The organism is Thioclava sp. NG1 (assembly GCF_003122275.1).
Taxonomy (GTDB): domain Bacteria; phylum Pseudomonadota; class Alphaproteobacteria; order Rhodobacterales; family Rhodobacteraceae; genus Thioclava; species Thioclava nitratireducens.
Genome location: NZ_QFBB01000004.1, coordinates 220,450 through 444,896, shown reverse-complemented (window position 1 = coordinate 444,896; position 224,447 = coordinate 220,450). Strand labels below are relative to the sequence as shown.

At 63.1% G+C, this 224,447-nt stretch carries 225 protein-coding genes and 4 tRNA genes (2 of these 229 only partly in view); 123 read left to right on the top strand and 106 right to left on the bottom strand.

What is annotated here, in order from left to right; translation table 11 throughout:
• The 6 genes from DEM26_RS10475 to DEM26_RS10450 all read left to right on the top strand — a co-directional run.
• Positions 1–50, top strand: the end of a protein-coding gene (locus tag DEM26_RS10475; protein ID WP_109172345.1) for an MBL fold metallo-hydrolase. It extends 1,336 nt beyond the left edge of the window; 50 of the gene's 1,386 nt are visible here — the last part of the coding sequence; its start codon lies off the left edge, out of view; its stop codon occupies positions 48–50.
• A gap of 28 nt (positions 51–78) precedes the next feature.
• Positions 79–465, top strand: a complete 387-nt coding sequence (locus tag DEM26_RS10470; protein ID WP_075776635.1) for a DUF302 domain-containing protein — start codon at positions 79–81, stop codon at positions 463–465.
• Positions 466–611: 146 nt separating this feature from the next.
• Positions 612–1,106, top strand: coding sequence for a hypothetical protein (locus DEM26_RS10465; protein WP_109172344.1), 495 nt, complete (start codon positions 612–614; stop codon positions 1,104–1,106).
• A gap of 158 nt (positions 1,107–1,264) precedes the next feature.
• Positions 1,265–1,969: an ABC transporter ATP-binding protein gene (locus DEM26_RS10460; RefSeq protein ID WP_109172343.1), complete on the top strand. Its 705-nt coding sequence runs from the start codon at positions 1,265–1,267 to the stop codon at positions 1,967–1,969.
• A gap of 4 nt (positions 1,970–1,973) precedes the next feature.
• Positions 1,974–4,337, top strand: coding sequence for an ABC transporter permease (locus DEM26_RS10455; protein ID WP_158275112.1), 2,364 nt, complete (start codon positions 1,974–1,976; stop codon positions 4,335–4,337).
• A gap of 39 nt (positions 4,338–4,376) precedes the next feature.
• Positions 4,377–5,558, top strand: a complete 1,182-nt coding sequence (locus tag DEM26_RS10450; RefSeq protein ID WP_109172341.1) for an efflux RND transporter periplasmic adaptor subunit — start codon at positions 4,377–4,379, stop codon at positions 5,556–5,558.
• Positions 5,559–5,631: 73 nt separating this feature from the next.
• Here the strand turns inward: DEM26_RS10450 and DEM26_RS10445 are convergent, their stop codons facing one another.
• From DEM26_RS10445 to ehuB, 7 genes are all read right to left on the bottom strand, one after another.
• On the bottom strand, positions 5,632–6,345 hold the full coding sequence (locus DEM26_RS10445) for a maleate cis-trans isomerase family protein (RefSeq protein WP_109172340.1): 714 nt from the start codon (positions 6,343–6,345) through the stop codon (positions 5,632–5,634).
• Entirely contained in the window at positions 6,345–7,520 is a 1,176-nt protein-coding gene (locus tag DEM26_RS10440) for a M24 family metallopeptidase (protein ID WP_109172339.1), read from the bottom strand. Before DEM26_RS10440 ends, DEM26_RS10445 begins: the two co-directional genes overlap by 1 nt.
• A complete protein-coding gene (locus tag DEM26_RS10435; protein WP_109172338.1) occupies positions 7,513–8,559 on the bottom strand; it encodes a pyridoxal-phosphate dependent enzyme in 1,047 nt (348 codons plus the stop codon). Before DEM26_RS10435 ends, DEM26_RS10440 begins: the two co-directional genes overlap by 8 nt.
• Positions 8,560–8,661: 102 nt before the next feature.
• Entirely contained in the window at positions 8,662–9,477 is an 816-nt protein-coding gene (ehuA, locus tag DEM26_RS10430) for an ectoine/hydroxyectoine ABC transporter ATP-binding protein EhuA (RefSeq protein ID WP_075776643.1), read from the bottom strand.
• Entirely contained in the window at positions 9,477–10,148 is a 672-nt protein-coding gene (gene ehuD, locus DEM26_RS10425) for an ectoine/hydroxyectoine ABC transporter permease subunit EhuD (RefSeq protein WP_075776644.1), read from the bottom strand. Before ehuD ends, ehuA begins: the two co-directional genes overlap by 1 nt.
• Positions 10,149–10,151: 3 nt before the next feature.
• Complete coding sequence (ehuC, locus tag DEM26_RS10420; protein ID WP_075776645.1) at positions 10,152–10,817, bottom strand: ectoine/hydroxyectoine ABC transporter permease subunit EhuC; 666 nt, start codon at positions 10,815–10,817, stop codon at positions 10,152–10,154.
• A 76-nt stretch (positions 10,818–10,893) separates the two neighbouring features.
• Positions 10,894–11,736 carry an ectoine/hydroxyectoine ABC transporter substrate-binding protein EhuB gene (gene ehuB, locus DEM26_RS10415; RefSeq protein ID WP_075776646.1) on the bottom strand — a complete coding sequence of 281 codons (843 nt, stop codon included), beginning with the start codon at positions 11,734–11,736 and terminating at the stop codon, positions 10,894–10,896.
• A 367-nt stretch (positions 11,737–12,103) separates the two neighbouring features.
• Here ehuB and DEM26_RS10410 point away from each other — a divergent pair, with 367 nt between their 5' ends.
• The 3 genes from DEM26_RS10410 to DEM26_RS10400 all read left to right on the top strand — a co-directional run bounded on the left by DEM26_RS10410 (position 12,104) and on the right by DEM26_RS10400 (position 15,459).
• Positions 12,104–12,808, top strand: a complete 705-nt coding sequence (locus DEM26_RS10410; RefSeq protein WP_233243069.1) for a GntR family transcriptional regulator — start codon at positions 12,104–12,106, stop codon at positions 12,806–12,808.
• A gap of 98 nt (positions 12,809–12,906) precedes the next feature.
• Entirely contained in the window at positions 12,907–13,428 is a 522-nt protein-coding gene (locus DEM26_RS10405; RefSeq protein WP_109172337.1) for an HPP family protein, read from the top strand.
• Positions 13,429–13,560: 132 nt separating this feature from the next.
• Positions 13,561–15,459, top strand: a complete 1,899-nt coding sequence (locus tag DEM26_RS10400) for a glycoside hydrolase family 15 protein (protein ID WP_109172336.1) — start codon at positions 13,561–13,563, stop codon at positions 15,457–15,459.
• Between the two features lie 74 nt (positions 15,460–15,533).
• On the opposite strand, the gene DEM26_RS10395 is transcribed toward DEM26_RS10400, so the two are convergent.
• Entirely contained in the window at positions 15,534–16,538 is a 1,005-nt protein-coding gene (locus tag DEM26_RS10395) for an SDR family oxidoreductase (protein ID WP_075776648.1), read from the bottom strand.
• A 202-nt stretch (positions 16,539–16,740) separates the two neighbouring features.
• The gene (locus tag DEM26_RS10390; RefSeq protein WP_075776649.1) at positions 16,741–17,538 is read right to left on the bottom strand and encodes a response regulator; all 798 of its coding nucleotides are present in this window, start codon (positions 17,536–17,538) and stop codon (positions 16,741–16,743) included.
• 97 nt (positions 17,539–17,635) lie between these two features.
• Here DEM26_RS10390 and DEM26_RS10385 point away from each other — a divergent pair, with 97 nt between their 5' ends.
• From DEM26_RS10385 to DEM26_RS10370, 4 genes are all read left to right on the top strand, one after another.
• Positions 17,636–17,782 (top strand): NepR family anti-sigma factor, encoded by a 147-nt coding sequence (locus DEM26_RS10385; RefSeq protein WP_075776759.1) that lies wholly within the window; start codon positions 17,636–17,638, stop codon positions 17,780–17,782.
• A complete protein-coding gene (locus tag DEM26_RS10380) occupies positions 17,779–18,384 on the top strand; it encodes an RNA polymerase sigma factor (RefSeq protein ID WP_075776650.1) in 606 nt (201 codons plus the stop codon). Before DEM26_RS10385 ends, DEM26_RS10380 begins: the two co-directional genes overlap by 4 nt.
• The gene (locus tag DEM26_RS10375; RefSeq protein WP_077701063.1) at positions 18,381–20,231 is read left to right on the top strand and encodes a sensor histidine kinase; all 1,851 of its coding nucleotides are present in this window, start codon (positions 18,381–18,383) and stop codon (positions 20,229–20,231) included. Before DEM26_RS10380 ends, DEM26_RS10375 begins: the two co-directional genes overlap by 4 nt.
• Positions 20,232–20,292: 61 nt before the next feature.
• Positions 20,293–21,867: a phospholipase D-like domain-containing protein gene (locus tag DEM26_RS10370; RefSeq protein WP_088720003.1), complete on the top strand. Its 1,575-nt coding sequence runs from the start codon at positions 20,293–20,295 to the stop codon at positions 21,865–21,867.
• A gap of 22 nt (positions 21,868–21,889) precedes the next feature.
• Here DEM26_RS10370 and DEM26_RS10365 read toward each other — a convergent pair whose 3' ends face one another.
• Entirely contained in the window at positions 21,890–22,951 is a 1,062-nt protein-coding gene (locus DEM26_RS10365) for an AI-2E family transporter (RefSeq protein ID WP_158275111.1), read from the bottom strand.
• A 156-nt stretch (positions 22,952–23,107) separates the two neighbouring features.
• Between DEM26_RS10365 and DEM26_RS10360 the strand changes: the two genes are divergently transcribed.
• On the top strand, positions 23,108–23,305 hold the full coding sequence (locus DEM26_RS10360) for a CsbD family protein (protein WP_075776653.1): 198 nt from the start codon (positions 23,108–23,110) through the stop codon (positions 23,303–23,305).
• 163 nt (positions 23,306–23,468) lie between these two features.
• Here DEM26_RS10360 and DEM26_RS10355 read toward each other — a convergent pair whose 3' ends face one another.
• From DEM26_RS10355 to DEM26_RS10345, 3 genes are all read right to left on the bottom strand, one after another.
• Positions 23,469–24,692 (bottom strand): hypothetical protein, encoded by a 1,224-nt coding sequence (locus DEM26_RS10355; protein WP_088720001.1) that lies wholly within the window; start codon positions 24,690–24,692, stop codon positions 23,469–23,471.
• Positions 24,689–25,108 (bottom strand): phage holin family protein, encoded by a 420-nt coding sequence (locus tag DEM26_RS10350; protein ID WP_088720000.1) that lies wholly within the window; start codon positions 25,106–25,108, stop codon positions 24,689–24,691. Before DEM26_RS10350 ends, DEM26_RS10355 begins: the two co-directional genes overlap by 4 nt.
• 109 nt (positions 25,109–25,217) lie before the next feature.
• Positions 25,218–25,412, bottom strand: coding sequence for a PLD nuclease N-terminal domain-containing protein (locus tag DEM26_RS10345; RefSeq protein ID WP_088719999.1), 195 nt, complete (start codon positions 25,410–25,412; stop codon positions 25,218–25,220).
• 177 nt (positions 25,413–25,589) lie between these two features.
• Between DEM26_RS10345 and DEM26_RS10340 the strand changes: the two genes are divergently transcribed.
• A complete protein-coding gene (locus tag DEM26_RS10340) occupies positions 25,590–25,763 on the top strand; it encodes a DUF1328 domain-containing protein (RefSeq protein ID WP_075776656.1) in 174 nt (57 codons plus the stop codon).
• Positions 25,764–25,815: 52 nt separating this feature from the next.
• Here DEM26_RS10340 and DEM26_RS10335 read toward each other — a convergent pair whose 3' ends face one another.
• The 4 genes from DEM26_RS10335 to DEM26_RS10320 form a co-directional block, all read right to left on the bottom strand.
• Complete coding sequence (locus tag DEM26_RS10335; RefSeq protein WP_255415025.1) at positions 25,816–26,034, bottom strand: CerR family C-terminal domain-containing protein; 219 nt, start codon at positions 26,032–26,034, stop codon at positions 25,816–25,818.
• 67 nt (positions 26,035–26,101) lie between these two features.
• Positions 26,102–26,881, bottom strand: coding sequence for a MipA/OmpV family protein (locus DEM26_RS10330; RefSeq protein ID WP_075776657.1), 780 nt, complete (start codon positions 26,879–26,881; stop codon positions 26,102–26,104).
• 89 nt (positions 26,882–26,970) lie between these two features.
• Positions 26,971–28,605: a hypothetical protein gene (locus DEM26_RS10325; RefSeq protein WP_109172334.1), complete on the bottom strand. Its 1,635-nt coding sequence runs from the start codon at positions 28,603–28,605 to the stop codon at positions 26,971–26,973.
• Between the two features lie 79 nt (positions 28,606–28,684).
• A complete protein-coding gene (locus DEM26_RS10320; RefSeq protein WP_109172333.1) occupies positions 28,685–30,427 on the bottom strand; it encodes a PhoX family protein in 1,743 nt (580 codons plus the stop codon).
• A 318-nt stretch (positions 30,428–30,745) separates the two neighbouring features.
• Between DEM26_RS10320 and DEM26_RS10315 the strand changes: the two genes are divergently transcribed.
• Positions 30,746–31,624 (top strand): YihY/virulence factor BrkB family protein, encoded by an 879-nt coding sequence (locus DEM26_RS10315; protein ID WP_075776660.1) that lies wholly within the window; start codon positions 30,746–30,748, stop codon positions 31,622–31,624.
• A gap of 50 nt (positions 31,625–31,674) precedes the next feature.
• Here DEM26_RS10315 and DEM26_RS10310 read toward each other — a convergent pair whose 3' ends face one another.
• The 5 genes from DEM26_RS10310 to DEM26_RS10290 form a co-directional block, all read right to left on the bottom strand.
• The gene (locus tag DEM26_RS10310; protein WP_109172332.1) at positions 31,675–35,289 is read right to left on the bottom strand and encodes a translocation/assembly module TamB domain-containing protein; all 3,615 of its coding nucleotides are present in this window, start codon (positions 35,287–35,289) and stop codon (positions 31,675–31,677) included.
• Positions 35,289–37,082, bottom strand: coding sequence for an autotransporter assembly complex protein TamA (locus tag DEM26_RS10305; protein ID WP_109172331.1), 1,794 nt, complete (start codon positions 37,080–37,082; stop codon positions 35,289–35,291). The genes DEM26_RS10310 and DEM26_RS10305 overlap by 1 nt, the downstream gene beginning before the upstream one ends.
• A 113-nt stretch (positions 37,083–37,195) precedes the next feature.
• Positions 37,196–37,720, bottom strand: coding sequence for an isopentenyl-diphosphate Delta-isomerase (locus tag DEM26_RS10300; protein WP_075776662.1), 525 nt, complete (start codon positions 37,718–37,720; stop codon positions 37,196–37,198).
• A 138-nt stretch (positions 37,721–37,858) separates the two neighbouring features.
• Positions 37,859–38,371 carry a protein-export chaperone SecB gene (secB, locus tag DEM26_RS10295; RefSeq protein WP_075776663.1) on the bottom strand — a complete coding sequence of 171 codons (513 nt, stop codon included), beginning with the start codon at positions 38,369–38,371 and terminating at the stop codon, positions 37,859–37,861.
• Between the two features lie 59 nt (positions 38,372–38,430).
• Complete coding sequence (locus DEM26_RS10290; protein WP_075776664.1) at positions 38,431–38,955, bottom strand: FxsA family protein; 525 nt, start codon at positions 38,953–38,955, stop codon at positions 38,431–38,433.
• Positions 38,956–39,073: 118 nt separating this feature from the next.
• Here DEM26_RS10290 and DEM26_RS10285 point away from each other — a divergent pair, with 118 nt between their 5' ends.
• The 3 genes from DEM26_RS10285 to DEM26_RS10275 are packed head-to-tail and all read left to right on the top strand — an operon-like array spanning position 39,074 to position 41,213.
• Positions 39,074–39,733 (top strand): Tim44/TimA family putative adaptor protein, encoded by a 660-nt coding sequence (locus tag DEM26_RS10285; protein ID WP_088719992.1) that lies wholly within the window; start codon positions 39,074–39,076, stop codon positions 39,731–39,733.
• Between the two features lie 5 nt (positions 39,734–39,738).
• Positions 39,739–40,623, top strand: coding sequence for a murein transglycosylase A (mltA, locus tag DEM26_RS10280; RefSeq protein WP_233243068.1), 885 nt, complete (start codon positions 39,739–39,741; stop codon positions 40,621–40,623).
• On the top strand, positions 40,620–41,213 hold the full coding sequence (locus DEM26_RS10275; RefSeq protein ID WP_088735540.1) for a Smr/MutS family protein: 594 nt from the start codon (positions 40,620–40,622) through the stop codon (positions 41,211–41,213). The genes mltA and DEM26_RS10275 overlap by 4 nt, the downstream gene beginning before the upstream one ends.
• On the opposite strand, the gene DEM26_RS10270 is transcribed toward DEM26_RS10275, so the two are convergent.
• From DEM26_RS10270 to hslV, 4 genes are read right to left on the bottom strand one after another with little or no spacing between them, the layout of a single operon-like run.
• Positions 41,210–42,301 carry an alpha/beta hydrolase gene (locus DEM26_RS10270; RefSeq protein WP_109172330.1) on the bottom strand — a complete coding sequence of 364 codons (1,092 nt, stop codon included), beginning with the start codon at positions 42,299–42,301 and terminating at the stop codon, positions 41,210–41,212. The genes DEM26_RS10275 and DEM26_RS10270 overlap by 4 nt on opposite strands.
• A gap of 60 nt (positions 42,302–42,361) precedes the next feature.
• Positions 42,362–43,669 (bottom strand): ATP-dependent protease ATPase subunit HslU, encoded by a 1,308-nt coding sequence (gene hslU, locus DEM26_RS10265; RefSeq protein WP_075776669.1) that lies wholly within the window; start codon positions 43,667–43,669, stop codon positions 42,362–42,364.
• 3 nt (positions 43,670–43,672) lie between these two features.
• Positions 43,673–44,734: a hypothetical protein gene (locus DEM26_RS10260; protein WP_088719989.1), complete on the bottom strand. Its 1,062-nt coding sequence runs from the start codon at positions 44,732–44,734 to the stop codon at positions 43,673–43,675.
• The gene (gene hslV / locus DEM26_RS10255) at positions 44,727–45,284 is read right to left on the bottom strand and encodes an ATP-dependent protease subunit HslV (protein ID WP_075776671.1); all 558 of its coding nucleotides are present in this window, start codon (positions 45,282–45,284) and stop codon (positions 44,727–44,729) included. Before hslV ends, DEM26_RS10260 begins: the two co-directional genes overlap by 8 nt.
• 93 nt (positions 45,285–45,377) lie before the next feature.
• On the opposite strand from hslV, the gene DEM26_RS10250 reads away from it, so the two are divergent.
• Positions 45,378–46,283: a hypothetical protein gene (locus DEM26_RS10250; RefSeq protein WP_109172329.1), complete on the top strand. Its 906-nt coding sequence runs from the start codon at positions 45,378–45,380 to the stop codon at positions 46,281–46,283.
• Positions 46,284–46,330: 47 nt separating this feature from the next.
• Here DEM26_RS10250 and trxA read toward each other — a convergent pair whose 3' ends face one another.
• The 8 genes from trxA to regB all read right to left on the bottom strand — a co-directional run bounded on the left by trxA (position 46,331) and on the right by regB (position 58,302).
• Positions 46,331–46,651 (bottom strand): thioredoxin, encoded by a 321-nt coding sequence (gene trxA / locus DEM26_RS10245; RefSeq protein WP_075776673.1) that lies wholly within the window; start codon positions 46,649–46,651, stop codon positions 46,331–46,333.
• Positions 46,652–46,706: 55 nt separating this feature from the next.
• A complete protein-coding gene (gene addA, locus DEM26_RS10240) occupies positions 46,707–50,096 on the bottom strand; it encodes a double-strand break repair helicase AddA (protein WP_109172328.1) in 3,390 nt (1,129 codons plus the stop codon).
• Positions 50,093–53,044: a double-strand break repair protein AddB gene (gene addB / locus DEM26_RS10235; RefSeq protein ID WP_109172327.1), complete on the bottom strand. Its 2,952-nt coding sequence runs from the start codon at positions 53,042–53,044 to the stop codon at positions 50,093–50,095. Before addB ends, addA begins: the two co-directional genes overlap by 4 nt.
• Positions 53,037–53,720 carry a nucleotidyltransferase family protein gene (locus tag DEM26_RS10230; protein WP_075776676.1) on the bottom strand — a complete coding sequence of 228 codons (684 nt, stop codon included), beginning with the start codon at positions 53,718–53,720 and terminating at the stop codon, positions 53,037–53,039. The genes addB and DEM26_RS10230 overlap by 8 nt, the downstream gene beginning before the upstream one ends.
• Positions 53,696–54,691 (bottom strand): aminoglycoside phosphotransferase family protein, encoded by a 996-nt coding sequence (locus DEM26_RS10225; protein ID WP_109172326.1) that lies wholly within the window; start codon positions 54,689–54,691, stop codon positions 53,696–53,698. The genes DEM26_RS10230 and DEM26_RS10225 overlap by 25 nt, the downstream gene beginning before the upstream one ends.
• Positions 54,684–55,178 carry a tRNA (adenosine(37)-N6)-threonylcarbamoyltransferase complex ATPase subunit type 1 TsaE gene (gene tsaE, locus DEM26_RS10220; protein WP_077701059.1) on the bottom strand — a complete coding sequence of 165 codons (495 nt, stop codon included), beginning with the start codon at positions 55,176–55,178 and terminating at the stop codon, positions 54,684–54,686. Before tsaE ends, DEM26_RS10225 begins: the two co-directional genes overlap by 8 nt.
• Positions 55,179–55,224: 46 nt before the next feature.
• The gene (locus DEM26_RS10215; protein ID WP_109172325.1) at positions 55,225–56,823 is read right to left on the bottom strand and encodes a PAS-domain containing protein; all 1,599 of its coding nucleotides are present in this window, start codon (positions 56,821–56,823) and stop codon (positions 55,225–55,227) included.
• Between the two features lie 96 nt (positions 56,824–56,919).
• A complete protein-coding gene (gene regB / locus DEM26_RS10210) occupies positions 56,920–58,302 on the bottom strand; it encodes a sensor histidine kinase RegB (protein ID WP_088719983.1) in 1,383 nt (460 codons plus the stop codon).
• Positions 58,303–58,407: 105 nt separating this feature from the next.
• Here regB and DEM26_RS10205 point away from each other — a divergent pair, with 105 nt between their 5' ends.
• The 3 genes from DEM26_RS10205 (at position 58,408) to DEM26_RS10195 (ending at position 60,069) form a co-directional block, all read left to right on the top strand.
• Positions 58,408–59,070, top strand: coding sequence for an SCO family protein (locus DEM26_RS10205; protein ID WP_088719982.1), 663 nt, complete (start codon positions 58,408–58,410; stop codon positions 59,068–59,070).
• 63 nt (positions 59,071–59,133) lie between these two features.
• Positions 59,134–59,688 carry an ActR/PrrA/RegA family redox response regulator transcription factor gene (locus tag DEM26_RS10200; protein WP_075776681.1) on the top strand — a complete coding sequence of 185 codons (555 nt, stop codon included), beginning with the start codon at positions 59,134–59,136 and terminating at the stop codon, positions 59,686–59,688.
• A 66-nt stretch (positions 59,689–59,754) separates the two neighbouring features.
• A complete protein-coding gene (locus DEM26_RS10195; protein WP_075776682.1) occupies positions 59,755–60,069 on the top strand; it encodes an H-NS histone family protein in 315 nt (104 codons plus the stop codon).
• A gap of 54 nt (positions 60,070–60,123) precedes the next feature.
• Here DEM26_RS10195 and DEM26_RS10190 read toward each other — a convergent pair whose 3' ends face one another.
• Positions 60,124–60,708, bottom strand: a complete 585-nt coding sequence (locus DEM26_RS10190; RefSeq protein WP_109172324.1) for a hypothetical protein — start codon at positions 60,706–60,708, stop codon at positions 60,124–60,126.
• 97 nt (positions 60,709–60,805) lie between these two features.
• Entirely contained in the window at positions 60,806–61,186 is a 381-nt protein-coding gene (locus tag DEM26_RS10185) for a hypothetical protein (protein WP_109172323.1), read from the bottom strand.
• A gap of 130 nt (positions 61,187–61,316) precedes the next feature.
• On the opposite strand from DEM26_RS10185, the gene DEM26_RS10180 reads away from it, so the two are divergent.
• The 4 genes from DEM26_RS10180 (at position 61,317) to DEM26_RS10165 (ending at position 64,177) form a co-directional block, all read left to right on the top strand.
• Positions 61,317–61,826 carry a hypothetical protein gene (locus DEM26_RS10180; protein WP_075776685.1) on the top strand — a complete coding sequence of 170 codons (510 nt, stop codon included), beginning with the start codon at positions 61,317–61,319 and terminating at the stop codon, positions 61,824–61,826.
• 73 nt (positions 61,827–61,899) lie between these two features.
• A complete protein-coding gene (ahcY, locus tag DEM26_RS10175) occupies positions 61,900–63,291 on the top strand; it encodes an adenosylhomocysteinase (RefSeq protein WP_109172322.1) in 1,392 nt (463 codons plus the stop codon).
• Positions 63,292–63,390: 99 nt separating this feature from the next.
• Positions 63,391–63,735: a TraR/DksA family transcriptional regulator gene (locus DEM26_RS10170; protein WP_075776687.1), complete on the top strand. Its 345-nt coding sequence runs from the start codon at positions 63,391–63,393 to the stop codon at positions 63,733–63,735.
• A gap of 100 nt (positions 63,736–63,835) precedes the next feature.
• Positions 63,836–64,177 (top strand): DUF2853 family protein, encoded by a 342-nt coding sequence (locus DEM26_RS10165; RefSeq protein ID WP_075776688.1) that lies wholly within the window; start codon positions 63,836–63,838, stop codon positions 64,175–64,177.
• A 60-nt stretch (positions 64,178–64,237) separates the two neighbouring features.
• On the opposite strand, the gene DEM26_RS10160 is transcribed toward DEM26_RS10165, so the two are convergent.
• Positions 64,238–64,855, bottom strand: a complete 618-nt coding sequence (locus DEM26_RS10160; protein ID WP_088719978.1) for an enoyl-CoA hydratase/isomerase family protein — start codon at positions 64,853–64,855, stop codon at positions 64,238–64,240.
• Positions 64,856–64,973: 118 nt separating this feature from the next.
• Between DEM26_RS10160 and DEM26_RS10155 the strand changes: the two genes are divergently transcribed.
• From DEM26_RS10155 to DEM26_RS10145, 3 genes are all read left to right on the top strand, one after another.
• Positions 64,974–66,464, top strand: a complete 1,491-nt coding sequence (locus tag DEM26_RS10155; protein WP_158275110.1) for a DUF2125 domain-containing protein — start codon at positions 64,974–64,976, stop codon at positions 66,462–66,464.
• Positions 66,465–66,533: 69 nt separating this feature from the next.
• The gene (locus DEM26_RS10150) at positions 66,534–67,883 is read left to right on the top strand and encodes a TldD/PmbA family protein (RefSeq protein WP_075776691.1); all 1,350 of its coding nucleotides are present in this window, start codon (positions 66,534–66,536) and stop codon (positions 67,881–67,883) included.
• The gene (locus DEM26_RS10145; protein ID WP_109172320.1) at positions 67,870–68,655 is read left to right on the top strand and encodes a 3'(2'),5'-bisphosphate nucleotidase CysQ; all 786 of its coding nucleotides are present in this window, start codon (positions 67,870–67,872) and stop codon (positions 68,653–68,655) included. Before DEM26_RS10150 ends, DEM26_RS10145 begins: the two co-directional genes overlap by 14 nt.
• Positions 68,656–68,658: 3 nt before the next feature.
• Here DEM26_RS10145 and DEM26_RS10140 read toward each other — a convergent pair whose 3' ends face one another.
• Positions 68,659–69,288 (bottom strand): NrsF family protein, encoded by a 630-nt coding sequence (locus tag DEM26_RS10140; RefSeq protein WP_109172319.1) that lies wholly within the window; start codon positions 69,286–69,288, stop codon positions 68,659–68,661.
• Positions 69,285–69,860 carry a sigma-70 family RNA polymerase sigma factor gene (locus DEM26_RS10135; RefSeq protein WP_233243067.1) on the bottom strand — a complete coding sequence of 192 codons (576 nt, stop codon included), beginning with the start codon at positions 69,858–69,860 and terminating at the stop codon, positions 69,285–69,287. Before DEM26_RS10135 ends, DEM26_RS10140 begins: the two co-directional genes overlap by 4 nt.
• Positions 69,861–69,987: 127 nt before the next feature.
• Between DEM26_RS10135 and DEM26_RS10130 the strand changes: the two genes are divergently transcribed.
• The 5 genes from DEM26_RS10130 (at position 69,988) to DEM26_RS10110 (ending at position 72,995) form a co-directional block, all read left to right on the top strand.
• Positions 69,988–70,260 carry a BufA1 family periplasmic bufferin-type metallophore gene (locus tag DEM26_RS10130; RefSeq protein ID WP_075776694.1) on the top strand — a complete coding sequence of 91 codons (273 nt, stop codon included), beginning with the start codon at positions 69,988–69,990 and terminating at the stop codon, positions 70,258–70,260.
• A 57-nt stretch (positions 70,261–70,317) separates the two neighbouring features.
• Positions 70,318–71,160 (top strand): MNIO family bufferin maturase, encoded by an 843-nt coding sequence (bufB, locus tag DEM26_RS10125; RefSeq protein ID WP_109172318.1) that lies wholly within the window; start codon positions 70,318–70,320, stop codon positions 71,158–71,160.
• Entirely contained in the window at positions 71,144–71,917 is a 774-nt protein-coding gene (locus DEM26_RS10120; protein ID WP_109172317.1) for an HvfC/BufC N-terminal domain-containing protein, read from the top strand. Before bufB ends, DEM26_RS10120 begins: the two co-directional genes overlap by 17 nt.
• Positions 71,914–72,381 (top strand): DoxX family protein, encoded by a 468-nt coding sequence (locus DEM26_RS10115; RefSeq protein WP_088723521.1) that lies wholly within the window; start codon positions 71,914–71,916, stop codon positions 72,379–72,381. The genes DEM26_RS10120 and DEM26_RS10115 overlap by 4 nt, the downstream gene beginning before the upstream one ends.
• Before the next feature lie 80 nt (positions 72,382–72,461).
• The gene (locus DEM26_RS10110) at positions 72,462–72,995 is read left to right on the top strand and encodes a flavin reductase family protein (protein WP_233243077.1); all 534 of its coding nucleotides are present in this window, start codon (positions 72,462–72,464) and stop codon (positions 72,993–72,995) included.
• On the opposite strand, the gene DEM26_RS10105 is transcribed toward DEM26_RS10110, so the two are convergent.
• The 4 genes from DEM26_RS10105 to DEM26_RS10090 are packed head-to-tail and all read right to left on the bottom strand — an operon-like array spanning position 72,983 to position 76,805.
• The gene (locus DEM26_RS10105) at positions 72,983–73,546 is read right to left on the bottom strand and encodes a PqiC family protein (RefSeq protein WP_075776698.1); all 564 of its coding nucleotides are present in this window, start codon (positions 73,544–73,546) and stop codon (positions 72,983–72,985) included. The genes DEM26_RS10110 and DEM26_RS10105 overlap by 13 nt on opposite strands.
• Positions 73,547–73,558: 12 nt before the next feature.
• On the bottom strand, positions 73,559–75,583 hold the full coding sequence (locus DEM26_RS10100; protein WP_109172315.1) for a PqiB family protein: 2,025 nt from the start codon (positions 75,581–75,583) through the stop codon (positions 73,559–73,561).
• Positions 75,580–76,194: a paraquat-inducible protein A gene (locus DEM26_RS10095; RefSeq protein ID WP_233243066.1), complete on the bottom strand. Its 615-nt coding sequence runs from the start codon at positions 76,192–76,194 to the stop codon at positions 75,580–75,582. The genes DEM26_RS10100 and DEM26_RS10095 overlap by 4 nt, the downstream gene beginning before the upstream one ends.
• Positions 76,191–76,805, bottom strand: a complete 615-nt coding sequence (locus DEM26_RS10090) for a paraquat-inducible protein A (protein ID WP_075776767.1) — start codon at positions 76,803–76,805, stop codon at positions 76,191–76,193. The genes DEM26_RS10095 and DEM26_RS10090 overlap by 4 nt, the downstream gene beginning before the upstream one ends.
• A gap of 144 nt (positions 76,806–76,949) precedes the next feature.
• On the opposite strand from DEM26_RS10090, the gene DEM26_RS10085 reads away from it, so the two are divergent.
• The 5 genes from DEM26_RS10085 (at position 76,950) to DEM26_RS10065 (ending at position 82,835) form a co-directional block, all read left to right on the top strand.
• Positions 76,950–77,798: a flagellar motor protein MotB gene (locus DEM26_RS10085; RefSeq protein ID WP_109172314.1), complete on the top strand. Its 849-nt coding sequence runs from the start codon at positions 76,950–76,952 to the stop codon at positions 77,796–77,798.
• 117 nt (positions 77,799–77,915) lie between these two features.
• The gene (locus DEM26_RS10080; RefSeq protein WP_075776701.1) at positions 77,916–79,250 is read left to right on the top strand and encodes a flagellar hook protein FlgE; all 1,335 of its coding nucleotides are present in this window, start codon (positions 77,916–77,918) and stop codon (positions 79,248–79,250) included.
• A 30-nt stretch (positions 79,251–79,280) separates the two neighbouring features.
• On the top strand, positions 79,281–80,735 hold the full coding sequence (gene flgK, locus DEM26_RS10075) for a flagellar hook-associated protein FlgK (protein ID WP_109172313.1): 1,455 nt from the start codon (positions 79,281–79,283) through the stop codon (positions 80,733–80,735).
• 1 nt (position 80,736) lies between these two features.
• On the top strand, positions 80,737–81,738 hold the full coding sequence (locus tag DEM26_RS10070) for a flagellin (RefSeq protein ID WP_109172312.1): 1,002 nt from the start codon (positions 80,737–80,739) through the stop codon (positions 81,736–81,738).
• Positions 81,738–82,835 carry a flagellar basal body P-ring protein FlgI gene (locus tag DEM26_RS10065; RefSeq protein WP_075776704.1) on the top strand — a complete coding sequence of 366 codons (1,098 nt, stop codon included), beginning with the start codon at positions 81,738–81,740 and terminating at the stop codon, positions 82,833–82,835. Before DEM26_RS10070 ends, DEM26_RS10065 begins: the two co-directional genes overlap by 1 nt.
• A gap of 82 nt (positions 82,836–82,917) precedes the next feature.
• Here DEM26_RS10065 and DEM26_RS10060 read toward each other — a convergent pair.
• The 3 genes from DEM26_RS10060 to DEM26_RS10050 form a co-directional block, all read right to left on the bottom strand.
• A tRNA-Thr gene (locus DEM26_RS10060) sits at positions 82,918–82,993 on the bottom strand.
• A gap of 52 nt (positions 82,994–83,045) precedes the next feature.
• Positions 83,046–84,563, bottom strand: a complete 1,518-nt coding sequence (locus DEM26_RS10055) for a heme biosynthesis protein HemY (protein ID WP_109172311.1) — start codon at positions 84,561–84,563, stop codon at positions 83,046–83,048.
• A gap of 10 nt (positions 84,564–84,573) precedes the next feature.
• A complete protein-coding gene (locus DEM26_RS10050) occupies positions 84,574–85,461 on the bottom strand; it encodes a COG4223 family protein (protein ID WP_146194455.1) in 888 nt (295 codons plus the stop codon).
• 106 nt (positions 85,462–85,567) lie between these two features.
• Between DEM26_RS10050 and DEM26_RS10045 the strand changes: the two genes are divergently transcribed.
• A complete protein-coding gene (locus DEM26_RS10045; RefSeq protein ID WP_109172310.1) occupies positions 85,568–85,990 on the top strand; it encodes a hypothetical protein in 423 nt (140 codons plus the stop codon).
• 166 nt (positions 85,991–86,156) lie between these two features.
• Here DEM26_RS10045 and DEM26_RS10040 read toward each other — a convergent pair whose 3' ends face one another.
• The gene (locus DEM26_RS10040) at positions 86,157–86,882 is read right to left on the bottom strand and encodes a uroporphyrinogen-III synthase (protein ID WP_075776708.1); all 726 of its coding nucleotides are present in this window, start codon (positions 86,880–86,882) and stop codon (positions 86,157–86,159) included.
• Positions 86,883–86,955: 73 nt separating this feature from the next.
• Between DEM26_RS10040 and tsaD the strand changes: the two genes are divergently transcribed.
• The 11 genes from tsaD to phoB all read left to right on the top strand — a co-directional run bounded on the left by tsaD (position 86,956) and on the right by phoB (position 96,935).
• Positions 86,956–88,050: a tRNA (adenosine(37)-N6)-threonylcarbamoyltransferase complex transferase subunit TsaD gene (gene tsaD / locus DEM26_RS10035; protein WP_109172309.1), complete on the top strand. Its 1,095-nt coding sequence runs from the start codon at positions 86,956–86,958 to the stop codon at positions 88,048–88,050.
• Complete coding sequence (locus DEM26_RS10030) at positions 88,047–89,003, top strand: NAD(P)H-dependent glycerol-3-phosphate dehydrogenase (protein WP_109172308.1); 957 nt, start codon at positions 88,047–88,049, stop codon at positions 89,001–89,003. Before tsaD ends, DEM26_RS10030 begins: the two co-directional genes overlap by 4 nt.
• Before the next feature lies 1 nt (position 89,004).
• Positions 89,005–89,274 (top strand): YciI family protein, encoded by a 270-nt coding sequence (locus DEM26_RS10025; RefSeq protein ID WP_088725302.1) that lies wholly within the window; start codon positions 89,005–89,007, stop codon positions 89,272–89,274.
• Positions 89,274–89,696 carry an EVE domain-containing protein gene (locus DEM26_RS10020; RefSeq protein WP_075776712.1) on the top strand — a complete coding sequence of 141 codons (423 nt, stop codon included), beginning with the start codon at positions 89,274–89,276 and terminating at the stop codon, positions 89,694–89,696. Before DEM26_RS10025 ends, DEM26_RS10020 begins: the two co-directional genes overlap by 1 nt.
• Positions 89,697–90,015: 319 nt before the next feature.
• The gene (locus tag DEM26_RS10015; RefSeq protein WP_158275109.1) at positions 90,016–90,627 is read left to right on the top strand and encodes a CbiX/SirB N-terminal domain-containing protein; all 612 of its coding nucleotides are present in this window, start codon (positions 90,016–90,018) and stop codon (positions 90,625–90,627) included.
• A 131-nt stretch (positions 90,628–90,758) separates the two neighbouring features.
• Entirely contained in the window at positions 90,759–91,799 is a 1,041-nt protein-coding gene (locus DEM26_RS10010; RefSeq protein WP_088723508.1) for a PstS family phosphate ABC transporter substrate-binding protein, read from the top strand.
• A gap of 81 nt (positions 91,800–91,880) precedes the next feature.
• A complete protein-coding gene (gene pstC / locus DEM26_RS10005; protein ID WP_088719955.1) occupies positions 91,881–93,362 on the top strand; it encodes a phosphate ABC transporter permease subunit PstC in 1,482 nt (493 codons plus the stop codon).
• On the top strand, positions 93,359–94,711 hold the full coding sequence (pstA, locus tag DEM26_RS10000; protein WP_088719954.1) for a phosphate ABC transporter permease PstA: 1,353 nt from the start codon (positions 93,359–93,361) through the stop codon (positions 94,709–94,711). The genes pstC and pstA overlap by 4 nt, the downstream gene beginning before the upstream one ends.
• A gap of 13 nt (positions 94,712–94,724) precedes the next feature.
• Positions 94,725–95,522, top strand: a complete 798-nt coding sequence (gene pstB, locus DEM26_RS09995) for a phosphate ABC transporter ATP-binding protein PstB (RefSeq protein WP_075776717.1) — start codon at positions 94,725–94,727, stop codon at positions 95,520–95,522.
• Positions 95,523–95,536: 14 nt separating this feature from the next.
• Positions 95,537–96,226: a phosphate signaling complex protein PhoU gene (gene phoU / locus DEM26_RS09990; RefSeq protein WP_199224649.1), complete on the top strand. Its 690-nt coding sequence runs from the start codon at positions 95,537–95,539 to the stop codon at positions 96,224–96,226.
• Positions 96,227–96,242: 16 nt separating this feature from the next.
• A complete protein-coding gene (phoB, locus tag DEM26_RS09985) occupies positions 96,243–96,935 on the top strand; it encodes a phosphate regulon transcriptional regulator PhoB (RefSeq protein ID WP_075776718.1) in 693 nt (230 codons plus the stop codon).
• Between the two features lie 40 nt (positions 96,936–96,975).
• On the opposite strand, the gene DEM26_RS09980 is transcribed toward phoB, so the two are convergent.
• Positions 96,976–99,243 (bottom strand): NADP-dependent malic enzyme, encoded by a 2,268-nt coding sequence (locus DEM26_RS09980; protein ID WP_109172306.1) that lies wholly within the window; start codon positions 99,241–99,243, stop codon positions 96,976–96,978.
• Positions 99,244–99,362: 119 nt separating this feature from the next.
• Between DEM26_RS09980 and mutS the strand changes: the two genes are divergently transcribed.
• Positions 99,363–102,008 (top strand): DNA mismatch repair protein MutS, encoded by a 2,646-nt coding sequence (gene mutS / locus DEM26_RS09975; protein ID WP_109172305.1) that lies wholly within the window; start codon positions 99,363–99,365, stop codon positions 102,006–102,008.
• Between the two features lie 61 nt (positions 102,009–102,069).
• Here the strand turns inward: mutS and DEM26_RS09970 are convergent, their stop codons facing one another.
• Complete coding sequence (locus DEM26_RS09970; RefSeq protein WP_075776721.1) at positions 102,070–102,618, bottom strand: nucleotide exchange factor GrpE; 549 nt, start codon at positions 102,616–102,618, stop codon at positions 102,070–102,072.
• Between the two features lie 5 nt (positions 102,619–102,623).
• Positions 102,624–103,685 carry a heat-inducible transcriptional repressor HrcA gene (hrcA, locus tag DEM26_RS09965; protein ID WP_075776722.1) on the bottom strand — a complete coding sequence of 354 codons (1,062 nt, stop codon included), beginning with the start codon at positions 103,683–103,685 and terminating at the stop codon, positions 102,624–102,626.
• Positions 103,686–103,803: 118 nt separating this feature from the next.
• Here hrcA and rph point away from each other — a divergent pair, with 118 nt between their 5' ends.
• From rph to DEM26_RS09945, 4 genes are read left to right on the top strand one after another with little or no spacing between them, the layout of a single operon-like run.
• Positions 103,804–104,517: a ribonuclease PH gene (gene rph / locus DEM26_RS09960; protein ID WP_075776723.1), complete on the top strand. Its 714-nt coding sequence runs from the start codon at positions 103,804–103,806 to the stop codon at positions 104,515–104,517.
• On the top strand, positions 104,514–105,125 hold the full coding sequence (rdgB, locus tag DEM26_RS09955; RefSeq protein WP_109172304.1) for an RdgB/HAM1 family non-canonical purine NTP pyrophosphatase: 612 nt from the start codon (positions 104,514–104,516) through the stop codon (positions 105,123–105,125). Before rph ends, rdgB begins: the two co-directional genes overlap by 4 nt.
• Positions 105,122–106,279, top strand: a complete 1,158-nt coding sequence (hemW, locus tag DEM26_RS09950; protein ID WP_199224648.1) for a radical SAM family heme chaperone HemW — start codon at positions 105,122–105,124, stop codon at positions 106,277–106,279. Before rdgB ends, hemW begins: the two co-directional genes overlap by 4 nt.
• Complete coding sequence (locus DEM26_RS09945) at positions 106,279–106,632, top strand: YbaN family protein (protein WP_075776726.1); 354 nt, start codon at positions 106,279–106,281, stop codon at positions 106,630–106,632. The genes hemW and DEM26_RS09945 overlap by 1 nt, the downstream gene beginning before the upstream one ends.
• Here DEM26_RS09945 and DEM26_RS09940 read toward each other — a convergent pair whose 3' ends face one another.
• The 7 genes from DEM26_RS09940 to DEM26_RS09910 form a co-directional block, all read right to left on the bottom strand.
• Positions 106,633–107,514 carry a ParB/RepB/Spo0J family partition protein gene (locus DEM26_RS09940; RefSeq protein ID WP_075776727.1) on the bottom strand — a complete coding sequence of 294 codons (882 nt, stop codon included), beginning with the start codon at positions 107,512–107,514 and terminating at the stop codon, positions 106,633–106,635.
• 2 nt (positions 107,515–107,516) lie between these two features.
• On the bottom strand, positions 107,517–108,329 hold the full coding sequence (locus DEM26_RS09935) for a ParA family protein (protein WP_075776728.1): 813 nt from the start codon (positions 108,327–108,329) through the stop codon (positions 107,517–107,519).
• Positions 108,322–108,951: a 16S rRNA (guanine(527)-N(7))-methyltransferase RsmG gene (rsmG, locus tag DEM26_RS09930; protein WP_109172303.1), complete on the bottom strand. Its 630-nt coding sequence runs from the start codon at positions 108,949–108,951 to the stop codon at positions 108,322–108,324. Before rsmG ends, DEM26_RS09935 begins: the two co-directional genes overlap by 8 nt.
• The gene (mnmG, locus tag DEM26_RS09925) at positions 108,948–110,810 is read right to left on the bottom strand and encodes a tRNA uridine-5-carboxymethylaminomethyl(34) synthesis enzyme MnmG (RefSeq protein WP_109172364.1); all 1,863 of its coding nucleotides are present in this window, start codon (positions 110,808–110,810) and stop codon (positions 108,948–108,950) included. The genes rsmG and mnmG overlap by 4 nt, the downstream gene beginning before the upstream one ends.
• 12 nt (positions 110,811–110,822) lie before the next feature.
• Positions 110,823–112,106, bottom strand: a complete 1,284-nt coding sequence (mnmE, locus tag DEM26_RS09920; protein WP_109172302.1) for a tRNA uridine-5-carboxymethylaminomethyl(34) synthesis GTPase MnmE — start codon at positions 112,104–112,106, stop codon at positions 110,823–110,825.
• A gap of 34 nt (positions 112,107–112,140) precedes the next feature.
• Positions 112,141–113,412 (bottom strand): transcription termination factor Rho, encoded by a 1,272-nt coding sequence (gene rho / locus DEM26_RS09915; protein WP_075776732.1) that lies wholly within the window; start codon positions 113,410–113,412, stop codon positions 112,141–112,143.
• A gap of 134 nt (positions 113,413–113,546) precedes the next feature.
• Positions 113,547–114,011, bottom strand: a complete 465-nt coding sequence (locus DEM26_RS09910) for a CopD family protein (protein ID WP_109172301.1) — start codon at positions 114,009–114,011, stop codon at positions 113,547–113,549.
• 356 nt (positions 114,012–114,367) lie between these two features.
• On the opposite strand from DEM26_RS09910, the gene DEM26_RS09905 reads away from it, so the two are divergent.
• The 7 genes from DEM26_RS09905 to nadC all read left to right on the top strand — a co-directional run bounded on the left by DEM26_RS09905 (position 114,368) and on the right by nadC (position 120,672).
• Entirely contained in the window at positions 114,368–115,009 is a 642-nt protein-coding gene (locus DEM26_RS09905) for a Maf family protein (protein ID WP_233243065.1), read from the top strand.
• On the top strand, positions 115,006–115,845 hold the full coding sequence (locus DEM26_RS09900; RefSeq protein WP_075776734.1) for a shikimate dehydrogenase: 840 nt from the start codon (positions 115,006–115,008) through the stop codon (positions 115,843–115,845). Before DEM26_RS09905 ends, DEM26_RS09900 begins: the two co-directional genes overlap by 4 nt.
• The gene (coaE, locus tag DEM26_RS09895; protein WP_075776735.1) at positions 115,842–116,441 is read left to right on the top strand and encodes a dephospho-CoA kinase; all 600 of its coding nucleotides are present in this window, start codon (positions 115,842–115,844) and stop codon (positions 116,439–116,441) included. The genes DEM26_RS09900 and coaE overlap by 4 nt, the downstream gene beginning before the upstream one ends.
• Positions 116,434–117,132 (top strand): DNA polymerase III subunit epsilon, encoded by a 699-nt coding sequence (gene dnaQ / locus DEM26_RS09890; protein ID WP_088719946.1) that lies wholly within the window; start codon positions 116,434–116,436, stop codon positions 117,130–117,132. The genes coaE and dnaQ overlap by 8 nt, the downstream gene beginning before the upstream one ends.
• 102 nt (positions 117,133–117,234) lie before the next feature.
• Positions 117,235–118,287: a quinolinate synthase NadA gene (gene nadA / locus DEM26_RS09885; RefSeq protein WP_088735501.1), complete on the top strand. Its 1,053-nt coding sequence runs from the start codon at positions 117,235–117,237 to the stop codon at positions 118,285–118,287.
• Positions 118,284–119,834 (top strand): L-aspartate oxidase, encoded by a 1,551-nt coding sequence (locus DEM26_RS09880; RefSeq protein WP_109172300.1) that lies wholly within the window; start codon positions 118,284–118,286, stop codon positions 119,832–119,834. The genes nadA and DEM26_RS09880 overlap by 4 nt, the downstream gene beginning before the upstream one ends.
• A 1-nt stretch (position 119,835) precedes the next feature.
• A complete protein-coding gene (gene nadC, locus DEM26_RS09875) occupies positions 119,836–120,672 on the top strand; it encodes a carboxylating nicotinate-nucleotide diphosphorylase (RefSeq protein ID WP_109172299.1) in 837 nt (278 codons plus the stop codon).
• A gap of 4 nt (positions 120,673–120,676) precedes the next feature.
• Here the strand turns inward: nadC and DEM26_RS09870 are convergent, their stop codons facing one another.
• The 8 genes from DEM26_RS09870 to DEM26_RS09835 all read right to left on the bottom strand — a co-directional run bounded on the left by DEM26_RS09870 (position 120,677) and on the right by DEM26_RS09835 (position 128,492).
• Positions 120,677–121,162: an RNA pyrophosphohydrolase gene (locus DEM26_RS09870; protein WP_088719943.1), complete on the bottom strand. Its 486-nt coding sequence runs from the start codon at positions 121,160–121,162 to the stop codon at positions 120,677–120,679.
• Between the two features lie 30 nt (positions 121,163–121,192).
• On the bottom strand, positions 121,193–122,608 hold the full coding sequence (locus DEM26_RS09865) for a S41 family peptidase (RefSeq protein WP_109172298.1): 1,416 nt from the start codon (positions 122,606–122,608) through the stop codon (positions 121,193–121,195).
• Positions 122,609–122,610: 2 nt separating this feature from the next.
• Positions 122,611–123,756 (bottom strand): murein hydrolase activator EnvC family protein, encoded by a 1,146-nt coding sequence (locus DEM26_RS09860; RefSeq protein ID WP_075776741.1) that lies wholly within the window; start codon positions 123,754–123,756, stop codon positions 122,611–122,613.
• On the bottom strand, positions 123,753–125,276 hold the full coding sequence (gene gpmI, locus DEM26_RS09855) for a 2,3-bisphosphoglycerate-independent phosphoglycerate mutase (protein ID WP_109172297.1): 1,524 nt from the start codon (positions 125,274–125,276) through the stop codon (positions 123,753–123,755). The genes DEM26_RS09860 and gpmI overlap by 4 nt, the downstream gene beginning before the upstream one ends.
• Positions 125,277–125,346: 70 nt before the next feature.
• Positions 125,347–126,009, bottom strand: coding sequence for a class I SAM-dependent methyltransferase (locus DEM26_RS09850; RefSeq protein WP_088727549.1), 663 nt, complete (start codon positions 126,007–126,009; stop codon positions 125,347–125,349).
• A gap of 154 nt (positions 126,010–126,163) precedes the next feature.
• Positions 126,164–126,631, bottom strand: a complete 468-nt coding sequence (gene rlmH / locus DEM26_RS09845) for a 23S rRNA (pseudouridine(1915)-N(3))-methyltransferase RlmH (protein WP_088723493.1) — start codon at positions 126,629–126,631, stop codon at positions 126,164–126,166.
• Positions 126,632–126,641: 10 nt separating this feature from the next.
• Positions 126,642–127,004 (bottom strand): ribosome silencing factor, encoded by a 363-nt coding sequence (gene rsfS / locus DEM26_RS09840; RefSeq protein WP_075776745.1) that lies wholly within the window; start codon positions 127,002–127,004, stop codon positions 126,642–126,644.
• A 132-nt stretch (positions 127,005–127,136) separates the two neighbouring features.
• Entirely contained in the window at positions 127,137–128,492 is a 1,356-nt protein-coding gene (locus DEM26_RS09835; RefSeq protein ID WP_109172295.1) for a mechanosensitive ion channel family protein, read from the bottom strand.
• Between the two features lie 267 nt (positions 128,493–128,759).
• Here DEM26_RS09835 and leuC point away from each other — a divergent pair, with 267 nt between their 5' ends.
• From leuC to DEM26_RS09810, 5 genes are all read left to right on the top strand, one after another.
• Positions 128,760–130,181, top strand: a complete 1,422-nt coding sequence (gene leuC / locus DEM26_RS09830; protein WP_075776747.1) for a 3-isopropylmalate dehydratase large subunit — start codon at positions 128,760–128,762, stop codon at positions 130,179–130,181.
• Between the two features lie 12 nt (positions 130,182–130,193).
• A complete protein-coding gene (gene leuD, locus DEM26_RS09825; RefSeq protein ID WP_075776748.1) occupies positions 130,194–130,799 on the top strand; it encodes a 3-isopropylmalate dehydratase small subunit in 606 nt (201 codons plus the stop codon).
• 126 nt (positions 130,800–130,925) lie between these two features.
• Positions 130,926–131,438: an HdeD family acid-resistance protein gene (locus DEM26_RS09820; RefSeq protein ID WP_158275108.1), complete on the top strand. Its 513-nt coding sequence runs from the start codon at positions 130,926–130,928 to the stop codon at positions 131,436–131,438.
• 272 nt (positions 131,439–131,710) lie between these two features.
• Entirely contained in the window at positions 131,711–132,538 is an 828-nt protein-coding gene (locus DEM26_RS09815; RefSeq protein ID WP_075776750.1) for a hypothetical protein, read from the top strand.
• A gap of 44 nt (positions 132,539–132,582) precedes the next feature.
• The gene (locus DEM26_RS09810) at positions 132,583–133,572 is read left to right on the top strand and encodes an endonuclease/exonuclease/phosphatase family protein (RefSeq protein WP_369907766.1); all 990 of its coding nucleotides are present in this window, start codon (positions 132,583–132,585) and stop codon (positions 133,570–133,572) included.
• Here the strand turns inward: DEM26_RS09810 and DEM26_RS09805 are convergent.
• On the bottom strand, positions 133,536–134,456 hold the full coding sequence (locus tag DEM26_RS09805; protein WP_109172293.1) for an epimerase: 921 nt from the start codon (positions 134,454–134,456) through the stop codon (positions 133,536–133,538). The genes DEM26_RS09810 and DEM26_RS09805 overlap by 37 nt on opposite strands.
• A gap of 216 nt (positions 134,457–134,672) precedes the next feature.
• Here DEM26_RS09805 and leuB point away from each other — a divergent pair, with 216 nt between their 5' ends.
• The 8 genes from leuB (at position 134,673) to DEM26_RS09765 (ending at position 141,328) form a co-directional block, all read left to right on the top strand.
• The gene (gene leuB / locus DEM26_RS09800) at positions 134,673–135,776 is read left to right on the top strand and encodes a 3-isopropylmalate dehydrogenase (RefSeq protein ID WP_109172292.1); all 1,104 of its coding nucleotides are present in this window, start codon (positions 134,673–134,675) and stop codon (positions 135,774–135,776) included.
• A gap of 117 nt (positions 135,777–135,893) precedes the next feature.
• The gene (locus DEM26_RS09795) at positions 135,894–136,871 is read left to right on the top strand and encodes a DMT family transporter (protein ID WP_109172291.1); all 978 of its coding nucleotides are present in this window, start codon (positions 135,894–135,896) and stop codon (positions 136,869–136,871) included.
• Between the two features lie 52 nt (positions 136,872–136,923).
• Positions 136,924–137,000: transfer RNA gene (locus tag DEM26_RS09790), tRNA-Pro, on the top strand.
• Positions 137,001–137,098: 98 nt separating this feature from the next.
• Positions 137,099–137,671 carry a dTDP-4-dehydrorhamnose 3,5-epimerase gene (gene rfbC, locus DEM26_RS09785; RefSeq protein ID WP_158275107.1) on the top strand — a complete coding sequence of 191 codons (573 nt, stop codon included), beginning with the start codon at positions 137,099–137,101 and terminating at the stop codon, positions 137,669–137,671.
• Positions 137,668–138,705, top strand: a complete 1,038-nt coding sequence (gene rfbB / locus DEM26_RS09780) for a dTDP-glucose 4,6-dehydratase (protein ID WP_109172289.1) — start codon at positions 137,668–137,670, stop codon at positions 138,703–138,705. The genes rfbC and rfbB overlap by 4 nt, the downstream gene beginning before the upstream one ends.
• Positions 138,702–139,547 (top strand): dTDP-4-dehydrorhamnose reductase, encoded by an 846-nt coding sequence (gene rfbD, locus DEM26_RS09775; protein ID WP_109172288.1) that lies wholly within the window; start codon positions 138,702–138,704, stop codon positions 139,545–139,547. Before rfbB ends, rfbD begins: the two co-directional genes overlap by 4 nt.
• Positions 139,544–140,413 (top strand): glucose-1-phosphate thymidylyltransferase RfbA, encoded by an 870-nt coding sequence (gene rfbA, locus DEM26_RS09770; RefSeq protein WP_109172287.1) that lies wholly within the window; start codon positions 139,544–139,546, stop codon positions 140,411–140,413. The genes rfbD and rfbA overlap by 4 nt, the downstream gene beginning before the upstream one ends.
• 6 nt (positions 140,414–140,419) lie before the next feature.
• Entirely contained in the window at positions 140,420–141,328 is a 909-nt protein-coding gene (locus tag DEM26_RS09765; protein WP_109172286.1) for a glycosyltransferase, read from the top strand.
• A gap of 4 nt (positions 141,329–141,332) precedes the next feature.
• Here the strand turns inward: DEM26_RS09765 and DEM26_RS09760 are convergent, their stop codons facing one another.
• Both DEM26_RS09760 and DEM26_RS09755 read right to left on the bottom strand, forming a co-directional pair.
• Positions 141,333–141,971 carry a ChrR family anti-sigma-E factor gene (locus DEM26_RS09760; RefSeq protein ID WP_075775155.1) on the bottom strand — a complete coding sequence of 213 codons (639 nt, stop codon included), beginning with the start codon at positions 141,969–141,971 and terminating at the stop codon, positions 141,333–141,335.
• Positions 141,968–142,699, bottom strand: coding sequence for a sigma-70 family RNA polymerase sigma factor (locus DEM26_RS09755; protein WP_276206157.1), 732 nt, complete (start codon positions 142,697–142,699; stop codon positions 141,968–141,970). Before DEM26_RS09755 ends, DEM26_RS09760 begins: the two co-directional genes overlap by 4 nt.
• A gap of 46 nt (positions 142,700–142,745) precedes the next feature.
• Between DEM26_RS09755 and DEM26_RS09750 the strand changes: the two genes are divergently transcribed.
• The 4 genes from DEM26_RS09750 to DEM26_RS09735 are packed head-to-tail and all read left to right on the top strand — an operon-like array spanning position 142,746 to position 146,536.
• Positions 142,746–144,056, top strand: a complete 1,311-nt coding sequence (locus tag DEM26_RS09750; protein ID WP_109172285.1) for an NAD(P)/FAD-dependent oxidoreductase — start codon at positions 142,746–142,748, stop codon at positions 144,054–144,056.
• Positions 144,053–144,805, top strand: coding sequence for a DUF1365 domain-containing protein (locus DEM26_RS09745; protein ID WP_109172284.1), 753 nt, complete (start codon positions 144,053–144,055; stop codon positions 144,803–144,805). Before DEM26_RS09750 ends, DEM26_RS09745 begins: the two co-directional genes overlap by 4 nt.
• Complete coding sequence (locus DEM26_RS09740) at positions 144,805–145,968, top strand: SAM-dependent methyltransferase (protein ID WP_075775449.1); 1,164 nt, start codon at positions 144,805–144,807, stop codon at positions 145,966–145,968. Before DEM26_RS09745 ends, DEM26_RS09740 begins: the two co-directional genes overlap by 1 nt.
• A gap of 1 nt (position 145,969) precedes the next feature.
• Complete coding sequence (locus DEM26_RS09735; protein ID WP_233243064.1) at positions 145,970–146,536, top strand: DUF3833 domain-containing protein; 567 nt, start codon at positions 145,970–145,972, stop codon at positions 146,534–146,536.
• On the opposite strand, the gene mtgA is transcribed toward DEM26_RS09735, so the two are convergent.
• The 8 genes from mtgA to DEM26_RS09695 form a co-directional block, all read right to left on the bottom strand.
• Positions 146,537–147,283, bottom strand: a complete 747-nt coding sequence (gene mtgA / locus DEM26_RS09730; RefSeq protein ID WP_075775159.1) for a monofunctional biosynthetic peptidoglycan transglycosylase — start codon at positions 147,281–147,283, stop codon at positions 146,537–146,539. It lies immediately after the preceding gene.
• Between the two features lie 31 nt (positions 147,284–147,314).
• Positions 147,315–148,232: a Hint domain-containing protein gene (locus tag DEM26_RS09725; protein ID WP_109172283.1), complete on the bottom strand. Its 918-nt coding sequence runs from the start codon at positions 148,230–148,232 to the stop codon at positions 147,315–147,317.
• A 131-nt stretch (positions 148,233–148,363) separates the two neighbouring features.
• Positions 148,364–148,939, bottom strand: a complete 576-nt coding sequence (locus DEM26_RS09720) for a DUF1269 domain-containing protein (protein WP_158275106.1) — start codon at positions 148,937–148,939, stop codon at positions 148,364–148,366.
• A 76-nt stretch (positions 148,940–149,015) separates the two neighbouring features.
• A complete protein-coding gene (gene gltB / locus DEM26_RS09715; RefSeq protein ID WP_088735486.1) occupies positions 149,016–153,554 on the bottom strand; it encodes a glutamate synthase large subunit in 4,539 nt (1,512 codons plus the stop codon).
• Complete coding sequence (locus DEM26_RS09710; protein WP_233243063.1) at positions 153,551–154,306, bottom strand: hypothetical protein; 756 nt, start codon at positions 154,304–154,306, stop codon at positions 153,551–153,553. Before DEM26_RS09710 ends, gltB begins: the two co-directional genes overlap by 4 nt.
• 35 nt (positions 154,307–154,341) lie before the next feature.
• A complete protein-coding gene (locus DEM26_RS09705; protein ID WP_109172280.1) occupies positions 154,342–155,775 on the bottom strand; it encodes an NAD(P)-dependent oxidoreductase in 1,434 nt (477 codons plus the stop codon).
• Between the two features lie 218 nt (positions 155,776–155,993).
• Positions 155,994–156,791: an undecaprenyl-diphosphate phosphatase gene (locus DEM26_RS09700; RefSeq protein ID WP_075775165.1), complete on the bottom strand. Its 798-nt coding sequence runs from the start codon at positions 156,789–156,791 to the stop codon at positions 155,994–155,996.
• Positions 156,792–156,840: 49 nt separating this feature from the next.
• The gene (locus DEM26_RS09695; protein WP_109172279.1) at positions 156,841–157,827 is read right to left on the bottom strand and encodes a complex I NDUFA9 subunit family protein; all 987 of its coding nucleotides are present in this window, start codon (positions 157,825–157,827) and stop codon (positions 156,841–156,843) included.
• Between the two features lie 160 nt (positions 157,828–157,987).
• Here DEM26_RS09695 and DEM26_RS09690 point away from each other — a divergent pair.
• Positions 157,988–158,072, top strand: a tRNA-Leu gene (locus DEM26_RS09690).
• 88 nt (positions 158,073–158,160) lie between these two features.
• On the opposite strand, the gene DEM26_RS09685 is transcribed toward DEM26_RS09690, so the two are convergent.
• Positions 158,161–159,030 carry a MurR/RpiR family transcriptional regulator gene (locus tag DEM26_RS09685; protein WP_281143358.1) on the bottom strand — a complete coding sequence of 290 codons (870 nt, stop codon included), beginning with the start codon at positions 159,028–159,030 and terminating at the stop codon, positions 158,161–158,163.
• 147 nt (positions 159,031–159,177) lie between these two features.
• On the opposite strand from DEM26_RS09685, the gene DEM26_RS09680 reads away from it, so the two are divergent.
• The 20 genes from DEM26_RS09680 (at position 159,178) to DEM26_RS09585 (ending at position 177,503) form a co-directional block, all read left to right on the top strand.
• Positions 159,178–159,948 carry an N-formylglutamate amidohydrolase gene (locus DEM26_RS09680; RefSeq protein WP_075775168.1) on the top strand — a complete coding sequence of 257 codons (771 nt, stop codon included), beginning with the start codon at positions 159,178–159,180 and terminating at the stop codon, positions 159,946–159,948.
• Positions 159,948–160,454, top strand: a complete 507-nt coding sequence (locus DEM26_RS09675) for a TRAP transporter small permease subunit (RefSeq protein ID WP_075775169.1) — start codon at positions 159,948–159,950, stop codon at positions 160,452–160,454. The genes DEM26_RS09680 and DEM26_RS09675 overlap by 1 nt, the downstream gene beginning before the upstream one ends.
• Complete coding sequence (locus DEM26_RS09670) at positions 160,454–161,779, top strand: TRAP transporter large permease (RefSeq protein WP_075775170.1); 1,326 nt, start codon at positions 160,454–160,456, stop codon at positions 161,777–161,779. Before DEM26_RS09675 ends, DEM26_RS09670 begins: the two co-directional genes overlap by 1 nt.
• Before the next feature lie 43 nt (positions 161,780–161,822).
• The gene (locus tag DEM26_RS09665; RefSeq protein ID WP_075775171.1) at positions 161,823–162,860 is read left to right on the top strand and encodes a TRAP transporter substrate-binding protein; all 1,038 of its coding nucleotides are present in this window, start codon (positions 161,823–161,825) and stop codon (positions 162,858–162,860) included.
• Between the two features lie 103 nt (positions 162,861–162,963).
• A complete protein-coding gene (locus tag DEM26_RS09660; protein ID WP_088723204.1) occupies positions 162,964–164,328 on the top strand; it encodes a glutamine synthetase family protein in 1,365 nt (454 codons plus the stop codon).
• Positions 164,329–164,372: 44 nt separating this feature from the next.
• The gene (locus tag DEM26_RS09655; RefSeq protein ID WP_075775451.1) at positions 164,373–165,761 is read left to right on the top strand and encodes an aldehyde dehydrogenase family protein; all 1,389 of its coding nucleotides are present in this window, start codon (positions 164,373–164,375) and stop codon (positions 165,759–165,761) included.
• Entirely contained in the window at positions 165,758–166,912 is a 1,155-nt protein-coding gene (locus tag DEM26_RS09650) for an iron-containing alcohol dehydrogenase (protein WP_109172277.1), read from the top strand. The genes DEM26_RS09655 and DEM26_RS09650 overlap by 4 nt, the downstream gene beginning before the upstream one ends.
• A gap of 237 nt (positions 166,913–167,149) precedes the next feature.
• Positions 167,150–168,256, top strand: coding sequence for an ABC transporter substrate-binding protein (locus DEM26_RS09645; RefSeq protein WP_088719921.1), 1,107 nt, complete (start codon positions 167,150–167,152; stop codon positions 168,254–168,256).
• 77 nt (positions 168,257–168,333) lie between these two features.
• A complete protein-coding gene (locus DEM26_RS09640; RefSeq protein ID WP_075775175.1) occupies positions 168,334–169,188 on the top strand; it encodes an ABC transporter permease in 855 nt (284 codons plus the stop codon).
• Positions 169,185–169,973, top strand: a complete 789-nt coding sequence (locus tag DEM26_RS09635; protein ID WP_075775176.1) for an ABC transporter permease — start codon at positions 169,185–169,187, stop codon at positions 169,971–169,973. Before DEM26_RS09640 ends, DEM26_RS09635 begins: the two co-directional genes overlap by 4 nt.
• Positions 169,974–169,976: 3 nt before the next feature.
• Positions 169,977–171,035, top strand: a complete 1,059-nt coding sequence (locus DEM26_RS09630) for an ABC transporter ATP-binding protein (protein ID WP_088723201.1) — start codon at positions 169,977–169,979, stop codon at positions 171,033–171,035.
• A gap of 110 nt (positions 171,036–171,145) precedes the next feature.
• Positions 171,146–171,883, top strand: a complete 738-nt coding sequence (locus DEM26_RS09625; protein WP_075775178.1) for a hypothetical protein — start codon at positions 171,146–171,148, stop codon at positions 171,881–171,883.
• A gap of 74 nt (positions 171,884–171,957) precedes the next feature.
• Entirely contained in the window at positions 171,958–172,599 is a 642-nt protein-coding gene (locus DEM26_RS09620; protein ID WP_075775179.1) for a DedA family protein, read from the top strand.
• Positions 172,600–172,704: 105 nt separating this feature from the next.
• Positions 172,705–173,319 carry a ribonuclease D gene (locus tag DEM26_RS09615; protein WP_075775180.1) on the top strand — a complete coding sequence of 205 codons (615 nt, stop codon included), beginning with the start codon at positions 172,705–172,707 and terminating at the stop codon, positions 173,317–173,319.
• Positions 173,300–174,256, top strand: coding sequence for a KpsF/GutQ family sugar-phosphate isomerase (locus tag DEM26_RS09610; protein ID WP_088725266.1), 957 nt, complete (start codon positions 173,300–173,302; stop codon positions 174,254–174,256). Before DEM26_RS09615 ends, DEM26_RS09610 begins: the two co-directional genes overlap by 20 nt.
• Positions 174,256–174,858: an LPS export ABC transporter periplasmic protein LptC gene (lptC, locus tag DEM26_RS09605; protein WP_109172276.1), complete on the top strand. Its 603-nt coding sequence runs from the start codon at positions 174,256–174,258 to the stop codon at positions 174,856–174,858. Before DEM26_RS09610 ends, lptC begins: the two co-directional genes overlap by 1 nt.
• An 8-nt stretch (positions 174,859–174,866) precedes the next feature.
• Entirely contained in the window at positions 174,867–175,358 is a 492-nt protein-coding gene (gene lptA, locus DEM26_RS09600) for a lipopolysaccharide transport periplasmic protein LptA (protein WP_109172275.1), read from the top strand.
• A complete protein-coding gene (lptB, locus tag DEM26_RS09595; RefSeq protein ID WP_075775184.1) occupies positions 175,358–176,134 on the top strand; it encodes an LPS export ABC transporter ATP-binding protein in 777 nt (258 codons plus the stop codon). The genes lptA and lptB overlap by 1 nt, the downstream gene beginning before the upstream one ends.
• 295 nt (positions 176,135–176,429) lie before the next feature.
• Entirely contained in the window at positions 176,430–177,005 is a 576-nt protein-coding gene (hpf, locus tag DEM26_RS09590; RefSeq protein WP_075775185.1) for a ribosome hibernation-promoting factor, HPF/YfiA family, read from the top strand.
• Between the two features lie 33 nt (positions 177,006–177,038).
• The gene (locus tag DEM26_RS09585) at positions 177,039–177,503 is read left to right on the top strand and encodes a PTS sugar transporter subunit IIA (protein ID WP_075775186.1); all 465 of its coding nucleotides are present in this window, start codon (positions 177,039–177,041) and stop codon (positions 177,501–177,503) included.
• A 66-nt stretch (positions 177,504–177,569) separates the two neighbouring features.
• On the opposite strand, the gene DEM26_RS09580 is transcribed toward DEM26_RS09585, so the two are convergent.
• The 8 genes from DEM26_RS09580 to cysQ all read right to left on the bottom strand — a co-directional run bounded on the left by DEM26_RS09580 (position 177,570) and on the right by cysQ (position 186,615).
• Positions 177,570–178,961 (bottom strand): nodulation protein NodH, encoded by a 1,392-nt coding sequence (locus DEM26_RS09580; protein ID WP_109172274.1) that lies wholly within the window; start codon positions 178,959–178,961, stop codon positions 177,570–177,572.
• A gap of 3 nt (positions 178,962–178,964) precedes the next feature.
• A complete protein-coding gene (locus DEM26_RS09575; protein WP_088725263.1) occupies positions 178,965–180,662 on the bottom strand; it encodes a DUF5927 domain-containing protein in 1,698 nt (565 codons plus the stop codon).
• Between the two features lie 13 nt (positions 180,663–180,675).
• Positions 180,676–181,686, bottom strand: a complete 1,011-nt coding sequence (locus DEM26_RS09570; RefSeq protein ID WP_109172273.1) for a glycosyltransferase family 2 protein — start codon at positions 181,684–181,686, stop codon at positions 180,676–180,678.
• Positions 181,687–181,898: 212 nt separating this feature from the next.
• Positions 181,899–182,921: a glycosyltransferase family 2 protein gene (locus tag DEM26_RS09565; protein WP_109172272.1), complete on the bottom strand. Its 1,023-nt coding sequence runs from the start codon at positions 182,919–182,921 to the stop codon at positions 181,899–181,901.
• Between the two features lie 25 nt (positions 182,922–182,946).
• The gene (gene galE, locus DEM26_RS09560; RefSeq protein WP_109172271.1) at positions 182,947–183,930 is read right to left on the bottom strand and encodes a UDP-glucose 4-epimerase GalE; all 984 of its coding nucleotides are present in this window, start codon (positions 183,928–183,930) and stop codon (positions 182,947–182,949) included.
• Positions 183,931–183,933: 3 nt separating this feature from the next.
• Positions 183,934–184,827: a UTP--glucose-1-phosphate uridylyltransferase GalU gene (gene galU, locus DEM26_RS09555; protein WP_075775192.1), complete on the bottom strand. Its 894-nt coding sequence runs from the start codon at positions 184,825–184,827 to the stop codon at positions 183,934–183,936.
• Between the two features lie 193 nt (positions 184,828–185,020).
• Entirely contained in the window at positions 185,021–185,821 is an 801-nt protein-coding gene (gene kdsB, locus DEM26_RS09550; RefSeq protein WP_088723193.1) for a 3-deoxy-manno-octulosonate cytidylyltransferase, read from the bottom strand.
• Positions 185,821–186,615: a 3'(2'),5'-bisphosphate nucleotidase CysQ gene (gene cysQ / locus DEM26_RS09545; RefSeq protein ID WP_075775194.1), complete on the bottom strand. Its 795-nt coding sequence runs from the start codon at positions 186,613–186,615 to the stop codon at positions 185,821–185,823. Before cysQ ends, kdsB begins: the two co-directional genes overlap by 1 nt.
• Positions 186,616–186,745: 130 nt before the next feature.
• Between cysQ and DEM26_RS09540 the strand changes: the two genes are divergently transcribed.
• A complete protein-coding gene (locus DEM26_RS09540) occupies positions 186,746–187,567 on the top strand; it encodes an ABC transporter permease (protein ID WP_075775195.1) in 822 nt (273 codons plus the stop codon).
• Between the two features lie 40 nt (positions 187,568–187,607).
• Positions 187,608–188,234, top strand: coding sequence for an SH3 domain-containing protein (locus tag DEM26_RS09535; protein ID WP_109172270.1), 627 nt, complete (start codon positions 187,608–187,610; stop codon positions 188,232–188,234).
• Here the strand turns inward: DEM26_RS09535 and DEM26_RS09530 are convergent, their stop codons facing one another.
• Positions 188,235–189,263, bottom strand: a complete 1,029-nt coding sequence (locus DEM26_RS09530) for a LacI family DNA-binding transcriptional regulator (protein WP_109172269.1) — start codon at positions 189,261–189,263, stop codon at positions 188,235–188,237.
• A gap of 327 nt (positions 189,264–189,590) precedes the next feature.
• Between DEM26_RS09530 and DEM26_RS09525 the strand changes: the two genes are divergently transcribed.
• Positions 189,591–189,667, top strand: a tRNA-Arg gene (locus DEM26_RS09525).
• A 57-nt stretch (positions 189,668–189,724) separates the two neighbouring features.
• Here DEM26_RS09525 and DEM26_RS09520 read toward each other — a convergent pair.
• The 4 genes from DEM26_RS09520 to DEM26_RS09505 form a co-directional block, all read right to left on the bottom strand.
• The gene (locus DEM26_RS09520; RefSeq protein WP_109172268.1) at positions 189,725–190,972 is read right to left on the bottom strand and encodes a saccharopine dehydrogenase family protein; all 1,248 of its coding nucleotides are present in this window, start codon (positions 190,970–190,972) and stop codon (positions 189,725–189,727) included.
• Between the two features lie 51 nt (positions 190,973–191,023).
• Positions 191,024–192,118 (bottom strand): carboxynorspermidine decarboxylase, encoded by a 1,095-nt coding sequence (nspC, locus tag DEM26_RS09515; RefSeq protein WP_075775198.1) that lies wholly within the window; start codon positions 192,116–192,118, stop codon positions 191,024–191,026.
• 62 nt (positions 192,119–192,180) lie between these two features.
• Complete coding sequence (locus tag DEM26_RS09510; RefSeq protein ID WP_098409595.1) at positions 192,181–192,885, bottom strand: helix-turn-helix domain-containing protein; 705 nt, start codon at positions 192,883–192,885, stop codon at positions 192,181–192,183.
• Positions 192,857–193,138 carry a hypothetical protein gene (locus tag DEM26_RS09505; RefSeq protein WP_075775453.1) on the bottom strand — a complete coding sequence of 94 codons (282 nt, stop codon included), beginning with the start codon at positions 193,136–193,138 and terminating at the stop codon, positions 192,857–192,859. The genes DEM26_RS09510 and DEM26_RS09505 overlap by 29 nt, the downstream gene beginning before the upstream one ends.
• Before the next feature lie 168 nt (positions 193,139–193,306).
• Here DEM26_RS09505 and DEM26_RS09500 point away from each other — a divergent pair, with 168 nt between their 5' ends.
• The 3 genes from DEM26_RS09500 to DEM26_RS09490 all read left to right on the top strand — a co-directional run bounded on the left by DEM26_RS09500 (position 193,307) and on the right by DEM26_RS09490 (position 195,809).
• Positions 193,307–193,852: a hypothetical protein gene (locus DEM26_RS09500; protein ID WP_075775200.1), complete on the top strand. Its 546-nt coding sequence runs from the start codon at positions 193,307–193,309 to the stop codon at positions 193,850–193,852.
• Between the two features lie 104 nt (positions 193,853–193,956).
• Positions 193,957–194,592 carry a ribonuclease HII gene (locus tag DEM26_RS09495; protein ID WP_088727573.1) on the top strand — a complete coding sequence of 212 codons (636 nt, stop codon included), beginning with the start codon at positions 193,957–193,959 and terminating at the stop codon, positions 194,590–194,592.
• Positions 194,593–194,705: 113 nt separating this feature from the next.
• Positions 194,706–195,809: a site-specific DNA-methyltransferase gene (locus DEM26_RS09490; protein ID WP_075775202.1), complete on the top strand. Its 1,104-nt coding sequence runs from the start codon at positions 194,706–194,708 to the stop codon at positions 195,807–195,809.
• A 296-nt stretch (positions 195,810–196,105) separates the two neighbouring features.
• Here DEM26_RS09490 and DEM26_RS09485 read toward each other — a convergent pair whose 3' ends face one another.
• Genes DEM26_RS09485 through DEM26_RS09470 form a run of 4 tightly spaced genes read right to left on the bottom strand, consistent with a single transcriptional unit; the run spans position 196,106 to position 198,430 of the window.
• Positions 196,106–196,495 (bottom strand): MarR family winged helix-turn-helix transcriptional regulator, encoded by a 390-nt coding sequence (locus DEM26_RS09485; RefSeq protein ID WP_075775454.1) that lies wholly within the window; start codon positions 196,493–196,495, stop codon positions 196,106–196,108.
• A 53-nt stretch (positions 196,496–196,548) separates the two neighbouring features.
• On the bottom strand, positions 196,549–197,376 hold the full coding sequence (locus DEM26_RS09480; protein WP_075775203.1) for a carbon-nitrogen hydrolase family protein: 828 nt from the start codon (positions 197,374–197,376) through the stop codon (positions 196,549–196,551).
• A gap of 2 nt (positions 197,377–197,378) precedes the next feature.
• Positions 197,379–197,636, bottom strand: a complete 258-nt coding sequence (grxC, locus tag DEM26_RS09475) for a glutaredoxin 3 (RefSeq protein WP_075775204.1) — start codon at positions 197,634–197,636, stop codon at positions 197,379–197,381.
• A 35-nt stretch (positions 197,637–197,671) separates the two neighbouring features.
• Positions 197,672–198,430 (bottom strand): ComF family protein, encoded by a 759-nt coding sequence (locus DEM26_RS09470; protein WP_233243061.1) that lies wholly within the window; start codon positions 198,428–198,430, stop codon positions 197,672–197,674.
• On the opposite strand from DEM26_RS09470, the gene DEM26_RS09465 reads away from it, so the two are divergent.
• The gene (locus DEM26_RS09465; protein WP_109172266.1) at positions 198,429–199,265 is read left to right on the top strand and encodes a methyltransferase domain-containing protein; all 837 of its coding nucleotides are present in this window, start codon (positions 198,429–198,431) and stop codon (positions 199,263–199,265) included. The two genes, DEM26_RS09470 and DEM26_RS09465, sit on opposite strands and share 2 nt — an antisense overlap.
• Here the strand turns inward: DEM26_RS09465 and DEM26_RS09460 are convergent.
• Both DEM26_RS09460 and otsB read right to left on the bottom strand, forming a co-directional pair.
• On the bottom strand, positions 199,257–200,603 hold the full coding sequence (locus DEM26_RS09460; protein ID WP_109172265.1) for an alpha,alpha-trehalose-phosphate synthase (UDP-forming): 1,347 nt from the start codon (positions 200,601–200,603) through the stop codon (positions 199,257–199,259). The two genes, DEM26_RS09465 and DEM26_RS09460, sit on opposite strands and share 9 nt — an antisense overlap.
• 10 nt (positions 200,604–200,613) lie before the next feature.
• On the bottom strand, positions 200,614–201,363 hold the full coding sequence (gene otsB / locus DEM26_RS09455; protein ID WP_109172264.1) for a trehalose-phosphatase: 750 nt from the start codon (positions 201,361–201,363) through the stop codon (positions 200,614–200,616).
• 113 nt (positions 201,364–201,476) lie between these two features.
• Between otsB and hemH the strand changes: the two genes are divergently transcribed.
• Both hemH and DEM26_RS09445 read left to right on the top strand, forming a co-directional pair.
• Positions 201,477–202,532, top strand: coding sequence for a ferrochelatase (hemH, locus tag DEM26_RS09450; RefSeq protein ID WP_075775208.1), 1,056 nt, complete (start codon positions 201,477–201,479; stop codon positions 202,530–202,532).
• A gap of 148 nt (positions 202,533–202,680) precedes the next feature.
• Positions 202,681–202,974 carry a hypothetical protein gene (locus tag DEM26_RS09445; protein WP_109172263.1) on the top strand — a complete coding sequence of 98 codons (294 nt, stop codon included), beginning with the start codon at positions 202,681–202,683 and terminating at the stop codon, positions 202,972–202,974.
• A gap of 73 nt (positions 202,975–203,047) precedes the next feature.
• Here the strand turns inward: DEM26_RS09445 and DEM26_RS09440 are convergent, their stop codons facing one another.
• Positions 203,048–203,653 (bottom strand): L,D-transpeptidase, encoded by a 606-nt coding sequence (locus tag DEM26_RS09440; RefSeq protein ID WP_075775210.1) that lies wholly within the window; start codon positions 203,651–203,653, stop codon positions 203,048–203,050.
• A gap of 168 nt (positions 203,654–203,821) precedes the next feature.
• Here DEM26_RS09440 and DEM26_RS09435 point away from each other — a divergent pair, with 168 nt between their 5' ends.
• Positions 203,822–204,337 (top strand): CAP domain-containing protein, encoded by a 516-nt coding sequence (locus tag DEM26_RS09435; RefSeq protein WP_075775211.1) that lies wholly within the window; start codon positions 203,822–203,824, stop codon positions 204,335–204,337.
• Between the two features lie 65 nt (positions 204,338–204,402).
• Here DEM26_RS09435 and DEM26_RS09430 read toward each other — a convergent pair whose 3' ends face one another.
• From DEM26_RS09430 to hslO, 6 genes are all read right to left on the bottom strand, one after another.
• A complete protein-coding gene (locus DEM26_RS09430) occupies positions 204,403–204,903 on the bottom strand; it encodes a L,D-transpeptidase family protein (RefSeq protein WP_075775212.1) in 501 nt (166 codons plus the stop codon).
• Between the two features lie 62 nt (positions 204,904–204,965).
• Complete coding sequence (locus DEM26_RS09425; RefSeq protein WP_109172262.1) at positions 204,966–206,186, bottom strand: class I SAM-dependent RNA methyltransferase; 1,221 nt, start codon at positions 206,184–206,186, stop codon at positions 204,966–204,968.
• 39 nt (positions 206,187–206,225) lie between these two features.
• Positions 206,226–208,052 (bottom strand): ABC transporter ATP-binding protein, encoded by a 1,827-nt coding sequence (locus DEM26_RS09420; RefSeq protein ID WP_088725248.1) that lies wholly within the window; start codon positions 208,050–208,052, stop codon positions 206,226–206,228.
• Positions 208,053–208,095: 43 nt separating this feature from the next.
• Positions 208,096–209,235, bottom strand: a complete 1,140-nt coding sequence (locus DEM26_RS09415) for a CCA tRNA nucleotidyltransferase (RefSeq protein WP_109172261.1) — start codon at positions 209,233–209,235, stop codon at positions 208,096–208,098.
• Complete coding sequence (locus DEM26_RS09410) at positions 209,232–209,825, bottom strand: CoA pyrophosphatase (RefSeq protein ID WP_109172260.1); 594 nt, start codon at positions 209,823–209,825, stop codon at positions 209,232–209,234. The genes DEM26_RS09415 and DEM26_RS09410 overlap by 4 nt, the downstream gene beginning before the upstream one ends.
• On the bottom strand, positions 209,818–210,846 hold the full coding sequence (gene hslO, locus DEM26_RS09405; RefSeq protein WP_075775217.1) for an Hsp33 family molecular chaperone HslO: 1,029 nt from the start codon (positions 210,844–210,846) through the stop codon (positions 209,818–209,820). The genes DEM26_RS09410 and hslO overlap by 8 nt, the downstream gene beginning before the upstream one ends.
• A gap of 97 nt (positions 210,847–210,943) precedes the next feature.
• Between hslO and DEM26_RS09400 the strand changes: the two genes are divergently transcribed.
• Positions 210,944–211,384: an NUDIX domain-containing protein gene (locus DEM26_RS09400; protein WP_088723180.1), complete on the top strand. Its 441-nt coding sequence runs from the start codon at positions 210,944–210,946 to the stop codon at positions 211,382–211,384.
• Positions 211,385–211,428: 44 nt separating this feature from the next.
• Here the strand turns inward: DEM26_RS09400 and DEM26_RS09395 are convergent, their stop codons facing one another.
• Complete coding sequence (locus DEM26_RS09395) at positions 211,429–212,751, bottom strand: PP2C family protein-serine/threonine phosphatase (protein WP_109172363.1); 1,323 nt, start codon at positions 212,749–212,751, stop codon at positions 211,429–211,431.
• Between the two features lie 150 nt (positions 212,752–212,901).
• Between DEM26_RS09395 and DEM26_RS09390 the strand changes: the two genes are divergently transcribed.
• Positions 212,902–213,231 (top strand): histidine kinase, encoded by a 330-nt coding sequence (locus tag DEM26_RS09390; protein ID WP_075775220.1) that lies wholly within the window; start codon positions 212,902–212,904, stop codon positions 213,229–213,231.
• A gap of 205 nt (positions 213,232–213,436) precedes the next feature.
• Here DEM26_RS09390 and ilvA read toward each other — a convergent pair whose 3' ends face one another.
• A complete protein-coding gene (gene ilvA / locus DEM26_RS09385) occupies positions 213,437–214,684 on the bottom strand; it encodes a threonine ammonia-lyase IlvA (RefSeq protein WP_075775456.1) in 1,248 nt (415 codons plus the stop codon).
• Positions 214,685–214,869: 185 nt separating this feature from the next.
• On the opposite strand from ilvA, the gene DEM26_RS09375 reads away from it, so the two are divergent.
• From DEM26_RS09375 to mog, 3 genes are all read left to right on the top strand, one after another.
• The gene (locus DEM26_RS09375; protein ID WP_158275105.1) at positions 214,870–215,955 is read left to right on the top strand and encodes a hypothetical protein; all 1,086 of its coding nucleotides are present in this window, start codon (positions 214,870–214,872) and stop codon (positions 215,953–215,955) included.
• Positions 215,956–216,060: 105 nt separating this feature from the next.
• Positions 216,061–217,290, top strand: a complete 1,230-nt coding sequence (locus DEM26_RS09370) for an argininosuccinate synthase (RefSeq protein ID WP_109172257.1) — start codon at positions 216,061–216,063, stop codon at positions 217,288–217,290.
• Positions 217,287–217,823, top strand: a complete 537-nt coding sequence (gene mog, locus DEM26_RS09365; protein ID WP_088719894.1) for a molybdopterin adenylyltransferase — start codon at positions 217,287–217,289, stop codon at positions 217,821–217,823. Before DEM26_RS09370 ends, mog begins: the two co-directional genes overlap by 4 nt.
• Before the next feature lie 127 nt (positions 217,824–217,950).
• Here the strand turns inward: mog and ubiG are convergent, their stop codons facing one another.
• Positions 217,951–218,694, bottom strand: coding sequence for a bifunctional 2-polyprenyl-6-hydroxyphenol methylase/3-demethylubiquinol 3-O-methyltransferase UbiG (ubiG, locus tag DEM26_RS09360; protein WP_075775224.1), 744 nt, complete (start codon positions 218,692–218,694; stop codon positions 217,951–217,953).
• Positions 218,695–218,761: 67 nt separating this feature from the next.
• Here ubiG and pip point away from each other — a divergent pair, with 67 nt between their 5' ends.
• From pip to infB, 6 genes are all read left to right on the top strand, one after another.
• Complete coding sequence (gene pip / locus DEM26_RS09355) at positions 218,762–219,733, top strand: prolyl aminopeptidase (protein WP_075775225.1); 972 nt, start codon at positions 218,762–218,764, stop codon at positions 219,731–219,733.
• Positions 219,734–219,762: 29 nt separating this feature from the next.
• Positions 219,763–220,230 (top strand): tryptophan-rich sensory protein TspO, encoded by a 468-nt coding sequence (gene tspO, locus DEM26_RS09350; protein WP_088719891.1) that lies wholly within the window; start codon positions 219,763–219,765, stop codon positions 220,228–220,230.
• A 139-nt stretch (positions 220,231–220,369) separates the two neighbouring features.
• Positions 220,370–220,951, top strand: coding sequence for a ribosome maturation factor RimP (rimP, locus tag DEM26_RS09345; RefSeq protein ID WP_075775227.1), 582 nt, complete (start codon positions 220,370–220,372; stop codon positions 220,949–220,951).
• A gap of 1 nt (position 220,952) precedes the next feature.
• Positions 220,953–222,572, top strand: a complete 1,620-nt coding sequence (nusA, locus tag DEM26_RS09340) for a transcription termination factor NusA (protein WP_075775228.1) — start codon at positions 220,953–220,955, stop codon at positions 222,570–222,572.
• A 29-nt stretch (positions 222,573–222,601) separates the two neighbouring features.
• Positions 222,602–223,231, top strand: coding sequence for an RNA-binding protein (locus DEM26_RS09335; protein ID WP_075775229.1), 630 nt, complete (start codon positions 222,602–222,604; stop codon positions 223,229–223,231).
• Positions 223,228–224,447 carry the 5' portion of a translation initiation factor IF-2 gene (gene infB / locus DEM26_RS09330; protein ID WP_075775230.1) on the top strand. Its footprint extends 1,309 nt past the window's final position, so 1,220 of the gene's 2,529 nt are visible here — the first part of the coding sequence; its start codon is at positions 223,228–223,230; the stop codon falls past the right edge of the window. Before DEM26_RS09335 ends, infB begins: the two co-directional genes overlap by 4 nt.

The window sequence follows — 224,447 nt, the reverse complement described above, 5'->3', positions numbered from 1 at the left end:
CGGGCAGCTTCGGCGCATGGTCCGCGCAGGACTACCCGGTCGAATCCTGAACCGCTCAACATCAGAGGATCCAAGACAATGAGCTACACCATCGACAAACGCCTCACCAATACCACGCTGGAAGAGGCCGACACCCGGACGCGCGAGGCCCTCAAGGAGCAGGGCTTCGGCGTGCTCACCGAAATCGACGTGCAGGCCACGATGAAGAAGAAGCTGGATGAGGACATGGCCGGCTACATGATCCTCGGCGCCTGCAACCCGAAGATGGCGCATCAGGCGATCCAGCTGGAGCCGAACGTCGGCGCGATGCTGCCCTGCAACGTCATTTTGCGGCAGGACGGCGCGGATATCCTCGTCTGCGCGATCGACCCGGCGGCCTCGATGATGGCGATCGACAACCCCCGGCTCAAGTCGGTCGCGGGCGACGTGCGCGACATGCTGGCAAAGGCGATCGAGGCGATTTGAGCTGAACCGGCCCGGCGGCGGACCACTGTCCGCTGCCGGAGCTTCGCGTCGCGCTCCCCCCGGGCGCCCCTTGCATTTCAGGCCCGTTTCGCGGGATACGACGGCCCGACGACCTCGCTGAGAGGTCAAGCCAAGCGAAGGCCAGTATGCCCCGGACCGACCGCCTCAAGACCGACTGTTCCCAATGCGCGGCGCTCTGTTGCGTGGTGCTGTCCTTCGACAAGGGCAAGGATTTCGCCTTCAGCAAGAACCCCGGAGAGCCCTGCCGGAACCTTTGCGGGCACGATTGCTCGATTCACGACAAACTGACCCAGAAAGGCATGGCAGGCTGCGTCGCCTATGATTGCCTCGGCTCCGGCAATCGGGTCGTGCAGGAGGTCTTCGGCGGCCAGTCGTGGCAGGAGGAACCGCGTCTGGCAGCGGTGATGATGGAAGCCTTCTCCGCCATGTGCGAGATCCACAAGCGGATCGACCTGCTGCGCGCTGCCGAGACCCTGTCGCTGGGACCGGACGACGAACGCAAACGCCGCGACTTCCTCGACCATCTCGAAGAGCATCAATGGACTGGCCCCGAACTCAACGAATTCGAATTCGGTCTGGCGCTGGAGATTGATCTCTTCGTCCACGGCCTCAGCGCGTGACGCCCGACGAACGGAAACGTCGCCTTCGACCGGTGAGGCGCGAACACCACGCGGACGCCCTCAACTCTCCCTCAGCCTCGACAAATTTTGACTGCCTGAAGAAGCTGTGATCTGATCCGGGACGGGTGACGCGCCCAATCTGTTTGAAGAGGCCGAGCGTGCAGCCTGCCTTTCGCACCGAAGCATTGTCGAAAACCTATGGCGAGGGACCAGCCGCGGTCCACGCCCTCAAAGACGTGACCCTGGAAATTCCGCGCAGCGAGGTCGTCGTGCTGCTCGGACCTTCGGGCAGCGGCAAATCCACCTTTCTAAACATCATCGGTGGGCTCGACAGACCAAGCTCGGGCCGGGCGTGGTTCGGCGATCAGAACCTGACCGAAATGTCCGACCGGGCGCTGACGCAATACCGGCGCAGCCATGTCGGTTTCGTCTTCCAGTTCTACAACCTGATGCCCAGCCTCACCGCGCGCGAGAATGTCGATCTGGTGACCGAGATTTCGCACGATCCGATGGACGCGGGCGAAGCGCTGCGGCTGGTCGGGCTGGAGGGACGACTCGACCATTTCCCGGCGCAGATGTCAGGCGGCGAGCAGCAGCGCGTCGCCATCGCGCGGGCCATCGCGAAGCGTCCGGCGGTGCTGTTTTGCGACGAGCCGACCGGGGCGCTCGACAGTATGACGGGGCGGCGCGTGCTGCAGGTGCTCAACGATGTGAACCGCGAGCTGGGCACGACCGTTCTGATCGTCACCCATGCGGCGGCGACGGCGGCGATGGCGCATCGCGTGCTGCATTTTACCGATGGCCAGCTGCGCGAGACGATCGTCAACGATACCCGCGCCGACCCCGCCGAGATCGAATGGTAAGCCGATGGCCCTGACCGTTCTCCATCGCAAGCTCTTCCGCGACCTCTGGCGAATCCGGGCGCAGGCGCTGGCGATCTCGGCGGTCGTCGCTCTGGGCGTGATGGTACAGGTGATGATGGCGGGGCTGACCGATACGCTCACCGTCACCCGCGACGCCTATTTCGAGCGGCACCGGCTTGCGCAGGTCTTCGAGCCGCTCACCCGCGCGCCCAGCTCGATGATGGAACAAGTCAACGCGATTCCCGGCGTGCTGGCCGCCGAAGGGCGGGTCAGCGGTTTCGGCCGGATCGACGCGGACGGGGGCGAGCCGATACAGGCGCGTGTCCTGTCGCTACCCGGCCCCGCAGGCCTCAACGGTATCCTGATGACGGCGGGCCGGAAGCCGATCGCGGGGCGCAGCGACGAGGTCGTGCTGCTCGACACATTCGCAGCCGCGCGCGGGATCGCGCTTGGCGATACGCTCGGCGTCACCGTCGAGGGACGTCACCAGCGCTTGCAGGTCGTCGGTTTCGCCCGCGCGCCGGAGTTCCTGTTCATGCCCGCGCCGGGCGAATTCTTTCCCAACGACGGTCGCTTCGCCGTGATCTGGATGGAGCGCAAGGCAGCGGCCGCCGTGCTCGATCTCGACGGGGCGTTCAACGAGGTGCTGGCGCTCACCACGCGCGAGCGGCCGCGCAAGGCGGTGCTCGCCGATCTCGACAGGCTGATGGCGCCCTATGGCGGCGGCGCGGGCTTCGTTCAGGATCAGCAGACCTCTGCGCGCTTCATCGAGGAAGAACTAAAGGGCCTGCGCCAGTCGCGGCTGTTCCTGCCACCGATCTTTCTCGCAGTTGCGGCCTTCCTGCTCAATGTGACGATCACACGTATCGTGCAGGCCGAGCGGCGCGAGATCGGGCTGATGAAAGCCTTCGGTCACAGCGGGGCGGAGATCGCAGGCCATTACCTCGAAATGGCACTGATGATCGCCTTCGCCGGCGCGCTGCTCGGATCGGCTCTGGGCGTGATGCTTGGGCGGTCTCTGACCGGTCTCTACATGGAATTCTACAAATTCCCCTACCTCGTCTTCTCGATGCATCCCGGCCCCTTCGCCGGGGGCCTCGCCTTCTCGCTGATCGCCGCCGCGCTCGGGGCGGCGATCGCGTTGCGCACGGTGTTCCGCCTGACGCCCGCCGAGGCGATGCGTCCCCCGGCCCCGGCCGATTTTACCCATGGCAGGGTCGGCTTCCTCGCGATCGTCACGAAATTCCTCGACCAGCCTGGGCGGATGATCCTGCGTCAGATCACGCGGCAACCTGTACGCAGCCTCGGCACCATCGCGGGCGTGGCCGCGGGCCTCGCGCTGAACATGGCGATGCTGATGATCTATTCGGGCTTCGATCACACGATGGACGTCACCTTCGGCTTTGCCGACCGCTCCGACGCGACGGTGAGCTTCATCCACCCCGTCTCGCGCGATGTGACACATGAGATTGCGCACCTTCCCGGCGTGCTGGAGGCTGAGCCGACGCGCTACGTGCCGGTCCTCTTCCGCAACGGCGTCATCACCCATCGCGGCGAACTGACCGGCCTGTCGGAGGATGCGCAGCTCAATCGCGCGCTGCGGCCCGATCTGGAGCCGATCGCCCTGCCCGCGCAGGGCGTCGTGATCTCGCGGGGGCTCGCGGATGTGCTGAAACTTGAGCCGGGCAAAAACCTCACCGCCGAAGTCACCGAGGGCCGCAAGCGGACCCTCTCGCTGCCCGTCGCTGCGATCTCCGACACATTGCTGGGCGCTCCGGCCTATATGCGCCTCGACTCGCTGACCCGGGCCGTGGGCGAGGCGGACCGGATCACCTCCGTCTCGATCCGTACCCAAGGTGCACCGTCGCCGGAGCTTCTGCACGAGCTGCGCGCGCGCCCCAAGGTCGCGGGCGTCTCGATAAAATCCGACAGTCTCGCCGCGTTCCGGGAGATTGCCGACGAGGGCGCGGGCCAGATGCGTTTCGTCTTCGGCGCGATCGCCTTCGTGCTGAGCTTCGGCATCGTTTACAACGCCGCGCGCAACGCCTTCTCCGAACGTGCGCATGAGTTGGCGAGCCTGCGAGTGCTGGGCTTCACCCGCGGGGAAGTGACGCTGATCCTCGCCGGGGAGATCACTGTACTCGTGGCCTGTGCGCTCCCGGTCGGGATCTGGTTCGGCTGGACACTCGCCCAGTTGATCGCGCGGGTTTTCTCCAATGAACTCTACCGGGTCAGCGTCAGCTTCGATCTACCCAGCATCGCGACCGCGGTGCTGGTCGTAGTCTCGGCGACGCTGGCCTCGATCCTGATGTTGCGCCGCGCGCTGGATCGGTTGAACATGATCTCGGCGCTCAAGGCGAGGGACTGACCCGTGACACCAAAACCCCGAACCAGATGGCTCATTCTCATGCTGATCGGCCTGATCGCGGCGGGCGCTATCGCCGCGCTGCTCTGGCCGCAGCCGCAGACCGTCGACATGGGCGAGGTTACGCGCGGTCCGATGAAGCTCGTCATTGAAGATGATGGCCGGACCCGCGTCAGCGAAAGCTACACGGTCTCGACCCCGGTCAGCGGCAGGCTACAGCGGCTCGATATCCATGTCGGCGATCATGTCGTCGCGAACGAGACAATCGTCGCCCGGATGCGCCCCGCCCTGCCCGCCGTTCTGGATGCCCGCAGCCGGGCACAGGCAGAGGCCGCGCTCGCCGAAGCGCAGGCCGCGCTCAGCGCGGCTCAAGGCGATTACCGCGCCGCCGTCGCGATGCGCGAACAGGCCGATAGCGATCTCGCGCGGTCACAGAGGCTCGCGCTTTCCGGCACGATCAGCCAGTCCAAGCTGGACCGCGATCAGATCAACGCCGATTACGCCGCTGCACAGGAAGCCGCCGCGAAAGCCGCCATCGCGATGCGCGAGGCGGCGCTGGCCTCCGCAAAATCCGTGCTGCAGAACGATGCCGCCGCGAGCAACAGCGACGGGGCCGAGCCGATCCCCCTTTATGCCCCCGCGACCGGAACCGTGCTGCAAATCCTGCAGGAAAACGAGACCGTGCTCTCGGCCGGCTCCCCGATCATGGAAATCGGCGACATCTCGGAGGGGCTCGAGGTGGTGGCCGATCTTCTGTCGCGCGATGCGGTGCGCGTACGCCTCGGCGATCCGGTGGAGATCACCGATTGGGGCGGGCCGGACGTGCTCGAAGGCAAGGTGGTCCGCATCGACCCGTCAGGCACCACGAAGGTTTCGGCCTTGGGCGTCGAGGAACAGCGGGTGGGCGTGGTCATCGCCTTCACCGGCGATGCCGCGCAACGGGCGGGGCTGGGCCACGGCTTTCAGGTGACCGCGCGGATCGTCGTCTGGCAGAACCCCGATGCGCTGCGGGTGCCGTCGAGCGCGCTATTCCGGCGCGGCACCGGCTGGGCTGTCTTCAAAGTCGAAGACGGGCGCGCGCGGGAAGTGAACGTGGAAGTCGGGACCGATAACGGCACCTATGCCGAGCTTCAGGACGGTCTGAGCGAAGGCGACCGTGTCGTGCTCTATCCGGTCGAAACGCTGGAAGATGGCGCGCCGGTGGAGGCAAGGTCCGGCGGCTGACGTCTCCGTAGCGGACCATTGATTCCCTCGCGCGACCGACCGGATGGCCGGCCAGCCATTCAACTGCCCTGTCTCATCCCGGCGCCGCGATTCCTGCGAGCTTTCGCATGTACCACGCAAGCGCCTGGTTCGAACTGAGCACCGGCATCCCGAGCTCCGCTCTCAACCCCGGCAAGATCCCCTGCGTGCGCAGGTTGGTGCAGGACAGGAAAATCCCGTCCAGACGCGCCTGCCCCGCAAGGCTCCGCGCAGCCTCCGCGATAGAGGCCGGGTCGATCCGCGCCACGCGCGCCTCCGCTTCCTCGCCGAAAGAGAGCGTCGCGGGGACGGTGATCCCTTCAGCGACGAAGGCCGCCCGCAAAGGCTCCGCGACCGAAGCGACATAGGGCGAGACGATCCCCACCCGCTCCAGCCCCAGATCCGCAATCGCGGCCAACGCGGCGCTCAGCGGATCGGTCACATGCCGCGTCGTGACGCCCGCCATGACATTCGCCCGCACCTCGTCTGGGCCGATCAGCGCCGCGCCAGAGGTGCAGCCATAACCCACCACGTCGAACTTCGCCGCAGGTGGCAGCAGCGCCGCAGCACCGCTCAGGGCGCGCTCCATCTCTGCAATGCTCGACGGGGTCAGGTCGTCGCCGGAATGAACGCGCGTGACATGCATCCGCGCGTAGTCCGGCGGGATGTAGCGGCGGAACTCGTCCTCGATGGTCTCGTCCACGCGCAGCACGATCAGCCCCATCGTGGGCGTGGCGTCTTCGCGAAGACGATAGGGGAAATCGGCCATCAGCTCAGCTCCGGCAAGGTTTCGGGGGCGCGTGGCGAAAGCAGCTCCGCCCCGGTCGCGCGCAGGACGATGTTTTCTTCATGAACCAGCAGGCGGCGCGGGCCCTGCGCAGGCTCGACCCACGCGCCGGGTTCTAGCGTCAGCACCATGCCCTCGCGCAGTTCGGTGTCGTCGCGCGGGGTGAAGGAGGGCCATTCGGTCAGCGTGATCCCCAGCCCATGGCCCAGGCGTCCGCTGCCCGCCTCAATACCGCGCGCCGCCAGCCCCTCGACCAGCAGACGATGCGCATCATGCGCCCACATGCCGGGCCGCAGCAGCGCCATCGCCGCCTCGGTCACCTCCCAGAGCGCGGCATGGGTGCGCCGCACCGGATCCGACGCCAGACCGACCGAGAAATTGCGATCGAAATCGCAGAAATACCCGTCGCGCACCGCGCCGGTATCCAGCATCAGTATGTCCCCGATTTGGAGCGGTTCGGGCCCGGCGGGCGAGATCACATCGTCATAGCCCGACGGTCCCGACGCCCCGGCGACATAGCTGACCCAGTCGGCTCCTTCCTCCAGCAGCGCGGACTGGAAGGCGCGGAAGATACCGTCGAGCGGGCGCCCCTGCCCCGCGAATTCCGGCACCCGCGCGAAGGCGCGGCCCGCGATGGCGCAGGCCCTGCGGATCTTCTCGATCTCCGCCGCGCTCTTGATTTCACGCACCCGCTGGATCGCGGCGGTGCCGTCGATGAAGCGGCGCGGCGCGATACGCTCCCCAAGCCGCGCGTAATCCGCGAGCGGCATCCGCAGCTGGGTCTCCAACCCCATCGGCACGCCGATCCGCGCGCTCTCGGGCAGCAGATCGCCGAACGTCTCGGCAAGCAGGCTCACGCCGTCATCCACAGGGTCGGGCGCCTCCCATGTCCGGATCTGCGTCATCCAGGTGCGGCCCATCAGTTCCGCCCCGATCGAGGGGATCACCGCGACCGGCGCACCGCTGGCCGGAACGATCACGAACCACGGGCGCGCGGGGCTTTCCCAGAACCGGGTCAGGAAACCCGTGACGTAGAAGATATCCGCAGCCGAGGTCAGGAACAGCGCATCCAGATCCTGTGCGCTCATCTCGGCCTGAAGGCGAGCGACGCGGGTGCGAAACTCCTCGGCCGGGAAGATGAGCGAGCGCTCAGCCATCTTCGGGGCCTTCGCTGAGGATCGCGAGAACGCGCGCCTCCGGTCCCAGCGACAGCCCGGCAAGCAGAGCCGCCAGCCCGGCGCCGCCCGAAGGCGTCGTGGCCAGCCCGTGCGCGGCGAGGATATCGACGCCGGACTGCGCCTCGGCTTCGGTGATCGTGGCGAAGCGATCCGCATCGCGCGACAAACCCGCCAGCGCCACCATCGAAGGTGTCTTGCAATCGAGCCGCCCCATCGCAGAGACCGGCCCTTGCGTGGTCACCAGATGCCCTGCGCGAATGCTCTCGATCAGCGCGGGGGCCGCGTCGGGTTCGACCACGATGATCTGAGGCGCATCGCCCCATTCCATCCGCGCATGAGCGGCGACGGCTGCCGCGAGACCACCAACGCCCGCCTGCAGCAGAATATGGGTGGGCGGCGCTTGGATCTGCGCGACGGCCTCCTCCGCAAGCTGGGTGTAACCCTCCATCACCCGCAGCGGCAGATCGACATAGCCCTCCCACGAGCTGTCCGACAAAAGCGTCCAGCCATTCTCGGTAGCCGCCTGCTCGGCGGCTTGCATGCTGGCCTCGTATTCCGCACCCGCCCGCACGACCTCCGCCCCGCGTGCCTCCAACCGCGCGGCGAAGGCCTCAGGCACGGTCTCGGCGAGATAGATGATCGCGCGGGCGCCGAATATCCGCGCTCCTGCCGCGACTGACAGGCCATGATTGCCTGCACTGGCCGCGACATAGGTCTCGCCGGCGAGAGCTGTCTGAAGATCGTCGCCCTCCGCTCGCGCCGCAGCCTCCCGGGCGATCGCATGGACCGCGCCCAGCGCTTTGAAGCTGCCGAGCCCCATGCGCTCACGCTCGTCCTTGATCCAGACCTCACCGACCCCGGCAAGCCGCGCGATCTCGGGCGCCGCGCGCAGCGGGGTCTTGTGATGTGCCGGACAGCGCGCAAGCAGACTGGCCACGCCCGACGCATCGGCAATTGGCATGACGTCGTCCGGGTCGAGCCCGTCGCCGCGCCAAGGGTTGTCTATCGTGATCGGCATGTCGGACCCTCGCTGCGATGGAACCACGCCCATAAGGCAACGAGACGTCCGCGCACGCAATGGCCATTTCAGAAAGACCATTGCGCGACATCGTGAGGCGCGTCAGTCCGCCTCTTTCACCGCCGAGAGGAATTGCTGCGTGCGCTCTTTCTGCGGATTGCCGAACAAATCGTCGGGGGCGCCCTGCTCTTCGATCTTGCCGTCGTAGAAGAAGCAGACCCGATCCGAGATGTCCTTCGCGAAGCCCATCTGGTGCGTCACCATCAGCATCGTCAGATTGTGCTTCTCCACCAGCGAGCGGATCACGTTCGTCACCTCGCCGATCACCTCCGGGTCGAGCGCGGAGGTCACCTCGTCGAACAGCATCACCTTGGGCCGCATCGCCAGCGCGCGTGCGATCGCGACGCGCTGCTGTTGACCGCCCGAGAGCCGCGAGGGGTGCTGGTCGCGCTTGTCGGACATGCCGACGAGTTCCAGCAGTTCCTCGGCCCGTTCGCGCGCCTCGGCCTTCTTCATGCCCAGCACCTGCACCGGGCCCTCCATGCAGTTCTCCAGCGCGGTCATATGCGGGAAGAGATTGAAATGCTGGAAGCACATGCCGATCTGACTGCGGGCCTTGCGCAGATACTTGCGGTCCGCGGGCACCAGCTTCCCGTTCTTCTCCATATGGGTCAGCGGCTTGCCGTCCACGTAGATCACGCCCTCGTTGATCGTCTCGAGCGTCATCAGCATCCGCAGCACGGTCGTCTTGCCCGAGCCGGAGGGGCCGATGATCGTGACCATTTCCCCCTCGGCCACATCGAGATCGAGCTGGTCGAGCACCACCAGATCGCCATAGCGTTTGGTGACTTTCAGGAACCGCACCATCGGCACGTCGTCGCCCGTCAGTTCGAGCGGATAGTTCGAAAGATCTTCCATCATTTCAATCCGAGTTTACGCCGCACGCGATCCTCGAAGACGCGGATCAGGGCAGCGGTGGGAAGCGAGATGGCGAGGAAGATAACCCCCACCAGCGTATAGGGTTCGAGATAGCGATAGCTCGACGAGCCGATCGCGTTCGCTGTGTGCATCAGTTCGGCCACCCCGATCACCGAGAGCATCGGCGTGTCCTTGAAGATCCCCACGAGGTAGTTGCCCATCCCCGCCAGCGCGGGCGGGATGGCCTGTGGGATCACGATCCGCCAATAGGTATCGCGGGTCGACATGTTCAGCGCGGTGCAAGCCTCCCATTGGCCCTTCGGCACCGCGTCGAGACCGCCGCGATAGACCTCCGACAGGTAGGCCGAATAGTGCAGACCGATCGCGATCATGCCCGCCGTCCACGGCCCCAGCTTCAGGCCGAATTGCGGACCGACGTAATAGACGAAGAAGATCTGCAGGATCAGCGGGGTCGAGCGGATGAACTCGATGAATTCGCGAACGACCTTGGTCAGCGCCCAGTAGGGCGTCCGCTGCGCCAGCGCGAAGACCATGCCCAGCACAACCGCGATCGCATAGCCCAGACCCGCCGCCATCAGCGTGTTGAGCGTCGCATGCATCAGCTTGGGCAGGATTTCCCAAGTGAATTCCCAGTTCCAGTTGAACCCCATGGATCAGGCCCTCCCCAGCTTGCGCCGCATGACCAGCTCGAGCCAGCGCATGAACGGCGTCACGATGAAGCGCGCGAAGATGTAGTAGACGATCAGTGCCGTCCCGAAGGTCTGCGCCGAGAGGAAGGTCGAGCCATTGATCTGCTTCGCCTCGAACATCAGGTCCGACACGGAGATCAGCGCGACCAGCGCGGTGTTCTTCAGCAGTTCGATCAGCAGGTTGCCCCACGGCGGCAGCATGTTGACGAACGCCTGCGGCAGGATGATCCGCCACATCCGCTTCATCGGGCTCATCGACAGCGCATAGGCCGCCTCCCATTGCCCTTTCGGTACGGATTGGATGCCGCCGCGCACCAGCTCGGCGCCGTATGCGCCGAGGTTCATCCCCACCGCGACGAAGCCCGCGGTGAATTTCGGCAGGGTCAGTCCGAACAGCGGCAGCACGAAGAAGATCCAGTAGAGCTGGACCAGCAGCGAGGTGCCGCGGAAAATTTCGATATAAACGACGGCGATGCCCCGGATCAGCCCGTTGCGCGAGAGCTTCATCAGCCCTGCGACGAGCGCGATGACGATCGCCAGAGCGGAGGCCAGAAAGAACTGCCCCGCCGTTACGAGCGTGCCGTCCCAGAAGCGCGGCCCGTACTCTTTCAAGAATTCTATGTAGCTCATTCCCGTCCCGCCCCGGCGGTGAATGTCAAAATGGACGGGCCATGCACAGGCCCGTCCATGTCTTCAGCATTTGCGCTTAGCGCATCTTGCAGACTTCAGCCGAGGTCTTGTCGCCCGGCAGGTTGCCTTTCGAGTAGCCGTACTCGCCGACCGCTTTCATCATCGCGTCCGAACCGAGATACTTCTTCTGGGCTTCGTTGAACTTGTCGACGAAGTCCTGATCCGCTTTGCGGAAGCCGATGCCGACCCAGTTCTGGGTCCATTCAGGCAGCTGGCTCACGTCCGACACCTCGACCGCGCCGTCCGATTGATCGGCAAGGTTCTGCGCGGTGAAGTAGGTCACGCCACCTGCATCCGCGCGGCCCGCTTTCACGGCGGCGAGGATTTCGGTCGGGCCCGGCACGGTCATCACGTTGCTATCCGGGATACCGCCCTTCTTGGCGGACTCCACCTGGTTATAGCCCGCGCCCGTCACGAAGGTCGCGCCAGCCTTGGCGATCTGTTCGTAGTTGTTCAGGTTCTTCGGGTTGCCCTTGGGCACGATGAACGCATCGCCGACTTTCGCCATCGGCTCAGAGAAGGCAACGTTCTGGCAGCGCGAGTTGAGGATGTAGAGACCGCCGGTGACCATGTCGAAGCGGTTCGCGTTGAGGCCCGGGATCAACCCGCCCCAATCGGTCACGACGGGGGTGATGTTGTCATAGCCCATCTCGTGGAGCACACCCAGAACATAGGCGTTCACGAAGCCCAGCGGCTTGTTGTTTTCGCCCGGGTAGGCCCACGGAACTTCGTTCGCGAAGCCGATGCGGATCGGCTCGCCCGAATTGATACGGTCCATCAGGGGGCCAGCGAGTGCGGCGCTTGCGCTCAGCGCGATGCCGATGCCGGCGGCGGCGACAGATTTCAAGATCGATTTCATGCGTCTCTCCCGTTGGTTCTTGTTGACGGGAAGCCCAAGCCTCCCGCGATTGATGTACACAACACCTATGAGTTTCTCCGGAGTGTCAAGCAGATCGCATTGATTATACTGGGGCAAAAAGCAGATATCGTAGACCGATAAAGAGCTAAACGCATATGTTGTGCACCAATGCCGGAGCTTTGAGCATTGAACGCGCATGTGTGTGCGCCGGTTCCGCCGAAGGCCGTCGTTTCGTGCCGATTGCGCCGCCCGGCTCTCCGCAATATCTGCGGCTGAAACGCCCCATGGGGGAGGACGCGGCCAAGCGGATTGACCTGCGCGCCTCCGCCGCCGATCATGGCTTTGCGCGAACAGACGACAGAACTCTATGGACGACATCTCCATGATCCCCCGGCAAACCGATCCGGAGCGGCTCCGCGCCCGCGACCGCTACGATCTCATTCACGACGAAATTCGCAGCCGCATCTGCCTGCTCGATTACCCGCCGGGAATGCGCTTGTCGGAGACCGCGCTCGCGTCAGAATTCGGCATCTCGCGGACTCCGCTGCGTCGGGTGCTGGCGCGGCTCGAGGACGAGGGGATGCTGCGCTCCATGCATGGGGTCGGCACCTTCGTCACCGACGTCGATTACACCGAGCTTGGGCAGGTCTTCCGGCTGCGGCGCGAGCTCGCCGTGCTGCAGACGAGCCTCGATCCGGTGCCGCCCAGCGCCGCGCTGATCGCGCGTTTCGTCACCTTTCAGGAGCGCGGCCGCGAACTGGTCGATGCACCCACCGCCAGGGCCTTTTCGGAGCTCGACCGCGACACCTTCCTCGCCTTGTTGGAGCTGACCGCGAATGCACCGCTCCGGACGATGTCGGCGGCGCTGTATTTCCGCACGGCGCGGATCTGGCTACAGCAGGTCACGGCTTCGCAGATCGACCTGATGCAGGAAATCGAGATCTACAACAACGAGCTGCGCGACATGCTGCGCGCGCTGCGGCTCGGCGATCTCGACGCGCTCGGCCATATGAGGCGCGGCCACATCTCGATGAGCTTCGCGCGGATGCCGGCATTGGTCAAAGCGTCCTGAAGGATTGTCCCCCTTTCACTGCGACGTGACGCGGGCGAAGGAAACCGGGCAGACGCTCCGGGGTTCGGGTTCTGAAGGCCAGCCCGGCAGGACCGTCAATGCTGAAACGATTGCTCGAATGCCATCGCGCGCCCCATCGCCTGCCGGAGCTTCCGAGCCTTCGGCAAGTTCTGGCCACGACGGCGGGTAGCTTCCTCGGGATCGCCATCCTTTCCGGGCTCACCCGTCACGCCGGGGTCGACCTGCTGATGGCGCCCTTCGGCGCGACCTGTGTGCTGCTCTTCGCGACGCCCGACACGGCGCTCGCCCAACCGCGCAACGTCATCGGCGGGCATGTTCTCGCAAGCGCCATCGGGCTTACGGCGCAGCACCTTGCCGATCCGCACGGGGCGATCGGTCTGGCAGCCGTGGTGACGATCGCCATCGTCGCGATGCAACTGACGCGCACAGTCCACGCGCCCGCAGGGGCCGATCCGCTGGTGATCCTTCTCAAGGGCCACACGCTCGGCTGGAGCTTTCTTCTGACGCCGGTGCTGACGGGCGCCGTGATCCTCGTGCTTCTGGCCTACCTCGTGAACAATGCGCGCAACACCGAGAAATGGCCCCGCTACTGGATCTGAGCGGCGCGAGAGCACACGGACGCACACGTTTTTTTCAAGGAACTGGGGGGCGGCGCGTCCGTTCGATCCCTGAGAGGGGCGCGAAATATCTCCGGGGCGACGCCCGGAAAACCGTCAAAGGACAGGCATTGCATGAACGAACGCACCGATCCCGATTCCGGCACATCCTCGAAGACCCAGCCCGACCCGGACAGCCCGCCGCTACGCTTTCTGGAGGGCCGGCGCGGCTATCTCCCGATTTCCGATTACGCGGTGATCGGGGATACGCGCACGGCGGCGCTGGTGGCCCGGGACGGCGCGATCGACTGGTTCTGCGGGCCGGATTTCGACGGCGACCCGCTCTTCGGGCGGCTGCTCGACCAGTTTCGCGGCGGGACCTTCTATGTCGGTCCGGTGCCGGATCCAGATCGTCAGACGACCGCCCGACGCGTCTATGAAGATTACGGCCCGATCCTGACCACCACCCACGCGTCCGAGGCGGGCGGCCTCAAGGTCACCGACTTCATGAACCTGCCGGACTCGCTCGAAGAGGCGGCGAGCTTCGGGCGCTCGGTCGTGCGTCTTTTCGAAGCCACCGAAGGCGCGGCAGACGTCGAAATCTGCATCGCCCCGCGCTGCAACTACGCGCTGAGCACACCCGAGTTCATCCGGCGCGGCCCGGGCAGCTGGCAGTTTACCCAAGACGGTGACATCATCCTGATCGACAGCTCGATTGAACTGGAGATCGAAGGCTCCGGCCGGTTGAACGGGCGCGGTACCCTCGCCACCGGGGAACGCGGCTATGTTACCCTCACCGTCACGCAAGGCGGGCACGGCCATGTCGGCGGAATGCAGGCGGCGCAAGAGGCGCTCGCCGCAACTCGTGAGGCTTGGCGCAAGCGGCAGTCCAAGACGGATTTCGGCGACGGGCCTTTCTCCGGAGCTCTCAAACGCTCGCTACTGGCGCTGCAGCTTCTGATCCACGCCCCCACCGGCGCAGTGATCGCCTCGCCGACGATGGGGCTGCCGGAAGTGATCGGCGGCATCCGCAATTACGACTACCGCTATTGCTGGCTGCGCGACGCCTATTTCGTGCTGCACGCCTTTCTCGATCAGGGCCTCACCGACGAGGCCGACGCCTTCTTCCGCTGGCTGATGGCGGCAACACGCGAAACGGCGCCGGAACTTGGGACGCTCTACACGGTGCGGGGCGACAGCAACGTCTCGATCTCGAGCTTGCAGACCCTCGAGGGCTATCGCCGCTCGGCCCCGGTGCAGCTGGGTAACGGCGCGGCGACACAGCTGCAACTCGACGCCTATGGCTCGATGATCATGGCCGCGCGCGCCTATGTCGAGGCCGGCGGCGAGCTGCATCCGGGCGAAGGCATCCGGCTCGCGAATTTCGCCGATGTCGTGGTCTCGCAATGGACACGCCCCGATAACGGAATTTGGGAAATGCCCAATCCGCGCCGACACCACACTTATTCCAAGGCGATGTGCTGGGGCGCGCTGGATGGGGTGATCTCGCTGGCCGAGAACGGCGTGATCAATGCCGACACGCGGCTGTGGAAGGCGGAGCGCGCCGCGATCGAAGCCCTGATCCGGGAAGAGGCCTGGAACGAGGAGATCGGCGCTTTCACCGGTGCGATCGGCGAGGAATGGCTCGATTCAAGCGTTCTGCTGATGCCGCGTATCGGGGTGATCCCCGCAGACGACCCGAAGATGGCGGCGACCTACACCGCGATCCGTGAGCGGCTTGGCACGGGCGTTCATCTGCGGCGCTACGACGTGCAGGAAGACGGGATGCCCGGCATTGAGGGCCATTTCAACGTCTGTGGGTTCTGGGCCGCCGACTACCTCGTGAGGGCCGGGCGGCTTGATGACGCGCGGACCCAGATCGAGGGGATGCTGAAGGCCACGACCGATCTCGGACTGATGTCGGAAGAGCACGACCCGGAGAGCGGCGCCCAGCTTGGAAACTTTCCGCAAGGGTTGTCCCATGCCGGAATGATCGCGGCGATTACCGCGTATCGGGGCGCGGTGAAGGACTGATCTCGCTGCCACCTACACAAGAACAAAAACGCGCGCCACCGGGGCGCGCGTTTCTCGTTTCCTTGTCGCGACCGTCAGGCCCGCTGACGGGAGACCGCGAAGATCGCTCCCAGCATCAGCCCGGCGACGAGCGCCGCGCCGCCGCCCGCGACAAGCCGCGAGCCGCCATGCTCGGACAGCGCCATCGCGGGGGAACTGTCGCTCGCCTCGTCGGAGAAGCGCCCCCGCGCCGCCCAGTCACCGTCGACGCTGTCATAGAGATTGTCGGCCCGATCAGGATCGGCAGCCTCGCCCGTCTGCTGCCCGGACACCGCCGTGCGCGCGAGGTAGAGATCGCCCAGTTCCGGCGCGAGCTTCTCCGACAGGATAGCCTTCACCGCCGAGAAGCCCAGCCAGTATTCCCGCTTCGGATGGTAGGCCGCGTGATGGATGCCGTCGGCGATCAGCTCCGGCTCGAAGACCGGCGCGACCGGGCGCGGGCGGTTCGGCAGCTTGCTGCGGGCCCAGTCGAATTGCGGCGTATTGACCGCCGGCAGATGGCAGACGGTGATCTTCACGTCGGAATTCTCGTGGATCAGCTCGGTGCGCAGGCTGTCGGTGAAGCCCACGATCGCCGCCTTCGCCGCGCAATAGGCCGACTGCAGCGGCACCGCACGATAGGCGAGCGCCGAGCCAGTCTGCACAATCGTGCCCCAGCCCTGCTGGCGGAACCGCTTCAGCGCAGAGAGCGTGCCGTTGACCGTCCCGAGATAAGTCACTTCGGTCACGCGGCGATACTCTTCCGGGGTCATCTGCGACACCGGCGAGAGTACCGTCACCATCGCGACGTTGATCCAGACGTCGATCGGACCGAAGGCACTTTCAGCGGCGACCGCCGCGGCCTCGACCGCATCGGCATCTGCGACGTCGAGCGGCTGCACGAGCGCCTCGCCGCCCTTCTCGCGAATTTCCTGCGCCGCCGTCTCGAGCCGCGCCTTGTTGCGGGCTATCAGGGTGATGCGGTTGCCCTTGGCAGCGAAGCGGCGAGCGACGGCGCGCCCCACGCCCGCGGATGCGCCGGTAATCACGATATTCGTCATGTGCGGCTCCTTCGTTGTGAACGGTTTCGTCAGTCTGTCTCAGAGGAAGAACCGGCACGGGCGAGATCGGGTTGCAGGAGCGCGACTTCACATTCTGGTGCGTTGCGGCGGGCATCGCCTGCGCAAAGGCACATGCGGCAAAGGAAAAGGCGACCCCGTCTGCCGGGGCCGCCTTTCTCGAGAAATAGCTTTGAACGGGCCGTTACGCCGCGAGCGTCTCCGTCGAGGAGAAGAACATCGCCTGGCTGACCGCCGACTGCACCTGGCTCTCGGTGTAGGGCTTGGTGATCAGGAAGGCCGGTTCGGGCCGCTCGCCGGTCAGCAGGCGCTCCGGGAAGGCGGTGATGAAGACCACGGGCAATTCGTTGCCGAACTGCGCGAGAATGTCGTTCACCGCATCGATCCCCGAGGAATTGTCCGCCAGCTGGATGTCGGCGAGGATCAGGTCCGGTTTGTCGGTCGCGGCAAGCTCCACAGCCTCGGTGCGGGTGCGGGCGATGCCGGTGATCTGGTGGCCCATATCCTCGACGATGGCGCGAATATCCATTGCGATGATCGCTTCGTCCTCGATGATCATCACTTTACCCGCGACGGACGTTTCCATCTCGCGGATCGCGATGTCGATCAGTTCTTTCGCCTCTTCGGCATCGACCTGCATGATCGTGCCGATTTCCTCGATGCGGAACCCTTCGATCGAATGCAGCAGAAGCGCCTCACGGGTGTTCGGCGTCAGCGTCGACATGTGGTCCTGCGCGCGGGCCGAAAGCCGGTTGTCCGGCTCCCCCAGCGGCGCCCCCGCGGAGGCCCAGACCAGGTGGAAGGCGTGGAACAATGCGAGCTTCGGATCGTTGTTCTCGAAAGGCGACGTATCTTCGAGTATGGCCTCGAGCGTAGCCGCGGCGTAACGGTCGCCGCTGTCCTGGCTGCCGGTAAGCGCTCGGGCATAACGCCGTAAATACGGCAGGTTGGCTCCGATGGTGCCGGCGATGTCTTCGGACATGAAAACCCCCTTTTGCGTTTTTTCGGGAACCAAACTCTCTGGCCCCGCGTTCGGTTCCGTGCAAAATGAGTGGGATCGAAACCGGATGTATAGTGATATGGCAGACGAAAAGCCTAAGTCCAGTATCAGGGACCAGATCAATCAAAACCTGAAGAAGGTTTACGAGGAGGCGCTTCAGGAAGAAGTGCCGGATCGGTTCAAGGATTTGCTGGCGCAACTCAAGGCGAAGGAGGGCGGAAAATGACTTCGCCCTCCAACACCAATTCGTCCAAAGCCAATGCCTCCAGCGAAGCCCGCGATCCGCGTGAGGAGCTGCCCGATCACCTCGGGGCCCTGCGTGCCTTCGCGCTGTCGCTGACCCGGAACTCGGCCTCGGCCGACGACCTCGTGCAGGACACGATCGTCAAGGCGTGGTCGAATATCGAAAAGTTCGAACGCGGTACCAATCTGCGCGCATGGCTCTTCACGATCCTGCGCAACACCTTCTATTCGGACCGTCGCAAGCGCAAGCGCGAGGTCGCTGACCCTGAAGGGATTCACGCCGCATCGCTCTATGAGAAACCTGCGCATGATGGACGTCTCGCGATGAATGATTTCGTCGAGGCCTTCGATCAGCTCAGCCCGGAACATCGCGAGGTGCTGACCCTCGTCGGCGCATCTGGCTTCTCTTACGAAGAAGCTGCCGGCATGATGGGCGTCGCCGTGGGCACGGTGAAAAGCCGCGCCAACCGCGCACGCGCCCGGCTTGCGGAAATGCTCGGGCTCGAGGAAGGTGAAGATATCCTGTCCGGCACGGATCGAAATTCCCTCGCCGTGATGGGCAAATCCGGAGTTGCCGCCGCATGAATTCGGAAGCCGCGAAAGCGGCAGACGACGAGCACTACAGTGATCACGCCCCGTTCCGAGCCAGGAAACGGGGCGTCATTCCGTTTTTCGACGGGCTTGGCGTGCGCCTCGCCTTCATGTTGGCGGTTGCTCTCTTCCCTCTGCTGATCATCGCCGTGCTGCAATCGACCTCGGTCGTGCGCGAAGCGCAGGCGCGGTCCGAAGCCGCCCTCATGGGCGAGACGATGCGCGCCGTCGCCGGTGAGACGCGGGTGATCCAGCACGCGCAGGACGCCGCGCGCGTCCTCGCCAGCACGGTCCAGCCGCTCGTGGGCAATGCCGAGGCCTGCTCGAACTGGATGCGGCAGATCTCAGGGGCCTTTCCGGAGTTCTCGCTCGTCTCCTTCATCCCAGACAGCGGCAAGATGACCTGCTCGAATTCGGGCAAGAGTTACGACTTCAAGAACCAAGACGTCTTCGAGAAGATGCTGACTGCGGACCGCACCAGCTTCTACGTCAACCGCGATGCGCCCGTGTCGGGCACCTCCGTGCTCGGCGTGGCCCATCCGGTCTACAACGCGGCGGGCGATCATATCGGGATCATCGCGATCTCGATGAGCCACTCCTCGCTCTCGCTGGCCAAGGATGGACCGAAGCTCGCCGATGACCGGCCGTTGGTGATCATGACCTTCGACCGCGAAGGCACGATCCTGACCTCCTCGGACGGGCTATCGAACACCCAGTCGCACCTGCCGGTGGACCGCTCTCTGAAACTGCTGGCGGGCAATGGCGCGGTGACTTTCTCGGGGGACTCCAATCTCGGAATAGAGCGGGTCTATTCCGTCGTCGAACTGGTGCCCAACCAGCTCTACGCGCTTGGCAGCTGGCCCGCACAGGCGGCCTCGGCGCTTAGTCCCTTCGCTGATATTTCGCCTGTGCTGTTCCCGGCCCTGATGTGGATGGCGAGCCTGCTGGTCGCCTACTTCGCAATGCAGAAGCTGGTGATCGGCCATGTCCGCAAACTGTCGAGCGCGATCTCCAGCTTCGCCACCGGCAGCCGGATCGTGGGCAATCTCAACCTGTCGACCGCACCGTCAGAAATCCGCGACCTCGCCGAGGCCTATGACCGGATGACAGAAACCATCCTGCATGACGAGGCCGAGCTCGAAGACATGGTGCACCACAAGGAAGTGCTGCTCCGCGAGGTCCACCATCGGGTGAAGAACAACCTCCAGCTCATCGCCTCGATCATTAACATGCAGATGCGGCAGGCGCGCACGCCCGAAGCCAAGGGGCTTATGAAATCGCTCCAGGAGCGGGTCATCTCGCTCGCCACGATCCACCGCGGACTCTACCAGACCTCAGGCCTCACCGACATTCAGGCGCAGGAACTGCTGCCCGACATCGTGCGCCAGATCACCCGGCTCGCGACCGGGCCGGGCCGCCATATCGCGGTCGATTGCAATATCGACGACATCCACCTGACCCCCGATCAGGCTGTGCCCCTCTCGCTTCTGCTGACCGAAGCGATGACAAACGCGATGAAATACGCCTCTGCCCGCGACGGCAAACCGCAGCTCGACATCTCGCTGCGCAGACTCGAAGGGATGCAGGCGCGGCTCTGCGTGCGCAATACCGTCGATAGGGATGCCCCGCCGCTGGAGGCCGTCGAAGGCACCGGGCTCGGTTCGCAACTGCTGAACGCCTTCGTGCAGCAGCTGGGCGGCTCGATCGAGATCCAGACCGACGAAGACGAGTATATGCTCAGCGCCGCGTTCGCACTGCGCCCCCTCGTCGAGAGCGAATTGCGTCACGAAGAACGCTTGAAATCCGAGACGCCCGAAACAGTTTCTGATGAGAGCCATTGAATGAGATACCAGCCGCGGCGACCACAGGTCACCCTCGCGGCCGTTCAACCCAACGAGCCGCATGGAACGTCTTAAACAAGCCGGAGTTCACGCCGAGAGCCGCGTAAAGCTGCTTTTGACCGCAGCAGAGGCCTATCCCGTACTCGAGGATGCCTTTCTCGACGCGCGTCATTCCATTCATTGCTCCTTCCGCGTCTTCGACCTCAACACCACACTGAAATCCGACCGCGGGCGCGCGATCGGCAAGACGTGGTTCGACCTGATCATTCACATGCTGAAGCGCGGCGTGAGGATACAGATCGACCTGACCGATTTCGACCCCTGCGCAAAGCCGGATCTTCACCGGATGACATGGTCGTCGATCCGCATGTTCTGCGCCGCGCGCGAACTGGCAGGCGGTCCCAAGGCGAAGCTGAAATTGCGTGCGCTGATGCACCCGGCGCAATCGGGCATCGTGCCGCGTACGATCTTCTGGCCCTATGTCTATCACAAGCTCGGGCAGCACACGTCGTGGCTCAACGACATGGACGAGGCCAAGCGGCTGACCGCGATGCGCGACATGCCGGGTCTGCGGGAATATCTCGAGGCCGGATCGGATTGCAAAATCCGCCGCAAGTTCGTCGCGACGCCGCCGAAGCTGTTCCCGGCGACCCACCACCAGAAGCTCGCCGTGTTCGACGACAAGAAGCTCTATATCGGCGGGCTGGATCTCGACAACCGCCGCTTCGACACCCCCGTGCACGAGCGCGACGGCGAGATGACATGGCACGATGTGCAGCTCATGATGACCGGCCCCGTCGTCGCCGAGGCGAAGGCCCATCTCGAGAGCTTCCACGAAAGCTGCTCCGGCGAAAACCGCGCCAAACCGCCGCGCCGCCTGCTGCGCACCCTGTCGCAGCGGCGCAAATTCGCGACCTTCCGCATCGGGCCGAAATTCTATCGGACCGAGATCGAGAACGCGCATGAGATGCTGATCGCGCGGGCGCAGAAGCTGATCTATCTCGAGAGCCAGTTCTTCCGCTCGCGCACTCTGGCGCACCACTTGGCCCGGGCGGCGCGGGAGAACCCCAATCTCAACCTGATCCTGATCCTGCCCGCCGCGCCCGAAACGCTGATGCTGGCCGATCGCCCGACCAGCGACGTGCGCTATGGCGAATATCTTCAGGTGCGCGCGCTGGATACGCTCCGCGAAGCCTTCGGCAATCGCCTGTTCATCGGCTGCCCGGCAGAGCCCTGCCTTGCCGACCCCGGTGATGAGGGGGCGCTGCGCACCGGCGGCGCGCCGCTGATCTACGTCCATGCGAAGGTCTCGATTTTCGACGAGGACGCCGCGCTGATCACCTCGGCCAATCTCAACGCGCGGTCGCTGCATTGGGACAGCGAGGCGGGTGTCTATCTACGCCGCAACGACGGCATCCCGGCCATGCGTCGCCGCCTGATGCGCCATTGGCTGCCGCCCGCGCCCGAAGAGGCCTTCTTCGACCCGACGCGCGCAGTCTCTGCCTGGGCGGAGCTGGCCCGCGCGAATGCCACGAAAGCCCCCGAGGATCGCGAGGGCTTCGTGCTCCCCTATGACGTGGAGGCCGCGCGCAAGATCGCGCGCAAACTGCCGTTCATTCCGGAAGAAATGGTCTGATCCGTCGCCGCGACCCGCCGGTTCAGTCGGCTTCGAGCTTCTGCTCCGGCTCGGATTTCGGGTCGGGCAAGCTGTTCGTCAGCACCAGCGCCCAGAGCAGCAGCGGGATCGCCACGATCCCGCCCAGCGGCCCCCAGAGCCAGATCCCGAAGGTCAGCGACAGGAACACCAGAAGCGGATTGAGGCGCATCTGCCGCCCGATCGCGGCAGGGGTCACGAACTGGGCTTCGGTCGCGTTCAGCACGATATAGATCAGCGGCGGCAGGATCACGCGCACCCCGTCGAACGTGGCCACGCCTGCGAATCCTAGCGCGATGATGAGCGCCGCGGGGCCGAGATAAAGGATGTAGTTGATGAGGAAGGCCACAAGCCCCCAAAGCGGCGCGTTCGGGAGCCCGATCAGCTGCATCGCGACGCCCACCGCCAGCCCGAGACCGCCATTGACCACCGTGATCGTGAGGAAGTAGCGCGACACCCGTGTCTCCGCCTTGCGCAACCGTGCAGCCGTAGCGCCGCGGCTCGAAGGCTCCGCGAGGTGCTTCGCGATCCAGTTGTAGATCTCGCCGCGCGAAAGCTGGAAGAAGAACAGCGCCCCGACATAGATCAGCGCCTGTGCGATGATGGACGGCGCCAGCATCACGAGATCCTTGGCATCCGGCACGGCGCTCTTGTCGCCATTGCCGCCGCCATCCTTGGCGCCATCCGTCGCCGGCGTGATCGCGTCGCTGACCTCTTTCGAGGCGTCCTGGATGCCTTGGAACATGTGGCGCATATGAATGATGGTGGAGCGCATGTCGTCCATCACCTTCGGCGCCTGTCGCATCAGTTCGGAGACGACCGGCTGGATCACGAGGACCAGCAGCACGGCGATCATCAGCGAGATCACGAGCGAGGTAAGCGCCCCCCAGACAGGCGACAGACCTCTTTTCTCCCATGCATCGGAAATCGGTGAAAGCACGATCCCCACGACGAGCGCGAGCACGACGGGCGCGAGTAGGCTTTCCACCTGGCTCAGCGCAGCCACGACAGCGATTACAGCGATCACGATCATGGCGATGCGCGACAGGGTCTCCAGGCGATGCATTTCGAGAATTACTTCCCTCTTGGTTTCGCGATCTAACGCCGTCGGACGATAGCGGGTTCCCTGTTTTTGTGCTGCCGTGCAGAGGAACATCGCCCCCGGCGAAACGTTGACGAAAGACGCCTGAACCCGCGTCTTCATCTTGAAAGGAGCGACGCCATGAATTGGGATCAAATAAAAGGCAACTGGAACGAAATGAAGGGCAAGGCCCGCGAGAACTGGGGCGAATTGACCGACGACGAACTTCAGGAGGCCGCAGGTCATCGCGAGCAGATGGTCGGCCTGATCCAGAAGAAATACGGTAAGACCAAGGAAGACGCCGAGCGCGAAGTCGACACCTGGTCCAGCTCGATCTGATCTTCAGAAACAGACCCTGTTTCAGCGTAAAACATGCAAACCGGCGCCGTATAGATCGCGGCGCCGGTTTTCTTTTGGGTGTCGGTCTCGCATCCCCGCCGATAACCGCGCAAAGAAAAAGGCCGGGCGCGATGCCCGGCCTTTCTGCATACTGCCCCACCGTTCAGTGGGTGGCCTTCGAACTCGACGACGACGCGCTGCCCCCGCCGGTCGAGCCGGCGCCGGACGAGCCGGAACCAGTCGACGAGGTGCTCGACGAAGAGGACGAAGAATGGTTCGCCTTCACCTTCTCGGCCGCTTCGTGGGTCTTCGCCTCGGCCTTGGACGCCACATCCTCGGCTTTTGCCCGCGCGGCATCCTTGGCTTCTTGGGCTCCGGCGCGGACCTCGTCTTCGCCTTTCTGCAGCGACTGACCGACATCGCGCAGCGCGCGATTGGCTTCCTCCGCCAACTGGCGCGAGAGACGGTCGATCAGCTGCTCTCCGGCAGCCATAGCCTGATCGCCGAAATCGCGTGCGGCGCTGCGCGCCTCGTCACCGGCCGAGCTCATCACCGAGCGGGCGGTCCGCTTCAGTTCATCGGTGAACTGGTCGGCCACCTTGCCCGCACGACGCTTCTCGTCGCGGTACAGACGCTCTGCCTCGTTGAACAGGCGGTTGGCGCGCGGCCCGAAGCTGCGGCGGCTGACATTGACGTCCGGCTTGGGCACCGCGTTGAAGATCGCGGCCCCGACGGCGAAGCCGATAGCGGCAGCGATCAGCGGGTGATCCTTGACCATCTGCTTGCTGGTCGACCCGGCATGGGTCGCCCCGTCCTGCAGGCGAATCCGGGCGGAATAGGCTCTTTCGCGGGCCCGCACCACGCGATCGCGCGCGTCCTCGTTGAGGTCGCTCAGACCCGAGGACAGCGTATTGCGCAGGTCGCTCGCGAATTTCTGCATCACCTCGGAGCGCTCCTTGACGAAGTCGCGCGCCTTGTCGGTCGAGCTGCGCTGCTCGGCTTCGAGATCTTCGAGACGGACCGAGGCGTCATGGCGCAGCGTGTCGATCTCGTCGATCCAGCCGTCGGCACCCGCGTCGCTCGGCATCACGAGCGGATCGGCATCGGCCACCAGATCTTCTTCCTCGATGCTCTCCGAGTTGCGCTGGCGCAGCAGGAACCATGCGATACCGGCGCCGGCGAGGGCGAAGGCCACCGGATTCTTGCGCACGGCCTGTTCGGCGCTGCGGGCGGCAGGCGCGGCGTAATCGCGCACGGCCTGCGACACCTGCTCGGAGAGGTAATCCGGCGCGATACGCGCGGTCAGATCGCCGAGCGTCGATGCGAGATCGGCGCGGTCTTGGCGCAGTCGGTTCTCGATGTCCTGAATGGTTCTCTTCTCGGTCATTTGAAGCTCTCCTTTAGCGCCTGCGCGTCAGCAGACAGGTTTTCCTTGAGACGGGTGGGCGGGCTCGACACTTTGCGCAGCTTCGACGCGGCGATCAGCGCCGCGAGGATGGCGAGGATCAGTAGCACCGCGCCGACGATCAGCGTCGCGGGGCCCCGATCGAGGCCGGCCCATTCCAGCCCGTAGATGGCGGATTGCGTCAGGGGGAAGATCGCGCCGAGGGCGAAAACCAGGGCGACCCCACCGAGAATCGCGGCATTGCGTGCCAGACCAGCCCGGTGGGCCGCTTCAGCGCGCACCAATTCCGCTTCGGTCCGTGCGATCTCGCGCGTTTGCTCGATCACGCGGTTCAGCAAATCGCTCACCGTCCCGCGGCCTTCGTGGCCGTCAGAATTCTCGGTATCGTGGTAATTCATCGACCTCTCCCAAACATGTCGCGACTTCTCGCCGCGATTTCTGTGGTTCCAACGCGGGTTGCGGAATGCGGTTCCGTGACGGCCGCTGCCTCCACCACCCCCGATTTCGTCATTTCGAAGCGCGCGGCCCGGCCACCAGCCAGATCAGGAAACCGATCAGAGGCAGGAAGAAGACAAGAAGCGCCCAGAGCACTTTCTTCCCGGTGCTGGAATTCGACCCGATGATCGAAACGAGCGCCCAGATATCGAGTGCCAGTAGGACGATACCCCAAAAGCCACCGAGGCCAGTCATATTCATTTCCATGTCGCCATCTCCCTTTTTCGTGAGCTCATGAATCGCGCCCCAAACGCCGGAAAGCGTTGGATGTTCCTCGGAATCACTGACCCAGGGTAATGGAACTTTTGTGAAATGCGCACGTTTGGATGCCATGAAGGCGCAGCACTCAGCGCTAATGTACGCAACATCCGAAGGAGAATACCCATGCTTGGTTGGGCTCTGACTTTTCTCGTTATTGCGCTGATTGCCGCAGCGCTCGGTTTTGGCGGCATCGCAGGCGCATCTGCCGGGATCGCACAGATCCTCTTCGTGGTTTTCCTGATCCTGTTCGTGGTGGCCATGGTCGCCCGTGCGGTAAAAGGCAAACCGCCGGTGTAAGTGCGAAGACGCTAGGAATATTTCAGGCCGCTCCCACCGGGGGCGGCCTTTTTCATGCGCCGCGCGCCGCGCTCGCGCGCGCCTGCGCCAGCATCGCGTCGAGATTGTCGGCGATGACGCGGGATATCTGCGCGGTTTCCGATTCGCCGATTTCCGTCCAGCCCATCTTTCGGCGCACGATTTCCGCGCCGAGCCGGAAATAGAGGACCTGACCACTCATCGCAAAAACCCTGAGCGCTGCGTCAGCGAGGCCCGAAAAAGCAAGCCGCACGGGCGACCCATGCGGATCGGCTTCACGTGACTCGTAGGAAGCTTTGTTCCGATCAGAAGGAACCCGATCAGAACGGAAACGTCACCCGACGGGTCAGCATCAGCGAGACCGAGCTCTGTTCGCGCGAGCCCTGCTGCACGATCGGGCTGTTCGCCGCATCGCCCTGCAGGCGGTCGTAGTTCAGCTTGCCTTCCACCGCCCAATTATTGCCGAGCTGATAGGTCGCCGACAGTTCCAGACCGGTCGAGACGAGGCCGCCATCGGGCGAATAGGCTGCCAGACCGCTCGCCGTCGATTCCGACGGGCTGATGCCGAAATAGGTGCGGTTGTAGAGCCCGGAGCCATAGAAGATGCGCGGGCCGATGCTCAGCTTGAAATTGTCGGTCTTGATCGGCTTCCAATCGGCGCCGATTTCCGCGACGACGGCGTTATGCCCGACCACGCCGTAGCGCATATCCGCGAAAGCGCCCCATTGCGGCGCCTGGTAGCCAAGCCCGAGACCCAGTTCGAGCGAGGTGTCGACATCGTCGAGACCCGCGATTTCGGAATAGTCGCTGGAATTGCGCCCGCCAACGAGCCGGAAGGAGCCATGCACGTTCGGGCCCAGCTTTTCGTAATTCGGATCGTCCGAGCCGAAGCGCATCCCCTGCAGCGTGAAGCTGTTGAGCTTCACCTTCGCGGTGGGCTTGGTGTCGTAGTGATCCGCGCCAAAATAGGACGGCGCATACCGCGCGCCCGCACCGATGGTGAAGGTCACGCCACTTTCTGCCTGCGCGCTCGCCGCGGTGCAGACAGCAGCGACCGCGATGGCGGCGCTTGCGGAAAGTTGGCGGATGACTTTTGCCATGGTGGCGCTCCCGAAAAAATGTCCCGATTTGTGCGAACACTGCCAATTGACGGCGAAAAACGCAATCGGCCGGCGCAGATTGCTGCCGATTAGCGGCGCTTATACCACGGCTGGGCGATTTCCTCGATGCCTGTCGGCTGATCCTGCTCCACTTCGCGCCAGACCGTGCCGTCGACCGGGGCGATGGTCGCATCGCGGCCTTGGGTGAAACTCTGGTCGCGCACGATCATCCGGTAGGCTGCGTTCAGCGCATCGGCACGCTCCGGCGAAGGCAGGATCAGCGGGCCGATATCCTCGGCCAAGGCCGCCTCTTTCTCGGGCGGCAACTTGCCCGCTTTCAGCCACGCCTCGATCACTTCGGCATTGGCGCGGAACTCGTCCCCTGCCCCGTTGGTGCGCAGGTAATGGGCGTAATCGCCGCTGCCGTCGGCGCGCGCCCGGTCGGGGGTACCCGCGAGTCCCTTCTGCGTCCAGTGATACCAGCCGCCGCGATAGGACTCCTTGCCCAGCTTGCGGGCGAAGGCGAAGGTGGAGTCGTCGTTCACGCCCAGCGTGCCGTGACAGCCGACGCAGAACACGGTCTCCTCGAAGCTCTGCGGGCGCAGATCGCCCGTCGCATCCTCGATGAAACCCTGCAGCCGCCAGCCGAACGTGTTGGGCACGCCGGTCTCGGAACTGCCGAAGAACTGCTTGGTGCGATCCGGAAAGGCGTTGTCTTCCTTCAGCTCGGCCAACGCGGTCTCTTCCAGATCGGCATAGGTTTCCCAATCCGTCTTGACCATGTAGCGGAGCTCTTTCAGCCGCGCGGCCATCTGGATGCCCTCGGGGGTCGGGTCGATATAGCGCACGGAATGCACGAATTCGGTGCCCTCCGGGTAAAGCCCGGCGGCAAGCTCGGCGCCGTCCACGCCCGCGCGCCCCGCCCAATGCATCGTGATCCCGTCGAGCGGCGCGAAGGCGAATTTCAACACCTCCGCCTGCCCCATCTTACCGTCGCGGTCCAGATCGACGCCCATCGCGGCCTCATCTGTCGGCTCGATCGCGACATCCACGCGGGTGATGAGCGCCTGCACGATCGCGAGGTTGGTCTTGTAGGTGGCAATATCCTCGACCCCGTCGGCATTCTGACGGAACACCTCCGGCAGACGGATCATCACGTCGTCTGTCGAGCCGTTGGTCGGCCAGAACGTGCCGGGCAGCGGCTGATAGGCGAAGGCGCGCCAGCCGGTCAGGCTACCGTCGGGCCTGCGGTCAAAGCCCTCGTCGTCGAAGGCGAATTGCACGTCGGGGATATAGCCGTCCCACGCCCCGTTGCCATTCACGTCCCAATCCGCGGGCGGATCGGCGAGCTTGGCGGCCAGGGCGATCCCGCCCGCCGCATCGTGGTAATTGTCCTGCCGCACATAGGCGCGGATTTCCGCGCTGTTCGTCGCGGCCAACTCGGCGCGGCGATCTACGAAGAGGTTGCGCCACGGGTTCTCTAGCGCCGGGCCCGGAAACGCATATTCGGTCTGCAGATCGGCATCGCGCACGTAATTCGGATGGCGGGGATAGGTGTGACAGGTCTGGCACGGGTTATGCACCGCGCCCGCCTTGTCTTCCGTCTTGGTATAGCATTGCGGAGGAATATAGGCTGTCGGATTGCCCAGCACCGTGGTCTTCAGATCGACCGCCCCCGCCATCGTGGTCATGCTCAACAGCGCCAGTATCGAAATCCGCAGCATCCGTCAGTCCTCAGTCTTGAAAGAAAGGCGAGGCCCGGGTTGCCGCCGGGCCTCGCCAGAAGTGTCTCGCGAGCGCCCGTTACTGGGTCTTCACGGTGTCATCCATTTGCGGGAACGGGCCGACATAGCCGACATAGGCACGCGCCTGCGCCGGGTCGGTCAGCTTGTCTTCGTCGCTCTCGCCGTAGGGGTGCTGGATCACCGCCATCAGGTAGCCGTGGCCGTTGACGTTCGGGTACCAGTAGGTGGAGGTGGTTTCCGAACCGTAGGGCGTCGACAGGATGCGGGTCAGCTCCTTGGTGTCGGTGTTCATTGCCCAGATCACGTCGTTCTGGTGGCCCGAGCCGGTGTCCTCACCGATGATCAGCGTGTTGTAACCCGGCATGTAGGTGATGTTGTCCGGGTTCGCGATGCCGTCGATATCGCAGCTGTTGTTCTCGGTCTTCTTCGGCATGCCCGAGATGAAGCCCGAGATTTTCGTCGCGTCGTAGTTGTCGTCGAGCGACAGCGCGTAGACCGTGCCGCACTTGTTCTGCGGCAGGCGGATCGCGTTCATCCCGCCCATGTCCTGCTTGGCGCCATCTTCCATGCCTTTCTCGACCGAGGACATCGAGAGGTACATCTGGTGCTTGTCGGAGTCGTAGGTGATGCCTTCCATCTTCCGGAACTCGGTCGTGGCGCCCTTCATCGAGGCGTAGCGACGGGTTTCCAGACGCGAGGCGATCGCATCCATACCGTCCTTGACCTTCAGGCACTCGGCATTGCCTTCGGCGTTCGCGGCCGAGAAGCCCGCCGGGCAGGAGCCGTCCTCACCGATTTCGGCGGTCTCGAAGAGGTCCGAGAACCGGGTGCCGGCTTCGATCGCCTTCTGGATCGTCGCATCGTCGGCATGGCCCAGATCGACCCATTCCAGATCGGCAGCGCCGCCATCCTGATCCGAGGTCTGGTTCCACTTGGCCGCGTAGAGCGTACCGGCGCTCAGGTCGCCTGCGGTGTCGGCTTCAAAGCGGAACAGGCCGACATTGGTGCCGTCATCCGAGATGTAGGCGGTTTTCTGGTCGGGCATGACATAGGCCAGCTCTACAGCCACGCGGCCCATCGCGAAATGCTTGTCGGCCTTGGCCGACCCGTCTTCCGAAACGGTGATCTCGGTCGGATAGCCGTAGCGATAGGGCTTGTAGGCGTCGCGGAACTGCTCGAGCGACATGCCCTCGGGGTTCACGCCCGCATAGCGCACCATCGGGAAGTCGTAGTCGTCGATTTCGTCGAGCGAGGTCGCCGCTTCGATCGCGCGTGCATCGGCCGGGTATTCTTCCGAACCCAGATGCGTCTCCCACGGCGTCACCGAACCCGCGCAGGGCACCCAGAGACCGTGATATTCAGAGAAGTCGATCGGCTTGGTGGAGACCAGCTTCAGGTTGCCATCGGCATCCTGGCTGACTTCGCTGAGATACATCGCACCGGGGCGCGACTCGAAATGCGTCACCGAGTAGAGCTTGTCGCCCTGACGGAGGAGCGAGGTGAAATCGGCGGATTCGGAGATGTGCTCGGAGCCGTCGGCCGACTTGACCGGCTTGCCGTCCTTGTCGGTCAGCAGCGCGAAGGTGTTGTCACCGATCTTGTCGCCCGAGCGCGCCATCACGTGATAGCCGATCTTGTAGTCCTTGCCGTTGACGGTGACCGTGTCGGAGGCGATCGCCTCACGCTTGGCCGCGTCGTCCTTGGCGAAAGGAACGGACGAGAAGGAGATATCGCCGGCATGCGCCGCGAGCGGCAGCACGGCAATTGCGGTGGCTTGGAGGAGGGTGGTGCGAAGCGACATGGCTGATCCCTTGGCTAGTTGCGTTCACGACGCTCCTAACGGCGAAGTGATTCCCTTTTGTGACAATGTCGCGTTTGCGTGAACGGGCGCGCCGCCATTCGCCGGGGGCGCGCGGGGCGCCAGCAGCAACGGCGGCCCCTGCTCCAAAACAGACCCTATTCCACCCTGTTTTTTTGCATTTCGCCTCCCCCTCGCCCTAGGCATGCCCCGCCCGCCCGACGCCAAGCGCCTGTGGCGCAACAGCTTTCAGCAAAGCGCGGGCCGCGCGTTGCGATCACGCGGGGCTTGCGCGATGGTGGGTGAAACGAGGAGTGGCGCGTGAGAGAAACGGCGAAATTCGCGGTCAGCCTGTTCGGGCGGCTTTTCGAGTCGAATATCACCCTCGTCTCGGCGGGGGTCGCCTTCTATTCCATGCTCGCGATCTTCCCCGGCATCTCCGCAACGATCGCATTGTGGAGCGCCTTTGCCGATCCGACGGTAATCCGCACCTATCTAAACGTGGCCGACGATTTCATACCGCCCGAAGCCTATGGGCTACTCAACGAGCAGATCCAGAGTTGGCTGATCGGGCCGCGTGCATCAATCGGACTGGGCGTCGTGCTCTCGGCCGCCGTGACCCTGTTCTCCGCCCGCGCGGGCGTCGCGGCTTTGGTGCTTTCGCTCAACGTGATCCACGGCACGCGGCCCCGCGCGACGATCTGGAGCTTCATCATGGGCTACCTGATGACGATCGCGCTTGTCGGCGTGATGCTGGCCGCGATGGCAACGGTCGTCGTCGTGCCCATTGTCATCAATTTCCTGCCGTTCCACGAATATTCAAAGATCCTGCTCTCGGGCTTGCCCTGGGCGGCGATGCTTTTGCTGATGCTCACAGCGCTTGGCATCCTCTATCGCTACGGTCCCAATACTGTGGGCAAGCGCGATCCGATCCTGACGCTCGGCGCGGTGTTGGCAACGGCGCTCTGGGGGCTGAGTTCGATCGGGCTGACCTTCTACCTGTCGAATTTCGGCAATTACAACAAGATCTACGGCTCGATCGGGGCGGTGATCGCCTTGCTCATCTGGCTCTATCTGAGCGCTTTTTCGGTGCTGATGGGGGCTGCGCTGAACGCCGAACTCGCCGCCTTCCGCAAGCGCCGCACGCAGGAAAAATTGCGCGACGCGATCGAAGGCGACGCCGAGCCCGGGGGCGAGTAGTCATGGGTTTCACTTATTTCCCGGGGCGGAAATGAAGCGAAACTTATCGCTCAGTAGTTCTTCTCGAAATAGAGGCCGATCCCGCTCTTGCCGTCGGAGCCGACGGTGCCGCGCGCGGTGAGGCTTTTGGTGACATCGAGATTCAGGTTGATCTGCGAGGTGCCGTCGCCGCCCACCGTGACATCGGTATAGATATTGTCCGACAGGTATTTCCCGACCTTGAGCTGGGTATTGCCCTGCGCATCGGTCGAGACGTCGAAATCGTCCAGCCCGAAATTCTTCCGCAGCTTGCCGATGATCCCCTCGCCACCCTTGCCGGCGAGCGTCGCGACCGCCGAGGCCAGTTGCGCCGCCTGCAGAGGCGAGAGATTGTCAATCGAGCGTCCGAAGATAAGCCGTGCCAGAACCTCGTCCTGCGGCAGTTCCGGAGAGGAGGTGAAGGTCACCTTCGGCTCGTTCGCCTGTCCCTGAATGTTGATCGAGATCGTGTAGTCGTTCTGCGTCGTGGTCGCGGTGAAGTCGATATAGGGCACCAGCGCGCCCTGCAGCGCGATCCGGCCCTGATCGAGCGTGAAGCGTTGCCCGAGAATGTCGAGCCGTCCGCGCACGAGCGAGAACTGCCCGATCGGGATCACGTTCGACGTGGTGCCCGAGACCCGCAGCGAGCCGCCAAGTTCCGCATCCAGACCGCGGCCGCGCACGAAGATGCCGCGCTCCGAGGCGATGGTGACGTCGAGCGGATACGACGGGCCCGAAGCCTTGGCGCCGCCGCTCGCATCGCTCTGGCCGTTGTTCAGCAGGTTGGCGCGCTTGAGCGTCTGGCGCACCGCGCCGCTTTCGCCGACATGCTCGATCCCGGCGGGGACCGAGGCGCCGCCGCCGACGCCCGAAGACGGCACCCGCAATTCGGTATCGCTCAGCGTGATGCGCCCGGCGATCTTCGCACCGCCCGCAAGCGGCCCATCCATCGTGATCGTGCCCGAAGCGCGCGTGTCGTAAAGCTCCGGATCCTTCAACCGCGCGCGGTCGAAACGGATCGTCAGGTTGCCGTTGTAGGGCGCCGACAGGTTGATCGGCCCGTTGACCGTGATCTGCCCGCCCGTGCCGAGCCGCCCGGTCAAACCGAGCTGCGCGGCGCCGTTCGACAGCTGCACCTGGGTATTCACATCCTCCAGCACCATCCCGAGGTTCGGAGCAACGACCTTCGTGCCATTCGCCGAGACCGTGCCCGACAGCGCCGACAGCCCCGGCTTGCCGTTCAGCCGCAGATCGAAGCTGAGCGGGCCCTGCACCGAGCGCGGCTCGATGAAGCTGTTGGCGAGCGCGGTCTGTGCCTGTCCGGTTATCGAAAGATCGGCATCGCCGAAATTCGACGCCACGCGGCCGGAGACTTTCGCATCGGTGCCACCCGGGCCGGTGCCCGAAAGGTTCAGCTGATAGCCGCTGCCGTCATCGACCACCGTGCCCGACACCGTCACCGGCCCCGGAAAGCCCGGCGCGAACAGGGCCGCATTCGCCAGACGTGCGTTCAGGTCGATCTTGCGCGACCTCTCGCCCGCCGTCCCTTTCGCCGAGACGTCGAGCTGCGGGTTGCTCAGTTTGAGGCTTTGCACCTCGACCGCGCCGTTGGCGTAGCTCGCCTGAAGGTCGAGATTGGTTGTGCCGGCCAGAAGCTTGTCGGCCTCGGGCTGCCCGATCGCGAGGGATTTGCCGGTGCCCTTCAGCTTCACCCCGTAGCGCTCTCCGTTCAGCGTCACCGTCGCATCGGCCGCCAGCGCGCCGCGATAGCCGCCGCCCAGCACCGAAAGATCGTTGGTGTCGAGCGTGGCAGTCAGCTTGCCGTCCTGGCTGGCCAGCGTGCCCTGCGCCTGAAGCGTGCCCGCCCGCGTCTGCACGTTAAGCGAATCCAGCGTCACCCCGGTCTCGTCGCGTTTGGCAGAGATCGCGATCTCCGACCGACCCGCCAGCGCACGATCCGCCTGCGGCTGGTCGATCGAGACGTCCTGACCGACGAGGTTGAGATTGGCGTCGAAGGCGCCGCTGAGGACGGTGTATTTCCCCGCGACCGTCATCCGCGCCGAACCGCCGAGCTTGCGCCCCGCCAGATCGGACAGCATCGCGAGGTTGGAATGGTCGATCTGCGCCGCGCCCTCGACGGTGATACCTTCGCTGATATTGTCGATCGTCAGGTTCGAATTCAGGCTGTAACCGGTGCCTTTCAGCGCCAGTTGCGACAAGCGCAGAGGCTTGTCCTGCTGCCACGAGAACACGGTGCGCAGAGTTACGGCGCTGCCGGCCGCCGCGCTCAGCTTCGGGTCGGAAAGCTCCAGCCCGTTGATTCCCAGCAGAACCGTGCCACCGACCGAGGGTGGCGAGGCCTGCCGGATACGGCCCGAGCCCGAGAGATTCGCGGTCAGCATCTTTGTGCCATCTTCGCGGCGCAGCTGGTTCAGGCGGCCCGAGAGTTTCCAGCCGTCGCCCTCTGCCTTGTCATAGCCGAGGTCCAGCTTGCCCGATTGCACGTAGGTTTTCGGCCCCGAGATCGGAAGCAGCACTTCCTGCCCGTTGCCCAGTCCGAGGTCAGCCTTCAGGTCGAATTTCACCGGCATGTTGGTCGCGCCGATCTGCGCCGAGCCGTTCAGCTGCAGCGCGCGCGATTTAAGATCGAGCGTGTTGAGCGTGGTCTGCCCCGAAGCCGTGCGGGTGCCATCCGCGACCAGCGCAACCTCGTTGCCGAAGAACTCGTGGTAATCGGGTGGCAGAAGCGGGCGGATATCGCCGCCCAGCGCGACGGAGAATGTCGTGACCGGCGGACTGCCCGCCGGGGCGCCGTCGGGCGTTTTGCTGCCTATGGAGACCTGCCCCGCCAGACGCTGCTGGCCATCGGTGCTCAGCACGATGTCGGAGGTGAAATCGTCGAGCGGCCCGCTTCCGGACACTGCAAGCGTCATCGCCGGATTGCCCGGCAGGCCGATCTTCTGGACGATGATGCCGTTCTTGCCCTCATCAACCAGCAGATCGAGGCCTAGATCGCGGGTGCCGTTGTCGTAAGACGCGGTGAGGGAGAATTTGCCCTTCTTGGTGTCGATCCGGGTGATATCGAGCTTCGCCTTGCCTTCGCCGCCTGCGAGCGACATCGACCCGGTGACCTTCACCGTCGCCTCCTGGCCGAGGATCGGCTCGCCGAGGATCACCTTCTGCGCGTCGATCTTGCCGATCTTCACCGAGACCGGGAGGTCGGGAAGCTGGAAGGGCTTGGCCTCCGGGCTGGGGGCTGTCGAACTGCTCTGGGATGTCGGCAGGCGTGGCAGGTCGATCTCGGCGGCGGAGAGCTCATCGATCTCGATCTTGCCGGTCAGCAGCGCCGAGCGGTTCCATTGGATCGCGCCATCCTTGATCGTGATCCATGCGCCATCCTTGTCGGAAATCGTCAACTGATCGAAGGTCGCGCGCGAACTCAGCGCGCCCGAAAACCCGTCGAGCCGCACGGTGCGCCCGGCGCCCGAGAGGTTATCCTCGATCAGCCCCGTCAGGTAAGAGCGGTCGCGCTGCGTCTGCTGTTCTGTCGCGGCCCCTGCCCCGTCCGCAGCTTGCGGCGAGTTGTCCTGCGCCGCAGCCATCAGAGGCGTCAGGCAGAAAGCGAGAAGGATGGCGAAACGTTTCATCAGAAGGCCTGCCCAATACCGATATAGAGTTGCGCCCCCGATCCGGTGCCGCCCGAGACCGGGAAGCCGACGTCGAGACGGATCGGGCCGATGCCCGTCTTGTAGCGCAGGCCGAGACCTGCGCCTGCCTGCGAGCCCGATTGCCCGCCGCCTGCGACATAGCCGTAGTCATAGAAGGCGACCGCGCCAATCTTGTCGGTGATGCCGATGCGCGCTTCACCCTGGAAACCCACGAATTCGGTGCCGCCGGTTTTCAGCGTACCGCCTTCGAGCACTTCAACGCCGAGCGACTGGTAGGGCTGGCCGCGCACGGTGCCGCCGCCGCCCGAGTAGAAAAGGTAGTCGCGCGGGGTGTTTTCGAGGTTCGAGCCGTAGACGCCGCCCAGTTGCACGCGGCCCGCCAACACGAAGCGATCGTTCTGCCCGAAGCCCTTATAGGCGCGCAGATCGCCCATGACCTGTGCCCCGGTGCCGGTATCGCCGCCGATCCCCACGAAAGGCGTCACCCCGGCCTGAATGTAATAACCTTTGGTCGGGTCGAGCGCGTTGTCGCGATCATCCCAGGTGAGTTTTGTCGGCAGATAGACCTGCCGGAAATAGGTCTCGCCGGAATCGTCGGTCACCTTGGACCAGCCGTAATTGATCGAGACGTCGCCAGTCAGCTTGTCGTTGAATATCCGTGTCAGACCGAAGCCGATATCGAAGGCGTTCTCGGTGTAATCCTCTTCGTTCTTCTGGCTGATCTCGGTGGTGATGTAGGCGCTGGTTTCCGGGTTGAAGGTGGCCGGGCGGTCGATCCGCGCGCCGATCGAGTAATCCGTGCCGCCCGTCGCGCCGCCGATGCCCGAAATGCCCGCATCCACGCGAAAGCGCTCGCCGCCGCCGAAGAGGTTTCGATGCAGCCAGTAGCCGTTGAGGCCGAGCCCGTCGCTGGAGCTGAGTTCCGCGCCGAGGCCGATCTTGCGCTTCTTCTGCTCGACCACGGCGAGATTCACGTCGAGACTGTCATCGGGGTTGAGCGTCTTCGCCTCGGTAATCGCGACAGAGGAGAAAATCCCGGTGCGCTGCAGCCGCGACTGGACCTGATCGAGCTTCTTCGGATCATAGACCTCGCCCTTGGGGAAGCCCGCTATCTCGCGCAGGCGTTTCGTGCGCAGGCGCTTGTTGCCGGAGGTCTCGAGCCGGCCGAAGGTTACCAGCGGCCCCGGAGCCAGGCGCACATCGGAGGCCAACTGATTGGCACGGTGATCCGCGACGATGTTCTGATAGGAGACTTCGGCCTTCGCGTGACCCGCATCGCGCCAGCCGGTCGTGGCGGCGCTCGCGGCATCGACGATCACGCCCGATTTCGCGACCTTGCCGACCTTGTAGCCCTCGGGCAGATCGGTTTTCGGCGCGACCGGCGCGATATCGGCGCGCGAGAAGGTGAATTCGGGGCCGGGCGTCACGGTTACGACGACGTTGTTCACCGTAGAAGGCGCATCGAGCGGCGGGATCGAGGCCGCCTCGCGCCCGTCAAGCTTGATCGACACGGTGCCGGAATAGCGCCCCTCGCCGAACAGCGCCGAAACGATACGGTTGTAGTCGGCCCGCGCCTCGGCAAGCACGTCCTGCGCGTCCTTGCTCTTGTCGTCTGCGGATTGCGCCAGAAGCGACGCGCCCTTGATCGTGTTGCGCAGATCGTCGGATGCGCCGGGAGTATTGAACTTCAATGAATATGCGAGTGCCGGGGTCGCGAGGATCGCAAGCGCCGCCACGCTCAGATGAAATACTCGGATGGTCTTCGGTCCCATTACTCATGCCCCCGCCCAATCGGAAGCAGAGTTACAGGTAAGCGAAGTGAAAGCTAGGGCAAGCGCGGAATTCCGCGTAGCATCTGAAGGTGATCGGCAGAAATCCCCGCCGCTCAGCAGATCAGTGCGGGCAGAATGCGGGAGACATGTTCTTGCATGTAGAACCGCAGCCAGCGCGAGAACCGCTCGGGATAGCGTTTCACCTCCGCACCGAGATCGTAAAGGCTTAGCCAGCGAGTCTCCGAGACAAGCTCTGGATCGGGGGTCACGGTAAGGCCACGCTGCGCATAGGCGATGTAGATGTCGGTCACCTCGTGCTCGATCAGGCCGTCGCCGATATCCATGCGGTATTCGATACGATCTGCATGAGCGGGATAGAGCCCATCGATGCCCAATTCCTCGCGCAGCCGCCGCCGCGCGCAGGTTTCGGGGCGCTCCCCCCAATCGGGATGGCTGCAGCAGGTATTCGACCAGAGACCGGGGGCTTGCAGGCAATGCGTCGAGCGCTTCTGCAGAAGAAGCTTTTCGCCATCCATGACAAAAATGGAGACCGCCCGGTGGCGGAGCCCCTCGCGATGTGCGTCCATCGCGTCGACGGGGGCGAGCGCGCCCCCGATCCATGCCTGAATCTGGCCCATGAGTCCTCTTTTGCATCCGGTGATCCCGCCCGGCTTGCAGGCGGGTCACGCAGTGCAAAATGGAGCCGTGACCGGACAGAGTCACGGCGTCAGCTTGTCCCTGAGGCACGATGCCGCGCCCCAGGCCTGCTTGACGGATCAGGCCGTCGTCGGCGCCTCGGTCTGCTGACGGCGCGCCAGTTCGTTGCGATAAAGCGCGACGAAATCGACGATCTCGAGATTGAAGGGCGGGAAGCCACCATCGCGCGTCACGTCCGAGACGATCCGGCGCACGAAGGGGAACAGCTGGCGCGGGCATTCGATCAGCAGGAAGGGATGCAACTGATCTTCCGGCACGCCCTCGACGTGGAAAATGCCGCCGTAATCAAGCTCGAGCAGGTAAAGCGTCGCCCCGTCGGATTTGTTGTTCGCGGTGATCTTGAACTTGGTGATCACCTCGTACTGGTTCTCGACGCTGCGCTTCTTGGCGTCGAGCGAAACCTGCACCTGCATCTCGGGCTGGATGTCGCTGGTTTGCACGCCCTTGGTGGCGACATTGTTCTCGAATGACAGGTCGCGCGTAAATTGCGCGAGGATGTTCATGCGGAGCCCTTGTTGCTCTTGCTGCGGATCCGCGGCGCCGTTGGTCTCGCCATTTGCTTCGTCAGTCATCGACCTCTCCCAAAATTAATTGTGCGAGGTTTAGCACCGGCTGGGAGAAGCCTCAATTCTCAATGACGCGTCCAGCCGGACGGCCCGTCGGAGGGCTTGCCGTTCGGGTGGTCGCGATGGGTCATTTCCTCGACCTCGTCAGCGTCGAGGATCTCCGGATCGCGCGGACGGCGCGGCGCATCGCGGCGGGGGTCGTACTGGTTTGACCGGTAGGCGCCGCCCATCTCGAAGCGCTGCACCTTCACCCGGCTGCCCACGGCCTTCATCAGCGCGTCGCGAATGCCAGGGATCAGCAGCAGGATACCGACCGTATCGGTGAAGAAGCCCGGCGTCAGCAGCAGCACCCCGGCAACCAGAATCATCGCACCATGCGCCAACGGCCGCGAAGGATCGCGCAATTCATTGAGCGAGCTGCGCAGATCGTCGAGCGCCCGCGCGCCTTCCCGACGCACCAGCGACGTACCGACGATCGCGGTCAGCAACACGATCCCCAGCGTCGGCCAAAGGCCGATCAGCCCGCCCACTTGAATGAACAGACCGATCTCGATCAGCGGCACGGCCACAAAGGCCAGAAAGATCCACATGGCATCCTCTTTTATCGCGTCTTCCGGCAAGCTGCGCCGGTGGACTTGAACTGGTTGACGCCTTACATAAGTAGCGATTGACCTAGAAACAAACACGAAGCCAAACACAGGGGTCTCGATGTCCGGTGCCGTCATTCAGCTTATCGTCCTCGCGGCGATTGCGATCTTCCTGATTTTCAAGCTGAAAAGCGTGCTCGGGACCCGTGAAGGCTATGAAAAGCCGATCGCGCCGGAAACGCCCGCGACGCCCGCACCGAAGCGTGACTTCGACGTGATCGAGGGCGGGCCTGATCACGACATCATCGATCATGTTCCCGAAGGCTCGACCTCCGCCGTGGCGCTGGCCGCGATGAAGCGCGTCGAGCCCAGCTTCTCGGTGTCGCAGTTCCTGCAAGGCGCACGTGGCGCATATGAGATGATCCTGATGGCCTTCGAGACCGGCGATCTGGAAAAGGTGCGCCCCTTCCTGTCGCCCGAAGTCTACGAGGCCTTCGAAGGTGCCGTGGAAGCGCGCAAGGAGAAGGGCCTCGACGTTCAGGCAGAATTCCTCGGCCTGCGCGAACTGGTGCTGAGCAATGCCGATTTCGACCATTCCACGAACGAGGCAGAGGTGACCGTGCGCTTCGGCGCAGAAATCATTTCGGTGGCGCGCGATGCCTCGGGTGAGGTCGTCGAGGGCGATCCCAAGACGCCGCGCAAGCAGCGCGACATCTGGACATTCGCACGCAAGATGGGTGCGAAAGACCCGAACTGGCAGCTCGTCGCCACGGGCGGCTGAGGCCAGTGCTGTCCTTCGAAGATATTCCCGGCTGGGCCCGGGACGATCACGCCGCCGCTTGGGCGGCGTTTTGCGTTACGGCCGATCTCTACGGGATGGACACCGCCGGGCTGGACGACGCCCGAGCCGCTTTCGAGACCTATTTCGCCCCCTATGAAATAGCGCCAGAGGGCGCTGCCCATTTCACTGGGTATTACGAACCCGAACTGCCCGGCGCGCGCGAGAAATCCGACCGCTTCGCCTGGCCGCTTTATGCGAAACCGGCTGAAATAGGGTCTAATTCGCCTTGGTACACCCGCGCCGAGATCGCCGCAGGCGATCTGCTGGCGGGGCGCGAGCTGGTCTGGCTCGAGAGCCCGATCGAGGCCTATCTCGCGCAGGTGCAAGGCTCGCTGCGGGTGCGGTTTGCGGATGGCGACAGCCTGCGGCTCGGCTTCGACGGCAAGAACGGGCATCCCTACCGCTCTATCGGCAAGGAGCTGATCGCGCGCGGCGCGGCCCCGGCCCAGGAGATGACGCCCGAGTTCATCCGACGCTGGGCCGCCGAGAACCCCGATCAGTTGCAGGAGCTGCTGAACCACAATCCGTCTTTCGTGTTCTTCCGGGTGCTGGATATCCCGGGCGATACCGGCCCCCTGGGCGCGATGGGGCGTCCGGTGAGCGCAGGACGCAGCCTCGCGGTAGACCCCGAGATCGTACCGCCGGGCAGCCCGGTCTGGATCGACTGCCCCGGCTTCGGGCAGCGGTTGATGGTGGCGCAGGATGTGGGCTCTGCGATCAAGGGCGCGGGACGCGGTGATCTCTTCATCGGCACCGGCGCGGATGCCGGGCGCATCGCAGGCGCGATCAACACCAAGGGCCGGATGATCGGCTTGCGGAGGCGCGCATGAGCCGCAAACGCAAACTCAGCCCCGAGGAGCGCGCGCTTTGGGATCGCGTGGCGGCGACCACCGAGAATTACCGCCCCAAAAAGGCCGATCGAGCCGAATTAGAGTCTTTTCTTGCGCCCAAACCCAAGCCGAAACCGAAGGCCGAAGGTCTACGCAGCTTCGAGCTGGGTCAGCACGCAAAGCCTTCGTCCAGCCGTCACGATCTGGCCCCGGAGCCGGGCGAGCATCTTGCGCGCCAACCGGTCACGATGGACCGCAAGGCGCATAAGGCGATGACCCGCGGCAAGCTGAAACCCGAAGGGGTGCTCGACCTGCACGGGCTGACTCTGGCCGAAGCGCATCCCGAACTGATCCGCTTCATCCTGAATTCGCAAAGCCACGGCAAGCGGCTGGTGCTTGTGATCACGGGCAAGGGCAAGCGGGGCGACGATGACGGCCCGATCCCGCGGCGCGTCGGCGTTTTGCGCCATCAGGTGCCGCACTGGTTGCGGATGATGCCGCTCGCGCCCGCCGTCATGCAGATCAACGAGGCACATCTGAAACATGGCGGCGCGGGTGCCTATTACGTCTATCTGCGGCGAATGCGCTAACCGCCCGAGATCGGCGCGAGGATGATCTGCGTCGTATTCTCGACCGTCAGCACCACCGCATCGCCCAGCCCCGTGCGCCCGAACTGTTCGACCTCGAGCACCTCGGCCACTTTCTGCGCGCTGTCGAGAAGCCGGATCAGCGCAGGCGAAGTGACGACGTTGAAATGCCCGTCGCCGGTGTTGAAGGCCGAGACGTTGATCAGCGTCACCTTGTAATGCGCGATGCTGGAGACGTCTTCCAGATTGCCCAGCCGGTCGCGCTTGCCCGACAGCCGCGCCGATAGTTGCAGCGCGCGATCCTTCGCGGAGGTGAAGATAATGAACGGCTGCGGCAATGCACCGATCGCGTCGGCCTGCGTCTTGAACACATCCACCGCAATGTCCGGCGAGATCAGGACCACCCCGGAAATCGTCGAAAATCGACCCTGTTTATGCGCAATCGCCTCCTGACGCAGCACCTCCATCACCAATTCCGAGCCCAGAGAATGCGCTACGATCAGGATGCGTTTCGCCCCCGCCGCGTTCAGATCGTCGATCAATTCCTCCAGCCCGTCGCGCGCGAAGAGCACCGAGTCCCGGTCGTAGGCATAGCCCAGCACATTCGCCCGCGACGGCCAGGAGTAATGCACCATCACGCCGGGCAGATCGAAATCCGCGCCCATCTGCGCCATCCGGTACAGGCCTTCGGCGAAGGAGTTGTTGAAACCGTGGACGAACAGCACCGCCTGTCCGTCATGTTTGCGCAGCGCCGTGCGCAGCTCCGACTGGAAGGCGGATCGAGGCATGTCGATCTCGGATTGTGAGACGAGGAACTGCTTATGGGGATCGACCGGCGCAGTGTCGGTCAACGGATAAGAAATTTCGGCCACCTTGCGATCCGGCGGTGTGGCGACATCGAACCGCGCGAGCCGCAGCTGCTGACTGCGCGCGGTGCCGAAGGGCTGGCCGGTCTGCGGGTCAGGCGCCCGTGTCGAGCCCACGAAAATAGACCGCGCATCGGCGACCGGGTGATCGAGATAGGCAAGCCGCCCGCGCGGTGCGCAGGCGGCCAAGCTCAGCATCAAGATTACGATCAGAAACCGCGCCATCGCCCGTGCCTTGCATCATCCCGCAGGAGGATACCAGAGCGCGCGCGGGGTGCCAGTGCCCTAGAGGACGTAGCGGCTCAGATCGGTGTCGCGGGTCAGATCGCCGAGCTCTTTCTCGACGAAACCCGCGTCGACGGTGACGCTTTGTCCGCCACGGTCGGGCGCGGTGAAGGACAGCTCCTCGAACACGCGTTCCATGACGGTATAGAGCCTTCTGGCGCCGATATTCTCGACCGAGCGATTGACCTCTGCCGCGATCCGGGCGAGCGCCGCGATACCGTCCTCCGTGAAGGCGACCTCGACCTCTTCGGTCTTCATCAGCGCCTGATACTGCCGGGTCAGCGCGTTGTCGGTCTCCGACAGGATGCGCGTGAAGTCCTGCTCGGTCAGCGCCTGCAACTCCACGCGGATCGGCAGACGACCCTGCAATTCAGGCAGCAGGTCGGACGGCTTTGCGATATGGAACGCGCCCGAGGCGATGAACAGGATATGGTCGGTCTTCACCGGGCCGAGCTTGGTCGAAACGGTCGTCCCTTCGATCAGCGGCAGCAGGTCGCGCTGCACGCCTTCGCGCGAGACGTCGGCCCCGCGCGCATCCGAGCGCGCCGTGACCTTGTCGATCTCGTCGATGAAGACCATGCCGGAATGCTGAACGGCTTCGAGTGCCGCGGTCTTCACCGTCTCGTCGTCCAGAAGCTTGTCGGCCTCTTCCGAGATCAGCACCTCGTAGCTTTCCGAGACGGTCATCTTGCGCCGCGTGGTGCGGTTGCCGCCGAAGGCTTTGAACAGGTCCTGAAGCCCCTGCATCTGCTGCTCCATGCCCGGCTGACCGCCCATCATCCCGAGCGGCATCCCGCCGGACTGATCGGCCACGTCCAGCTCGATGATCTTGTCGTCGAGCTCGCCGTCGCGCAGCTTCTTGCGGAACATCTCGCGGGTGCTTTCGCGCGCATCGGTGCCGGCAAGCGCGGCGATCACGCGATCCTCGGCGGCTTGATGCGCCTTCGCCTTCACCTCTTCGCGCATATATTCGCGGGTCTGCACCATCGCGACATCGGCCAGGTCGCGGATGATCTGCTCCACGTCACGGCCGACATAGCCCACTTCGGTGAACTTCGTCGCTTCGACCTTCAGGAACGGCGCGCGGGCCAGTTTCGCCAGACGGCGCGAGATCTCGGTCTTGCCGACACCGGTCGGGCCGATCATCAGGATGTTCTTCGGATAGACCTCTTCGCGCAGATCGTCGGGCAGTTGCTGACGGCGCCAACGGTTGCGCAGCGCAACGGCGACGGCGCGCTTGGCGTCTTTCTGGCCGATGATGAAACGGTCGAGTTCCGAGACGATTTCGCGGGGGGTCAGATCGGTCATGGATTACTCCGTGGCATAGGGCGGCAAGCGATGCTTGCCGGGGAAATTGGGAAGCGCGCGCATCAGGCGCGTGCGCAGCTCGGTCCAGAACGAGCCGAGCGCGGTGAGAAAGAGGCCGATCAGGATCAGCGTGATCCACCAGCTGCGCGGATCGGTGGCATTGCCGAAGGCATAGAAGCTGAGAAAGATCATGTAGCCGATCCCGGCCGTGAAGAAGGAGCGCCGGTCGATGATCAGCGCCAACGCGGCGAACACAGCCAGCGTGGCGAGCAGCAGCACATAGCCCGTCCCCGGCCCCATCTTGTAGAAGGTCAGCGCGAGCGTGTTGACCAGCGCGGGGGCTGCCAGAACGTGCAGCCAGAAGCCCGAGGCCGATTGCCGACCCAGCCGATGCGGGTCGCGCATGTCGAACCAGATGCCACCTGCGAGCGCCAAGAGCCCGAAGACCAGCATCGCCAGCGACAGCGCCGAGCCGTTGGACAGATCGAACAGGTCGACCGTTTTTGAGATCGGCGCCTCGGGGTCGAAGCCCTTCGCGAAGGACAGAAGCAGGCCCAGCCCGCAAAGCCCCACGAGGAACATCGAGAACGGCACCCGGTAGCGCAGGAACCACGCGATCAGCGCCACGGCGGTCGCGACCAGTGCGAGATCGAAGTTCGGGTCTTGGGTGACAAAGCGCATCCCGAGGATTGGAATCCCGAGGAAGCTCGCCAGAACTGCCCCGCCCAGCGTGAGCGTCAGCAGGATCGAGGGCAGCACCATCCGGCGCTTGCGGGTGAAATATTCCCCCAGCAACGCAATCAACGGGATCAGCATCGCGTAACCCAGCTTGCCGCCCGCGAAGAGGAGGAAGCCGAACGACCCGAAGATCAGGATGCCGAGGCCGACGGTCACGAAGATTTCGGCAAAGCCTTTGAACAGCTCGAAGGGTTCGTCCTCGGCGGGAAGGGCCGCGCGACCGGCGAGGCGGTTGCTCGCCAGCGCCATCACCGAGGCGGCCTGCGCCTCGCTGATATGGCCAGCCGCGACCGCCGCACGCAGATCGTCGCGCGTCAGCTCAGCCACCGATGCTCTCCACCGTCAGGTTGCCATTGGTGTAGACGCAAATGTCCGACGCGATCTCCATCGCCTTGCGGGCCACCGCCTCGGCGTCGAGATCGGTTTCCATCAGCCCACGGGCCGCGGCGAGGGCGAAGTTGCCGCCCGAGCCGATCGCGGCGATGCCGTGTTCCGGTTCCAGCACGTCACCCGCGCCGGTCAGGACGTAAAGATCCTTGCCATCGGTCACGATCAGCATCGCTTCGAGATTGCGCAGATATTTGTCCGTGCGCCAATCCTTCGCGAGTTCAACGCAGCCGCGCATCAGTTGACCGGGCGAAGCCTCGAGCTTCTTCTCGAGCCGCTCCAGCAGGGTGAACGCATCCGCGGTCGAGCCTGCGAAGCCCGCGACGATGTCGTGACCGCCGGGGCTCAGGCGGCGCACCTTGCGCGCCGAGCCCTTGATGACGGTCTGGCCAAGGCTGACCTGCCCGTCGCCCGCGACCACCACTTTACCACCCTTGCGGATGCCGATGATCGTCGTGCCGTGCCAGCCCGGGAATTTCTCTTCGGCCATGTTAGTCCTCCGTTTGCGCCAAAGATATGTAACCCGCAGGCCGGGGCTGCAACCCCGCTTGCCGGTGCGGGAGCCTGCGGCTAGCGTCACCGCATGAGCGCGCAGCACCTTTCGATCTATCTCGATGACTGGATTCTGGAGCAGGTCCGGGCTGGCGAACACAATTTCTTCAAGCGGCTGATCGGGGCGGTGGAGGCGGCGGATTGGACCGTCAGCCTGCATCGGACCGGCCCCGAGGCGCGCGCGGCGGCCCCCGCGCGCGAGGGCTATGCGCTCTACCGGATGGAGCCGCCGACCCATGCGCGGGCGCTGACCTGCCGACGGACCTATGCGGGGGCGTTCTGGCATGTCGAGGCGGAGGCGGAGCGGTGGGATTGGCCGGTCGCTCAGGCGGCGTTCGATGCCGATGAGGTGGATGGAGACGCCGCCGCGCAATTCTTCTTTTCCACGCGAAACAGGCTCTATCCCGGCGCAAAACCGTCCGATAAGGAGGATCTGGCCTTCATTCCGCTGCAAGGGCGACTGCTGGACCACCGCTCGTTCCAGTCGGTGAGCCCGGTGCAGATGATCGAGGAGGTGCTGGCCCGTCATTCCGGCCCGGTCGTGGCCACGCTGCACCCGAACGAGGATTACACAGCGCGCGAAATCGAGGCGCTGGAGGCGATCGCGGCCCGTCACCCACGCTTTCGCTTCGAGTCCGGCGGTTCCCCCGAACTGCTCCGGCGCTGCCGCTTCGTCGCCACGCAAAACAGCGCGCTCGCGCTGGAGGGGTTCTTCCTGCGCAAACCGGCGATCCTGTTCGGCCTGTCGGATTTCCACCACATCGCCGGATCGGTGCCGCGCGACGGGATCGAGGCGGCCTTCGAGAAACTGCGCGAGACGCCGCCGGTGGCGCGATACCTCTACTGGTTCCTGCAACTCCAATCGCTCAACGCAGGCCGCCCCGAATTCGAGGACCGCCTGCGCGCAAGGCTGCGCCATTTCGGCTGGCCGATATGAAAAAAGGCGCCCGAGGGCGCCCTTTTCCGTCAAACCTGATCCGCAGATCAGATCGATTCGTTGATCCAGCTTTGCAGCGCCGCTTTCGGGGCTGCGCCGATCTTGTTCGAGACGACCTCGCCATCCTTGAACAGGAACAGGGCGGGGATGCCGCGCACGCCCAGCGTCGCCGGGCTGTCGGGGTTCTCGTCGACGTTCACTTTCACGACCTTGATCTTGCCGGACATTTCCTCGGCAATCTCTTCGAGCGACGGGCCGATCATGCGGCAGGGGCCGCACCATTCAGCCCAGAAATCCACCACGACGGGAACGTCGGACTTACGCACTTCCTGATCGAAAGTGGCGTCGGTAACAGCAACGGTAGCCATGTCAGCCTCCTGAATATTGGGTCGGCAAGGAAGGTAAGTTCCGCCCCCGGCGGCGTCAAGATACAGTGGGCGTGCGCAAGCTCCCGTCTAGCTGTGCATCTGCGAGCGGCATGATCGTTCCGTCCTGAGTCCACAGGATCGCGCAGGTAATCGTGCGTCCGGGGTGAATCTGGCGCAGTGCCGCGCGATAGGCGGCCATCTGTCGCACGATCCCTTCGGGCACCTGATCGGGCGACGGGGGGACGATGCGGTTGGATTTGTAATCGAGAATGTGAACCCCTTCGGCATCAATCCGCAGACGGTCGATGAAGCCATGAATCCGCTGGCCGCCGAATTCCTCCAGCGCGGCGGTGATCTCGACCTCCGCCAGACAGTCCGGCCCCAGCCAGGCCGCCATGCCTGGCGCTTCGAGAACGCGGGTCGCTTCGGCCAAAACAGGCTCTATTTCACCCGGAAGCAGCGCATCCTCGCCCTCGGACAGCAAGAGTTCGGCAAGGTCTTCCCACTGGTCGCGCGGCCGTTCCGGCAGATGTTCGAGAAGCCGGTGCAGGTTGCGCCCGTGACGCAGCGCCTCGTCTTCGTCCATCGTCTCGCCATCACTGAACAGAGCCTTGGCTCCGCCCAGATCGGAGGGCGAAAGCGGGCGCGGCGGGGGCTCGATGGCAGCTGCCGGCTTGAGGCTCCATGCGGGTAGATCCAGTCGCGTGACCTCCTCCGCGGCTGCTGGCGCCGCAGCGTTTTCGGGCCATGTGCCGGTCGCGTGGCGAGGAAACTCGCCCAGTTCTTGCAGCGGTTTGGAAAGGCCCGTGACGTCCTCGGTCCCGGCAGCTTCGAGGCCCGATTTCATCCGGCTATACCAGGTCTCGTCGCCCTCGCCGACCTCGCCCGCTGCGGCCACGATCAGCCATTTCTCCGCCCGCGTCATCGCGACGTAGAGAAGTCGCTGCGCCTCTTCCGCGCGGGCGGTCGTCTCTTTTCCTGCGGCGGAAAGCTGGGCCTCTGGCGCGTCCGGCGCTGGCTGCCGCAGCCCCGCGACACCATTGTCCAGACGCAGGATTTTAGGCGGATTAGGCTCTTTTTTCTTCGCCGTATCGGGCAATACCACGATCGGCGCCTCGAGCCCTTTCGAGCCGTGGACCGTCATCACCCGGATCGCGCGCCCTGCCCCGTCTAGCTGCCGCTTCACCTGCACGTCGTCCGCATCGAGCCAGCCGAGGAAGCCGGTCAGGCTCGGCACTTCATTGCGCTCGAACGCCAGAGCCTGCGAGATCAGCTCGTCGATCCCGTCCTCCGCCTCGGGGCCAAGCCGCGCCAGAAGCCGCTCGCGCCCGCCATGCCGGGTCAGCAAGCGCTCTATCAGCTCGAATGGCCGCAGGAAATCCGAGTGATCGCGCAGATCTTTCAGCATCTCCTGCGTATCGGGCCGCATCTCGCCACGGCGGAGCGCCTCCCAGAGATAGCCCTTCCGGGGCTGCGCGAGTTGGTAAAGCTCCTGCTCGGACCAGTTCAGCAGCGGCGAGCGCAACGCCTCCGCCAGCGACAGATCGTCCTCCGGCGTCGCGAGGAAGCTCAGTAGCGAGCGGATGTCACGCACCGCAAGCTCCGCACCGAGCTTCAGGCGATCCGCCCCCGCCACCGCGAGCCCGATCGACTTGCAGGCGCGAATGATCTCGGAAAACAGTTCCGAGCGGCGCCGCACGAGGATCAGAAAATCGCCCTCATGCACCGGGCGGGCGCCGCCGGGCGCCTCTTGATCCGGGATTTGCACACCTTGAGCGATCATCGCGGAAATCTCGGCGGCGATCATGCGCGACAGCTGCGAAATCGCAGATTCCGCGCTGGTCAGATCGACAGGACTCTCCCAGTCGTCCTCGTCATCGGTCTTTACCGACTCGATCGCGGGCCACAGATCGACGCGGCCCGGAAGCGCCTCGTGGAAGGCGATATGCGAGGGCGCCCCGCCCAGGCCTTCCTCGGCCCCGCGTGCGAAAGCGAGGTCCACGGAACGCAGCACGGCGGCGGACGATCGGAAGGAATGCTCCAGCTCCAGCGGAGAAAGCGCGCGACCGATATCCGCAAATTTTCGGGCGAAATGGGCCCGCATTTCCTCGAATTGCTGAAGATCGGCCCCCTGGAAGGAATAGATCGATTGCTTGCGGTCGCCCACCACGAACAGCGTGCGCTCGCCCTTATGCGCGCCTTCGCCGGAGGTGAATTCCTCGGCGATCCGCTCGATCACCCGCCACTGTCGGGGGCTGGTATCCTGCGCCTCGTCGACAAGGATATGGTCAATCCCGCCATCGAGGCGGAACAGCACCCATTGCGCCACCGACGGCTCATCCAGGAGCGACGCCGCGCGGTCGATCAGATCGTCGAAATCGAGCCAGCCGCGCGCGGCCTTATAGGCGTCGAGCCGCGGCAGGAAAACCTGCGCGAACCGGTGCAACGCATGGGCGCGTTTCGCCGCGACGAAGGCGAGACGGCGGGGGCGGTTCTCGGAGACGCGCTCGGAAAGATCGGACAGCGCCGCCATCGTGCCGTCGCCCAGCGCCTTGGCGAGCGCCTTGGTGGCGACCTTGTCGAGCTTGGGCTGATAGGGCGGGCCCTCCTTCGGTTTCTTGACGCAAAGCACGTCTTCCAGCGCCTGCACAGCGTCCAGATCGCGGGTACGCGCCGCCGCCAACCCCGCGCCGACGCGCTGATCGTTCTTTGAACTCGCGAGGAACGCGGGCGCGACGTCGCGGATCATCTTCAGATCGCCGTCGTCGAAGACCTCAGAGAGCAGCGCCTCTTCGGTCATATCCCGCGGCAGATCGTAGGCTTCCAGCAGATCGGGCAAGCCCAGATCGCCTGCAAAACCGACCCTATTCCGGCTTATATCGGCTGCGAGGGTGATCAGGTCCTCACCGGAATAGACGCCGAGCAACGCATCGAGCCGGTCGCAATCCGGGCCGGTCGCGATCTCCTCGAGGATATCCTCGCGCATCAATTCCCCGGCGCGGTCGTCCATCTCCGAGAATCCGGGCGAGACTTTCGCCTCGAGCGGGAAGCGGCGCAGCAGCCCCGCGCAGAAGGCGTGGATCGTCTGGATCTTCAGGCCGCCCGGCGTCTCGATCGCCTTGGCGAACAGCCGTCGCGCTTTCGCCAGATCCTCGGCAGAGAGCGCCTCGTCGGCACCCAGCGCCCGCAGCTTCTCGCGCAGCTTCGCCTCGTCCATCATCGCCCAGCCGCCCAGCAAACCGAGCAGACGGTTCTGCATCTCCGCCGCGGCGGCCTTGGTGTAGGTCAGGCACAGGATGCGTTGAGGCTCTGTTCCGGCCAAAAGCATGCGCGCGACGCGGTCGGTCAGCACCTTGGTCTTGCCCGAGCCCGCATTCGCGGCAAGCCAGACCGAGCTGTCCGGTTGCGACGCCTGATGCTGTCTTAGGCTGGCCGGATGGGTCATGACACATCCTCCCCCTCGGCCTCATCGGTGACATCCCATTCCCCGAAACGCGAGACCTGATCGTAATCGGAGCGCGCCCGGGCCTTCTGCGGAGCGCGCCGCGCGGTGAAGCCCTGCGTCGGCTCGAAATAGCGCGCGATCAGCTTGCGGAATTTCTCCCAGCTCTCCTCGGGCGTCTCGCTGCGATCCCCGGATTTGCCCTTGATCTGCGTGGTGGCGCCGTCGCCGCCCAGCCGCACATAGGACATGCCCGCGACCTCGCGCGGTCCGATCGCCTCGAAGGCCCCGCGCCCGACCATCGCCGCCTCCAGAAGCATCTGTTTGTTGAAGGCCATCACCTCTCGCTCGGAAGGTGGCGTGCCGGTTTTGTAGTCGTAGATCCACGCGCGCCCGTCCTCGAGAATGTCGATCCGGTCGGGCTTCGCGGTCAGAGTGAAAATCGGCTTTTGCAGTGAAACAGAGCCTTTTTTCTCTATCACCATGGGCGCGCCGTGCGCGCGCCGCTCGGCCTCGGCCCGGCAAAATGTCTCTGCGATTCCCCGGACCCTTGCGAGCCAGATGCGCTGCGCACTGGGCCACGGAATGTCCCGGGTCATCACCTCCTCGGCGATCTCCATCAGACGCGCCTGCGCCGCTTCGATCGTGGCCGCCTCGTCATAGGTCTTCACGAAGGTTTCGACGATCTGGTGCAGCACCTGTCCCCGCAGCAAGGCATCGGGCTCGGGGCGCAGCGGATCGAGCACTCGCAGCTTCAGGATGCGCTTCGCGTAAATGTCGTAGGGGTCGCGGATCAGGGTCTCGATCGCGGTGACAGGCAACTCGCGCGGGCGCACGTCGACCGGCGGACGTGGCGACGGGCGTTTGGCAGGCTGCAGCGTGATCCGCGGCGTCTCGAGCGCGTCCGCCAGGTCGAGCCAGCGCTTGCCGCGCCCGCGCATCTCGGCCAGCGCCTCGGTGCCGCCTTGATCGGGCAGGCCGTCGACTAGGTTCAAAAGTCGGTTGAGCCAGCGTGACGGGATCGTCTGCGCCTCCGCATCCCGCGCGCATCTCGACAGGATTACTTGCGGCCCGGCGACCGCTTGCTGGAAGTCGTGCGCGGACAGGCCGACCTGCCGTTCGGGCAGTAATAGACCCGATTCCAGCCGCATTTGACGGCTGAACCAAGGATCGGGCGCGGGGGCTTCGGGCCAGCTTCCCTCGTTCAACCCGCCACAGATCACCAGCTCGGCGCCCTGCGCGCGTGCTTCCAGCGTCCCCCAGATCGCGATCAGCGGATGCGCCGCGAGGGTCTGGCGCACGAGCCCGCTCTGAAGGTGCCGGTTGACAAGATCGGCGTAATCGAGCGCCCCGAGATGCCCGCCGAAGCCGGACTGGCTGCGCAGGTCTTCCATCAACCGGCGCGCCTCGCGCCCTGCGGCCTCGCGCCACAGCTCGCTGGTCTCGGTCGCGGCACTCGGGCCGGCCGCGATCCGTTCGGCGAGACGGAAATGCTGCTCCACATGATCAGACAGCGCGGCCGCAGAAGGTGCGGCGAAATCCTCGAGAATATCGCAGAGCCAATGCGCCCAGGATTCCCGTGAGTTGGGGTCTTTTTCTGCCCATTTCGTGAGACTGTCCCGATCCGGGAAAGCGGGCCCGTAGCGGCGCAGGCGAAGCTCCAGTTCGCGCGTGTTGCGCAAGTGCGGCCCGCGTTCCGCATCACCGGTCGCGGTCAACGGATGTTTCAGCAGCGCGATCAGATCGGCGATCCCGACGGGACGCGCCCGCATCGCCGCGACCTGACGCAGGAAGCGCCCCGCCGCTGTCTGCTGCAGTGGCTGACCCGCACTGTCGTCGGGCACCAGGCCCCATCTGTCGAGCGCCGCCGCCACGCGGCGCGCCAGAAGACGGTCCGGCGTGATCAGGGCCGAACTGACACCACGCTCGACCGCATCTCGCAAGGCCAGCGCGATCGCCAGCGCCTCATGGCGCGGATCGCGCGCTTCGATCAGGGACAGGCCCTTGCAGGCTGGAACGAGCGGCCCCAGCCCGGCGCCCTCGCGCCGCCATTGGTCGGTAACCGGCGCCGGTCGCAGCGCCAGCGAAAGGAGGCGATTGCGGTCCGGGTCCGGCGCGAAGATCTCGTCCCAATCGACGACGTCCTCCGCCGAGAGCCCGAGCTTGTCGAGCAAGCTGCGATAGCGGAACTGCGGGTGGTCCTCGAGCGGAAATGGGCCGGAATAGAGACTATCCCACGCCGCCTGCGTCATGTCGCGGTCGAAGCCGGGGAGCACGATCGACCCGTTTTCCAACCGCGCGACCGCCTGCATGAAGAGCGAGGTCGCCCCGTGCGAACCGGTCGATCCCGCGACGATTACGGGATCGGCAGGCGGGCTTTCGCGCCAACGCTCGATTACTGCCTCGACGACCATCCGTTGACGGCTCTCGCGGTCCAGTTCGACTTCGTTGTCGAAATAGCGCGCAATGATCCGGATGAAGCGTAGGCTCTCCTGCCAGTGCCGGGCATGGGTCTCGGTCAGTTCGAGCTGATCGAGATCGTCGATATGGACGCCCTCGCTCTTCATCTCTGCGAGGAGAGAATAGAGGCTCTCGGCCAGCGCGAACTGGCTCGCGCCGGCTTCGAATTCAGGCATGGCGCGGGTGAGTTGCTCGACGAACTGGGCCAGTTCCAACTTGCGGCGCAGCGGGGGCACGGGCAGCGGCAGACCCGCGAGCGGATCTGCCCCGAGATCGCTCACCAATAGCAGCCGCGGCAGGTAGAGCGCGCCGCTTTCGAGGAAGACCTCCCGCACACGGCGGCGCATCCGTCCGGAGTTCAGATAGAGCGTGACACGCGCCAGTGCCTCGGGCGGCTTGTCGGCGAAGCGCGCTCGTAGGCCCGCTACCAGCGCACGGGGGAAATCGACGCCGGGCGGGAGGGCGTAGACGGAGGCAGCGCCGTCACTCATCGAGCATCGCCTCGGCCAGCGGAATAGACTCGGGTCGTCCGACATCGCACCACCCCCCGTCATGCACGAGCCCGAAGACACGCCCCGCCGCGATCATCTCATCCCAAAGGAGGTTCAGCGAGAATTTCTGCTCGGAGATCGACCCTATTCCAGCAGGATTCAGCATCTGCGCGCCGGTATAGACATAGCCCGGCCCGCGTCTCAGCCGGCCGGTTTCATCCATTGCGAAATCGCCCGCACCCGCATGGCCGCGGGCATTCTCTGGCCGCACCAGCATCAGAAGCGCCGACATGTCCTCTGGTTGCCAGGCTTCGCGCAGCCGGGCCACGGGGTTCTCGCCGGTCCAGACCGCATCTGTATTTAACGTCATCACCGGCCCTTCGCCCAGCAGCGGCAGCGCCTTGCGCAGCCCGCCGCCGGTTTCCAGAATCTCGTCGCGCTCATCCGAGATCGCGACGTCCTGACCGGCCAGATGCGCGATCACCTGATCAGCAAGGTAATGGACATTGGCCACGAGCCGCCGCGCCCCGCCTGCCCGCGCAAGGTCGAGCGCGTGATCGATCAAGGGACGCCCCGCGACTTCGACCATCGGTTTCGGCCGGTTTTGCGTCAGCGCGCCCATGCGCGTGCCGAAACCGGCGGCGAAGAGCATCAAGGCGTCTGGCTGGTCGGGCATTTTCGTCTCAAATCAGCAATCAAATTCGGGTCGGGCGCAGGATAGGCGGCGTGGAAGAGCTCTGACAGCTCCGCAAGAGCCGGACTGGAAAGGTTACGCGAGATATAGTCGTAGACGCGCGGCATAAACTCAAGATATTGCGGCTTTCCATCCCAGACACAAAGCCGCGCAAAAATTCCAAGAATGCGCATGGCACGTTGAAGACCGAGCAGCCGGTAGGCGAGGTGGAACGCGCCAGTGTCGGCCTCGGTCAGCGCGCAGTAGTGGGCAATCTCGGCTTCCTCGACCTGCGGGCTCACATCGCGGCGCGCGTCCTGCAACGCGGAGACCAGATCATAGGCGGGATGGGCGCGCAGCGCGTCCTGATAGTCGAGAAGACCGAGGCGACGCAGGCCCGGACGATCCAGCAGAATGATGTTCTCCGCATGGAAATCTCGCAGGCACAAAACCGGCTTCCACGCTGGAATAGTGTCGAATTTCCGAGTGATCGCCTGTTGCAGCCTATCCGCGGCGGCGCGGTCGGTGCAGGGATAGAACTCCGGCACCAGATCCAGCAGTTCGGCTAGTGCCGACCCGCCCAGCAGCGGCAGGTCTGCGGGCGGCGCGTGGTGGCGCAATTCGGCGAGGAATTCTGTGATCAGGGCATAGAGCGCGGCCTCATCCTCGGGTGTCGCATCAAGGTGACGGGCCGCGAGCGCGTCGCCGAAATCTTCGAGCAACAGCAGGCCCGCCGCATCGTCGCGCGCGAGCACCCGCGGAGTTGAAAACCCCGCCTCCGAAAGCCAATCACCGATCCGGGTGAAGCGCGCGATCTCGGAGCCGTTCGGGGCCCTCATCAGCACGGCGCGATCTGCGCCGCGGGTCAGGCGTTCGTAGCTGCGGGCGGAGGCATCTCCGGCGAGCGGGCTGCGCGCGGCCTCCCGCCATCCGGCGGCGGCGAGGAAGCTATGAACCTTGGCTTCGTCAGCCATTCCATGCCTCCAGAACTTCCTGCGCGAGAGGCGTAACAGTCTCGAAACAGACCCTTCGCGCCGCGCCGTCTTCGGTTTGCTCGAAGCGCAGCCGAAGCGCCCCTTTCGGAGCCGCCGAGCCCAGCCGGTCGGGCCATTCGATCAGGCAGATCGCGCTGTCGAACGCCGCATCCAGCCCGAGTTCGAGAACTTCGTCGGGGTCGGTGAGCCGATAGAGGTCAGCATGCCAGATTTCGCAATCGGCCTCGTAGGTCTGCACCAGCGTGAAGGTCGGCGAGGGCACGTCTTCGGCCACGCCGAGCCGCGTCTGGATCAAAGCCCGCGCGAAATGGGTTTTGCCGGCGCCGATCTGGCCATCGAGGAGCAGCACATCGCCCGGCACGGCGAATTCGGCAAACAGCGCGCCAAGCCGCTCTGTCGCCTCGGGATCAGGGAGATCGAGACAGGGCATTTCGGTTGAAACGGGGGCGTGCGTCGGCGCGGGCATGGGTTGCTTCTAGCGCGCGCATCGCCCTTTTGCCAAGCGGCTAGCCTTACTGAGCGATGATGGCCTCGGCCTTACGTGGCGGCGGCGTGTCGGAAGTCTCGGCAACAGCGAAACGCAGCAGGAACGCCCCGCCCGAGAGCGTCTCGAGTCGGCAGGTTACCCGCCGACCGTCGAGCAACGTAATCTCTTCGGTCAGGTTCTCGCGTGCGCCGATTTCGCGCGCGAGGTTTTGCAGCCACGACCAGAAAGCGCTGGGTTCGGCGCAGGCCTGCCATTGCTTTACAGCATCGAGTAACGTCACCCGGCCCAACGTCGCATCGGGATCGACGCCCCAGAGCGCTCCATAGGCAGCATTCGATATCGCCAATTCGCCGGAAGGACGGAACACCGCGATCGCGTCCCCGATCCTGTCCAAGATTTCCTGAGACATTTCGATTTCACCGCGAAACTGCCGGGTTAGGGACGCTTCCGAGGAGATGTCTTCGAACAGGAACGCCACCGCCCCGTCCGGATGCGGGCGTCCGGTGACGCGATAGGTCTGCCCGCCCGGCAGGTTCCATGTTTCGGCGTGGAACCCCGAGGCGGCCGCCCGCTCCAGCTCGGTCATTTCCTGCCGCCAGCTTCGGTAGTCCTTCGGCTCGGGTACCATTTTGGTCTCGCGCAGCCTGTCAAGAAATGCGTAGAGCGTAGGGCGCGTGGCGAGGAATTCCGGGCCAAGCTGAAGCAGGTCGCTCAGTGCGGGATTGAACAGCCTCAGCTGGCGGTCCCGGTCGAAAATGGCGAGCCCGGTCGGGAGATCGGCAAAGGTCTTGGTCAGGGTCTGGACGAAATCACGCAGCGCCTGCTCGGCCCGGACGGCAGCCTCGGCGGGGAGCGCGAAATGGAGCGTACCACCTTCGAGCACAACGGAATGACAGTCGAACCAGGTCGCGACATCCGAAGCGCCTGGCGCGGGCGAGGTCAGCTCGAGCCGGTGGGGCCCGCCGCCGCTGAACGCGTCCGGCGGCAGCGTGAACAGCTTCGGCAGCGGCCAGCCGAACCCCTCTTCATCCGCGTCGAAGGCGCCTGCGCGCAGGAGGTAGGCTCTGTTCGCCCAGGTCAGCTCGCCATTTTTCTCGATCCGCCAGATCAGAACGGGGGAACGGTCGAGCGTGGCGCGCATCATCTCCAACTCGTCCTCCATCGCCCGGAGCGAGAGGTTGTCGACGCGCTGGCCCTGCCCTTCGCCCTCCGGATCGATGAGGGTGATCCGCGCGAGGCCGCGCAGGTTTTCAGCAGTCAGGCGCAGCCGCGGTTTCTCGCCGCGGGTCGCGGTTTCTGTCATCTCGAGCCGCGCGAACTCGGAGAGCCGCGCGATCCGGGACTGAAACTCCGGAAACCGCGGCGCGGCGAAGGCGGTGAAACGGGCCCAATCGGTCACCCCGACGGGCATCGTTTCCAGCAAGCGCCGCGCCGGCGGTGTCGCATCCACAAGCGCCTCATCATCGAACAGCAAGGCCACCTCCTCGACGTCCTCCCGCGCGGCGGGGGTGAGCTTGCGCCTGGGCCCGCGCCCCACGGCAATCCATGTCAGCAGCAATCCGACCAAAGCCGCGCCCACCGAGGTAAGCGCGATCATCGCCGCCTCGAGCCATGCAGTCCTCATATCCTTCGGCCTTTCAAACCTGTCGCGAGGTCGAAAGTGCGGGAGAATCGTTAAGCCGACGTTAACTCGCGTCGAGCATGCAGGCGTCGATGGCGATCAGACCGCGATCGGTTGGTTCAAGCCAAGCCCTGCCTCGTCCCGTGCCAGAAGGCGGGTAGCGGGCCAGACGACCTCCACAACCGCGCCGGAGCGCACAGGCGCTGCGGCGCGGGGCGCAAAGGGTACGTCCCCGTTGGAAAAGGTGAGCCGCCCGCCGGTCCTCTCGATCAGGGTCTTCGCGATGAACACGCCAAGCCCCATCCCCTCGTAACCTTTGCGTTCCGCCGCGTTTGCCCGCGGTTGCAGGAAGGGATCGCCGATCCGGTTGAGCACGCTCGCTGGATAGCCTTTGCCGTCGTCACTGATCCGCACGGTGATCTCTTCGTCATCCCATTCCGCCTCGACCCAGACGGTGGATTGGGCAAAATCGACGGCGTTCTGGATGAAATTGCGCAGCGCGTGGATCAGTTCGGGATAGCGGTAGATCGTCGGCTGACGCTCCAGCCCCTCGACAATCGGATGGGCGTCGAAATGAATTTCGATCCCGCGCTCCATATGCGGGTCAGCCGCTTCGCGCAGAACGGCGACGATCGGCGCACTGCGCATATGCAGATCGTCCTTGCCGATCCGACCCATGGAATGGAGGATGTCGCGGCACCGATTGGCCTGCTCGCGGATCAGGAGCGCGTCGTCGCGCAAATCGGGGCTGTCTTCGAGCTCGTCGGCCAGCTCCGAACTCACCAGCTTGATCGTCGCAAGCGGCGTGCCCAACTCATGCGCGGCGGCCGCGACTACGCCGCCGAGATCGGTCAGCTTCTGCTCGCGCGCCAAGGCGAGCTGCGTCGCGCGGAGCGCATCGCCCATGGAGCGCACTTCGCTCGCCACCTTATGGGCATAGGCCCCGAGGAAGGCGACGCCGATGATGATCGAAAGCCAGTAGCCGAATTCGAACACGTCCGGCACCGCGATCACCTCGCCGGTCTTGCTGACCAAAGGTAGGTAGACCACGGCGACGATCGAGATCATCACCATTGTCGCAAGGCCGAGAAGGATCGTGGCCGATCTCTCCAGTGCGGTCGCCGCTATGGTGACGGGCACCAGAATGAGCAACGCGAAGGGGTTGTTCATCCCGCCAGTAATCGACAGCAGCAGCGCGAGCTGCGCCATGTCGAACATGAGCGTCGCCGCCGCTTCGGGCTGGGTGAGGCGCTTGGTGTCGGGAAACAGGAAAATCGCCACGAGATTGGCCGCGATCGCTGCCGCCACCGTGGCGAGGCACAGCGCCAGATCCAACGCGATATCATAAACGAAATAGGCCACGAAAATCGCGCCAAGCTGTCCCACGATCGCGGTCCAGCGCAGGAAGATCAGCGTCCGGAGGCGCACCCAGTCGTGGTGAATCTCGGCCGGGCCGGGTTGGGCCTCGAGGCGTTGAGCCATGTCGTCTCCCGCGTCCAAAGCGCACATCGCCGGAATTGGCGGCATGAAAGCATTGATAATCGCCGCCCGCCGCGCGATCAATGCAGCCGTGAGAGGAGTGACAATATGAACCGTATTGCGAAAATTTCCGCCATCGGCGCTTCGGCGATCGTGGTCATCGGCCTTGGCGTTACCTGGTTCGCGGCGACCCGCAGCCAGGACGACGATATTTTCGCGCAATGCCGCCAGAGTGTCGTCGCAGGCGGCGCGGGCGAGATTGGCGGTCCTTTCACGCTGACCGACGAGAACGGTAAGGAGGTGACCGATGCGGATGTCATCACCGAGCCGAGCATTCTCTATTTTGGCTATACCTACTGCCCCGATGTCTGCCCGCTCGATAGCGCACGCAACGCCGAGGCCGTGAGCCTCCTCGAAAAGCGCGGATATTCGGTGACGCCGGTCTTCATCTCGGTCGATTCCGCGCGCGACACGCCGGAGCTTATCAAGGAATTCACCGATTTCATGCATCCGAAAATGATCGGACTGACCGGCACGCCGGAGCAGATCAAGAAGGTCTCGCAGGAATATCGTACCTATTTCAAAGTGCAGGATCCGAACGACCCCTACACGCTGATCGACCACTCGACACAGAGCTACCTGGTCTTCCCCGATTCCGGTTTCGCGGAATACTACAACCGCGACACCACGCCGGAGCAGATGGCCGACAGCGTCGCCTGTTTCGTCGACGCATGGAAAAAGGCCAATCCCGACGGCGCAGCCGGAAATTGACCGAGTAGGCGCGCGCGTCTAAAACCAATCAAACGTTAAACTCGACGACAGGGAGTTACGATAATGGCTGAAGACATCAGCGCGGATATCGGTCCGGACAAATCGCTTCTGATCGTCGATGATGATGTGCCGTTTCTCACGCGGCTGGCGCGCGCGATGGAGAAGCGCGGCTTCGAGACCCAGACGGCCGAAACCGTGGCTGCAGGCCGCGCCATCGTGCAATCGAACCCGCCCGCCTATGCGGTGATCGACCTGCGGCTCGAGGACGGAAATGGGCTCGATGTGGTCGAGGCGCTTCGTGAAAAGCGTGCCGATGCCCGAATCGTGGTTCTGACCGGATACGGGGCGATTGCGACCGCTGTGGCCGCCGTGAAAATGGGGGCGACCGATTATATCGCGAAGCCTGCCGATGCCACTGACGTCACGAATGCGCTATTGGCGAAAGGCGAAGTCGCCCCGCCGCCGCCGGAAAACCCGATGAGCGCGGATCGCGTGCGTTGGGAACATATTCAACGTGTGTACGAACTTTGCGACCGGAATGTCTCGGAAACCGCGCGCCGTTTGAATATGCACCGCCGGACCCTTCAGCGGATTTTGGCCAAACGGAGCCCCCGCTGACGTTTTGGTCAGGTTGTTAATTAATTTACGTTTCTATTTAATGCTTCGGAATATGCAATTCGGAGAATTAAAATGAATCTAGATGATATGTCCCTCGACGAGCTCAAGGCTCTTCGCAAGCAAGTCGACAAGGCGATCTCCAGCTACGAGGATCGCAAGAAGAAAGAAGCGATCGATCAGCTTGAGCGCGCGGCCCGCGATATGGGCTATTCGTTGGCGGAATTGACTGGTTCGGGCTCGGCCAAGCCGCGCCGCACCGTGCCGCCGAAATACGCCAATCCCGACAATCCCAGCGAAACCTGGACCGGCCGTGGCCGCAAGCCGCGTTGGGTGCAAGCCGCTCTCGATAATGGAAAATCGCTCGATGATCTGAAGATCTGAGTCTCGAGTTGGATACCTTTATGCAAGGCCTGCCGAAATGGCAGGCTTTTCGCATTACAGCTCTGCCAGAAGCGCTTCGTGGCGTGCGGTATAATCAGCGCGCACTTCCGACGGTGGCCGCAGGTGTATTTTAAAGGTCTCGGCATATTCGGGCGCGAGTTTGCCGAAAACCTTGTCGGATTCCACCTTGGAAAATCCGGCGATCTGTTCGGCCTCCAACCGCGCCGAAACGATATCCGCCTTTTTGATCGCGCGTTTGATTCGCACGGGAAGCGCCGCGGGTAGACCAAACCGTATATGCACCGCCGCAATCAGACGATTATCGAGCGCGCCGTAGCCTTCGCCGATGGCCGCTTTCACCGGGCTGATCATATCGCCCAGTACATATTCCGGCGCGTCGTGCAAAAGCGCCGCCAATTTCCATTTCGCCGCGATCTTAGGATTCTGGTGGCAGAAAATCTGCTCCACCAGCAGCGAATGCTCGGCCACCGAATAGGGCCAGTCACCGAAGGTCTGCCCGTTCCAGCGGGCCACGAAAGCCAGACCATGCGCGATATCCTCGATCTCGATATCGACGGGCGTCGGGTCCAGCAGGTCGAGCCGGCGTCCCGAGAGCATCCTTTGCCAAGCGCGTTTCATGTGATCACCGTATAGTCGTCGGGAGAGCGCGCGAGATAGCGCGCCATCTTGTTTCCGTTGATGAGACTGATGAGACGCCGAACGAGCATTTTCTTCATCAGCTTGCTGCCCGGCCAAAGCGTGGCTGTAGCGTCTCGGGTCGCGCTTTACACGGGTTCGTCGGGCCGATGTCATCCGCAAAAATCTGCGGGAGCATCTGCCGCACATACATGCCCGAACCGCGTCCGCGATCCGTCGAAAAGCCCGCGAATATCGGCTCCGGATCGAAACTGCACGGCCGCAGACCCAACGCCTCGGGCGAATCCGGAAGCGTGACCGGCTCGGCGCTCACGATGCAGATGTCGAAATCCCGATCCGGATGGAGCGCGGCAATCTGGGCGGCCGCATGCGCCGCATAAGGCGGGTAAGCGTCGTCGCAGCAAAACGCGATCGCATTGCGGTGCTGCGCCGGTTTCGAGCAGGCCAGATCGATCTCCATTCGCTCCTCTCATGCAGCGGGTATCTGTGACTAGCCAAAGCCAATCCGGCTGTAAACGTCACAGAAAGAGGAACATTTCCGCGCATGGCGAGTTCTCGGGTTGACACGGAGAGAAAAAGGGGACGCGAAAATGCAAACCTCGAAAACCACGTTTCTTACCGCCGGGATCGCCATCATTTCGATCCCCGCGACCATCGCCATCGCCGCCGTGCGCAGCGACGAGGCTGTGACGCCTGCCCAGCATCCCCAAGCGGCGCGGCAGGTCATGCTCGACGGCTACGAGGGCAACGGGCGCCCGATGGAGGATATCCCCTCCGAAATTCCCTATGGCGATCTGTCGGCCTTCGACGACGTCACCGCGATCGGCGAGGCACAAAGCCCCAACCAACCATATTGCGACAAGCGCGCGAAGCTGGTGGATTCCCTCAATCACGATTTCGCGGAGAAGCCCGCGATGACGAAACAGCTCGGCGATCACCGCAAGGTCGAGCTTTACGCGTCGAGCCTCATGGGCACCTGGACTGCGGTCTATACCCGCGCCGACAACGTCTCCTGCATCGTATCCTCGGGCACCGACTGGAAGCGTGGCAAGAACCCGGTAGCGCTTCTGCATCGCGAAGGGATTCTTCCCGCCACCTGATCGTGATCGGCCTTCATTGCCGCTTTACGGTCCCGGTGCTACATAGCTCCCAAATTCAGATTGGGAGCCGCGCATGGCCGATTACGTAATCAAGGATATCGCTCTGGCCGAATATGGCCGCAAGGAGCTCGACATCGCCGAAACCGAAATGCCGGGCCTGATGGCCTGCCGCGCAGAATTCGGCGAGAGCAAACCGCTGAAAGGCGCGCGCATCGCGGGGTCGCTGCACATGACGGTGCAGACCGCGGTGCTGATCGAAACACTGAAGGCGCTTGGCGCCGATGTGCGTTGGGCCTCGTGCAACATCTTCTCGACGCAGGATCACGCGGCCGCGGCTATTGCTGCGGGCGGCACGCCTGTCTTCGCGATCAAGGGCGAGACGCTCGCGGAATACTGGTCCTATACCGACCAGATTTTCCAGTTCGAGGAAGGCACCTGCAACATGATCCTCGACGACGGCGGGGATGCGACGCTCTACATCCTGCTCGGCGCGCGGGTCGAGAACGGTGAGACCGACCTGATCGAAGTGCCCACCTCGGAAGAGGAAGAGGCGCTGTTCGCTCAGATCAAGAAGCGCATGAAGGAAAGCCCCGGCTGGTTCACCAAGCAGCGCGACGCGATCAAGGGCGTCTCGGAAGAGACCACGACCGGCGTGCATCGCCTTTATGATCTGCACAAGAAGGGACTGCTGCCCTTCCCGGCAATCAACGTGAACGACTCGGTCACCAAGTCGAAGTTCGACAACAAATACGGCTGCAAAGAGAGCCTCGTTGACGGCATCCGCCGCGCGACCGACGTGATGATGGCCGGCAAGGTCGCCGTCGTCTGCGGTTACGGCGATGTGGGCAAAGGCTCCGCCGCTTCGCTGCGCGGTGCAGGTGCTCGTGTGAAGGTCACCGAGGTCGATCCGATCTGCGCGCTGCAAGCTGCGATGGACGGGTTCGAGGTCGTCGTGCTGGAAGACGTGGTCGGCAGCGCCGACATCTTCATCACCACCACCGGCAACAAGGACGTCATTCGGATCGAGCATATGCGCGAGATGAAGGACATGGCGATCGTCGGCAATATCGGCCATTTCGACAATGAAATTCAGGTCGCGAACCTGAAGAACCACAAATGGACGAACGTCAAAGAGCAAGTGGACATGATCGAGATGCCCTCGGGCTCGCGCATCATCCTGCTGTCGGAAGGCCGCCTGCTGAACTTGGGCAACGCCACCGGCCACCCGAGCTTCGTGATGTCGGCGTCGTTCACCAATCAGGTGCTGGCGCAGATCGAGCTGTGGACCAAGGGCGATGACTACGCGCCGGGCGTCTACATCCTGCCCAAGCACCTCGATGAAAAGGTCGCCCGCCTGCATCTGGACCGCATCGGCGTGAAGCTGACCCAGCTCAAGCCCGATCAGGCGGAATATATCGGCGTCACGGTCGAAGGCCCCTTCAAGCCCGAGCATTACCGCTACTGACCGGATCACATCGCGATTTCGAAGGCCGCGCGGCAAGGCGCGGCCTTTTTACGTGCAACGCGGGCGATGATCGGTTTTCCTTGGGACAGGAGGAGAGCGATGACACCCGAAGACCTTGCCGCGCGTTTCAAACCGCAGTTGGAAGCGGAGCTGGCAGAGCTGCGCACCGCCTCGCAGGACACCGCGCAGACCCGCAAGCCCGTCGAGCTGGACCAGCAAAGCGTCGGTCGGCTGTCGCGCATGGACGCGTTGCAGAATCAGGCGATGGCCAATGCGGTCGACGGTCGCCGCAAACATCGGATCACAGCGATAGAGGCCGCGCTCCAGCGTATCGAAGAGGACGAATTCGGCTATTGCGACAGCTGCGGCGAGCCGATCCCCGAGAAGCGCCTCGAACTCGACCCGACCTTCACACAATGCGTTTCCTGTCGCGGCGGAGGCTGAGGCGCGACAGGTCCGGGATTTACACTTTGTAATTTCCCTATCTGGGCTTAACCTGCGCCTGCCTTCATTTCTGGGCAAAGCAACCTGATAGGTGGGACAGATGGGTAAAAGAGACGAGCTGATTGAGAAATACGCCGAGGATCTGAAATCCAAATGCGGCATGGCCCCTGACATGGAGCTTCTGACCAAGGTGACGATCGGCTGCGGCCCCTCGATCTACGATGCGGATGCATCGACCGTCGCGGCCACGGACAAGGGGGAGCTGGAAACCGTGAAGGACAACTTCCTCGTCAAGAAACTCGGCCTCTCCGACGGCCCCGAACTGATGGATGCGATCGACAGCGTGATCGAGACCTACGGCCGGTCCGAGCGCAACAAGTATCGCGCCGTGATCTATTACATGCTCACCAAGCATTTCGGCAAAGAGAGCGTGTACGCCTGATCGCGACAGCCTCGCGTAGAATGTGACGCCCCGCGGCCCGGCCTGTCCGGGCCGTTCGCCTTAGCGGATCAGCGCCTTGATCCCCGCGACATGCGCAGCCCGCGCACCCAGCGCATCGGCAGCGAGCGTCGCGACCGTTTCGTCCAGCGTCTCGCGCGGCACGATCCGGTCGATCAACCCCCAGCTCAAGGCCTCTTCGGCCTCGATCTTCTGCCCCGCCATCAGGATCATCTTGGCCCGCGCGGGCCCGACCAAAGCGACCATGCGCGCCGGGTCCGAGGGCTGCGGCAGGAAGCCGAGCTTCATCACCGGGTAGAAGAATTTCGCGCCCGGGACGGCGATGCGCAGATCGCAAGCGAGCGCCATGCCCATCGCGCCCCCGGCCAAAGTGCCGTTCAGCGCCGCGATCGTCAGGCAGGGCAGCGAAGCGATCGCGCCGGAAAGCCGTTCCCAAACCGGGTCGGTCGCGAGCGTTCCCGTCTTCGCCTCTGCCAGATCGGCCCCGGCGGAGAACACCTTGCCGGTCCCGGTCAGCACGAAAGCCCGCGCCTCCTCGCGCCCCGCGCGCTCGGCCAGATCGGCGATCTCGCCCAACATCGCGCCGGTCAGCGAGTTGGCTTTTTCAGGACGGTCGATGGTCACGCGCCACAGCCCGTTCTCGATCTCGTGGCGGATCATTCCCAGCCTCCTCACAACTCCCGTGAAACCCCTCTAGCAGCCCCGCGAAGGCTTGACCATCGGCCTGACCCAAAGGAGGATGGCCGCGACTTGGTTCTCAGTGGAAAGGTACCCTCTTATGGCATGGCTCAAAACCGTCGGTTCCGGCGCCGTCGTGGTTTCGCTGCTGTCCACCACGGCCTCTTTCGCGGATGTAACCGCGGAGCAGGTCTGGCAGGCGTGGCAATCCGAATACCAGACCTACGGCTACGAGGTGATGGTCGGCGGTCAGAACCGAGAGGGCGACACGCTCATCGTCTCCGACGTGAAGATGGTGCGCAATGTCGACAATATGAGCCTCACGCTCGACGTGCCCGAACTGAAGCTGCGCGACCGCGGCGACGGCACGGTGGAGACCATTTTCCCCGAGAAGATGACCGGTGACATGACCGGAAAGCCGGGCACCGACACTTCGGACGTCGCCATGAAGATGACGATGACCCAGACCGACAGCAAGATCATCGTTTCCGGGTCGCCGGGCGATCTGACCTACGATATCGACGCGCCGAAACTGACCGTGGATCTCGACCAGACCGTCTCCGCCGAGGGGCAGGATGTTCCGATCAAGATGTATCTTGCGCTGAAGGACACCAAGGGCAATTACCACGTCGTCGACGGCGATATGCATTCGGTCGACTCGAAGATGGCGATCGGCACGCTCGACCTTACCGCCTCCGGGGCCGATCCCGAGGGCAGCGGCACGTTCAACATGAACGGCCAGATGAACGATCTCTCCTACGAGGGGAGTTTCGCGATGCCCAAGGACGTCTCCTCCGAAAAGCTCGACGAAGCGCTCAATGCCGGTGCAAACCTCGATCTGTCGATGACCTATGCCAGCTCGAACTGGGCGACCACCGCCGACGGACCCAACGGCAAGGTCGATCAGAAGACCACCGACGAGGGCGGGAAATTCGACGTCACGATGTCGAAGGACGGTCTGTCCTTCGGCGGTCAGAGCAACAACGGCCACATCGAGATCGCCACGCCCGACCTGCCTTTCCCGATCACCGCGGATATCCAGTCGGCGGACATGACATTCGCGATGCCGGTCGCAAAAGCGGATACGGCGCAGGACTACAAGGCGAAGCTCGGCTTCAACGGCGTCTCGGTCTCCGACAACATTTGGGCGATGTTCGATCCGAACGGCGATCTGCCGCATGACCCGGCGACGCTGCAGGTCGATCTCTCGGGCAAGATTAAGCTCACCGAGGATCTGTTCAGCCCCGCCGCCGCCGCGATGGACTCGCCCCCGATGGAGGTCCAGACCGTCGACATCAACAACATCAAGCTGTCGATGGTCGGCGCCGATCTGAACGGCAAGGGCGCGCTGGAGCTGAAGAATGGCGGGCCGATGCCGATGCCCACGGGCAAGATCGATCTGACGCTGACCGGGGCGAACGCGCTGATGGACAAGCTGGTCTCGATGGGCCTCGTGCCGCAGGATCAGATCATGTTCGGGCGGATGATGCTGGGCCTCTACGCCAAGCCCACGGGCGACGACGCCTACGCGTCGCAGGTCGAGTTCAAGGATGGCGGGGAAATCCTCGTCAACGGCCAACGCGTCCAGTAAACACTGAAACCCACGGCGCGAAGCCGTCCGGATCTCCGGGCGGCTTCGCGTTTTTCTCACGAGGTGGAAATGACCAAGCCCTCCCTCTCCGATCTGACCCAATCGCTGCTCGAGGCCGCGAAGCGCGCAGGCGCCCCGGCCGCCGATGCCATTGCAGTCGATGGGCGCTCGGTTGCGATCGATGTCCGCGAAGGCCGTCTCGAACAGGCCGAGCGGTCCGAGGGCGTCGAGATGGGGCTGCGTGTCCTCCTCGGTGGCAAGCAAGCCTGCGTTTCCGCCTCCGATATTTCCGCGCGCACCTTCGAGGAAATGGCCCAGCGCGCGATTGCGATGGCCCGCGAAGCGCCGGAAGATCCGTTCATCGGCCTCGCCGATCCCTCTCAGCTGACCGACCGTCGCGATGCCGACGGAATGGAACTGGCCGATCCGAGCGCCGAGCCCTCCGCCGAGGCACTGCAAAGCGACGCGCTCGAAGCCGAAGCAGCCGCGCTCGGTGTCGAAGGCGTCACGCAAGTTCAATCCGCCTCCGCCGCCTATTCCTACCGGCGTGTCCATGTCGCCGCCTCCAACGGTTTCGCGGGCGGCTACGACCGCAGTTCGCGCGTTGTCTCCGCCGTCGCGATTTCCGGCGAGGGGCTTGGGATGGAGCGCGACTGGGCCGCCGAGAGCCGTGTTTTCCAGTCCGACCTGCCAACCGCGCAGGAGATCGGGCGACTGGCCGGTGAACGCGCTGCCGCCCGCGCCAATCCGCGCCGCCCGAAAACCGGTGCCTATCCGGTGCTGATCGACGAGCGCGTCTCGGGCAGCCTGATCGGGCATCTGCTGTCCGCGGTGAACGGGCAGGCAATCTGCCGCGGAGCCTCGTGGCTGCGCGACGCTCTGGACGACCAAGTGCTGCCCGACGGCCTGTCGCTGATTGAGGAGCCGCATCGCAAACGGGTCTCCGGCTCGCGCCCCTTCGACGCGGAAGGGCTCGCTACCGCGCGCCGCGCCATCGTCGAGAACGGCGTGCTGAAAAGCTGGACGCTCGACCTCGCCTGCGCGCGCAAGCTGGGGCTGCAATCGACGGCAAATGCCAGCCGCGGCACCTCTTCGCCGCCCTCGCCCGGCATCGGTAACGTGACCCTGACCCAAGGCGACAAGACCCGCGAGGAACTGATGGCCGAAATGGGCACCGGACTTCTGGTAACCTCCTTCATCGGGGCGACGATCAACCCCAATACCGGTGATTACTCGCGCGGGGCCTCGGGCTTCTGGGTCGAAAACGGCGAGCCGGTCTATCCCGTCAACGAGTGCACGATCGCGGGCAACCTGCGCGACATGCTCCGCAGCATCCGGCCCGCGAATGACGCGCGGATGCATCTGAGCCATATCGTGCCCTCGCTTCTCCTCGAAGGGATGACGCTTGCCGGAGACTGATCTTCCCCTGCTCATCGAGGCCGCCAAAGAGGCCGGTGCGCTCGCGCTCACATACTGGAAAAAAGCGCCCGAAGCCTGGGACAAAGGCGACGGGGCCGGTCCGGTGTCCGAGGCCGATCTAGCGGTGAACGCGCTACTGGAAGAGCGCCTGCGCGGCGCCCGGCCCGATTACGGCTGGCTGTCCGAGGAAAGCACCGACGATCCGGCCCGTCTTGCGGCGCGCTCGACCTTCATCGTCGATCCGATCGACGGCACGCGCGCCTTTCTCGCCCATGATGGCGGCTTCGCACATGCGCTGGCCGTGGTGCGCGATGGCGCGGTCGTGGCGGGCGTGGTGCATCTGCCGGTGCACGATCTCACCTATTCGGCATCGATCGACGGTCCGGCTTGCCTGAACGGGGAGCCGCTGCGACCCGGTGCACAAGAAGTGCTGTCCGGCGCGACGGTTCTGACCTCGAAACTCTCCGACAATCCAAGCTTCTGGCGGCACGGTCAGCCGGATTATCAGCGCCATTTCCGCTCGTCACTGGCGTGGCGGCTATGTCTGGTGGCCGAAGGGAGGTTCGACGCGACGATCTCCCTGCGTCCGGCGTGGGAGTGGGACATCGCCGCCGCGAGCCTGATCGCGCAACGCGCCGGGCTTCTGGCAACGGATCGCAATGGACGCACGCTGCGGTTCAACCGCTCCCCGCCACAATCGAGCGGGCTGGTCGTCGCCAACCCGGTCCTCCATGAGAAATTCATCGAGAATCTGGCGTTTTGGCCTGATTAGGGTCTACCAGCGCAGCACGCGCTTCCCGAGCAAAGCACCCACAAGCATCACGACGACGATCCCCGCGCCATACCACGTGACGTAGAACAACGGGCTGTCCTCGGTGCAGTGCAAGGCGTAGATTGCGGTACCCATTCCTCCGGCGGCGAGCCCCGCGAGCGCCCCGGCCCGCGCCGGGCGCGTCACCGCCCCTTTGCGCAGGCTCACGAGAAGCGCGGCCAAGGCCGGGAAGGACAGCATCGGAACGGAAATCAGACAGGGCAGGATCGTCTCACCCTTGAAATCCGCCATCCGCTGCCCGTCGGGCGTGGTCAGGTAGGCATAGGCCAAAAGCGCGGCGCCGAGTGCCGGGAAGATCCAGAGCCACCCGGTCGACACCTTCGCCGTGGGCTGTCCCAGGCGCACTGCCATCGGCGTCACGAGCACGGCCAAGACCAGCGGCAGGTAAAATTTCGGGGCGATTTCCGGCGTCATAAGGGTCTGTTGCAGCGGAAACCGCAAACCGTAGACCGAAATCACGAACAGCGCTGACAGGAAAAGCGCCGGCACAAGCCAGCGGCCCAGCACCTGTTTCGGGCGGGGTTCGTGCAACGTGTCCTGTTGCAATACGGATATCAGGTCTTCGGTCTTCATATCTCGATCAGCCTCTCGCGAAGCGCGGCCAGTTTTTTCAACGAACGATGCAGCATCACGCGCACCGCTCCCTCACTCATATCTAACGCATCGCCGGTTTCCGCGATGCTTTTCCCTTCGAGCCCGATGGCGCGCACCAGTTGCGCTGCGCGGGGCTCCAGATGGGTCAAAAACGTCTCTATATCGGCCTTTTCTGTAGGATCCGCCTCAGGCGCGGCGGGCAGCACCTCGGCGAAGTCCTCGACCGGAAGATGGATACGTCGCCCGCGTTTGCGAAAGGCGTCGACCACCTTGTGTCGGGCGATTGCGTAGCACCACGGCGCAGCAGGCTCATCTTCGCGCCAAGTGTGACGCTTCAGATGGATGGCGAGCAAAACCTCCTGCACAACGTCCTCGCAATCAGCCTCTGACAACCCTCCGCCACGCGACCGCACCACCGAGCGAAGCACGGGGGTCACGGCTTGCAGGAACAAGCCATAGGCGCGCTTGTCGCCCGCATTCGCAGCCCGCAGGAGCTGCGACCAATCTGCCCGCCGATCATGCATCATCGCCGTCCCTTCGTTCGCGATCATGCCTTCGTTACAGCCGGAGCGAAAAACTTTTTTCGTTCACGCTGGCGTGAGCACCGTAACGACGCCGTGACCTCTCGCGAACGGTGATCAGGGCCGCAAGAGGCCCCAACCAATCAGGGAGACTACCATGAAGACCGAAACTACCCTTGGCTTTGCCGCTGCTCTGACATGCGCGATGGGGCTGGCCAGCGCCGCCCATGCCGAAGATCAGGCGATGGAGAAATGCTACGGCGTCGCGATGGCCGGGCAGAACGATTGCGCCGCCGGCCCCGGCACCACCTGCGCCGGCACCGCGACTATGGATTATCAGGGCAACGCCTGGAAACTCGTCCCGGCAGGCACCTGCACCTCGATCGAGACGCCGCACGGCATGGGCTCGCTCGAACCGAAAGAGATGTGACGCCAAGCGGGGCGTGCGGTCGGCGTGCGCCCCGTTTTCTCATCCATGGAGGCTGCCATGACACTGCCACGCAAAGCGGGCCTCGGCTTCAAGCCAGAGCACTTTCCCGCCATATCAGAGACGAAACCGGACCTCGGGTTCTTCGAAATCCACGCGGAAAACTATATGGGCGCGGGCGGGATGCCGCATGCGATGCTGGAGCGGCTGCGCGCGGACTACGCGCTTTCGGTGCATGGCGTGGGCCTCTCGATCGGCGGGCCCGATCCGCTGGATCGCGACCACCTCGCGCGGCTCAAGGCGCTCTGCGACCGATACGACCCCGAGAGCTTCTCGGAACACCTCGCCTGGGCAAGCCATGGTGGCGTCTGGATGCACGATCTGCTGCCCCTGCCCTACACTGCGGAAACGCTGGCGCTGATCTGCGATCACGTCGATGAGGTGCAGGAGCATCTCGGCCGCCGGATGCTGCTCGAAAATCCGGCGACCTATGTACTCTTCGACAATTCCGAGATCCCCGAGACCGAGTTTCTGACCGAGATCAGCCAGCGGACCGGCTGCGGATTGCTGTTGGATGTGAACAATGTCTTCGTGTCCTGCGTGAACCACCGACAGGATCCGCGCGCCTATCTCGAGGCGTTCCCGCTGAACCGTGTCGGCGAGGTCCATCTGGCAGGCCATGAAGAGGAAGAGCTGCCCTCCGGGCCCCTGCTCATCGACAGCCACGGGCGCGAAGTCGCGGAGCCGGTTTGGTCACTTTACGCCGAAACAGTCTCTAACACTGGACCGCTACCGAGCCTTATCGAGTGGGACAACGACGTGCCGGACTTCGCCACCTTGATGGCAGAGGCCAAGCGCGCGTCGATGGTCCTGTCGAGTGACCACCATGCCCTCGCATCGTGACTTCGCCCGCGGTTTCCGCGAGGGCCTGGCCGGAGGGCCCGCGCCGCAAAACGCAACCGCCCAAGATCCGGCCGAGATCGAGCGCCGCTTCGACGTTTACCGCAACAACGTGGCGCATGGGCTTACACAGGCCCTCGCGCGGCATTTCTCGGCGATCGAGCGGCTTCTCGGCGCGGATTGCTTCAGGGGGCTAGCCCGGGCCTATATCGCCGAGCACCCGCCGCGCACGCCCGTCCTGACCGAATGGGGCGGCGCGTTTCCGGCCTATCTGGCAGATGAACCTTCGCTGCAGTCTCTGGGCTATTTGCCCGACGTCGCCCGCATCGAATGGGCGCGCAGCCGGGCCTATCACGCAGCCGATTCAGAGCCTATTGCGCGGGAACGCCTGCAAGAGACAGCCAAACGCGCGGGCACTCATCTGTGTCTTGATCTGCATCCGTCGGTGCAGGTTCTTCAGCTCCTGACACCTGCGGGTTCGATCTGGGCCTCGCAACAACCAGGTGGCCCCCCTCCACCGCGGGCGACCGAATGGAGGCCGGAGACACTGCTGATTGCGCGGCGCGGGATCGCTCATGTAATCACGTCCGTCGTTCGTAGCTCGACCGGTCGCTTCGTCTCGACCCTGTGTGCAGGCGAAACCGTCGCCCGCGCACAAGACCGGGCGGGAGCGGATTTTGACCTCAACGCAGCGCTTCTGCTGCTGCTGGAGAATGCGCTGATCGTCGGCGCGGGCATCGAAAAAGGAGACGCCTCATGACCGATGCGATCGAGATCAAAACGTCAAAACAGGGTCTATTCAGGCTGTATCATAGGTTTTCCGATCTAGCCCAGCGCCTACCGGAGGAGATTGTTCTGATCGGAGCGCGGCTCTTTCCAGCGATGGTGTTCTGGATGTCCGGGCGGACGAAGGTGGAAGGGTTCATGATCAAGGATTCCACCTTCACCCTCTTTCAATACGAATACGACCTGCCCCTCATTCCGCATCAATGGGCGGCGGTGCTCGCGACATTCTCGGAGCATTTCTTCCCACTTCTGCTGATCCTCGGCCTTGGCAGCCGACTTGCAGCGCTCGCGCTTCTGGCAATGACGCTGGTGATCCAGTTCTTCGTCTATCCCAGCGCATGGGTGACGCATGGGCTTTGGGCAATCGCGCTTCTGACGGTTCTGATGAAGGGCCCCGGGCGGCTTTCTTTCGACAAGCTCCTTGGATTGGAACGCTGAGCCTTGCTCTCCCCGCCTGCACGATTATGTGTGAGCGCAAAGGAGAGCGGATGCGCGAGAGCGACGATATCGAAGCGGCCATGAACCATGCCGAAAGCGACGGTCGCGGCCACCAGCCCGACCCGGCGAATACGCGGTTGTTGCGCGATGCGCTCGCGCAGTTCGCGACCGGAGTGACCATCGTTACCGCCTGCGCGCATGACGATGCGCCGGAGCCAGTCGGGATGACGGTGAACAGCTTCGCCTCGGTTTCGCTCGATCCGGCGCTGATCCTTTGGTCGGCTGCGCGCTCCTCGTTCAGGCATGCGCATTTCACTGCAACCGATGCCTTCGCGGTGCATGTGTTGCGCTACGATCAGGAAGCGCTGGCAAAGCGGTTCACGAAGCGCGGCGAGGGGTTCGAGGGGCTATCCTACAGGCTGAACGCGGCCGGTGTACCGCTGATCGACGACACGCTCGCCCGGTTCGAATGCGTCACCGAGGCGCGCCACGACGGCGGCGATCACACGATCATCATCGGCCGCGTCACCCGCTTCGTTAAAGGCGCAGGGACTGATCCGCTGCTCTTTGCGGGCGGCCAGTTCGGGCGGTTCCTTCCCGATCAGCGTAGCTGAGCGATCTGCCGCGCAAGCTGCGTCACCGCCGCGCTGTTCGCTTTTGCGATGGCCTGCGGTTCCTGAGAGCCGACCGGCACCGTGAAATCGAACCGACGCACCGTTTCGCCGCTGCGCTCATAGCCGTTCGCCGAGACGAAATAGACGCCTGAGACATGCAGCAGACCATCGGCGCCCGGCAGCATCTGCTCGATCCGGACCTCGATCTTGCGCGTGGGCGGATCGGCGAGCGGCCACGGCTCGGAGATCACCGTAGCGCCGGAGAGAGACGAAATCTGCCGCGCCAGCGCCAGCGTCACTGACCGCGCCGGATCATCCGCCCAGAGGTTGTCCGGGTTCGAGCGCAGCGCCCCGTCCGGGGTCTGGAAGGCGATCTCCTGTCCGCCCGCGTAGTCCGGCAGCGACACCTCGCGCAGTTCGGCCCGGCCAAGCCGGTTCGGCAGCGCCTTTTCCGCGGTGGGCGGGTCGATCGGATAGCGTGCGATCTTCTCGGGATCGGAACAGGCCGCGAGGCCCAGGAGGCATAGCGGGATCAGGCTCAGAGCTTTCATCGTCATCTCCTGTTAGCGGCCCAGAATGAAGGACTGCGGATTTCGTTCGATCATACGCGCGAGCGAGCCGATGTTCGAGATCGCCCGACGCAGCTCACGTAGTGTGCTGAGGGTTTCGTTCGAGAAGTTGGATCCACGGCCATAGGTCGCGACGAGCGCCTGCGCCTGATCGACCAGCGATTGCAGCTTCTGCGTCAGTTCCGGCAGGCGGTCCGAGGCTTTCGACACCGAATTCGCGGCGTTCTGCGCCGCATCGAGGGTCTGGTTCAGCTTGTCGGCGGCATTGGCCTCCTTCAGCTGGTTCAAGATTGCTGCCGTCTGCGTCAGCGTATCGTTGAGCGATTGCGGAAGGTCCTGCGTGCCGGGCTTGTTCAGCAGCGCGTCGATACTGGCGAGGATCGTGTCGAGCTTGTCGCCCACGTCCTTGAGCGGCATATCCGCGATCGCAGAAGCCGCGCGATCCGCGGAAGCGAGCGTCTTGTCGAGACCCGAGATTTCTTCAAGCACCGAGGAAGCAGCCTCTGTCACCCTGTCGAGCGCGGATACCGTCTTGTCTGCGGCATCCTTGTTGTTCAGATCGGTCGCGAAGGTCTTGAGCTGCTCAAGCAGGCCGGACAATTCGCGCGGCACCTTACGGGTGTCTTCGCTCTCGGCCACGGCGGAGATCGAGTCGAGTGTGCGGATGGCGGAGTTCATCACTTCCTCGATCGGCAGGCCTTCGATGCGCTTGAACACCCCTTTCGCCGATTTCGCCAGATCGTTCTCGGCCGCAGGCGCGGTCGGGATCGTCGGATAGGGATCGGCATCCAGATTCATCTCGGCATTCGGTAGATCCGGCACATCGGTCAATTCGATCACCATGGTGCCGCCCAGAAGGCCGGTATTCGCGATACGCGCCCGCAAGCCGTTCTGGATTTCGCCCTGCAGGAACTGGGTCACGGCCTCTTCGCCGGCGTCGCGCGACAGCCCGAGCCGGTCCGGCGACAGGGCGATCGTCAGCTGTTGCTGCGCGTAGCGCTGACCGGTGCTGTCCTTGCGGATCTTGATCGCGAGCGCGGTGACCTCGCCCGCCTCGACGCCCCGGAACTGCACTTTCGAGCCGACTTCGAGCCCTTGCACAGGGTCGTCGAAGAGCAGCGTGTATTTTGGCGGATCGACCACATCGGACTGGAAGACAGAGTTTTCCGCAGTGTCCTTGCTGTCATAGAGCCGGAACGCTTGTTGATCTTCGACGATCCCGCCGCCGCTGGTGAAGGTGTCGAACTCCACCCCGCCCTGTACCAGCGTCGCAAGCGAGCGCACGTCGAGGCTGAGACCCGAGGTATCGAATTTCACGGAGAAGCCCGACGTGTCCCAGAACCGGGTCTGGGTGGTGAGCAGCTTGTTATGCGGCGCTTCGATGAATGCGTCCACGATCACGCCGGAGCCGTCGTCGTCGAGCCGCAGGTTCTGAAGATGGCCCACGGTCAGCCCGTGATAGAGAACCGGCGCCCCATCTACGATCCCGCCCGCGTCCTTCGCACGCAACTCGATGATGGTGCCCTTGCTCGGATCGGGAGAGACCGGCGGCTTGTCCAGTCCCTGAAACAGGGTCTGCGAACCGTTGGGCTTGTTGTTCCAGAAGCCCTCGATATAGGTGCCCGACAGCACCGTCCCAAGGTTCTGAATACCACGCGCCGACACTTCAGGGCGGACCAGCCAAAATTTCGCATCCTGATCGACGTAAGGTGCGACCTCGTTGTCGAGGCGCACGCCGAGCCGCACCTGCTCCAGATCGTGGGTGAACGAGACGCTCTCGACCTTGCCGACCTCGACCTCGCGGAACTTCAGAGGCGTGCCCACCTCGACCCCGGTCGCGTCCTTGAAATCGATATGGATCAGCTCCCCGCGATCCGCGACCGTCTTCCAGGCGACACCAAGCGTGATCAGCAATGCGATCAGCGGCACGATCCAGACCACGGAAAGCCGCGTCCAGATCGGGCGCGGGGCGTTGGAGGTTTCCAGTTCTGCCGGGCCGGTCTCGGGGGTGTCGTTCATGAACTCACTCTGTCAGGGCCGCGCCAGATCAGGCGCGGGTCGAAGCTTTGTGCGGATAGCATGGTGAATGCAACCGAGAGGGCGAAAGACGCGGCGGCAGGGCCGGGATGGATCGAGGCCACGAAGCCAAGCTGCACCAGCGCGGAGAGGATCGCCACAACGAAGACGTCGATCATCGACCATCGACCGATGAACTCCACCACCTCGTAGAGGTGCAGATGAGGATGACCACCCTTGCGGCGCTCGTTTCCGACCGCGATGGCGAGATAGGCGATGGCGATGAATTTCCCGATCGGGATCATCACAGAGGCCCCGAAGACGATCAGCGCCACGCCGTAATTGTGATGCCGCCATAGCTCGATCGCGCCGCCGACGATGGTGTTTTTCTGCTCGTGACCGAGCGTCGCGGTGACCAGCATCGGGTAGAGGTTGGCCGGGATGTAGAAGATCAGCCCCGCGAACCACCATGCCCAGACCCGCTGCAGCCCGGTCTTGTCGACCTTGTGCAGCGTCGCGCCGCAGCGCTCGCAATGCGCATGATCCGGCGTCCAGACCCGACCGCAGCGGGTGCAGCCGATCAATCCGGCATCGGTGGCGGTCAGCACGTTCATTTTCGCTCGATCGCGTCCCATATCGTCCATTTGCTGACAAAGGAGTTCTTGAGCGCGATCACGATGATGAGCACGCAGAAGGCCCAGAAGGCGGGCCCGAGCGACACCTTGGCGAGACCCCCGAGTTTCACCAGCGCCACCGCTGTCCCGATGATGAAGATCTCCGCCATCGCCCAGGGCTGGCTCTCTTCGGCGAGGCGAAACATGGTCGCGGCGTGCTTCCATGCGGGCTTGCCATTGGCGAGCGGCCAGAGCGTGTAGATCAGCGCGACGAAGCGGAAGATCGGCAGCGCCACGATCATCGACAGCACGAAGAAAGCCAGAGGCGCGATCCAGCCGTCGGAAAACGCCATCGCGACGCCGAAGATCGAGCTCTCGTGACTCAACCCGCGGGTGGAGATTTCGAGGAAGGGGAAGAAGATCGCCCCGATCATCAGGATCATCCCGGTGAAGGAGAATGCGACGACGTGCAGAAAGGACCTCTCGCGCGGCGAGATCAGAACGGTTCCGCAGCGCACACAGGTCGCCCGCTTGCCGTCGGGCAGATGCGTGGCGCGGTACAGCGCGTCGCATTGCGGACAGGCAATCAGATCGGCCGGGTCAACGTTCATTGTGTTCGGGTCCCCATCCATCCGCCAAATCTAGCGACTGCCAGCGCCACGACAAGGGAAGACGCCGATAGCGCGCTTTTTATCCATCAATCACCTGTTAACACGCGACCACTATAGCGGACGCGGGTGAAAAGAGGTGGTGGAATGAGCAACCGCGAAAACGCCGCGCCAATTATCATCAAGCGCAAGAAGGTCACCGGCGGCGACGGACATCATGGCGGGGCGTGGAAAGTCGCCTACGCTGATTTCGTCACTGCGATGATGGCGTTTTTCATGCTGATGTGGTTGCTGAACGCGACGACCGAGAAACAACGCAAGGGCATCGCGGATTACTTCAATCCGACGATCCCGATCAACCGGATCTCCGGTGGCGGCGAAGGGGCTTTCGGCGGCGATTCCGTCTTCTCCGAGGATCAGATCGCGCAGACCGGCACCGGCGCTATCTCGCAGCGCCCGACCGAAGAGCGTCAGGCCCGCGGCGAGAAATCCGCCGAGGACATGCAGAACAGCGACAAGGCCGCTTTCAAGGAGGTGGCCCGGGCCATCGAACAGGCGCTGATGGGCGTCGGCGGAGAGTCGATGGTCAGCGAGCAGCTCGCCCGCCACATCGTGACCCGGGTGACCGACGAAGGTCTGATCATCGAGATTTCCGATCTACCCGACGCGCCGCTGTTCGTCGGTGACACGGCCAGGCCGCAGCCGGTACTCACCGATCTGGCGAAGATCCTTACGCGGGTCTTCTCGATCGTCGCGAATAACGTGGCGATAAACGGCTACACGAAATCCTATCCGAAAATGTTGGCCAAGGACCCGGTCTGGGAGCTTTCGGCCGCGCGTGCGCAAGCGATGCGTGAATTGCTGAACGGGGCCGGGTTCCCTCCCGAGCGCTTGCAGCGCGTAAGCGGCTTCGCCGATCGCAAACCGAAGGTCGCGCGCGCGATGGATCTGCGCAACAACCGTCTCGAAGTGATCGTTCTGCGCAATGGCCGGTAAGGCGCCCTTAGCGAAGAGGTAACCACAGAGGTAAAAGGACGGACTCGTTAGGGCGATCTTAAATACCCGCGCGAAAGGTAAGGGGAATTTCGGACTTAGCAGCAGAAAGGCGCATCCATGTCCATTTCTTCCTCGCTCAATGCGGGCGTGGCCGGCTTGGCCGCGAATGCCACCCGCCTTGCAACGATCTCGGACAACATCGCCAATTCGGGCACCTACGGCTACAAGCGCGCCGTCACCGAATTCGAGAGTATCGTCATCAATCAGGCCGCGAAGACCGGCTCCTATTCCGCCGGTGGCGTCCGCGCAGCCACGAGCCGCTTGATCGAAGAGCGTGGCTCGCTCGTCTCGACATCGAACGCGCTCGATATAGCGGTGTCGGGCCGCGGCATGCTCCCCGTGATGACTGCGGTCGCGCTCGACAATTCGACGGGAGACGAGCCGCTGAAGATGACGACGACCGGCGCCTTCCGCAGCGATGTGAACGGGACGTTGATGACGGAATCCGGCCTCGTTCTCCTCGGTTGGCCCGCCAGCGCGGACGGGACGATCCCGACCTTCGCCCGCGACACGATGTCGGGCCTGGAACCCGTCGTGATCAATGCCAACCAAACGGCCGGCGACCCGACCACGACACTCAATCTCGGCGTCAACCTTCCCGCCACCGACACGGAGGCCGGGGCGAGCGGCGATACGCTGCCGCTCTCGGTCGAATATTTCGGCAATCTCGGAACCTCCGAAACACTCGATATCACCTTCCACCCGACGGTCCCCGCAACTGGCTCCTCCAACGAATGGGCGATGGTCATTCGGGACAGCGCGACGGTCGATGATCCCGGCACCGCCGGAATCGATGAAAGCGTCATCGGGCGCTACGTGCTGACCTTCGACGACAGCCGCAGCAGCGGCGGCACCCTCGCCTCCGTCAATGTCATCGATGGTGGCTCCTACGATTCCGCGACCGGCACGCTCGATCTCACCGTGGCAGGCGGACCGCTCAGCGTCACGATCGGCAAGATCGGTGATACCAACGGGCTGACCCAGCTATCCGACAGCTTCTCGCCCACATCGATCACGAAGGATGGCTCGCCAGTCGGTAATCTCACTGCGGTCGAGATCGACAAGGACGGCTATATCAAGGCGACCTATGACACCGGCTTCATCCGCACCGTCTACCAGATTCCGCTCGTCGACGTGCCCAATCAGAACGGCTTGATCGCGCTCGACAACCAGACGTTCGAAGTGTCGTCGAAGTCGGGCTCCTTCTTTCTCTGGAATGCTGGCGACGGTCCCACAGGCTCGATCGAGGGATATGCCCGCGAAGGATCGACAGTCGACGTCGCAGAGGAGTTGACCAATCTGATCCAGACGCAGCGCGCCTATTCCTCCAACGCTAAGGTGATCCAGACGGTCGACGAAATGCTGCAGGAAACCACCAATATCAAACGCTGATCCTGATCGGACCGGCTAAAGGAGGTCAAAATGGGAATCTCGCAAACGCTGTCCAATGCCTTGTCGGGGCTCACCGCGGCTTCGCGTATGGCAGAGGTCGTCGCCTCCAACACCGCGAATGCGCTTACCGAAGGTTACGCCAGGCGCGAGGTTTCACTTGGCGCCCAGATGGTCGGCCGGCAAGGCGCCGGAGTCCGCGTTCTGAGCGTGGATCGTATCGTCAACGAGACTCTTCGAAGCGATCTTCGCCTCTCCGAGGCCGCAACACAAAACGCGTCGCTCCGCTACGATTTCCTGTCGACCTTCGAAGCCCGTATCGGCACACCAGAGGACGCGAGCTCCCTGTCGTCCAAATTTGCGCAGTTTGAAGCTTCACTCGTTGAGGCTGGCAGCCGCCCAGAAAGCGAAGCCCGCCTAGCCACTGTGCTGGACTCCGCCCGGGCCGTCACGGATCACTTGAATGCGCTTTCGGCACATCTGCAGGACAGCCGAATGACTGCAGACCGGCAAATCGCGGCACAGGTCGACACCCTGAATACCGCCCTCTCGCAGGTCGACGAACTCAACGCTACGATACTGGCTGGAAAGGCCGCGGGCCACGACACGAATGCGCTCAAGGATCAACGCCAAACATTGGTCGACCAGATCTCCAGCATCGTCCCCATCCGGCAAGCCGCCCGCGAAAACGACCAAATCGCCCTCTTTACCACGGGCGGCGCCGTTCTTCTCGAAGGGAACCCCGTAGAAATCGGTTTCACATCAACCGGCATTATCACACCGGATATGACCTACGTCGGAGGCACCCTCTCCGGCTTGACCCTCAACGGAAACGCCGTCTCAATCGACGAGGGCCGCTTCCTCGGCGGCGGATCACTGGGTGCTCTCTTCACGATCCGTGATACGCTCGCCCCAGACCAGCAAATCCAGATAGATGCACTCTCTCGCGACCTCATTGAGAGGGTCAGCGATCCGGCGATCGACCCGACACTCAGCGGCGGCACAGCAGGGCTTTTCACCGATGATAGAGGCCCGCTCGATCCGCTCGATGAAACCGGCCTCGCCGGCCGGATCGCTATCAACCCGCTTGCGGACCCTGAACAAGGCGGCGCGCTCTCCCTGCTGCGCGACGGGTTCGGTGCCGCCTCCCCCGGCCCTGTGAGCAACGCGGAAAATCTTTTTGCCCTCGCCTCCGCCTTCACGACCCCATCCGCGCCCAGCTCTGGCAATTTCGGTTCCTCGCGTCATTCGAGCGCGGAACTTTTCGCGAGTTTTCTCTCCCAAGTGACGAGCGACCGACAACGCAATGAAGCGACACAAACCTACGCAAAAACCCGCTACGATACATTGAAAGAACAGGCGCTCGCGGATGGTGTCGATACAGATCACGAAATGCAGAAACTTCTGCAAATTGAAGAACTTTATAGCGCCAACGCGCGGGTCATCCAAACCGCGGACGCGCTGATCAAACAGCTTCTGGAGATTTGAGATGAATTATCTCTCGTTCGGAGACATGGCGCTGAATTTCCAGATGCGACGCCACAGCGCCGCGCTCGATACGAGACTGGCAAGCCTTACCCGAGAAGTGACGTCAGGCGTAAAATCCGACCTCGGCACCGCCGTTGCGGGCGATTTCAGCGCGCTCACTGCGATCAATCGAAGCCTCAGACTGTTCGATGCATTCGCTCTCGCTACCAGCGAGGCGCGCCAATACACCGAAGCGATGCAAAGCAGCCTCGAGCGTGTTGCCAACCTCGACGATGGCGTCAGCATGGCACTCATGTCCGCGGCGACAACCGCCAGCAAGACAATGATCGACACAACCGTAGCGTCTGCTGCCGAAAAGTTTGACGCCTTGATCGCAACTCTCAACACGAATTCAGTCGGGCGATACATATTCGCGGGCGAAAGCGGCGACACGCCTCCGCTGCCCGACTCAGAAACGATTCTCGCCTCCCTTTCCACGGAGATCGCGGGAGCGACCAGCGCGACGGACGTGCTCATGACGCTCGATGTTTGGTTCGACGATCCCGCCGGATTTAGCGCAACCTTCTATCAAGGCGGCGAAGCGCGAGGTAAATTTCACATCGCAGAAAGTGAGACCGCGACAATTGACGTCACCGCGGACGATCCACGCATCAAAGATACGATCAAAGGCTACGCCATAGGCGCGCTTCTGGACCGCGGGTTGTTTGACGGAGATCTAGTCCAGCGAAGCGCGCTCGCAAAGGGGGCGGGCGAGAGAATTCATTCGGGATCTCTCTCGACTGTCGAACTGGCAGCGAAAGTCGGCTCTGTCGAAGGCAAGATCGCCTCGGCCGCTACGCGAAACGATGCCGAACGCGCCAGTCTTGAAATCGCACGAACGACACTCATCGGGGCCGACCCCTACGAGTCCGCGACCGCACTCGAAGCGGTACGGTCTCAGATCGAGACGCTCTACCTACTGACCAGCCGGCTCTCTAACCTCTCGATGACGGGTTACATGTGATGTGGCGCTGTTTTCTTATTGCGCTTTTGATCATTCCGCAGCTCGTCCTAAGCGCACCGATCCGGATCAAGGATCTCGTCGAGTTCGATGGCGTGCGCGGAAATGACCTCGTCGGCTATGGGCTCGTCGTTGGGCTGAACGGAACGGGCGATGGGTTGCGCAACGCTCCCTTTACCGAAGAAATCATGTCAAACATGCTCGAACGACTGGGCGTTAACGTTACCGGGGAGCAGCTTCGGCCGAAAAACGTCGCTGCCGTCATGATCACGGCGAGCCTGCCGCCCTTTGCCCGCGCAGGAAGTAAAATCGACATCACGGTCTCAGCAATTGGCGATGCGAAGAGTCTCCTCGGCGGCACCCTCGTCATGACCCCCCTGAAGGCGGCGGATGGAGAGATTTACGCGGTGGCGCAGGGCGCCATCATTGCCGGCGGAGCGGTAGCACAAGGGAACGGCGCTTCGGTGACTCAAGGGGTGCCGACCGCGGGAAACATTCCTTCCGGCGCGCGCGTCGAACGTGAAATCGCGTTTGAGATAAATGATCTGGAGACGGTGCGCCTCGCGCTACGCACGCCAGACTTCACCACCGCAGCCCGGATAGAAAACGCGATCAACCGCGAATACGGCCGGCGCGTCGCGGAAATGCTCGATGGCGGCACGGTCGCATTGCACATCCGCGAGACGCGCGCGCGCTCGGTCGCACATGCAATCGGGCGAGTGGAGAATCTCAGCGTCGAACCGGAGCAGCGCGCTCGGGTGGTGGTCGACCAGCGATCGGGCACGATCGTCATGGGCCGCGACGTGCGGATATCGCGGGTCGCCGTCAGCCAGGGAAACCTGACCCTCAAAGTGGAAGAAAGTCCCCTCGTGGTGCAGCCCAATCCATTTTCACAAGGTGATACGGTCGTGGTGCCCAGATCGCAGGCAACGCTGACGCAAGAGCCCGGCATTCGTATGGCTGAGGTCGCGCAGGGCAGCTCGCTATCGGAAGTGGTGGCGGGACTGAACGCGCTCGGCGTCAGTCCGCGCGATATGATCGACATCCTCAAAAGCATCAATGCCGCGGGGGCATTGCATGCTGAGTTTGTGGTAAATTGATCGAAAGGCACTCGAAAAACGAGGCGGAAACAAGCGAGGCGGAACCTTGCGGTTCCGCCTTTGCGCCTGAACTTTCAGGAAGTGGTGCCGGTGATAGGACTCGAACCTACGACCCCATCATTACGAATGACGTGCTCTACCAGCTGAGCTACACCGGCACTCTGGCGGGCGATTACCATGCTCTTTCGGGGATGTGTAGCCCCAAAATGATCAAGCTGTCGCAGTTCGGCTTTGTGCCTCCTTCGATGCGCCTGCAGCGTCGCCCTCATCCTTCGGCGGGTCGACGATTTCAGCGTCCTGAATGGCAGCACCCTCCGACTGATCCTCCTCCTTCGACGCGGGCTCCGCAGCCGGTTTGCCGACGATCAAGGGCAGCATCTCCGCCCCATGCGGCAGCGGCGATTGCGCCTGTTGCGGCTCGCGCCAGCTGAGCGTGTCGAAACCGTTGCAGTTATCACAGATCGGCGTCCATTCGGATTGGATGTTCTGACACTTGTCGCAGCACCATTGCGGACCGCGCGGCGCGGTCAGGGCGCGGGCCAACCAGCCGCGCACGACGACATCTTCCGCCCCTTCGCCACGCTCGACCGCGGCCATGATCGTCAGCGACCGCGCCGTCGGATGCGTCTCGACGAGATCGCCCAGCGCCCGGCGCGCCGCCGGGAAGTCCTCGGCCGCGATGTTCAGTTCGGCTTTCAAAAGCCGCGTTTCCTCATGGTCGGGACGACTCGAAAGCAACTTCGAGAATCGCTTCAACCGTGCATCGGGCGACTCGTCCGGGGCGATCTCGGCGAAGGCGGTGGCAAGATCTGGATGCGGCTGAACTTCCCACGCCTTGCGCAGGATCCGCTCCGCCGCGCCCTTCTTGCCCTTGTCGATATAGGCGCGCGCCGCCATCACCACGGCCGGCACCAGATCGGGCGACGCCTTGGCGGCCGAAATCGCGGCCTCACGCGCCTCGACGCTCGCTCCTTCTTCCCAAACACCCTTCGCCTCTTGCAGCGCGAGCACCGCGTCGCGGCGTTTATGCACATCACGTGGCAATTCGCCCTGACGCATCTTCGCCTGAAGGATCTCGCGCGCACCTTTCCAGTCGCCCGTTTCGGTCTGCAGGCTCAGAAGCGTATCCTGAACCTCGCGATGGCGCGGTTTGATCGCATAGGCTTTCTGCGCGAGCTTCAGCGCGGTTTCGGTGTCACCCGCTTCGAGCTTCTGCCGCAGCAGCCCCCTAATCCCGACGAACCGCGTGCGATCATCCGCCAGAAGCCGCTTGTAGACTTCGGTCGCTTTCTTCGAGTCGCCCGAGGCTTCGGCAGCCTGCGCGGTGAGAAGGTTGGTCAACTCCGGGCGTTGCAGATAGCGTTCGGCCTTCGCCGCTTTCGACATCGCGAGCTTGCCCTCGCCGGACGCCGCCGCGAGCAACCCTTCGGACAGCGCCTGATAGCCTTTGCGTTCGCGATGGCGGTCGAAATAGCGGGTGATCGCGGTTTCGTCGCCCGCGAGGAAGCGCAAGAACGCCACCACCAGACCGACGATACGGATCACGATCCAGATCGCGATGAACAGGACAATCGCCGCGATCACCACCTGAAGCGGGCCGAGGGTGAATTCCATGCCGAGCGTGGTGATCCGAAGACCGCCCGTCATCTCGGCGAGATGCGCGAGGCCCAGCGTCGCGGCGGCGACGACAATCAGAAACAGCGCGATTTTGATGAATGACCAGATCATGTCTGTCTCCTTATTGCGTCGCGCCAAGCTGGTTGGCCGCGTCGATCGCCGCCATCCGCGTTTTCGCCCGGTTCACCCAGTCGGACATCGCCTCCTGCGCCGGGTCGGGCAGCTTCGCGATCTCGTCGAGCGCATCGGAGAGCGCGCCGCGATCGACATCGGCCTGCGCCCGCGACAGCACCGCATCCGCCCCGTCGCCCTCTCTAGGCGCTACCGACCGGGCCCCGGTCTGCGCCAGAAGGAAGGCGCCAACTCGATCGCTGATCGAGCCACCCGTTTCGGTCCGGCGCGCCGCCTGAAGCGCGGCTCGCGCGGCATCCGGGAAACTCGATTGCAACGACTGAAGGCTCGGGATGTCGCCGTTGAGCGCCGCCGGAATGTCGACACCCGCGTCGCGCAGATCGGCCAGCGGCGCGTCGAGCGACGTTCCCGCATCGAGCGCCGCTTTCACGCGCGCCGCCGCGGCCTGCGTCATCGCGGCCTTGGCCGCCGCCTCGCTTTGCGATTTCAGGCTCTGGGCCTGCGCTTCGGCCTCTTTGATCCGAGCCTCGGCGGCTTTCGCTGCCGCCTCGATTTCGGCCTGAGCCGCGCTGCCGCCATTGTCGCTTTGCAGAGACGCGATCTGCGATTTCAAGTCCTCGAGCGCTGATTTATTCGTCCGGATATCCGCGTTGACCTGATCGAGCGCGCTCTGCACACCGGACAGATCCGGCGCCGGCGGTTGCGATGATTTCAGGGTCGCGAGCTCTTCCGAGAGCTGGCTGATCTGTTTCGATTGATCGTCTAGCTGGCTTTGAATGGCGGCCCCATCGACCGGGGTCGGCGCGTTCGGAAGCCATCCCGAAAGCTGCGGCGGCAGGTTCGGGATCGCCCAGATCGCGACGCCGGCCCCAATCACGGCAGCAATTACGCCTCCGAGGAAAGCAGAGCCGAACCCGCCCCGCTTTTCGATCACAGGCTGAGACGACGCACCGGACGTTGCCGTATCGCTTTTCGGCGAGGTCTTGTCGGCGTTCGAGCTGCTCGTCGAGCTCGTCGCAGTCGCCGGCTTCGTGGTCTGCGACTTATTCTCCGAGCCGCTCGCTGTCTCGCTTTTCTTCGGCTCGATCTCCGCCTTGGCGCTGCTCGTAGCCGGAGTCGAAGTCGTCTCAGCCTTCGCAGGTGTAGAGCTGGACTTCGACGCGGCATCCGATTTTGAGGGGGTGTCGGATTTGGTCGCTGGCGCTGAGGTCGGAGTGGAGGTCGACTTGGCGGCCTCATTCGCGGTCTTGGAGGTATCCGTTTTGGACGAAGACGTAGAGGTGGAGGACGGCTTCGCCGACGCGCTCGATTTCGCAGCGGTGTCCGTTTTACTGGCGGCAGCCGTGCTCGGCTTATCTTTCGCCTCGGGCGACGCCGCCGCCTTGGTGTCCTTCGACGAGGTTTGAGAAGTGGCGGCGTCGGTTTTGGCCTCGGACTCGGCGGTCGATTTCGCGTCTTCCGGCTTGCTCGTCTCGGAAGATTTTCCGGTTGTCCGTTTCGCCATCGTCTAAGCCCTCCGCTGCCGCACCAAATTGCGCGTTCATATCAACTTAGAAGTCCGCCCGCGCCTGCTCAACCCGCCTTTTGCCTTTGCAGCAAGACGGCAAGCGCATCGAGCATCCCTTGCGCGTCAGGATGCCGAGCGACTTCCAGATGGCACAAGCTAGCGCTTTTGAGGCGAGACGCCACTGCCTCGCTCATGGCTGCGACAAAGAGCGGCGGGTGCGGCGCCTGCGGCAGCGCATCAAGGAAGCGGTCCGCCGCATTCGGCGAGAAAATCGGTGCCAAAACAGGGCGCGATGCGCGCAGAACCGCCTTCGCCTCGGCGCTCAACGGACGCGGAAGCTGGCGGTAGAGGATCGTCGATTCAGTCTCTATTCCGGCGGAATTCAGCCGTTCCTCAAGGTCGTAGGCAATCTGCTCCCCTCTCAGGAAGAGCAGTTTTCCGCCGAGTTGCTGCCGGGCGATCAATTCGCTCAGAGCCTCGGCATCGCCCGGCCCGGCGATCGCGTCGAACCCGGCCTCGCGCGCCGCTCGTGCCGTGCGAAGCCCCACGCAATAGGCTTGACGGCCCCTTCCCTGCGCCATCCGATGAAACGCGGCCACCGCATGTTGCGATGTGAAGATCGCTGTCTGGAACTCGGGGATCGGCGTGTCCAGCAACTCGATCTCGGTCAGTGGCGAGATTACAGCCGGCCAATCGGCGCCAAACCTGTCGCGAAAGGCCCGAACGAATCCCTCTGCCGCAACAGCGGGTCGCGTAACGAGGAGAATCGGTCTCTCAGACTGGCTGTCCATGCACCGCCCCGGGATTGTGCGAACGCTTCCCCGGTGTTACCTGCGTTGGATAACCCACGCAACAGGCACCCGGATGACCGATACGCTGACCTTTCTCGGGCTTGAATCGAGCTGCGACGATACGGCGGCGGCGATCGTGCGCCTCACGGATGGCAAGCCGGAAATCCTCTCGAGCGTCGTCGCCGGGCAGACCGATCTGCATGCGGCCTTCGGTGGCGTGGTCCCCGAAATCGCCGCGCGCGCCCATGCGGAGAAGCTCGATCTCTGCGTCGAAGAGGCGCTGGAGCAAGCCGGGCTTGGGCTCGGCGCATTGGATGGCATCGCCGTGACGGCGGGTCCGGGGCTGATCGGCGGGGTGATGTCGGGGGTAATGTGCGCCAAGGGGCTCGCAGTTGGGGCAGGTCTGCCGTTGGTTGGCGTCAACCATTTGGCGGGCCATGCGCTAACCCCGCGCCTGACCGACGGGTTGGAGTTTCCCTATCTGATGCTGCTCGTCTCCGGCGGGCACTGCCAGTTCCTGATCGCGAAGGGGCCGGAAGATTTTTCGCGGCTCGGCGGCACGATCGACGACGCACCAGGCGAGGCCTTCGACAAGGCAGCGAAACTGATGGCACTGCCCCAACCCGGCGGCCCCTCCGTCGAGGCCGAGGCGCGCAAGGGTGATCCCAAGGCTTTCGCCTTCCCGCGGCCCCTTCTGGATCGGCCCGGCTGCGATATGTCCTTCTCCGGTCTGAAGACGGCACTGCTGCGCGCCCGCGATCAGGTGGTCGCGGAGCATGACGGGCTGCCGCGCCAGATCCGCGCCGATCTTTGCGCCGGTTTTCAGCAGGCAATCGCGGATGTTCTCGTCGAGAAATCGCGTCGTGCCTTGGCGGAATATCTAAAGCTTTCGCCCGCCAATCCCGGTTTCGCGGTCGCAGGTGGCGTCGCGGCAAATCAGGCCATTCGGGCCGGATTAGAGACTGTTTCACAAGGAATGGGCGCCGAATTCGTGGCCCCTCCTTTAAAGCTTTGCACCGATAACGCGGCGATGATCGCGTGGGCCGGGATCGAACGGTTCCGCAGCGGCGCGCAGGACGGGATGGATCTGGTCGCCCGCCCGCGCTGGCCGCTGGACCGCAGCGCCGCTCCGCTTCTCGGATCGGGAAAGAAGGGGGCGAAGGCATGACGATTTCGGTCTTGGGCGCGGGCGCTTTCGGCACCTCGATGGCGGTGAGCCTCTCTCAAAACGGACCGGTGACCCTCTGGGCGCGCGATGCCGAGCAGGTTCGGACCATGCAGGCAAGCCGGGAGAACTCGCGCCGCCTTCCGGGTGTGAAGCTGCCCGAAGACATCACTGTTTCGGCAGACATCGAGGACGCACTCGCCGCCAAGACGCTGCTTCTCGCTATGCCAATGCAGAAGATGGCCGGGTTTCTCGATGCCCATTCCGAGACGCTCGCGGGCAAAACCCTGGTCTCCTGCTCCAAAGGAATCGACCTCTCCACTGGCCAAGGGCCGACGGCCCTGATCCGCGCCAAGGTGCCCGGCGCCCGCGCCGCCGTGCTGACGGGGCCGAGTTTCGCAGCCGATATCGCGCGCGGTCTGCCGACCGCCCTGACGCTTGCCTGCGCCGATCATTCCGAGGAATTGCAGGCCGAGCTGTCGACGCCGACGCTGCGGCTTTACCGCACGACCGATACGACCGGGGCGGAACTCGGCGGTGCGTTGAAAAACGTCTACGCGATCGCCGCGGGCACCGTGATCGGCGCGGGGCTCGGGGACTCCGCGCGCGCCGCGCTGATGACCCGCGGCTTCGCCGAAATGTTGCGGATCGCGACGGAACTGGGTGCGCGGGCCGAGACGCTGTCGGGTCTGTCAGGCTTCGGCGATCTGGTGTTGACCTGCACCTCGACGCAGTCGCGCAATTTCCGGTTCGGCTGCTCGATCGGGTCCGGCGAAGGCTTCGATCCATCTATCACCGTCGAAGGCGTCGCGACCGCCGGGGCCCTGAACAAGCTGGCGCATCGGCGCGGGCTGGAAATTCCCGTCGCCGCGATGGTTCTTGCGCTTACCGAACGAACAATCAGCGTGGATGAGGCGATGCAGGCCCTGCTCGCCCGCCCCTTGAAGGAGGAATGAGATGTATTTTGCCGTGATCTGCCGCGACAAACCCGGCGCCCTGCAAACCCGGATGGACAATCGCGAGGCGCATCTCGCCTATATCGAAGAGACCGGCGCGGTCTTCATGGCGGGCCCTTTCATCGAGAATGAACAAATGGTGGGTTCACTCGTGATCCTCGAAGTCGACAGCCTCAAAGCCGCGCAGGATTGGGCGGCGAACGATCCCTATGCCAAGGCGGGACTGTTCGAGGATGTGCAGGTCAAGGCGTGGAAAAAGGTGATCGGCTGATGCGGTACTGGCTGTTCAAATCGGAACCCAACAAGTTTTCCTGGGACGATCTGGTCGCCAAGGGCGATGCGGGCGAGGAATGGGACGGCATCCGCAACTATCTCGCGCGCAACAACATGCGCGAGATGAAGATCGGCGATCGCGGCCTGTTCTATCATTCGAATATCGGCAAGGAGGTCGTCGGCATCTGCGAAGTCGTCGCCGAGAGCCATCCGGATTCGACGACCGACGATCCGCGCTGGGATTGCGTGGATCTCAAGGCGGTGCGGCCGTTCACCAAGCCTGTCACGCTGGCCGATGTGAAAGGCGAGCCGCGCCTGTCGGAGATGTCGCTCGTCACCTCGATGCGGTTGTCGGTTCAGCCCGTCACGGAAGAAGAATGGAAGATCGTCTGCGACATGGGCGAGACCGATCCGAACTGAGCCGGAAAAACTGGAGGGTTCCGGCACCTCGGCCAGAACCCTCCGTCACCCCGCGCGCACCCCTGCGCACCACGTGAAACCAAATCTCGGGTCTGGCCGTCCTAGCCTCTCTGATCTCCGTATATCCAAAGAAATGCTCGTGCAAATGGCATCTGCGGACAATACTCTTAAAATTCATAGCGTTAATGCAAAATTCACGCGGGAATCGGGCAGTTGCCAAGGGACGCCACCGCGCTAATCTAAGGCCATGCAACCGGTCATTCTCGTCGCACATGGATCCCCGTCAGAGCCTGAAACTCAGGAAAAGGCCCTGCTGTCCTTGGCCGAAAAGGTTGCAGCAGAAAGCTCCGGGCGCTCGATAGATGCGGCGACGCTCGCGAATCCGGGGTCTTTGGAAGCCGCCTTGGCGCGGCACGAAAACCCTTTGATTTATCCCTATTTCATGGCCCAGGGCTGGTTCACAAAGACCGAACTTCCGCGACGGCTGGCGGCTGCGGGATCTGATGCGCGCCAGCTCGATCCGTTCGGCGTCGATCCGGCGCTGCCAGATCTGCTGACCAAGGTTATTTTCGAGGCGCGTGAATCAGAAAATGTCCCGACCGACTCGCCGGTGATTCTCGTGGCGCACGGGTCGAAAATCTCGCGGAAATCGCGCAATTCGGTTTACGACATGGCGGAAACTCTGGTCCGGAATCCGCTCATGCCGGAGATTCATGTAGCCCTGATCGAGGAGCCACCCTACCTTGAAGACGTGGCCCGCGCACACCCGGATGGCGTGTGTTTGCCGTTCTTCGCGCTGCGGGCAGGACATGTGACAGGCGATATTCCTCAGGCGTTGCAGGCGGCTAGCTACCGGGGGAGCCTTTTGCCCGAAATCGGGGCGCATCGTGAGGTTCCCGTCCTGATTGCACAGGCGATTTCGCGAGGCTGATCACGATCCTTCACGGACTCGTAGATTGTCACATAGCTGTTACATAATGTTTGCATAAGCGTCACCGAAGACGCCTAGGACCGCGCTGAGGCCACACGACGGCCCAAATTTCAGAACACTGGGAGTGATCTATGAAATCGTTCAACCTCGCCGCTTCCGCGATCGCGATCGTCGCCGTTTCGGGCACCGCCGCCATCGCGCGTGACAACATCCAGGTCGCCGGTTCCTCGACCGTGCTGCCCTACGCCTCCATCGTCGCCGAAGCTTTCGGCGAAAACTTCGATTACCCGACCCCGGTCGTGGAATCGGGCGGCTCCTCGGCTGGCCTGAAGCGCTTCTGCGAAGGCGTTGGCGAAAACACGATCGACGTCGCGAACGCTTCGCGCAAGATCAAGGACAAGGAAGTCGCGACCTGCGCCGACAACGGCGTCACCGACATCATGGAAGTTCGCATCGGCTATGACGGCATCGTCTTCGCGTCGCAAAAAGACGGCCCGGCCTTCAACGCGTTCACGCCCTCGGACATCTTCAACGCGCTCGGCGCGAAGGTCCTGAAGGACGGCAAGATCGTCGACAACAGCTACGCCAAGTGGAACGAGTTCAACTCGGACCTGCCGGATGCCGACATCGTCGCTTTCATCCCGGGCACCAAGCACGGCACCCGTGAAGTCTTCGAAGAGAAAGTTCTGGAAGCTGGCTGCGAAGCCACCGGCGCCAAAGAAGCCTTCATGGCTTCGGGCATGGACGACAAGGCTGCCAGCAAGGCCTGCATGGAAGTCCGCACCGACGGCAAGGCTGTCGATATCGACGGCGACTACACCGAGACCCTCGCCCGCATCGGTTCGAACCCGAACGGCATCGGCGTCTTCGGTCTGGCGTTCTACGAGAACAACACCGACAAGCTGAAAGTTGCGACCATGTCGGGCGTCGAGCCCTCGACCGAAACCATCGCGTCGGGCGACTACCCGGTGTCGCGTCCGCTCTACTTCTACGTCAAGAAAGCGCATATCGGCGTGATCCCCGGCCTGAAGGAATACGCTGAGTTCTTCGTCTCCGACGACATGGCTGGCCCCGACGGCCCGCTCGCTCAATACGGCCTCGTCGCCGACCCGGAACTGGCGAAGACCCAGGAAGCCGTGGCGAACGAAGTGACCATGGGTTCGGGCTCGTAATCGAGACCGCTATCTTCAGGGGGCGGCATATTTCGCCGCCCCCTTTTTCCTTTTTGGTAATTTCCAACTGGTGGGGCTGAAATGCCTGTTTTGTGGATCGTTGTGATCGTGGTCGTGCTGGCGGGAGTCGGCTTCGTGATGGGTCGAATGCGCGCGCTGCATTCGGCGGGCGAAGACCGACGTTCCCTGCACAGTTTGCCGAATTATTACGGCTTCAACGTCGCGATGTTCACCGCGGTCCCGGCGCTTCTTCTCCTTGTGGTCTGGATGGTGGCACAGCCGCTGATCGTGAATGCTCGCGTCTCCGCCGAGATTCCGGAAACGTTGCTGGAAGGCTCGAACATGAGCCTCGTGATGTCGGATGTCCGGCGCGTCGCCGACGGGCTCGATATCGCGATTTCGGAAGGCGCGCTGAGCGCACGACAAGCCGCGAATCTCGATCTTCAGACCACGGACCTGCGCGACGTTCTCGGCTCGGTCGGTGTCGCGCTCGGCTCCAATGTCGATCCGGCGACGCTGAAGGCGGCACAGACCTATCGCGATATGACCTCGACCGGTGATCTGGCGATGACGATCTTCGTCCTTCTCGCCGCAGCCGCGGGTTTCGCCGTCACCTATATACGCACGAACAAGGACTTTCGTGCCCGCAACACGGTGGAGCACGGGGTTCGCGTTCTTCTGATCGCCGCCGCCTCGATCGCGATCCTGACCACGATCGGTATCGTCCTCTCGCTTGTCTTCAATACGATCGAGTTCTTCCGCCTCTATCCCATCACCGATTTCTTCTTCGGCACCACCTGGTCGCCGAGCTTCGGCGGCGGGTCGGAGCTGGGTATCCTGCCGCTTCTCTGGGGCACGCTCTACATCTCGCTCGTGGCGCTTCTCGTGGCGGTTCCGATCGGGTTGTTCGCGGCCGTCTACCTGTCGGAATACGCGACGAAATCGGTGCGTAGCGTCGTGAAACCGCTGCTCGAAGTGCTCGCCGGGATCCCCACCATCGTGTACGGCCTTTTCGCCCTGCTGACCGTCGGGCCTTTCCTGCTGTCGATCTTCGGCCCCTCGGGTCCGACCGCTGCGATGGCAGATGGCGGCTGGATGCATGCGGGCACGGCGGTGATGACCGCGGGTCTGGTGATGGGCATCATGCTGATCCCCTTCGTCTCCTCGCTGTCCGACGACATCATCAACGCGGTGCCGCAATCGCTGCGCGACGGCTCCTACGGCCTCGGCGCGACGAAGTCCGAGACGATCAAGCAGGTAATCCTGCCCGCCGCCCTGCCCGGCATCGTCGGCGCGGTGCTCCTCGCGACCTCGCGCGCCATTGGCGAGACGATGATCGTCGTGCTGGGTGCAGGCGCCGCCGCGCGCCTCAGCATGAACCCGTTCGACGCGATGACCACCGTCACCGCCAAGATCGTCTCGCAGCTCACCGGCGATGCCGATTTCGCTTCCCCCGAGGCGCTGGTCGCCTTCGCGCTCGGCATGACGCTGTTCGTCCTGACGCTGGGGCTCAATATCTTCGCGCTCTACATCGTGCGCAAATACCGGGAGCAATACGAATGAGTGATGCGACCCAACACGGCGCAAGCCAACCCGCGACACGTTCGCTGCATCATGTCGATGCCCGCACGAAGCGCCGCAACGCCTCCGAGAAGCGTTTCAAAGCGCTCGGCATCGGTGCGATCGGGATTGGTCTCGCCTTCCTCGTGATCCTGCTGGTGACGATCGTCTCCAACGGTGCAACCGCATTCCAGCAGACCTTCATTCAGGTGCCAGTCTACCTAGACGCCGCAAAGCTCGACAAGAAGGGCAACCGCGACCCGGCGGACCTTAAGAAGGCGACGACCTTCACCTACAAACCGCTGATCGAGAAAGGGCTTCTCGACGCAGTGGAGAAATCCGGCGCGACAACCGATCTCGCCAAGGCGAAGGACATGAAGAACCTGATCTCGGCCTCTGCCGCGAGCCAGGTGCGCGATACGGTCCTCGCCGACCCGTCGCTGATCGGCCAGACGGTGAATTTCGAGATACTCGCATCCTCGCGGGTCGACAGCTATCTCAAGGGCCGGGTGCATCGCGACGAGATCGCCAAGGACAAGAACATCACCGTGGCGCAGCTCGACCTCGTCGATCAGCTTCGTGACGCGGGCATCATCCACAAGAGCTTCAATTGGGATTTCATCTTCGGCGCCGACGCCTCGGACAGCCGCGCCGAGCAGGCCGGAATCGGGATCTCGATGCTAGGCTCGTTCTACATGATGCTCGTGGTGCTGGTGCTGGCCCTGCCGATCGGGGTCGCCGCCTCGATCTATCTCGAAGAATTCGCACCGAAGAACCGCTTCACTGACCTGATCGAGGTGAACATCTCGAACCTCGCCGCAGTGCCGTCGATCGTCTTCGGTATCCTCGGCCTCGCGGTGTTCATCCAGTTCGCACATCTGCCGCAATCGGCCCCGCTCGTCGGTGGCCTCGTGCTGACGCTGATGACCTTGCCGACGATCATCATCTCGACCCGCGCCGCGCTGAAAGCCGTACCGCCGTCGATCCGCGACGCGGCGCTCGGCATCGGCGCGTCGAAGATGCAATCGGTCTTCCACCACGTTCTGCCGCTGGCGATGCCCGGCATCCTGACCGGCACGATCATCGGTCTGGCGCAAGCCTTGGGCGAGACCGCGCCGCTCCTGCTGATCGGGATGGTCGGCTATATCGCAACGAACTCGCCGGACGGGTTCTGGGACGGCTTCGTCTCTCCCAACTCCGCCATGCCTGCGCAGATCTACGAATGGGCCAAGCGCGCCGACCCGGCATTTTACGAACGCGCCTGGGGAGGTATCATCATTCTACTGATCTTCCTTTTGGGCATGAACATCATCGCCATCATCCTTCGCCGCAAGTTCGAGCGCCGTTGGTAAGGGAGTGCGAGACATGGAAGACATGAGCCTGACGGAGAGAGCCGTGACCACTGACGACATCAAGATCACCGCACGCAACGTGCAGGTCTACTACGGCGACACCCACGCGATCAAAGACGTCAATGTCGACATCCTCGACAAGACTGTCACCGCCTTCATCGGCCCCTCTGGCTGCGGGAAATCGACCTTCCTGCGATGCCTGAACCGCATGAACGACACGATCGACGTCGCCCGCGTCGAGGGAGAAATCCTGCTCGATGGCGAGGACATCTACGACAAGCGCGTCGATCCGGTGCAGCTGCGCGCCAAAGTCGGCATGGTGTTCCAGAAACCGAACCCCTTCCCCAAATCGATCTACGACAACGTGGCCTACGGCCCGAAAATCCACGGCCTGACCAAAAACAAGGCCGAGCTGGATCAGGTGGTCGAGGATTCGCTGCGCAAGGCCGCGCTGTGGAACGAAGTGAAGGATCGCCTCCACGCTCCCGGGACCGGGCTTTCCGGTGGCCAGCAACAGCGCCTGTGCATCGCGCGCGCCGTCGCGACCTCGCCGGAAGTGCTGCTGATGGACGAGCCCTGCTCGGCGCTCGACCCGATCGCGACCGCGCAGGTCGAGGAACTGATCGACGAACTTCGGGCGAATTTCTCGGTGGTGATCGTGACGCACTCGATGCAGCAGGCCGCGCGCGTCAGCCAGAGAACCGCGTTCTTCCACCTCGGGAATCTCGTCGAATACGACGATACGGACAAGATATTCACCAACCCGTCCGACAGCCGGACGGAAAGCTACATTACCGGCCGGATCGGCTGAGGAGGCAAATAATCATGAGCGAGCATATCCTTTCCGCCTTCGACCGCGACCTTGAAGCCGTGCAGGCCCTGGTCGTGAAGATGGGCGGCCTCGTCGAGGAACAGATCCTCGAAAGCGCCCGCGCCCTCGAAGTGCGCGACCTCGAACTGGCCGAGCAAATCCGCGCCCGCGACCGTGCGGTCGACGAACTGGAAGAGAAGATCAACGAAGAAGCCGCGCGCCTGATCGCCCTGCGCGCACCCGCCGCGCGCGACCTGCGCATGGCGCTCTCGGTCATCAAGATCTCGGCGAGCCTCGAGCGCGTCGGCGATTACGCGAAAAACATCGCCAAGCGCACGCAGGTTCTGTCCGACGGCCCGCAGATTACCGGCACCGCCACCGCGATCCGCCGCATGGCGGGCACCACGGAAGCGATGCTGAAGGACGCGCTCGACGCCTATATCCAGCGAGACGCGAAACTGGCCGCCGATGTGCGCGAGCGCGACCTCGAAGTCGACCAGATGTACAACGCGCTGTTCCGCGAATTCCTGACCTACATGATGGAAGACCCGCGCAACATCACGCCCTGCATGCACCTGCATTTCATCGCGAAGAATATCGAGCGGATGGGCGACCACGCGACGACGATCGCCGAACAGGTGATCTATCTCGTGACCGGCGAAATGCCGGAGGATGCGCGTCCGAAAAGTTCCAGCGTGGCCTGACCGGAGACCCTGAAAAATGTCGCCAGCCCAACAGCCCTGCGTCCTCGTGGTCGAAGACGAAAACGCCCAGCGCGAAGTTCTCAGCTACAACCTCGAAGCCGAAGGGTTTCGCGTCGTGATGGCGGAGAACGGCGACGAGGGCCTGCTGTTCGTGAAGGAAGAAAAGCCCGATCTGATCGTGCTCGACTGGATGCTGCCCAACGTTTCCGGCATCGAGATCTGCCGCCGCGTGAAGGCCAATTCCGACACGCGCAACATCCCGATCATCATGCTCTCGGCGCGCTCGGAAGAGGTGGACCGGGTGCGGGGTCTGGAAACCGGCGCAGACGACTACGTCGTGAAACCCTATTCGGTAGTCGAGCTCATGGCGCGCGTGCGCACGCAACTGCGCCGCACCCGCCCCGCGACGATGGGTGAACGGCTGAGCTTCGAGGACATCATCCTCGACGCCGAGGAACACCGCGTCTTCCGTAACGGCCAGCCGCTGAAACTCGGGCCGACAGAGTTCCGGCTGCTGTCCACGATGATGGAAAAACCGGGCCGCGTCTGGACCCGCGACCAGCTGCTCGACCGGGTCTGGGGACGCGACATCTATGTCGACACCCGGACCATCGACGTCCATGTCGGGCGGCTCCGCAAGGCACTGATGGCGAATGGTGGAGATGATCCGGTGCGCACGGTGCGCGGCACGGGTTACGCGCTCGGATAAAGCGACAAAGGCGCGCGGATCACCGCGCGCCTTTTTCAAATCATTCCTTCAGGCAGAGCTTGCACGCGGTGAGCGCCGCCATGTTCAGGATATCGTTCACCGTCGCGCTCGTGGAACAGAGCTGCACGGCATGGCTCGTGCCGGTCAGGATGGGTCCGATCACGGTCGCGCCCGCCATTTCCTGCATCAGCTTAACCGAGATCGACGCCGAATGCCGCGCGGGCACGACGAGGATATTGGCTGGGCCGGTTAGACGGCAGAACGGATAGTTCTTCATCTGCTCCATGTTGAGCGCCACATCGACGGTCATCTCGCCATCGTATTCGAAATCCACGCCGCGCTGGTCGAGGATTTTCGGTGCGACATGCATCTTCGTGGCGCGCTCCGAAACCGGGTAGCCGAAGGTCGAAAAGGAGCAGAACGCCACGCGGGGTTCGAGCCCGAGCCCGCGCGCCACATGCGCCCCCGCCGTCGCGATATCCGCCAGATCGTGCTCGTCGGGCCATTCATGCACCAGTGTATCGCCGATCAGCACGACGCGGCCTTTGTTCAGCACGGCGGTGATCCCGACCGCGCCATCCGAAGGCCGCGCGTCGATCACCTTGTTGATCAGTTCCAGCACATGCGCCGATTTGCGCGTCGCCCCGGTCACCATCCCGTCGCCATGGCCATGGACCAGCATCAGCGCCGCGAAGACATGCCGGTCACGCGTCGCCATTTTATGCGCGTCCTGCCGGTCGATGCCCTGCCGCTGCAGGCGTTTGTAGAGGAAATCCTTGTAGGTCTCAGTATGCTTGGAATTGGCCGCATTCACTACGCGCAGCTCGCGATAGGCATCGCCCAGACCTGCCGCTTCCAGCTTTTCCTTCACGTCCTGCTCGCGGCCCACGACCAGCGCCTCGCCCATGCCGGAGCGCTGATAGGCCACGGCAGCGCGCAGCACCCGCTCGTCATCGCCCTCGGCGAAGATCATCTTCGCCTGCGCCTGACGCGCGCGGCTGTGGATGCCCTGCAGGATCGAGGCGGTCGGGTCCATCCGCGCCTTCAGGCTTTGGGCATAGCCTTCCATGTCGATGATCGGACGGCGCGCCACGCCGGTATCCATCCCGGCTTTCGCGACCGCCGGCGGGACCACGTGGATCAGCCGCGGATCGAAGGGCGTCGGAATGATGTAATCGCGCCCGAAGCTCAGCTTGCGCCCATAGGCCATCGCGACCTCGTCGGGCACGTCTTCGCGCGCCAGCTCCGCCAGGGCGTTCGCGCAGGCGATCTTCATCTCGTCATTGATCGCACGGGCGTGAATGTCGAGTGCGCCACGGAACAGGTACGGAAAGCCGAGGACGTTGTTCACCTGGTTCGGATAGTCCGACCGCCCCGTCGCCACGATCGCATCGGGACGCACCGATTGCGCCTCTTCCGGAGTAATTTCCGGGTCCGGGTTCGCCATCGCGAAGATAACCGGGTTGTCGGCCATCGACTGAACCATCTCGGGCGTCACAGCCCCCTTGGCCGACACCCCGAGAAACACGTCGGCATCCTTCATCGCCTCTTCCAGCGTGCGGGCATCGGTCACCGCCGCATGGGCCGATTTCCACTGGTTCATGCCCTCGGTGCGGCCCTGATAGATCACGCCCTTGGTGTCGCACATGATGCAGTTGTCGTGCTTCGCGCCCATCGCCTTCACGAGTTCCAGACAGGCGATGCCCGCAGCCCCCGCGCCGTTCAGCACGATCTTGCAGTCCTCGATCTTCTTGCCCGACAGCTCCAGCGCGTTAATCAGACCCGCCGCACAGATCACCGCCGTACCGTGCTGATCGTCGTGAAACACCGGGATGTCCATCAACTCCTTGAGCCGCTGCTCGATGATGAAACATTCCGGTGCCTTGATATCCTCGAGGTTGATCCCACCGAAGGTCGGCCCCATCAGCTTCACTGCGTTGATGATCTCTTCGGCATCCTCGGTATCGAGCTCGATATCGATCGCGTTCACATCGGCGAAGCGCTTGAAGAGAACCGCCTTGCCCTCCATCACCGGTTTCGAGGCGAGCGCGCCGAGATTGCCAAGCCCCAGAATGGCCGAGCCGTTCGAGATCACCGCGACCATGTTCCCCTTCACGGTGTAGTCGTAGGCGAGCTCGGGGTTCTCCGCGATCGCTTCCACCGGCACGGCAACGCCGGGGCTGTAGGCCAGCGACAGATCGCGCTGCGACGTCATGGGCTTCGACGCCGTGATGTCGTATTTCCCCGGATGCGGGTCGAGGTGATAGGCCAACGCCTCTTCGGGCGTGATACGGTTCTTGCTGGGCATTGGGCCGGTGCTCCTCCTGCAGGTCCGAACCGGTTTAACGTCCCGTGATCCGTCACTCAACGGAATTGCGCCCGAATCCGGGGTTTTGTAGGGTCGCGCGACCAGCAAATGGGGGGCACATGGCCAAGCCGACCGTCACACCGATGATGGAACAGTATCTGGGGATCAAGGAGGCCAATCCGGGCGCACTCCTGTTCTATCGGATGGGTGATTTCTACGAGATGTTCTTTCAGGACGCGGTCGATGCCGCGGCCGCGCTCGACATCGCACTGACCAAGCGTGGTCAGCACATGGGCGAGGATATCGCGATGTGCGGCGTCCCCGTGCACGCGGCCGAGGGCTATTTGCTGACGCTGATCCGAAAAGGCTTCCGCGTGGCGATCGCCGAGCAGATGGAAGACCCTGCCGAAGCTAAGAAGCGCGGGTCGAAATCCGTCGTGAAACGCGATGTGGTGCGGCTGGTCACGCCCGGTACGCTTACCGAGGAAAGCTTGCTGGAGGCGCGCCGCCACAACTTCCTCGCTGCTTGGGCCGAGGTGCGCGACGAAGCCGCGATTGCGTGGGTCGATATCTCTACCGGCGAGTTCCGCGTGACGCCCTGCCCGCTGTCGCGGCTAGGCCCCGAGCTTGCCCGGCTTGCGCCGCGTGAAGTGCTGGTCAGTGAGGCGAAAGAGGCCGATTGCGCCGAAATAGTCTCTGATATGCGAGCCGCAATGACGCCCTTGTCGCGGGCGAGCTTCGACAGTCAGGCGGCGGAGACGCGGCTTCTGTCGCTCTATTCCATCGGCTCGCTCGATGCGTTCGGCAGTTTCACCCGCGCCGAGATGGCCGCGATGGGGGCGATTGTCGATTACCTCGAGATCACGCAGAAAGGGAAACTGCCCCTGCTGCGCCGTCCCGTGCATGAAGACAGCGGCGCAGCGATGCAGATCGACGCCGCGACGCGCCGCAATCTGGAATTGACGCAGGCACTTTCGGGCGGGCGCGACGGCTCGCTCCTGAATGCCATCGACCGCACCGTTACGGCAGGCGGCGCGCGGCTTCTGGAACGCCGGATCTCCGCCCCCTCTCGGAGTCTGACCGAAATCCACGCGCGGCACGATTCCGTGCGTTTTTTGCTGGAACAGGGTCGATTTTCCGAAGATATCCGCGCCGATCTGAAGCGCTGCCCCGATATGGATCGAGCGCTTTCGCGCCTCGCCCTCGACCGCGGCGGCCCGCGCGACATGGCCGCGATCCGCAACGGGTTGGCGCAGGCCGAGCGGATCGCCGAAGCGGTTTCCGCCGTCGAGGCCCCGCCACTGCTCGCCGAGGCCACCAAGGCACTGATGGGCCATGACGACCTCACCGCCCTTCTGGATGCGGCGCTCATCGCGGAGCCCCCGCTTCTTGCGCGCGACGGCGGCTTCATTGCGGCAGGCTACGACGAAGATCTCGATCAGACGCGCCAGCTGCGCGACGAGGGCCGTGGCGTGATCGCGAAAATGCAGGCGGAATATATCGAGGCCACGGGGATCAATTCGCTCAAGATCAAGCACAACAACGTGCTGGGCTACTTCATCGAAACCACCGCCACCCATGCCGAGAAGATGCTTGCCCCGCCGCTGTCGGAGCGCTTCATCCACCGTCAGACCACTGCGAACCAGGTGCGCTTCACGACGGTCGAACTGAGCGAGATCGAGACCCGCATTCTGAACGCCGGAAACCATGCGCTGGAGATCGAAAAAAGGCTCTATTCCAGCCTGAGACAAGCAATTCTCGACCGCGCGGGTCCGATCAACGAGGCCTCGCGCGCACTTGCCGAAATCGACCTCGCCAGCGCTTTCGCGACGCTCGCGCGCAACGAAGACTGGGCAGAACCCACAGTCGATGACAGCCACGCTTTCGAGATTGAAGGCGGGCGGCATCCGGTCGTCGAAGCCTCGCTCAAGAAATCCGGCGAGCCGTTCATCGCGAATGACTGCGAACTGACCAAAGGCGCGACCCCCGCGATCTGGCTGCTCACCGGTCCGAACATGGCCGGTAAATCGACCTTCCTGCGCCAGAACGCCCTGATCGCGCTTCTCGCACAGGCAGGCAGCTTCGTTCCGGCGAAATCCGCCCATATCGGTCTTGTGTCACAACTCTTCAGCCGCGTCGGCGCGGCGGACGATCTGGCGCGGGGCCGGTCGACCTTCATGGTCGAGATGGTGGAAACCGCCGCGATCCTCAATCAGGCCGATGACCGCGCTCTGGTGATCCTCGACGAAATCGGCCGCGGAACGGCAACCTATGACGGGCTCTCGATCGCCTGGGCAGTCATGGAGCATCTGCACGCGTCCAACCGCTGTCGAGCCCTCTTCGCGACCCATTACCACGAGATGACCGCGCTGTCGGCCAAGCTAGACGGCGTCGAAAATGCGACTGTCGCGGTGAAGGAATGGGAAGGCGAAGTGATCTTCCTGCACGAGGTTCGCAAAGGCGCCGCCGACCGCTCCTATGGCGTTCAGGTCGCACGGCTCGCCGGGCTTCCGCATTCCGTCGTGGAACGCGCGCGGATCGTGCTCGATGCGCTGGAGAAGGGCGAACGCGAAGGCGGTGGCAAGAAACAGGCGGTGATCGACGATCTGCCGCTATTTTCAGTGTCTAACACACCGCAACCCGCCGCCCCGCCAACCGGTCCGTCTCCGCTGGAGGAACGCCTGAAATCGCTCATTCCGGACGACATGACACCGAAAGACGCGCTCGACGCCCTCTACGAGCTTCGCGCGCTTCTCACGGAGTAGTCTTCCTCTTCTTGATGGAAATATCCCGGGGGTCTGGGGGCAGTGCCCCCAGCCTTACCGATCAGGATTTCGGAGTGGAGCTGACGCCCACTTTCGCCGGCCGCAGAAGCCGGTCGTGGATCATGAAGCCGTTCTCCATGACCTGGATGATGTCGCCTGCCTTGGTGCCGGGCGCGGGCGCTTCGAACATCGCTTCATGCATCTGCGGGTCGAACTTCTCGCCGACTTCAGGCGCAACGGTGGTGATGCCGTGACGAGCAAACACGTTGAGCAATTCGCGCTGGGTCAGTTCGACCCCTTCGAGGAACGGCCCGGCCTGCGAACGCACGTCCTCGTTCGCGGCCTCGAGCGCACGCGACAGCGCGTCGAACACCGGCAGCATGTCGCGCGCAAGACGCGTCCCGCCGTAATTCGAGGCTTCCTGACGCTCTTTGTCGGCCCGTTTGCGTGCGTTCTCGGCATCTGCCAGCGCACGCATGAAACGGTCGCGATAATCGTCGCGCTCCGCACGCAACGCCTCGAGCTCGTCGGCTTCATAAGACATCACGTCTTCAAAACTCTCGTCGATATGCGCCTGATCCTCGGCAATCTCGTCTTTTTTCTCGCTCATGCCATTCATCCTTTGCCCTGGCCGGAGATCATCCGCCCGACCAGTTGCGCTGTGTAGTCCACGATCGGCACGATGCGCCCGTAGTTGAGCCGGGTCGGCCCAATCACGCCCACCGCACCAATGATCTTTCGGTCAGCGTTCATATATGGAGAGACAACCAAAGAGGAACCCGAAAGAGAGAAAAGTTTGTTCTCTGAGCCAATAAAAATACGCACACCTTCGCCATCCTCGGCCAGATCGAGGAATTCGGCGATGTCGCGCTTCCGCTCGAGATCGTCGAATAGCGAGCGGATGCGGTCGAGGTCGTCTTCAGAACCCAAGAGGTTGGCGCGACCACGCACGATCAGCCGTTCGTAGCGCTCGCCCTTGTTCTCCCAAGCGGCCAGACCGCTGTCGATCAGTTCAGTCGCGAGCGAATCGATTTCGTTACGGTGATTTGCAATCTGGCGGGCGATGTGGCCCCGCAGCTCGGACAGGGTTCTTCCCTCCGCCATCGCGTTGAGGAAATTGGCGGCCTCCCGCATCGACGAAGGCGTCTGTCCGAGCGGCGGCGTGAAGACGCGGTTCTCTACCTGCCCATCCGCGAAGACGAGCACGACCAGTGCACGGTCGGGCGCCAACGAAACGAATTCGATATGGCGGATCGGGGCCTCGTGTTTGGGCGTGAGAACGAGGCTCGCGCCCTGCGTCATTCCCGAAAGCGCGCTCGACACTCGGTCCAACAAAGACCCTACATCGCCTGAATTCGCGCCCATCGTTGCATCGAGCGCCGCGCGGTCCTCGTCCCCGAGGTGGCTCACTTCCATCACCCCGTCGACGAACAACCGCAGACCCATCTGGGTCGGAACGCGCCCCGCAGAGACATGCGGGCTGTCCAGAAGCCCTAGATATTCGAGGTCCTGCATAACGTTGCGGATCGTCGCCGCCGAGACCTTCTCGTTCATCTCTCGGGTCAGGCTGCGCGAGCCCACGGGACCGCCAGTCGTCAGATAGCCTTCGACCACCCGGCGAAACACTTCGCGGGAGCGGTCGTTCAGTTCAGAGAGAATATCGTTCTGGTCACTCATCGCGCTTCATCCAAGCTGACTTAAAGCCGCGCGAAGCCGAAGGTCAATCTCGGCTCGGGGGTTGCATCGCTGCGCATGGGCGATCAAATGGGGTGAATTCAGTAGAAAGGACCCCACGATGCGCCCTTCCGGCAGAGAGTTAAGCGAACTTCGCCCGATTTCAATCGAGACCGGGGTTACGAAACACGCAGAAGGGTCATGCCTCATCAAAATGGGCGACACCCATGTGCTGTGCACCGCCACCATCGAGGATCGCGCCCCGTCCTTCCTGAAAGGCTCCGGCCTTGGCTGGGTAACCGCAGAATACGGCATGCTGCCGCGCGCGACCAACACGCGTAACCGTCGCGAGGCCGCGGCGGGCAAGCAAGGCGGAAGAACCGTTGAAATTCAACGACTTATCGGACGCGCTCTACGCGCTGGTGTAGATCGTTCAGCGCTTGGCGAGCGTCAGATCGTCGTCGATTGCGATGTGATCCAGGCCGATGGCGGCACGCGTTGCGCCTCGATCACCGGCGGTTGGGTCGCGCTGCGTCTCGCAGCGAACAAATTGATGAAATCGGGCGCCTGCACCTCGGATCCGCTGCTCGACCATGTCGCAGCCTTGTCCTGCGGCATTTATGCGGGCCAGCCGGTGGCCGATCTCGACTATGCCGAGGATAGCGAAGCGGGCACCGACGGGAATTTCATCATGACCGGGCGCGGCAAGCTCATCGAAGTGCAGATGTCGGCCGAAGGCGCGACCTTCTCGCGCGAGCAGATGGATCGGCTTCTCGATTTGGCCGAGGAAGGCGCGGCGAAGCTCGTCGAAGCGCAGAAAGCGGCGATCGGATGAGGAGCTTCACCGAGAAGAAGCTGCTGGTCGCGACCCATAACGCTGGGAAGCTCGAGGAGATCAAAGCTATCCTCGCGCCTTTCGGCGTCGAGGTGGTCGGCGCGAAGGAAATGAACCTACCCGAGCCGGAAGAGACCGAGAGCACCTTCGTCGGCAATGCCCGGATCAAGGCGCACGCCGCTTCCAAGGCGACGGGCCTGCCCGCCTTGGCTGACGATTCCGGGATTGAAGTGGACTGTCTCGACGGGGCGCCGGGCGTTTATACCGCCGATTGGGCGACGACCCCGAACGGTCGCGATTTCACCATGGCGATGGAGAAGACGTGGAAGGCTTGCGACGATATCGAGGCCCCCTCGCCACGGACTGCGCGGTTCCGCTCGACCCTGGTTCTCGCCTGGCCCGACGGGCATGACGAAGTGTTCGAAGGCCGCGCCGAGGGTCAACTGGTCTGGCCGATGCGCGGCGCGCTTGGCCATGGCTACGACCCGATGTTCCAGCCCGATGGCTATGATCTCACCTTCGCGGAGATGGACCCCGCGCAGAAGAACGAGATTTCGCACCGTGCGGACGCTTTCCGCAAATTCGTTACGGTATTCGAGGCGAAATGATCGAGGATTGGCGGCACGGAGGGTTCGGCCTCTACCTTCACTGGCCGTTCTGTGCCGCCAAATGCCCTTATTGCGACTTCAATTCGCATGTCGCGACCGCCATCGACCAAAAACGATGGCTCTCTGCTTATCTCAGCGAACTCGACCGCTATGCCGCTCAGACCGAAGGCCGGATCCTCAACACGGTTTTCTTCGGCGGCGGCACTCCATCGCTAATGGACCCCGAGATCGTCGCCGCGATCATCGAACGCATTCGCAGAAACTGGCAAACTAGCAACGATTTCGAGATTACCCTCGAAGCAAACCCCACAAGTGTCGAATCCGGGCGGTTTAGAGCCTTTTCCAAGGCTGGCGTGAACCGCGTCTCGATGGGGATGCAGGCGCTGAATGACGAAGATCTGCGTCGTTTGGGCCGGATGCACTCGGTCGCAGAAGGCCAGAAAGCCTTCGACATTGCGCGCAAGCAATTCGACCGTGTGAGCTTCGATCTGATCTACGCGCGCCAGCACCAGACGATCGAAGATTGGAAGTCAGAGCTGGACGAGGCGCTGCGAATGGCAGTCGACCACCTCTCCCTCTATCAGCTGACCATTGAACCCGGCACCGTGTTCGGTGCGCGGCACGATGCAGGCAAGCTCCGAGGCATTCCGGAGGACGATATCTCCGCCGAAATGTATTTTGCGACGCAGGAAATTTGCGAGAAGCACGGCCTCCCCGCCTATGAAATCTCGAACCACGCCCGTCCGGGCGCCGAGAGCCGACATAACCTGATTTACTGGCGCTATGGGGACTATATCGGCATCGGTCCCGGCGCACATGGGCGCCTGACCGAAAATGGTGTCCGTCACGCCACCGATACGCTCAAACAACCCGGCGCCTGGCTTGCGCAGGTGGAAAAGACCGGTGCCGGAGAGAATGAACGCGCCGCCCTGCCCCGCGAAGAGCAGGCAATCGAGTATCTTCTATTCGCGCTACGCCTCTCCGAAGGGCTCGAGGTGGAACGGTTCAACACGATCTCGCGTTCACCGCTCGACGAGGCGACGATGCGCCATCTTGAGGATATCGGCATGATCGAGAGAGAGAACGGATTTCTGCGCGCGACGGATCAAGGCCGCCCGGTCCTGAACGCCATCATTCGCGACCTCATCCCCTGATGCGCATCGTCTGGCTCACGCTTGGCATCGTCTCGACCGCCATCGGTATCATCGGGCTGTTTCTGCCGCTTGTCCCTACCGTTCCCCTGATGCTTCTAGCGACGTTCTGCTTCGCGCGGTCCTCCGATCGCCTGCACAACTGGATCATCACCCATCCGCGTTTCGGGCCACAGGTCATCGACTGGCAGGAACGGCGTGCTATCGCGAAACGCGCAAAAATCGCGGCAACAGTGTCTGTTTTCGCGGCTTTTGGCCTGTCGTTAGCCTTCCGGTTGCCAGTCGGCATCTTGGCGATTCAGGGGATTACGCTGCTCGGCGTTCTGATTTTCATCTGGACTCGCCCGAATAGCTGATCAGCCGTTGCTGAGCATTTGGCAAAGACGGTCGAGCTCCTCCAGATCACCGTAGGAAATCGTGATCTTACCGCTTCCATTGCTCGTGTGATCGATCGCGACCTTCATCCCGATCGTCGCGGAAAGATCGCCCTCGAGCGCGCGCGTATCGGCATCCTTCTGGGGCTTCGGACGCGCCTTGCGCTCTTCCCCGCCCTGCTGCTTCTTGGCGAGCTTTTCGACATCGCGCACGGACAGCGTCTTTGCCACGGCTTGCCGGGCCAGACCGACCGGATCCTCAGCGGTAATCATCGCCCGCGCATGACCAGCGGAGAGCTTCCCCTCACGCAGGTAACCCTGCACTTCTTCGGGAAGTTGCAGCAGACGCATCAGGTTGGCGATATGACTACGGCTTTTCGACAGCGCCTCGGCCAGCTTTTCTTGTGTGTGGCCGAAGCGGCTCATCAATTGCTTGTAGGCCAGTGCTTCTTCCAACGCGTTGAGGTCGGCGCGCTGAATGTTTTCGATAATCGCGACTTCAAGAACTTCCGTGTCGTTGAACTCGCGAATGATGACCGGAAGCTGGTGCAGCTTGGCCATCTGCGACGCGCGCCACCGGCGTTCACCGGCCACGATCTCATAATGATCCGGCTTCGTCGGGTGTTTGCGCACGATAAGCGGCTGAATCACGCCTTTTTCGCGGATCGACGCCGCCAGTTCTTCCAGGGCGGCGGGCTCGAAATCGCGACGCGGCTGGTCCGGGTTCGGCTCGATCTTCTCGACCGGCACATATTGCTCCGGCCGGCGCGGCGATGCCGTCGTCTCAGCCGGGTTCAGATCGACATCCGCCATCAAAGCCGACAAACCGCGTCCCAATCCACGCTTTTCGCGTTCTTTCGCCATGCTCACACCGCCTTTGCCAATTCGTGCCGCGACATCAATTCGCTCGCCAGGTTTCGATAGGCCACCGCTCCGCGCGAGCTGCTGTCATAGTTGAGCACCGGCATCGCGTAGGAAGGCGCCTCGGAGACCCGCACGTTCCGGGGAATCATCGTACGGAAAACCAGCTCACCCAAGGTCGCGCGCGCATCCGCCTCCACCTGCTGAGAGAGATTGTTCCGCACGTCATACATCGTGAGAACGATCCCTTCTATCCGCAGGTTTCGATTTGCGCTGAGGCGGATCTCCCGGATCGTCAGCATCAGCTGCGAAAGCCCTTCGAGCGCGAAGAATTCCGCCTGAAGCGGCACCAGCACCGAATGCGATGCGACCATCGCGTTGATGGTCAGCAGGCTAAGGCTAGGCGGGCAGTCGATCAATATATAGTCGAAGCCATAGGTATCGACATCAGGATGTCGTAGCGCGTCATGCAGAAGAAAGCTGCGCTTTTCGGTCGAAACGAGCTCCATATCGGCCGAGGACAGGTCCGTTGTCGCTGGACAGAGGTAAAGACCGTCGATTTCCGTCTTGTGCAAGACTGACGAAACCGGCGCATCCTCGATCAGAAGATCGTAGGTCGTCAGTTCGCGGTCATCAGGTTCGATTCCGAGCCCCGTCGACGCGTTCCCCTGCGGATCCAGGTCGATAAGAAGCACCTTCCGCCCGGCCTCAACGAGCCCGGCAGCGAGGTTGATCGCCGTTGTCGTCTTGCCCACGCCGCCCTTCTGGTTCGCAATCGCAATAATTTTCGGTTCGTTTGCGCGAATTGGGTCAGACACGCTCGGCTCCGTGGATTTTCAGGACAACACTGTTTGGATCACTGAGGCTTTCGATCGCCTCGTGGTCAAAGGACCAGCTTTCCCGCGCCTGCGCAAGTTCTTCCTGCCAGCGTGCGCCTTTCGGAAAGAGAGCAGTCCCGTCCGGCTTCAGATGTGGAGCGGTGAATTCCAACAATTTTGGCAGGCTAGCGAGAGCACGGGCAGAAACGACGTCCGCGTCCAGCGGAGCGATTTCTTCGATTCTCTGCGCGATAACGCGGGTATTGAGCGACAATTCGCGACTGACCGTCGACAGAAAAGCAGATTTGCGAAGATCCGACTCGACGAGAACCACTTGCCTCTCGGGCTCTCTTTCTGCTGACAGAACCGCGATCACCAGGCCGGGAAACCCTCCCCCTGCCCCAAAATCCGCCCATATCTGCGCATTTTCAGGCGCCATCGCAAATATTTGGGCCGAATCGAGGAAGTGGCGCGACCACATATCCTCCAAGGTCGATTTCGCTACGAGGTTGATCGCCGGGTTCCATTTCTTAAGGAGAACTTCGTAGGCTAGGAGATTATCCAGTGTTTCACGTGAAACATCGAATCGCTCCGCAAACTCCTCGGCTTCGGGCGTCGTCATGCAGAGCGTTCCCGCTTTGACTGCCGCAGGCGCGCTAAGATCAAGGTTAGCGCAGCCGGCGTCACTCCATCTATACGCCCCGCCTGACCTAAAGTCTTGGGCATCGCGCGCTGAAGCTTCGCCTTCAGCTCGTTCGAAAGCCCTTGCAAAGAATCGAAATTGAAATCTTCGGGGATTTCCCAGCCCTCATCGCGCTTGAGAGAGGCCGCGTCGACCTCCTGACGCGCCACGTAATTCGCGTAAAGCGCATCGATCGACAATTGCCGCGCGACATCTTCGGAAAGATTTTTCAGTTCCGGAAGCGCCTCCTGCAAAGCGGGCATTGTGATATCCGGGAAGGACAAGAGATCGAACGCCGTCCGGCGAGTCCCATCCTCGTTAACCTTGAAACCCTTCTCCTTCGCTTCCTTCGGCGTAAGCGAAATCGACCGCAATAATTCGCCGCCAGCCGCAAGCTCGGCGGACTTCTTTTCAAACTGCGCACGGCGCGCTTCGCCAACGCAGCCAATCTCGATCCCCATCCCGGTCAGACGTTGGTCGGCGTTATCAGCCCGCAGCGACAGGCGGAATTCGGCGCGCGAGGTAAACATCCGGTAAGGTTCGGTAACGCCGCGTGAGGTCAGGTCGTCAATCATCACGCCGATATAGCTTGAGGTCCGGCTGAATTGCACCGGTTCGCCCGACTTGGCGGAAGACGCCGCATTCAACCCCGCGACCAAACCTTGGGCGGCGGCTTCCTCATATCCTGTGGTTCCGTTTATCTGTCCCGCAAGATATAGGCCAGGCACAGCGCGCAACTGCAGCGTGCCGTCCAGTGCCCGCGGATCGACATAGTCATATTCGATCGCGTAACCGGGTTGCAGAATCTTCGCATTTTCCAGACCGAAGATCGAATGGACGTAATCTTCCTGAACATCGACAGGTAGCGAAGTCGAAATTCCGTTCGGATAGACCGTGTTGTCGTCCAGCCCTTCCGGTTCAAGAAAGATCTGATGCGAATCCTTGTCGGCAAAACGGACGACCTTGTCTTCGATAGACGGGCAATAGCGAGGGCCAACCCCAGAAATATGCCCGCCATACATTGCTGAGCGGTCGAGATTGCCCCGGATGATGTCGTGAGTCCGCCCATTCGTATGGGTGATCCCGCAGGAAATCTGCCGCACTTCGGGCGATCGGTTAAGGAAGGAAAACATCACCGGATGATCATCGCCCGGCTGGCTCTCCAATTTTTCCCAAGCGATCGTCTTCCCATCCAGCCGCGGCGGCGTACCGGTTTTCAGACGGCCCATCGGCAGCTCCATCGCATAAAGCCGCTCTGCGAGTGCACGCGACGGCCTATCCCCGATGCGACCTCCTGGACGCTGCTGATCACCGATATGAATCACGCCATTCAGAAACGTTCCCGAAGTCAGGATCGCCGAATGACAGCTAAGCGCTACACCATCTGCAAGCATCACGCCGGTCACACGACCGCTTTTGACGCTCAGGTCGGTCACTTCCCCTTCGATCACATCAAGATTGGATTGCGCCGCAGTCACCCTCTGAGCCGCCTCACGGTAGAGTTTACGATCCGCCTGAGCGCGGGGACCCTGCACCGCTGGCCCTTTACGTCGGTTAAGAAGGCGAAATTGAATCCCCGCCGCATCGGCGAGCCGCCCCATAACGCCATCCATCGCGTCGATCTCGCGCACCAAATGGCCTTTTCCAAGCCCACCAATCGCGGGATTGCACGACATTACCCCGATCGCATCAGCGCGCAGGGTCACCAAGGCCACCTGCACGCCCATCCGGGCGGCGGCGTGGGCTGCCTCGGTTCCGGCGTGCCCGCCTCCGATCACGATGACGTCGTAATGTTTCACGTGAAACACTCCTTACTTTCCGATGCAGAAGCTCGAGAAAATTTCGTCCAACAGGTTCTCGACATCCACCCGCCCGAGCAACGCTTCCAGCGCCCAAGCCGCCTGGCGCAGTGATTCCGCTGCCAGCTCGCTCCGGTCGGACCCGCGCAATACCTCATCTCGCGCCGATTCCAAAGCCCCGAATGCACGTTGCATTGCAACCCGGTGTCGCTCGCGCGTCATCACGCCGGCACCCTCACCAAGCCCGGACAGCCTTTCTTCGATTGCGGAGATAAGTTCTGCCAGACCTGCTCCTGTTTTCCCGGACACGTTCAGTCCGTCATGCTCGGCGATATCCGATTTGCCATGCACCACCAGATCGCCCGGTTCTGGCGCGATCAAAGGTACTTCTTCGCCGTCGAGCAGGAAGACGCGCAGGTCGGATTGCCGGGCGCGTTCCAGAGCCCGCTCCACCCCGATCGCTTCCACGACATCGTCGGTTTCGCGCAGGCCAGCGGTGTCGAGCAAGGTCACCGCCTGCCCGCCGATCTCCATTCGCACCTCGATGACGTCGCGCGTCGTGCCTGCGAATTCGGAGGTGATCGCGGCTTCGCGCCCTGCGAGCGCGTTGAGTAAGGTTGATTTCCCAGCATTCGGACGCCCGACAATCGCGACCTCAAACCCTTCGCGGATCCGTTCCGCCGCACCGATCCGGCGTAACTCATCGCGAATTCCGGCTGCGACCGCGTCGATCAGCTCCAACACCTCGGGCGAAACATCGACCGGAACTTCCTCATCCGCGAAGTCGATCGTCGCTTCGATCAACGCCCCCGCCCGGATCAACTTCGCCCGCCAATCCTCGACCAGAGCGCCAACCGCGCCTGACAAAACCTTCAACGCTTGTTTGCGCTGCGCCTCTGTCTCAGCCTCGATCAGATCGGAAAGTCCTTCGACCTGTGCCAGATCGAGCCGTTCGTTCTCCAACGCCCGCCGGGTAAATTCACCAGGTTCCGCAAGCCGCAACCCGTCGATCCGTCCAAGCGCACGCAAGACAGCCGAGACCGTCGCGATCGCCCCGTGGATATGCAGTTCCGCGACCTCTTCGCCGGTAAAGCTGGCCCCATTCTCAAAGCACAGAACCACCGCCTCGTCGAGTTCCTCGCCCGCGAGCCGCAGCCTGCGCAGCCCGGCGATGCGCGGTTCCGGCAAGGTTCCCGCCAGTTCCCGCGCCGCATACCAAGCTTGCGGTCCTGAAATACGAATGACGGCCACGCCCGCTTTTCCGCGGGCCGTGGCCAGAGCATAGATCGTGTCCATAGCAATCCTCTTCCGAGCGGAAGATAGGACGGCCTCAGCCGTTCATCGAGTCGAAGAATTCCGAGTTCGTTTTGGTCTGCTTGAGCTTCGAGATCAGGAACTCGATCGCATCGGTCGTACCCATCGGATTCAGGATGCGGCGCAGAAGGTATGTTTTCTGAAGATCCTTCTGGTCGACGAGCAGATCCTCTTTCCGGGTGCCGGATTTGAGGATGTCCATCGCCGGGAAGACACGCTTGTCGGCAACCTTGCGGTCCAGCACAATCTCCGAGTTACCGGTGCCCTTGAATTCTTCGAAGATGACCTCGTCCATCCGCGAGCCGGTATCGATCAGCGCGGTCGCGATAATGGTCAGCGAGCCGCCCTCTTCGATGTTCCGCGCAGCCCCGAAGAACCGCTTCGGACGCTGCAGCGCGTTCGCATCGACACCACCGGTGAGCACCTTGCCCGAGCTTGGCACGACGGTGTTGAAGGCGCGGCCCAAGCGGGTAATCGAATCCAGCAAAATAACGACATCGCGCTTATGCTCGACAAGGCGCTTGGCCTTTTCGATGACCATATCGGACACCGCAACGTGGCGCGTCGCCGGTTCATCGAAGGTCGAAGAGATCACCTCGCCCTTCACCGAACGCTGCATGTCGGTGACTTCTTCCGGTCGTTCGTCGATCAGCAGAACGATCAGGTAGCATTCCGGGTGGTTACGCTCGATCGACGTCGCGATGTTCTGCAGCAGAACCGTCTTACCGGTCCGCGGCGGGGCGACGATCAGCGAACGCTGGCCTTTCCCGATCGGCGCGACGAGGTCGATGATCCGGGCCGAACGGTCCTTGATCGTCGGATCCTCGATTTCCATCTTCAGGCGCTCATCGGGATAGAGCGGCGTGAGGTTGTCGAAAGCGACCTTGTGGCGCGCCCTCTCCGGCTCCTCGAAGTTGATCCGCTCAACCTTCGTTAACGCGAAATACCGCTCGTTCTCGCCGGGCGCGCGGATTACGCCTTCGACGGTATCGCCGGTGCGCAGGCTGTGCTGGCGGATCATGTCGGGCGAGACGTAGATATCGTCGGGACCCGGCAGATAGTTCGCCTCGGTCGAACGCAGGAAGCCGAAACCATCCTGCAGAACTTCGAGGACGCCATCGCCACCGATGACCCAATCATCCTCGGCATGCTCCTTCAGGATCGAGAACATCATCTCGCCCTTGCGCATGGTCGAGGCGTTTTCGATCTCCCATTCTTCGGCCAGCGCCAGAAGTTCCTTCGGGCTTTTGGCTTTCAAGTCGGAGAGATTGAGGCGTTCATCGCTCATCGGATTACCTGCAGCTGGCGCCTCACCAGAGCGATGGGCGCAAAGATTCGTCTTGTCTCAGAAAAACCGGTCGGCCAGAACGGCCGGGGCTTGGCGAGGCAGATAAGCGCAAAGCGTCGCTGAGTCAACGAAAGTCAGAATTTCACGATCACCGACGCGACGATAACGATCATGAAGATCGTCGGGATCTCGTTCATCATACGGTAGTAGCGCCCGCTGCGGTTCGCCCTGCCCTCTGCAAGCGCCTTGCGTTCCTTCGCGCACCACATGTGGAACCAGGTCATGCCGAGAACAGCGGCTGCCTTCGTCCACGGCCAGATGCTCGACCAATCGACGATCCCCGGCGTGAAGACCAGCATCAGGCCGAAGAACCAGCTCGCGATCATCCCCGGGTTCATGATGGCCTTGAGAAGAAGCCGTTCCTGATGCCGGAACAGAAGCTCCTGATCACTGTCGCGCACCATGCCCGCCTTGTTCAGCCCCTCGACGTGGTAAACGTAAAGCCGCGGCAAATAAAACAAGGCCGCCATCCATGTGATGATCGCCATCACGTGGAGCGCTTTGATCCACAAATACCAAGTGCTCAGGAAATCGGTCATCTCGTCTCCGGCTGACAGCTGCCATCATCTTCAAAAAAGATTCTTTAAAGAAAAAGATGATGATGATGTAGGGCCTGTTGATGATGTGGATTAACACTTTATCAAGAGTTTCTCCACAGGCGGAAAACATCTGGTGGGAAGGAATCTTTCGGCTGGCTAGTTTCTCCTAAAACATTGATACTGCGTGCTTATGTCTCGAAGAGTCTCAACGTCATCCTGTGGATAACTCTTTGGAGAAAATTGTGAAGTCCTCACCGTGTCCCCAACGGCTCGAATCCGAATTCCACAGGTGGACAAGTTTCGTAAATCTGCCATGAAACGTGCCGATCCGGTGGAGTAATCCGCCGATCCGCGTTATGCCCAATTCGACCCCGAGACTTCTGCGCCTGCTTATCCACAAGTTCATGAACATCCTCCTTGCCTCCGCTTCAGAAATCCGCGCGCAGCTTCTGCGCAACGCCGGTCTGTCGGTGACGGTCGCGCCCGCGCGCATTGACGAGGACACGATCAGGCGGAGTTTGGAGGCCGAAGAGGCAAAGCCGCGCGATGTCGCGGACCTTCTCGCCGAGATGAAGGCTGCGAAACTGTCGGCGCGCCATCCCGGAGAACTGGTGGTCGGCGCGGATCAGGTTTTGGAGCTTAAAGGCACGGTCTTGTCGAAGCCGGAGACACCGGAGGACGCGAAATCGCAGTTGCGTGCCCTCTCCGGTCAAACCCACAAACTGCTTTCCGCGATGGTTGCGATCCGGGATGGCGAGCCGCTCTGGCGTCATGTGGGCGAAGTGCGTCTGACGATGCATGAGCTTACTGCGCCCTTCATCGACGATTACGTCGCCCGGAACTGGGAGAGCATCCGCTGGTCCGTGGGCAGCTACAAGCTCGAGGAGGAAGGCGTGCGTCTTTTCTCCCGTGTCCAAGGCGATTATTTTGCTGTCCTGGGCCTTCCCTTGATCGAATTCCTTAACTGGCTTCATGCCCGAGGAGATTTCACGACATGACGGATCATCCGCGCATTCCCCTCGCTGGCGTCATCGGATCGCCGGTCGCGCATTCGCGCTCGCCGCTCCTGTTCCGCACATGGTTTGCAGAATACGGGATCGAAGGGTTCTATGTTCCGATGGATGTGGCCAGTGACGATCTGGAAACTGTGCTTCGGACCTTGCCCAAGGCGGGGTTCGTCGGCACGAATGTGACGATCCCGCACAAGATCCGCGCGCTCGAGATTGCCGATGTCATCTCCGATCGCGCGGCCCTAATCGGCGCTGCGAATACCTTGGTGTTCCGCCCGGATGGCAAGATTTACGCAGATAATACAGATGGTTACGGTTTCATCGCTAATCTGAGGCAGAATGCGCCGAACTGGGACCCGAAGTCTGGCCCGGCCGCCGTTCTCGGTGCAGGCGGGGCTGCGCGCGCCATCGTCGCTTCGCTTCTGGAAAGCGGAGCGCCGGAAATCCGTATCTCGAACCGGACGCGGGCGCGCGCCGATGCGCTGCGTCAGGAATTCGGGGCGCGTCTGGTCGTTTACGATTGGGTGCGTGCGGGCAATATGCTCGAAGATGCGGCGACGGTGGTGAACACGACGTCGCTCGGTATGATAGGCAAGTCGGAGTTTCGCGTTCCGCTCGATGCATTGCGTCCCAGCGCGACTTGCTGTGATCTCGTGTATACACCCCTTAAGACCAAATTTCTCACCGAGGCCGAAGACGCGGGATGCACCGTGGTCGACGGGCTTGGCATGCTTTTGCATCAAGCCGTCCCGGGATTTGAGCGTTGGTTCGGCCAGCGCCCGGAAGTCGGCGAAACCGTCCGCAACGCGGTGCTCGGGGGATGAGCAAGCCTTTCCTGCTCGGTCTGACCGGCTCCATCGGGATGGGGAAATCCACGACCGCCGCGATGTTCGCCGAGGCCGGCGTGCCCGTGTGGGATGCGGATCAGACGGTGCATGATCTCTATGCGAAGGATGGTGCGGCGGTTGCGCCGATCGCCGCCGCTTTTCCCTCTGCGATCAAGGCGGGCGCAGTGGATCGGGTGGAGCTGAAAAAACTGCTCGCGAACGACAAAACGGCTCTAAACCGCGTTGAAGAGATCGTTCACCCACTCACGACGGCCTCTCGTAGCCAGTTCATCGCGGATCACTCAGAGGCGGATCTGATCCTCCTCGACATCCCTCTTTTGTTCGAAACCGGGGCTGATGCTGCTTGCGATGCCACTCTTGTCGTTTCCGCGCCGGCGGAGGTTCAGCGCGCGCGCGTCCTGGAGCGGCCCGAGATGACCGAGGCGCAGCTCGATTTCATCCTGTCGCGACAGATGCCGGACGCAGAGAAACGCCGCCGCGCGACCTTCATCATCGAAACCGTCGATCTTGAGCAGACCCGCCAAGATGTGCGAAACCTGATCGCGCAGATCAGGGGTGAGCAAAATGCGTGAAATCGTTCTCGATACCGAAACCACGGGATTCGAGCCGGAAGACGGCGATCGGATCGTCGAGATCGGCGCGGTTGAGCTGTTCAATCACATGCCCACCGGTAACACCTATCACCAATACATTAACCCCGAGCGCTCGATGCCGCAGGAAGCCTTCCAAGTGCATGGATTGGGCGACGAATTCCTGTCGGACAAGCCCAAATTCGCCCAGATCGGCCTCGATTTCCTGAATTTCATCGGCACGGACTCGGTTCTCGTGATCCACAACGCCAAGTTCGACATGAAATTTCTGAATGCCGAGCTTCGCTGGGCCGGAATGCCTCTGATCCCGGATGAACGCGCGCTCGATACGCTCGCGATGGCACGGCGTAGATTTCCTGGCTCGCCGGCGACGCTCGACGCGCTCTGCCGTCGCTTCGGCATCGACAACTCGTCGCGGACTTTGCACGGCGCACTGCTCGACAGTGAGATTTTGGCTGAGGTCTACCTCGAGCTGATTGGCGGTCGGCAGCCGGGCTTTGGACTGCAACCCGTTGAAACCGGTCAGAAATTGCAAGCCGGCGCAAATCAAGGCTGGCGTCCGAAGCCCCGTCCGGAGCCCCTGCCCCCACGTTTGACTGCTGAAGAAGCCGAAGCCCATGCTGCCTTTGTCGCCAAGCTGGGAGAAGCGGCGATCTGGAACCGTTACGACTGACGTCGGCGCCTTTTCTATCAAAATAAACAAGTTTCCCATTTAACCGAGCGTCAACCTCCCTTAAATCGGGGGCTTCTTAGGGAGAGAGCGGGAGTACCGTCCATGCTGGACCTGACTGAAATGCGTGCCACGCTGGCCGAGACCTATGATCTTGCGCCGTCCATCGAGTTGGCCGAGGAAATGCACGAGATCCACGCAAAGATGGATCGCGTTATCCCCCTTCCGGATTTCGCGCGTTACGCGCCGTATATCCGCGCAATCAACCAGTTGAAGAGAGAGAAGAACGCGGTAATTCTTGCTCACAACTACATGACGCCGGAAATCTACCACGGCGTGGCAGATGTAGTAGGTGATAGTCTGCAGCTTGCTATCGAAGCGACCAAAGTTCAGGCGGGCACGATCGTCCAATGCGGCGTGCACTTCATGGCCGAAACGTCAAAAATCCTGAACCCGGCCAAGACCGTCCTGATCCCCGACATGAAAGCCGGCTGCTCGCTGGCAGAGTCGATCACCGCTGACGGCATTGCGGAGATGCGCGCGAAATACCCGGGCGCGCCCGTGGTAAGCTACGTTAACACAACAGCCGAGGTGAAAGCCGCGTCCGACATCTGCTGCACCTCGTCCAACGCCGCGCAGATCGTGCGTGCGATGGAGAGTGACACGGTCATCATGACCCCGGACCAGTACCTTGCGCAGAACGTGGCGAACGAGGTTCCCGAGAAGAATGTGGTTTGGTGGGAAGGTTCGTGCATCGTCCACGAGCAGTACACTGCCAAGGATATCAGTGACTTCCGCGCGATGCACCCAAATACCCGGATCATCGCGCACCCGGAATGCCCGCCGGATGTTGTCGCGGCCTCTGATTTCTCGGGCTCGACGTCGGGGATCATTAAATACGTCGAAACCAACAAGCCGAAAGAGGCCATGTTGGTGACGGAATGCTCTATGGCATCCAACATCGCCGACGCGCTACCGGAAGTAGATTTTGTGGGTCCGTGCAATATGTGCCCCTACATGAAGAAAATCACGCTCGAAAAAATCCTTTGGTCGCTGCATACCGGGACCGAGGAAGTGATCGTCGACCCGCAGATTGCAGAGAAAGCGCGCGTCGCGGTCGAGCGGATGATCGAACTCTCCCGGACGCTGGCGAAGTGATCGAAACGCAGCGGATCGTCATCGTCGGCGCGGGCTTGGGCGCACTTTACGCGGCCCTAAGCCTCGCGCCCCGCCCCGTTCTCATCATCTCGCCGGAAACTCTGGGCGAAGGCGCATCATCGGCTTGGGCCCAGGGCGGTGTCGCGGCGGCGATGTCGGTCAGCGACACGCCTGCGGCGCATGCACGCGACACGATGATCGCCGGAGCAGGCACTGTTTCACCGCAAATCGCCCATTTGGTCACCGAAGAAGCACGTCAGCACATCCTCGCATTGACCGAACTTGGAACGCCCTTCGATCGCGATCCCGAGGGCGACTACGTGATGTCGCGCGAGGCAGCGCACAGTCACGCGCGGGTCGTCCGGGTGAAAGGCGATCAGGCGGGTCGCGAGATCATGCAGACTCTCGTCGCGGCAGTCCGGCAGGCACCCTCGGTTCAGGTTCTCGAAGGCGTCCTGGCCACGTATCTGGAGACCGAAGACGACCGCGTGACCGGCGTGTGGATCGAACGCGCATTTGAGCCATCGGGGCCCGTTCTGATCAAAAGCCCGGCGGTTTTGCTTGCGGGCGGCGGGTCCGGCGGGCTGTTTTCCGTTACGACAAACCCGCCTCGGATCCGTGGGCAGGTCATCGGGATGGCAGCGCGCGCTGGCGCGCGGATCGCCGATCCGGAATTCGTACAGTTCCACCCGACCGCGATCGCCAGTGGCGAAGATCCTGCCCCGCTCGCGACCGAAGCGCTGCGCGGTGAAGGTGCAATACTCATTAACGCGGATGGCGAGCGCTTCATGCTCTCCGTTCATCCCGACGCGGAGCTTGCTCCGCGCGATATTGTGGCCCGGGCGGTTTACCTGGAGCGACAGGCCGGGCGCGAACCCGCTTTGGATACGCGTGCAGCCCTAGGGGCCGAAGTCCTGACCCGCTTCCCCGCCGTTGCCGAAGCCTGCGAACGGGCCGGAATAGACCCTGTTTCCGGCGTCATCCCCGTTGCGCCGGCCGCACATTATCATATGGGCGGAGTGGATACCGATACGGAGGGACGCAGTTCGCTCGACCGGCTCTGGGTTTGCGGCGAAGCCTCGTCGACCGGGCTGCATGGCGCGAACCGCTTGGCGTCGAACGGGTTGCTTGAGGCTTTGGTTTTCGCACGGATTTGCGCTGTCGGTATCGCTGCTGAGCTTGGAGATATCGCCGACGCTGAGCCGGTAACCCCCGCGTTTCCCGACGGCGATGTCCCGGTGAACGAGGCAGCCGTGCAGGTGCTGCGCAACGCGATGACCGATGGTGTCGGTGTCGTGCGCGATGCGGAGGGATTGAAGGCGGCCCTGCGCGTCATTGCGAAGATCGAGGCGGAGGCCCGCACGGAAACGATGCGGAACATGACCGCGACGGCCACGTTGATCGCTGCAGCGGCGCTTGCGCGCCAAGAGAGCCGCGGCGGCCATTTCCGTTCCGATTTTCCGGACATGGACCCTAAATTGGCGAAAAGAACGAAAATCACGCTGGAGGAGGCGCTGAAAATTCGCGCCGCAGCCTTGGAGGACTGATATGTTGCCCGATTTGCTGATCGAACCGATTGTCCGCGCCGCGCTGGTCGAAGACCTTTCGCCCATGGGCGACGCGACGACGAAGGCGGTGATTCCGGCGGGCAAAACCTATTCCGCGCGACTGAAAGCGCGGGAAGATGGCGTCGCTTCAGGGATGCAGGTCGCTGCGATGGCGTTTCGACTGGTCGATCCGACGCTGCGCGTCTCGATACTGATCGCGGATGGCAAACCGTGCCAAGCCGGGGAGACCTTGCTGACGGTCGATGGCTCGGCCGCGTCGATCCTGATGGCGGAGCGGGTGGCGCTGAATTTCGCGGGACGCCTCAGCGGGATTGCCACGAAAACCGCGCGCTTCGTCGCGAAAACCGAAGGCACGAAGGCGCGTATCACTTGCACCCGGAAGACCACCCCGGGTCTACGCGCGCTCGAGAAAGCAGCGGTGACCCATGGCGGCGGTTTCAACCATCGTTACGGCCTGTCGGACGCGATCCTGATCAAGGATAACCATATTGCGGCCGCCGGGAGCGTGCGCGCGGTGCTCGAAGCAGCGAAAGCGGCGCGCAGTCACATGATGCGGATCGAGCTGGAAGTCGACACGCTGCGCCAGATGGAAGAGGCGCTGAAAATCGGTGGCGCCGATGTCATCCTGCTCGACAATATGGACAGCGCGGAGCTGCGTGCGGCCGTGGCGCTTAATGCGGGCCGCGTCGTACTGGAAGCCTCGGGGAACATGACGCTCGAGCGGATTGCCGAAGTGGCAGCGACCGGTGTGGATTACATCTCTTCCGGTGCGCTCACCCATTCGGCGCGGACGCTCGATCTGGGCCTCGATTTCTGAGAATTCAGCCGAGATAGTCTCTGAATTCGGCGCGAACGGCCTCGTAGACCGAGCGTTTGAAGGGGACGATCTTCTCGACCAGTTCGTCGAAGGGCATCCACTGCCAGACCGAAAATTCGGGATGGTCCGTGTCGATGCGCACCTGATCGTCGGAGCCGAGGAAGCGCATCAGGAACCATTTCTGCTCCTGCCCGCGCCAGCGACCGTTCCAGATTTTCGGCACAAGATCGTGCGGCAGGTCGTAGCGTACCCAATCGGAGGTTTTCGCGACGATTTCGACGAGATCGGGGTTCACCCCGGTTTCTTCTTCCAGTTCGCGCAGGGCGGCTTCTTTCGGCTTTTCACCCTTGTCGATCCCGCCCTGCGGCATCTGCCAGGCCGGTCCAGGATTGTCTATGCGCTGGCCCGCGAAGACGAGGCCCGCGGGGTTCATCAGAACGACGCCGACATTGCGGCGGTAAGGAAGTTTAACGATTTCTTCGGGAGTCATATGAAAAAGGGGCCCGAAGGCCCCTTCCCCTCAATTCTGCTGCGTGTCGGTTTTGCTGTCGGCGCTCGGCGCTTCGGCTTGCTGCGTCGACGCGGTGTCAGCCTTGGCTTCCGGCGCGATGGCCGAGAGGCCTTTGATCAGGTCAATCGCGTAGGACATCTGGAAATCTTCCATCCGGCGCTTCGCGGCCTCTTCGGCTTTCGCGCGCTCGTCCTCGGCCTGTTTCTTCTCGTCCTCGGTCATCGAGTCGTTGGTGATTGCACCTTTCAGATCGGCCTCGGAGGTCATCTTGCGGGCGTTGTCGCCTTCAGCGGCCGCCTTATCCTGCGATTTCGGCTGATCGGGCTGCGGCACGACCACGTCGGGGGCAATGCCCAGCGACTGAATCGAACGACCCGACGGCGTGTAGTAGCGCGCGGTGGTCAGACGCATCGCGCCCTCGCCCTGGATCGGCATGACCGTCTGGACCGAGCCTTTGCCGAAGCTCTTGGTGCCGACGACGATTGCGCGGTGATGATCCTGCAGCGCGCCGGTCACGATTTCCGAAGCCGACGCCGAGCCGCCGTTGATCAGCACGACGATCGGCTTGCCGTCGGCCATGTCGCCGGCGGTCGCGTTGAAGCGCTCGCTATCCTGCGGGTTCCGACCGCGGGTGGAGACGATCTCACCCTTGTCGAGGAACGCATCCGCCGTCTTGATCGCCTGCGTCAGAAGACCGCCGGGGTTGTTGCGCAGGTCGATGATGAAGCCGTCGACCTTGTCCATGCCGCCGACCTCTTTCACCTGCTCCTTGATCGAGGATTCAAGGTTCGGGAAGGTCTGGTCGTTGAAGGTGGTGATGCGCAGAATGACGGTATCGCCGTCATGGCGCCCCTTCACGGCGGTCAGCTTGATCGTGTCGCGGGTCAGCGTGACGTCGAACGGATCCTGCTCGCCGTCGCGGACGATGGTCACGGTGATGTCCGAGCCGACCGGCCCACGCATCTTGTCGACTGCCTGATCGAGCGGGATACCCATCAGGGACTCGCCATCGACCGCGGTGATGAAATCGCCGGACTGAATGCCGGCTTCGGCCGCGGGCGTACCGTCCATCGGCGAAACCACCTTCACGAAGCCGTCTTCCTGCGTGACCTCGATACCGAGACCGCCGAACGAACCGCGCGTCTGCACGCGCATATCGCTGTAATCGGAAGGCGGCAGGTAGCTGGAATGCGGGTCGAGCGAGCTGAGCATGCCGTTGATTGCGGCTTCGATCAGCTTCTTGCTATCGACCGGCTCGACATAGTCCTGGCGGATCTTCTCGAAGATGTCGCCGAACAGGTCCAGCTGCTGGTAGACGGTTTCGTTGCGTTTCGTTTCCTCGGCCATCAGCGGCGCCGCGACTTGCGTGGACAGAAGCGCGCCCGCAAGCGTCCCGCCAACCGCTGCCATCATGAACTTTTTCATACTCAACCCTTGTCGTCTTTTGTCTGGATGAACCACGGCGTCGGGTCCACGGGCTTGCCGCCCTCTCTCAGTTCCAAATAAAGCGTCTCGCTGCGATCTGCACCAGCGCCATCTGTCGCCGCCTGCACGAATTCCTTGCCGAATTCCTTCGCTCCCGGCTGAATTCCGCCCATCAAGCCGATGGGCGTGCCCTTTGGCAGCACGTCTCCGACCTCACCATAGACGGTTCCGAGGCCCGCAAGAACCAGAAGATATCCATCTGCGGGTTCGAGGACCATCACATTTCCGTAGTCGAGCAAGGGACCGCGGTATCGGATCGTCGCAGCCCAAGGCGTCGTGACCAGAGATCCCGGCTCACTGGCAATCACGAGGCCGGGACGTTTGATCCCTGCCGCATCCGGTTCGTTGAAGCCACGCAGCACCGAGCCGATAACCGGCAAGTTCAGCGTGCCCTTTGCGCCCGCGAAATCTCCGCGCGGCGGACCGATATCGTTTTCCATATCGCTCAACCCGGTCGCGAAGCCTTCGAGCGTATCGGCGCTTTGCACCAGGGCGGTCAGCTCCTCGGGTTCCTCGAGATAGCGCTGCGGCAGCTTTTCGCGGCGCTCGGAAATGGCCTCCGACAGCGCTGTGCGGGCCTTGGTCACCGAGACCATCCCCTTTTCGAGCGTCTCGCGCGCGTTTTCCTGAAGTTTGCGCAGGGTCGCAATTTCCTCAAGGTGGACGCTCAGCTTCTGCGCCTCGTCCTGCAAGGCGGGCGCGACCGAGGACAGTACCATCCCGGACCGCGCCGAGCCTTCGGGACCGGACGGATGCAGCAGCAGCAGCGGCCCGTCGGATTGCTGCATGGTCGACATGACCGCCAGCAAACTGCCAAGCTCTTCGCGTTTCGCGTCGAAGCCTTGCTTGATCTCGCGCTCGCGGATCGCTGCGCGGCGCAACCCGTCGCGCAGCGCGCTCAGCCCTTGTTCATAGGCATGGATCGTTTTCGTTAGTGCTGCAATGCGATCCGACTTCGACTGCGCCGCGTCGAGCGCGGTGATCGCCTTGCGCAGATCGGCCGAGGCCTTGAGTGCGGCGTCGCCAGATCCGTCCGCCCAAAGCGGCCCGGCCGAAATCAGAAGAGCTGCGAGTGCGGCGCGGATCACGATACGATCAGGCTCTTTCCGGTCATTTCTTCGGGTTGATCGATCTGCATGAGGTCTAGTAGCGTCGGCGCGAGATCCGCGAGCCGCCCGTCGCGCAGCTTGGCGCCCTCCGGCCCGCCAACCAGCGAGACCGGCACGAGGTTCGTCGTATGCGCGGTGTGCGGACCGCCGGTTTCCGGATCGATCATGGTTTCACAATTGCCGTGATCGGCGGTGATGATCATCGCGCCGCCCGCAGCCTCCAGCGCCTCGACGACGCGGCCGATATCGTGGTCGATCTCTTCCACCGCAGCGATCGCGGCTTTCAGCGAGCCGGTATGCCCGACCATATCGGGATTGGCGTAGTTCACGATGATCAGGTCGTACCCGGTCTCGATCGCCTCGACGAACTTGTCGGTGACTTCCGGCGCGCTCATCTCAGGCTGCAGGTCATAGGTCGCGACCTTGGGCGATTTCGGCATGTAGCGGTCTTCGCCTTCCCACGGCTCTTCCTTGCCGCCGTTGAGGAAGAAGGTGACGTGCGGATATTTCTCTGTCTCCGCCAAGTGGAATTGGCTAAGCCCTTGTTTTGATATCCACTCTCCGAGCGTGTTTACGATTTCGCGCTTCGGATAGGCGGTCTTCATATAGGCGTTATGCTCGTCGGAATACTCGACCATCCCCAGCAGCGCCGCCCATTTCGGACGCGTTCCCGTCTCGAATTCCGAGAAGTCCGGCTCGCCGATCGCGCGCAGGATTTCGCGCGCGCGGTCGGCGCGGAAGTTGAGGCAGAAGAAGCCATCGCCATCCTTTGCGCCCTCGTAATCGCCGATCACGGTGGGCTTGATGAACTCGTCCATCTCGTCCTTGTCGTAGCTGGCTTCGACCGCGGCCACGGGGGTGTCTGCCCCCTGCCCTTTGCCGTTGATCATCGCGTCATAGGCAAGGCCGACGCGGTCCCAGCGGTTGTCGCGGTCCATTGCGTAATAGCGACCATCGACAGTGACGACCGTACAGCCTTTGGGAAGCCGGTCGCAAAGATCCGAAACGAAGGACTTCGCGCTATCGGGGGCGACATCGCGCCCGTCGGTGATCGCGTGGATCAGAACGGGGACGCCTGCCTCCGAGACCATTTTCGCCGCAGCGAGCGTATGTTCGATATGGCCGTGCACACCACCATCCGAGATGACGCCCATCAGATGCGCGCGCCCGCCGCTCTCTTTCATCGTGTCGATGAAGGACAAGATCGCCTGGTTCTCGAAGAAAGAGCCATCCTCGATCGCCAGATCAATCTGGCCCAGATCCATCGCCACCACCCGTCCCGCGCCGATATTGGTGTGGCCGACCTCGGAATTGCCCATCTGACCGCTCGGCAGACCGACATCGGGGCCGAAGGTCACCAGCGTCGATTTCGCCGGGTTGTTCCACAGGACACGGTCGAGGTTCGGGGTGTCGGCCAGCAAGGGCGCGTTGCCTTCGCGCTCCTTTCGCTCGCCAAAGCCATCGAGAATGCACAGGACGACGGGTTTCGGGCGGGTCATGGCGGCCTCCTAATCTGTTGCCCCCTCATACGCCTCGCAGGCCGTCGCGGCAACCGGGGGCATGCGAGGCTCAGGCCTGGAACATGATCCGCCGCGCTTTCTTCTCGTAGCTGAGTATCTCGGTCTGTCGCGTGACCTCGAGCAGCGAGGCGAGCGCCGCGTCTGGCTTTTCCATATAGCGCCGGCGCAGGTCCAGCACGACAGCCCCACCGTCCCGGATCACCCGCATCATCAGGTCGAGATAATCGCCGATCGGATAATGAAAGCCGCAGGAAATCAGGCTGGTGACAAGATCGCCCGTGACTCCGTCCAGCGCATCAGGCTGCTTGACCGGGTTGAGTGTCTCGACCGCGCGGGCGCCATTGTCGCGCAGGAACGCCGCTGCGGCGTCGAGCGAGGCATAGCCTGCACCGGTATCGCTCCAGAAATGATATTGCTCCGGGGTTTCCTCGATATCGATCAGGGTCACGGCGCAATCGTAATCCTTGATCAGCAATGCGTCGTTGAGCCCCTGCCCACAGCCGATGTCGACCACATGGGTCGGACGGCGGCCGGTTTCCTCGAGCGTCTTGCGCAGCGGTAGATACTCGGTGAAGACCTCGGCGAGCGCGCCGCGAAAGATCTCCTCGTTGCGGGTCTCGACTTCTTCGAACGCGGGCCCCCTGTCACCGTCTTCCCAAGCCTTTCGCGCAGTGCCGGAAATCTGGCGCGTGCGCTGGAACCCCAGTAGCATCATTGCCTCGCGGGAAATGGACGCGCCGGATATGTTCATGTCTCGAAGAGTATTCATCGGGCCTGACCTGCTGCACATCATTTTCGGACGCAGCGTAACGTCGTCGTGATGCGGTGCAAGCTGTCGATGGGAGCAGAGGTTAGTGACCTGTCGATCAGACGCGGTGATAGGGTGTGCCGGCGATGATCTGTCCGGCGCGATAAATCTGTTCGGTCAACATGACGCGGGCCAGCATATGCGGCCAGACCATCTTGCCGAAGGAGATGGAAAACTCGGCGCGGCTGCGCAGGGCCGGGTCGATCCCGTCCGCACCGCCGATCACGAAAGCCACGTCGCGCGCCTGATCGCGCCAGCCTTGCAGTTTCGTGGCGAATTCCGGCGATGAGATCAGGCTGCCGCGTTCGTCGAGGGTGACGATGACCGATCCCTCGGGAATGGCGCGGCTGAGCAACTCTGCTTCCGCGCCCTGCCCCAAGCCTTTCTTGTCTTCGACCTCGACGACGGAAGCCGGGCCGAGCCCGAAGGCGCGCCCGGATTTCTCGAAGCGTTTCAGGTAGTCGTCGATCAGCTCGCGCTCGGGCCCCTTGCGCAAGCGGCCCACCGCGCAGATCGTGATCTTCATGCAGCCGAACTCAGACGGGGGCGCCCGCAGGCATCCACATCTTTTCCAGCTGATAAAACTCGCGCACTTCCGGGCGGAAGACGTGAACGATGACGTCGGAACTGTCGATCAGCACCCAGTCGCCCTGATCCTTGCCCTCGACTTTGCAAGCCCGGTCGAATTCGTGCTTCAGCCGCTCGGTCAGGTTTTCGGCTATGGCGCTGACCTGACGCGTGCTGCGCCCGGAACAGACAACCATATAGTCGCCGATCGAGGACCGACCGCGCAGGTCGATGGTCACGATATCTTCGGCCTTGTCGTCTTCGAGGGAAGAGATGACGCGCGCGAGGATTTCTTCGCTCGTCGCTTCGGCGTTGACGGCCCGTGTATTCATGGCCGCTGCCTTTGTGCCGGCATCACTCGGCACGAGGGAAAGATGAGACAGGACATGGTCCTCCAGATGTTACGCGCCACAATAGTCCCGGCGCTGGACGTCTTTCAAAAGTAGCATTCCGCAGGTCCGATTTCAATTTTCCTGCGGCGAATTTTCGCTATGCGTTTCCGGAGCCTGTTGCAAGTCAAGCTGTGACCCTTCGAGCACGCGCACTTCGCGTTGCGGGAACGGGATCGAAATGCCGTTCGCCTTGAACGTATCCCAGAGCGCGAGAAACACTTGGCCGCGCACATTGGTCAGTCCCTCGACCGGGTCGGTGATCCAGAACCGCAGGAGGTAATCGACCGAACTGTTGCCGAAACCGGTCACGTGGCAAACCGTCGGGCGGTTCTTCAGGACGCGGTTCACCGATTGCGCGGCCTCCACCGCGAGCTTGCGCACCAGATGCGGGTCGTCGTGATAGGAGGTGCCGAAGGGCAGGTCGATCCTGACGAATTCGTTGGAATGGGACCAGTTGACCACCTGCCCCGTGATCAGGTCTTCATTCGGGATCAGGTATTCCTTGCCGTCGCGCGTGACGACCGAGACATAGCGCGCGCCCAGCGAATTGATCCAGCCGAAGGTTTCGCCAAGGCTGATCACGTCGCCGGGCTTGATCGATTTATCCAGCAGGATGATCACGCCCGAGACGAGGTTTGACACGACTTTCTGCAGACCGAAGCCAAGGCCCACGCCGATCGCACCGGACAGAACCGCAAGCCCGGTCAGGTCGAAGCCTACCGCCTTGATCCCGATGAACAGCGCCGCGCCGTAAAGCAGAACCTGCATCACCTTGATGACCAGCTCCGACATCGACGGGCTGATATCCTCGTTGGTCCGCAGCCGCGCCGAGGTCTGCCCAGAGATGATCCGCGCCACCGACAGAAGGATCGTCGTCAGCACCAGTGCCTTGAGAACCCCGTAGGCCGTGATGCGGAAATCACCGAATTCGACCGCGGTCCCGTTCAAGAGCCGCACCGTTTCGTCCCAAAGCCCGAGGTAATAGAGCGTGACCCAGATCCACGCGCCCCAGCGCACGATACCGCGCAGGAGCGCATTTCGGATCAGCCGCGCGACGAGGCCGACGACGAGCCATGCCGTGACGAGCGTGGCGGCCAGCACCACGAGGAAGCGCCAGGAATAAAAACCCTTGGTTGCCTCGAGCACGAACACCGACGCCCATGCGAACACAACGAAGAGAAATCCGCGCAGACGCTTCCGGAGCAGGATCAGCCAGCGAAGCTGACGGGTCGAGAGCTCACGCCTCCGCCCCCAGTCGTCGACTTTCGGCGCGAGCCAGATGCGCCCGAGATGGGCCAGCGCAAAACACGCTGCGATGATCCCGAATTGCCAGAGCCGCGAGGGCAAGACCATAGAATTGAGGAAGATTTCGATCTGCGCCCAGATCGAACTCAAAATCTTGACGATGTCCCCGTTCGCGAAATCCATGGAAATGACGTTAGCCCGGTTTTGCGATCAGGCCAAACACGGACTCTTCGATTGCCTCAGCGCCGGATTCGCCGTATTTAGCGCCCCATGACACTCGTTTTCGACATGGATGATCGCGCCCGCCTCCGCGAGCGCTTCTACGGCGAAAGCCGCTCGGTGCTGGCACGACTTTGATGCTCTGCGCCCGCGGGCGCATATCTGCGCCTGCTGTCCCATGTCTGACAAACGGCCGTTTTATAGGCCAGCCATCCAAAGAAAGTGAGAGCCATGTCTGCTCCGAAGACCCTCTATGACAAGATCTGGGACGCGCATGTCGTGTCCGAAGACGAAGACGGCACCAGCCTGCTCTATATCGACCGCCACCTCGTCCACGAAGTGACCTCGCCGCAAGCCTTCGAAGGGCTGCGCATGGCGGGCCGCAAGGTGCGCGCGCCGGAGAAAACCATCGCCGTACCGGATCACAACGTGCCGACCACGCTCGACCGCGCGAAGGGGATCGAGAACGAGGAAAGCCGGATTCAGGTCGATGCGCTCGACAAGAACGCCAAGGACTTCGGGGTGAACTATTACCCGGTCTCCGACGTGCGTCAGGGCATCGTGCACATCGTCGGTCCTGAACAGGGCTGGACGCTGCCGGGCATGACGGTCGTCTGCGGCGACAGCCACACCGCGACCCATGGCGCGTTCGGTGCGCTCGCTCACGGCATCGGTACCTCGGAAGTGGAGCATGTTCTGGCGACCCAGACGCTGATCCAGTCGAAGTCGAAGAACATGAAGGTCGAGATCACCGGCAAGCTGCGTCCGGGCGTCACCGCCAAGGACATCACGCTGTCGGTCATCGGCGCGACCGGCACTGCCGGCGGCACCGGTCATGTCATCGAATATTGCGGCGAAGCGATCCGCGAGCTGTCGATGGAAGGCCGCATGACCGTCTGCAACATGGCGATCGAAGGCGGCGCGCGCGCTGGCCTCATCGCGCCGGACGAGAAGACCTTCGAATACGTCAAAGGTCGGGCTCACGCTCCGAAAGGCGCGCAATGGGAGGCGGCTCTGCATTGGTGGAAGCAGCTCTACACCGACGAGGGCGCGCATTTCGACAAGGTCGTCACCATCAAGGCCGAAGAGATCGAGCCCGTCGTGACCTGGGGCACTTCGCCCGAGGACGTGCTGCCGATCTCGGGCTCCGTGCCCGCGCCGGAAGACTTCAAGGGCGGTAAGGTCGAAGCGGCCAAGCGCGCGCTCGACTACATGGGCCTCGAAGCGGGCACCAAGCTGACTGACATCAAGATCGACGTGGTCTTCATCGGCTCGTGCACCAACGGCCGGATCGAGGATCTGCGCGCCGCCGCCGAAGTCGTCAAAGGCCGCAAGCTGGCCGACGGCGTCCGCGCGATGGTCGTGCCGGGCTCGGGTCTCGTGCGGGCTCAGGCCGAAGAAGAGGGTCTGGACAAGATCTTCCTCGACGCCGGGTTCGAATGGCGCATGGCGGGCTGCTCGATGTGTCTCGCGATGAACCCCGACCAGCTGGCAGAGGGCGAGCGTTGCGCGTCGACCTCGAACCGTAACTTCGAGGGGCGTCAGGGCTACAAGGGCCGCACCCATCTGATGAGCCCGGCCATGGCCGCCGCCGCTGCCGTCACCGGTCATCTGACGGATGTTCGGAAGCTGATGGAAATGGAAGACGCGTAAGGAGCGACGAGAATGGAAAAGTTCGAAAAAGTTACCGGGATCGCCGCGCCCATGCCGCTGGTCAATATCGACACCGATATGATCATCCCCAAGGGTTTCCTGAAAACCATCAAGCGTACCGGGCTCGGCGTGCATGCGTTCGACGAGATGCGTTACGACCGTCAGGGCAACGAGAACCCCGACTTCGTTCTCAACAAGCCGCAATATCGCGAAGCGCAGATCCTCGTGGTCGGCGACAACTTCGGCTGCGGCTCCTCGCGTGAGCACGCCCCGTGGGCGCTCGCGGATTTCGGCATCAAGGTGATCATCTCGACCTCCTTCGCCGACATCTTCTACAACAACTCGTTCAAGAACGGGATGTTGCCGATCGTGCTGCCGCAGGAGCAGGTCGATATCCTGATGAAGGATGCGGAGAAGGGTTCGAACGCGCGGATGACCGTCGATCTCGAGAACCAGGAGATCACGACCTCGGAAGGCGAGACGATCAAGTTCGACGTCGACGCTTTCAAGAAGCATTGCCTGCTCGAAGGTCTCGACGATATCGGCCTGACGCTTGAAAAGGCCGCAGCCATCGACAGCTTCGAGACGCAGATGCATCAGGCGCGTCCCTGGGTGTAATCCCCGATACCATAAGAACAGGAAAAGCCGCCCCGACCCGGGCGGCTTTTTTCGTGAGGAGGGGGCGCGGGAATGCACCGCCCGTGGTATCGTTCATCATTTGACGTAGACCGAGAGGATGATGCGATGCGCGTTTCGACCCTGTTTCTGATGACCGGCCTCGTGCTGATTGTTCTCGGCGTCGCGGCCATCACGAATCCCTTCGCAACCTCGCTGGCCCTGACTACCTTCGTGGGCATACTGTTCCTGATTGCCGGGGTGGTGCAGGCGTGGCTCGCCTTCAACGACCGAGGCGGGGCGCATCGCGCGTGGCACGGGCTGATCGCGCTTCTCAATATCGTCGTCGGCGTCTGGCTGATCGCCGATCCGATGTCCGGCACGGTCTCGCTCGCAGCGGTGGTCGGCGTGCTCTTCCTGCTGATGGGGGCGTTGCGCCTGCTGATCGGCCTGCGCCTCGCGGCGCCGCGCCTGCGCTGGATGCTGGTCCTGTCGGGCGCGGTTTCGATCCTTCTCGGGCTTTTGATCTTCGCGGCCTTCGATCAGATCGCGACGCAGATCCTCGGGCTTTTGCTGGGCATCCAGCTTCTCGCGGATGGTGTCGGTCTTGCCGCACTCGGCTTTGCCAGTCGCGACTCCTGAGGGCTTTTGACCGGCTAAGCCCTTGATCCACAAAATATGGTTCCGCTCCCTAGTTTGCCACAATTTTGCACCTTTATTGATGCAATGTCGCACCAGGTCTTTCCAGAAAACGCCCGAATACGGCAGAGAGTCTGAAAACAGTATTTGCTTGGATCGGGAACTTGGGCAAAATCATGGCAAGTTTGAGGCAGCGGGTCACATTTGGCGCGCGTCTTGCGGGTAAAAGGATCGGCAATGTATCGAATCCGACCGCAGGGAAGGGTAGGGTAACTGTGTTTTCACGTCTCTCAGGGGCGCTCTTTCGCGCGATCCTCGTTGCGGTGGTGATTTGCATCCCCGCGCTCATACTGCCCGATACCAGTAGCGACACCGCCCAGATCGTGGCGTTGATGGCGCTGTTCGGATTTGCGCTGACCCTGTTCGAATACGCCTCGGTCTATCCCGGTCTGATCGAGTTTCGCGATGCGCCGCCCTTCAACCGCATTCGGTTCATGTCGCTGTTTCTAACCGTCGGCCTGCTCTCTCTTGCGGTACAGTCGCAATATCACGCGTCGACGCTGACCCGGTTGATCGAGGTTCTAGGCACTACGGTCGCAAGCTCCATCGACGTGCCTTACAGCCCCGTGCGCCTATTGCAGCTCGCGCTTCCGGCGGATGCCTCTTTGCATCAGGTCGCGCTGGTGCGCACCGCGGCGGGGATGGCCTACCTGATTTCGCTGCTGACCCTCGGCTATTTCGTCATCGTCATGCGGATCATGGGCTGGCCGCAGGCGCATACCAAATTCAACGTCTGGGTAAATCTGCCGACCTTCGACCCCACCGCGGGCGGCGATGTGGTCGAGCGCCTACGCCGCGACGCGTGGTTCAACATTGCACTTGGATTTCTTTTACCCTTCCTTATTCCGGCGGTGCTCAAACTCGTTTCGGTCAGTTTCGTGATCGTGACGCTGGAAGTGCCACACACGATGATCTGGATGGTGACGGCATGGGCCTTCCTTCCCGCAAGCCTGTTCATGCGCGGCATCGCGCTGGCCCGGGTCGCGCAAATGATCGAGAACAAGCGTCTCGCCTCCGGGGCGAGCGACTACTTGCCGGCCTGATCGCGCTCTGTTTCGCGCTGCCCGCCACGGCAGAGACTCTGCGTGTGGCGACATGGGATGCTGGGCTGTCGCGCCGGGGTCCGGGCCTTCTTCTGAAAGATATCCGCAAAGGCGAGGCGCAGGTCGCGGCGGCGACGCGGATCGTGGACACGATCGCGCCGGATGTTCTGCTGCTGACCGGGATCGACTGGGATCTCGACGGGCTTTCGCTGGAGGCGCTGAACGAACGCCTCGCGCACCCCTATCCGCATCTTTTCGCGCCGCGCCCCAATAGCGGCTGGCCGAGCGGGGCCGATCTCGACGGCAACGGAAAGCTTGGCGAAGCGCGGGATGCCCAAGGCTACGGACGATTTCCGGGGCAGGGCGGCATGGCGCTTCTGTCGCGTTATCCCTTCGAGGCCGACCGTGTGCGCGACTTCTCCAGGATGCTGTGGAAGGACCTGCCCGACGGGAGGATCGCCGGGGCGAAGCTGTCGCCCGAGGCGATGGCGGTGCAGCGCCTAAGTTCGACGGGGCATTGGGACGTGCCGCTCAAGTTGCCGTCGGGCGAGCGCCTTCATCTTCTGGCCTTCTCCGCGACGCCGCCGGTGTTCGATGGGCCGGAAGATCGCAACGGGCGCCGCAATCGTGATGAGATCGCCTTCTGGCTGCGCTATCTGGATGGGGAGCTCGACGCGCTGCCGCCCGAAGCGCAGGTGATCCTGATGGGCGACGCCAACCTCGACCCGAAGGACGGGGAGGGGCGGCGCGATGCGCTCGATCTGCTGCTGAACGGTCCGCATTTCCAAGACCCCCAGCCGCGGAGCGCGGGGGCGAAAGCTGCGGCGGATCCTGATCATAGGGGCGACCCGAGCCTTGATACCGCCGATTACGACGGCCCGGGCAACCTACGGCTCGACTACGTTCTGCCGTCGAATGATCTGCATGTAGAGGCGGCGGGCGTCGTCTGGCCCGAGCCGGGCGCGCCCTTGGCGGAGGCGGCACGCGTCGCCTCGCGTCACAAGATGGTCTGGCTCGACATTGAATTGCCCTGATCGGGCACGACCTTGAGGCCCCGGATATAGAGATGCTCGAACACCACGCGCTGCAGCGTCTTCGGCGTGAATTCCGGGAAGCGTGCGTGGAAATCGGTGCCGTCGATTTCGTGGCTCATGTCGAACAGGTAGCGCATCTCGCGTAGTTCGCGTGCCAGTTCCCACGCGGGCGATGCGAGCAGAAGCGCCGTCCACGGGAATTTCTTGATCGAGATGTCGCGTCCCATCTGGCGCGAGAATTCCTCGGCCAGCTCGCGAACGGAGAACCGGGTTCCGGGGAACCCGAGATCGAGAAGACCGGGCGAGTGATCTTCGGTCTCGGCCAGTTGCACCGCGACACGCGTCATGTCCTCGAGATCGGCGTAGACGCGCTGCGCATCGGGCTTGCCGAGCGCGGTGATCTTGCCCTTGCGCAAATCCTTCAGCATCACCCGGTTGAGCAGCGTATCGGGCGCCTCGGCATTGATGAAATCGCCGCCGCGCAGGATCACGACCGAACGGCCCTCCTCGGCATGGGCGCGATAGCGCGCCTCCATCTCGGCGCGGATATTGCCCTTGCGGGTGCAGGCGTGATGCGGGGTCGACGCGCTCCACGGAGACGGCTCGCGCCCGTAAACATAGACGTTGCCCGGCACCATCACCGATGCGCCGCTATCGCGCGACGCGGTCAGAACCTGCTTGGTGATCTGCGGGATCTGGTTCGCCCAGTCGTGGTAATTCGGCGGGTTCATCGCATTCACGATCCACCGCGCGCCGCGCGCCGCGATCGCCATATCGGTGCCCCGGCGATAGCGATCGACGTCCCAGCCAGCCGCTCGGAAGGACCGTGCCGCAGCTGATCCGAACAAACCGCCCATTCCCAGGATCAGTACCCTGCGATTCATTTCGCCCTCATGTGTCGTCTGCCTGCTCTAAACTCTAGCATGCGCTCATACGCGCGCGGGGGCCACTCGCCAACCACTTGATCCGCAAAAGCCCGCCGAAGCCTCGGCAACCGCTTGCCGATCGTCCAGACACGGTTTCGCGACCTGTGCCGCTTGACCAGGGGGCGGGCAGGGGATACCCCCTTCGAGACCCTGTTTTCTCGGGAGATTATCCTAATGACCAACCCTTCCATCCTCATCCTGCCCGGCGACGGGATCGGCCCTGAAGTCATGGCCGAGGTTCGCAAAGTCATCGATTGGTACGGTACCAAGCGCGACCTCGCCTTCGACGTGAGCGAAGACCTCGTCGGCGGCGCGGCCTATGACAAGCACGGCGTGCCGCTGGCCGATGAGACGATGGCGAAGGCGCAGGAAGTGGACGCGGTTCTGCTCGGCGCCGTGGGTGGCCCGAAATACGACACGCTCGACTTCTCGGTGAAGCCGGAGCGCGGCCTGCTGCGTCTGCGCAAAGAGATGGACCTGTTTGCGAACCTGCGCCCCGCGCAATGCTTCGACGCGCTCGCCGATTTCTCCTCGCTGAAGAAGGACGTGGTCGCAGGCCTCGACATCATGATCGTGCGCGAACTGACCTCGGGCGTCTATTTCGGCGAGCCGCGCGGCATCTTCGAAGAAGGCAACGAGCGCGTCGGCATCAACACCCAGCGCTACACCGAGTCCGAGATCGAGCGCGCCGCCCGTGCCGCGTTCGAACTGGCGATGAAGCGCAACAAGAAGCTCTGCTCGATGGAGAAAGCCAACGTGATGGAGTCGGGCATCCTCTGGCGCGAAGTCGTGACCCGCGTCGGTCAGGACTACCCGGAAGTCGAACTGAGCCACATGTATGCGGATAACGGCGCGATGCAGCTCGTGCGCGCGCCCAAGCAGTTCGACGTGATCGTCACCGACAACCTGTTCGGCGACATCTTGTCTGACTGCGCGGCGATGCTGACCGGTTCGCTCGGGATGCTGCCTTCGGCGAGCCTCGGCGCGCCGATGGCGAATGGTCGCCCGAAAGCGATGTACGAGCCCGTTCACGGTTCGGCGCCCGATATTGCGGGGCAGGGCAAGGCCAACCCGATCGCCTGTATCCTCAGCTTCGCGATGGCGTTGCGCTACAGCTTCGATCAGGGCGAAGAGGCGACCCGCCTGGAAAACGCGATCGAGAAAGTGCTGGCCGATGGCGTGCGCACCGCGGACCTGATGGGCCCCGAAGGCGGCACCCCGGTCTCGACCGCCGAGATGGGCGACAAGATCATCGAAGCGCTCGACGCCTCGCTCTGATCCAAGAGAAAAGTCTCATGAAAAGGCGCGGGTGAAAGCTTGCGCCTTTTTCATGCCGCGGCCTTGCAACTCCCGAACATCCGCTCAAGATGCGAGCGATAACACCGGGAGCCTTCCATGCCCGATTTCGGCGGAAAATCAAACGCGCGCGGCGCCGCGCTCGGCCTGACATCGATGGCGATCTACGCCACGCATGACGTCATCATCAAACATCTGGGCCAGACCTATTCGCCGGTTCAGATCGTGTTCTTCGCGGCGCTGCTGTCCTTCCCGCTGCTCTCGGTGATCCTGCTCAACGACAAGCGCGAGGGCAGCCTGCGCCCGGTTCATCCCGGTTGGGTCGTGGGGCGTGTCGTCACCACCGTCGTCACTGGGCTCTGCGCGTTCTACGCCTTCTCGACCCTGCCGCTGGCGCAGGTCTATCCGCTTCTCTTCGCGATGCCGCTGCTGGTCACCGTCTTCTCGATCCCGATCCTCGGCGAGCGGGTCGGTATTCACCGCTGGGCCGCTGTCATCCTCGGCCTGATCGGCGTGGTGATCGTGGTGCGCCCCGGACAGGCGGAACTCGCGCCGGGCCATTTCGCGGCGATGACGGCGGCGGTGACCGGCGCCCTCGCCTCGGTGATCGTGCGCAAGATCGGTTCGGAGGAGCGCTCGGTCGTCCTCCTGCTCTCGCCGCTTCTGGGCAACGTGATCGTCATGGCGATCCTTCTCCCCTTCGTCTGGCAGCCGCTTCAGATTGCCGATCTCGGCCTGATGGCGGTGATCGCGATGTTCGGCCTGACCGCGTCCTTCCTGCAAATCCTCGCCTATCGCGCGGGCGAGGCCGCAATCGTCGCGCCGATGCAATATTCACAGATCCTCTGGGCGGTCTTTTACGGCTGGATTATTTTCCACGAGAGCGTGGATATCCCGACGCTCGTCGGCGCCGGCGTCGTGATCCTGTCCGGCATCTACATCGTGATCCGCGAGACCCGCGTCTCCACGAACCAGCCTGTGCTGCGCACGCGGGGTCGTTCGGAAACCGCGACCGCACCACGTTCGTCGCTTCTGGGCCGCGTTTTGGGCCTTCGCGCACCCAATTCAAGAAGCTGATCAAGACCCCCTTGCAAAACCCCGCGCAAGCCGCTAATTCCCCGCCCACGGTCGGAGCGTAGCGCAGCCTGGTAGCGCACCTGCTTCGGGAGCAGGGGGTCGGAGGTTCGAATCCTCTCGCTCCGACCATTTCCCGATTTTCCCTGATTCCTTGGCTTTTGGCGATGTCGCTGGCCTTTCGGCCCGTGCTTTGGCACAACTTTCCCGAAGCAATGAAGGCAGGGCGCATGCAGGTCGAAGCAACACCCCTCAGCGGCGTTCTGGTGATCACCCCGAAGCGATTCGGCGATCACCGCGGATTTTTCTCCGAGAGCTATTCGGCGAAGCGATTTGCCGAGGCCGGGATCGAGATCGATTTCGTGCAGGACAATCATTCGGTCTCGGAGGCCGTCGGCACCGTGCGCGGGCTGCACTTTCAGGCGCCTCCCCACGCTCAGGCGAAGCTCGTGCGCTGCGGGCGCGGGCGGCTCTGGGATGTCGCGGTCGATATCCGCAAGGGCAGCCCGACCTACGGGCAATGGTTCGGCACCGAGCTGAGCTTCGAGAACGGCAAGCAGCTACTGATCCCGGCGGGGTTTGCGCATGGGTTCGTAACGCTCGAGCCGGGCACCGAGATCGTCTACAAATGCTCGGATTACTACGCGCCCGACTGTGAAGGCGCGATCCGCTGGGACGATCCCGATCTGGGCATAGACTGGCCGCTTTCCGCAGGAACAGAGCCTGTTTTGTCCGGCAAGGATGCCGAGGCACCTCTGTTCGCTACCTTCGACAGCCCCTTCACCTGGGAGGGCGCAGCATGAAGATTCTCGTCACCGGTGGTGCCGGGTTCATCGGCTCCGCCGTCGTCCGCCTCGCCGTCTCGCGCGGCCATGAGGTTGTGAACCTCGACGCGCTGACCTATGCCGCCTGCCTCGAGAATGTCGCGCCCGTCTCGGGCAGCCCGCTTTATGCGTTCGAGCAGGCCGATATCCGCGACCCCGAGGCTTTGGCGGCGATCTTCGCCCGTCACAAGCCCGACGCGGTGATGCATCTCGCGGCCGAAAGCCATGTGGATCGCTCGATCGACGGCCCCGGTGCCTTCATCGAGACGAACGTGATGGGCACCTACAACATGCTGCAGGCTGCCCGCGCCTATTGGGAGGGCGCGGGTCGCCCCGAAAGCTTCCGCTTCCATCACATCTCGACCGACGAGGTCTATGGCACGCTCGGCGCCACCGGCCAGTTCACCGAAGAGACGCCTTACGCGCCGAACAGTCCCTATTCCGCCTCGAAGGCGGGCTCGGACCATCTCGTGCGCGCCTGGCACGAGACCTATGGCCTGCCGGTCGTGCTCACCAATTGCTCGAACAATTACGGCCCCTATCACTTCCCCGAAAAGCTGATCCCGGTCGTGATTTTGAACGCGCTCGCGGGCAAGCCGCTGCCGATCTATGGCGACGGCTCGAACGTGCGCGACTGGCTCTATGTCGAGGATCACGCCGATGCGCTGCTTCTGGTGTTGGAGAACGGCGCCTCGGGCCGCAGCTACAATATCGGCGGCGAGAACGAGCGGTCGAACCTCGAACTGGTCCAGACGATCTGCACCATTCTCGACAGGCTGCGTCCGGGCGACGCGCCCTATGCCGATCTGATCACTTTCGTCACCGACCGCCCCGGCCACGATGCGCGCTACGCGATCGACCCGACCCGCATCCGCGAGGAGCTGGGCTGGCGGCCGAGCGTGACGGTGGAGGAGGGGCTCGAGCGCACCGTGCGCTGGTATCTCGAGAACGAGGATTGGTGGCGTCCGCTGCTGGAGCGGCACGGCGTCGGCGAAAGGTTGGGCAAGGCATGATCCTCGTCTTCGGACAGACAGGCCAGGTTGCGCAGGAGCTACAGCGCCTTGTGCCCGATGCGGTGTTCTTGGGCCGGGATAGGGTCGATTTGAGAGACCCTGAAGCCGCCGCACAGGCGATCCGGGAGGCCAAGCCCGAGGCAGTGATCAACGCCGCCGCCTATACGGCTGTCGACAAGGCCGAAGAAGAAGAGGCGCTCGCCCAGGTGGTCAACGGCGATGCGCCCGCTGCGATGGCCGAAGCCTGCCGCGACCTCGGTATCCCGGTCGTTCACATCTCCACCGATTACGTCTTCGACGGCTCCGGTGAAGCGCCGTTCAAACCTACCGATCCGACCGATCCGCTGGGCGCCTATGGCCGCACCAAGCTCGCCGGAGAAAAGGCGATCCGCGCGACAGGAGGAACCTTCGCCATCCTGCGCACGAGTTGGGTCTTTTCGGCACATGGCGGGAACTTCGTGAAGACGATGCTGCGCCTGTCCGAGAGCCGCGATCACCTGACGATCGTCGCCGACCAGATCGGCGGCCCGACCCCGGCCAAGGCGATTGCCGAGGCCTGCCTGACGATGGCGCAAGAGTTGCAGCGCGCGCCCGAGAAAAGCGGCGTTTACCATTTCTCAGGCTCTCCCGATGTAAGCTGGGCAGGCTTCGCACGGGAGATCTTCGCGCGGGCCGGGCGGGACGTGACGGTGGAGGATATCCGCACCGCCGATTATCCGACGCCCGCGAAACGGCCGCTCAATTCGCGGCTCGACTGCAGCGATCTGGCCGTGTTCGGCCTGAACAGACTCGATTGGAGATCGGGATTGGACGAGGTTTTGACCGAATTGGGGGCGATATGACGCGCAAGGGGATCATTCTGGCGGGCGGCTCGGGCACGCGACTCTATCCGATCACGATGGGCGTCTCAAAACAGCTTCTGCCGGTCTACGACAAGCCGATGATCTACTACCCGCTGACCACCCTGATGCTGGCCGGTATTCGCGAGATCGCGGTGATCACCACGCCGCATGATCAGGAGCAATTCATCCGCACGCTCGGCGATGGCAGTCAATGGGGGCTGAGCCTGACCTATATCACCCAGCCCTCGCCCGACGGTCTGGCGCAGGCCTATCTGCTGGCCGAGGAGTTCCTCGCCGGCAGCCCGTCGGCGATGGTTCTGGGCGACAATATCTTCTTCGGGGCTGGGCTTGGCGAAATCCTGAAAGCGGCGAATGCGACCACAGATGGCGGCACCGTCTTTGGCTACCGCGTGCGCGATCCGGAGCGGTATGGGGTGGTGGATTTCGACGAGAGCGGCACCGTGCGCGCGATCATCGAGAAGCCCGAAGTGCCGCCCTCGCAATTCGCGGTGACGGGGCTCTATTTCCTCGACGAGACCGCGCCGGACCGCGCCAAGACGATCACGCCGTCCGCCCGCGGCGAGTTGGAGATCACGACGCTTCTGGAAACCTACCTGCATGACGGCGCGCTCTCGGTCACCCAGATGGGCCGCGGCTTTGCCTGGCTCGACACTGGAACGCATGGCAGCCTGCTCGACGCGGGGAATTTCGTGCGCACGTTGGAGGAGCGGCAGGGGCTGCAAAGTGGCTCGCCCGACGAGATCGCTTTCGAGAAGGGTTGGATCAGTGCCGACGCACTCGCCGACCGAGCAAAGAAATGCGGTAAGAACAGCTATGGCGAGTATCTGCTGCGCCTGATCGAGTGATGGTCAATGGCACGGGTCACGATCCTGATGGCGACACGCGATCCGGGCCCGGAGTTGCGCGATCAGCTCGAAAGCCTCGCGACGCAGACGCATCCTGAGTGGCGGCTGATTGTTGGAGACGACAGCCGAAGCGATGCCACACACGATCTATTGGCAGAGTTCGCGCGGAGCCATGAGGTACGGATTGTAGCCGGGCCGCAAAAAGGAGCGGGGGGGAATTTCCTATCTCTTCTAAGCGGCGTGGACCCCGCCACGACCGAGTTCATCGCCTTCTGCGATCAGGATGATGTTTGGTTGCCGGATCGGCTCGCGCGGGGGATTGCGGCCTTGGACGAGGGTAAACCTGCTCTCTATTGCAGCCGCACATGGGTCTGTGACGCTAATTTGGGAAACAAACACCTTTCGGCGCGACATCCACATCGGCCATCGTTCCGTAACGCTCTGGTCCAGAATATTGCGGCCGGTAACACGATCCTCCTGAACCCGGCCGGGGCCGAGCTCGCCATCTCTGCGGCGCGCGAGTTGCAGGCCGCGCCGCGCCATGACTGGTGGATTTATCAACTGTTCACTGGCTGCGGCATCCGGGTCGTCTATGATGCGGAACCTACGCTTCTCTATCGACAGCATGGCCACAACGCGGAAGGTGCGAACCTCACGATGCGTGCAAAGCTCTCTCGGTTGAAGCGGCTGCTGAAGGGTGAATGGCGTGGTTGGATCGATGTCCAATGCGCGGCGCTTACCGCCTCCGCGCATCGGTTCACGCCCGAAAACCGGACCATTTTCAACCGCTTCTTGAATATGCGCGAGGCAGGTTTTTCGACCCGAATGAGAGAATTCGCCCGGCTGAGGCTCTATCGCCAAAGCCGGGCGGCTACGCTTGCCCTTTGGATTGGGGCCGTGTTTCGGCTGATTTAGGGTCTCAAATCCGGAAAATCGGCTGCAGAAGGCGCGGCAGGAGCCCCTTGAACTTCAGCGGCGCATCGGTCGCGGCGAGGCAGATGCAGACATCTTCCATCCCCGCGATCGGCGTGTGGTCGAGATCGTCATCCGCCACTTCCACATCGCCCACGCCAAAGCGCCCGGTTTCGTCCGAGAAGGAGCCCTGCAGAACCATGGTCAGTTCCAGGCCGCCATGGGTATGATCGGGCACCGCCATTCCCGGTGGGATGTAGAGAAGCCGTGCCGACCCCTCCTTGTCCTCGCTCAGGATGGCCTGCTTGATGCCGCCGCCCAAGGCACGCCAGCGCGGGTTGTCCGCACCCATCGCCTCGACCACGGCGCCCGGATAGATTCCTGCGCGCGCGGGTTGCGCCGCGACGATCACATCGTCGTCGTCCAGCCCATCAAACACACGTCGCCGCAAATCGTCGCTCGGCGCCATGCCTTCAAGCTCGTCCAGAACCAGCCCGCCTGCCAGTTCCTCTGCTTCAAGCCGTGCGCGACACTCGTCGCACTGGCTCACATGCGCCGCGACGACCAGCGAAAACGCATGACCCAGTGAGCCGGTCGCGTAAGACCGAACCAACCAATCGGGCAAATGATGCGTGATCTCCGTCATTCGTCTCTCAGATCCCTTAACTCGTGTCTAAGCTTCTCCAGCGCGAGCCGGATCCGCGATTTGATCGTCCCAAGTGCGAGGCCGGTTGCCTCGCGTATTTCGGCCTGTGTGAGTTCACCCACGTAGGCCCGCTCGATTATGTCGCGCTGCGCTTCGGGCAGAGCCTTGATCGCTTCACGCAGCTGCGCCGCTTCCTGTTCCAACCCGATCGCCGCGTCGGCTTCTCGGGTTTCCCGCGTTTCCGCTTCGGCGACCAGCTCGTCTGGAACGGGCCGGGGCCGTCTTCGGATCACATCGATCTGCCGATTGCGCGCAATTCGGTAGATCCATGCCGAGGCGCGCGCCCGCGTCTCGTCGTAAAGATGAGCCTTGCGCCAGATCGTGAGCATCACGTCCTGTACCACATCCTCCGCCGCCGCCTGCGACATGCCAGAGCGCACTAGCATCCCCTTCAGCCGCGGCGAGAAGTGATCGTAAAGCCGCGCGAAGGCCATCTTGTCACGCCTGTCACGAACGGCGACGAGCCAGTCGGTCTGCTCGCATGCCGCCTCTGGCGTCGGTTTCGCTGAATTCTTGTCGTCCATACTCTTCCCGGCAAAGGTATGTCCCGCCGCGATTGGCGGGGTCCCCGTGGTGTCGAAGTTGATGGTCGCATCTCTCAGCATGTGACCGATACGCAGCTTATGGGAATCTGGTTCACATGAGTCGCGAAAAAACTTCTGATCCAAACGGTAATATGCACCGTTAAGCCTTCAAGAGCTTGGGAGAATTCGAATGTCATTTGATGCCGTGCATCCACAGGCGCAACGCATCGCGATCATCGGTTCGGGGATTTCCGGTCTGGCCGCGGCGTGGCAACTCGCGCCGCAGAACCGCGTTACCGTCTACGAGGCGGAGCCGCGGCTCGGTGGGCATTCGCGGACGATCGTCGCGGGGCGCAACGGCGATCAGCCGGTCGATACCGGTTTCATCGTCTTCAACTACGCAAATTATCCCCATCTGACGCGGCTGTTCTCCGAGCTCGACGTGCCCGTCGAGAAATCCGACATGAGCTTTGGCGTGACGATCGATCAAGGCCGCATCGAATATGCGCTGCGCGATCTGAACAGCCTTGTGGCGCAAAAGCGCAACCTCGCCCGGCCGGGCTTTCTGCGGATGGTCGCGGATATCGCGAAGTTCAATGCGAGAGCCGTCTCGGTCGCGCAGAGTGACGACGTGACGATCGACGGCCTGCTGGACGAGTTGAACTTAGGCGACTGGTTCCGGCGCTATTACCTGCTGCCGATTTGCGGGGCGATCTGGTCCACGCCCGCCGATCAGATCGGCGCATTTCCCGCGAAAAGCCTGCTGCGCTTCTTCGAGAACCACGCGCTGTTGTCGGCGACCGGTCAGCACCAGTGGTGGACGGTCTCGGGCGGGTCGATAGAATATGTAAAGCGGCTGGAGGCGGCCTTGCGTCTGCGCGGTGTCGAATTCCGCACCGGTACCCCGGTCACCGCGATCAAGCGGGAGCGAAATTCGGTCGCCATTCTGGCGGAAAAGGCCCTTCCGGATCAGTTCGACCAGGTGATCATCGCCACCCATTCCGATCAGGCGCTCAAGCTGCTGGCCAAGCCGACCCCGCAGGAGCAGGCCGCGCTTTCGGCGGTCCGCTATCAGCCAAACGATGTATATCTTCATCGCGACGAGGCGCAGATGCCGCGTCGGCGCGCTTGTTGGTCGAGCTGGGTCTACCAGGCGCAGACCCGTGCGAGCGAGACGCGGCTTGGTGTGACCTATTGGATGAACAAGTTGCAGAACATCCCCGAGCGCGATCCGCTCTTTGTCACACTGAACCCCGACACACCAATTGCCGAGGAAAAGATCTACGACCACGAGGTCTTCTGGCACCCGGTCTTCGACCGCGCGGCGTTGCGGGCGCAGGGCGAAATCCAGGCGATACAGGGTCTGAATCGGACCTGGTTTGCAGGGGCGTGGCTACGTCATGGCTTCCACGAGGACGGGTTTGCCTCGGCCGTTCGGGTTGCGCGCGAGCTCAATCGCGGGGCGCAGCCGCAGATCAAGTTCGAGAAGGTGCCCGCATGAGTGGCGAATTCTGTCCCGGTCACACGGTCCATGCGCGGCGGGGCGCGATTGCGCACCAGTTCCGCTATCACGTCGATTACGTGCTGATCGATCCGGATTCGCGGGGCCCCTGGCCAAAAGTATTCTCACGACGTGGGCGCAACCTCGCGACGGTGCAGGACAAGGACTATGGTGGGACGCCTCATCATGGGGAAGGCGCGGAGTGGGTCCGCAAGCAGCTCTCTCGGCTCGGTGCGCCGGAGATCGCGAAGCTCCGCCTTCTGACCCAACCGAAAATTCTCGGGGCAGGGTTCAACCCCGTGAATTTCTGGCTGGCCTATGATGCGCAAGACGACCTGCGCGCCGTTATCGCGGAGGTGAACAACACTTTCGGTGATCGGCACTCCTATCTCTGCGCCGCCCCCGATTTCGACCCGATTTCTGCGGAAACCGAGCTTCACGCCGCGAAGATCTTCCATGTTTCCCCGTTCCAGACGATCGCGGGCGAGTATCGCTTCCGCTTCGATATCCGGGCGGAACATATCCGCATCCGCATCGACCACCGAAATGGAGAAGAAGGCGTGGTTGCGACCCTCGTGACCGACCGGCGTCCACTCACCTCGGCGGCACTTCTCGGGATGGCGCTGCGCCGTCCGCTCACCCCAATCCGCACGCTCGGCCTGATCTACTGGCAGGCCCTGCGGCTCAAGCTCAAAGGCGCCCGCTACCTGCCGCGGCCCACACCCCCGACCGAGGAGATCAGCCAATGATGCCTTTCCTGACCAACCGCATCCGCAGCGAATTCCTCGCCACATGCGAGAAAATCGAGCATGGGACGCTCTATTTGCGCCTGCCCGACGGCACCGCTCGCCGCTTTGGTCACGGAGAGCCGCAGGCCGATATGGAAATCCGCGACTGGCAAGCCGTGGTGGCGATGGCGTCTCGCGGCGATGTCGGCCTGGGCGAGGCCTATATTGCGGGGCTATGGGAGACCTCCTCGATCGAGGCGCTTCTTTCTCTCGCGCTGAAGAACCTCGATGTGGTCGACGGCTATGCCTATGCTGGCTTCTGGTCGAACCTGAAATTCCGCCTGATCGACCGGTTGATGCGGGCCAATTCGCTGCGTGGCGCTTCGCGCAACATTCGGGCGCATTACGATGTCGGAAATGAGTTTTATCAACTCTGGCTCGATGAAGGGATGAGCTATTCGTCGGCGCTTTTCGCGCCGGGCGACAGCGATCTGCATCGGGCCCAAAACCGCAAGCTCGATCGCATTCTCGACCGGATGGGTGAGGGGGAGCAGGTGCTGGAGATCGGCTGCGGCTGGGGACATTTCGCCGAACGCGCGGCCGAGCAGGGGCGCCACGTCACCGGCATCACGATCTCGCCCAGTCAGAAAGGCTATGCCGATGCGCGGCTCGACGGGCGCGCGGATATCCGGCTTCAGGACTATCGCCGTACGCCGGGGCAGTTCGATCATATCGTCTCCATCGAGATGATCGAAGCGGTCGGAGAGCGCTACTGGCCGAACTATTTCCGTACTCTGAAAGAGCGGCTGGCGGAGGGCGGTTCGGCAATGATTCAGGCCATAACAGTGTCTGATTCCTACTTTCCGAAATATCGCCAGACCTCGGATTTCATCCGGCAATACACCTTCCCTGGCGGGATGCTCCTGTCGGACGGCGTGATACGGGATCAGGCGGCAAAGGCGGGCCTGGCGGTGAAGGACAGCTTCGCTTTCGGGCAGGACTATGCCGAGACCTGTCGGCAATGGGCCGCCCGCTTGAAAGAGCGCAGCGCGCGGGCTGCCGAGCTGGGCTTTGGCCCGGAATTCCTGCGCAACTGGGCCTACTATCTCGAAGCCTGCGCGGCGGCTTTCGCGGTCGGCCATACCGATGTCGTTCAGGTGCAACTGGCACATGCGAGGGCGTAACATGATGCTGAAATTGTTAATTGTCGTCGCGGCCCTGATCTTTGCGGCTTTGCTGGTCCGACACTTCTTCTTCTCTTTCCCGGCGCAGAAATCTGCGGATTACGCGGCAGAGAGCCCGGAATTCGACATTCGGCGGGCCTTCGACGGTCCCGTCGAGGCGCACGGCATGATCTACGGGCCCGACGGCCGCGTCACCTCCCGCTTCCGCGCTGTGATGACGGGGCGGTTCACCAATGACGGTGGCGTAATCGAGGAAGAGTTCGAATATGCCTCGGGGCGGCGCCAGAGCCGGGCATGGAATATTCAGTTCGGGCCGAACGGCGAGATCAGCTCGACCGCCGACGATATCGAAGGCCGCGCCGAGATGGAGCAGTCGGGCAACGCGCTGCGGATGCGGTACCGGCTGCGGCTGCCGGAAGACGCGGGCGGCCATGTGCTCGACGTGACCGACTGGATTTACCTGATGCCGGACGGGACGCTTCTGAACCGGTCGCAGATGCGCAAATTCGGCATCAAGGTGGCGGAGCTGTTCGCGGTCATGCGGCCGATGACAGAACCGGCCGAATGATCACTCGAAGCAACTGGCGCGGCCGTCTTTCTGGATCGTCGCCGCGCCATCCATGATCGAACGCGCGCGGCGCGACAGGAAGCTGCCGGGCTTCGCTGCCGAACGGTCCTTCGGGTCCGGCAGGACGCCTGCGATCAGCGCGGATTGCCGGGCGCTCAGCTTGTCGGGTGTGCTGCGGAAATAGCGATGCGCCGCAGCATCCACCCCGAACGCTCCCTCATCGAACTCGGCGACGTTAAGATAGATTTCCAAAATCCGTCTCTTGCCCCAGATCGCTTCGGCGAGCGGTGTCATAGACGCCTCCAGCGCCTTGCGCAGCCAGCTTCGGCCCTGCCAGAGAAACACGTTCTTCACGGTCTGCTGGGTGATCGTCGAGGCGCCGCGATTGGCGCCATCGTCGATCGCCTTGCGGATCGCGCGCATGTCGAAGCCCCAGTGATTGCAGAAATTGGCATCCTCCGCCGCGACGACCGACCGGGCAAGCACCGGCGCAATATCCTCGAGCGGCACCCATTTCTGATCCACCGCACCGAGCCGCTGGCGTTCGCTCCAAATCGTCCAGGTGGTCGGTGGGTTAACGAACTTGAAAAGAACCATAAGCACGAGCACGAGCGCGACGAGACCGAGCAGGCCGCGCAGCGCCCATTTAAGAGCGCCGCGAAACGGCGCTCGCATGCGGGTGGAGACACTCGATTTCGTGCTGCGTTTGGCGGGCTTTCTGCCCGTTTTTTTCGTGCTCTTTGCCATGCGCGTATAAGTCACAGCGTGCCCCGAGGGGTCAAGCGACAAGGAGCGCCAATTCCGGCCCGCGTGCCACCTGTCGCGCCGTTACCATGGTTTCGATCGGTGCGTCTGAGACGGCTGTCCACGCGGTGCGGATCTCCTGCGCGAGGTCGCGATCTTCGTCGAGGATCATGTTCCCTGGAAAGAGGCTCTCGCTCGGCGCACCTTCGGCAATCAGAATATGATGCCGCGCTAAGAGCAGATGGCGATAGTGGACGGTTGCCCTCGGCTCGATCCGCACGCTTTTGCCATTCACCAGATGCTTTGCGGCGATCAGCACCTCGCTATCCGCGCAGGCGATCTCGGCGCGCCAGCCGCGCAGCAACATCCGGTGTTCCTGCGATACGTAGAGCGGACGTTCGTTGCCAATGGCACCGGCGGCGAAGCGAACCGGCGCGTAAAGGCCGGCGCCACGGCAGACCCGTCCCCCCGCCCAAAGGAGCGGCTGGGGCCCTTCGTCTTCGGTTGAGACGAGATCGCCTGCCGAGAGCGTTTCGACCGCACGCGGACCAGTGGGTGTCTCGATCCGCGTTCCGACGAGAAAACAGGCGGGTCCGAGGTCGCCGACAGGGGCCTGCGTGCTTTGCGTGACGTAGGTCGAGCTGACGAAGGTCGCGTTGTGGAGGATCGTACCGTCCGAGGGCGTAAACACGGCCGTCCCGTCGCGCAGGTAGAACGTATCGCCGGTGATCGTTTCCTGCATGCCGTTCGCACGTTCGATCGTGATCGTGTCGCCGCGCCAGACATCGGTGACGCGTTGGCCGTTGATCGTGTCGCGGGCACCGTTGCTGCTTGATATCCAGTTGTCGTTGTTCCTGTCGACGATTTCGAATGTCGTCGGAGACAGGGCGGTGCCTGCGGTGGGCGGATTGCCCGGGTCCATGACGTAGAACTGATCGTAATAAGTCGCCATCTTTACTGCCCTGGTAACGTTATTATTGGTTATTCGTTACGTGGTAAGCAGCGATCTGGGCGACACGAAGGCGCCTCTAAGGCGCAAAATTAACACAGGATTAAAAAGTGGCAGCCCGGCGACGGGCCAATTCAGAGCGCAGAGGGGCCGACCATACGAGCAAGGCTGCCGGTCGAGCCTTCGCTGATTTCCTCGCCGGTGAAGGCCGTGGTGCCCCCGGAGGAGAGCGCGACTTCCAGCCGTTCGTGGAAATCTTCCGGCAAGGGAATCTGCAGCACGCGGCCGCTTGCATGGCCCAGTGTCCGCATTCGGTCGAGCACTTCGGCGGCGCTGGCTTTCTTAAGCATGATGAAGACCGCAGAGCCGCCTTCCGGAAGGCTCTCTCCCGCCTCGCGCAGGAAGGAGGTATTCAGCCCGACATCCGTGAACTTGCCCGAGATCACCCCGGCCCCGGCGCCCACCACTGCCCCGACAAGTGGCGACAGGAAAACCAACCCGAGGACGCCGCCCCAGACCGCGCCGCCGATCGCGCCGAGGACGACCGTATTGCTGTTCTCATGGACCCGGACCGCGCCGCTTTGCTCGCGGGTCACAACGACAATGTCCTGCGACCGGAAAAATCCCTCTTTCTCGAGGGCGGTCAGTTCCTCGCGCATCGCGAAACCGGCGGCTTCCGTTTCATGCGCCATCACCAGTAATTCGGACATCGTTACCTCCAGACAGAACAAAGGGCGAGACATTTGTCTCGCCCTTTGAAACGGTTCCGTGAGGGGGTGGGTTCCCTTATTCCGCCGGCACTGCCTGCGGCTCGTCGCTGAGCGGATAGGACAGATGCGCCAGCATTTCCTTCGGGCAGACCTGCAGGAAGTTCGCCTTCTCGGTCTCCCAGTGCTGGAGAATATCGGCGCCTTTGCGCGATCCCGTTTCGGCGACGTGACGCTCGATCAGGCCTTTCAGCTCGGCTTCCCAATGCTCGTGGCCCAGCCCGCAGGTGACGAGGCTTTCGAGATTGATCAGCTCTTCCGCCGTATTGTCCGGATCGTAGAGATAGGCCATGCCGCCGGTCATGCCCGCACCGAAGTTCGGGCCGATCGAGCCGAGGATCACCGCGACGCCGCCGGTCATGTATTCGCAACCGTTGGAGCCGCAGCCCTCGATCACCACTTTCGCACCCGAGTTCCGCACCGCGAAGCGCTCGCCCGCGCGGCCCGCCGCGAAGAGGTGACCCTCGGTCGCACCGTAAAGCACGGTGTTGCCGATGATCGTGTTCTCGGAGGCCACCAGCGGCGAGGCCATGGGCGGACGGACGACGATCATGCCACCCGAGAGACCTTTGCCGACATAGTCGTTGGCATCGCCCGACACTTCGATCTTCAGACCCGGGGCCGCGAAGGCGCCCAGCGACTGACCGCAGGAGCCGGTCAGCTTCACCGTCAGGTGGTCCGATTGCAGCGCGTTGCGCATCCCGAAGTTCTTCACGATGTGCGAAGAGGCGCGCGTCCCGATGGTGCGCAGCGTGTTGCGCACCGCGTAGGAGAGCTGCATCTTCTCGCCATCCTCGAAGAAGCGGTGACCGTCCTTGATGATCTCGGCATCGAGCGTGTCCGAAACCCAGTTACGCGGCTTCGAGCGGTCGTAGACGATCTTGTCCCAGCCATCGACGGTGATCAGGAGCGGATTGAGATCCAGATCGTCGAGATGCGCCGACCCGCGGCTCACCTGGCTGAGAAGATCGGCGCGCCCGATCACCTCGTCGAGCGAACGCGCACCGATCGAGGCGAGGATTTCGCGTACTTCCTGAGCGTAGAAGGTGATGAGGTTCACCACCTTGTCCGCGGTGCCGGTGAACTTGGCGCGCAGCTCCGGATCCTGGGTGCAGACGCCCACCGGGCAGGTGTTCGACTGACACTGACGGACCATGATGCAGCCCATCGCGATCAAGGCGGCAGTGCCGATGCCGTATTCCTCGGCCCCCATCATTGCCGCCATCACGATGTCACGCCCCGTGCGCAGACCGCCATCGGTCCGCAGCGTGACGCGTTCGCGCAGGTTGTTCATCGCGAGAACCTGATGCGCCTCGGTCAGACCCATCTCCCACGGGAGACCGGCATATTTGATCGAGGTCGCGGGCGATGCGCCCGTGCCGCCGTTGTGGCCCGAGATCAGGATGATATCGGCCTTCGCCTTCGCGACACCGGCCGCGATCGTGCCGACGCCCGAGGACGCCACCAGCTTCACCGTCACTTTGACCTTCGGGTTGATCTGCTTGAGGTCGTAGATCAGCTGCGCGAGGTCTTCGATCGAGTAGATGTCGTGGTGCGGCGGCGGCGAGATCAGGGTCACGCCCTTGGTCGAGTGCCGCAGACGCGCGATCAGGTCGGTGACTTTCATCCCCGGAAGCTGGCCGCCTTCACCGGGCTTGGCACCCTGAGCGACCTTGATCTCAAGCTCTTCGCAGTGGTTGAGGTATTCGGCGGTGACACCGAAACGGCCCGACGCCACCTGCTTGATCTTCGCCGACGGGTTGTCGCCGTTCGGCTCGGGCACGAAATGCGCCGGGTCTTCGCCGCCTTCACCCGAGTCCGACTTCGCGCCGATCCGGTTCATCGCGACGTTCAGGAGCTTGTGCGCCTCGGGCGAAAGCGCGCCCAACGACATGCCCGGCGTCACGAAACGCTTACGGATCGAGGTGATCGACTCGACCTCTTCGATCGGCACCGGCTTGCCCAGCGACTTGATGTCCAGCATGTCGCGGATGTGGATCGGCGGGTTCGCCCGCATCATCGCGGAATACTGCTTCCACAGGTCATAGCTCGCGCGGTTACAGGCCGATTGCAGCATGTGCATCGACTGCGCGCCCCAGGCGTGGCTTTCGCCGGTGCGGCGCGCCTTGTAGAAGCCGCCGATCGGCAGCACGTCCTGACCGCCTTTCCAGCCCTTCGCATGCACACCTTCCAGCGCGTGCTGGATGCCGTGCAGACCGATGCCGGAGATGCGCGAGTGCATGCCGGGGAAATATTCCGCGACCATCGCGCGCGACAGACCCACGGCTTCGAAGTTCAGACCGCCGCGATAGGAGGAAATCACCGAGATCCCCATCTTCGACATGATCTTCAGCAGACCGGCGTCGATCGCATCGCGATACTTGCGCATCGCATCGACGAGCGAGCCGCTCAGCAGCCCACGGTCGATCCGGTCGGCGATCGTGTCCTGCGCGAGATAGGCGTTCACTGTGGTCGCGCCCGAGCCGATCAGCACCGCGAAGTAATGCGGGTCGATACATTCCGCCGAGCGGACGTTGATCGAACAGAAAGTCCGCAGACCTTTCTGCGTCAGCCAGCTATGCACCGCCGAGGTCGCGAGGATCATCGGCATCGCGACCTTGTTCTCGTCCTGCTCCTCGTCGGTCAGCACGATATGCAGCGCACCCGAGCGCACTGCGTCTTCGGCTTCCTGACGGATCCGGGTCAGACCCTCGCGCAGCGCATCCTGATCCGCATTGGCCGGGAAGGTGCAGTCGATCATCGCCACCTGCTCGCCGAATTCCTTGAGCATGTGGTCGAATTCGGAATTCGCGAGGAACGGGCTTTCGAGGATCCAGATTTCGGTCTGCGAGCTGTCCTCGTCGAGAACGTTCTTCAGGTTGCCGAAGCGCGTCTTGAGCGACATCACCCGGCTTTCACGAAGCGAGTCGATCGGCGGGTTGGTCACCTGGCTGAAGTTCTGACGGAAGAAATGGCTCAGCGGACGGTATTGCTTGGACAGAACCGCAGGTGGCGTGTCGTCGCCCATAGAGGCGATGGCTTCCTTGCCGTCCTCTGCCATCGGCGCGAGAATCTGTTCAATCTCTTCGACCGTGTAGCCCGCTGCGACCTGACGCTTGCGCAGCGTGCCGCCGGAGAATTTCGGCTCTTCCGGCACGTCCACGAGGATCGCGTTCAGATCGGTAACCTTGCCGACCCATTCGCCGAAGGGCTGTGCCGCGGCCAGTTTGTCCTTGATTTCGGTGTCGTGGTAGAGCTTGCCCTCGCGCATATCGACCGCGATCATCTGACCCGGGCCAAGCGCGCCCTTTTCCACGACCGTCGCCTCATCGATCGGCACCATGCCGGCTTCCGAGCCTGCGATCAGGACGCCGTCACCAGTAATGACATAGCGCAGCGGGCGCAGGCCGTTGCGGTCGAGACCGCCGCAGACCCAGCGGCCATCGGTCATCGCCAGCGCGGCGGGGCCGTCCCACGGCTCCATCACGGCGTTGCAATAGGCATACATGTCCTGCCACGCGGACGGCATCGTATCGGTGGATTTCGACCACGGCTCGGGCACGAGCATGGTCTTCACCATCGGCGCGTTGCGGCCCGAGCGGACCATCAGTTCGAACACCGCATCGAGCGCACCGGAATCCGACGCACCTGCCGGGATGATCGGCTTGATGTCTTCGGCGCTGTCGCCGAAGGCCGAGGAGGCCATGCGGATTTCATGGCTCTTCATCCAGTTGGTATTGCCCTTGATCGTGTTGATCTCGCCGTTATGCGCCAGCATCCGGAACGGCTGCGCCAGCCACCACTGCGGGAAGGTGTTGGTGGAATAGCGCTGGTGATAGATCGCGAAGGCGGATTCGAAGCGCTCATCCTTCAGATCGGGATAGAATTCCGCGACCTGCTCGGCCAGCATCATGCCTTTGTAGATGATCGAGCGCGTCGACAGCGAGCAGATGTAGAGCCCGTTGATCTGCGCAGCGATCGCCGCTTTCTCGATGCGGCGACGGATGATGTAGAGCTCGCGCTCGAACTGCTCCTCGTCGATGTCCTTGTCGTTGCGGATCAGGATCTGCTCGATCTCTGGACGCGTTGCGTTGGCCTTCTCGCCCAGCACTTCGGTGTTCACCGGAACGTGGCGCCAGCCGTAGATGTAGTGACCCATCCGAAGAACTTCGGATTCGACGATCGTGCGGCAGCGCTCCTGCGCGCCGAAATCGGTGCGCGGCAGGAAGACCTGACCGACGGCAACCATCTTCTCCATGTCCGGCTCGTGGCCGGTGCGGCGGATCTGGTCGTAGAAGAAGGGGGCCGGGATCTGGACGTGAATGCCCGCGCCGTCGCCGGTCTTGCCGTCGGCATCGACCGCGCCGCGGTGCCAGATCGCCTTCAGCGCGTCGATGCCGTTCTCCACGACGCGGCGCGAGGCCTTGCCGTCGATCGACACCACGAGACCGACGCCGCAGGACGCCTTCTCGTCATCTTCCTTCCACAGCGAATTCTCGTTCATCCACTGGCGTTTCGCTTCCTCGGCGGCCACCCAGGCTTCGTCATATTTGGTCATTGCAGTGCCTCCTTGGAGAAAGAGCGGGAAAGGGGGGCGAGGCTGACGCGCGTGGGCCGCAGATCGGCCTCCGTCATCATCAGGTCGCAGTCATATTCGGGCGTCTCGGTCGAAAAACCGGGATCGCCGGGAAAGTCGAAGCGTACCGGGCTGTCGTCATAACTCACGACATCGCCCTGATCGTTCTCGAACCGCTCGGCACCGCTGAAGAACACGCGATACTTGCGCGAGATATATTGCGTGCCGGTGCGGGTCGCGACGGTTTGGCCGTTCTGGTCGTCTTCGCGCAGGTCGAAGGTGATTGTCTCGAGCGGGACATCGTCGATGCTGAGCGAGTTGCCGGTGAGGGCATCGCTGCCGACATAGCGGCGCAGGCCCCGATAATTCGACCGCGTGACGAAATCGTAATCGTCCTTGCCATCCGACAGGAGCGCCGAGAACGAGGGGGCGTCCTTCGACGCGCCCGGATCGAACATCTCGATCTCGCCGGTATCGGTAGACACGCTTTCGAGCCAGCGGGTCTCGGAATCTATATGGCTCAGGTAGTAGATGCCTTCGCCATCCGCGAACGCGGTCCAGAGATCGCCCTCGGGATCGGCGGCGCAGCGATAGTAATTGGCGACCTGACAGTTATGCATCTGCACGGTCATGAAGACCTCGCAGCCCTGCGGCGGCTTGAAGTCTGCGGCATGGGCGGGCAGGGCGCTGAAGAGCCCCCCGCAGATCGCCATGCCGAGAAAATTCGACCGCATCGGATGCATTCCTTTTCAGATCGACAGGGCGCGGATCACTCCGCTGCCACCGCCGCCACGTTTTCGAGATAGCTCAGGATCGAGCCAGCCGCTTCGCGCCCGTCGCGGATCGCCCAGACAACGAGGCTAGCACCGCGCACGATGTCGCCGACCGCGTAGACGCCGGGGATCGAGGTCGCGTGGGTGCCGAACTCGGCCTTCACGGTGCCCCAGCGGGTTGTCTCCAGATCGTCGGCGTCCCACGCGCCGGGCAGGTCTTCGGGCTCGAAACCGAGCGCCTTGATCACCAGGTCGGCCTCTTCGTCATAGATGCCGCCCTCGATCTTCTCGGGGCTCTGACGACCCGACTTGTCCGGAGCGCCCAGACGCATCCGCTGCACCGAGCAGTTGGTGACGGGATTGCCCGAGAAGCCGGCCGGTGCAGAGAGCCAGACGAATTCCACGCCTTCTTCCTCGGCATTCTGCACTTCGCGCTGCGAGCCCGGCATGTTGGCGCGGTCGCGGCGATAGAGACATTTCACCGAAGTGGCGCCCTGACGGATCGCGGTGCGCACGCAGTCCATCGCGGTGTCGCCGCCGCCGATGACGAGGACGCGCTTGTCCTTGGCGTTGAGCGTGCCGTCCTCGAATTCCGGTACCTCGTCGCCGAAGCTCTTGCGGTTCGAGGCGGTGAGATAGTCGATCGCGCGCACGATGCCGGCGGCGTCTGCACCCTCGTCGGTCAGTTCGCGCGTCTTGTAGACGCCCGTCGCGATCAACACCGCGTCATGCTTTCCGCGGATCGCGTCGAAGGAGATGTCGGTGCCGACATTGCAGTTCAGCACGAATTCGACGCCGCCATCTTCCAGCTGCTTCACGCGCTGCATGACGATGTCTTTCTCGAGCTTGAAGCCGGGGATGCCGTAAGTCATCAGGCCGCCCGCGCGGTCGTAGCGGTCATAGACGGTGACCTGAACGCCTGCGCGACGCAGCATGTCGGCCGCTGCCAGGCCGCCCGGACCCGCGCCGATGATGCCGACGCTTTCGGCACGCTCGGTCGCCGGTTTGATCGGCTTCACCCAGCCCATGTCGAAAGCGGTGTCGGTGATGTATTTCTCGACCGCGCCGATGGTGACGGTGCCGTGGCCCGACTGTTCGATCACGCAGTTGCCTTCGCACAGACGATCCTGCGGGCAGATGCGACCGCAGATTTCCGGGAAGGTATTGGTCGCCTGCGACATCTCGTAGGCTTCCTGCAGACGGCCTTCGGCGGTCAGGCGCAGCCAGTCGGGGATGTTGTTATGGAGCGGGCAATGCGTGTGGCAATACGGCACGCCGCACTGGCTGCAGCGGCTCGCCTGCTCGGCAGCCTTCTCGTCCGCGTATTCGCGATAGATTTCGTTGAAATCATGGGAGCGCACGTTCGCGTCGCGCTTCTGAGGCATCTCTTTCGCCGTCTTGACGAACTTGAGCATCGGTTGCTTGGCCATTGTGGCGCCTCCCTAGAAAACCGGTGGGTGCGCATGACTACACCGCTTGCCGCAGCAATAAAAGTAAGCAAGGCTGACCTAAATGTGCGTTTTTTGTGTGAGGTGCGCGAGAAGGCCCCTCAAAATCACTCAAACTAGGTCAGCTTAGTTTACGTTATTGCGGCTTTTCCCTGATTTTCCTGAAGATGACGCACCGCCAAAAAGCGATTCGCGCTTCGTTAGCCTAGCACACCGACCGCCGCGAGGCTCAGCAAGAGCCCACCGAAGATGATCCGGTAGATCGCGAAGATGGTGAAACGGTGCCCCTGAATGTAGCCAAGGAGCCATTTCACCGCGACAAAGGCCGTGATTGTCGAGACGATGAAGGCGACGCTGAGCGCGGTCCAGTCCTCGTTGCCGCCGGCACCGTCCTTGAACTGTTTGAGCAATTCGTAACCGCTCGCCGCATACATGGTGGGGATGCCGACGAGGAAGGCGAATTCCGTCGCGGCCGCGCGGTTCGAGGTGCCCAGAAGCATCGCTACGAAGATCGTCGTGGCGGAACGCGAGGTGCCCGGAAAGACCCCGGCCACGATCTGCGCGATCCCGACTGCGATCGCGACACGCCAGAAGACGTGGCTGCTATCGGGCTGACGATCCGCGACGCGTTCGGCAAAGAGCATCCAGAAGCCGCCGATCACCAGCGCCCAGGCGACTGGCTGAATGGCCGTCGGCAACTCGAAGCCCATCTTCTTTACGATCAGGCCCAGAACGGCCGTAATCAGGAAGGCAACGGTCAGCTTCGCCAAATAGTCGCGGTTTTCAGGATCGCGCCAGTTGAACAGCAGTTCCATCAGGCGGCGCCAGTAGATCAGCGTGACGGCGAGGATCGCCCCGGCCTGAATGACGATATTGTAGGTATCCGAGCGCGTACCGAGCCAATGTTCGGCGAGAATGAGGTGGCCAGTGCTCGAAATCGGGAGGAACTCGGTGATCCCTTCAATCACACCGAGCAGAACATCGTTCAGATAGCTCAAGAATACCGCCTATGTCAGAACTGCGCCGCACGCGACGCTTGGAGGTGGGTCAGGTCTTGCGAAGGTTCTTCGCGGAAGCCTTGATGTCGTCATACTGGCCACCGGGACGGAAGCGCCACAGGTAGCCGGGCATCACGGCTTCCATTGCCATAGGATGGATTCCGAGATCGGAGAAGCCTTTCGCCCCCTCGGACACGACATTGTCAGCCTGCAGGTTCTTCACCTGATCGCGCGTGAGGATGCGGTTGGTGAACAGCCCGCCGGTGACGGCCTGGCCCAGATCGAAGACGCCGCCCATGATGCTTGCGATCCAGCGCGGCAGCGACAGCACGAGCCGACGACGGTGGATCACTGTCAGCATCTGCTTCATCAGGTCGTGGAAGGTTTCTACATCCGGCCCGCCGAGTTCATAGATGCCGGGCGCGACTTTCCCGTCGGCGCCCATGACCGCCACCTTCGCGACATCGTCGACGAAGACCGGCTGGAACTTGGTCTTGCCACCGGTGATCGGAAGGATCGGGGTGAATCGCGCCATCGAGGCGAACTTGTTGAAGAAACCGTCCTCGTTGCCGAAAATGATCGAGGGACGCAGGATCACGGCCTGCGGATAGGCCTCCAGAACCGCTTTCTCGCCCGCAGCCTTGGTGCGGGCATATTCGCTGGGGCTGTCCGGATCGGCGCCAATGGCCGAGATCTGCACCAGTTTCGGCACGTTCATCTCTGCGGCGATACGTGCCACGCGGCCTGCGCCTTCGGCCTGCACCGCCCCGAACTTGTTCTTGCCTTCGTTCACCAGGATGCCGACGCAGTTGATCACCGCATCCGCGCCCTGCATCGCTGCGCGCACGCTGGCATCGTCGCGAATATTGCAGAAGACCGGCTCGACTTGCCCGACCGCACCGTAGGGTTTGACGAAGAGCGCCTCGTTCGGACGCCGGACCGCAACGCGAATCCGCCAACCGTCCTTTGCCATGCGCCGCGCGATATACCGCCCGACGAACCCCGAACCGCCGTAGATCGTAACCAGCTTGGACATGGGCAGAGGCCTTTCCTTGCAAGAATTTCGTCCTTTGATTACCGCCTCGCCCCCGCGGGAACAAGGCCAAAGACCCGAAGAGTGAAAGCTTGCGAATTTTTCGTGTCGATCCCCGTTGACAGTCCCAGCGCCGCTCTGTATCTCGCGCTCCACGGCACCTGCCCAGGTGGCGGAATTGGTAGACGCGCACGGTTCAGGTCCGTGTGCCGCAAGGCGTGGAGGTTCGAGTCCTCTCCTGGGCACCACTACTAAAAAAGTCGCGCAACTCATCTGGGTTGCGCGACTTTTTCGTTTTCGGGTGGCGAGTCCTCGTGCAGCGGCCCGCGCTTTGCCTTATTTCCTGCGGAAAAAGCGCGCGCGATCGTAAAGCGCCTCGAGCCTAGCCATGCGGGCCGAGGTTTCCTCCCAAGTGAGCGACTGGATCGCAGCCATGAACGTTTCGACCAGAACCTGAATCGCGACCGTCGAATCCCATGCCGAGGGCGCTTCGATCTGCGCCGAAAACCGATAGCGCGCATGCGTCGCGGCAGGCGAGACCCAGGGATCGGTGATCAGCACGACTTCCGCGCCCTGCTCGACCGCCATCTCCACCAGTTGCAGCACGCTCGATTCATAGCGGCGAATGTCGAATACCAGCAGCACGTCGCCCTTCTGCATCTCCAGAAGCGCGGGCGGCCAGCTGTTCGATAGCGGTTCGAGCAGCTCGACCCCGGGCCGGATCACCTTCATATGTGCCACGAAATAAGCTGCGATCGGGCCGGTGATCCGGCCCCCGGTCGCGAAAATGCGCCGCTTCGGATCGGCCATCATCGCGGCGGCGGCGTCGAACTCGGCATGGTCGATCTGCTTCAGGGTCGCCTGCAGGTTGCCCAGAACCGTATCGGCGAAGCGGTTGATCATATGGGTATCGGGCGCATCCCCCGCCCAGCGGTCATGTTTGACGAGCGGGGAGACAAGCTGCGCCTCCAGCTCGTCGCGCACCGCCTGCTGCAGTCCCGGATAGCCACCATAGCCCATCTTCTGGGCAAGTCTCACGACGGTGGGAGAGGAGACCTCGGCGGCGCGCGCCAGCTGCGCGACAGATCCCAGAAGCGCCATCGGATAGTGACGCAGGATATGTCCGGCGAGCTGCTTCTCGGTCCGGGTCATCTCTTCGATGCCCGACCGGAGCCTGTCTTCGATGCTTTGCGTGGCTGCTGACAAATCGGGCACTCCCGTGCGAATCACGTTAGAAATGATTGTAACAGAATTTTCTTCTCTGAAATTTTCTTGACAGACACGAGGTGCCGGGGCGAGCCTGACGCTAAGGACGCGACGCAGAATCGCGCCTTGCAACAGGAAGGGACCAATTTGAACAGCGCGCATGCAGCGGTGGACATCGAAGGCGCAGAGCGTTCGGGCCAGATCGTTCTGGTCTGCGAACATGCGTCGAATGCCTTTCCCGCGCCTTGGGGCGAGCTGGGATTGACCCCCGATCAACGCGACGCGCATATCGCCTGGGATCCCGGCGCGCTGGGCCTCGCGCGCGGTCTGGCCGCGAAATTGGAGGCGCCGCTGGTTGCGGCCTGCCAGTCGCGGCTGATCTACGATCTCAATCGCCCGCCGCATCATACCGGAGCCATGCCCGTGCAATCGGAGATCCACGAGATCCCCGGCAATGCGGGGCTGACACCGGACGACCGCAGCGCCCGCACCGAGGCGCTTTATCTTCCGTTCCACGCGGCTCTGGGCGGTCTCGTTGCCGAGCGGCTGGCGCGCGGGCAAGCCACTGCACTGGTCACAGTGCATTCCTTCACGCCGATCTGGTTCGGTCAGCCCCGCGCGGTAGAGTTCGGCGTGATCCACGACGCCGATCCGAGCTTTGCGCAGGCGGTTCTCGAGGAAGCCCGCCGTGTCACCGAGCTCGATACGCGTCTTAACGAACCTTACTCAGGCGCCGATGGTGTCTGTCATACGCTGGCGCTGCAAGCGACGCCGATGGGGCTGCCGAATGTCATGCTGGAACTGCGCAACGATCTGATCGCCGATCCCGCCGCGCAGGAGGCGATGGCCGCGACGCTTGCGCCGGTACTGCAAGCCGCGCTGTCACGGATCACCGCAAATAACGGGGAGGCCGCCTGATGCCACGCTGGAGTGTCGCCTATGTCCGCCTGATCGACGGGTTCAATCGCAAGCTCGGCAAACTGGCGATGTACCTGCTCTACGTCATCATGGGCATCATGCTGTTCTCGTCGGTGACGAAGATTGTGCAGATCCCCGCACTCTGGACGCTGGAAATGGCCCAGTTCACGCTGGTGGCCTATTACATGCTGGGCGCGCCGTGGACGCTGCAGGGCGATACCAACGTGCGGATGGACCTGCTATATTCCCGCTGGTCGGCGAAGGGGCAGGCGTGGTGGGATGCTTTCACCGTCTTCGCGCTGCTCTTCTATCTCGGGATCATGGTCTACTCGGCCTATGACTCGACGGTCTATTCCTTCGAATACAACGAGCGAAATCCGACCGCGTGGCGTCCGGTGCTGTGGCCGATCAAGGTCATCATCACGACGGGCTTCGCGCTTCTGTTCCTGCAGGCCGTGGCGCTTCTGATCCGCGATGTCGCGACTATTCGCGGAGAGGAAATCTGATGGATCACAACACCATCGCCCTTTTGATGTTCTCGACGATGCTGCTGATGATGCTGACCGGCCAGCGCGTCTTCGGCGCGATCGGCTTCGTCGCGGTCGTCGCGGCCTTCTGGCTCTGGGGGCCGGGCGGCACGCAGATGGGCTTCGGCTCGGTCATGAAGCTGATGAAATGGACGCCGCTGCTGACGCTGCCGATGTTCGTCTACATGGGCTATGTGATGTCCGAGAGCCGTCTGGCCGAAGACCTATATCGGATGTTCCACGTCTGGTTCGGGCCATTACCGGGCGGCCTCGCCATCGGGACAATCATGCTGATGGTGATGATCTCGGTGATGAACGGGCTGTCGGTAGCGGGCATGGCGATCGGGGCGACGATCGCGCTGCCGGAACTGCTGCGCCGGAACTACGACAAGCTGATGATCTCGGGCGTGATTCAGGCGGGGTCGAGCCTCGGCATCCTGATTCCGCCTTCGGTCGTGCTGGTGCTGTTCTCGCTGATCGCACGCCAGCCGGTCTCCGAACTGTGGCTGGCCGGCGCTGTGCCGGGGCTTCTGATGGCCACGCTTTTCGTCGCCTATATCGTGATCCGCTGCAAACTGAACCCCGACCTCGCGCCGCCGATGGATGCGGAAGAGCGCGCGATGATCACCATGCGCGAGAAACTGCGTCTGCTGCGTGCGGGTCTGATGCCGGTGTTCATCTTCATTGCGATGATGGTGCCATTCCTCAAAGGCTGGGCGAGCCTGACCGAAGCTTCGGTGATCGGCGCGCTGGCCGCTGTCTTCGCGGCGGTGATCAAGCGGCGCTTCACCTGGCAGGTGTTCCAGGTCGCGACCGAGAACACGCTCAAGATCACCGTGATGTTCATGCTGATCATCACCGCGGCGCTCTCCTTCGGGGCGGTGTTCGACGGTCTGGGTGCGGGCCGCGCGATCGAGGATTTCTTCACCGACAGCCTCGGTCTCGGCCCGTGGCAGATCCTGATCCTGATGCAGCTGAGCTTCCTCGTGATGGGGATGTTCCTCGACGACACGGCGATGCTGGTGATCGTGGCTCCGGTCTATGTCTCGCTCGCCCGGCATCTGGGCTTCGACATGATCTGGTACGGTGTCCTTTATACCATCACCTGTCAGGTTGCCTATCTCACGCCCCCCTTCGGCTATAACCTGTTCCTGATGAAGGCGATGGCGCCGAAGGAATTCACGTTGCCTGTGATCTACGCCTCCGTGATCCCCTTCGTGGGCGTGATGGTCCTGACGCTGATCCTCGTGATGATCTTTCCGCAGCTGGCGCTCTGGCTGCCGCATGCGGTGCTTGGAAGATAACCATAACCCGGAAAAACCGGGATCAACCAACAAGGAGAGAGTGATGACGACAAGAAGACAGTTCCTCACCACCGGTGCGGTGGGTGCGGCTGCGGCGGGCCTTGCGGCCCCGGCCGTCGCGCAAACCACGCCGATCAAGTGGCGGATGCAGACCTATGCCGGCCCCGCGCTGGCTGAACAGGTCGTGGATAACTGCATCAAGACCTTCAACGAAATCGCCGATGGCGAGATGGAGATCGAACTTTACTACGCCGACCAGCTGGTGCCGACCTCCGAGCTGTTCCGCGCGATGCAGTCGGGCACGATCGACGCCGTGCAATCCGACGACGACTCGATGGCCTCGCCCACCGAAGTCACCGTCTTCGGCGGCTATTTCCCCTTCGGCCTGCGCTACTCGCTCGACGTGCCGACGCTGTTCAACGAATGGGGTCTCAACGAGATCTGGGACGAGCAGTATTCGGCCGTGGGCGTGAAGCACATCTCGGCGGGCTCGTGGGATCCGTGCAACTTCGCCATGAAAGAGCCGGTGAAGTCGCTCGACGATCTGAACGGCAAGCGGGTCTTCACCTTCCCGACCGCCGGGCGCTTCCTCGCGCAATTCGGCGTGGTGCCGGTGACGATCCCGTGGGAAGACGTGGAAGTCGCGCTGCAGACCGGCGAGCTTGACGGCGTCGCGTGGTCGGGCATCACGGAGGATTACACCTCGGGCTGGGGCAAGAACGCGCCCTACTTCCTGACCAACAACATCTCGGGTGCGTGGATCGGCCACTTCTTCGCCAACATGGATCGTTGGAACGAAGTGCCGGATCGTCTGAAGACGCTGATGAAGACCTGCTTCGATCAATCGCACTACCACCGCCAGTACTGGTACTGGTCGGGCGAGGCGAAGCTGCGCGTCGATGGCGAGGACATGCAGCTCACCACGATCCCGGATGCCGAATGGCAGAAGGTCGAGGATGCGGCGCACAAGTTCTGGGACGAGATCGCGGCCGAGAGCGAGTTGAAGGCGAAAGTCGTCGACATCTTCCGCAAGTATAACGAGACGATGCGCAAGGCAGGCCCGCCCTACCGTTGCGGTTGATCTCGTCGGCGGGCAGCCCGTCCTGCCCGCTCTTATTTGCCCTCTTGTAGGGCTTTGCACCGCGCGGCACTCTCGCGCGGTGACCCTGATCCCGGAGGAACTCATGTCGCGAAAAATGTCGTTCGACGCGCTCAAGAAGGCGGTCAATGCTGGCGAGGTCGATACCGTCATCGCAGCCCTTGTGGATATGCAGGGACGGCTTCAGGGCAAGCGGTTCCACGCGGCGCATTTCATCGACAGCGCATGGGAAGAGACCCATTGCTGCAACTACCTGCTGGCGACCGACATGGAGATGGTCACGGTGCCGGGCTATGACGCGTCCAGCTGGGAACGCGGCTACGGCGATTACGTGATGAAGCCCGACATGGAGACGCTGCGGCTGATCCCTTGGGTTCCGGGCACGGCGCTGGTGATCTGCGATCTGCTCGATCATCACAGCCACGAGCCGATCCCCCATGCGCCGCGCCAGATGCTGAAATCGCAGCTCAAGCGCGCGAAGGACATGGGCTATGACGTGATGATGGCGACCGAGCTGGAGTTCTTCCTGTTCGAGGAAAGCTATCCGCAGCTCTTCGACGCGGGCTATCCGGAGCCGACCCCGGTCGCGCGCTACAATGTCGATTACTCGATCATGGGCAATTCGCGCGCCGAACCGGCGATGCGCGCGATGCGCAACGCGCTTTATGCGGCGGGCGTGCCGGTCGAATGCTCCAAGGGCGAGGCCGAGCGCGGCCAGGAAGAGCTGAACGTGAAATATGCGGCCGGTCTGCAGACCGCCGACATGCATGTGCTGGTCAAGCAATGCGCCAAGGAAGTCGCCCAGTCCCACGGGCTGTCGGCGACGTTCATGGCGAAATATCACACCGACAAGGCGGGCAGTTCGAGCCACGTGCACCAGTCGCTCTGGAAGGGTGGCAAGCCTGCCTTCTTCGACAAGGACGCGCCCAATGGCATGTCCGAGCTGATGCGCCACTATCTCGGCGGGCAGATGGCCCATGCGCGTGACATCACCTATTTCCTCGCGCCCTACACCAACAGCTACAAGCGTTTCTGCGAGGGGCTTTTCGCGCCGACGAAAGCGGTTTGGTCTTTGGACAACCGCACCGCGGGTTTCCGCATCTGCGGCGAGGACACGAAATCCATCCGCGTCGAATGTCGCATCGGCGGCGCCGACCTGAACCCCTATCTGGCCTGCGCCGCGCTTCTGGCGGCGGGGCTCGCCGGGATCGAGCAGCAGATGGACCCGGGCCCGGAAGCCGCGGGCGACATCTACAAGGCGGGCGAAGTGACCGAGGTGCCGAAATCGCTGACCGAGGCGCTGGGCGCTCTGGAAGGTTCGGACATGCTCAAATCCGCCTTCGGCGAGGACGTGATGGCCCATTACGTGCGCGCCGCCCGCTGGGAAATCGAAGAACAGAACCGAGTTGTGACCGACTGGGAGCGGATGCGCGGTTTCGAACGCGCCTGAGTTTTGACAGACCCGCGGGGCCCTACACCCCGCAAGGAGACATGATGACCAAGACCCTGAAATGTATCTCGCCCGTCGACGGGCAGGTCTATGCCGAACGCGAGGCGCTGAGCGCCTCCGACGCGCAGGCGCTGGCCGCAGGCCTGCGCGCCGCGCAGCCGGCATGGGCCGAGCGCCCGCTGTCCGAGCGTATCGCGCTCGTCGAGGCGGGCATCGCCAAGCTCAACGAGATGAAAGACCTCGTAGTCGAGGAGCTCGCGTGGCAGATGGGCCGCCCGACCCGCTATGGCGGCGAATTCGGCGGCATGAACGAGCGCGCGGGCTACATGGCCTCGATCGCCGAAGAGGCGCTGGCCCCGATGGTGGTCGAGCAGAGCGACAGCTTCCTGCGCCAGATCGCGCGCGAACCCGTAGGCGTCGTCTTCATCATCGCGCCGTGGAACTACCCCTACATGACGGTGATCAACTCGCTGGTCCCGGCCCTGATCGCGGGCAACACGGTGATGTTGAAGCACGCGACGCAAACGATGCTGGTGGGCGAACGCATCGCCGAAGCCTTCCACGCGGCGGGCGTGCCGCAGGACGTGTTCCAGAATGTCTACCTCACGCATGAGGTGTCGGAAGAGTTGATGGGCGCGAAGGCGTTCGATTTCGTCAACTTCACCGGCTCGGTCGGCGGCGGTCGCGCGGTGGAGCGCGCGCTGGCGGGCACCTTTACCGGGTTGGGCCTCGAGTTGGGCGGCAAGGATCCGGGTTACGTCGCCGCAGACGCCGACCTGGACGCGGCGGTCGACGGTTTGATGGATGGTGCGCTGTTCAACGCGGGCCAGTGCTGCTGCGGGATCGAGCGAATCTACGTCCATGCGAGCCTCTACGACGCTTTCGTCGAAAAGGCCGCAGCCTGGGCAAGCAAGCTGACCCTGGGCAATCCGTTCGAGCCGGAAACGACCCTCGGCCCGATGGCGAACAAGCGTTTCGCCGAAGTGGTGCGCGGCCAGATCGAGGACGCGATCACCGATGGCGCGAAGCCGCTGCTCGATCCTTCGTTGTTCCCGGCAGACGATGGCGGCGCCTATCTCGCGCCGCAGATCCTCGTCGACGTGAACCACGAGATGCGCGTGATGCGCGAGGAAAGCTTCGGTCCCGTCGTCGGCATCATGCCGGTGAAGGATGACGAGGAAGCCATCGCCGCGATGAACGATTGCGACTACGGGCTGACCTGCTCGATCTGGACCGCCGATCCGGCCCGCGCCGAGGCGATGGGCAAGCGGCTGCAGACCGGCACCGTCTTCATGAACCGCTGCGACTATCTCGACCCGGCGCTGTGCTGGACCGGCTGCAAGGAAACGGGCCGTGGCGGCTCGCTCTCGGTGCTGGGCTATCACGCGCTGACGCGTCCGAAATCCTACCATCTCAAGAAGGTGACGAAATGACTGCCCCCACCGCAAACTGGTCCTATCCGACTACGATCAAGTTCGGCCCCGGCCGGATCTCGGAACTGGCCGATCACTGCAAATCCGTGGGCATGAACAAGCCGCTTCTGGTGACCGACAAGGCGCTGGCGGCGCTGCCGATCACCGCCGGGGCGCTCGACGTTCTGGACGGCGCGGGTCTGGGCCGCGCGGTTTTCTCCGAGGTCGATCCGAACCCGAACGAGGGCAACATGGCCGCCGGGATCGAGGTCTATAAAGCGGGCGGCCATGACGGCGTGATCTGCTTCGGCGGCGGCTCGGCGCTCGACCTGGGCAAGATGATCGCGCTGATGGCGGGGCAGGACAGCTCGCTCAGCGTCTGGGATCTGGAAGATATCGGCGACTGGTGGACGCGCGCCAATGGCGACGCCATCGCGCCGATCATCGCGGTACCGACGACCGCCGGGACCGGCTCGGAGGTCGGGCGCGCGGGCGTTCTGACCAATTCCGAGACTCACAAGAAGAAGATCATCTTCCACCCGAAGCTGATGCCCGCGATCACGATCTGCGATCCGGAGCTGACGGTCGGCATGCCGCCCTTCATCACGGCGGGCACCGGGATGGACGCGCTGGCGCATTGTCTCGAGGCGTTCTGCAGCCCTCATTACCACCCGATGAGCCAGGGTATCGCGCTTGAAGGGATGCGGCTGGTCTTCGAGAACCTGCCGCGCGCCTTCACGACGCCGGACGATCTGGAAGCGCGCGCCAACATGATGTCGGCGGCGGCGATGGGGGCGGTGGCCTTCCAGAAGGGGCTCGGCGCGATCCACTCGCTCAGCCATCCGGTCGGCGCGGTCTACGGCACCCATCACGGCACGACCAATGCCTGCGTGATGCCGATGGTGCTCGACTTCAACCGCGCCGCCATCGAAGAGCGGATCAACCGCGCGGCGGCTTACCTTGGCATCCCGGGCGGCTTCGACGGCTTCAAGGCCCGCATCGAAAGCCTGCGCACCGAACTGTCCATCCCGGCTAACCTGACCGAGATGGGCGTGAAGCGCGAGGATCTCGACATGCTGGTCGAGATGGCACTGGAAGATCCGTCCTGTGGCGGCAATCCGGTCGAGATGACCGTCGACAATACCCGCGCGCTCTACGAGGCGTGCCTATAAAATCTGCGTGCGGGGGCCGGAAGGTCGTCGCACGCGCCTGCGGCTCACGCATCTGTGGCTCGTGTTGATAAGTAAATTGACTGCATGATCAATCTTGCCAAAATTCTGTTACAAGACCCGCATAAAGGGTCGCCGATGCCGGAGCCAACCGGACGGCACAATCGTCGAAAGACATAGTTCGGGGGACAGGACCGCATGATGCGGCACCGCCCTCCATCAACGGGGAGAGACCTGAATATGACCTTCAAGTTCCGTTATCTTGCGGCAGCCAGCGCGATGGCCCTCGCTGCCAGCACCGGCGCCAGCTTCGCCGACAGCATGGATGACCTCTACGCCGCCGCTAAGGAAGAAGGCAGCCTGACCACGATCGCGCTGCCGCATTCGTGGTGCAACTACTCGGGCGTGATCGACGGCTTCAAGAAGAAGTACCCCGGGATCACCGTGAACGAGCTGAACCCCGATGCGGGCTCGGCCGACGAACTCGAGGCGATCCGCGCCAACAAGGACAACAAGGGTCCGCAGGCGCCCGACGTGATCGACGTCGGTCTTTCCTTCGGCCCGGCGGCCAAGGACGAAGGTCTGATCCAGCCCTACAAGGTCTCGACCTGGGACACGATCCCGGACAGCGCCAAGGATTCCGAAGGCTACTGGTACGGTGATTATTACGGTGTGCTGTCGTTCGCGGTGAACAAGGACATCGTCGACAACGTGCCGCAGGACTGGTCGGATCTGCTCAAGCCGGAATACGCGAACTCGGTGGCTCTGGCGGGCGATCCGCGCGCCTCGAACCAGGCGATCCTCGGCGTTCTGGCCGCGGGCGTCGCAGCAGGCGGCGAGCCGGGCAAAGCCTCGGGTGAAGCTGGCCTGAAGTACTTCGCCGAGATGAACAAGAACGGCAACTTCGTGCCCGTCATCGGCAAGACCGGGACGCTCGCACAGGGCGCGACCCCGATCGTCATCGAGTGGGACTATAACGCTCTGGCCGGTCGCGACACGCTGAACGGCAACCCGCCGGTCGACGTCGTCGTGCCGAAATCGGGCGTGGTCGCCGGTGTCTACGTTCAGGCGATCTCGGCCTACGCGCCGCACCCGAACGCAGCCAAGCTCTGGATGGAATACCTCTATTCGGACGAAGGTCAGCTCGGCTGGCTGGAAGGCTATTGCCACCCGATCCGCTTCAACGACCTGTCGGCCAACGGCAAGGTTCCGCAGAAGATGCTCGACGCGATGCCTCCGGCGGAAGGCTATGCCAAGGCGATCTTCCCGTCGCTCGACGCGCAGGCTGCGAACAAGGAAGTCGTGACCGGCGGCTGGGACAGCGTCGTCGGCGCGAACGTCCAGTAACCGAACCGGCATAAGAAAACGCCCCGCGCTTGATCGCGCGGGGCGACTTTATTGGAATTTCTGTAAGGCGAGGCCCGATGCAAAGCCGCAAGCTGCCGCTGACTTGGGTGGGGATGGTTCCCTTCACGCTCTTCGCGCTTTTGTTCCTGATCGCCCCGACGATGTATATCGTGGTGGGCGCGTTCCGGACGAGTGACGGGGGTTTCACGCTGTCGAACCTCGTGAACCTGTTTCAACCGACGATCCTCGCGAGCTATTGGATTTCTATCAGGATCAGCCTCGCCACTGCGCTTGTAGGCTGCCTGATCGGGTTCGCGCTCGCTGCGGCCGTCACGCTGGGCGGCCTGCCGAAATGGCTGCGCGGTCCGGTGATGACCTTCTCGGGCGTGGCCTCGAACTTCGCGGGCGTGCCGCTGGCCTTCGCCTTTCTCGCGACGCTGGGACGTCTGGGGCTCGTGACCGTGCTGCTGAAGTCGTGGTTCGGCTTCAACATCTACACGCACGGCTTCAACCTGCTCAGCTTCTTCGGTCTGACGATCACCTATCTGTTCTTCCAAATCCCGCTGATGGTGTTGATCATCACCCCTGCGCTGGACGGTCTGAAGCGCGAATGGAAAGAGGCGGCGAGCATCCTCGGCGCGACCGGCTTCCAGTATTGGCGCATCGTCGCGCTGCCGATCCTCTGGCCCTCGCTGCTGGGTACGCTGGCGCTGCTGTTCGCCAATAGCTTCGGTGCGGTGGCGACGGCCTATGCGCTCACCGGTTCGTCGATGTCGATCGTGCCGATCATGCTTTACGCGCAAATCCGTGGCGATGTGCTGCAGGACCCGCATCTGGGCTACGCGCTGGCCTTCGGGATGATCGTCATCACCGGCCTAGCCAACCTCGCCTATGTCTGGCTGCGCGTACGCTCGGAAAGGTGGATGCGATGAAATCCAAGAAACTCTGGTCATGGCTCGCGCTGGCGTTCGGGGCGCTCTATTTCGCCCTGCCGCTGCTCGGTACGCTGGAATTCTCGCTGCGGGCGCGGCGCGGGGTGTATTCGCTCGACGCTTACCGCTCGGTGCTGGCCGATCCGCAATTCCGCGAGACCTTCAGCTACTCCGTCGTGATGGCGATCTTCACGATCCTCGTGGGGGCGCTGATCGTGGTGCCGACCGCCTATTGGGTGCGGTTGCGCCTGCCGCATTGGCGCCCGGTGGTTGAGTTCATCACGCTGCTGCCGCTGGTGATCCCGCCGATCGTGATCGTTTTCGGCTATATCCGGCTCTATAACACGTCGTCGATCCTGCCGCTGACCGGCACGACGACGGGCACCAATGTCCTGCTGATGCTGGGCTATGCCACGCTCTCGCTGCCCTACATGTATCGCGCCGTCGATACCGGCCTGCGCACCATCGATGTCGGTACGCTGACCGAGGCGGCGCAAAGCCTCGGCGCGGGATGGAGCACGATCCTTGCCCGCGTCATCCTGCCGAACGTGCTGGTCGCGGTGCTCTCGGGCGCCTTCATCACCTTCGCTATCGTCATCGGCGAGTTCGTCCTCGCCTCGCTCCTCAACCGGCCGGCCTTCGGCCCCTACATGCAGCTGACCGGCGCGAACAAGGCTTACGAGCCCGCCGCGCTTGCGGTGATCGCCTTCTCGATCACCTGGATCTGCATGGGGCTCATTCAACTCGTCACCCGGTTTTCCAAACATACGAACGCAAAGCGGTAACCCATGGCCTCTCTCGAGATCGAACATCTGGAAAAATCCTTCGGCGCGAACCGCGTGGTGAAGGATTTCAACCTCTCCATCGAAGAGGGCGAATTCATCTCGCTCCTTGGCCCGTCGGGCTGCGGCAAGACGACGGTGCTGCGGATGGTGGCAGGCTTCGAGTCCCCCTCGGGCGGTGCGATCCGCATCGGCGGGCAGGACGTGACGCATATGGGGGCGAACCAGCGCAATATCGGTATGGTGTTCCAGGCCTACGCGCTGTTTCCCAACCTGACAGTCGCGCAGAACGTGGGCTTCGGGCTGCGCGTGGCGAAACGTCCGCGCGCTGAGATCAAGGCACGTGTCGCCGAGATGCTGTCGCTGATCGGCCTGCCCGATCTGGGCAATCGCTACCCGTTCCAGCTGTCGGGCGGACAACAGCAGCGTGTGGCGCTCGCACGGGCGCTCGCGATTCAGCCGCGCGTGCTGCTGCTGGACGAGCCGCTCTCCGCGCTCGATGCCAAGATCCGCGTGAGCCTGCGTGAGGAAATCCGCGACATTCAGCGACGTCTGGGCATCACGACGATCTTCGTCACCCACGATCAGGAAGAGGCGCTGTCGATCTCGGATCGTGTGGTGGTGATGAATGGTGGCGTCGCCGAGCAGATCGGTGCGCCTTTCGAAATCTACAATCAGCCGAAGACCCGGTTCGTCGCGCAATTCGTGGGCACGCTGAACGCGCTGGAGGCCGAGGTGGCCGATCCCGCGCGGGGCGCATTGCGGGTCGGCGATACCGAGGTGATCCTCTCCGAACCGGTCACCATGGGGCAGGGGACTCCGGTGACGCTGGCCGCACGGCCCGAGGTTCTGGCCTTGGGCCGCCGCGAGGGCAATGACACGGTGTTCACCGGGCGGATCGTCGAGACGCATTTCCTCGGCTCGATCCTGCGGGTGAAAATGGAAGTGGAAGGGCAGCTCATCGCGCTCGACACGTTCAACCGCCCCGGCAACCCGCCGCCCAAGGTCGGCACCGAAGCCGAGGTCAGCGTAGCGAGCCGTGATCTGCTGGTTCTTGCCGACTGACGAGGCAAAACCGGTCCTGCGCTCCTCATTTCTTCAGGTTTCCGGACCCGGACGCCCCTCTGCCGCGTTGCCGATAGAACACTACGTGCGGCCGATGCAGAAGGATGAAGATGGAGTGGCTTGTCGACCATAATCAGGTTGTGAGCATCGCGGTGCAGATCGTCACCGCGTTCGTCTGGCTGGTCTACCTGCAACTTCTACTGCAGAATTTTCGGCGTGAACGGCGCTCGAAACTGCTGCTCACCCGGGTTGCGGGCGGCCACGAACGCGGGCATCTGATGCTTGGCAATATGGGTGCCGAGCCAATCTTCGTGAAAGCGCTTCTCGCCGATCTCGTGGTCGACGGGAAAACCTATCACTCGATCGCCAGCGACTCCGGCGGCTTCGCTCCTTTCGGGGATTCCCAACCCGACGAGTCGATCAAGGGCCCGTTGAACACTGCGGAGTACCGGGATCTGGGCCGGATTTCAGATCTCGTGGATGTCGCACTGGAATTCTCCAGCCTGCCTGACGACGCGAAAGAGATGGAAACCGTGGTATTCACCGTTCTGGCGGAAAGCAGTCGCGACAATATCCTCGTCGCCGGACGCCTCTCTCTCGACGTTTATAACGCCGGGGAGCATCAACGCTTCTTGCCGCAGAGCCTGTCGACCGAGCAGCTGCGCAGTTTTCGCAAGCGTCGGGAACTGGCGTCGCGGCTGGAGGAGATGCTGGAGCAGGAAGCCCGCGCCTACCTGACCGGCGAAGACGGCAAACGCCGGGGGCGCGGCGCCGAGTTGGGGCAGCTACGCCTGAAACAACGCGGCGACGGGCGCCAAACAAAGGCTCCGCACGAGGCCGCTGAATGAAGTGGACAGATACCTCAGTTTAACCCACCCGACCAAGACGCGCCGTTCCGGTTTTCGTCGCCAAAGGAGACAACATGTTCAACTGGATTACCGGCGTTATCGCGTCCTTCGGCTATTTCGGCATCGCGGGGCTGATGTTGCTGGAAAACGTGTTTCCTCCGATCCCGTCGGAGCTGATCATGCCGCTCGCGGGGTACATGGCGGCGCAAGGGAAATTCTCGCTGATCGGTTTGATCGTCGCGGGGACGATCGGCTCGGTCATCGGGGCGCTTCTCTGGTACTGGATTGGTCTGAAGATCGGGATCAAGCGTCTGTGTCACCTCTCGAGCCGCCACGGTCGCTGGATCGGCATCACCCCCCGCGACATTACCCGGACCAAGAAATGGTTCGACAAGCACGGCTGGGCAGCGGTGTTCTTCGGGCGGATGCTGCCCGGCGCGCGTACGCTGATCTCGGTGCCGGCTGGCATGGCGCGGATGCCCTTCCTGCCGTTCCTCGCCTACACCACGGTGGGCAGCGCGCTCTGGACGGCATTGCTGACCGTTGCGGGCTATCTGCTCGGAAAGCAGTACAGCGAAGTCGCAAGCTGGGTGAACCCGGTCTCGACCGGCGTGATCGTGATCCTCGTCCTGCTCTACATCTACCGCGTGATTACCTGGAAGCCGCTGGAAGACCCCGACGAGTCGAGCGGCGCCATGCCGTCACGCGAGAGCTGATCGGCGAAGCAAGCGCCATACCTCGGCTGCCTTTCGCCATCTCGCGTTGGCAAGAACGCGGCAAAAGGCTTATATGCCCGGCAAGACGTTAAAGAAGGACACGCCGTGGCAATCCACCTGCATCAAAACGACCTTCCCGACGGGCTCGATCTCGGTCCCGTCGTGGCCATCGACTCCGAAACGATGGGCCTTGACCCGCGCCGCGACCGGCTCTGCCTCGTGCAGCTTTCGGCGGGCGATGGCGACGCGCATCTGGTGAAGATCGCCCAAGGTCAGACCGAAGCGCCGAACCTGTGCCGCATGCTGGCCGATCCGTCGGTGGAGAAGCTGTTCCACTTCGCGCGCTTCGATGTGGCGGCCCTCTACAACGCATTCGGGGTTGAGACGAAGCCGGTCTTCTGCACCAAGATCGCCTCGAAAATGGTGCGGACCTTCACCGATCGCCACGGGCTCAAGGTGCTGGTGCAGGAGCTTGTCGGCGTCGACATTTCCAAGCAGCAGCAAAGCTCGGACTGGGGCGCGGCGGAGCTGACCGACGCGCAAATGGAATATGCGGCTTCGGACGTGCTTTACCTGCACCAGATCAAGGCTGAACTGGTCAAGCGGCTGGAGCGCGAGAACCGGATCGGGCTGGCGCAGGCCTGTTTTGATTTCCTGCCGACGCGTGCGAAGCTCGATCTGCTGGGCTGGGATGAACCCAATGACATCTTCCACCACTGATTATTCCGACATCGCCCGCCGCGTGATCGGCATCGAGGTCGCCGGGCTCGAAGCCTTGGCGGCGAGCCTCGATGGCGAGTTTTCGCGCGCGGTGGCGATGATCCTCGAGACCGAGGGGCGCGTGATCGTTTCCGGCATGGGGAAATCGGGCCATATCGGGCGCAAGATCGCGGCGACGCTGGCCTCGACCGGGACGCCCGCGCATTTCGTCCATCCGGCAGAGGCGAGCCACGGCGATCTGGGCATGGTCACCCGGCACGATCTGGCGCTGGTGCTGTCCAATTCCGGCGAGACGCCGGAGCTGGCCGACCTGATCGCCCATACCCGGCGTTTCCGGATTCCGCTGATCGGAGTGGCGAGCCGCCCGGACTCGACCCTGTTGCGGCAATCGGATCTCGCGCTGGTGCTGCCCAAGGCCGAGGAAGCCTGCGGGACGGGCGTGGTGCCCACGACCTCGACGACGATGACGCTCGCGCTGGGCGATGCGCTGGCCGTCGCGCTGATGGAGCACCGCGAATTCACCGCCGAGCATTTCCGCACGTTCCATCCCGGCGGCAAGCTGGGCGCGCGCCTGTCGAAAGTCTCGGACCTGATGCATCGCGATATGCCGCTTGTCGCGGAAGACACGCCGATGCCCGATGCGCTCTTGATGATGAGCCAGAAGGGCTTCGGTGTCGTCGGCGTCACCGATGAGGCGGGCCGTCTGACCGGGATCGTCACCGATGGCGATTTGCGGCGTCACATGCAGGGGCTGCTGGAGCATAAGGTCTCGGAAGTGATGACCGCCAATCCGCGCACCATCGCGCCGGAGCAACTGGCCGAGGCTGCGGTGGCGCAGATGAACGAGCGCAAGATCACCGCGCTTTTCGTCGTCGAAGATGAGAAACCCGTGGGCTTCTTGCAGATCCACGACTGCCTGAGGGCCGGGATCGTCTGATGATGTACGACAATAGCCATACGCGACTGGTGAACTGGGCGAAGATCGTCCTGCCGCTGCTCGCGCTGGCGCTGTTGTCGACGATCTTCCTCGTTTCACGTCGGATCGATCCGAGCGCCGCGATCCCTTATGCCAAGGTCGATGTCGAGAAACTCGCGCGCGAAAATGCGGTCACCCGGCCCGAATATTCCGGCGTGACCGATACCGGCGCGACGCTCTCGGTGACCGCAGCAATGGCGCGCACGCAGCCCGCGCAGGACCAGGGCGCGAGTGCCGATCAGGTCGCGGCGAAGCTGACCGCACCCGATGGCCATGTGACCGATCTGAGCGCGAATGAGGGTCTATTCCAGCCCAATTCGAACCGGATCGATCTGACCGGCAAGGTCGCGATGCAGACCTCGGACGGCTACCGGGTGAACTCCGACAAGGTCGAGTTGCAAACCGATAGCAGTATCCTGACCTCGCCCGGCCCGATCCATGGGACGTCCCCTTTCGGAACGCTCGATGCGGGCTATATGCAGATCGTCCCGACGGCGGATGGCAGCAGTCACGATCTTGTTTTCAAACAGGGTGTGAAGCTGGTATATCAGCCGCAACAATGAGGGTGTGGATGTTTCGAGCGCGTTTTTTCACCGCCTGTGCGATGGCGGTTTCGTTCCCGGTTCTCTTGATGGCGCAAAGCGTCGATTTCGGCGGGCTGCGCGCCGACAAGACCGCCCCGGTCGAGGTCACGGCCGACTCGCTCAACGTCGATCAGCAAAGCGGCCAGGCGGTGTTCTCCGGCAATGTAGAAGTCACCCAAGGCGATATGCATATGAAAGCGGCCGAGCTTGAGGTGTTCTACGCCAGCGACAAACGCTCCGAGATCACGAAGCTGCATGCGACCGGCGGTGTCACGCTGGTCTCGCCCACCGAAGCCGCCGAGGCAGAGGAAGCCGTGTACGACGTGAAGGCGGGCACCGTCGTGATGACGGGCAAGGTTCTTCTGACCCAAGGCAACAACGTGATGTCGGGCAACAAGCTCAATGTCGATCTGAGCACCGGCACGGGCACGATGGATGGACGTGTCCGCACGCTTCTGAAGCCCGCCGGGAGCAAGTGATGGTCGAGGATGCCGCCAAGAGCGACGCCGGGTTGGCCCCGGTCGCGGGTCACGGCGGTTTGCAGATCCGCGGGCTGCGCAAGAGCTACAAGCGCCGCCCCGTGATTCGCGATGTCTCGCTCGATCTGTCGCGCGGCGAAGTCGTGGCGCTTTTGGGGCCCAACGGTTCCGGGAAAACCACCTGTTTTTACAATATCGCCGGGCTGATCCGTCCCGATGCGGGCGAGGTGCTCATCGACGGACGCGATGTGACGGGCCTGCCGATGTATCGCCGCGCGCGGCTCGGGATCGGCTATCTGCCGCAGGAAGCCTCGATTTTCCGCGGGCTTTCGGTCGAAGAGAACATCATGGCGGTTCTCGAGGTCGCCGTGCCGGACCCGCACACGCGGCGGGAACGTCTGGAGGAGCTGCTGGGCGATTTCTCGATCGGCCACCTGCGCCACGCGCCCGCGCTGGCGCTGTCGGGCGGTGAACGCCGTCGCTGCGAAATCGCGCGCTGTCTGGCCGCCGATCCGAAATATCTGTTGCTCGACGAGCCTTTCGCGGGCGTCGATCCGATCGCGGTGTCGGAGATTCGCGCCCTCGTCGGTCAGCTCAAGGATCGCGGTATCGGGGTTTTGATCACGGATCACAACGTCCGCGAAACGCTCGAGATCGTGGATCGGGCCTACATCCTGCATGACGGGACGGTGCTGATGTCGGGCACCGCAGAAGAGGTTGTGCAGGACGAAAACGTGCGCCGCGTCTATCTCGGGCAGCATTTCCGCATCCTCTGAGCATGCTCTACGGATCGCCCAAGCGACTCCGACCCTCGGCAGTTTTGCACCGCAGCGAGGGTCACCCGTTGACACCCCCTGCGATCCATCCCCAAATACATAGGAGATGCGTGATGTTCGCCCCCACTCCCCGGGCGCGCTTGCGGCCCCCGAGAGGGGTCCGGCGCGCGAAAGGTCCCCGAAAGAGGGCCCGGGCGAATTCAGACTCGACGCGACTTTTCAAGAGATTAACCGGCCCGAAACACCTCAGCCCCAAGGCTGGGGTCACTGGCCCAATGCGTGAAGGAGGAAATCCATGCGTTACCAAATCACCGGCAAACAAATCGATGTCGGAGAGGCCCTGCAATCTCACGTCAAGTCGGAGCTGGGCGAAGTCGCCGAGAAATACATGCAGCGTCCCACCGACGCGCAGATCACCTTCTCGCGCGATGCGCATGAATATATCTGCGAAGCGACGGTGCACCTGTCGACCGGGCTGACCGCCTCGGCCAAGGGGCATGCCACCGAAATCTACGCGGCCTTCGATGCGGCCCGCGAAAAGATGGACAAGCAACTGCGGCGCCACAAACGCAGATTGAAAGATCATCACCGCGACCGTGCCGAACCAGTTGAATTCGAAGCTGCAGGTCTATATGTGCTCGCCTCGGAAGAGGATGACGATACCGGCGAGACGCGCGAAGGCGCTCCGATGATCGTAGCCGAGATGGAAACCAAGGTTCCCACGCTCTCGGTCGGTGAAGCGGTCATGCAGATGGAGCTGTCCGACGCGTCGCTACTCGTCTTCCGCAACGAGAAACATGGCGGGGTCAACGTCGTTCATCGGCGTGAAGACGGCAATGTCGGCTGGATCGACCCGCGCAACAGCAAATGAGCGGCCCGGAACGGGCGCGGAGTAGACGAGTTCATGGACCTATCTAAACTTCTCGTGCCTGGCGCGGTCAAAGTGCTGTCGAATGTCACGAGCAAGAAACGCCTGTTTCAAGATCTCGGTGACATCGCGGCGGCGTGCTACAAGATCGACGCCTCGGAAACCGTCGATGCGCTGCAGGAGCGTGAGAGCCTCGGACCGACCGGCGTCGGCCATGGTGTTGCGCTTCCGCATGCGCGGCTCGACGGGCTGAGCGAGGTCGTGGGTGTCTTCCTGCGTCTGGAAAAGCCGCTCGATTTCGACGCGGTGGACCGGCTGCCGGTCGATCTGGTTTTCGCGCTGTTCGCGCCGAAGGATTCCGGCGTCGAGCATCTCAAGGCGCTGGCCCTCGTGTCGCGCACGATGCGCGATCCGGAAACCTGCGAGAAGCTGCGGGCGAATACCGATCCCTCTACGCTGCACGCAGTGCTGACGGAAGCGCAAAGCCGTCAGGCGGCCTGAATCGCTCTCGAATGAAAATCAAAAAGCGCGTCGGTCCTCCCGGCGCGCTTTTTTCATGGCCCAAGATCAGTCTCGCCAGTTTCCGAAGCCGAACTGCATCATGTCGCGCGTATAGGTCTCGCGCGCGGCGGCCTCGAGATCGGGCGTCCAGATATCAGCGAGCTTGATCGCCGCGGTGTCGGTCTCTCCGGGCGCGAACGAAGGCGCCTCCACCCCGGCCATGCTGGCGAGATAGGCGAAGTCCTCGGCCATCCGTTCTTCGCGCACCAGCAGGTCGGGAAGCGCGAACTGGCCGATGCCCTGAAGCGCCGCGGATTGCGTGGCCCAGAGCGTGTTCACCGGAAGGCTCGTCTGGTTCGCGAGATTAGATTTGAGCCAGCCCAAGAAAGCGATCAGCGCCTCGGCGTAGTCGTCTTGCGCGATGCTCTGCCCTTCCTTCGGGATTGGCAGCTTGTAGCTTTGGCGCAGAACGGCGCGCGTCTCGTCCATAGTGTCCCAGTTCAGCACCGCGTTGAACGCCAGATGCGCGCGCATCAGGGGATGGCGTAGCACGGTGAAGCTGCGATGGCCGGAATGTCGACGCTTCCACTGGCGCAGGGTTTTCTGGCTGAACCCTTCGACCAGATCTCCGGTCGCGGCCAGCCAGTCGCGGATCGGCGCATCCATCGCGGGCCGGAGCGGCATATAGAGCAGCCCCGCCTCGCTCGCGATGAAACCGGGCACGCCGGGACCGCGCCGGGGCTCGAAATTCGGGGTCTTCGACAGGTTGAATCGGTCGAGTCGCGCCAGCGACGCCTCCATCCCCGGGAAATTTGCGACCTTTGCCTCCAGCGGCTCCGGGTTCTGCACCTTGAGGTTCTCGGGCAACTGTTTCAGCCGCCCCGAGACGCCCAGCCAATTCGCCAGACCGTTAAGCACTTCGACGGACTGTGCATCTTCATAATCGATATAGAAGGCTGTCTGTCCCGAGCGTTGCAGAGCGTTCAGTAACGTCACCTGAAAATCCTGCAGCCCTTCAAGATGCGCCTCGAATTCCTCCGCATCGAAGCGCGCTTTCGTGGCCTTGCGGTGTTTCGCATCGCCCAGCTTCCATTGGCCCGTCGCGCGCGCGATCATCAGGCTGACATAGCTTTCGATCGGGTTACGGGTCAGCACGATCTTCGCGCATTTCGGATCGCTCACGAAGACCGCCAGCATCCGCGGGTCATGATCGTGGAAATAGCGGCAGCCGTTCAGCCCATCCTGAGACTTGATCGCATTCCACAGCACCAGAGGATTGTCGTCGCGCTGCGCCTTGGTGACTCCCACCAGCTCCTTGCGGTTCGGGTACCCGATCAGCGCCGGGTTGAACGCCTCACCATGGCACCTCACGCCGTCCAGATCGTTCAGCGCGGCTTCCACGAGGTTGGAGCCGGTGCGCATCTCGGCGAAGACGACGAAACTCTCAAACTTGGGCATGGGTTATTTCACCAGATAGGGGCGGCCCCGGCGGACGGCGTCGCGCTGCCCGCTTTGCTCGAGCGGGAAATCCCCCATCACGAGTGGCTGCATCCCCTGGTTCTTGAGATTTTGCAGGAATTGGTTGAACCCCGACAGATCGACCATCTGCGGCGCTTCGGTCAGGCGGCGCGTGGCGCGGGGGCTGATCTCGTCGATGATGGTCTGCAGGGGCTCCATCGGGTTCTCGATGAAATCCGCGACGGTCCAGATCCGCACTCGCGCCTTCACATACATCGAGCGGAGAATATCCAGATGCTCCAGCTCGCGCTTTTGCAGCATCGCGGCCTCGCGCCGGATCGTCGTGAAATTCTCGTTGCGGCGCGACAGCGGCAGGGCCCAGGCCCCGGTGATGACCGAGATTTGCGCATTCGGATCGGTCGCGGTGAACCAGTTATTCGCCTGATTGTCGCGCGGCGAGAACATGTAGCATTGCCGTTCCCCGCGCGAGTTCCAGATCAAGTTCGTCAGGAAGGCACGCGGGTTGTAATCGCGCAGCGCCGCGTTGTCGGTCAGGCAACCGTTGAACATCCGCTCGCCACCCGCGAACTCGGCGCGTTCGGGGGCGAAGAGATGACCGTGAACCCGGGCACCCACGTATTTCGCGAGCCAGCCGTCGAAATTCTCGAAGAGATCCGAGAAGCCGTGGAAGATCGAATAGGGTGCCGAGGTCTTGCCGTTCTCGTGGTCCTTCCTGGGAAAACGGCTTTGCATATAAAGGCCGGGCCGCCCGCGTGTGCGCCGCTCGATCGATTTGGAAAACAGCCGGTCGATCTTGGCCGGGTTCGGCTCTGCCATGACGGACCGCCCGGGGCTTTTGTCGAGGAAGGTCCGATAGAGCTTGTCCGCCTTGGGCCAGATTTTCCGCGCTACGAAACAGTCCGACCGCCGCAGAAGCTGCAGGTGATCGTCGTAGAAGATGTGCGGCTTTCCCTGAAAATCGAACTTGGTCAGCGTCAGCGAGCGGCTCTCGATCGAGGTGGAATAGAGCCTTGCAAGGGTCTGGAAATAGCTCTCATCGGGGATCCAGACGCGCTTGAAGTAGCGGTCGTAAAGCGCGCGATCCGGGTCTTCCAGAATGGCCGACAGGGTCTGGCGCGTCAGGCACCACCACTGGCTGCCCAAGTGCGGCACCAGCCCGTCGGGAATGCGTCGCTTGAAGCCTACGCGGCGCTGGAACTCGACATAGCGGTCGAACATCCGCCGCTGTTTTTTCCACGAGAAGGGGAAGCGCAGCGTGAAGCGTTCGATGTCGATCCCGCCAACCGTCCAGCCGACTTCCGTCGTGGTCACGCTCTCGATGAAATCGGTATAGGGCCGCGCGTCGAGATAGTCGGTCAGCTCGTGCAGCGGGCGCAGCGGCAGGCAGGAGCCCGACGCCAGATAGACGTGGCGCACGTCGGCATGCAGTGCCAGCATCTGTTCGGCCGCAGCTTGGCTGGCGGCGACCAGCGACCACGTGCCCCACTCGCATTTGTAGCGCCGCGAGAAAGAGACATTCTCCAGATCGGCGAGCATCTTCTTGAAGCCGTTATAGTCATGCGCGGTGACGCGGGCATCGACATGGATCACCACGGGCGATCCGCCCTCCGACCAGAACCGCGCGACCTGCGCGGCCCGGTCGAGCGCGGTGTGGCACATCATGATGAATCCGACCGTCACGAGACCTGTTTCCTCACGCCCAATTGCCCTTCGACATCAGCCCGAGGATTTCGAGCTGGCGCCAGTTGATATATTTCTCCGACCATTTGCACCACAAATCGGGCTCTTTTGAGATCGTGCGGGCATAGGCGTGATATTCGCGCGAGCCTGCGTAATGCTGTTTGCGCTCCAACTCTTCCTCGACCTTGTCGGTCAGCGGCGAGAGGAACTTCGCGTGCAGCAGGCACCCCGAGACCATCTCTCCGCCGATCGTGTCGTAGACCTGGTTGAGGCCGCGCGGCAGCAGCGCATGGGTCGAGGAGATATAGACATTCCCGCGCTCCCATTTGACGAGCGGTATCTTGTTGAGCGAGGGGGCCTTCTTCGGCGCGTCGGGAAAAAAGATGCGTGCCCGCGGTCCGCCCTGGATCCACAGATTATTGGTCTCGGAGTTCTGCGAGATCATGTAATTGCCCGCATCGAACCAGCAGGCCAGATCGAACGGGTTCTGCCCCTCGCGATAGGGCTGCGCGTCGATCGGTCCTTTCGGATACATATCGAGCAGCATCGCCGGGAAAGACCGGATGCCATAGGTATCGAGCCAGTCGGTCAACGCCTGAATGGGCCGCGTGTCGCAGAACGGGTAGACGAAGAACTCGTCCGGATCGAGCGTCAGCGTCCAATGCCCGGTGCCGTATTTGCGCAGCAGCCAGTTCATCCAGTCGACGCCGAAATTCGACGCCTTGTAAGACGCCTCCGTGCGCCAGACCGAGCAATCCTCCTGCTGCGCGAGATACTCGGCGCTGCCGTCGTCGCTGCCATTGTCGACAAACAGGAAGTGGCCGACTCCCATCTCGCGGTAATAGCGCAGGAAATAGGGCAGGCGGATGCGTTCGTTGCGGGCGGTGACGAAGACGAGGATATCCTCGGGGTGGATGTCGCCGGTGCGATCGGAATAGAGAGAGAGTTCGCGGCTTTTCCGGAAAGCCCGAATCTGCCGAATTCTGCGCTTGCGGCGCAGTCTGGCGATTTCTCTCAGTCCCAATATCCGTCCCTCTTCGACGTCGCGGTCATTTCGTGCCGCTTCGGTCCCGTGATGCTCGTATCGTAGTTTTCAAATCGTTAAAGGTCGCCCGGTTCAAATCAGCAAGTTTTTAACGGGTTATCAATATCTTCCGATACTTACCCGGTTTGCTTGCAACTGAGAAGCCCGCGCTTCACGCTCACGTCAGTATTGTTGCCCCCAAGTCAACAAATTTACATCCACCCGCCGCGCGACATCAGCCCCTGAGCCTCCAGTTGTCGCCAGTCGCCGAGCCGCGTCGAATGCGGCGTCCAGAGTTCCGGATCGGCGGCCAGCGCGTCGTAATACTGGTCGAATTCCGCGGGCTGGCCGAAATGCTCGCCGCGTGATTTCTCCTCCTTCGACTTGTCCACGATCTCGTCGAGAAACTTCGTGTGCAGCAGCAGCCCCGAGATGGCCTCGCCGCCCTCCGTGTCGTAAGTCTGGTTCAGGTGGCGGGGCAGCAGCGCATGGGTTGAGTTCAGATAGGCCCACCGGCGATGCCACCGCACCAACGGGATTTTCGACAGGGTCGGCGCTTGCCGGGGGTTGTGGGCAAAAAACGCCCGGGCCCGGGGTCCGCCCTGAATCCACAGCGCGTCGGTCCGGTCCTGCCGGGTCATCATGTAATTCCCGGCATCGAACCACCTCAGGATCTTGCGCGGGTCCTGCCCCGCCTCATAGCGCTGCGCGCCCAGCGGCCCCTTCGGGTAGAGGTCGAGCATCATCGCTGGGAAACAGCGCTGCTCGGACCGGTCGAGCCAGTCGGTCAGCGCGGGCAGGGGGCGACTGTCGTGATAAGGGTAGATCAGCAGCTCATCCGCATCGACGGTCAGGCACCAGCGATCGTGCCCGTAGCGCAGCATCAGCCATGTCACCCAATCGAGCCCGAAACGCGAGGCCCGGTAGCTGCCCGCCGTCTGCCACAGCGAGACGTCGCGCGCTTCCGCCAGCAGCGCGGCGGTGTCATCCGTGCTGCCATTATCGACGATCAGGAAGTGATCGACGCCCAGCTTGCGGTAATGCTTGAGGAAAAAGGGCAGCCGCCGCGCCTCGTTGCGCATGACCGCGAAGGCGAGGATCGCACAGGGCCTTATCTTGCCGGTGCGGTTGGTGACGCTGTCGAGCTGATGCCGCTTGCGCAGGGCGCGCCACAGGAAGTGCTTGCGCTTGAGGCGCAGCCTGTAGCTCTCCCAAAGCTCATGGCGCGATGGCATCCATACTCCTGACCCTGCCTCGGGGTCAGTATTCATACTCTTTCGCCTGATGCCAACGCCATGCATCGGAAATCATGGTGGACAGGTCCGACCGCTTCGGCTGCCAGCCGAGCTCCTCGGTCGCCCGTTTCGAGCCCGACACAAGCGACGCCGCATCGCCCGGTCGACGGTCCCCCTCGACGATCGGAACATCGCGATTGGTTACCGCGCGCGAGGCGTCGATCACTTCGCGCACCGAGAACCCGTTGCCAGAGCCGAGGCAGAAGACCCGCGAGGGTTTGCCATCCTCGAGCCATTTCAGACCCAGCACATGCGCATCGACCAGATCGGAGACATGCACGTAATCGCGGATGCAGGTGCCGTCGCGCGTCGCGTAATCCGAGCCGAACACGGTCAGCGCCGGGCGTTTGCCCGCGATCGCGTCGAGCATCAGCGGGATCAGATGCGTCTCGGGGATGTGCTGCTCGCCGACTTCTGCGTCGGGATCGGCGCCCGCCACGTTGAAATAGCGAAAGATCACGGAGTTCATCCCGTGGCTCGCGCCGAAATCGCGCAGCATATCTTCGATGGCGCGTTTCGATCCGCCATAGGCGTTGATCGGGCGCTGTTCTGTGTTCTCATCCAGCACCACCCCGTCCTGATCGCCGTAGGTCGCACAGGTCGAGGAGAAGACGAAGTTGCGGCAGTCTGCATCGACGGCCGCCTCGATCAGGTTCAGCGCGCAATTCACGTTGGTGCGCCAATATTTCGCCGGATCTTTCATCGAGTCGCCGACGAGGCTGAGCGCCGCGAAATGCATTACAGCGATGGGCTGATACTTGGCGAAAACCTCGTCGAGCCGGGCACGATCGGCCAGCTCGCCCTCCTCGACGGGGCCGAATTTCACCGCTTCTTTCCAGCCGGTCGAGAAATTGTCGAAACAGACCGGGACGTAGCCCGCCGCGGCCAGCGCCTTGCAGGCGTGCGAGCCGATATAGCCCGCACCGCCCGTCACCAACACATGCTTCATCGCTTACTCGGCAGCCTGCCGCATCGCGGAGAGATCGGAGAGATACTCGCCGAACTCGTCCTTCAGATCCGGGCGCTGGAGGCCGAAGGCCACCGTTGCCTGCAGGAAGCCCGCTTTCGATCCGCAATCGTAACGTTGGCCGTCGAAGCGATAGGCGTAGACCGAGTTGCCGCCGTGGATTTCCTGCGCGATGGCGTCGGTCAGCTGGATCTCTCCACCGGCTCCCGCCTTGCGCGCATCGAGGTTCCACATGATCCGCGGGGTCAGGATGTAACGACCGATCACCGCGAGGTTCGAGGGCGCATCTTCGGGCTTGGGCTTCTCGACCATGCCATTGACGGGCAGGCGCGGACCGTCGCCCGGGCCCACATCCAGAACACCGTAGGAGGCGGTCTTGTCGGCGGGGACTTCCATCGCCGCGACATAGTTCCCGCCGGTCTCGTTATAGGCTTCCATCATCTGCTGCAGACAGGGCTTGTCGGCGGCGATGACGTCGTCGGTCAGGATCACGGCGAAGGCTTCGTCATGCACCAGACGGCGCGCGCACCAGACCGCATGGCCCAGACCCAGCGGCTGGTTCTGGCGGACATAGGCAATCGCGCCGCTATCCATGTTGGTCTTCTTCAACTCGTCGAGAATCTCGGTCTTGCCCTTCTGCGAGAGCGCGCTTTCGAGCTCGGGGGCGTTGTCGAAGTAATCCTCGAGCGCAGATTTGCCGCGCGAGGTGACGAAGATGAATTCCTCGATACCGGCCGCGCGCGCCTCGTCGATGGCATATTGGATAAGCGGGCGGTCCACCAGCGTGAGGATCTCTTTCGGGATCGACTTCGTCGCGGGCAGGAAGCGGGTTCCGAGGCCGGCCACCGGGAAGATCGCCTTCGTCACCTTGCTTTTCATTCGTCACCTATAGGGTTGCTACGATCAAATCGTCAGAAGTTGGTTTATTGTGTCCCCAAAGCCTCAATCCAACAAGGGACCGGTTTTCGCGTTGAGCACTCCAAAAGGAAGAAATGCTGCAAACGCGAAAATTGTTTCGTTCAACGCCGTGAAAATTCGCGGTTTACGCGTGTTCGGCGATAAATCGCCGCAGTCAGGGGAGCTGCATCTGCTGCATCATGGATTCTATCCGGGCCACGTCTGATGGATTGTTGAGTTCCCAGAATTGCCGTCCGCGCGCCTCGACTTCTGTGCAGAGCACTGCACGCCCGTTCTCTAGGAAACGCAATTGCTCCAGCCCTTCGAGAGTCTCCAGAGGCCCGATCGGCCAGCCTGCATAGGCCGCCAGCGTGTCCGGTCGGTAAGCATAGACGCCCACATGGTGGAACACCGGCGTCGGGGCTTCGTCCGCGTAACTCTCGGAGGTGAATGGAATGACCTCTTTCGAGAAATAGAGCCCGCGATTGCCTGCGCCGAACACCGCCGTGGTGCCGCCCACCCGCCCGTTCTGGCGATCTTCCAGCAGGCTTTTCAGCATTGCGCCCTCGCAGCGCAGCACCGGGGTCGCGAGTTCGGCCCAGTCATTGGCGCGCAACCCCGTCACGAGGTCTTCGATGAACCAAGCGGGAGTCAGCGGCGCGTCGCCTTGCAGGTTCACCACGATATCGTAGTCACCGCCAAGAGTTGCGGCAGCTTCGGCGCAGCGCTCGGTCCCGTTGCGGCAGCTCTCCGAGGTCATCACCACCTCCGCGCCGAAGGCCTGGCAGGCGTCGCTGATACGGGCGTCATCGGTGGCCACCACGACCCGGTCGACGCCGCCGACCTGCGTCGCCGCCTCCCAGCTGCGCTGGATCAGGGTCTTTTTCTCGCCCGTGGCGCCGGTCAGTTCGACCAGCGGCTTGCCGGGATAACGGCTCGACGCGTAGCGCGCCGGAATGACGATGAGGACAGACATCACTTCACCAGCAGAACGCCGGGAGCGTAGGCGATGAAGAACGGGTTCTCGAAGCCAGGCTTGCCATAGGTGAAGGGCGCATGATCTTCGAAGCGGATCATCTCGCCGCCTGCGCCGCGCAGAACCGCGTCACCTGCCGCCGTGTCCCATTCCATCGTGCGGCCCAGACGTGGATAGAGGTCTGCCTCGCCCGTCGCGACAAGGCAGAATTTCAGCGACGACCCGGCCGAGGCCATATCCTTCACCGCGTATTTGCCGATGTATTCGTCGGTCGCCTGATCGCGATGCGATTTCGACGCAACCACCATCAGACCGCGATTGTCGGGCATCGAAACCGTGATCGGCTGCTGCTTGCCGGGGCGCTCCTTGTCGAAGGGGCCGTCTTCTTCGACCGCGCGGCCCTCGGCCAGTGTGTAGAACAGCCGCCCCTTGGCGGGCGCATAGACCACGCCACGCACCGGCTTGCCATTCTCGACATAGGCGATGTTGACGGTGAAATCGCCGCGGCGCTTCACAAATTCCTTCGTGCCGTCGAGCGGATCGACGATGAGGAAGGTCGACACCTCCTGCGAATGGCTCGCGGCCTGCTCCTCGGTGACGAGCGGCACGTCGGGAAATTCGGCGCGCAGCCCGGCGGAGATCAGCGCGTCGGCGGCCTCGTCGGCTTCGGTCACCGGCGAGTTGTCCGACTTCGACTTCACCTCGAAATCCGGCGAGTCGTAGATCTCCATTATCTTGTCGCCTGCCTCGAGCGCCAGTCGCCGCATCACTCGCATCAGATGTTCGAAATCCATCGTCACGCCTCTCCCGGCCTTGTTAAGGCCCAATTGCTATGCTCCAACTCCCCCCTTATGATGCGGCGACAAGGGTTGAGCAAGCAATCCGACCTAGCTTGGGCCGCAACGCGCCCGAATCGGCAGGAACATGTTCAGACCGGAGACGAAAGCGACCAAGCTCGGGACGACCTTCAGCCTGCTGGAGTTGATCTACCATGCGACCGTGCGCAATCTGCGCAAGACCCACGGCAATGCGTTGATCGGCCTGCTGCTGAACATGGTCCAGACGATGATGCTGGTCATTTCTTTCTACGTCATGTTCAGCATATTGGGGATGCGGTCCAGCTCGGTGCGCGGCGATTTCCTCCTCTACATCATGACCGGCATTTTCCTCTACATGACCCATACCAAGACCCTGGGCGCGGTCTTCGGATCTGAGGGGCCGACCTCGGCGATGATGAAACACGCGCCGATGACCACCGCGGTCTCGATCTCCGCGGCGGCGCTGAGCGCGCTCTACATCCAGGTGCTGTCGATGGTGACAGTGCTCTACATCTACCATGCGGCCTTCAAGCCGATCGAGATCTACGATTGGGTCGGTGCCTTCGGGATGGTGTTGCTGGCGTGGTTCACGGGGCTCGCGGTCGGGGTTGTGCTGTTGGCGGCGAAGCCCTGGGCGCCCGAAGTGGTGGGCGTGATCCAGCAGGTCTACACCCGTGCCAACATGATCGCCTCGGGTAAGATGTTTCTCGCGAACAATCTGCCGCACAAGATGCTGATCCTGTTCAACTGGAACCCGCTGTTCCACACGATCGATCAAGCGCGCGGCTTCACCTTCATCAATTACAATCCGCATTTCTCGAACTGGGAATATCCGCTCTATGTCGGGCTAGCGATCCTGATGATCGGCCTTCTGGGCGAATTCTACACGCGTCAATACGCCTCGATCAGCTGGGGGGCGCGGCGTTAGTGCCTTTTCAGGCAGGCTCGTTTCGAAAAGGAGCGCTGTTATGGCCGCGAATACCATCCGAACGATTGGCCTCGGTCTGGCCCTTGCGATGAGTTCTGCCGGATCCGTTCTGGCAGAGGACTTTCCCCACTACGCGGCGGTCACCGGCGTCGCTGCCGACGATGTTCTCAATCTCCGGGCGGAGCCGACCGCATCGGCGCCCATCCTAGGCACATTGTCCCCCGGAGCGACAGGCATCGAGATAACGGGCGCATCCGCGGACGAAAAATGGCTGAGGTTGAATGTCGATGGACGCACGGGGTGGGCTGCGGCGCGATTTCTCAAGGACGTTCCGATGCCGCCGTGGTGGACCGAACAGGTGCCGCTCGCCTGTTCCGGGACGGAGCCGTTCTGGTCGCTGCGCTACGCGCCGGGGCTCTTTCGGTTCGAGATGGCGGGGGAGGCTGCGCAAAACCTCGATGTCGAATGGTCAGGGGCTCCGCAAAACGGAAAGGCCGAGACGGTGGGGATGAAACTGTCGGGAAAAGGCACGGAGGGCTTCGTGGTGTTCAAGGGCGGCACGTGTTCCGATGGCATGAGCGATGCGCTTTACGCGATCGGGCTCGATCTCTTCCTGAAGACATCCGCAGGTCGTCGCGCGCTGACCGGATGCTGCCGCCTCGACTGATCAGACTTTACGGATCGTGTCGCCGGGATCGAGGGTCGGCTCCAGCTCGATCACCTCGCCGCCGATCATCCCGCTTTGCGAGCGACCCGAAATGATCTGCGCCGCCTTGCGCCCGATCTCGGCCCGGCAGGCATTCATCGTGGCGAGCCGCACCGACAGACCGTCGAGCAGTTCGAGCCCGTTGAACCCCGCGAGACCCATCTTGCCGGGCACGTCGATCCCATTGTCGAGGCACCAAAGCAGACCGCCTGCGCCGATCATGTCGTTCGAGTAATAAAGGAAATCGAGATCGGGCGAGCGCTTGAGCATCGTCTCCGTCATCTCGCGCCCTTTCGCGAGTGCCGATCCCCCGCCGTAGAACTCGGTATCGGCCAGTTCGATCCCCGCCTTGGCGAGCCCTTCCTTGAACCCTTCGAGCCGTTTGCGCGCCCGGTGATCCTCGGGCATTTTCGTCCCGAGGAACCCGATCTTGCGATAGCCCGCGGCGATGATTGCCTCGGCCATGTGCAGCCCGGCGCGGCGATGCGAGATACCGACGACCGAGTCGATCCCCTCACCATCGACATCCATGATCTCGACCACCGGAATGCCCGCGTTCTGCAGCATCGCGCGAGAGGCGGGCGTGTGTTCGACCCCCGCGATGATCACCCCCGAGGGGCGCCACGAGAGCATCTCATAGAGAACCTGCTCTTCCTTCTCGGGCGAGTAATTCGTCACGCCCACGACCGGCTGCAGCCCGGTATCCTCAAGCTCGTCGGATACGCTCGACAGGACTTTCGGGAAGACGAGGTTCGACAGCGACGGGATGATCACGGCCACGAGGTTCACCCGCTGCGAGGCGAGCGCGCCGGCGATCTTGTTGGGCACGTAGCCAAGCGCCTTCGCGGCTTGCAGGACCTTTTCGCGTGTCGCATCAGAGACATCGCCGCGATTGCGCAGCACGCGGCTCACGGTCATCTCGGAGACGCCGGAGGCTTCGGAGACATCGCGCAGGGTCAAGGGGCGGCGGGTTTCGCTGGGGCGGGACAAGGGCAGTTCCTCAAGGTTCACCTCTTGTTAGCGCCAAACATTTCCCTTGCGCAAGCGAATGATGACCAGTATGTTAGCGTTAACGGTTATAGGGTCGGATAATCTCCGCTCGATACCTGGACAGACCCGCGCCACTGTCGGATTCGTCAGGGCGAGGGACGCGAAAGGGGGCGCAGTGGGCCAATTTGCGCTCCCTTTTCTTTCTTCCCAACCAGTTCCCGAATTCACGACCGCACTAGATGCGCGGCATAGCGGCTGCGGTTTTTCGCAGCACCACCGCGATGGACTTGCGCCACAAGCTCTTTGGCGGCATCAAAGGCGCTGTGCGGTCCCGTGGCTCAACTGGATAGAGCAGCCCCCTCCTAAGGGGCAGGTTGCAGGTTCGAATCCTGCCGGGATCGCCAATCAGACATGAAAAAGGCCCGCGCTATGCGGGCCTTTCGTGTTTCTGGTGCGACCGCTCAAACCTCGGTCCAGGATTTGTCCTCGCCCTTGAGGCCGCCGACCATCACGCGGGTCGGAAGGCCCATGCGGTCGAGCTCGGTGAAGAAGGGTTTGGGGTCCATCTCTTCGACGTTCTTCATCGTCTTCGCATCCCAGTCGCCCTGCGCGATCAGGATTGCGGCGGCGACCGGCGGCACACCTGCCGTATAGGAGATGCCCTGCGAGCCGACCTCTTCGTAGGCTTCTTTGTGATCGGCGACGTTATAGACGAAATACTCCACGTCCTTGCCGTCCTTCGTGCCTTTCACCAGATCGCCGATGCAGGTCTTGCCGGTGTAGTTCGGCGCGAGGCTCGACGGGTCGGGCAGCACGGCCTTCACCACTTTCAGCGGCACGACTTCCAGACCCTCGGCGGTTTTCACCGGCTGTTCCGACAACAGGCCGAGGTTCTTCAGCACGGTGAAGACGTTGATGTAGTGATCGCCGAAGCCCATCCAGAAGCGAACGTCGGCTTGCGGATAGTTGGTGGCGAGCGAGTGCACCTCGTCATGGCCCGACTGGTAGGCCTGCGAGGGGCCCACGACGGGCAGATCCCATTCGTGGCCCGAGGCGAACATGCTCGTCTCTTTCCACTGCTGGTCTTCCCAGTAATAGACGACCCCGGTGAATTCGCGGAAGTTGATCTCCGGATCGAAATTGGTCGCGAAATACTTGCCGTGCGAGCCCGCGTTGATGTCGACGATGTCGATCGATCTCACCTCGTCCATCTGGTCGATGGCGAAACGCGCATAGGCGTTCACCACGCCCGGATCGAAGCCCGCGCCGAGGATCGCAGTCACGCCATGTTCGGCGCACAGGTCGCGCTTCTTCCATTCGTAATTGGCATACCAAGGCGGGGTTTCGCAGATCTTGTCGGGCTCTTCATGAATCGCGGTGTCGATATAGGCGGCGCCGGTGGCGATGCAGCCATCGAGGACGTGCATGTTCACGAAGGCGGTGCCGACGTTGATCACGATCTGGGACCCGGTCTTGCGGATAAGCTCGGCGACGGCCTCGGAATCGGTCGCATCCACCGCATGCGCCTCAAACGTGCCCTTGACCTTCATCGCGCCTTTCTCATGCACGCTTTCGATGATCGCATCGCATTTCGATTTGGTGCGCGAGGCGATGTGCAGATCGCCCAAGATGTCGTTGTTCTGCGCGCATTTATGCGCCACGACCTGGGCGACGCCGCCCGCTCCGATGATGAGCACGTTCTTTTTCACTTCGGCTGTCTCCTTTGTTTGCGGACAGGGGAAGGGGGCTCTTGTGGGCCCTCAGGACAATGAGGCGCGATAATCCTCATAGGTGAAGTCGCGAATCCGGTCGATGTTCCCATTTTCGCGGCGGATGGCGATAGCAGGCATCGCAACGCCGTTGAACCAGTTCTTCTTGACCATCGTGTAACCGGCGGCATCGGCAATCGAGATACGGTCGCCGATTTCGAGCGGTTTGTCGAACCGCGCCTCTCCGAAGATGTCGCCCGCGAGGCAGGTTTTGCCCGCGATCTGGTATTCGTATTCGCCCTGTTGCGGCAGCTTCGCGGTCTCGCGATAGATCAGCAGGTCGAGCATATGCGCCTCGATGCTGCTGTCGACGATGGCGATCTTCTTGCCGTTGTCGAGAATGTCGAGCACCGTGACTTCGAGCGAGGCACTCTGCGTGATGGAGGCCTCGCCAGGCTCGAGATAGACCTGCACGTCGAAATCTTCGGAGAATTTCTTCAGTCGGTCGGCCAGATCGTCGAGCGGGTAATCTTCGCCGGTGAAATGGATGCCGCCACCAAGGCTGACCCATTTCAGGCGCTTCAGAATATCGCCGAACTCTGCTTCGATCCGCGAAAGCTGATGGTCGAACAGCGCGAAATCGGCGTTCTCGCAATTGTAGTGGATCATCACGCCCGAGATGCGATCCATCGCCGCCTCGAGCCGCTCGGCATCCCATTCGCCCAGGCGCGAGAACGGCCGCGCCGGGTCCGCCAGATCGAAACCGGAGGTCGAAAATCGCGGGTTCAGGCGCAGGCCACGCTCGATATGCGCCGCCTTCTCGCCAAAGCGATCCAGCTGGCTCAGCGAGTTGAAGATGATCTTGTCGGCATACCCGATGGCCTCGTCGATCTCGTGATCGGCCCAGGCGACCGAATAGGCATGGGTTTCCTTGCCGAATTTCTCACGTCCCAGATGCAGCTCGAACAGCGAGCTGGAGGTCGTGCCATCCATGTAGGGCTTCATGATGTCGAAGGCCGACCACGTCGCGAAACATTTCAGCGCCAGCAGGGCTTTCGCGCCGGAACGTTCGCGCAGACGCTCGATCTTGCGCATATTCTCGCGCAGTCGGGCCTCGTCGATCAGGTAGAAGGGCGTATCGGACATGGCTCCCCCGCAGGTCAACAGACCCTGCGATATAGGGCCCATGTGACAGTGGCGCAACCGGATCAGTCGACTCGGATCGCATCCTTGGCCACGCTAAGCGCATAGCCTTTGCGGGAAATGTTGCGCACCAGAAGCTCGCTGACGAGCTGATTTCCGAGGCTGTCGCGCAGCCGTTTGATCCGCGTGGCGCCCGCCGCCTCGTCGCAATCGGCCTCGTCGCGGCCCGAGATCATCGCCTCGATCTGCGCGCCGGTGAGGATGTCGTCATCCATCCGCGCCTCGGCCAGAACAGACAGCGTCTCGATCGCGGCCGGGGTCAGTGTGAAGCCCATATCGTTGAGCATGACCGCGTTTTCGCCGCGCAGGATGCGCAGGCTCTGCACCTCGATCCCGGCGCGGCGGATCTCGGTCATGCGCTTGTTCAGCGCGATCAACAGAAGCAAGAAGACGATCGTCGCGATCAGCAACGCGGCGGCGAAGATCAGCAGGATGAAGATGATCACGCGGTAATTCGCCAGCACGTCGGAGAACGCGGTGCCTGATTGCGCGAGCACCTCCAGCAGCTTGATTTCGGCCTGCGAGGTCAGGTTGTCGTTCTGCACGAAGATCTGCTCGACCCGCGCGTTGAACGCATCCGCATTCGGCAGGTTCGCGAATAGTAGCACCGCAGCGACCGCGAGAATCGCGACCACGGCCACGATGCCGCCCACGACCGCGCGCGAGCCCAATCGCAGACTGTCAGTAACGGAGGAAATATTGTCCGGCACTGGCCTTCCTTTGCTCCAAGCCATCGGGGCCGAATGTGGAGAGAACCGTCAGCAAGGTCCACCCATCGGCTTTCAGCTTCGGCGCCAATTCGCGCGCCGCCGCCTTTTTCGAACAGGCCGAGTCCGAGACCTGCGCAACCCCGTATTGCAGCTGCAACGGGTTGTCGCGCTTGGCCTTGTAGTCGGCATAGCACTCGGCCTGCGCGGCCGAGGCAGAGGCGAGAAACGCCAATATGAGGACTGCATGTTTCATGTGGAACACGCTGCGCGCAATGCCCGTGTTATTCAATAGCCAAAGGGGGTTGGCCGGTCTGTTATCCGATAGCAGGGGGCCGTTATTGCCTGACTTTCGACCCCCGGCCCAATCTCGGTTCATCGACGTCACGCGGCCTTCGGGCTGCCGAGTGAAAGGACCGAAGCCATGAGCCTCAAGACCAAGGCCACCGCCGCCATCACCGCCCTCGCCCTCGCGCTGGGCTCCGTCGCGATCAGTGCCACGCCCGCCGCCGCGCTGGGCAAGAAGGACCGTCAGGCGCTAACCATCCTGCTTGGGGTCGGTGCCGCCGCGTTGCTGCTCGACGGTATGAACAAGAACGACCACAAGGCGAAGAAGGCGCAGCCGCGCTATGAAAGCTGGCAGGACCGGCAGCGCCGACTGGAGCGTGAACGCCGCGAGCGCGAGCGTCGCGCCGCCGAAGCCCGCCGCAAGCGCGCGCAGGAACGCTACGACCACGACCGCTATCGCCATGACCGAGACCGCATCTACCTGCCTGCGGAATGCGTGCAGCGCGTGAAGACCCGCCGCGGCTGGGGCGAGGTGGTTTCCGCCTCCTGCCTCGACCGCCGCACCGAGCGTACGCTGCCCGCCAACTGCGCCTTCACGATGCGCACCGGGCGTCACGGGGTCGAGAAAGTCTACGGCAGCAACTGCCTGGAGGATCGCGGTATCCGTCTCCGCCGGCGTTAAGACATGCGGCAGACGCCAAGAAGAGCGTCGTCGAGCAGTGCGGGGGCCTTCGGGTCCCCGCTTTTTCATTGAACAGACCTGCCGGTTCGGGGCATTCCCAATGCATGGCAGACTCACCTGACTTTTCCTTCGAAGAAGCCGCCTTCGCGCGCGGCCTGATTGTCGTGGCGGGCGTGGACGAAGTCGGCCGCGGACCGCTTTGCGGGCCCGTCACCGCTGCCGCGGTAATTCTCGATCCAGCCTGCATTCCCGAGGGGCTCAACGATTCGAAGAAGCTCAGCGCGAAGCGCCGCGCCGATCTGGCGGCCCGGATCATGGACTGCGCCGAGTTCTGCGTGGCCCATGCCAGCGTCGAGGAGATCGACGAGCTTAATATCTATCACGCCTCGCATCTCGCGATGTGCCGGGCGGTCACAGGCCTCGCCCGGATCGCCGATCACGTCCTCGTCGATGGCAACCGCGTGCCGTCCGATCTGCAACTTTCCTGCGAGCCGATCGTGAAGGGCGACGCGCGCTGCCTGTCGATCGCGGCGGCCTCGATCCTCGCGAAAGAGGCCCGCGATTTGCTCATGGTGGATTTGGCGCAACAGTATCCTGGCTACGGCTGGGAAAGAAATGCGGGCTACGCCACGAAGGATCATCTGCAGGCGCTTCTAGATTTAGGGGTTACCCCCGTTCATAGACGAAGCTTCAAGCCGGTCCACAATATCTTGTGCCAAGCGAATTATATAAGCCCTTGATTCAAAAAAGAAATTGACGATGAATCGGCTTTGACTCATTTTTATAGCCATAGATCGGCACAAAGCCGGCACCCAGATATTGGGCCCTGAGGCGGGCAGTTAAGAGGCTAAAAATGGCAAAGACCAAGACTCCGGTGGTGCGCAATGCACTGCCCCTGAACGAAATTCTCGCAGGCGATTGCATCGAGATGATGAACTCGCTGCCCGAGGACAGTGTAGACCTGATCTTCGCCGATCCACCCTACAACCTACAGTTGCGTGGCGACCTGCATCGCCCCGATAATTCCAAGGTCGACGCGGTCGATGACGCGTGGGACCAGTTCGGCTCCTTCGCGCATTACGACAACTTCACCCGCGAATGGCTGAAGGCCGCACGCCGCATCCTTAAGCCGAACGGCGCGATGTGGGTGATCGGCTCCTATCACAACGTGTTTCGCATGGGCGCAGAGCTGCAGAACCAAGGCTTCTGGATTCTGAACGACGTCGTATGGCGCAAATCGAACCCGATGCCGAACTTCCGCGGCAAGCGCCTGACGAACGCGCATGAGACGCTGATCTGGGCGTCGAAATCCGAAGGCGCGAAATACACCTTCAATTACGAAGCGCTGAAATCGCTCAACGAAGGGGTGCAGATGCGCTCCGACTGGGTGATCCCGATCTGCAATGGCGGCGAGCGTCTGAAGGATTCGAACGGCGAGAAAGCCCACCCGACCCAAAAGCCCGAGGCGCTGCTGCACCGCGTGCTCGTCGGCACCACCAACCCCGGCGACGTGATCCTCGACCCGTTCTTCGGCACCGGCACGACCGGCGCCGTGGCGAAGATGCTGGGCCGCGATTTCATCGGTATCGAACGCGAGGAAGCCTATCGCGAAGTCGCGCTCAAGCGCCTCGCCAAGATCCGCAAGTTCGACAAGGAAGCTCTGGAGGTTTCCACATCGAAACGCGCCGAGCCGCGGGTGCCCTTCGGCCAGCTGGTCGAACGCGGGATGCTGCGCCCGGGCGAGGAGCTCTACTCGCTCAACGGTCGCCACAAGGCGAAGGTCCGCGCCGACGGCACGCTGATCGGCGACGACGTGAAAGGCTCGATCCATCAGGTCGGTGCCCATCTCGAAGGCGCGCCCTCCTGCAACGGATGGACCTACTGGACGTTCAAGCGCGACGGCAAACAGGTCCCGATCGACCTGCTGCGCCAGCAGATCCGCGCCGAGATGAACTGAGGCTCCGCCCTCTTCCAAGAATGAGAAGTTACCGCCGGTGCTTGAGGACCGCTCCTCGGCACGCGCCTTGCCCCGCCGTGCGAAACGGCGGGGTCTTTTCGTTTTCGCAACGTTGAAAGGGGGCTCCGCCGCCGTCGCCGGAGGACGACAATCAAAAGGGAAAAAGGGAACTCCGACCTCAAGCGTACCGCGCTCTCCTAGGGTATTTGAAGAAGAGCGAAAATCCGGATTTCGGCTTGGCGGAAATATCCCGGGGTGAATGGCCGCAGGCCAGAGGGGCAGAGCCCCCGATCCGTTCAGGCCTGACCGAGGCGGGCGCGCAATTCGCGGAGCACCGGCAGGGTGGCGCGGACCTTTTCGGGACCGAGGTCGCGCACGATCCCCCCGATGATCGGCATCAGCGAGGCCAGCGCGGCATCACGCGCGCGCCTTCCCGAGGGCGAGAGCGAGACCCATTTGCGCCGCGCATCGTCCCAGTCGGGCCGGATATGCACATGGCCCGCCCATTCCAGCTTGGCGAGCGTGTTGGTCATCGCACCGCGGGTGACATGCAGCGCCTCGGCCAGTTGGGCGGGCGTGCGTTCCTCGTTGATATGGGCCAGCAGGTTGAGCACCGAGAAATGCGAGATTTCCATACCCTTCGGCAGGGCGCGGCTCACCACGTTGCGCGCCAGTTGATCGGCCATGAAGACCTCGGCGAACAGCGTCGCGGCGAGCGGATCGTTTTCGGGCAAGGTGCTCACGGTCCGTCGAAGCTCCGGTCATGGAACAAGGAGCGCAGCCGCGAGCGCACCGCGTCCACCTGGTCGAGATCGAGATCAACGAGCGTCACGCCGGGCTCGGTGCCGCCATCGGCCAGCACCTTGCCCCACGGATCGACCGCCAGCGAATGGCCCCAAGTCCGGCGCGGTCGACCGCCATGCGCGGCATGGGTGCCGCATTGCGCGGGCGCGAGCACGAAGCATGTGTTCTCGATCGCGCGGGCACGTACCAAAACCTCCCAATGGGCGGCCCCGGTCGTGTCGTTGAACGCCGCTGGGATCGTCAAGACCTGCGCCCCGGCCTGCGCCAGCGTCCGGTAGAGATGCGGGAAGCGCAGATCGTAGCAGACCGACAGGCCCAGCTGGGCGTATTTCGTGGCGCCCAGAACCGCCTCGCGCCCGGGCCGGTAGGCTTCGGATTCGCGGTAGCGTTCGGTCTCGGACACATCCACGTCGAACATGTGGATCTTGTCGTAGCGGGCTTTGATATTGCCCTTGCGCCCGATCAGGAAGGAGCGATTGGCGAAGCGCGCATCGTCTCCGGATTTCAGGCAGAGCGAGCCGATCAGGATATAGACGCCGAGGCGCTCTGCCTCGTTGCAAAGCGCCTCCAGCGTCGGATCGTGATGCTCGTGCTGCAGGACCGCGTTCTGATGTGCGCGATCCGACGAGATCAGGTTGGTGCACTCGGGCGTCGCGATCAGTTGCGCGCCTTTCGACGCGGCATCGCGGATGAAATCGATCGTGACCGGCAGGTTCCGTGCCGGATCATCCGTGACCGAAAGCTGAACGAGCGCCGCCTTCATCGTCAGCCCGCCAGCATCTGATCGAGTTTACCCGCATGCTCGAGCGCATGCAGCTCGTCGCAGCCGCCGATCGGCTCGCCGCCGATGAAGATCTGCGGGACGGTCCGGCGGCCATTGGCACGTTGGGTCATCGCGGCGCGCAGTTGCGGCTCGCGGCCCACATCGGTTTCCTCGTAGGAGATGCCCTTCTTGTCCAACAGGCGCTTGGCCCGGATGCAGAAGGGGCAGGTGCTGGTGACGTAGATTTCGACGCGTTTCATACTGTATTCCCTTTGGTCTGCGAGACTATAGGGATTTAGGGCGCCTTCGCAACGCGTGCCAGTGTCACAGCGCAGATCCGCTCTGCCCCGGCATTTCGCGCCGCCTCCGTTGCAGCGGAAAGCGTGGCCCCCGAAGTCATCACGTCATCGACGATGAGAAGCGGGCGCCCCTGCAGCAGCGCGGCGTGGCGCGGCGCGACGGTGATCGCACCGTCGAGATTGGTGCGGCGCTCCTCGCGGCTTTTCCCTTTCTGGCTCGCGGTGGCGCGGGTGCGGGTGAAGAGATCGGCGCAATAGGCGTGCCCGGTGCGCCGGGCCAGCGCGCGCGCGAGTTCCGCCGCTTGGTTGTAGCGTCGTCGCAGCAGTCGCAGCCGATGCAGCGGGATCGGCGCGATCAGCGTGTCGGGTGTCAGAAGCGGCGCGGCGGCGCGTGCCATCCAGTCGGTCAGCGGCGGCACCAGATCGAGCCGGTCGCCATGTTTCAGCGCCAGTACCAGATCGCGCCCGGTGCCAGAGTAGTGCATCACCGTGCGGCCCTGCGCCCATGGGCGCGTATGGGTGAGGCAGTCGTCGCAAAGGATGGCGGTCTCGCTTTCCCCGGGCAGGGGCGTACCGCAGGCGTCGCAGACCGTGCCGCGCGCGAAAGTGGCATCCGACCAGCAGGCGCTGCAGAGGCCAAAATCGGTGCCCACCGCGTCGCCGCAGGCGATGCAGCGCGGCGGGAAGAGGGTGCGCAATCCCAGACGTCCCGCCGCTAGCATCCGGCCCCGAACCTCGTTAAGGGTATCTGCCATGGATACGCCGCCCCTTCTGACCGACCGCGAGGCGCTAGAGCGCCACAGGAAACGCGCCGCCCGCGCGCCCGAACTGTTCCTGCACGAGGACGCGGCGGCTGAGCTCGAGGAAAGACTGCTAGAGGTTAACAGGACCTTTACGGAGCCGGCCCTGATCTCCGCTTTTCCCGAACCTTGGCTCGAAATCCTTCCCGACGCGAAGGTGGTGGCCGATACGGATGTGCTCGATCTCGAGGAAGGCGCGCATGATCTCGTGGTTCACGCGCTGTGTCTGCATTGGGCGAACGATCCGGTCGGACAGCTGGTGCAGGCGTCGCGTGCGCTGAAACCCGACGGGCTGTTCATCGGCGTGATGTTCGGCGGTCAGACGCTCAACGAGCTGCGCGCTGCGCTGGCGCAGGCCGAAGCCACGATCACCGGAGGCTTGAGCCCGCGGATCGTGCCGATGGGCGAAATCCGTGATCTCGGCGCGCTGATCCAGCGGGCCGGGTTGGCGCTGCCCGTCGCAGATGCGGTGACGCGCAAGGTAACCTACGAGACGCCGCTACGCCTTCTTTCGGACCTGCGGGCGATGGGCGAGACCAATGCGCTCGCCGCCCGTGATCGCCGCTTCCTGCGCCGCGATGTGCTGACCGAGGCGTTGCGTCTTTATATCGAGACCTATCAGGAGCCCGATGGCCGGGTGCGCGCGACCTTCGACATGGTCTGGCTCACCGGCTGGAAGCCGCATCCCGATCAGCAAAAACCGTTGCGTCCGGGGTCGGCGGCGCATCGGCTCGCAGATGCGCTTGGCACGACCGAGCGGCCGAGCGGCGACAAGCCCGGCTCAGCCTAGCGCGTCGAGGAAGGACTTCGACCACCAATGCACGTCATAAGTGGTCAGCCCTTCCATCAGCGACCGGTAGCGTTCCCGCCGCTCGCCGCGCGACATCATCAGCGCAGTCAGCATCGAGGTCGCGACCTGTTCCGGGTCGTGCGGGTTCACCATCAGCGCCGCGTCCATCTGCTCGGCCGCGCCGGCAAATTGCGACAGCATCAGCACGCCGGGATCGTCGGGGTTCTGTGCTGCGATGAACTCCTTCGCGACGAGGTTCATCCCGTCCATCAGCGGCGTCACCAGCGCGACATGCGAGGCGCGATAGAGCCCCGCCAGAACCTCGCGCGGCACCGCCCGGTTGATAAAGCGGATCGGGACCCACTGGATGTCGGCGAATTGGCCGTTGATGCGGCCCGAGAGATGCTCGGTCTCTTCGCGGATATCGTCATAGGCCTGCACGCCCTCGCGGGTCGGCGGTGAGATCTGCAGCAGCGAGACGTGGCGATGCCAATCCTCGTGCCGCTCCAGAAATTCGCCGAAGGCGCGGAAGCGGTGCGGAACGCCCTTGGAATAATCCAGCCGGTCGACGCCTATCACCAGCCGGCGATGATCCTTCACGATCCCGGCGGGGAGGTTCTCGAACTCGGCCTCTGCCAGGTCCTGGAATTCCCGCGCATCAATCGAAATCGGGAAGGCGGCGATCCGACATTGGCGCGGCGAGAGATGCACATAGCCCGCGCCCAGATCGGAAGCCCCGGCGATCTCGATCATCGAGTGGAGGCAGGCCCGCACGTCGCGCTCTGCCTGCAGCCCCACGAGGTCGTAATTCGCGATCCACTGGCAGACTTCGCGCCCGTTGGGCAGCGCCTGCATCGCGGTCGGCCCGGGGAAGGGCGTGTGAAGGAAGAAACCGATCGGGTTGGTCGCGCCCATCAGGCGCAGCTCGTAGGCCAGCGGCAGCAGGTGGTAATCCTGCACCCAGATCCTGTCGTCGGGCTTGAGAAACGGCGCCACAAGCTTCGCGATCCGCCGATTCACCTGCTTGTAGACGCCCAGATAGAGGTGGTGGATATCCATCAGATCGGCGCGCCCGTGGAACAGCGGCCAAAGGACCGAATTGGAATAGCCCGCGTAATAGTTGTCCTGCTCTTCCTGGGTCAGATCGAAGCAGTAGCGCCTGAACGGCCCGCCCTCGATCTCGCGCAGCTTCGCGGCGGGCTTCTCCGCGATTTCGCCGGAGGTGCCGATCCAGATGCCGCCGGTCTCCTCCAGCACATCGCCAAGCGCCACGACCAGCCCGCCCGAAGGATTGGCCCCGGTCGGAATACGGTTCGAGATGCAGATCAGGCGACCCATGTGACGTTCCTCATTCAACGCGCAACGCGGCGGCCAGCCAGTCGCGCACATTCGTCGGTGCGGCGAGGTGATAGCGTGCGACGCTCTCTCCGTCGCCGACCTTGATTCCGAAGCCGCCATGTTCCTCGGCCCAGGCCAGCGCGGGCTCATCCGTCGTGTCGTCGCCCGCATAGACCGGCTTGCGCCCGTCGAACTGCACGAGGTCGGACAGGATCGCCAAGGCGCCGTCCTTCGAGAACCCCTGGGGGCGGATTTCGACGGCCATCTTCGCGGGCTGGATCATGAAGCCGTCATAGCGCTCGGTCAGCGCCTCGGTGAAGGCTTCGACCTGACCCTGCTTGGCGGGGTTGGAGCGGAAATGGATCGCGGCGCCGTGGCTCTTGTCCTCGAATATGAGATCATGCTCCTGCGCGAAGCTCGCCAGATCCTCTTTCACCGCGCCCAGGTGCTGCGGCGCCTCGGCCATCGGCGGCTCCATCCCGCGCGCCTCCGAGCCGTGCGATCCGACCATCAGGCCTTCGAACCCCTCGAGAAACCGTTCCAGTTCGTGCAGCGACCGCCCCGAGACGACTGCGAGCGCGCCGTCGAGCGCCTCTGACAGCTCGGTCAGGATGCCGGGCAGATCGCGCGGCACGATCACCGCGTCCGGGCGCGGCGCGATATCCACGAGACATCCGTCGAAATCGAGGAACAGCGCGTCCCGTGACGGGTCGAGCGCGGGCGGTGCCGGTTTTTTCCCGGTCATGTCATCCATTGCCATGTGAAGACCGTAAGTGATCCTGTCCCGGTTGAATAGGCCGCATTGGCACAGATCGGGAAACCCGTTAAGTCGGGTGGAAGTTCCGCGATAATTGACGACAGGACAGTGACACGATGACCAACGCCGCAAATCCGCGCCTTGCCCACGCCCCCGCCGATCATCCGCCCGTCAAGGAAGCGAAGATCGGTCTGCTCGTCGCCAACCTCGGAACCCCGGACAATACCGATTACTGGTCGATGCGCCGCTACCTGAACGAGTTCCTTTCGGACCGGCGTGTGATCGATTATCCGGCATGGAAGTGGCAGCCGCTGCTGCAGCTGATCATCCTGTCGCGGCGGCCTTTCACCTCCGGCGCGAACTACAAAACGATCTGGAACAATGAGGCCGACGAAAGCCCGCTGATGACGATTACCAAGCAGCAGGTCGCAAAGCTGCGCGATGCGGTCTCGGCGCGCTACGGGCAGGAAGTCGTCGTCGATTACTGCATGCGCTACGGCAACCCCTCGACCCAGTCGGTGGTCGACAAGATGGTCGAACAAGGCTGCGAGAAGATCCTGTTCCTGCCGCTTTATCCGCAATATGCGGGTGCGACCTCGGCCACCGCGAACGACCAGTTCTTCCGCGCGCTGATGAAACAGAAGCGCCAGCCCGCCGCCCGCGTCGCGCCTGAATATTTCGACAGACCCTCCTACATCGACGCTCTCGCGCAATCGGTGGAGCGGGTCTATGCGACGCTGGACGAAAAGCCCGACGTGCTGGTCGCGTCCTATCACGGGATGCCCAAGCGCTACCTGATGGAGGGCGACCCCTACCACTGTCAGTGCCAAAAGACCTCGCGCCTGCTGCGCGAACGGCTCGGCTGGGACAAGGACGGAATCGACACCACCTTCCAGTCGGTCTTCGGTCCCGAGGAATGGCTCAAGCCCTACACCGTCGAGCATGTGGCGGAACTGGCGAAGGCCGGGAAGAAGAATATCGCGGTGATCTCGCCCGCCTTCAGCGCGGATTGCATCGAGACGCTCGAGGAGATCAACGGCGAAATTCGCGAGGCGTTCGAGCATGCAGGCGGCGAGAAATTCACCTATGTCCCCTGCCTCAACGACGACGATCTGCACATCAAGGCGCTGATGGACGTCGTGCAGGAAAACCTCGCCGGTTGGCTGGACTGATACGACTTTCGTAATCTGCGACGACCTGTCTCACAGATTAGTGGGGCTCTCTTCCTATATGTTCCTGACGTTGGGGAAAGGGATCGCCGTGAAGGCGCATCCTGCGGACCGGCAACGATCGGGACGCGCAGAGCAGAAAGGAACGAGAATGATCAAGACTATCGGACTGGCCGCTCTGGCGGCTCTCCATGCTGGCGCGTCCTGGGCCGGCCATGCAAATCCGTGGGCGACGGAAGACGACGTGATTTACTCCCAAAATCACGAGGAAAACCTCGTGCAATCGGTCGACACTCCCGGCGAAGACGAGATGCTGGGCGTCATGGTGCAAAGCGCCCGTGGCAAGCTCGACGGCTTGTCGGGCGGTTCGGGAGCCGGCGATGCTTCGGGCGATGGCTCGGGCGGCGCGTCCGACCATGCCCACGCCACGGGTGGAAACGACTGACCACTACGCAGATTGAAAAGCCCCCGGTCCTACGCGGAGCCGGGGGTTTTCCGTGTCGGTCGAGCGGCGCGCCTCAGATCAGCAGCACCTGCGTTCCGATCTTCGCGAAGCCGAACAGCTCCTGGATATGTTCGTTGTAAAGCCCGATGCAGCCGTTCGAGCTTTTACGGCCGATCTTGCGCGTGTCATGGGTGCCGTGGATGCGGTAATAGCGCCACGATAGGTAAAGCGCGTGGGTGCCCAGCGGGTTGTCCGGACCCGGTGGCACGTAATCGGGCCATTCCGGATTGCGCTTCTTCATCGAAGGCGTCGGCGCCCAGCTCGGCCCCTTCACCTTGCGGATCACCTCGGTGCGGCCGCGCCGGGTGAGTTCCTCGGAGACCGGCACCGAGGTCGGGTAGAGCCGGTAGATCGAGCGATCCTCCGACCAGTAATGCAGCGCCCGCGAATGGGTGTCGACGAGGATCGCGCCGTTGCGCAAATTCGAGAAATAGGACTGCCAGTCGCGGTTCTGGAAGCTCGAGATATTGCGCCGCTGGTTGGTGAAGGCCGTGGTCTCAAACTGCTCCTGCCCGGCATCGGGCGTCTGCGCCCCGGCGGGCAGCGCGAGCCCCGCACCAAGGCAGGCGGCGGCGCCGAGAAAGGCGCGGCGGTCGAAGGGCTTGCGCGTGTGGGACATCTCAGGCTCCGGGTTCGCGACGGGGACGATTGCGATAAATATAATGTGATCGCACGGCCGCGGCAAATCAAACTGGCGGGGATCGGCCCGCAAATCGACAGAGGGGTTTGCGCGGCTGAGTACAAGCGTGTAATGCGGATTGACGGTTTAACGAGGGACTGACCAAAGATGTTGCGCGCTACCGTATTTGCGATCTCTGCGACTGTGGCTCTGGCAGCTTGCCAGCCGACCGACACGCAGCCGAAGCTTGGCCCCGACGGCCTGCCGCTGCCGAAAGTCTACAACATCACCGCGAGTGACCGCTCGGTGATCCCGCAGCGTGTGCTGGAATCTGTGAACAGCCTGCGCTCGGCGCGCGGGGCCGCGCCGCTGGTGCTGAATGACGCACTGACGACGGCGGCACTCGCGCATTCCAAGGACATGGCCGCGCAGAACCGCCCGTGGCACTGGGGTTCCGACGGCTCCTCGCCGCTGACCCGGGCGCAGCGTGCTGGCTATCCGGGGCAGGTGCTGGGCGAGAATATCTCCGAGACCTACGAAACCGAGATGGAGACCCTCGCAGCTTGGATGAAGGTCGCGGATACGCGCGACGTGATCCTGAACCCGGCGGCGACCCAGATGGGCTTCTCGTGGTATCAGGAGCCCTCCGGCAAGATCTGGTGGACGATGGTCACCGGCAACTGAGCCGAAGACTTGCCGCAAGCAAAAAAGGGCCCCGTGCGGGGCCCTTTGTAATTTTCGGGGGGCAATCAGGGGAAGATGAAGATCGGCGTTCCGTCGCGGACCATCGCGTAGATGTCGCGGATTTCCTTGTCCTTCACCGCAATGCAGCCAGCCGTCCAGTCTCGGCCCTTGCCCTTGTTCTTGCCGTCGCGGCCATGGATGAAGATGTCGCCACCCGGCTTCTTGCCCTGCGACTCCGCGAAGGCCACCTGCTGCGGGTTCGGATAGCTGATGCCGATCGACAGGTAATAGGCAGAATTCGGATTGCGCCGGTTGATGTAATAGAGCCCTTCCGGCGTCTTGCCGTCACCCTCGAATTGCTTCGGTCCGACAGGATCACCGCCAAGGCCGACCTTGTAGCTTTCCAGGACCTTGTCGCCATGCAGCAGGTACATCATCCGCTGCGACTTGAAGAGCTGGATCTGGGTCACGGCGGGGCCGTTATAGGATTTGAATTTGCTGGAATCGCCGCAGGCGGCCAGCGTTGCGAGGGCGCATCCGCCCAAGAGGAGGGTTCGACGATTCATGTTCGGCCTGTATTCGAAAGCTGCTGTTTTGCCACATTTCTAACCGATTTTCGGCCTCGCATCTAGCGGGTGAAAAGCGCCGCGAGCTCCACATGAGCGGAAAACCGGAACTGATCCACGACCAGTAGTTTATCGAGCGTGAAGCCCGCCGCGATCAGCGTCTCGGCGTCGCGCGCGAAGGTCACAGGATTGCAGGAGACATGGACGAGGCGCTTGAGCTTCGAGGTCGCGATTTCGGCGATCTGGGCCTGCGCGCCCGCCCGCGGCGGATCGATCAACACCGCGTCGAACTTCGCCAGTTCGTCCGGCAGAAGCGGTCGGCGGAACAGGTCGCGCGCCTCGGTGGAGACCCGGTGCAGGCCCTGCGACTGACGCCAGCCCTGATCGAGCGCTTCGGTCATCGCTGCGACTCCTTCGACCGCATGCACTTCGGCAAGCTCGGCCAGCGGCAGAGAGAACGTCCCGCAGCCCGCGAAGAGATCGGCCACCTTTTTCGCATCGCCAATCGCCGCCTTGGCGAAGGCGGTCAGCACCGCTTCGCCGTGATGGGTGGCTTGCAGGAAAGCACCCGGCGGCGGCACGACCTTGGCTTTGCCGAATTGCTGGATCGCCGGTCGCCGCCCCGCGATGATCTGCCCGTTCCAGCTGAGCCGTGCGAGATCGTGGCGATGCGCCAGCCCCGACAAATCCTCGAATTGGGCCGTATCAGGGTCTTTACCGCCCTGTGCCGCGAGTTCCAGACCTGCCTCCGAAAGCGTCAGTGTGAAAGCGATCTCGCCTTTGCGCGAGCCTGCGATCGCGGTCGCCTCGTGCAGCATCGGTATCGCGGCCAGCAGTTCGGGCCGCAGGATCAGGCAGTTCGGAATCTCGACGACCGTGTCCGAGGCGCGGGCGTGAAAGCCGACCAGCGTGCCTTTCTTGGTGCGCCGCCCCGACAGCGTCGCCCGCCTGCGGGAATTCAGCGGCGAGGTCGCGATGGTCATCTCCGGCACGGGCAGATCGCGCGCGGTCAGCGCCTGACGTACCACGTCCATTTTCCATTCTGCGGTGAACGCCTCCGACGCGTGCTGCATCGAGCAGGCCCCGCAGGAGCGGTAATGCGGGCAAGGCGCTTTGACGCGATCGGGCGACGGCGTCACGATCTTCGGCTGAGCGATGCGGCCGTCGACCACCTCGCCCTCGACCACTTCGCCGGGAAGCGCCATGGCGACATGCACGGTCCCCTCGGGGCCATGGGTCACGCCGTCGGCATGCAGGGACAGTCGCTCGATTTCATAGGTCATGCGCATTCTCTAGCGGCGTGGCGTCGGTCAGAAAAGACCCTATTCCGCCGCATCCTCCGCGTCGTCGCAGGTCAGGAAGCCCCCGGACTGACGCGCCCAGTAGCGCGCGTAGAGGCCGTTCATCGCCAGCAATTCGTCATGGCTGCCCTGTTCGACGATCCGCCCTTCCTCCAGCACGACGATCCGGTCCATCTCGGCAATGGTGCTGAGGCGGTGCGCGATCGCCAGAACAGTTTTGCCCGCCATGACCCGGTGAAGGGCGGTTTGGATTTGCGCCTCGACTTCCGAGTCGAGTGCCGAGGTCGCCTCGTCCAGCACAAGGATCGGCGCGTTCTTCAGGAAGGCGCGCGCAAGGGCGATCCGCTGGCGCTGCCCGCCCGACAGCTTCACCCCACGCTCGCCCAGCTTGGCGTCGTAGCCACGATTGCCTTCGTGATCGGCGAGGCCGCGGATGAAGTGATCCGCCTCGGCCTGTTTCGCGGCGGCGATCATCTCCTCCTCGGTCGCGTCGGGCTTGCCGTAAAGGATGTTCTCCCGCGCCGAGCGATTGAACATCGCGGTTTCCTGCGTGACCATCGCGATATTGCGGCGCAGGCTTTCCTGCGTGACCTCGCGAATATCTTGCCCGTCGATCCGAATAGACCCTTTTTCAGCGTCATAGAGCCTTAGCAGCAACGCAACGAGCGTCGATTTCCCTGCACCCGAGGCCCCGACGATCCCGATCCGCTCGCCATCCGCGATGGTCAGGTTGATATCCGCGATCCCTCCGCTGCGACGGCCATAGGCGAAGTCGACATTGTCGAACTGGATCTCGCCTTCGACATGGCGCAACGTCCGGGCATCGGGCGCGTCGGTCAGGTCATGCATATGGGCAAGCGTTCGCATCCCATCCTCGGCCTCGCCGATATGGGTCCAGACGGACATCAACGCCTGGCTCACCCAGCCCGACATCTGCGACAGCCGGATCGCGATGGCGCCTGAGGTCGCGATGGCCCCCGCAGTCGCCTCGCCCTGCGACCAGAGCCAGATCGCGCCGCCGACCAGCATCACCGGAACGATCCCTGCATAGGCCATCTGCACCACGCGATAGAGGCTCTGAACCATGCCGAAGGAATAGGTCTTCTGGCGGAACTTCTGCATTGCCTCTAGCGCCGCGCGATCCTCGTGCTCGGCATGGGCAAACAGCTTTACCGTCTTGATATTGGTGACCGTGTCGACGACCTGTCCCGTCACCATCGCCCGGGCGGACGCCCGCTCACGCGAGCGTCCGCGGATATGCGGCAGGAAGAGGCGGATGATCAGGTAGAGCCCGAAGGTCCAGAATACGAGGCCCACGGCCCCCCAGCGGTCGATCTGGGCCAGAACGATCAGCGAGCCGACGATCGAGGCCAGCGCGAAGAGGCCGGTGTTGATGATCTCGGTGACCGTGTCGGTTACCGCGCGGGCGGTCTGCATCTGCTTTTGCGCGATGCGGCCGGCGAAGTCGTTGTCGAAGAAGGTGACCGACTGGCCCATCGTCCAGCGATGCAGCCGCGAAAGCACGAGCGGCATCACGTTGGGGCTGATCAGCAGGTTGTTGGTGGCAGAACTGATGCCGAAGGTCAGAGGGCGGATCAGCAGGAAGAACGCGACGAACAGGACGAGAAGCCCGACATTTGCCCCGATCACTGCGGCCCGTTCGCTGTTCAGTGCAGCGTCGATCACCTGTCCCAGAAGCCAGGCCGAGACGACTTCCATCACGCCGGCGATGGTCGTGCCGAAGCTGGCCACGGCAATCGCGCCCCAGCTGCCCTTGAGGCACCAGCGGAAGAAGGCGCCAAGCTGGCGCGGCGGGGCGCCTTCGGCGGGGGAGAAGGGATCGAACATGGGTCTCTCTTTCCTCTCCCGATATAGTCGATTGCGGCGCGGTTCAAAGCGCGGCGAGCAAATCCACGCGCGTCAGCGTGAAACCGGAGTCGATCCAGCGCGCCTCGAGCGTCTTCAGCGTATCGCCCAGAGCCTTGCCCTCATAGCGGGGCATCAGATCCCGCGCTTGCACCGGAAATTGCTGTTTCGCGCCGAAATAGACCCTTTTTTGCCAGCCCTCCGGCATTTCCTGCCCCATCAGCGCATGGCGCAGCAAAAACGCATCGGCCCCAGTGTCGGCGCCGAGCCGATAGCCGAGGACAGCCGGGTCGTCGCTGTCGGACAGCGAGGCGCGCAGGGCCTCGAGCTGCCGTGTGTCCTTCTTCGACAGACGCAGCCGCTCGGCCACGTCCTCGCCGCCAATCGCTGCCAGCCTGCGGATCGGATCTGCGGGGCGATCTTCGAGATGCACGAGCGGCCCGAGCGCGGTCGCGTCCGCGCCGGGCAGCACGGCCGTGAGAACCCCGCATTGCGCCATCGCCGCCACAGCGTGAACGGGATCGGGTGCGGCCAGCAATTTGAGCATCTCGCCGCCAAGGCGTTCGCGCGAAAGCGTCTCTATTCCAGCGGTATTCGCGGCACAGGCGGCCAGCCCGTCAGGGTCCAGATCGTGCCCATACCACGCGGTAAATCGGAAGAAGCGCAGGATACGCAGGTAATCCTCGCGGATGCGTTCTTCGGCCTCGCCGACGAAGCGCACATGACGCGCCGCCAGATCCTCCAGCCCCGTGCCTAGCGGGTCGAGAACCGTGCCGTCTGAGCGCGCATAAAGCGCGTTCATCGTGAAATCGCGCCGCGCCGCGTCCTCTGCGATGTCGTCGGAAAACGCGACCGTGGCGTGCCGCCCATGCGTCTCCACATCGCGGCGGAAGGTGGTGACCTCATGCGGATGCCCGTCGGCGACCACCGTGACCGTGCCATGATCGACCCCGGTCGGCACCGGCTTCAGCCCGGCCGCCTTCGCAAGTTCGATCACCCGTTCGGGCCGCGCATCGCTGGCGATGTCGATATCGTTGACCGGCGCGCCCAAGGCACTGTTGCGCACGCAGCCGCCCACCAGAAGCGCCTGATGCCCGCCCTCTTCGAGCATCTTCAGCACGCGTTGGGTCGGCTCTGCCTCGATCCAGTCTCCGGTCAGTCTCATCCCGCCATCCGGTCCGCCAATGAGCGCAATATACGCGCGGTGGCGCCCCAGATGTAATAGGGCCCGTAAGGCGCCACGAAATAGCTGCGCCGTGTGCCGCGCCACCGGCGCGACTCGACGCGGAAATTCTCGGGCGTGATATGCGACAGCGGCACGGTGAACGCCTCGGCCACCTCGCCCGCTTCGGGGATGACCTCGAACGGGGCATGGATGCGCGCGAGCACCGGCGTCACCAGAAAGGACGTCACCGTCTCATGGGGAGCGAACGTGCCCAGCACCTCGACATGGTCAAGAGGCAGGCCGATCTCTTCCTGCGCCTCGCGCAGCGCCGCGCCGACCGGGCCTTCGTCATCGGGATCCACCTTGCCTCCGGGAAAGGCGATCTGGCCGGGATGGTGGCGCAGATGCGAGCTGCGCTTCGTCAGATGCAGACGCGGCTCCGGCCCGAACGTATCGAAGGCGACGAGAACGCCCGCGGGCCGCAGCTTGCGTCCCTCGGGCAGGATCACTTCCGGATTCAGATCGTAATCCGAAGAGGGCCGCCCCGGTCGCGCCAAGGCGTCCAGAACCGGGGCGAGCGGATCACTCATTCGTTCCCTCGCCTCCCGCTTCGCGCAGCGACCCGTCGGGGTTCTTCTGCGCCTCGAAGCCAAGCGTCAGCGGATCGAAAATGTAATGCGCGCCGCAGAACTGGCAGTCCGCGGTGACCGTACCCTCATCGGTGGTCATATGCGCGATGTCGCGCGCCGAGTAGATCGAGAGCGACTGACGCACGCGATCGGCCGAGCAGGTGCAGCCGAACTCCACCCGCTGCGGATCAAAGACGCGCGGCCGCTCTTCGTGGAACAGGCGCACCAGCAACTCGGTCGGCTGCACGGTCGGGCCGATCAGCTCCATATCCTCGACCGTGTCGAGCAGGATATTGGCGCGGGCCCAGTTCTCGCCTTCCTCGCCATCGAGGATGTCGTCGGCGGTCAGCAGGCCCTGATCGCCCGAGCCTTCCTGGGCGGCGAAGGGCGAGGCTGGGGGCATATGCTGCAGCATCACGCCGCCCGCGCGCCAGCTTTCGCCCTGACCGGGCAGGATCGAGCGCCCGAAGGACAGCGAGAACCGCGTGGGCAGCTGCTCGGATTGCGCGAAATACGCCTCGGCGCAGGCGCGCAGCGAGCCCTCGGTCAGCGGCGTGATACCCTGATAGGGGGTCGTGCCTTTGCCCTGATCGATCAGGATCGCGAAATAGCCCTGCCCGATCTGTTCGAACGGGTCGGCTTTGGGATCGAGCTTCTCGTCATCGAAGCTCGCCCATGCGCGGATGCGGGCGGGCGCGCCCTCCTTCTCGGGGGCGTAGTAGTCGGTGGCGATGATGCGGATCGGGCCGTTGCCGCGGATTTGCAGCGACAGCTTCCAGCGCAGTTTGACGGTCTGGCCGATCAGCGCGGTCAGAAGGGCGGCTTCGGCCACCAGCATTTCGACCGCGCGGGGGTAATCATGTTGCGACAGGACGGTGTCTAGCACGCCGTCGAGGCGGGCAACCCGGCCGCGGATGTCAGAGCGGTCGAGCTGAAACGGCAGAACTGTATCGTCCCATGCGATTTGGGATAACTTGGACATGGTGCTCCTGAGAGGCTCAGAGGGGTTTTCGGGCAGCGCGGAGCCTGCCATACAGCCCCAATATAGGCGCGGCAACCGCAGACCCAAGGGAGAGCACATGATCGCGAGGTTCGGAGAGCGGGTGAAATCCGGTCAGCGGTATCGTTTGCGCCCCGGTGCCTACGCGATCCTGATCCGCGACGGCAGGGTGCTTCTGACCCATCAGTCCCATCCCGTGCCGGAGTTTCAATTGCCGGGCGGCGGGATCGATCCGGGCGAGGGGCCGATCGAAGCGCTGCACCGTGAGGTCTTCGAAGAGACCGGTTGGGCGATCACCGGGTTGCGCCGCGTTGGGGCCTATCGGCGTTTCACCTACATGCCCGAATACGAGTTCTGGGCGGAGAAGCTGTGTTCGATCTGGCTGGCGCGCCCGGTGTTGAAGCGCGGCCTCCCGCCGGAGCCGTTTCATACGGCGCATTGGGCCGATCCCGAGGAGGCGCTCGGTTTGCTTGCAAATGAAGGCGAGCGCGCGTTTTTCCGGCGGGTGCTTCGCCGCTGAAAAGCAGGGGTCGTTTCATTCGGTGGGAGCTTAGTGGCGGTGGTTCATCCTCCTGTCGTTTCTGCAATCGGGTCACATTCGCCATTGTTCGAAACGAGCACCGATCGTCGCGCGGTGCTGCCGGGGCCGTGAAATTCCAGAACGCCCGCCGAGACATCGTCCGCGATTTCGCCCTCGGCGAACTGCTCGGTTTCGCGATATATCGCATCCAGCAGCGCTGGGCCCGCCATCCCGGAAAACTTGCGGAGCATCCGGGCCAGTCGGGTCTGATCGATCATCTCGCCGTCTCGGTCACAGGCTTCGGTGATTCCGTCCGAGACCAGAACCAGCCTGTCTCCGGGGGTCAGTTGAACGGTGAAGGTTTCGTAGGTGGCGCCTTCGATCAGACCAATCGGTAGTCCCCCCTCGCCGAGAAACTCCACCGTACCATTGCGCCGTTGCAGGACCGGATAGGGGTGCCCGGCCTGCACCAGTTCCGCCTTGCCGGTGCGCAGGTCGATATCGGCATAGATTAGCGTGAAATATGTTTCGGTGTTCATCTCGCTCAGCACGAGCTCGTTGAGATGTCGCGCAAGGTCCGCCGGGCGTCGGCCGCGCAATTCACCCTGTTCGTTACGGTAGATTGCGAGGTTCTGGCTGGGGGCGGCGGCGGAGAAGTAGCCCGCAATCCGTGCCATCATCAGAGCCGAGGTAATGCCATGTCCCGACACGTCGATGCCGTAAAGGCCGACCCGGCGTTCGTTGATCGGAAAGTACCCGACGAGGTCGCCGCCGACATGGCCCGCCGGTCGCAAGAGCAACGAGACCTCCGCCGCTTCGAACTGTGCGTGACGTACCCGCACCAAGCTCTGCTGTAGCTTGCGTGCCTCCTGCAGGTCGCGGTCGATCACCTCCTGCGCCGCGCGTAGCAGTCGGTTCTTCTCGGTCAGTTCCTCTTGCATCTTGAGAATGCGGGTTCCCGCGCTGAGCCTTGCGCGAAGCTCCTCTCCGTTGACTGGTTTCGAGAGGAAATCGTCGGCCCCGCTTTCCAAACCGCGCGTGACGTCCGTCTTCTCGGCCTTGGTGGTCAGAAGGATGAAATAGCCGTAGCTGCGTCGTGGCAAGTTGCGGAAGATACGGCAGAATTCGGGGCCGCTCATCCCCGACATCATCCAGTCCGAGATCACGATATCCGGCTCGCACTGGGCGCAGATCGCGATTGCCTCTTCCGCACTTTCAGCCTCGCTCACCTGATAGCCGGAGCGCGACAATTGCGCCGACAGAATGCGGCGCTGCATCCGGCTGTCGTCCACGACCAGAACGTGCCGCGCCGTGCCCGCCAAGGGTGGTCGGCTCGCGCCAACGGGAACCTCGTGTCTTTGCGCCATCTGCATCATCCGAAACCTCTGCATCCAATGAAACCGCAGAGACCCTAAGATTCGGTGAAAACCGGCCGGCTCAGGCGTTAAGAAAATCGAAAGGGTGCGGCCCTATGGTCAGCGTCGGGTGGTGTCGGATCGATTGGCCTGGAGGGCGCGATGATTGATTGGGAACGGGTGCAGGAATTGCGCTCTGAAATAGGCGCAGAGGGCTTTTCCGAGGTCGTGGATCTATTTCTCGACGAGGTCGAGGCCGTCGTGATGGCGCTTGGCGGGCGCCCAGATCGGGTCGAAGAAGATCTGCATTTCCTGAAAGGCTCTGCCTGGAATCTCGGCTTTCGCGATTTCGGTGGTGCCTGTCAGAAAGGAGAGCGCATGGCGGCCGCCGGACGCTCCGCGGAGGTCGATCTGGGCGCGATCCGCGAGACCTACAGCTTGTCCAAACTGCAATTCATGGGGCGGCTATCGGAATTCACCCCGGCCGCATAGGTAAGGTGCCAGGTAGATCGCGCCAAGCGCTGCATTGCGCAGAACGGAAGATCACAAGCGTGGTTACGGCCGGAGTTCGAAAATTGGTTCGGCTACCGAAGCGGGGCCGTAACTATCGAACTGCGGACGCATCAATGCGGCGCAGTGCAAGGACAACGAAAATCTAACGCCCCCATATGATGGCCGGCCTATCGGAAAGGAGGCGTTAAATAAGAAACTCGGCCAAGGTCTCGTCTTCGGTGATGTCGCGCCAAACGAAGCCCTCGGCGTCGAGCTTAGCGAAGAGCTCTGTGAAGTTCTCGGCGCGTTTGGTCTCGATCCCGATCAGGACCGAGCCGAAATTCCGCGCCGACTTCTTCAGGTATTCGAAGCGCGCGATGTCGTCGTCGGGGCCAAGCATCTGAAGGAAATCCTTCAGGGCACCGGGCCGTTGCGGCAGGCGAAGGATGAAATACTTCTTCAGGCCCGAATAGCGCTGGGCGCGTTCGCGCACTTCCGGCAGCCGCTCGAAATCAAAATTGCCGCCCGAGGTCACGCAGACCACGCGCTTGCCGCGGATCGTATCGGCCAGTTCCGGGAGAATATCGACCGACATCGCGCCGGCGGGTTCCAATACGACGCCTTCGACATTGAGCATCTCGAGCATCGTGATGCAAATGCGATCCTCCGGCGCAAGATGGACTTGCTCGGGCGTGACCCAGCCAAGCTCCGCAAAGGGACGCGCGCCGATCCGGGCGACTGCGGCACCGTCGACAAAACTGTTCACCTGTGAAATCGTCACGGGCTCATGCGCCTTGACCGCTGCGGTCAGGCTCGCACCGCCCAAGGGCTCGACGAAGCGGAATTCCGTCCCGGGGGCGGTCGCGCGAAGATAGCCGGTGACGCCCGCGGCCAAGCCCCCGCCGCCCACGGGCAGGATTACCATATCCGGCGCGCCGCCCAGTTGGTCGAGGATCTCCACCCCGACCGAGGCCTGTCCCTCGATCACATCCGGATCGTCGAACGGGGCGAGGAAATGCGCTCCGGCGTCGCGGCAAAATTCCTGCGCCGAGGCGAGCGTGTCGTCGAAATAGTCGCCGGTCAGAACGATCTCGACCGCATCGCCACCAAAGGTCTTGGTCTTGTCGATCTTCTGCTGCGGCGTCGTGACCGGCATGAAGATCGTGCCTTTCACCCCGAAATGCCGACAGGCGAAGGCCACGCCCTGCGCATGGTTTCCGGCGCTCGCGCAGACGAAATGCGCCGCCGAGGGGTCGCGTTCGCGCAATTTCCGCATGGCGGTAAAGGCGCCGCGAATCTTGTAGGAGCGCACCGGCGTCAGGTCCTCGCGCTTGAGCCAGACCTCCGCCTCGAAGCGTTTCGACAAATGCGCATTGAGTTGCAGCGGCGTCGGCTCGAAGAGCGCACGCAGCGCGCGGGTGGCGGCTTGGGCGGAAAGGGCGAACTCACTCATAAGGAAAGCCATGACGAAGCTGCACCGCTCTTGCAAGGGGGAAGGCCGTTCGGCGGGACTACGCGCAACCCGGGGGCGCTTTGGGCGAAGCTTTGCGCATTTTGCAAAGGCCGCCGCTTTTTTGCCCACTTTCGACGGTATTCGTGCTGAAAACGTGTCGCGAGCAAAAAAAAGAGGAGGGCCGCATGCGCCTGAGAAAAACTTCGATCATCGCTCTTGTCGCGGCGAGCTTCGTCGTCGCCCCGGTGGCGACCAGCCATTTCACCGGCGCGGATGCCGCGTTTGCCAAGAACGGCAATGGCGGTGGGAACGGTGGCGGCAATGGCGGTGGCCATGGCGGCGGCAACGGGGGCGGCAACGGCCACGCGGGCGGCAAATCCGGCGCGGCGGGCAAATCCGCATCGGTCGGGCGTCCCACGAGCCCGGGCAATTCCGGCAAAGCTGCCACGCATGGCGGCGGCCCGGCGAAATTCCTCGACGATCTCTTCTCCGGCAAACTTAACAACAAGTCGCAACACACCAGCCGCTCCACCGTGAAGACGGCGTCGCGCGGTACGACCGCGACGAAGAAACGCTCGACCACCCCGACCGAATACGCGGTCAACGAGTCGCCGCGTCCGAACGGCAAGCCGAGTCTGAGCGAGGATGAGCTGCGCAATCACGGCGCGCTGGCCTCCGAACTGAAAGGCCTGAATGCCGCCCATGCCAGCGCGACAGCGCTCGCCAACGCCTCGCCGAACAGCCAGGTGGGTCGGATTGCAGCCTATCGCGACACGGTTCTGTCTGCGGCCGAGGCCGAGCAGAACCTGACCGACGCGCAGGATGCGCTGGCGGCACTTGAGTCGCAGGATGTCCGCAGCGTGGAGGATATCCAGGCAGCGATCGATGAGCTTAACCCCGAGGCGGAGGGCTATGATGCGCAGCTCGCGCCGCTGGAGGAAGAACTGGCGGCAGCGACGACCTATGAGGCCGATCTGGCCGCTGCGCAGCAGAAGGTCACCGATCTGGAAACCGAGATCGCGAACACCGCCACGAACGAAAACGATGCGCTTCTCGCCGCCTCGAACGGTCGCGAGCTTTCGCCCGAGGCGCTCGCCTATCTGCACCAACTGCTTGACCTGCCCCCGCCGGAGACCGCGACGACAGAGCCGCCCGCCGATGGCGATGTGGCGACCGGCGACGGCACGACGGGGGACGGCACCGTCGAAGGCGATCTCGCCGCGACCGGGGAAACCACCGATCCGCTCGTGGATCCGTCCACCGAGAGCTGATCTCGCTTAAAGCCAATGCGAAAGGGCCGTCCTTCGGGGCGGCCCTTGTTCATTGGAAAAAAAGCTTCTATTCCGTCGCGGAACAAGAAAACCGGGAGATGCCGTATGTCCGCGCCCAAAAAAGTCGTGCTTGCCTATTCGGGCGGCCTCGATACCTCGATCATCCTGAAATGGCTGCAGACCGAATACGGCTGCGAGGTCATCACCTACACCGCCGATCTCGGCCAAGGCGAGGAACTCGAGCCGGCGCGCAAGAAGGCAGAGATGCTCGGCATCAAACCCGAGAATATCCATATCCTAGACGCGCGCGAGGAATTCGTCCGCGATTTCGTCTTCCCGATGTTCCGCGCCAATGCGGTCTACGAGGGGCTCTATCTGCTGGGCACCTCGATCGCGCGCCCGCTGATCTCCAAGCATCTCGTCGAGATCGCGCATCAGCACGGCGCCGATGCGGTGGCGCATGGCGCGACCGGCAAGGGCAACGATCAGGTCCGCTTCGAGCTGTCGGCCTATGCGCTCGACCCGTCGATCAAGGTGATCGCGCCGTGGCGCGAATGGGATCTGTCCTCGCGCACCAAACTCTTGGAATTCGCCGAGGCCAACCAGATCCCGATCGCAAAGGACAAGCGCGGCGAAGCGCCTTTCTCGGTCGATGCGAACCTGCTGCACACCTCGTCCGAGGGCAAGGTGCTGGAAGACCCGGCAGATATGGCGCCCGATTACGTCTACCAGCGCACTGACGATCCGATCACGCAGGCTCCGAACGAGCCCGAATATATCGAGATCGGTTTCGAGAAGGGTGACGCGGTCTCGATCAACGGCGAGGCGATGTCGCCCGCGACGATCCTCACCAAGCTGAACGAATACGGCAAAAAGCACGGCATCGGCCGTCTCGATTTCGTCGAGAACCGCTTCGTCGGCATGAAGTCGCGCGGCGTCTACGAGACTCCCGGCGGCACGATCCTGCTGGAGGCCCACCGCGGCATCGAGCAGATCACGCTCGACAGCGGCGCAGGCCACCTGAAGGATTCGATCATGCCGCGCTATGCCGAGCTGATCTATAACGGCTTCTGGTTCTCGCCCGAGCGTGAGGCGCTGCAGGCGCTGATCGACAAGACGCAGGATTATGTCACCGGCACGGTGAAGCTGATGCTCTTCAAGGGCGCGGCCCGGACCGTGGCGCGCTGGTCGGATTATTCGCTCTATTCCGAGGCCCATGTGACCTTCGAGGAAGACGCAGGTGCCTACGATCAGAAAGACGCGGCGGGCTTCATCCAGCTCAACGCGCTGCGCCTGAAGCTGATCGCAACCCGCAACGCGCGAGTGAAGAAATGAGTTTTTCGCAGCCCAAGGCCGCCATCGTCACCGTCTCCGACCGCGCGTCCCGGGGCGAATACGAGGACAAGGGCGGTCCGGGCTGCGAGGACTACCTCCGCGGCGTGATCACCTCGCCGCTGGAGATCGAGCGTCACATCATCCCCGATGGGCGCGAGAGCGTTGCGGCAAAGCTGCGCGAGCTGGTCGAGGCGGAAGCAGATCTGATCCTGATCACCGGCGGCACCGGTCCCGCGCCGCGCGACGAGACGCCCGAGGGCTGCTTCGACGTGATCGAGAAGGAACTCGCGGGCTTCGGCGAAGAAATGCGCCGCGCCTCGCTGCTCGAAGTGCCGACCGCCATTCTGTCGCGCCAGTCGGCCGGGATCGCGGGAAAATCGCTGATCATCATGGTGCCGGGAAAACCCTCGGCCATCGCGACCTGCCTCGATGCGGTCTTCGCCGCCGTGCCCTATTGCCTCGACCTGATCGGCGCGGGCTATATCGAGACCGATCCTGCCCGGATCAAAGCCTTCCGTCCGAAGAAGAAGTAAGAGGGGGCGCTGCCCCCATCTCTTTCAGAGAGACCCCCGGGATATTTGACCCGGGGCGAAAATCACCTCTCTTCGTGTTGGCCGAAATATCCCGGGGTGAATGCCGAAGGCAGAGGGGCAGCGCCCCTTACCGCTTCACCGCTGCGATGGCGTAATTCACCGAAAGATCGCGCTCCGAGAGTGACCATGTCCACGCCAGCGGGTTGAACACCATCCCACGGCGGTCGACCGGGTCGAGCCCTGCGTTGCGCGACAGCTCGTAAAGCTCGTCGGGCGTGACGAATTTCGACCATTCATGCGTGCCCACCGGCAGCCAGCGCATCACCCGCTCGGCGCCGATGATCGCGACCATGTAGCTTTTCGGATTGCGGTTCAGCGTCGAGCAGATCATCAGCCCGCCCGGCCTCATCAGGCTCTGGATCGTGTTCACGAAGCCCTGCGGATCGGCGACGTGTTCGATGATCTCCATCGCGAGGACGACATCGAATTGCTCACCCTTCGCGGCCAGATCTTCCGCCGCGCAATGGCGGTAATCGATTTCGAGCCCCGACTGTTCGGCATGCAGCCGCGCCACGGGGATATTTCGCTCGGCGGCATCCGCCCCCACGACCTCGGCCCCGAGCCGCGCCATCGGTTCGGACAGAAGCCCGCCGCCGCAGCCGATATCCAGCAGGCGCAGCCCCTCGAACGGGCGCGGCGCTTTCAGGTCACGACCGAACTGGGTGGCGATCTGGGTGGTGATGTAGTCGAGACGGCAGGGGTTGAGCATATGCAGCGGTTTGAACTTGCCGTTCGGATCCCACCATTCGGCGGCCATCGCTTCGAATTTGGCGACTTCGGACGGGTCGATGCTGTTTGCCGGATCTGCCATTGCTCTCCTCGCATTGATTTTAGGGCAGCCCATGGCGGGCGCGCCTTTTGCTCTATATAGTCCGGATATGGACAGAACTGCAGGGCAAAAGCGCGCATCGGGCGCCCATCTTTATCCGCCGATCGAGCCTTTCGATCAGCGCCGGATCGACGTGGGCGATGGCCATATTCTTTATGTCGAGCAATCCGGCCATCCCGAGGGCCAGCCAGTCGTCGTCTGCCACGGCGGACCGGGCGGCGGCTGCTCGCCGACGATGCGGCGATTCTTCGATCCGCAGCATTACCGGGTCATCCTGTTCGATCAGCGCGGCTGCGGCCTGTCGCGCCCGCATGCCAGCGTCGCCGACAACACGACATGGCATCTAATCGCGGATATGGAGCAGATCCGCCGGACGCTCGGCATCGACAGGTGGATGGTTTTCGGCGGCAGTTGGGGGGCGACACTGGCGTTGCTTTATGCGCAGGCGCATCCCGACCGGGCCTCGAACCTGATTCTTCGGGGCGTCTTTCTTGCGACGCAGGCGGAGCTCGACTGGTTCTACGGCGGCGGCGCGGGGAATTTCTATCCCGACCTCTGGGCGAATTTCCGGCGTCCGATTCCGGAGGACGAGCAGCACGATCTGATCGGCGCCTATCACAAGCGGCTCTTTTCGGGCGACTACATGGCCGAAGCGCGCTATGCGCGGCACTGGGCGATGTGGGAGAACGCGCTGGCGTCGGTGCGCTATGACGGTCCGCCGGGCGAAGCCTCGCCCGATTACGCGCGTGCCTTCGCGCGGCTCGAGAACCACTATTTCCAGAACGCGGCCTTCCTTGAAGAGGACGGCCAGATCCTGCGCGACCGCTACAAGATCGAGCATATCCCGACGACGATCGTGCAGGGGCGGCTCGACATGATCTGTCCGCCGACTTCGGCCTATCGGCTGGCGCAGGGCTGGGCGCTGGCGAAGCTTCAGCTGGTGCCGATGGCAGGACATGCGCTTTCCGAGCCGGGGATCACAGCCGGGCTTGTCCGCGCGATGGATGAGCTTAGATCCTGATCTGACACCGAATTTCCATCGAGGCCGCCATGACGCTCACCTATTTCCTGCTGTTTCTCGCGGCCTCCGCGGCTGCGGCTGCAACCGGCATCATCTTCAAGCCGGGCGAATGGTATGTCGGCTTGAAGAAGCCGGGCTTCACGCCGCCGAACTGGGTGTTTCCCGTGGCCTGGACTTATCTCTATGTCTCGGTCGCCTACGCTGCGGCGCGCATCGCCCCCGAGGCCGGGAGCCAGATCGCGCTTGCGCTGTTTGCGGTGCAGATCGCGCTGAACACGCTCTGGACGCCGGTGTTCTTCGGGGCGCATCGGTTGTGGCTCGGGCTCCTCGTCCTGATCTGTCTGTGGGTCGCAGTAGCGGCGATGATGCTGGCATTCCTGCAGCTCGATATGCTGGCCGGATTGCTGGTCTTCCCCTATCTCGTCTGGCTGACATTGGCGGGCGCGCTGAACTTCCGCGTCTGGCGCGACAACCCGAGGGCGGGTGCCCAGACCTGATTCCACTTGCGGAATCTGCGATACAGGACTATATCGCGTTCAACAGCGGCGCGCCGGGGTCCAAACCTGACGCCCACCGGAAACGTGTGACGGGCCGCAACGGCCCGTTTTTTGTTTTTGTAGGATCGGAAAGAGAGACATGACCGACCTGATCGCCAAGACCGCCATCGACCGGCGTCTGGCCGAGATCGTGACCCCCGTGATCGAGGGGCTGGGCTTCGAGCTCGTGCGGCTGCGGCTGCAGGGCGGCAAGACGGCCACGCTTCAGATCATGGCAGACCGCCCCGATGGCGGCATCGTCGTGGACGATTGCGCCGCGATCTCGACTGCCGTGTCCGCGGCCCTCGACGTGGAAGACCCGATCGAGGACAAATATACGCTCGAAGTGTCGTCGCCCGGCATCGATCGCCCGCTGACGCGCTTCAAGGATTTCGACATCTGGGAAGGCTACGAGGCGAAGATCGAGACTTCCGAGCAGATCGACGGTCGCAAGCGCTTCAAGGGTATCCTGCGCGGCACCGAAGGCTCGGAAATCCTGATCGAGCTGGACGAGAACGGCGAAGACGTCGTGATCGGCCTCCAGTTCGACTGGCTCGCGGATGCGAAGCTGGTGCTGACCGATGAGCTGATCGACGAGATGCTGCGCCAGAAGAAGGCGACCGAAGGCGTCGACGAAGCTGAATTTGACGAGATTGACGATTCCCCCGAGGAGGAGAACTGAGATGGCCATCACGGCAGCCAACCAGCTTGAGCTTCTGCAGACCGCCGAGGCGGTGGCGCGCGAAAAGATGATCGACCCGGATCTGGTGATCCAGGCGATGGAAGAGAGTCTCGCGCGTGCGGCGAAGTCGCGTTACGGCGCGGAGATGGACATCCGCGTCTCGATCGATCGCAAGACCGGCAAGGCGACCTTCACCCGTGTCCGCACCGTCGTCGAAGACGAGGATCTGGAGAACTATCAGGCCGAGCTGACCGTCGAGCAGGCGAAGCAATATCTCGAAAATCCCTCGGTCGGCGATGAGATCGTCGACGAGGTGCCGCCGGTCGATCTGGGCCGCATCGCCGCGCAATCGGCCAAGCAGGTCATCCTGCAGAAGGTCCGCGAAGCCGAGCGTGATCGCCAGTACGAAGAGTTCAAGGACCGCGTCGGCACGATCATCAACGGCATCGTCAAGCGCGAGGAATACGGCAACATCATCGTCGATGTGGGCCGTGGCGAAGCGATTCTGCGCCGCAACGAGAAGATCGGCCGCGAGAGCTATCGCCCGAACGACCGTATCCGTGCCTATGTGAAAGACGTGCGCCGCGAGACCCGTGGCCCGCAGATCTTCCTCAGCCGCACCGCGCCGGAATTCATGGCCGAACTGTTCAAGATGGAAGTGCCGGAAATCTACGACGGCATCATCGAGATCAAGGCCGTGGCCCGCGATCCGGGTTCGCGCGCGAAGATCGGCGTCATCTCCTATGACAACTCGATCGATCCGGTCGGCGCCTGTGTCGGTATGCGCGGTTCGCGCGTGCAGGCCGTCGTCGGCGAGCTTCAGGGCGAGAAGATCGACATCATCCCGTGGAACGAAGATCAGGCGACCTTCCTCGTGAACGCGCTGCAGCCGGCCGAAGTGTCGAAGGTGGTGATCGACGAGGAAGCGCAGAAGATCGAAGTCGTGGTGCCGGACGAGCAACTGTCGCTCGCCATCGGCCGCCGCGGTCAGAACGTGCGTCTGGCCTCGCAGCTGACCGGTCTCGACATCGACATCCTGACCGAGGCCGAGGAGTCGGCACGCCGTCAGGCCGAATTCGCCGAGCGCACCAAGCTGTTCGTCGACGCGCTGGACCTCGACGAGTTCTTCGCGCAGCTCCTCGTGGCCGAGGGCTTCACCTCGCTCGAGGAAGTGGCCTATGTCGAGATGGACGAGCTGCTGTCGATCGAAGGCGTGGACGAGGACACCGCAGGCGAACTGCAGGCCCGTGCCCGCGACGTGATCGAAGAACAGAACCGCAAGGCGCTGGAGGCGGCGAAGGAAATGGGCGTCGAGCAGTCGCTGTTCGACTTCGAAGGCCTGACCCCGCAGATGATCGAGGCGCTCGCGAAAGACGACGTCAAGACGCTGGAAGATTTCGCGACCTGCGCCGACTGGGAACTGGCCGGCGGCTGGACCACGGTCGACGGTCAGCGCGTGAAGGATGAAGGTCTGCTCGAGAAATTCGACGTGAGCCTCGAAGAGGCGCAGAACCTGATCATGACCGCGCGTATTCAGTTGGGCTGGGTCGACCCGTCCGAGCTGGAAGGCGACGCGGAAGACGAAGGCGAAGAGGAAACCGCGGAGGAGGCCGAGGCGTAAGCCTCGGTCCCGACCGGAGAGGAGCTTAGATGAGTCGCGGCGGAAAGCCGAAAAATCACGACGAGCCCGAACGGCGCTGCATCGTCACCGGCGATGTTCAGCCGAAGGCGGGGCTTGTCCGCTTCGTGGTCGGACCCGACGGGATGGTCTACCCGGACGTGGCGGGCAAGCTGCCCGGCCGCGGGATCTGGGTGACGTCCGATCGCGGCATCATCGAGACGGCGATGAAAAAGGGATTGTTCCCCCGTGCAGCCAAGCAGGCGGTCAAAACCCCTGAGAATCTGGTGGAATTGGTGGAACAGGCCCTTGCCTCTCGCGTTGTGGAGCTTATTTCTCTGGAGCGAAAGGCCGGCAAAGCGATTGTCGGCTTCGAGAAGGTCAAGGGCTGGCTGGCCGAGGGGCGCGCGAAAGTGCTGCTACAGGCAAGCGACGGCTCGGACAGGGGCAAGGGCAAGCTTTGGACGCCCGAAGGCGGGCGCTGGTTCGGCTGCCTCACCTCTCAGGAATTGGGTTTGGCATTCGGCCGCGATCGTGCGATACACGGCGCGCTTGCAGCCGGTGGCCTCACCCGGCGCGTAATTGAAGACGCATCGAGGCTTGCGGGCGTACGCAAGCAGGACGGCGGCAAGACCGCCATGAAGGATACGAAGACGGCATGAGCGATACGGACGGCAAAAAGACTCTCGGACTGGGCGGCGGGCGCCCCGGGCAGGTGAAGCAAAGCTTCTCGCACGGGCGCACTAAGAACGTCGTGGTCGAGACGAAAGGCAAGAAGCGGGTGCTGAACAAACCGGCGGCAGGCGCTGGTAAGGGCGGGGGCAACAAACCCTCCCTTGGCGATCCGTCGAAGCGCCCCGCCGGGATTTCCGACGCCGAGATGGAGCGTCGCCTGAAGGCGCTTCAGGCCGCGAAGGCGCGCGAGGCCGAAGAGGCCGCCGCCCGCGAGGCCGAGGAAAAAGCCCGCGAAGAAGAGCGCGAGCGTCGTCGCGCCGAGGCTGAGGCCAAGGAGCGCGAGGAGCGTGAACGCGAAGCGGCCCTGAAGGCCAAGGAAGAAGAGGACGAGCGCAAGAAGCGCGAGGCCGAACTTCGCGACAAGAAGAAAGAAGAGATCCGCAAGGGCGGACCGAAGAAAGATGCGCCGGTCGATCAGGCCGCGGTCGAAGCAGCGGCTGCCCGCGCCGAGACCAAGGGCGTCTCCTCCTCGGGGCCGCGCAAGACGGATCGCGAGCGTGACACGCGCAACGATCGCAACAACGATCGTAACAACAAGGGCAACGACCGCGGCAACCGCCGTTCGGGCAAGCTCTCCTTGAGCGATGCGCTTTCGGGTGGCGAAGGCCGCCAGCGTTCGCTTGCCGCGATGAAGCGCAAGCAGGAAAAAGCGCGCCAGAAGGCGATGGGCGGTACGCAGCGTGCTGAAAAGCAGTCCCGCGAAGTGCAGCTCCCCGAGACGATCATCGTGTCGGAGCTCGCCAACCGTATGGCGGAGCGCGCCGCGGATGTGGTCAAAACGCTCATGAAGATGGGCATGATGGTCACCGCGAACCAGACGCTCGACGCCGATACCGCCGAATATGTGATCGAGGAATTCGGTCATAAGGCCGTGCGCGTGTCGGATGCGGATGTCGAGCAGGTCATCGATCAGGTCGACGACAAGGAAGAAGATCTGCAGCCGCGCCCGCCGATCGTCACGATCATGGGTCACGTCGACCACGGCAAGACCTCGCTGCTCGACGCGATCCGCAAGGCGAACGTCGTCTCGGGTGAGGCTGGCGGGATCACGCAGCACATCGGCGCCTATCAGGTGCAGACCGAGAGCGGCGCGACGCTGTCCTTCCTGGATACGCCCGGCCACGCGGCCTTTACCTCGATGCG

Excerpts from the sequence above, each read along its gene's own strand:
- DEM26_RS10470 (WP_075776635.1), top strand. The coding sequence starts at position 79 with ATGAGCTACACCATCGACAAACGCCTCACCAATACCACGCTGGAAGAG.
- DEM26_RS10465 (WP_109172344.1), top strand. The coding sequence starts at position 612 with ATGCCCCGGACCGACCGCCTCAAGACCGACTGTTCCCAATGCGCGGCG.
- DEM26_RS10455 (WP_158275112.1), top strand. The coding sequence starts at position 1,974 with ATGGCCCTGACCGTTCTCCATCGCAAGCTCTTCCGCGACCTCTGGCGA.
- DEM26_RS10450 (WP_109172341.1), top strand. The coding sequence starts at position 4,377 with ATGCTGATCGGCCTGATCGCGGCGGGCGCTATCGCCGCGCTGCTCTGG.
- DEM26_RS10445 (WP_109172340.1), bottom strand. The coding sequence starts at position 6,345 with ATGGCCGATTTCCCCTATCGTCTTCGCGAAGACGCCACGCCCACGATG.
- DEM26_RS10440 (WP_109172339.1), bottom strand. The coding sequence starts at position 7,520 with ATGGCTGAGCGCTCGCTCATCTTCCCGGCCGAGGAGTTTCGCACCCGC.
- DEM26_RS10435 (WP_109172338.1), bottom strand. The coding sequence starts at position 8,559 with ATGCCGATCACGATAGACAACCCTTGGCGCGGCGACGGGCTCGACCCG.
- ehuA (WP_075776643.1), bottom strand. The coding sequence starts at position 9,477 with ATGGAAGATCTTTCGAACTATCCGCTCGAACTGACGGGCGACGACGTG.
- ehuD (WP_075776644.1), bottom strand. The coding sequence starts at position 10,148 with ATGGGGTTCAACTGGAACTGGGAATTCACTTGGGAAATCCTGCCCAAG.
- ehuC (WP_075776645.1), bottom strand. The coding sequence starts at position 10,817 with ATGAGCTACATAGAATTCTTGAAAGAGTACGGGCCGCGCTTCTGGGAC.
- ehuB (WP_075776646.1), bottom strand. The coding sequence starts at position 11,736 with ATGAAATCGATCTTGAAATCTGTCGCCGCCGCCGGCATCGGCATCGCG.
- DEM26_RS10410 (WP_233243069.1), top strand. The coding sequence starts at position 12,104 with ATGGACGACATCTCCATGATCCCCCGGCAAACCGATCCGGAGCGGCTC.
- DEM26_RS10405 (WP_109172337.1), top strand. The coding sequence starts at position 12,907 with ATGCTGAAACGATTGCTCGAATGCCATCGCGCGCCCCATCGCCTGCCG.
- DEM26_RS10400 (WP_109172336.1), top strand. The coding sequence starts at position 13,561 with ATGAACGAACGCACCGATCCCGATTCCGGCACATCCTCGAAGACCCAG.
- DEM26_RS10395 (WP_075776648.1), bottom strand. The coding sequence starts at position 16,538 with ATGACGAATATCGTGATTACCGGCGCATCCGCGGGCGTGGGGCGCGCC.
- DEM26_RS10390 (WP_075776649.1), bottom strand. The coding sequence starts at position 17,538 with ATGTCCGAAGACATCGCCGGCACCATCGGAGCCAACCTGCCGTATTTA.
- DEM26_RS10385 (WP_075776759.1), top strand. The coding sequence starts at position 17,636 with ATGGCAGACGAAAAGCCTAAGTCCAGTATCAGGGACCAGATCAATCAA.
- DEM26_RS10380 (WP_075776650.1), top strand. The coding sequence starts at position 17,779 with ATGACTTCGCCCTCCAACACCAATTCGTCCAAAGCCAATGCCTCCAGC.
- DEM26_RS10375 (WP_077701063.1), top strand. The coding sequence starts at position 18,381 with ATGAATTCGGAAGCCGCGAAAGCGGCAGACGACGAGCACTACAGTGAT.
- DEM26_RS10370 (WP_088720003.1), top strand. The coding sequence starts at position 20,293 with ATGGAACGTCTTAAACAAGCCGGAGTTCACGCCGAGAGCCGCGTAAAG.
- DEM26_RS10365 (WP_158275111.1), bottom strand. The coding sequence starts at position 22,951 with ATGCATCGCCTGGAGACCCTGTCGCGCATCGCCATGATCGTGATCGCT.
- DEM26_RS10360 (WP_075776653.1), top strand. The coding sequence starts at position 23,108 with ATGAATTGGGATCAAATAAAAGGCAACTGGAACGAAATGAAGGGCAAG.
- DEM26_RS10355 (WP_088720001.1), bottom strand. The coding sequence starts at position 24,692 with ATGACCGAGAAGAGAACCATTCAGGACATCGAGAACCGACTGCGCCAA.
- DEM26_RS10350 (WP_088720000.1), bottom strand. The coding sequence starts at position 25,108 with ATGAATTACCACGATACCGAGAATTCTGACGGCCACGAAGGCCGCGGG.
- DEM26_RS10345 (WP_088719999.1), bottom strand. The coding sequence starts at position 25,412 with ATGGAAATGAATATGACTGGCCTCGGTGGCTTTTGGGGTATCGTCCTA.
- DEM26_RS10340 (WP_075776656.1), top strand. The coding sequence starts at position 25,590 with ATGCTTGGTTGGGCTCTGACTTTTCTCGTTATTGCGCTGATTGCCGCA.
- DEM26_RS10330 (WP_075776657.1), bottom strand. The coding sequence starts at position 26,881 with ATGGCAAAAGTCATCCGCCAACTTTCCGCAAGCGCCGCCATCGCGGTC.
- DEM26_RS10325 (WP_109172334.1), bottom strand. The coding sequence starts at position 28,605 with ATGCTGCGGATTTCGATACTGGCGCTGTTGAGCATGACCACGATGGCG.
- DEM26_RS10320 (WP_109172333.1), bottom strand. The coding sequence starts at position 30,427 with ATGTCGCTTCGCACCACCCTCCTCCAAGCCACCGCAATTGCCGTGCTG.
- DEM26_RS10310 (WP_109172332.1), bottom strand. The coding sequence starts at position 35,289 with ATGAAACGTTTCGCCATCCTTCTCGCTTTCTGCCTGACGCCTCTGATG.
- DEM26_RS10305 (WP_109172331.1), bottom strand. The coding sequence starts at position 37,082 with ATGGGACCGAAGACCATCCGAGTATTTCATCTGAGCGTGGCGGCGCTT.
- DEM26_RS10300 (WP_075776662.1), bottom strand. The coding sequence starts at position 37,720 with ATGGGCCAGATTCAGGCATGGATCGGGGGCGCGCTCGCCCCCGTCGAC.
- secB (WP_075776663.1), bottom strand. The coding sequence starts at position 38,371 with ATGACTGACGAAGCAAATGGCGAGACCAACGGCGCCGCGGATCCGCAG.
- DEM26_RS10290 (WP_075776664.1), bottom strand. The coding sequence starts at position 38,955 with ATGTGGATCTTTCTGGCCTTTGTGGCCGTGCCGCTGATCGAGATCGGT.
- DEM26_RS10285 (WP_088719992.1), top strand. The coding sequence starts at position 39,074 with ATGTCCGGTGCCGTCATTCAGCTTATCGTCCTCGCGGCGATTGCGATC.
- DEM26_RS10275 (WP_088735540.1), top strand. The coding sequence starts at position 40,620 with ATGAGCCGCAAACGCAAACTCAGCCCCGAGGAGCGCGCGCTTTGGGAT.
- DEM26_RS10270 (WP_109172330.1), bottom strand. The coding sequence starts at position 42,301 with ATGGCGCGGTTTCTGATCGTAATCTTGATGCTGAGCTTGGCCGCCTGC.
- hslU (WP_075776669.1), bottom strand. The coding sequence starts at position 43,669 with ATGACCGATCTGACCCCCCGCGAAATCGTCTCGGAACTCGACCGTTTC.
- hslV (WP_075776671.1), bottom strand. The coding sequence starts at position 45,284 with ATGGCCGAAGAGAAATTCCCGGGCTGGCACGGCACGACGATCATCGGC.
- DEM26_RS10250 (WP_109172329.1), top strand. The coding sequence starts at position 45,378 with ATGAGCGCGCAGCACCTTTCGATCTATCTCGATGACTGGATTCTGGAG.
- trxA (WP_075776673.1), bottom strand. The coding sequence starts at position 46,651 with ATGGCTACCGTTGCTGTTACCGACGCCACTTTCGATCAGGAAGTGCGT.
- addA (WP_109172328.1), bottom strand. The coding sequence starts at position 50,096 with ATGACCCATCCGGCCAGCCTAAGACAGCATCAGGCGTCGCAACCGGAC.
- addB (WP_109172327.1), bottom strand. The coding sequence starts at position 53,044 with ATGAGTGACGGCGCTGCCTCCGTCTACGCCCTCCCGCCCGGCGTCGAT.
- DEM26_RS10230 (WP_075776676.1), bottom strand. The coding sequence starts at position 53,720 with ATGCCCGACCAGCCAGACGCCTTGATGCTCTTCGCCGCCGGTTTCGGC.
- DEM26_RS10225 (WP_109172326.1), bottom strand. The coding sequence starts at position 54,691 with ATGGCTGACGAAGCCAAGGTTCATAGCTTCCTCGCCGCCGCCGGATGG.
- tsaE (WP_077701059.1), bottom strand. The coding sequence starts at position 55,178 with ATGCCCGCGCCGACGCACGCCCCCGTTTCAACCGAAATGCCCTGTCTC.
- DEM26_RS10215 (WP_109172325.1), bottom strand. The coding sequence starts at position 56,823 with ATGAGGACTGCATGGCTCGAGGCGGCGATGATCGCGCTTACCTCGGTG.
- regB (WP_088719983.1), bottom strand. The coding sequence starts at position 58,302 with ATGGCTCAACGCCTCGAGGCCCAACCCGGCCCGGCCGAGATTCACCAC.
- DEM26_RS10205 (WP_088719982.1), top strand. The coding sequence starts at position 58,408 with ATGAACCGTATTGCGAAAATTTCCGCCATCGGCGCTTCGGCGATCGTG.
- DEM26_RS10200 (WP_075776681.1), top strand. The coding sequence starts at position 59,134 with ATGGCTGAAGACATCAGCGCGGATATCGGTCCGGACAAATCGCTTCTG.
- DEM26_RS10190 (WP_109172324.1), bottom strand. The coding sequence starts at position 60,708 with ATGAAACGCGCTTGGCAAAGGATGCTCTCGGGACGCCGGCTCGACCTG.
- DEM26_RS10185 (WP_109172323.1), bottom strand. The coding sequence starts at position 61,186 with ATGGAGATCGATCTGGCCTGCTCGAAACCGGCGCAGCACCGCAATGCG.
- DEM26_RS10180 (WP_075776685.1), top strand. The coding sequence starts at position 61,317 with ATGCAAACCTCGAAAACCACGTTTCTTACCGCCGGGATCGCCATCATT.
- ahcY (WP_109172322.1), top strand. The coding sequence starts at position 61,900 with ATGGCCGATTACGTAATCAAGGATATCGCTCTGGCCGAATATGGCCGC.
- DEM26_RS10170 (WP_075776687.1), top strand. The coding sequence starts at position 63,391 with ATGACACCCGAAGACCTTGCCGCGCGTTTCAAACCGCAGTTGGAAGCG.
- DEM26_RS10165 (WP_075776688.1), top strand. The coding sequence starts at position 63,836 with ATGGGTAAAAGAGACGAGCTGATTGAGAAATACGCCGAGGATCTGAAA.
- DEM26_RS10160 (WP_088719978.1), bottom strand. The coding sequence starts at position 64,855 with ATGATCCGCCACGAGATCGAGAACGGGCTGTGGCGCGTGACCATCGAC.
- DEM26_RS10155 (WP_158275110.1), top strand. The coding sequence starts at position 64,974 with ATGGCATGGCTCAAAACCGTCGGTTCCGGCGCCGTCGTGGTTTCGCTG.
- DEM26_RS10150 (WP_075776691.1), top strand. The coding sequence starts at position 66,534 with ATGACCAAGCCCTCCCTCTCCGATCTGACCCAATCGCTGCTCGAGGCC.
- DEM26_RS10140 (WP_109172319.1), bottom strand. The coding sequence starts at position 69,288 with ATGAAGACCGAAGACCTGATATCCGTATTGCAACAGGACACGTTGCAC.
- DEM26_RS10135 (WP_233243067.1), bottom strand. The coding sequence starts at position 69,860 with ATGATCGCGAACGAAGGGACGGCGATGATGCATGATCGGCGGGCAGAT.
- DEM26_RS10130 (WP_075776694.1), top strand. The coding sequence starts at position 69,988 with ATGAAGACCGAAACTACCCTTGGCTTTGCCGCTGCTCTGACATGCGCG.
- bufB (WP_109172318.1), top strand. The coding sequence starts at position 70,318 with ATGACACTGCCACGCAAAGCGGGCCTCGGCTTCAAGCCAGAGCACTTT.
- DEM26_RS10120 (WP_109172317.1), top strand. The coding sequence starts at position 71,144 with ATGCCCTCGCATCGTGACTTCGCCCGCGGTTTCCGCGAGGGCCTGGCC.
- DEM26_RS10115 (WP_088723521.1), top strand. The coding sequence starts at position 71,914 with ATGACCGATGCGATCGAGATCAAAACGTCAAAACAGGGTCTATTCAGG.
- DEM26_RS10110 (WP_233243077.1), top strand. The coding sequence starts at position 72,462 with ATGAACCATGCCGAAAGCGACGGTCGCGGCCACCAGCCCGACCCGGCG.
- DEM26_RS10105 (WP_075776698.1), bottom strand. The coding sequence starts at position 73,546 with ATGAAAGCTCTGAGCCTGATCCCGCTATGCCTCCTGGGCCTCGCGGCC.
- DEM26_RS10100 (WP_109172315.1), bottom strand. The coding sequence starts at position 75,583 with ATGAACGACACCCCCGAGACCGGCCCGGCAGAACTGGAAACCTCCAAC.
- DEM26_RS10095 (WP_233243066.1), bottom strand. The coding sequence starts at position 76,194 with ATGAACGTGCTGACCGCCACCGATGCCGGATTGATCGGCTGCACCCGC.
- DEM26_RS10090 (WP_075776767.1), bottom strand. The coding sequence starts at position 76,805 with ATGAACGTTGACCCGGCCGATCTGATTGCCTGTCCGCAATGCGACGCG.
- DEM26_RS10085 (WP_109172314.1), top strand. The coding sequence starts at position 76,950 with ATGAGCAACCGCGAAAACGCCGCGCCAATTATCATCAAGCGCAAGAAG.
- DEM26_RS10080 (WP_075776701.1), top strand. The coding sequence starts at position 77,916 with ATGTCCATTTCTTCCTCGCTCAATGCGGGCGTGGCCGGCTTGGCCGCG.
- flgK (WP_109172313.1), top strand. The coding sequence starts at position 79,281 with ATGGGAATCTCGCAAACGCTGTCCAATGCCTTGTCGGGGCTCACCGCG.
- DEM26_RS10070 (WP_109172312.1), top strand. The coding sequence starts at position 80,737 with ATGAATTATCTCTCGTTCGGAGACATGGCGCTGAATTTCCAGATGCGA.
- DEM26_RS10065 (WP_075776704.1), top strand. The coding sequence starts at position 81,738 with ATGTGGCGCTGTTTTCTTATTGCGCTTTTGATCATTCCGCAGCTCGTC.
- DEM26_RS10055 (WP_109172311.1), bottom strand. The coding sequence starts at position 84,563 with ATGATCTGGTCATTCATCAAAATCGCGCTGTTTCTGATTGTCGTCGCC.
- DEM26_RS10040 (WP_075776708.1), bottom strand. The coding sequence starts at position 86,882 with ATGGACAGCCAGTCTGAGAGACCGATTCTCCTCGTTACGCGACCCGCT.
- tsaD (WP_109172309.1), top strand. The coding sequence starts at position 86,956 with ATGACCGATACGCTGACCTTTCTCGGGCTTGAATCGAGCTGCGACGAT.
- DEM26_RS10030 (WP_109172308.1), top strand. The coding sequence starts at position 88,047 with ATGACGATTTCGGTCTTGGGCGCGGGCGCTTTCGGCACCTCGATGGCG.
- DEM26_RS10025 (WP_088725302.1), top strand. The coding sequence starts at position 89,005 with ATGTATTTTGCCGTGATCTGCCGCGACAAACCCGGCGCCCTGCAAACC.
- DEM26_RS10020 (WP_075776712.1), top strand. The coding sequence starts at position 89,274 with ATGCGGTACTGGCTGTTCAAATCGGAACCCAACAAGTTTTCCTGGGAC.
- DEM26_RS10010 (WP_088723508.1), top strand. The coding sequence starts at position 90,759 with ATGAAATCGTTCAACCTCGCCGCTTCCGCGATCGCGATCGTCGCCGTT.
- pstC (WP_088719955.1), top strand. The coding sequence starts at position 91,881 with ATGCCTGTTTTGTGGATCGTTGTGATCGTGGTCGTGCTGGCGGGAGTC.
- pstA (WP_088719954.1), top strand. The coding sequence starts at position 93,359 with ATGAGTGATGCGACCCAACACGGCGCAAGCCAACCCGCGACACGTTCG.
- pstB (WP_075776717.1), top strand. The coding sequence starts at position 94,725 with ATGGAAGACATGAGCCTGACGGAGAGAGCCGTGACCACTGACGACATC.
- phoU (WP_199224649.1), top strand. The coding sequence starts at position 95,537 with ATGAGCGAGCATATCCTTTCCGCCTTCGACCGCGACCTTGAAGCCGTG.
- phoB (WP_075776718.1), top strand. The coding sequence starts at position 96,243 with ATGTCGCCAGCCCAACAGCCCTGCGTCCTCGTGGTCGAAGACGAAAAC.
- DEM26_RS09980 (WP_109172306.1), bottom strand. The coding sequence starts at position 99,243 with ATGCCCAGCAAGAACCGTATCACGCCCGAAGAGGCGTTGGCCTATCAC.
- mutS (WP_109172305.1), top strand. The coding sequence starts at position 99,363 with ATGGCCAAGCCGACCGTCACACCGATGATGGAACAGTATCTGGGGATC.
- DEM26_RS09970 (WP_075776721.1), bottom strand. The coding sequence starts at position 102,618 with ATGAGCGAGAAAAAAGACGAGATTGCCGAGGATCAGGCGCATATCGAC.
- hrcA (WP_075776722.1), bottom strand. The coding sequence starts at position 103,685 with ATGAGTGACCAGAACGATATTCTCTCTGAACTGAACGACCGCTCCCGC.
- rph (WP_075776723.1), top strand. The coding sequence starts at position 103,804 with ATGCGCCCTTCCGGCAGAGAGTTAAGCGAACTTCGCCCGATTTCAATC.
- rdgB (WP_109172304.1), top strand. The coding sequence starts at position 104,514 with ATGAGGAGCTTCACCGAGAAGAAGCTGCTGGTCGCGACCCATAACGCT.
- hemW (WP_199224648.1), top strand. The coding sequence starts at position 105,122 with ATGATCGAGGATTGGCGGCACGGAGGGTTCGGCCTCTACCTTCACTGG.
- DEM26_RS09945 (WP_075776726.1), top strand. The coding sequence starts at position 106,279 with ATGCGCATCGTCTGGCTCACGCTTGGCATCGTCTCGACCGCCATCGGT.
- DEM26_RS09940 (WP_075776727.1), bottom strand. The coding sequence starts at position 107,514 with ATGGCGAAAGAACGCGAAAAGCGTGGATTGGGACGCGGTTTGTCGGCT.
- rsmG (WP_109172303.1), bottom strand. The coding sequence starts at position 108,951 with ATGACGACGCCCGAAGCCGAGGAGTTTGCGGAGCGATTCGATGTTTCA.
- mnmE (WP_109172302.1), bottom strand. The coding sequence starts at position 112,106 with ATGGACACGATCTATGCTCTGGCCACGGCCCGCGGAAAAGCGGGCGTG.
- rho (WP_075776732.1), bottom strand. The coding sequence starts at position 113,412 with ATGAGCGATGAACGCCTCAATCTCTCCGACTTGAAAGCCAAAAGCCCG.
- DEM26_RS09910 (WP_109172301.1), bottom strand. The coding sequence starts at position 114,011 with ATGACCGATTTCCTGAGCACTTGGTATTTGTGGATCAAAGCGCTCCAC.
- DEM26_RS09905 (WP_233243065.1), top strand. The coding sequence starts at position 114,368 with ATGCCCAATTCGACCCCGAGACTTCTGCGCCTGCTTATCCACAAGTTC.
- DEM26_RS09900 (WP_075776734.1), top strand. The coding sequence starts at position 115,006 with ATGACGGATCATCCGCGCATTCCCCTCGCTGGCGTCATCGGATCGCCG.
- coaE (WP_075776735.1), top strand. The coding sequence starts at position 115,842 with ATGAGCAAGCCTTTCCTGCTCGGTCTGACCGGCTCCATCGGGATGGGG.
- dnaQ (WP_088719946.1), top strand. The coding sequence starts at position 116,434 with ATGCGTGAAATCGTTCTCGATACCGAAACCACGGGATTCGAGCCGGAA.
- nadA (WP_088735501.1), top strand. The coding sequence starts at position 117,235 with ATGCTGGACCTGACTGAAATGCGTGCCACGCTGGCCGAGACCTATGAT.
- nadC (WP_109172299.1), top strand. The coding sequence starts at position 119,836 with ATGTTGCCCGATTTGCTGATCGAACCGATTGTCCGCGCCGCGCTGGTC.
- DEM26_RS09870 (WP_088719943.1), bottom strand. The coding sequence starts at position 121,162 with ATGACTCCCGAAGAAATCGTTAAACTTCCTTACCGCCGCAATGTCGGC.
- DEM26_RS09865 (WP_109172298.1), bottom strand. The coding sequence starts at position 122,608 with ATGAAAAAGTTCATGATGGCAGCGGTTGGCGGGACGCTTGCGGGCGCG.
- gpmI (WP_109172297.1), bottom strand. The coding sequence starts at position 125,276 with ATGACCCGCCCGAAACCCGTCGTCCTGTGCATTCTCGATGGCTTTGGC.
- DEM26_RS09850 (WP_088727549.1), bottom strand. The coding sequence starts at position 126,009 with ATGCTACTGGGGTTCCAGCGCACGCGCCAGATTTCCGGCACTGCGCGA.
- rlmH (WP_088723493.1), bottom strand. The coding sequence starts at position 126,631 with ATGAAGATCACGATCTGCGCGGTGGGCCGCTTGCGCAAGGGGCCCGAG.
- rsfS (WP_075776745.1), bottom strand. The coding sequence starts at position 127,004 with ATGAATACACGGGCCGTCAACGCCGAAGCGACGAGCGAAGAAATCCTC.
- DEM26_RS09835 (WP_109172295.1), bottom strand. The coding sequence starts at position 128,492 with ATGGATTTCGCGAACGGGGACATCGTCAAGATTTTGAGTTCGATCTGG.
- leuC (WP_075776747.1), top strand. The coding sequence starts at position 128,760 with ATGTCTGCTCCGAAGACCCTCTATGACAAGATCTGGGACGCGCATGTC.
- leuD (WP_075776748.1), top strand. The coding sequence starts at position 130,194 with ATGGAAAAGTTCGAAAAAGTTACCGGGATCGCCGCGCCCATGCCGCTG.
- DEM26_RS09820 (WP_158275108.1), top strand. The coding sequence starts at position 130,926 with ATGCGCGTTTCGACCCTGTTTCTGATGACCGGCCTCGTGCTGATTGTT.
- DEM26_RS09805 (WP_109172293.1), bottom strand. The coding sequence starts at position 134,456 with ATGAATCGCAGGGTACTGATCCTGGGAATGGGCGGTTTGTTCGGATCA.
- leuB (WP_109172292.1), top strand. The coding sequence starts at position 134,673 with ATGACCAACCCTTCCATCCTCATCCTGCCCGGCGACGGGATCGGCCCT.
- DEM26_RS09795 (WP_109172291.1), top strand. The coding sequence starts at position 135,894 with ATGCCCGATTTCGGCGGAAAATCAAACGCGCGCGGCGCCGCGCTCGGC.
- rfbC (WP_158275107.1), top strand. The coding sequence starts at position 137,099 with ATGCAGGTCGAAGCAACACCCCTCAGCGGCGTTCTGGTGATCACCCCG.
- rfbB (WP_109172289.1), top strand. The coding sequence starts at position 137,668 with ATGAAGATTCTCGTCACCGGTGGTGCCGGGTTCATCGGCTCCGCCGTC.
- rfbD (WP_109172288.1), top strand. The coding sequence starts at position 138,702 with ATGATCCTCGTCTTCGGACAGACAGGCCAGGTTGCGCAGGAGCTACAG.
- rfbA (WP_109172287.1), top strand. The coding sequence starts at position 139,544 with ATGACGCGCAAGGGGATCATTCTGGCGGGCGGCTCGGGCACGCGACTC.
- DEM26_RS09765 (WP_109172286.1), top strand. The coding sequence starts at position 140,420 with ATGGCACGGGTCACGATCCTGATGGCGACACGCGATCCGGGCCCGGAG.
- DEM26_RS09760 (WP_075775155.1), bottom strand. The coding sequence starts at position 141,971 with ATGACGGAGATCACGCATCATTTGCCCGATTGGTTGGTTCGGTCTTAC.
- DEM26_RS09750 (WP_109172285.1), top strand. The coding sequence starts at position 142,746 with ATGTCATTTGATGCCGTGCATCCACAGGCGCAACGCATCGCGATCATC.
- DEM26_RS09745 (WP_109172284.1), top strand. The coding sequence starts at position 144,053 with ATGAGTGGCGAATTCTGTCCCGGTCACACGGTCCATGCGCGGCGGGGC.
- DEM26_RS09740 (WP_075775449.1), top strand. The coding sequence starts at position 144,805 with ATGCCTTTCCTGACCAACCGCATCCGCAGCGAATTCCTCGCCACATGC.
- DEM26_RS09735 (WP_233243064.1), top strand. The coding sequence starts at position 145,970 with ATGATGCTGAAATTGTTAATTGTCGTCGCGGCCCTGATCTTTGCGGCT.
- mtgA (WP_075775159.1), bottom strand. The coding sequence starts at position 147,283 with ATGGCAAAGAGCACGAAAAAAACGGGCAGAAAGCCCGCCAAACGCAGC.
- DEM26_RS09725 (WP_109172283.1), bottom strand. The coding sequence starts at position 148,232 with ATGGCGACTTATTACGATCAGTTCTACGTCATGGACCCGGGCAATCCG.
- DEM26_RS09720 (WP_158275106.1), bottom strand. The coding sequence starts at position 148,939 with ATGTCCGAATTACTGGTGATGGCGCATGAAACGGAAGCCGCCGGTTTC.
- gltB (WP_088735486.1), bottom strand. The coding sequence starts at position 153,554 with ATGACCAAATATGACGAAGCCTGGGTGGCCGCCGAGGAAGCGAAACGC.
- DEM26_RS09710 (WP_233243063.1), bottom strand. The coding sequence starts at position 154,306 with ATGCGGTCGAATTTTCTCGGCATGGCGATCTGCGGGGGGCTCTTCAGC.
- DEM26_RS09705 (WP_109172280.1), bottom strand. The coding sequence starts at position 155,775 with ATGGCCAAGCAACCGATGCTCAAGTTCGTCAAGACGGCGAAAGAGATG.
- DEM26_RS09695 (WP_109172279.1), bottom strand. The coding sequence starts at position 157,827 with ATGTCCAAGCTGGTTACGATCTACGGCGGTTCGGGGTTCGTCGGGCGG.
- DEM26_RS09675 (WP_075775169.1), top strand. The coding sequence starts at position 159,948 with ATGCCACGCTGGAGTGTCGCCTATGTCCGCCTGATCGACGGGTTCAAT.
- DEM26_RS09670 (WP_075775170.1), top strand. The coding sequence starts at position 160,454 with ATGGATCACAACACCATCGCCCTTTTGATGTTCTCGACGATGCTGCTG.
- DEM26_RS09665 (WP_075775171.1), top strand. The coding sequence starts at position 161,823 with ATGACGACAAGAAGACAGTTCCTCACCACCGGTGCGGTGGGTGCGGCT.
- DEM26_RS09660 (WP_088723204.1), top strand. The coding sequence starts at position 162,964 with ATGTCGCGAAAAATGTCGTTCGACGCGCTCAAGAAGGCGGTCAATGCT.
- DEM26_RS09655 (WP_075775451.1), top strand. The coding sequence starts at position 164,373 with ATGACCAAGACCCTGAAATGTATCTCGCCCGTCGACGGGCAGGTCTAT.
- DEM26_RS09650 (WP_109172277.1), top strand. The coding sequence starts at position 165,758 with ATGACTGCCCCCACCGCAAACTGGTCCTATCCGACTACGATCAAGTTC.
- DEM26_RS09645 (WP_088719921.1), top strand. The coding sequence starts at position 167,150 with ATGACCTTCAAGTTCCGTTATCTTGCGGCAGCCAGCGCGATGGCCCTC.
- DEM26_RS09640 (WP_075775175.1), top strand. The coding sequence starts at position 168,334 with ATGCAAAGCCGCAAGCTGCCGCTGACTTGGGTGGGGATGGTTCCCTTC.
- DEM26_RS09635 (WP_075775176.1), top strand. The coding sequence starts at position 169,185 with ATGAAATCCAAGAAACTCTGGTCATGGCTCGCGCTGGCGTTCGGGGCG.
- DEM26_RS09630 (WP_088723201.1), top strand. The coding sequence starts at position 169,977 with ATGGCCTCTCTCGAGATCGAACATCTGGAAAAATCCTTCGGCGCGAAC.
- DEM26_RS09625 (WP_075775178.1), top strand. The coding sequence starts at position 171,146 with ATGGAGTGGCTTGTCGACCATAATCAGGTTGTGAGCATCGCGGTGCAG.
- DEM26_RS09620 (WP_075775179.1), top strand. The coding sequence starts at position 171,958 with ATGTTCAACTGGATTACCGGCGTTATCGCGTCCTTCGGCTATTTCGGC.
- DEM26_RS09610 (WP_088725266.1), top strand. The coding sequence starts at position 173,300 with ATGACATCTTCCACCACTGATTATTCCGACATCGCCCGCCGCGTGATC.
- lptC (WP_109172276.1), top strand. The coding sequence starts at position 174,256 with ATGATGTACGACAATAGCCATACGCGACTGGTGAACTGGGCGAAGATC.
- lptA (WP_109172275.1), top strand. The coding sequence starts at position 174,867 with ATGTTTCGAGCGCGTTTTTTCACCGCCTGTGCGATGGCGGTTTCGTTC.
- lptB (WP_075775184.1), top strand. The coding sequence starts at position 175,358 with ATGGTCGAGGATGCCGCCAAGAGCGACGCCGGGTTGGCCCCGGTCGCG.
- hpf (WP_075775185.1), top strand. The coding sequence starts at position 176,430 with ATGCGTTACCAAATCACCGGCAAACAAATCGATGTCGGAGAGGCCCTG.
- DEM26_RS09585 (WP_075775186.1), top strand. The coding sequence starts at position 177,039 with ATGGACCTATCTAAACTTCTCGTGCCTGGCGCGGTCAAAGTGCTGTCG.
- DEM26_RS09580 (WP_109172274.1), bottom strand. The coding sequence starts at position 178,961 with ATGCCCAAGTTTGAGAGTTTCGTCGTCTTCGCCGAGATGCGCACCGGC.
- DEM26_RS09565 (WP_109172272.1), bottom strand. The coding sequence starts at position 182,921 with ATGCCATCGCGCCATGAGCTTTGGGAGAGCTACAGGCTGCGCCTCAAG.
- galE (WP_109172271.1), bottom strand. The coding sequence starts at position 183,930 with ATGAAGCATGTGTTGGTGACGGGCGGTGCGGGCTATATCGGCTCGCAC.
- galU (WP_075775192.1), bottom strand. The coding sequence starts at position 184,827 with ATGAAAAGCAAGGTGACGAAGGCGATCTTCCCGGTGGCCGGCCTCGGA.
- kdsB (WP_088723193.1), bottom strand. The coding sequence starts at position 185,821 with ATGTCTGTCCTCATCGTCATTCCGGCGCGCTACGCGTCGAGCCGTTAT.
- cysQ (WP_075775194.1), bottom strand. The coding sequence starts at position 186,615 with ATGGATTTCGAACATCTGATGCGAGTGATGCGGCGACTGGCGCTCGAG.
- DEM26_RS09540 (WP_075775195.1), top strand. The coding sequence starts at position 186,746 with ATGTTCAGACCGGAGACGAAAGCGACCAAGCTCGGGACGACCTTCAGC.
- DEM26_RS09535 (WP_109172270.1), top strand. The coding sequence starts at position 187,608 with ATGGCCGCGAATACCATCCGAACGATTGGCCTCGGTCTGGCCCTTGCG.
- nspC (WP_075775198.1), bottom strand. The coding sequence starts at position 192,118 with ATGTCCGATACGCCCTTCTACCTGATCGACGAGGCCCGACTGCGCGAG.
- DEM26_RS09505 (WP_075775453.1), bottom strand. The coding sequence starts at position 193,138 with ATGAAACATGCAGTCCTCATATTGGCGTTTCTCGCCTCTGCCTCGGCC.
- DEM26_RS09500 (WP_075775200.1), top strand. The coding sequence starts at position 193,307 with ATGAGCCTCAAGACCAAGGCCACCGCCGCCATCACCGCCCTCGCCCTC.
- DEM26_RS09495 (WP_088727573.1), top strand. The coding sequence starts at position 193,957 with ATGGCAGACTCACCTGACTTTTCCTTCGAAGAAGCCGCCTTCGCGCGC.
- DEM26_RS09490 (WP_075775202.1), top strand. The coding sequence starts at position 194,706 with ATGGCAAAGACCAAGACTCCGGTGGTGCGCAATGCACTGCCCCTGAAC.
- DEM26_RS09485 (WP_075775454.1), bottom strand. The coding sequence starts at position 196,495 with ATGGCCGATCAACTGGCGCGCAACGTGGTGAGCCGCGCCCTGCCGAAG.
- DEM26_RS09480 (WP_075775203.1), bottom strand. The coding sequence starts at position 197,376 with ATGAAGGCGGCGCTCGTTCAGCTTTCGGTCACGGATGATCCGGCACGG.
- grxC (WP_075775204.1), bottom strand. The coding sequence starts at position 197,636 with ATGAAACGCGTCGAAATCTACGTCACCAGCACCTGCCCCTTCTGCATC.
- DEM26_RS09465 (WP_109172266.1), top strand. The coding sequence starts at position 198,429 with ATGGATACGCCGCCCCTTCTGACCGACCGCGAGGCGCTAGAGCGCCAC.
- DEM26_RS09470 (WP_233243061.1), bottom strand. The coding sequence starts at position 198,430 with ATGGCAGATACCCTTAACGAGGTTCGGGGCCGGATGCTAGCGGCGGGA.
- DEM26_RS09460 (WP_109172265.1), bottom strand. The coding sequence starts at position 200,603 with ATGGGTCGCCTGATCTGCATCTCGAACCGTATTCCGACCGGGGCCAAT.
- otsB (WP_109172264.1), bottom strand. The coding sequence starts at position 201,363 with ATGGCAATGGATGACATGACCGGGAAAAAACCGGCACCGCCCGCGCTC.
- hemH (WP_075775208.1), top strand. The coding sequence starts at position 201,477 with ATGACCAACGCCGCAAATCCGCGCCTTGCCCACGCCCCCGCCGATCAT.
- DEM26_RS09445 (WP_109172263.1), top strand. The coding sequence starts at position 202,681 with ATGATCAAGACTATCGGACTGGCCGCTCTGGCGGCTCTCCATGCTGGC.
- DEM26_RS09440 (WP_075775210.1), bottom strand. The coding sequence starts at position 203,653 with ATGTCCCACACGCGCAAGCCCTTCGACCGCCGCGCCTTTCTCGGCGCC.
- DEM26_RS09435 (WP_075775211.1), top strand. The coding sequence starts at position 203,822 with ATGTTGCGCGCTACCGTATTTGCGATCTCTGCGACTGTGGCTCTGGCA.
- DEM26_RS09430 (WP_075775212.1), bottom strand. The coding sequence starts at position 204,903 with ATGAATCGTCGAACCCTCCTCTTGGGCGGATGCGCCCTCGCAACGCTG.
- DEM26_RS09425 (WP_109172262.1), bottom strand. The coding sequence starts at position 206,186 with ATGACCTATGAAATCGAGCGACTGTCCCTGCATGCCGACGGCGTGACC.
- DEM26_RS09420 (WP_088725248.1), bottom strand. The coding sequence starts at position 208,052 with ATGTTCGATCCCTTCTCCCCCGCCGAAGGCGCCCCGCCGCGCCAGCTT.
- DEM26_RS09415 (WP_109172261.1), bottom strand. The coding sequence starts at position 209,235 with ATGAGACTGACCGGAGACTGGATCGAGGCAGAGCCGACCCAACGCGTG.
- DEM26_RS09410 (WP_109172260.1), bottom strand. The coding sequence starts at position 209,825 with ATGAGTGATCCGCTCGCCCCGGTTCTGGACGCCTTGGCGCGACCGGGG.
- hslO (WP_075775217.1), bottom strand. The coding sequence starts at position 210,846 with ATGTCCAAGTTATCCCAAATCGCATGGGACGATACAGTTCTGCCGTTT.
- DEM26_RS09400 (WP_088723180.1), top strand. The coding sequence starts at position 210,944 with ATGATCGCGAGGTTCGGAGAGCGGGTGAAATCCGGTCAGCGGTATCGT.
- DEM26_RS09395 (WP_109172363.1), bottom strand. The coding sequence starts at position 212,751 with ATGGCGCAAAGACACGAGGTTCCCGTTGGCGCGAGCCGACCACCCTTG.
- DEM26_RS09390 (WP_075775220.1), top strand. The coding sequence starts at position 212,902 with ATGATTGATTGGGAACGGGTGCAGGAATTGCGCTCTGAAATAGGCGCA.
- ilvA (WP_075775456.1), bottom strand. The coding sequence starts at position 214,684 with ATGAGTGAGTTCGCCCTTTCCGCCCAAGCCGCCACCCGCGCGCTGCGT.
- DEM26_RS09375 (WP_158275105.1), top strand. The coding sequence starts at position 214,870 with ATGCGCCTGAGAAAAACTTCGATCATCGCTCTTGTCGCGGCGAGCTTC.
- DEM26_RS09370 (WP_109172257.1), top strand. The coding sequence starts at position 216,061 with ATGTCCGCGCCCAAAAAAGTCGTGCTTGCCTATTCGGGCGGCCTCGAT.
- mog (WP_088719894.1), top strand. The coding sequence starts at position 217,287 with ATGAGTTTTTCGCAGCCCAAGGCCGCCATCGTCACCGTCTCCGACCGC.
- ubiG (WP_075775224.1), bottom strand. The coding sequence starts at position 218,694 with ATGGCAGATCCGGCAAACAGCATCGACCCGTCCGAAGTCGCCAAATTC.
- pip (WP_075775225.1), top strand. The coding sequence starts at position 218,762 with ATGGACAGAACTGCAGGGCAAAAGCGCGCATCGGGCGCCCATCTTTAT.
- tspO (WP_088719891.1), top strand. The coding sequence starts at position 219,763 with ATGACGCTCACCTATTTCCTGCTGTTTCTCGCGGCCTCCGCGGCTGCG.
- rimP (WP_075775227.1), top strand. The coding sequence starts at position 220,370 with ATGACCGACCTGATCGCCAAGACCGCCATCGACCGGCGTCTGGCCGAG.
- nusA (WP_075775228.1), top strand. The coding sequence starts at position 220,953 with ATGGCCATCACGGCAGCCAACCAGCTTGAGCTTCTGCAGACCGCCGAG.
- DEM26_RS09335 (WP_075775229.1), top strand. The coding sequence starts at position 222,602 with ATGAGTCGCGGCGGAAAGCCGAAAAATCACGACGAGCCCGAACGGCGC.